Source organism: Undibacterium parvum (assembly GCF_003955735.1).
GTDB lineage: Bacteria > Pseudomonadota > Gammaproteobacteria > Burkholderiales > Burkholderiaceae_D > Undibacterium > Undibacterium parvum.
The window spans coordinates 2,590,587-2,821,272 of sequence record NZ_CP034464.1 but is presented as its reverse complement, the minus strand read 5'-3'; the positions used below and the strand labels follow the sequence as shown (position 1 = coordinate 2,821,272).

Annotated in this window: 211 protein-coding genes, 5 tRNA genes and 2 pseudogenes (2 of these 218 only partly in view); 78 read left to right on the top strand and 140 right to left on the bottom strand. The window is 50.8% G+C overall.

The window, feature by feature from the left end; genetic code table 11:
* The 6 genes from EJN92_RS12355 to EJN92_RS12330 all read left to right on the top strand — a co-directional run.
* A protein-coding gene (locus EJN92_RS12355; RefSeq protein WP_126128102.1) for a CHASE2 domain-containing protein crosses the window boundary here: on the top strand, positions 1-2,087 show its 3' portion. The gene continues 367 nt to the left of window position 1, outside the view; only the last 2,087 of its 2,454 coding nucleotides appear in the window; its start codon lies beyond the left edge, outside the window; its stop codon occupies positions 2,085-2,087.
* Between the two features lie 91 nt (positions 2,088-2,178).
* Positions 2,179-3,465: a glutamyl-tRNA reductase gene (hemA, locus tag EJN92_RS12350; RefSeq protein ID WP_126128101.1), complete on the top strand. Its 1,287-nt coding sequence runs from the start codon at positions 2,179-2,181 to the stop codon at positions 3,463-3,465.
* A gap of 169 nt (positions 3,466-3,634) precedes the next feature.
* Complete coding sequence (gene prfA / locus EJN92_RS12345; protein ID WP_126128100.1) at positions 3,635-4,720, top strand: peptide chain release factor 1; 1,086 nt, start codon at positions 3,635-3,637, stop codon at positions 4,718-4,720.
* Positions 4,721-5,016: 296 nt separating this feature from the next.
* Entirely contained in the window at positions 5,017-5,520 is a 504-nt protein-coding gene (locus tag EJN92_RS12340) for a disulfide bond formation protein B (RefSeq protein WP_126128099.1), read from the top strand.
* The gene (gene prmC / locus EJN92_RS12335; protein WP_126128098.1) at positions 5,520-6,383 is read left to right on the top strand and encodes a peptide chain release factor N(5)-glutamine methyltransferase; all 864 of its coding nucleotides are present in this window, start codon (positions 5,520-5,522) and stop codon (positions 6,381-6,383) included. The genes EJN92_RS12340 and prmC overlap by 1 nt, the downstream gene beginning before the upstream one ends.
* Before the next feature lie 52 nt (positions 6,384-6,435).
* Positions 6,436-6,825 carry a GNAT family N-acetyltransferase gene (locus EJN92_RS12330; protein WP_227869527.1) on the top strand — a complete coding sequence of 130 codons (390 nt, stop codon included), beginning with the start codon at positions 6,436-6,438 and terminating at the stop codon, positions 6,823-6,825.
* Between the two features lie 753 nt (positions 6,826-7,578).
* Here the strand turns inward: EJN92_RS12330 and EJN92_RS12325 are convergent.
* Positions 7,579-9,116 (bottom strand): IS3 family transposase gene (locus EJN92_RS12325; RefSeq protein WP_407701518.1). Its coding sequence is split into 2 segments (ribosomal slippage): positions 7,579-8,642 and positions 8,642-9,116, totalling 1,539 coding nucleotides; the frame shifts between segments, so codons are not numbered across the junction.
* An 862-nt stretch (positions 9,117-9,978) separates the two neighbouring features.
* Here EJN92_RS12325 and EJN92_RS12315 point away from each other — a divergent pair.
* The 3 genes from EJN92_RS12315 (at position 9,979) to EJN92_RS12305 (ending at position 13,585) form a co-directional block, all read left to right on the top strand.
* Positions 9,979-12,339 (top strand): Tex family protein, encoded by a 2,361-nt coding sequence (locus tag EJN92_RS12315; protein ID WP_126129907.1) that lies wholly within the window; start codon positions 9,979-9,981, stop codon positions 12,337-12,339.
* A gap of 336 nt (positions 12,340-12,675) precedes the next feature.
* Positions 12,676-12,987: a Grx4 family monothiol glutaredoxin gene (gene grxD / locus EJN92_RS12310; RefSeq protein WP_126128095.1), complete on the top strand. Its 312-nt coding sequence runs from the start codon at positions 12,676-12,678 to the stop codon at positions 12,985-12,987.
* A gap of 7 nt (positions 12,988-12,994) precedes the next feature.
* Complete coding sequence (locus EJN92_RS12305) at positions 12,995-13,585, top strand: UbiX family flavin prenyltransferase (RefSeq protein WP_126128094.1); 591 nt, start codon at positions 12,995-12,997, stop codon at positions 13,583-13,585.
* Between the two features lie 162 nt (positions 13,586-13,747).
* On the opposite strand, the gene EJN92_RS12300 is transcribed toward EJN92_RS12305, so the two are convergent.
* The 3 genes from EJN92_RS12300 to EJN92_RS12290 form a co-directional block, all read right to left on the bottom strand.
* Entirely contained in the window at positions 13,748-14,059 is a 312-nt protein-coding gene (locus EJN92_RS12300; RefSeq protein WP_126128093.1) for a hypothetical protein, read from the bottom strand.
* A 141-nt stretch (positions 14,060-14,200) separates the two neighbouring features.
* Positions 14,201-15,466, bottom strand: coding sequence for an IS4 family transposase (locus tag EJN92_RS12295; RefSeq protein ID WP_126128092.1), 1,266 nt, complete (start codon positions 15,464-15,466; stop codon positions 14,201-14,203).
* A 115-nt stretch (positions 15,467-15,581) separates the two neighbouring features.
* Positions 15,582-20,342, bottom strand: a complete 4,761-nt coding sequence (locus EJN92_RS12290) for a fibronectin type III domain-containing protein (protein ID WP_170174901.1) — start codon at positions 20,340-20,342, stop codon at positions 15,582-15,584.
* 416 nt (positions 20,343-20,758) lie between these two features.
* On the opposite strand from EJN92_RS12290, the gene EJN92_RS12285 reads away from it, so the two are divergent.
* Complete coding sequence (locus tag EJN92_RS12285) at positions 20,759-21,241, top strand: phage tail protein (protein WP_126128090.1); 483 nt, start codon at positions 20,759-20,761, stop codon at positions 21,239-21,241.
* Positions 21,242-21,286: 45 nt separating this feature from the next.
* A complete protein-coding gene (locus EJN92_RS12280) occupies positions 21,287-21,559 on the top strand; it encodes a phage tail protein (protein ID WP_126128089.1) in 273 nt (90 codons plus the stop codon).
* Between the two features lie 283 nt (positions 21,560-21,842).
* On the opposite strand, the gene EJN92_RS12275 is transcribed toward EJN92_RS12280, so the two are convergent.
* From EJN92_RS12275 to petA, 6 genes are all read right to left on the bottom strand, one after another.
* Positions 21,843-21,918: transfer RNA gene (locus EJN92_RS12275), tRNA-Thr, on the bottom strand.
* 60 nt (positions 21,919-21,978) lie between these two features.
* Complete coding sequence (locus EJN92_RS12270; protein ID WP_126128088.1) at positions 21,979-22,473, bottom strand: ClpXP protease specificity-enhancing factor; 495 nt, start codon at positions 22,471-22,473, stop codon at positions 21,979-21,981.
* A 106-nt stretch (positions 22,474-22,579) separates the two neighbouring features.
* A complete protein-coding gene (locus EJN92_RS12265; RefSeq protein WP_126128087.1) occupies positions 22,580-23,191 on the bottom strand; it encodes a glutathione S-transferase N-terminal domain-containing protein in 612 nt (203 codons plus the stop codon).
* A gap of 96 nt (positions 23,192-23,287) precedes the next feature.
* Complete coding sequence (locus EJN92_RS12260; protein WP_126128086.1) at positions 23,288-24,052, bottom strand: cytochrome c1; 765 nt, start codon at positions 24,050-24,052, stop codon at positions 23,288-23,290.
* Between the two features lie 21 nt (positions 24,053-24,073).
* Positions 24,074-25,486 carry a cytochrome b gene (locus EJN92_RS12255; protein ID WP_126128085.1) on the bottom strand — a complete coding sequence of 471 codons (1,413 nt, stop codon included), beginning with the start codon at positions 25,484-25,486 and terminating at the stop codon, positions 24,074-24,076.
* Positions 25,486-26,100, bottom strand: coding sequence for a ubiquinol-cytochrome c reductase iron-sulfur subunit (gene petA / locus EJN92_RS12250; protein WP_126128084.1), 615 nt, complete (start codon positions 26,098-26,100; stop codon positions 25,486-25,488). Before petA ends, EJN92_RS12255 begins: the two co-directional genes overlap by 1 nt.
* 315 nt (positions 26,101-26,415) lie before the next feature.
* Here petA and mscL point away from each other — a divergent pair, with 315 nt between their 5' ends.
* Complete coding sequence (gene mscL, locus EJN92_RS12245) at positions 26,416-26,835, top strand: large conductance mechanosensitive channel protein MscL (protein WP_126128083.1); 420 nt, start codon at positions 26,416-26,418, stop codon at positions 26,833-26,835.
* Positions 26,836-26,888: 53 nt separating this feature from the next.
* On the opposite strand, the gene EJN92_RS12240 is transcribed toward mscL, so the two are convergent.
* Positions 26,889-27,656 carry a Nif3-like dinuclear metal center hexameric protein gene (locus EJN92_RS12240; protein ID WP_126128082.1) on the bottom strand — a complete coding sequence of 256 codons (768 nt, stop codon included), beginning with the start codon at positions 27,654-27,656 and terminating at the stop codon, positions 26,889-26,891.
* A 14-nt stretch (positions 27,657-27,670) separates the two neighbouring features.
* Here EJN92_RS12240 and EJN92_RS12235 point away from each other — a divergent pair, with 14 nt between their 5' ends.
* Together EJN92_RS12235 and EJN92_RS12230 are read left to right on the top strand one after the other, a co-directional pair.
* Complete coding sequence (locus EJN92_RS12235; protein ID WP_126128081.1) at positions 27,671-28,837, top strand: Do family serine endopeptidase; 1,167 nt, start codon at positions 27,671-27,673, stop codon at positions 28,835-28,837.
* 20 nt (positions 28,838-28,857) lie between these two features.
* Positions 28,858-29,532, top strand: a complete 675-nt coding sequence (locus EJN92_RS12230) for a DUF2461 domain-containing protein (protein ID WP_126128080.1) — start codon at positions 28,858-28,860, stop codon at positions 29,530-29,532.
* Here EJN92_RS12230 and tatC read toward each other — a convergent pair.
* The 31 genes and pseudogenes from tatC to EJN92_RS12075 form a co-directional block, all read right to left on the bottom strand.
* The gene (tatC, locus tag EJN92_RS12225) at positions 29,529-30,293 is read right to left on the bottom strand and encodes a twin-arginine translocase subunit TatC (protein ID WP_126128079.1); all 765 of its coding nucleotides are present in this window, start codon (positions 30,291-30,293) and stop codon (positions 29,529-29,531) included. The two genes, EJN92_RS12230 and tatC, sit on opposite strands and share 4 nt — an antisense overlap.
* Before the next feature lie 41 nt (positions 30,294-30,334).
* Positions 30,335-30,826: a Sec-independent protein translocase protein TatB gene (gene tatB / locus EJN92_RS12220; protein WP_126128078.1), complete on the bottom strand. Its 492-nt coding sequence runs from the start codon at positions 30,824-30,826 to the stop codon at positions 30,335-30,337.
* Positions 30,827-30,847: 21 nt separating this feature from the next.
* Positions 30,848-31,069 carry a Sec-independent protein translocase subunit TatA gene (gene tatA / locus EJN92_RS12215; protein WP_126128077.1) on the bottom strand — a complete coding sequence of 74 codons (222 nt, stop codon included), beginning with the start codon at positions 31,067-31,069 and terminating at the stop codon, positions 30,848-30,850.
* 66 nt (positions 31,070-31,135) lie between these two features.
* Positions 31,136-31,501, bottom strand: coding sequence for a histidine triad nucleotide-binding protein (locus EJN92_RS12210; protein WP_126129906.1), 366 nt, complete (start codon positions 31,499-31,501; stop codon positions 31,136-31,138).
* Positions 31,502-31,541: 40 nt separating this feature from the next.
* On the bottom strand, positions 31,542-31,895 hold the full coding sequence (locus EJN92_RS12205; RefSeq protein WP_126128076.1) for a phosphoribosyl-ATP diphosphatase: 354 nt from the start codon (positions 31,893-31,895) through the stop codon (positions 31,542-31,544).
* Between the two features lie 8 nt (positions 31,896-31,903).
* On the bottom strand, positions 31,904-32,302 hold the full coding sequence (hisI, locus tag EJN92_RS12200) for a phosphoribosyl-AMP cyclohydrolase (RefSeq protein ID WP_126128075.1): 399 nt from the start codon (positions 32,300-32,302) through the stop codon (positions 31,904-31,906).
* On the bottom strand, positions 32,299-33,063 hold the full coding sequence (hisF, locus tag EJN92_RS12195; protein WP_126128074.1) for an imidazole glycerol phosphate synthase subunit HisF: 765 nt from the start codon (positions 33,061-33,063) through the stop codon (positions 32,299-32,301). The genes hisI and hisF overlap by 4 nt, the downstream gene beginning before the upstream one ends.
* Positions 33,060-33,851, bottom strand: coding sequence for a 1-(5-phosphoribosyl)-5-[(5-phosphoribosylamino)methylideneamino]imidazole-4-carboxamide isomerase (hisA, locus tag EJN92_RS12190; protein WP_126128073.1), 792 nt, complete (start codon positions 33,849-33,851; stop codon positions 33,060-33,062). Before hisA ends, hisF begins: the two co-directional genes overlap by 4 nt.
* Positions 33,852-33,912: 61 nt before the next feature.
* Positions 33,913-34,551 (bottom strand): imidazole glycerol phosphate synthase subunit HisH, encoded by a 639-nt coding sequence (gene hisH / locus EJN92_RS12185; RefSeq protein WP_126128072.1) that lies wholly within the window; start codon positions 34,549-34,551, stop codon positions 33,913-33,915.
* 33 nt (positions 34,552-34,584) lie between these two features.
* A complete protein-coding gene (gene hisB, locus EJN92_RS12180; RefSeq protein ID WP_126128071.1) occupies positions 34,585-35,181 on the bottom strand; it encodes an imidazoleglycerol-phosphate dehydratase HisB in 597 nt (198 codons plus the stop codon).
* Positions 35,182-35,227: 46 nt separating this feature from the next.
* On the bottom strand, positions 35,228-36,298 hold the full coding sequence (gene hisC / locus EJN92_RS12175) for a histidinol-phosphate transaminase (RefSeq protein WP_126129905.1): 1,071 nt from the start codon (positions 36,296-36,298) through the stop codon (positions 35,228-35,230).
* A gap of 293 nt (positions 36,299-36,591) precedes the next feature.
* Positions 36,592-37,404, bottom strand: a pseudogene (locus tag EJN92_RS12170) (DNA-methyltransferase); the annotation flags it as partial.
* Between the two features lie 169 nt (positions 37,405-37,573).
* Positions 37,574-38,923 (bottom strand): histidinol dehydrogenase, encoded by a 1,350-nt coding sequence (gene hisD, locus EJN92_RS12165; RefSeq protein ID WP_126128069.1) that lies wholly within the window; start codon positions 38,921-38,923, stop codon positions 37,574-37,576.
* Complete coding sequence (gene hisG / locus EJN92_RS12160; RefSeq protein WP_194074933.1) at positions 38,923-39,588, bottom strand: ATP phosphoribosyltransferase; 666 nt, start codon at positions 39,586-39,588, stop codon at positions 38,923-38,925. Before hisG ends, hisD begins: the two co-directional genes overlap by 1 nt.
* A gap of 6 nt (positions 39,589-39,594) precedes the next feature.
* On the bottom strand, positions 39,595-40,845 hold the full coding sequence (murA, locus tag EJN92_RS12155) for a UDP-N-acetylglucosamine 1-carboxyvinyltransferase (RefSeq protein WP_126128068.1): 1,251 nt from the start codon (positions 40,843-40,845) through the stop codon (positions 39,595-39,597).
* A gap of 2 nt (positions 40,846-40,847) precedes the next feature.
* Positions 40,848-41,081, bottom strand: a complete 234-nt coding sequence (locus EJN92_RS12150; protein WP_126128067.1) for a BolA family protein — start codon at positions 41,079-41,081, stop codon at positions 40,848-40,850.
* A gap of 84 nt (positions 41,082-41,165) precedes the next feature.
* On the bottom strand, positions 41,166-41,921 hold the full coding sequence (locus EJN92_RS12145) for an ABC transporter permease (protein ID WP_126128066.1): 756 nt from the start codon (positions 41,919-41,921) through the stop codon (positions 41,166-41,168).
* Complete coding sequence (locus EJN92_RS12140) at positions 41,918-42,829, bottom strand: ABC transporter ATP-binding protein (protein ID WP_126128065.1); 912 nt, start codon at positions 42,827-42,829, stop codon at positions 41,918-41,920. Before EJN92_RS12140 ends, EJN92_RS12145 begins: the two co-directional genes overlap by 4 nt.
* Positions 42,830-42,995: 166 nt before the next feature.
* Positions 42,996-43,271, bottom strand: a complete 276-nt coding sequence (locus tag EJN92_RS12135) for an STAS domain-containing protein (RefSeq protein WP_126128064.1) — start codon at positions 43,269-43,271, stop codon at positions 42,996-42,998.
* Positions 43,272-43,282: 11 nt separating this feature from the next.
* A complete protein-coding gene (locus tag EJN92_RS12130; RefSeq protein ID WP_126128063.1) occupies positions 43,283-43,924 on the bottom strand; it encodes an MlaC/ttg2D family ABC transporter substrate-binding protein in 642 nt (213 codons plus the stop codon).
* A gap of 115 nt (positions 43,925-44,039) precedes the next feature.
* Positions 44,040-44,852 carry an MlaA family lipoprotein gene (locus EJN92_RS12125; protein ID WP_126128062.1) on the bottom strand — a complete coding sequence of 271 codons (813 nt, stop codon included), beginning with the start codon at positions 44,850-44,852 and terminating at the stop codon, positions 44,040-44,042.
* Positions 44,849-45,322, bottom strand: a complete 474-nt coding sequence (gene mlaD, locus EJN92_RS12120; protein ID WP_126128061.1) for an outer membrane lipid asymmetry maintenance protein MlaD — start codon at positions 45,320-45,322, stop codon at positions 44,849-44,851. Before mlaD ends, EJN92_RS12125 begins: the two co-directional genes overlap by 4 nt.
* Before the next feature lie 89 nt (positions 45,323-45,411).
* Positions 45,412-46,182, bottom strand: a complete 771-nt coding sequence (mlaE, locus tag EJN92_RS12115) for a lipid asymmetry maintenance ABC transporter permease subunit MlaE (RefSeq protein ID WP_126128060.1) — start codon at positions 46,180-46,182, stop codon at positions 45,412-45,414.
* A complete protein-coding gene (locus tag EJN92_RS12110) occupies positions 46,179-46,982 on the bottom strand; it encodes an ABC transporter ATP-binding protein (protein WP_126128059.1) in 804 nt (267 codons plus the stop codon). Before EJN92_RS12110 ends, mlaE begins: the two co-directional genes overlap by 4 nt.
* Positions 46,983-47,389: 407 nt before the next feature.
* Positions 47,390-48,853, bottom strand: a complete 1,464-nt coding sequence (locus tag EJN92_RS12105; protein WP_126128058.1) for a glutamate synthase subunit beta — start codon at positions 48,851-48,853, stop codon at positions 47,390-47,392.
* Between the two features lie 97 nt (positions 48,854-48,950).
* Entirely contained in the window at positions 48,951-53,651 is a 4,701-nt protein-coding gene (locus EJN92_RS12100; protein ID WP_126129903.1) for a glutamate synthase-related protein, read from the bottom strand.
* Positions 53,652-53,824: 173 nt separating this feature from the next.
* The gene (locus tag EJN92_RS12095; protein WP_126128057.1) at positions 53,825-54,520 is read right to left on the bottom strand and encodes a transposase; all 696 of its coding nucleotides are present in this window, start codon (positions 54,518-54,520) and stop codon (positions 53,825-53,827) included.
* A gap of 124 nt (positions 54,521-54,644) precedes the next feature.
* The gene (locus tag EJN92_RS12090; RefSeq protein ID WP_126128056.1) at positions 54,645-56,396 is read right to left on the bottom strand and encodes a methyl-accepting chemotaxis protein; all 1,752 of its coding nucleotides are present in this window, start codon (positions 56,394-56,396) and stop codon (positions 54,645-54,647) included.
* 322 nt (positions 56,397-56,718) lie between these two features.
* Positions 56,719-57,033, bottom strand: coding sequence for a hypothetical protein (locus EJN92_RS12085; RefSeq protein ID WP_126128055.1), 315 nt, complete (start codon positions 57,031-57,033; stop codon positions 56,719-56,721).
* A 329-nt stretch (positions 57,034-57,362) separates the two neighbouring features.
* Positions 57,363-57,851, bottom strand: coding sequence for a single-stranded DNA-binding protein (gene ssb, locus EJN92_RS12080; RefSeq protein WP_126128054.1), 489 nt, complete (start codon positions 57,849-57,851; stop codon positions 57,363-57,365).
* 49 nt (positions 57,852-57,900) lie between these two features.
* Positions 57,901-59,082 (bottom strand): MFS transporter, encoded by a 1,182-nt coding sequence (locus EJN92_RS12075; RefSeq protein WP_126128053.1) that lies wholly within the window; start codon positions 59,080-59,082, stop codon positions 57,901-57,903.
* Between the two features lie 237 nt (positions 59,083-59,319).
* Here EJN92_RS12075 and uvrA point away from each other — a divergent pair, with 237 nt between their 5' ends.
* The 3 genes from uvrA to EJN92_RS12060 all read left to right on the top strand — a co-directional run bounded on the left by uvrA (position 59,320) and on the right by EJN92_RS12060 (position 64,451).
* A complete protein-coding gene (gene uvrA / locus EJN92_RS12070) occupies positions 59,320-62,271 on the top strand; it encodes an excinuclease ABC subunit UvrA (protein ID WP_126128052.1) in 2,952 nt (983 codons plus the stop codon).
* A gap of 295 nt (positions 62,272-62,566) precedes the next feature.
* A complete protein-coding gene (gene pth, locus EJN92_RS12065; RefSeq protein ID WP_126128051.1) occupies positions 62,567-63,142 on the top strand; it encodes an aminoacyl-tRNA hydrolase in 576 nt (191 codons plus the stop codon).
* 205 nt (positions 63,143-63,347) lie between these two features.
* Positions 63,348-64,451, top strand: a complete 1,104-nt coding sequence (locus EJN92_RS12060) for a patatin-like phospholipase family protein (RefSeq protein WP_227869526.1) — start codon at positions 63,348-63,350, stop codon at positions 64,449-64,451.
* Positions 64,452-64,556: 105 nt separating this feature from the next.
* Here EJN92_RS12060 and EJN92_RS12055 read toward each other — a convergent pair whose 3' ends face one another.
* The 4 genes from EJN92_RS12055 to EJN92_RS12040 all read right to left on the bottom strand — a co-directional run bounded on the left by EJN92_RS12055 (position 64,557) and on the right by EJN92_RS12040 (position 66,978).
* The gene (locus EJN92_RS12055) at positions 64,557-64,754 is read right to left on the bottom strand and encodes a type II toxin-antitoxin system antitoxin (RefSeq protein WP_126128050.1); all 198 of its coding nucleotides are present in this window, start codon (positions 64,752-64,754) and stop codon (positions 64,557-64,559) included.
* A 44-nt stretch (positions 64,755-64,798) separates the two neighbouring features.
* Entirely contained in the window at positions 64,799-64,996 is a 198-nt protein-coding gene (locus EJN92_RS12050) for a hypothetical protein (RefSeq protein WP_126128049.1), read from the bottom strand.
* Between the two features lie 60 nt (positions 64,997-65,056).
* Positions 65,057-65,977: an SPFH domain-containing protein gene (locus tag EJN92_RS12045; RefSeq protein WP_126128048.1), complete on the bottom strand. Its 921-nt coding sequence runs from the start codon at positions 65,975-65,977 to the stop codon at positions 65,057-65,059.
* A gap of 170 nt (positions 65,978-66,147) precedes the next feature.
* A complete protein-coding gene (locus EJN92_RS12040; RefSeq protein WP_126128047.1) occupies positions 66,148-66,978 on the bottom strand; it encodes a type IV pili methyl-accepting chemotaxis transducer N-terminal domain-containing protein in 831 nt (276 codons plus the stop codon).
* 168 nt (positions 66,979-67,146) lie between these two features.
* Between EJN92_RS12040 and EJN92_RS12035 the strand changes: the two genes are divergently transcribed.
* Complete coding sequence (locus EJN92_RS12035; protein WP_126128046.1) at positions 67,147-68,547, top strand: MATE family efflux transporter; 1,401 nt, start codon at positions 67,147-67,149, stop codon at positions 68,545-68,547.
* A 41-nt stretch (positions 68,548-68,588) separates the two neighbouring features.
* Complete coding sequence (gene ychF, locus EJN92_RS12030; RefSeq protein ID WP_126128045.1) at positions 68,589-69,680, top strand: redox-regulated ATPase YchF; 1,092 nt, start codon at positions 68,589-68,591, stop codon at positions 69,678-69,680.
* Between the two features lie 1,033 nt (positions 69,681-70,713).
* Here ychF and EJN92_RS12025 read toward each other — a convergent pair.
* Positions 70,714-71,061, bottom strand: coding sequence for a hypothetical protein (locus EJN92_RS12025; RefSeq protein WP_126128044.1), 348 nt, complete (start codon positions 71,059-71,061; stop codon positions 70,714-70,716).
* Between the two features lie 1,194 nt (positions 71,062-72,255).
* Between EJN92_RS12025 and EJN92_RS12020 the strand changes: the two genes are divergently transcribed.
* Both EJN92_RS12020 and EJN92_RS12015 read left to right on the top strand, forming a co-directional pair.
* Positions 72,256-73,119, top strand: a complete 864-nt coding sequence (locus EJN92_RS12020; RefSeq protein ID WP_126128043.1) for an MOSC domain-containing protein — start codon at positions 72,256-72,258, stop codon at positions 73,117-73,119.
* 58 nt (positions 73,120-73,177) lie between these two features.
* On the top strand, positions 73,178-74,332 hold the full coding sequence (locus tag EJN92_RS12015; protein WP_126128042.1) for a GGDEF domain-containing protein: 1,155 nt from the start codon (positions 73,178-73,180) through the stop codon (positions 74,330-74,332).
* A 2-nt stretch (positions 74,333-74,334) separates the two neighbouring features.
* On the opposite strand, the gene EJN92_RS12010 is transcribed toward EJN92_RS12015, so the two are convergent.
* The 3 genes from EJN92_RS12010 to rsmD form a co-directional block, all read right to left on the bottom strand.
* Complete coding sequence (locus EJN92_RS12010) at positions 74,335-74,598, bottom strand: YfhL family 4Fe-4S dicluster ferredoxin (protein WP_126128041.1); 264 nt, start codon at positions 74,596-74,598, stop codon at positions 74,335-74,337.
* Between the two features lie 68 nt (positions 74,599-74,666).
* Positions 74,667-75,158 carry a pantetheine-phosphate adenylyltransferase gene (gene coaD, locus EJN92_RS12005; RefSeq protein WP_126128040.1) on the bottom strand — a complete coding sequence of 164 codons (492 nt, stop codon included), beginning with the start codon at positions 75,156-75,158 and terminating at the stop codon, positions 74,667-74,669.
* Positions 75,159-75,212: 54 nt separating this feature from the next.
* Entirely contained in the window at positions 75,213-75,872 is a 660-nt protein-coding gene (rsmD, locus tag EJN92_RS12000; RefSeq protein WP_126128039.1) for a 16S rRNA (guanine(966)-N(2))-methyltransferase RsmD, read from the bottom strand.
* A 102-nt stretch (positions 75,873-75,974) separates the two neighbouring features.
* Here rsmD and ftsY point away from each other — a divergent pair, with 102 nt between their 5' ends.
* From ftsY to rpoH, 4 genes are all read left to right on the top strand, one after another.
* Positions 75,975-76,988, top strand: a complete 1,014-nt coding sequence (gene ftsY, locus EJN92_RS11995) for a signal recognition particle-docking protein FtsY (RefSeq protein WP_126128038.1) — start codon at positions 75,975-75,977, stop codon at positions 76,986-76,988.
* An 18-nt stretch (positions 76,989-77,006) separates the two neighbouring features.
* Entirely contained in the window at positions 77,007-77,681 is a 675-nt protein-coding gene (locus tag EJN92_RS11990; RefSeq protein ID WP_126128037.1) for a cell division ATP-binding protein FtsE, read from the top strand.
* A gap of 17 nt (positions 77,682-77,698) precedes the next feature.
* A complete protein-coding gene (locus EJN92_RS11985) occupies positions 77,699-78,619 on the top strand; it encodes a cell division protein FtsX (RefSeq protein WP_126128036.1) in 921 nt (306 codons plus the stop codon).
* 264 nt (positions 78,620-78,883) lie between these two features.
* Positions 78,884-79,783 (top strand): RNA polymerase sigma factor RpoH, encoded by a 900-nt coding sequence (rpoH, locus tag EJN92_RS11980; RefSeq protein ID WP_126128035.1) that lies wholly within the window; start codon positions 78,884-78,886, stop codon positions 79,781-79,783.
* An 83-nt stretch (positions 79,784-79,866) separates the two neighbouring features.
* Here the strand turns inward: rpoH and EJN92_RS11975 are convergent, their stop codons facing one another.
* The 5 genes from EJN92_RS11975 to EJN92_RS11955 are packed head-to-tail and all read right to left on the bottom strand — an operon-like array spanning position 79,867 to position 83,723.
* Entirely contained in the window at positions 79,867-80,460 is a 594-nt protein-coding gene (locus EJN92_RS11975; RefSeq protein ID WP_227869525.1) for an SCO family protein, read from the bottom strand.
* Positions 80,461-80,462: 2 nt separating this feature from the next.
* Positions 80,463-81,347 (bottom strand): heme o synthase, encoded by an 885-nt coding sequence (gene cyoE, locus EJN92_RS11970; RefSeq protein WP_126128034.1) that lies wholly within the window; start codon positions 81,345-81,347, stop codon positions 80,463-80,465.
* Between the two features lie 6 nt (positions 81,348-81,353).
* Positions 81,354-82,415 carry a COX15/CtaA family protein gene (locus EJN92_RS11965; protein ID WP_126128033.1) on the bottom strand — a complete coding sequence of 354 codons (1,062 nt, stop codon included), beginning with the start codon at positions 82,413-82,415 and terminating at the stop codon, positions 81,354-81,356.
* 14 nt (positions 82,416-82,429) lie between these two features.
* Positions 82,430-83,014, bottom strand: a complete 585-nt coding sequence (locus EJN92_RS11960) for an SCO family protein (protein WP_126129900.1) — start codon at positions 83,012-83,014, stop codon at positions 82,430-82,432.
* Entirely contained in the window at positions 83,007-83,723 is a 717-nt protein-coding gene (locus EJN92_RS11955) for an SURF1 family protein (RefSeq protein WP_126128032.1), read from the bottom strand. The genes EJN92_RS11960 and EJN92_RS11955 overlap by 8 nt, the downstream gene beginning before the upstream one ends.
* Before the next feature lie 32 nt (positions 83,724-83,755).
* Between EJN92_RS11955 and EJN92_RS11950 the strand changes: the two genes are divergently transcribed.
* Positions 83,756-83,956, top strand: coding sequence for a twin transmembrane helix small protein (locus EJN92_RS11950; protein ID WP_126128031.1), 201 nt, complete (start codon positions 83,756-83,758; stop codon positions 83,954-83,956).
* A gap of 103 nt (positions 83,957-84,059) precedes the next feature.
* On the opposite strand, the gene EJN92_RS11945 is transcribed toward EJN92_RS11950, so the two are convergent.
* The 7 genes from EJN92_RS11945 to EJN92_RS11920 all read right to left on the bottom strand — a co-directional run bounded on the left by EJN92_RS11945 (position 84,060) and on the right by EJN92_RS11920 (position 89,855).
* On the bottom strand, positions 84,060-84,920 hold the full coding sequence (locus EJN92_RS11945) for a cytochrome c oxidase subunit 3 (RefSeq protein WP_126128030.1): 861 nt from the start codon (positions 84,918-84,920) through the stop codon (positions 84,060-84,062).
* Positions 84,921-84,956: 36 nt separating this feature from the next.
* Positions 84,957-85,172 (bottom strand): DUF2970 domain-containing protein, encoded by a 216-nt coding sequence (locus EJN92_RS11940; RefSeq protein ID WP_126128029.1) that lies wholly within the window; start codon positions 85,170-85,172, stop codon positions 84,957-84,959.
* A gap of 2 nt (positions 85,173-85,174) precedes the next feature.
* Positions 85,175-85,765 (bottom strand): cytochrome c oxidase assembly protein, encoded by a 591-nt coding sequence (locus EJN92_RS11935; protein ID WP_126128028.1) that lies wholly within the window; start codon positions 85,763-85,765, stop codon positions 85,175-85,177.
* 15 nt (positions 85,766-85,780) lie between these two features.
* Positions 85,781-85,888, bottom strand: a complete 108-nt coding sequence (locus tag EJN92_RS21875) for a cytochrome oxidase small assembly protein (RefSeq protein WP_227869524.1) — start codon at positions 85,886-85,888, stop codon at positions 85,781-85,783.
* A 44-nt stretch (positions 85,889-85,932) separates the two neighbouring features.
* Positions 85,933-87,537 (bottom strand): cytochrome c oxidase subunit I, encoded by a 1,605-nt coding sequence (gene ctaD / locus EJN92_RS11930; protein WP_126128027.1) that lies wholly within the window; start codon positions 87,535-87,537, stop codon positions 85,933-85,935.
* 17 nt (positions 87,538-87,554) lie between these two features.
* A complete protein-coding gene (gene coxB, locus EJN92_RS11925) occupies positions 87,555-88,730 on the bottom strand; it encodes a cytochrome c oxidase subunit II (protein ID WP_126128026.1) in 1,176 nt (391 codons plus the stop codon).
* Between the two features lie 210 nt (positions 88,731-88,940).
* Positions 88,941-89,855, bottom strand: coding sequence for a methyltransferase domain-containing protein (locus EJN92_RS11920; RefSeq protein ID WP_126128025.1), 915 nt, complete (start codon positions 89,853-89,855; stop codon positions 88,941-88,943).
* A 100-nt stretch (positions 89,856-89,955) separates the two neighbouring features.
* On the opposite strand from EJN92_RS11920, the gene EJN92_RS11915 reads away from it, so the two are divergent.
* On the top strand, positions 89,956-90,696 hold the full coding sequence (locus EJN92_RS11915; protein ID WP_126128024.1) for a ComF family protein: 741 nt from the start codon (positions 89,956-89,958) through the stop codon (positions 90,694-90,696).
* 120 nt (positions 90,697-90,816) lie between these two features.
* Positions 90,817-91,287: a tRNA (uridine(34)/cytosine(34)/5-carboxymethylaminomethyluridine(34)-2'-O)-methyltransferase TrmL gene (gene trmL / locus EJN92_RS11910; protein WP_126128023.1), complete on the top strand. Its 471-nt coding sequence runs from the start codon at positions 90,817-90,819 to the stop codon at positions 91,285-91,287.
* Positions 91,288-91,384: 97 nt separating this feature from the next.
* Here the strand turns inward: trmL and EJN92_RS11905 are convergent, their stop codons facing one another.
* Positions 91,385-91,789, bottom strand: coding sequence for a response regulator (locus tag EJN92_RS11905; RefSeq protein WP_126128022.1), 405 nt, complete (start codon positions 91,787-91,789; stop codon positions 91,385-91,387).
* A 416-nt stretch (positions 91,790-92,205) separates the two neighbouring features.
* Here EJN92_RS11905 and EJN92_RS11900 point away from each other — a divergent pair, with 416 nt between their 5' ends.
* The 10 genes and pseudogenes from EJN92_RS11900 to EJN92_RS11860 all read left to right on the top strand — a co-directional run bounded on the left by EJN92_RS11900 (position 92,206) and on the right by EJN92_RS11860 (position 103,291).
* The gene (locus EJN92_RS11900) at positions 92,206-93,423 is read left to right on the top strand and encodes a methyl-accepting chemotaxis protein (RefSeq protein ID WP_126128021.1); all 1,218 of its coding nucleotides are present in this window, start codon (positions 92,206-92,208) and stop codon (positions 93,421-93,423) included.
* 249 nt (positions 93,424-93,672) lie between these two features.
* Positions 93,673-94,041, top strand: coding sequence for a response regulator (locus tag EJN92_RS11895; RefSeq protein ID WP_126128020.1), 369 nt, complete (start codon positions 93,673-93,675; stop codon positions 94,039-94,041).
* 12 nt (positions 94,042-94,053) lie between these two features.
* Entirely contained in the window at positions 94,054-94,335 is a 282-nt protein-coding gene (locus EJN92_RS11890; RefSeq protein ID WP_126128019.1) for an STAS domain-containing protein, read from the top strand.
* Between the two features lie 134 nt (positions 94,336-94,469).
* Entirely contained in the window at positions 94,470-96,683 is a 2,214-nt protein-coding gene (locus EJN92_RS11885) for a chemotaxis protein CheA (RefSeq protein ID WP_126128018.1), read from the top strand.
* 71 nt (positions 96,684-96,754) lie between these two features.
* A pseudogene (locus EJN92_RS22160) lies at positions 96,755-98,545 on the top strand (MCP four helix bundle domain-containing protein); the annotation flags it as partial.
* A gap of 48 nt (positions 98,546-98,593) precedes the next feature.
* Positions 98,594-100,249: a methyl-accepting chemotaxis protein gene (locus EJN92_RS22155; RefSeq protein ID WP_456119781.1), complete on the top strand. Its 1,656-nt coding sequence runs from the start codon at positions 98,594-98,596 to the stop codon at positions 100,247-100,249.
* An 8-nt stretch (positions 100,250-100,257) separates the two neighbouring features.
* Positions 100,258-100,854, top strand: coding sequence for a chemotaxis protein CheW (locus EJN92_RS11875; protein WP_227869523.1), 597 nt, complete (start codon positions 100,258-100,260; stop codon positions 100,852-100,854).
* Positions 100,844-101,677: a CheR family methyltransferase gene (locus EJN92_RS11870; RefSeq protein WP_126128016.1), complete on the top strand. Its 834-nt coding sequence runs from the start codon at positions 100,844-100,846 to the stop codon at positions 101,675-101,677. The genes EJN92_RS11875 and EJN92_RS11870 overlap by 11 nt, the downstream gene beginning before the upstream one ends.
* A 22-nt stretch (positions 101,678-101,699) precedes the next feature.
* Positions 101,700-102,194, top strand: coding sequence for a chemotaxis protein CheD (locus tag EJN92_RS11865; RefSeq protein WP_126128015.1), 495 nt, complete (start codon positions 101,700-101,702; stop codon positions 102,192-102,194).
* A complete protein-coding gene (locus EJN92_RS11860) occupies positions 102,191-103,291 on the top strand; it encodes a protein-glutamate methylesterase/protein-glutamine glutaminase (protein WP_126128014.1) in 1,101 nt (366 codons plus the stop codon). Before EJN92_RS11865 ends, EJN92_RS11860 begins: the two co-directional genes overlap by 4 nt.
* Positions 103,292-103,425: 134 nt before the next feature.
* Here the strand turns inward: EJN92_RS11860 and EJN92_RS11855 are convergent, their stop codons facing one another.
* The gene (locus tag EJN92_RS11855; RefSeq protein ID WP_126128013.1) at positions 103,426-104,178 is read right to left on the bottom strand and encodes a response regulator; all 753 of its coding nucleotides are present in this window, start codon (positions 104,176-104,178) and stop codon (positions 103,426-103,428) included.
* Positions 104,179-104,603: 425 nt separating this feature from the next.
* Between EJN92_RS11855 and EJN92_RS11850 the strand changes: the two genes are divergently transcribed.
* Positions 104,604-107,114 carry a sensor domain-containing protein gene (locus EJN92_RS11850; protein WP_126128012.1) on the top strand — a complete coding sequence of 837 codons (2,511 nt, stop codon included), beginning with the start codon at positions 104,604-104,606 and terminating at the stop codon, positions 107,112-107,114.
* 72 nt (positions 107,115-107,186) lie between these two features.
* Here the strand turns inward: EJN92_RS11850 and rfaE2 are convergent, their stop codons facing one another.
* On the bottom strand, positions 107,187-107,666 hold the full coding sequence (gene rfaE2 / locus EJN92_RS11845) for a D-glycero-beta-D-manno-heptose 1-phosphate adenylyltransferase (protein ID WP_126128011.1): 480 nt from the start codon (positions 107,664-107,666) through the stop codon (positions 107,187-107,189).
* 391 nt (positions 107,667-108,057) lie between these two features.
* Here rfaE2 and EJN92_RS11840 point away from each other — a divergent pair, with 391 nt between their 5' ends.
* The gene (locus EJN92_RS11840; RefSeq protein WP_126128010.1) at positions 108,058-108,621 is read left to right on the top strand and encodes a glutathione peroxidase; all 564 of its coding nucleotides are present in this window, start codon (positions 108,058-108,060) and stop codon (positions 108,619-108,621) included.
* Between the two features lie 73 nt (positions 108,622-108,694).
* Here the strand turns inward: EJN92_RS11840 and EJN92_RS11835 are convergent, their stop codons facing one another.
* Both EJN92_RS11835 and EJN92_RS11830 read right to left on the bottom strand, forming a co-directional pair.
* A complete protein-coding gene (locus tag EJN92_RS11835) occupies positions 108,695-109,120 on the bottom strand; it encodes a nuclear transport factor 2 family protein (RefSeq protein ID WP_126128009.1) in 426 nt (141 codons plus the stop codon).
* Positions 109,121-109,133: 13 nt separating this feature from the next.
* A complete protein-coding gene (locus tag EJN92_RS11830; protein WP_126128008.1) occupies positions 109,134-111,149 on the bottom strand; it encodes an NADPH-dependent 2,4-dienoyl-CoA reductase in 2,016 nt (671 codons plus the stop codon).
* 206 nt (positions 111,150-111,355) lie between these two features.
* Between EJN92_RS11830 and EJN92_RS11825 the strand changes: the two genes are divergently transcribed.
* Complete coding sequence (locus EJN92_RS11825; protein ID WP_126128007.1) at positions 111,356-111,895, top strand: PadR family transcriptional regulator; 540 nt, start codon at positions 111,356-111,358, stop codon at positions 111,893-111,895.
* Positions 111,896-111,907: 12 nt separating this feature from the next.
* Here EJN92_RS11825 and EJN92_RS11820 read toward each other — a convergent pair whose 3' ends face one another.
* Complete coding sequence (locus EJN92_RS11820; RefSeq protein WP_227869522.1) at positions 111,908-112,708, bottom strand: PhaM family polyhydroxyalkanoate granule multifunctional regulatory protein; 801 nt, start codon at positions 112,706-112,708, stop codon at positions 111,908-111,910.
* Positions 112,709-112,884: 176 nt separating this feature from the next.
* Between EJN92_RS11820 and EJN92_RS11815 the strand changes: the two genes are divergently transcribed.
* From EJN92_RS11815 to EJN92_RS11805, 3 genes are all read left to right on the top strand, one after another.
* Entirely contained in the window at positions 112,885-114,030 is a 1,146-nt protein-coding gene (locus tag EJN92_RS11815) for a DUF3108 domain-containing protein (protein WP_126128006.1), read from the top strand.
* Positions 114,031-114,032: 2 nt separating this feature from the next.
* Positions 114,033-114,776 (top strand): DUF3108 domain-containing protein, encoded by a 744-nt coding sequence (locus EJN92_RS11810; protein ID WP_126128005.1) that lies wholly within the window; start codon positions 114,033-114,035, stop codon positions 114,774-114,776.
* 313 nt (positions 114,777-115,089) lie between these two features.
* On the top strand, positions 115,090-116,262 hold the full coding sequence (locus EJN92_RS11805; RefSeq protein WP_126128004.1) for a rhodanese-like domain-containing protein: 1,173 nt from the start codon (positions 115,090-115,092) through the stop codon (positions 116,260-116,262).
* A 107-nt stretch (positions 116,263-116,369) separates the two neighbouring features.
* Here the strand turns inward: EJN92_RS11805 and sorU are convergent, their stop codons facing one another.
* Together sorU and sorT are read right to left on the bottom strand one after the other, a co-directional pair.
* Complete coding sequence (gene sorU / locus EJN92_RS11800; RefSeq protein ID WP_126128003.1) at positions 116,370-116,696, bottom strand: SorU family sulfite dehydrogenase c-type cytochrome subunit; 327 nt, start codon at positions 116,694-116,696, stop codon at positions 116,370-116,372.
* A gap of 11 nt (positions 116,697-116,707) precedes the next feature.
* Positions 116,708-117,940, bottom strand: coding sequence for a SorT family sulfite dehydrogenase catalytic subunit (gene sorT, locus EJN92_RS11795; protein ID WP_126128002.1), 1,233 nt, complete (start codon positions 117,938-117,940; stop codon positions 116,708-116,710).
* 454 nt (positions 117,941-118,394) lie between these two features.
* Here sorT and queC point away from each other — a divergent pair, with 454 nt between their 5' ends.
* The 3 genes from queC (at position 118,395) to EJN92_RS11780 (ending at position 121,381) form a co-directional block, all read left to right on the top strand.
* Positions 118,395-119,102 carry a 7-cyano-7-deazaguanine synthase QueC gene (gene queC, locus EJN92_RS11790; RefSeq protein WP_126128001.1) on the top strand — a complete coding sequence of 236 codons (708 nt, stop codon included), beginning with the start codon at positions 118,395-118,397 and terminating at the stop codon, positions 119,100-119,102.
* 100 nt (positions 119,103-119,202) lie between these two features.
* Positions 119,203-119,946 carry a metallophosphoesterase family protein gene (locus EJN92_RS11785; protein ID WP_126128000.1) on the top strand — a complete coding sequence of 248 codons (744 nt, stop codon included), beginning with the start codon at positions 119,203-119,205 and terminating at the stop codon, positions 119,944-119,946.
* 1 nt (position 119,947) lies between these two features.
* Positions 119,948-121,381: a bifunctional serine/threonine-protein kinase/universal stress protein gene (locus EJN92_RS11780; protein ID WP_227869521.1), complete on the top strand. Its 1,434-nt coding sequence runs from the start codon at positions 119,948-119,950 to the stop codon at positions 121,379-121,381.
* Between the two features lie 173 nt (positions 121,382-121,554).
* Here the strand turns inward: EJN92_RS11780 and EJN92_RS11775 are convergent, their stop codons facing one another.
* Entirely contained in the window at positions 121,555-122,613 is a 1,059-nt protein-coding gene (locus tag EJN92_RS11775) for a phospholipase A (RefSeq protein WP_126127999.1), read from the bottom strand.
* A 316-nt stretch (positions 122,614-122,929) separates the two neighbouring features.
* On the opposite strand from EJN92_RS11775, the gene EJN92_RS11770 reads away from it, so the two are divergent.
* Together EJN92_RS11770 and EJN92_RS11765 are read left to right on the top strand one after the other, a co-directional pair.
* A complete protein-coding gene (locus EJN92_RS11770; RefSeq protein WP_126129896.1) occupies positions 122,930-123,868 on the top strand; it encodes an exopolyphosphatase in 939 nt (312 codons plus the stop codon).
* A gap of 230 nt (positions 123,869-124,098) precedes the next feature.
* On the top strand, positions 124,099-126,048 hold the full coding sequence (locus EJN92_RS11765) for a hypothetical protein (protein WP_126127998.1): 1,950 nt from the start codon (positions 124,099-124,101) through the stop codon (positions 126,046-126,048).
* Between the two features lie 79 nt (positions 126,049-126,127).
* On the opposite strand, the gene EJN92_RS11760 is transcribed toward EJN92_RS11765, so the two are convergent.
* Positions 126,128-127,285, bottom strand: a complete 1,158-nt coding sequence (locus EJN92_RS11760; protein ID WP_126127997.1) for an alpha-D-ribose 1-methylphosphonate 5-triphosphate diphosphatase — start codon at positions 127,283-127,285, stop codon at positions 126,128-126,130.
* Positions 127,286-127,415: 130 nt separating this feature from the next.
* Between EJN92_RS11760 and EJN92_RS11755 the strand changes: the two genes are divergently transcribed.
* Positions 127,416-128,108, top strand: a complete 693-nt coding sequence (locus tag EJN92_RS11755; RefSeq protein ID WP_126127996.1) for a DUF1045 domain-containing protein — start codon at positions 127,416-127,418, stop codon at positions 128,106-128,108.
* A 7-nt stretch (positions 128,109-128,115) separates the two neighbouring features.
* On the opposite strand, the gene EJN92_RS11750 is transcribed toward EJN92_RS11755, so the two are convergent.
* The gene (locus tag EJN92_RS11750; protein WP_126127995.1) at positions 128,116-129,054 is read right to left on the bottom strand and encodes a LysR family transcriptional regulator; all 939 of its coding nucleotides are present in this window, start codon (positions 129,052-129,054) and stop codon (positions 128,116-128,118) included.
* Positions 129,055-129,600: 546 nt separating this feature from the next.
* Here EJN92_RS11750 and EJN92_RS11745 point away from each other — a divergent pair.
* Both EJN92_RS11745 and EJN92_RS11740 read left to right on the top strand, forming a co-directional pair.
* Positions 129,601-130,650 (top strand): M29 family metallopeptidase, encoded by a 1,050-nt coding sequence (locus EJN92_RS11745; RefSeq protein WP_126127994.1) that lies wholly within the window; start codon positions 129,601-129,603, stop codon positions 130,648-130,650.
* Between the two features lie 121 nt (positions 130,651-130,771).
* On the top strand, positions 130,772-133,456 hold the full coding sequence (locus EJN92_RS11740) for a S9 family peptidase (protein WP_126127993.1): 2,685 nt from the start codon (positions 130,772-130,774) through the stop codon (positions 133,454-133,456).
* A 445-nt stretch (positions 133,457-133,901) separates the two neighbouring features.
* Here EJN92_RS11740 and EJN92_RS11735 read toward each other — a convergent pair whose 3' ends face one another.
* From EJN92_RS11735 to EJN92_RS11725, 3 genes are all read right to left on the bottom strand, one after another.
* On the bottom strand, positions 133,902-134,537 hold the full coding sequence (locus EJN92_RS11735) for a glutathione S-transferase family protein (RefSeq protein ID WP_126127992.1): 636 nt from the start codon (positions 134,535-134,537) through the stop codon (positions 133,902-133,904).
* Positions 134,538-134,703: 166 nt separating this feature from the next.
* The gene (locus EJN92_RS11730) at positions 134,704-136,218 is read right to left on the bottom strand and encodes a protein adenylyltransferase SelO (protein ID WP_126127991.1); all 1,515 of its coding nucleotides are present in this window, start codon (positions 136,216-136,218) and stop codon (positions 134,704-134,706) included.
* A 4-nt stretch (positions 136,219-136,222) separates the two neighbouring features.
* On the bottom strand, positions 136,223-136,702 hold the full coding sequence (locus EJN92_RS11725; protein WP_126127990.1) for a thioesterase family protein: 480 nt from the start codon (positions 136,700-136,702) through the stop codon (positions 136,223-136,225).
* Positions 136,703-137,240: 538 nt separating this feature from the next.
* On the opposite strand from EJN92_RS11725, the gene EJN92_RS11720 reads away from it, so the two are divergent.
* Both EJN92_RS11720 and EJN92_RS11715 read left to right on the top strand, forming a co-directional pair.
* A complete protein-coding gene (locus EJN92_RS11720) occupies positions 137,241-137,747 on the top strand; it encodes a DUF6160 family protein (protein WP_126127989.1) in 507 nt (168 codons plus the stop codon).
* A gap of 95 nt (positions 137,748-137,842) precedes the next feature.
* A complete protein-coding gene (locus EJN92_RS11715; protein WP_126127988.1) occupies positions 137,843-138,109 on the top strand; it encodes a hypothetical protein in 267 nt (88 codons plus the stop codon).
* A 22-nt stretch (positions 138,110-138,131) separates the two neighbouring features.
* Here the strand turns inward: EJN92_RS11715 and EJN92_RS11710 are convergent, their stop codons facing one another.
* The 4 genes from EJN92_RS11710 to EJN92_RS11695 form a co-directional block, all read right to left on the bottom strand.
* Positions 138,132-139,049 (bottom strand): alpha/beta hydrolase, encoded by a 918-nt coding sequence (locus EJN92_RS11710; protein WP_157984362.1) that lies wholly within the window; start codon positions 139,047-139,049, stop codon positions 138,132-138,134.
* A 153-nt stretch (positions 139,050-139,202) separates the two neighbouring features.
* Positions 139,203-139,823: a cytochrome b/b6 domain-containing protein gene (locus tag EJN92_RS11705; protein ID WP_126127986.1), complete on the bottom strand. Its 621-nt coding sequence runs from the start codon at positions 139,821-139,823 to the stop codon at positions 139,203-139,205.
* Positions 139,820-140,317 carry a diheme cytochrome c gene (locus EJN92_RS11700; RefSeq protein WP_227869520.1) on the bottom strand — a complete coding sequence of 166 codons (498 nt, stop codon included), beginning with the start codon at positions 140,315-140,317 and terminating at the stop codon, positions 139,820-139,822. The genes EJN92_RS11705 and EJN92_RS11700 overlap by 4 nt, the downstream gene beginning before the upstream one ends.
* A gap of 13 nt (positions 140,318-140,330) precedes the next feature.
* A complete protein-coding gene (locus EJN92_RS11695; protein WP_322348658.1) occupies positions 140,331-140,720 on the bottom strand; it encodes a DUF1924 domain-containing protein in 390 nt (129 codons plus the stop codon).
* A gap of 288 nt (positions 140,721-141,008) precedes the next feature.
* On the opposite strand from EJN92_RS11695, the gene EJN92_RS11690 reads away from it, so the two are divergent.
* On the top strand, positions 141,009-141,953 hold the full coding sequence (locus tag EJN92_RS11690; RefSeq protein WP_126127985.1) for a cation diffusion facilitator family transporter: 945 nt from the start codon (positions 141,009-141,011) through the stop codon (positions 141,951-141,953).
* Here EJN92_RS11690 and EJN92_RS21565 read toward each other — a convergent pair.
* On the bottom strand, positions 141,950-142,210 hold the full coding sequence (locus EJN92_RS21565) for a hypothetical protein (RefSeq protein WP_126127984.1): 261 nt from the start codon (positions 142,208-142,210) through the stop codon (positions 141,950-141,952). The genes EJN92_RS11690 and EJN92_RS21565 overlap by 4 nt on opposite strands.
* Before the next feature lie 450 nt (positions 142,211-142,660).
* Here EJN92_RS21565 and EJN92_RS11680 point away from each other — a divergent pair, with 450 nt between their 5' ends.
* Entirely contained in the window at positions 142,661-145,246 is a 2,586-nt protein-coding gene (locus EJN92_RS11680) for a cation-translocating P-type ATPase (RefSeq protein ID WP_126127983.1), read from the top strand.
* 151 nt (positions 145,247-145,397) lie between these two features.
* Positions 145,398-147,572 (top strand): CHASE domain-containing protein, encoded by a 2,175-nt coding sequence (locus EJN92_RS11675; RefSeq protein ID WP_170174900.1) that lies wholly within the window; start codon positions 145,398-145,400, stop codon positions 147,570-147,572.
* Between the two features lie 19 nt (positions 147,573-147,591).
* Here EJN92_RS11675 and EJN92_RS11670 read toward each other — a convergent pair whose 3' ends face one another.
* The 4 genes from EJN92_RS11670 to EJN92_RS11655 form a co-directional block, all read right to left on the bottom strand.
* The gene (locus EJN92_RS11670) at positions 147,592-148,308 is read right to left on the bottom strand and encodes an anaerobic ribonucleoside-triphosphate reductase activating protein (RefSeq protein ID WP_126127981.1); all 717 of its coding nucleotides are present in this window, start codon (positions 148,306-148,308) and stop codon (positions 147,592-147,594) included.
* Between the two features lies 1 nt (position 148,309).
* Positions 148,310-148,504, bottom strand: a complete 195-nt coding sequence (gene nrdD / locus EJN92_RS22005) for an anaerobic ribonucleoside-triphosphate reductase (protein ID WP_126127980.1) — start codon at positions 148,502-148,504, stop codon at positions 148,310-148,312.
* A 22-nt stretch (positions 148,505-148,526) separates the two neighbouring features.
* A complete protein-coding gene (locus EJN92_RS11660) occupies positions 148,527-150,542 on the bottom strand; it encodes a ribonucleoside triphosphate reductase (RefSeq protein ID WP_126127979.1) in 2,016 nt (671 codons plus the stop codon).
* Positions 150,543-150,906: 364 nt separating this feature from the next.
* Positions 150,907-151,092, bottom strand: a complete 186-nt coding sequence (locus tag EJN92_RS11655; protein ID WP_126127978.1) for a hypothetical protein — start codon at positions 151,090-151,092, stop codon at positions 150,907-150,909.
* 327 nt (positions 151,093-151,419) lie between these two features.
* Between EJN92_RS11655 and EJN92_RS11650 the strand changes: the two genes are divergently transcribed.
* On the top strand, positions 151,420-151,956 hold the full coding sequence (locus EJN92_RS11650; RefSeq protein WP_126127977.1) for an NADPH-dependent FMN reductase: 537 nt from the start codon (positions 151,420-151,422) through the stop codon (positions 151,954-151,956).
* A 14-nt stretch (positions 151,957-151,970) separates the two neighbouring features.
* On the opposite strand, the gene EJN92_RS11645 is transcribed toward EJN92_RS11650, so the two are convergent.
* The 3 genes from EJN92_RS11645 to EJN92_RS11635 all read right to left on the bottom strand — a co-directional run bounded on the left by EJN92_RS11645 (position 151,971) and on the right by EJN92_RS11635 (position 154,168).
* Entirely contained in the window at positions 151,971-152,492 is a 522-nt protein-coding gene (locus EJN92_RS11645) for a TlpA disulfide reductase family protein (protein WP_126127976.1), read from the bottom strand.
* A gap of 404 nt (positions 152,493-152,896) precedes the next feature.
* A complete protein-coding gene (locus EJN92_RS11640) occupies positions 152,897-153,703 on the bottom strand; it encodes a transporter (protein ID WP_227869519.1) in 807 nt (268 codons plus the stop codon).
* 9 nt (positions 153,704-153,712) lie between these two features.
* Complete coding sequence (locus EJN92_RS11635) at positions 153,713-154,168, bottom strand: Lrp/AsnC family transcriptional regulator (protein WP_170174899.1); 456 nt, start codon at positions 154,166-154,168, stop codon at positions 153,713-153,715.
* A gap of 166 nt (positions 154,169-154,334) precedes the next feature.
* On the opposite strand from EJN92_RS11635, the gene lysA reads away from it, so the two are divergent.
* The 3 genes from lysA (at position 154,335) to EJN92_RS11620 (ending at position 158,444) form a co-directional block, all read left to right on the top strand.
* Complete coding sequence (gene lysA, locus EJN92_RS11630) at positions 154,335-155,585, top strand: diaminopimelate decarboxylase (RefSeq protein WP_126129892.1); 1,251 nt, start codon at positions 154,335-154,337, stop codon at positions 155,583-155,585.
* Positions 155,586-155,705: 120 nt separating this feature from the next.
* Positions 155,706-156,545 (top strand): phosphate/phosphite/phosphonate ABC transporter substrate-binding protein, encoded by an 840-nt coding sequence (locus tag EJN92_RS11625; protein ID WP_126127974.1) that lies wholly within the window; start codon positions 155,706-155,708, stop codon positions 156,543-156,545.
* A gap of 15 nt (positions 156,546-156,560) precedes the next feature.
* Positions 156,561-158,444, top strand: coding sequence for a sensor histidine kinase (locus EJN92_RS11620; protein WP_170174898.1), 1,884 nt, complete (start codon positions 156,561-156,563; stop codon positions 158,442-158,444).
* Positions 158,445-158,457: 13 nt separating this feature from the next.
* Here EJN92_RS11620 and EJN92_RS11615 read toward each other — a convergent pair whose 3' ends face one another.
* Positions 158,458-159,210 carry a phytanoyl-CoA dioxygenase family protein gene (locus tag EJN92_RS11615; protein ID WP_126127972.1) on the bottom strand — a complete coding sequence of 251 codons (753 nt, stop codon included), beginning with the start codon at positions 159,208-159,210 and terminating at the stop codon, positions 158,458-158,460.
* Positions 159,211-159,396: 186 nt separating this feature from the next.
* On the opposite strand from EJN92_RS11615, the gene EJN92_RS11610 reads away from it, so the two are divergent.
* Both EJN92_RS11610 and EJN92_RS11605 read left to right on the top strand, forming a co-directional pair.
* Complete coding sequence (locus EJN92_RS11610) at positions 159,397-160,614, top strand: 6-phosphofructokinase (protein WP_126127971.1); 1,218 nt, start codon at positions 159,397-159,399, stop codon at positions 160,612-160,614.
* Between the two features lie 94 nt (positions 160,615-160,708).
* A complete protein-coding gene (locus EJN92_RS11605) occupies positions 160,709-161,371 on the top strand; it encodes a YcbK family protein (protein WP_126127970.1) in 663 nt (220 codons plus the stop codon).
* A gap of 18 nt (positions 161,372-161,389) precedes the next feature.
* On the opposite strand, the gene EJN92_RS11600 is transcribed toward EJN92_RS11605, so the two are convergent.
* Together EJN92_RS11600 and EJN92_RS11595 are read right to left on the bottom strand one after the other, a co-directional pair.
* Complete coding sequence (locus EJN92_RS11600) at positions 161,390-161,665, bottom strand: hypothetical protein (RefSeq protein WP_126127969.1); 276 nt, start codon at positions 161,663-161,665, stop codon at positions 161,390-161,392.
* A 161-nt stretch (positions 161,666-161,826) separates the two neighbouring features.
* Positions 161,827-163,629 (bottom strand): DUF885 domain-containing protein, encoded by a 1,803-nt coding sequence (locus EJN92_RS11595; RefSeq protein ID WP_126127968.1) that lies wholly within the window; start codon positions 163,627-163,629, stop codon positions 161,827-161,829.
* 436 nt (positions 163,630-164,065) lie between these two features.
* On the opposite strand from EJN92_RS11595, the gene EJN92_RS11590 reads away from it, so the two are divergent.
* Positions 164,066-165,121 (top strand): 3-deoxy-7-phosphoheptulonate synthase, encoded by a 1,056-nt coding sequence (locus EJN92_RS11590; RefSeq protein ID WP_126127967.1) that lies wholly within the window; start codon positions 164,066-164,068, stop codon positions 165,119-165,121.
* A 51-nt stretch (positions 165,122-165,172) separates the two neighbouring features.
* On the opposite strand, the gene EJN92_RS11585 is transcribed toward EJN92_RS11590, so the two are convergent.
* Positions 165,173-166,660: a cytochrome P450 gene (locus EJN92_RS11585; protein ID WP_227869518.1), complete on the bottom strand. Its 1,488-nt coding sequence runs from the start codon at positions 166,658-166,660 to the stop codon at positions 165,173-165,175.
* Between the two features lie 795 nt (positions 166,661-167,455).
* Between EJN92_RS11585 and EJN92_RS11580 the strand changes: the two genes are divergently transcribed.
* Positions 167,456-167,806: a DUF3147 family protein gene (locus EJN92_RS11580; RefSeq protein WP_126127966.1), complete on the top strand. Its 351-nt coding sequence runs from the start codon at positions 167,456-167,458 to the stop codon at positions 167,804-167,806.
* A 292-nt stretch (positions 167,807-168,098) separates the two neighbouring features.
* Here EJN92_RS11580 and EJN92_RS11575 read toward each other — a convergent pair.
* The 7 genes from EJN92_RS11575 to EJN92_RS11550 form a co-directional block, all read right to left on the bottom strand.
* A protein-coding gene (locus tag EJN92_RS11575; protein WP_407701518.1) for an IS3 family transposase occupies positions 168,099-169,636 on the bottom strand; the annotation gives its coding sequence in 2 pieces (ribosomal slippage) (positions 168,099-169,162 and positions 169,162-169,636; 1,539 coding nt in all).
* Positions 169,637-170,361: 725 nt separating this feature from the next.
* Positions 170,362-170,538 (bottom strand): hypothetical protein, encoded by a 177-nt coding sequence (locus tag EJN92_RS21450; protein ID WP_157984361.1) that lies wholly within the window; start codon positions 170,536-170,538, stop codon positions 170,362-170,364.
* Between the two features lie 811 nt (positions 170,539-171,349).
* Positions 171,350-172,516 (bottom strand): HBL/NHE enterotoxin family protein, encoded by a 1,167-nt coding sequence (locus EJN92_RS11570; RefSeq protein WP_126127965.1) that lies wholly within the window; start codon positions 172,514-172,516, stop codon positions 171,350-171,352.
* Between the two features lie 546 nt (positions 172,517-173,062).
* Positions 173,063-173,737, bottom strand: coding sequence for a hypothetical protein (locus tag EJN92_RS11565; RefSeq protein ID WP_126127964.1), 675 nt, complete (start codon positions 173,735-173,737; stop codon positions 173,063-173,065).
* Positions 173,734-174,762, bottom strand: coding sequence for an MlaD family protein (locus EJN92_RS11560; RefSeq protein ID WP_126127963.1), 1,029 nt, complete (start codon positions 174,760-174,762; stop codon positions 173,734-173,736). The genes EJN92_RS11565 and EJN92_RS11560 overlap by 4 nt, the downstream gene beginning before the upstream one ends.
* Before the next feature lie 5 nt (positions 174,763-174,767).
* Positions 174,768-175,574, bottom strand: coding sequence for an MlaE family ABC transporter permease (locus EJN92_RS11555; protein ID WP_126127962.1), 807 nt, complete (start codon positions 175,572-175,574; stop codon positions 174,768-174,770).
* A 94-nt stretch (positions 175,575-175,668) separates the two neighbouring features.
* Positions 175,669-175,980, bottom strand: coding sequence for a hypothetical protein (locus EJN92_RS11550; protein WP_194074932.1), 312 nt, complete (start codon positions 175,978-175,980; stop codon positions 175,669-175,671).
* Positions 175,981-176,468: 488 nt separating this feature from the next.
* Between EJN92_RS11550 and EJN92_RS11545 the strand changes: the two genes are divergently transcribed.
* Positions 176,469-176,915: a hypothetical protein gene (locus EJN92_RS11545; protein ID WP_126127961.1), complete on the top strand. Its 447-nt coding sequence runs from the start codon at positions 176,469-176,471 to the stop codon at positions 176,913-176,915.
* A gap of 111 nt (positions 176,916-177,026) precedes the next feature.
* Here the strand turns inward: EJN92_RS11545 and EJN92_RS11540 are convergent, their stop codons facing one another.
* Complete coding sequence (locus tag EJN92_RS11540) at positions 177,027-177,923, bottom strand: pirin family protein (protein WP_126127960.1); 897 nt, start codon at positions 177,921-177,923, stop codon at positions 177,027-177,029.
* A 48-nt stretch (positions 177,924-177,971) separates the two neighbouring features.
* The gene (locus EJN92_RS11535; RefSeq protein WP_126127959.1) at positions 177,972-178,574 is read right to left on the bottom strand and encodes an FMN-dependent NADH-azoreductase; all 603 of its coding nucleotides are present in this window, start codon (positions 178,572-178,574) and stop codon (positions 177,972-177,974) included.
* Between the two features lie 143 nt (positions 178,575-178,717).
* Here EJN92_RS11535 and EJN92_RS11530 point away from each other — a divergent pair, with 143 nt between their 5' ends.
* Together EJN92_RS11530 and EJN92_RS11525 are read left to right on the top strand one after the other, a co-directional pair.
* Positions 178,718-179,683 (top strand): LysR family transcriptional regulator, encoded by a 966-nt coding sequence (locus EJN92_RS11530; protein WP_126127958.1) that lies wholly within the window; start codon positions 178,718-178,720, stop codon positions 179,681-179,683.
* The gene (locus tag EJN92_RS11525) at positions 179,680-180,252 is read left to right on the top strand and encodes a GNAT family N-acetyltransferase (protein ID WP_126127957.1); all 573 of its coding nucleotides are present in this window, start codon (positions 179,680-179,682) and stop codon (positions 180,250-180,252) included. Before EJN92_RS11530 ends, EJN92_RS11525 begins: the two co-directional genes overlap by 4 nt.
* Before the next feature lie 66 nt (positions 180,253-180,318).
* Here the strand turns inward: EJN92_RS11525 and EJN92_RS11520 are convergent, their stop codons facing one another.
* The 20 genes from EJN92_RS11520 to EJN92_RS11425 all read right to left on the bottom strand — a co-directional run bounded on the left by EJN92_RS11520 (position 180,319) and on the right by EJN92_RS11425 (position 201,387).
* Positions 180,319-180,915: a hypothetical protein gene (locus tag EJN92_RS11520; RefSeq protein ID WP_126127956.1), complete on the bottom strand. Its 597-nt coding sequence runs from the start codon at positions 180,913-180,915 to the stop codon at positions 180,319-180,321.
* A 179-nt stretch (positions 180,916-181,094) separates the two neighbouring features.
* Positions 181,095-182,465 (bottom strand): formimidoylglutamate deiminase, encoded by a 1,371-nt coding sequence (locus EJN92_RS11515; protein WP_126127955.1) that lies wholly within the window; start codon positions 182,463-182,465, stop codon positions 181,095-181,097.
* Positions 182,462-183,277: an N-formylglutamate deformylase gene (gene hutG / locus EJN92_RS11510; protein WP_126127954.1), complete on the bottom strand. Its 816-nt coding sequence runs from the start codon at positions 183,275-183,277 to the stop codon at positions 182,462-182,464. Before hutG ends, EJN92_RS11515 begins: the two co-directional genes overlap by 4 nt.
* A gap of 9 nt (positions 183,278-183,286) precedes the next feature.
* The gene (locus EJN92_RS11505) at positions 183,287-184,060 is read right to left on the bottom strand and encodes an IclR family transcriptional regulator (protein ID WP_126127953.1); all 774 of its coding nucleotides are present in this window, start codon (positions 184,058-184,060) and stop codon (positions 183,287-183,289) included.
* Between the two features lie 389 nt (positions 184,061-184,449).
* A complete protein-coding gene (locus EJN92_RS11500; protein ID WP_126127952.1) occupies positions 184,450-185,151 on the bottom strand; it encodes an SPOR domain-containing protein in 702 nt (233 codons plus the stop codon).
* 4 nt (positions 185,152-185,155) lie between these two features.
* Positions 185,156-185,938, bottom strand: a complete 783-nt coding sequence (locus EJN92_RS11495) for a type III pantothenate kinase (protein ID WP_126127951.1) — start codon at positions 185,936-185,938, stop codon at positions 185,156-185,158.
* 25 nt (positions 185,939-185,963) lie between these two features.
* Entirely contained in the window at positions 185,964-186,791 is an 828-nt protein-coding gene (locus EJN92_RS11490; RefSeq protein ID WP_126127950.1) for a biotin--[acetyl-CoA-carboxylase] ligase, read from the bottom strand.
* Positions 186,792-187,272: 481 nt separating this feature from the next.
* Entirely contained in the window at positions 187,273-191,499 is a 4,227-nt protein-coding gene (gene rpoC / locus EJN92_RS11485; RefSeq protein ID WP_126127949.1) for a DNA-directed RNA polymerase subunit beta', read from the bottom strand.
* A gap of 214 nt (positions 191,500-191,713) precedes the next feature.
* On the bottom strand, positions 191,714-195,820 hold the full coding sequence (rpoB, locus tag EJN92_RS11480) for a DNA-directed RNA polymerase subunit beta (protein ID WP_126127948.1): 4,107 nt from the start codon (positions 195,818-195,820) through the stop codon (positions 191,714-191,716).
* A 287-nt stretch (positions 195,821-196,107) separates the two neighbouring features.
* Positions 196,108-196,476, bottom strand: a complete 369-nt coding sequence (rplL, locus tag EJN92_RS11475; protein WP_126127947.1) for a 50S ribosomal protein L7/L12 — start codon at positions 196,474-196,476, stop codon at positions 196,108-196,110.
* Positions 196,477-196,527: 51 nt separating this feature from the next.
* On the bottom strand, positions 196,528-197,094 hold the full coding sequence (gene rplJ, locus EJN92_RS11470) for a 50S ribosomal protein L10 (protein ID WP_126127946.1): 567 nt from the start codon (positions 197,092-197,094) through the stop codon (positions 196,528-196,530).
* A gap of 300 nt (positions 197,095-197,394) precedes the next feature.
* Positions 197,395-198,090: a 50S ribosomal protein L1 gene (gene rplA, locus EJN92_RS11465; RefSeq protein WP_126127945.1), complete on the bottom strand. Its 696-nt coding sequence runs from the start codon at positions 198,088-198,090 to the stop codon at positions 197,395-197,397.
* Positions 198,090-198,521 (bottom strand): 50S ribosomal protein L11, encoded by a 432-nt coding sequence (gene rplK, locus EJN92_RS11460; RefSeq protein ID WP_126127944.1) that lies wholly within the window; start codon positions 198,519-198,521, stop codon positions 198,090-198,092. Before rplK ends, rplA begins: the two co-directional genes overlap by 1 nt.
* Positions 198,522-198,652: 131 nt before the next feature.
* On the bottom strand, positions 198,653-199,246 hold the full coding sequence (nusG, locus tag EJN92_RS11455) for a transcription termination/antitermination protein NusG (RefSeq protein ID WP_126127943.1): 594 nt from the start codon (positions 199,244-199,246) through the stop codon (positions 198,653-198,655).
* On the bottom strand, positions 199,246-199,629 hold the full coding sequence (gene secE, locus EJN92_RS11450) for a preprotein translocase subunit SecE (protein ID WP_126127942.1): 384 nt from the start codon (positions 199,627-199,629) through the stop codon (positions 199,246-199,248). The genes nusG and secE overlap by 1 nt, the downstream gene beginning before the upstream one ends.
* Before the next feature lie 36 nt (positions 199,630-199,665).
* Positions 199,666-199,741 (bottom strand) — tRNA-Trp (locus EJN92_RS11445).
* Positions 199,742-199,817: 76 nt separating this feature from the next.
* The gene (gene tuf / locus EJN92_RS11440; RefSeq protein WP_126126972.1) at positions 199,818-201,011 is read right to left on the bottom strand and encodes an elongation factor Tu; all 1,194 of its coding nucleotides are present in this window, start codon (positions 201,009-201,011) and stop codon (positions 199,818-199,820) included.
* 70 nt (positions 201,012-201,081) lie between these two features.
* Positions 201,082-201,156, bottom strand: a tRNA-Thr gene (locus EJN92_RS11435).
* A gap of 38 nt (positions 201,157-201,194) precedes the next feature.
* Positions 201,195-201,268: transfer RNA gene (locus EJN92_RS11430), tRNA-Gly, on the bottom strand.
* 34 nt (positions 201,269-201,302) lie between these two features.
* A tRNA-Tyr gene (locus tag EJN92_RS11425) sits at positions 201,303-201,387 on the bottom strand.
* A 254-nt stretch (positions 201,388-201,641) separates the two neighbouring features.
* Between EJN92_RS11425 and EJN92_RS11420 the strand changes: the two genes are divergently transcribed.
* Entirely contained in the window at positions 201,642-202,124 is a 483-nt protein-coding gene (locus EJN92_RS11420; protein ID WP_126127941.1) for a cache domain-containing protein, read from the top strand.
* A 62-nt stretch (positions 202,125-202,186) separates the two neighbouring features.
* Here the strand turns inward: EJN92_RS11420 and EJN92_RS11415 are convergent, their stop codons facing one another.
* The 8 genes from EJN92_RS11415 to EJN92_RS11380 form a co-directional block, all read right to left on the bottom strand.
* On the bottom strand, positions 202,187-202,933 hold the full coding sequence (locus tag EJN92_RS11415) for an MgtC/SapB family protein (RefSeq protein ID WP_126127940.1): 747 nt from the start codon (positions 202,931-202,933) through the stop codon (positions 202,187-202,189).
* A 105-nt stretch (positions 202,934-203,038) separates the two neighbouring features.
* Complete coding sequence (locus EJN92_RS11410) at positions 203,039-204,325, bottom strand: hypothetical protein (RefSeq protein WP_126127939.1); 1,287 nt, start codon at positions 204,323-204,325, stop codon at positions 203,039-203,041.
* A gap of 3 nt (positions 204,326-204,328) precedes the next feature.
* Positions 204,329-205,126 carry an outer membrane lipoprotein-sorting protein gene (locus EJN92_RS11405; protein WP_126127938.1) on the bottom strand — a complete coding sequence of 266 codons (798 nt, stop codon included), beginning with the start codon at positions 205,124-205,126 and terminating at the stop codon, positions 204,329-204,331.
* 15 nt (positions 205,127-205,141) lie between these two features.
* Positions 205,142-206,374: an ABC transporter permease gene (locus tag EJN92_RS11400; RefSeq protein ID WP_126127937.1), complete on the bottom strand. Its 1,233-nt coding sequence runs from the start codon at positions 206,372-206,374 to the stop codon at positions 205,142-205,144.
* Positions 206,371-207,105, bottom strand: coding sequence for an ABC transporter ATP-binding protein (locus EJN92_RS11395; protein ID WP_227869517.1), 735 nt, complete (start codon positions 207,103-207,105; stop codon positions 206,371-206,373). The genes EJN92_RS11400 and EJN92_RS11395 overlap by 4 nt, the downstream gene beginning before the upstream one ends.
* Positions 207,105-207,782, bottom strand: coding sequence for a hypothetical protein (locus EJN92_RS11390; protein ID WP_126127936.1), 678 nt, complete (start codon positions 207,780-207,782; stop codon positions 207,105-207,107). Before EJN92_RS11390 ends, EJN92_RS11395 begins: the two co-directional genes overlap by 1 nt.
* A gap of 334 nt (positions 207,783-208,116) precedes the next feature.
* Positions 208,117-208,665, bottom strand: a complete 549-nt coding sequence (locus EJN92_RS21560; RefSeq protein WP_126127935.1) for a hypothetical protein — start codon at positions 208,663-208,665, stop codon at positions 208,117-208,119.
* A gap of 91 nt (positions 208,666-208,756) precedes the next feature.
* Positions 208,757-209,347 carry a hypothetical protein gene (locus tag EJN92_RS11380; protein ID WP_126127934.1) on the bottom strand — a complete coding sequence of 197 codons (591 nt, stop codon included), beginning with the start codon at positions 209,345-209,347 and terminating at the stop codon, positions 208,757-208,759.
* A 708-nt stretch (positions 209,348-210,055) separates the two neighbouring features.
* Between EJN92_RS11380 and EJN92_RS21445 the strand changes: the two genes are divergently transcribed.
* Positions 210,056-210,226, top strand: a complete 171-nt coding sequence (locus EJN92_RS21445; protein ID WP_170174897.1) for a hypothetical protein — start codon at positions 210,056-210,058, stop codon at positions 210,224-210,226.
* Between the two features lie 655 nt (positions 210,227-210,881).
* Here the strand turns inward: EJN92_RS21445 and EJN92_RS11375 are convergent.
* The 4 genes from EJN92_RS11375 to EJN92_RS11365 all read right to left on the bottom strand — a co-directional run bounded on the left by EJN92_RS11375 (position 210,882) and on the right by EJN92_RS11365 (position 212,798).
* Positions 210,882-211,427 (bottom strand): DUF7010 family protein, encoded by a 546-nt coding sequence (locus tag EJN92_RS11375; protein ID WP_126127933.1) that lies wholly within the window; start codon positions 211,425-211,427, stop codon positions 210,882-210,884.
* Positions 211,428-211,530: 103 nt separating this feature from the next.
* Positions 211,531-212,013, bottom strand: a complete 483-nt coding sequence (locus tag EJN92_RS11370) for a GNAT family N-acetyltransferase (protein ID WP_126127932.1) — start codon at positions 212,011-212,013, stop codon at positions 211,531-211,533.
* A gap of 49 nt (positions 212,014-212,062) precedes the next feature.
* Positions 212,063-212,191, bottom strand: coding sequence for a hypothetical protein (locus tag EJN92_RS22000; protein WP_265415583.1), 129 nt, complete (start codon positions 212,189-212,191; stop codon positions 212,063-212,065).
* A gap of 55 nt (positions 212,192-212,246) precedes the next feature.
* Positions 212,247-212,798, bottom strand: a complete 552-nt coding sequence (locus EJN92_RS11365) for a hypothetical protein (protein ID WP_126127931.1) — start codon at positions 212,796-212,798, stop codon at positions 212,247-212,249.
* A gap of 806 nt (positions 212,799-213,604) precedes the next feature.
* Here EJN92_RS11365 and EJN92_RS11360 point away from each other — a divergent pair.
* Positions 213,605-214,882: an HAD family hydrolase gene (locus EJN92_RS11360; RefSeq protein WP_407701555.1), complete on the top strand. Its 1,278-nt coding sequence runs from the start codon at positions 213,605-213,607 to the stop codon at positions 214,880-214,882.
* Positions 214,883-215,106: 224 nt separating this feature from the next.
* Here EJN92_RS11360 and EJN92_RS11355 read toward each other — a convergent pair whose 3' ends face one another.
* From EJN92_RS11355 to EJN92_RS11330, 7 genes are all read right to left on the bottom strand, one after another.
* A complete protein-coding gene (locus EJN92_RS11355) occupies positions 215,107-215,754 on the bottom strand; it encodes a hypothetical protein (protein WP_126127929.1) in 648 nt (215 codons plus the stop codon).
* Between the two features lie 97 nt (positions 215,755-215,851).
* Positions 215,852-216,496, bottom strand: a complete 645-nt coding sequence (locus EJN92_RS11350; RefSeq protein WP_157984359.1) for a hypothetical protein — start codon at positions 216,494-216,496, stop codon at positions 215,852-215,854.
* Between the two features lie 596 nt (positions 216,497-217,092).
* Positions 217,093-217,566, bottom strand: a complete 474-nt coding sequence (locus EJN92_RS21440) for a hypothetical protein (protein ID WP_157984358.1) — start codon at positions 217,564-217,566, stop codon at positions 217,093-217,095.
* 109 nt (positions 217,567-217,675) lie between these two features.
* On the bottom strand, positions 217,676-218,026 hold the full coding sequence (locus EJN92_RS11345) for a DUF3147 family protein (RefSeq protein ID WP_126127927.1): 351 nt from the start codon (positions 218,024-218,026) through the stop codon (positions 217,676-217,678).
* A 180-nt stretch (positions 218,027-218,206) separates the two neighbouring features.
* Complete coding sequence (locus EJN92_RS11340; protein ID WP_126127926.1) at positions 218,207-219,778, bottom strand: diguanylate cyclase; 1,572 nt, start codon at positions 219,776-219,778, stop codon at positions 218,207-218,209.
* A gap of 377 nt (positions 219,779-220,155) precedes the next feature.
* On the bottom strand, positions 220,156-221,196 hold the full coding sequence (locus EJN92_RS11335; RefSeq protein WP_126127925.1) for an FAD:protein FMN transferase: 1,041 nt from the start codon (positions 221,194-221,196) through the stop codon (positions 220,156-220,158).
* A gap of 51 nt (positions 221,197-221,247) precedes the next feature.
* Entirely contained in the window at positions 221,248-221,652 is a 405-nt protein-coding gene (locus tag EJN92_RS11330; protein ID WP_126127924.1) for a c-type cytochrome, read from the bottom strand.
* A 291-nt stretch (positions 221,653-221,943) separates the two neighbouring features.
* Here EJN92_RS11330 and nosZ point away from each other — a divergent pair, with 291 nt between their 5' ends.
* From nosZ to EJN92_RS11295, 7 genes are all read left to right on the top strand, one after another.
* Positions 221,944-223,878: a TAT-dependent nitrous-oxide reductase gene (gene nosZ / locus EJN92_RS11325; RefSeq protein ID WP_126127923.1), complete on the top strand. Its 1,935-nt coding sequence runs from the start codon at positions 221,944-221,946 to the stop codon at positions 223,876-223,878.
* Positions 223,879-223,980: 102 nt separating this feature from the next.
* The gene (locus EJN92_RS11320) at positions 223,981-226,629 is read left to right on the top strand and encodes a 4Fe-4S binding protein (RefSeq protein WP_126127922.1); all 2,649 of its coding nucleotides are present in this window, start codon (positions 223,981-223,983) and stop codon (positions 226,627-226,629) included.
* Positions 226,626-227,894, top strand: a complete 1,269-nt coding sequence (locus tag EJN92_RS11315; protein ID WP_126127921.1) for a nitrous oxide reductase family maturation protein NosD — start codon at positions 226,626-226,628, stop codon at positions 227,892-227,894. The genes EJN92_RS11320 and EJN92_RS11315 overlap by 4 nt, the downstream gene beginning before the upstream one ends.
* A 16-nt stretch (positions 227,895-227,910) precedes the next feature.
* Positions 227,911-228,840: an ABC transporter ATP-binding protein gene (locus EJN92_RS11310; protein WP_126129889.1), complete on the top strand. Its 930-nt coding sequence runs from the start codon at positions 227,911-227,913 to the stop codon at positions 228,838-228,840.
* Between the two features lie 20 nt (positions 228,841-228,860).
* Positions 228,861-229,676, top strand: coding sequence for an ABC transporter permease (locus EJN92_RS11305; protein ID WP_126127920.1), 816 nt, complete (start codon positions 228,861-228,863; stop codon positions 229,674-229,676).
* The gene (locus EJN92_RS11300; RefSeq protein ID WP_126127919.1) at positions 229,673-230,206 is read left to right on the top strand and encodes a nitrous oxide reductase accessory protein NosL; all 534 of its coding nucleotides are present in this window, start codon (positions 229,673-229,675) and stop codon (positions 230,204-230,206) included. The genes EJN92_RS11305 and EJN92_RS11300 overlap by 4 nt, the downstream gene beginning before the upstream one ends.
* 2 nt (positions 230,207-230,208) lie before the next feature.
* Positions 230,209-230,686: the 5' portion of a nitrous oxide reductase accessory protein NosL gene (locus EJN92_RS11295; RefSeq protein ID WP_126127918.1), read on the top strand. It continues 194 nt past the right edge of the window; only the first 478 of its 672 coding nucleotides appear in the window; its start codon is at positions 230,209-230,211; its stop codon lies beyond the right edge, outside the window.

Genomic DNA, 230,686 nt, shown 5'->3' with positions numbered 1-230,686 from the left:
TGCAAAATGGCGATGTCAGTCTAGCCGCCGCGATTGCCGCCAGCAATAAAGTGGTATTGCCGCTGGTCTCGGCCAGCGCAGGTCTAGGTCTGAGTGCCGCCCAACCGCTACCGATCTTGAGCAAGGCGGCACGACAATTGGCACACATCCATCTTGAGCTGGATAAAGACGGCGTGGCACGCAGTGTCTTTTTGCAAGAAGGCATGCACGGTGTATGGTGGCCACATTTTGCACTGGCGATGCGCGACATCGCACGACCCGCGGCGGCGGGCAGTCAAGCAGCTACACTGCCAGGTCTGCGCCTACCAGAGGCCGAGCGCGCCAGCCCGCAGAATGAAGCCTGGCAGCGCGATTACCAGATGCACATCCCCTATTACGGCAGTAGCGGCCACTTTACTTCGGTGCCTTATGTCACGGTGTTAAGGGGCGAAGTTCCTGCTGATTTTTTCCGGGATAAATACGTCTTGATAGGCACTAGTGCGGTTGGCATGGCCGATTCTTTCGGCACCCCGGTGTCGGCCAACGAGGGTGCCATCTCAGGCATAGAAATCAATGCCAATATCCTTGCCAGTTTGCTCGATGAACGCGCCATTAGTCTGGCCACATTCTGGCCTAGCTTGCTGTATGCACTCTTACCATTAACACTGGCCTTACTCGGCTATTTATTCGCCTCACCGCGCTGGGCCTTGAGCCTGACAGCAGGTCTATTTTTGCTACTTTTACTCAGCAGTTTTAGCGCACTACGTCTGGGTTACTGGTTGCCACCCTCCAGCGCCTTGTGCGGCTTGTTACTGGCTTATCCCTTGTGGAGCTGGCGCCGCCTTGAGGCCGCGATACGTTATCTGGGCGAAGAATTTATCTTGCTTGATCAAGAGCCGCATTTACTGCCGGAATTGAAAACCGAGCCCGCTGGCAATATCGATGCAGGTGAGGTGTCGATCAGCGCACCGCTACAAGATAGTTTGGAACAGCGCATACAGGCGATGCGCAATGCGGCACGCCGGGTCCGTGACTTGCGCCAGTTTGTCAGTGACAGCCTGAACAGTTTGCCCGATGCCACCATCGTCACTACCGTAGACGGCAATATCCTGCTCGCCAATCCAGCCGCCATGTTGTATTTTGCCAGCATAGGTCAGCCCAAGATACAAGACGCCATGCTGCCGTTTTTGTTTGCCAAAATGAGCCCGCCAGCCGCCCTGGAAGAGAGCCCGAACGCAGTCTTTAGCTGGTGGGATTTAATCGATCTAAAACAACAAAGCACGATAAATAAGGGGATAGAGATAGTCGATCCCAAAGAGCGCGATCTCTTGATTAAGAGCGCGCCCTGCTATACCGGCCAGCGTGAATTGAGTGGCTGGATCATCAGCCTGATCGACATCTCTGCGATCCGTGCGGCAGAACGTAGCCGCGATGAGACTCTGCACTTTATCTCGCACGATATGCGGGCGCCGCAGGCCTCTATCCTGGCGCTGCTAGAATTGCAACACGATCCGCAAACCGCCTTGCCACAGGCAGATTTTTTAAACCGCATAGAAAAAGCCTCGCGTATCACGCTGGCTCTGGCAGATAATTTTGTGCAATTGGCGCGTGCCGAAGCGCAAGATTACCGCTTGGAAGACATGGATTTTCAAGATGTATTGATGGATGCCAGCGACGAGATGTGGAGCCTGGCAAAAGAGAAAAATATCCGCATCACGACCCAGATTCCAGAAGCCAACTATCCGGTCCGGGTCGATCGCAGCCTGATGACGCGGGTGCTGACCAATTTACTCTCGAATGCGATCAAATATAGTCCTAGCGACACCAGCATTACTTGCACACTCAGTTACGAGTCCGGCATGAGCGATGCGCATGTCTTGTGCACCATCGTCGATCAGGGTTACGGGATTGCGCGCGCCGATCAGAGTCGCCTGTTTCAGCGTTTTCAGCGCTTTAAACACAAAGAACAGCCCAAAAATGACGGCGTTGGCTTAGGCATGGTGTTTATCAAAAAGGTCATGGATAGGCATCATGGCAAGATAGATTTCCAGAGCGTGCCGGGTGAAGGCAGCACTTTCGTCTTAAAAATACCTGCTTTTAGTGTTTGATCAGGCTTGATCTGCCGCAAGTCTTACTTTTTGCCAGAAACCAGCGTCTAGCTAGGCTGTATAATGCAGGCTGATATTCATTTTTTAGTCTATGCAACTACTTGCCGTTGGCCTCAATCACACGACTGCACCGCTGTCTTTACGCGAAAAAGTCGCCTTCTCTCCTGATCAGATAGGTCAGGCGGTGGTGGCTGCGCGCTCCTGGTTTGGCCGCGATGACAGCAGCAGCAACCATCATTTTGGGCCGGAAGCGGCGATTTTATCAACCTGCAACCGCACCGAATTGTATGCAGTCAGCGGGGTAGAGAACTCCATTGATGCGACTGCGCATTTTTTGGCGGATTTCCACAAGCTGCCTTACTCCGAACTTCGTCACCATCTTTACACGCTGCCGCAAGACAATGCGGTGAGGCACGCTTTCCGCGTCGCCTCAGGTCTTGATTCTATGGTCTTGGGCGAGCCGCAGATCCTCGGCCAAATGAAAGACGCCGTACGTCAGGCCGATGCGGCCGGCGGTTTGGGCACTTATCTGCACCAGTTATTCCAACGCACCTTCGCGGTCGCCAAGGAAGTACGCAGCACCACCGAGATCGGTGCGCACAGTGTCTCTATGGCAGCAGCGGCAGTGCGCTTGTCGCAACGTATTTTCGATAAAATCTCAGAGCAGCACGTGCTGTTTATCGGCGCCGGCGAAATGATAGAGCTGTGCGCGACCCATTTTGCGGCACAAAACCCGAAAAGCCTGACGATTGCGAATCGCACTTTAGAGCGCGGTGAAGCGCTGGCGCACCGCTTCGATGGCAAGGCTATCCGTCTGGCAGAATTGCCGCAATGCCTGCACCAATTTGACATCATCGTCTCTTGCACCGCCTCATCCCTGCCCATCATCGGCCTTGGCCTGGTCGAACGCGCTGTCAAAGCGCGCCGCCATCGCCCGATTTTCATGGTTGATTTAGCGGTGCCGCGCGATATAGAACCAGAAGTGGCGCAACTCGGTGACGTCTACTTGTACACGGTGGACGATCTCGGTAGCGTGGTGCAAACCGGTATGGAAAACCGTCAGGCTGCGGTAGCGCAAGCCGAAGCGATTATCGAAACCCGCGTGCAGTCTTTCATGCACTGGGTGGATGGCCGCGTGATGGTGCCGGTGATCCAGGATTTGCATGAAAACAGCGAAGCCATGCGCATGCTAGAACTGGAACGGGCGCGCAAGATGCTGGCACGCGGTGACGATATCGATGCGGTACTCGAGGCACTTTCCAAAGGCATCACCGCCAAATTTTTGCACGGCCCGCAGCAAGCGCTGCGCCAAGCCAGTGGCGATGAACGCGCCCGCCTGGCAACTTTATTACCGCAACTGTTCCGCACCAGGCGTTAGCTAGCCTGAACTTGCCGCCACATCTGGCGCCCTATTGCCGCAGGCCGCCGTTGACTTATCTGAGCAGCCAGTCTGCCATCACTCAATACCGCAACAATCTCAGTAGCAGCCATACGCAAAACGATTTGCCCATGGCTACTGCCGACAATTACAAGTACAAGGTCATCACATGAAACCATCAATGTTATCCAAACTCGATCAATTGGCCGAGCGCCTGGTCGAAGTCAGCCAATTGCTGATGCAAGAAGACGTCACCAAGGATATGGACAATTATCGCAAGCTGACGCGCGAAAATGCCGAACTCGAACCGCTGGTGGCGTTGTATCAAAACTACCAGCAAGCCCAGGCCGATATCGCCTCGGCGCAAGAGATGCTGGCCGATCCCGAGATGAAAGAATTCGCGCAAGAAGAGATCAACGATGCCAAACAGCGCATGGAAGACTTGCAAGTCGATCTGCAAAAAATGCTATTGCCGAAAGACCCGAACGACGAACGCAATATCTTGCTAGAGATACGTGCCGGTACCGGTGGCGACGAGGCCGCCTTGTTTGCCGGCGACTTGCTACGCATGTATACCCGCTTTGCCGAACGTAACCGCTGGCAGATAGAAATGATGTCGGAGTCGCCGTCTGAGTTGGGCGGCTACAAAGAGGCGATCGTGCGTATCGCCGGCCCCGGCGCTTACTCCAAACTCAAATTTGAATCGGGTGGCCATCGCGTACAACGCGTGCCGACTACCGAGACCCAGGGCCGCATCCATACCTCGGCCTGCACGGTGGCAGTGATGCCGGAAGCCGATGAACTGGCCGACGTCATCATCAATAACTCGGATTTGCGCATCGATACCTTCCGCGCCTCCGGTGCCGGTGGTCAGCATATTAACAAAACCGATTCGGCAGTACGCCTGACCCACATCCCGACTGGCATCGTGGTCGAATGTCAGGATGGACGCAGCCAGCATCAAAATAAGGCACAAGCGATGCGCGTGCTGGCCACCCGCATCATGGATGGCCAGATGCGCGAGAAGCAGGCCAAGGAAGCGGCTACCCGTAAGAGCCTGATCGGCTCGGGCGACCGTAGCGAGCGTATCCGCACCTACAATTTCCCGCAGGGCCGCATGACCGATCACCGCATCAACCTGACTTTATACAAGCTCGATTTCATCATGGATGGTGAACTTTCCGATCTAACTAACGCGCTGGTGGCCGAACATCAGGCCGAATTGCTGGCCGCCCTGGCGGACGACAATAATTAAGTCATTTAGGGGAGTATGCGAATAAGTAACGCCATTGCCCACATACTACGTGGGCAATGGCGTTTTTATATTTGATACTCAGGAGCAGTATGTGCAAATTTTTGAGCTCTATTTGGCGGCGATTTGACCGCCATTTACTGCCGCATAGCAAAAAAGCATGCGGAACCAAAAACATTTTGCAGTATCATAGAGAAACTAGCTGCTGACTAGGCTAGTATCGTTTGGCCGCCTTGAAACGCGTTTCGATTCGAATCTAGTCCCGCATTGCAGCGCCCTCTCTTTTTTTATTGAACAACATGAATCGTACAAAAATAGCCCTGATCACCACCGCCCTGATCTGCCTGGCACTGCTGCTAGTTGCGCTGTATTTGCAGCTGGTAGAAAAAATGCTGCCTTGCCCGCTGTGCGTGATGCAAAGATATGCCTTCATAGGCATAGGTTTAAGTTGCCTGATCGCGCTGATTTTACCGAGAGCCGTCAGGCGCATTGGCTTTGCCCTAGGTTTTGGCTCTGCCTTATTTGGTATCGGTACCGCGGCCTACCATCTCTGGGTCTTGGCGTATCCCGAAGTGAAATGCGGCATCGATCCCTTAGAAACTGGTTTAAACAAAATCATCCTGGCCGAAGTGCTACCGGTCTTACTCAGGGCCGATGGCCTGTGCGACACCCCTTATCCACCCATCTTCGGCCTCTCGATGGCGGCCTGGGCCATGGTCTGGTTTCTGATCTTCGCGCTGGTACTCGGAGTGCTCTTGTTCAGCAAAAAGAAAGCGCGCGAACTGTTTGGCAAAGGGTATTGATGCCGAACCTGCCGACTCCGCTAAGTTGGCTGCAGGCAGGCACAACAATCGCGCAATGCCAATCTGTCTCCCCCTTAGAATTATTAGAAACCCGCATGCTAATGATGCATGCGCTAGGTCTGAGCCGGGTCCAATTGATTACCCGCTCCGAAACACCTTTAAGCAGTGAACAGGCGCAGCAGCTCAATACCCTGATCGCGCGCCGCGTGCAGGGCGAACCTATGGCCTACATCCTCGGTCAACGCGAATTTTTTGGCCTGGATTTTTATGTCACGCCCGATGTCTTGATCCCGCGCCCCGATACTGAGCTACTGGTAGAACTGGCCTTGCAGTATGCACCCAAGGCCAGCCGCCTGCTCGATCTGGGCACAGGCTCGGGCGCAATTGCCATCAGCGTAGCGCAGCAAAGACCCGATTTAGAAGTCACCGCACTCGACATTAGCCCGGCCGCACTGGCGATCGCCGCCAAAAATGCGGCGCGCCACCTACCACCGCACACCCTGCAATTATTGCAGAGCGACTGGTATAGCGCGCTCAAGCTCACGATGAGCCCCACAAGCCGTTTTGCCACCATCGTCAGCAATCCGCCCTACATCGTGAAAGACGACCAGCACTTAAGCCAAGGCGACCTGCGCTTTGAACCTATCGATGCGCTGACCGATCATGCAGATGGCCTAAGCGCGTATCGCCGCATCATAGACGACGCACCCAGCTATCTGGACGACGACGGCTGGCTACTGATGGAGCATGGCTACCACCAGGCCGAACAAGTACAGGCGCTCTTGAGCGCGGCAGGCTTTAGCCAAGTACAAAGCTGGCCCGATCTGGCGGGCATCTTGCGCGTGAGCGGCGGCAAAAAATAAACAGGAGAGCTGCATGCACATCAGTACCGAGCTGGCGCTCATGGACATCCCCATGATCCACCACTTCTTATCCACAGCAAGCAGCTGGGCAATCGGCATCCCCTTGGCAACGGTAGAGCGCTCGCTGCAGCACTCGCTGTGCTTCGGCGGCTTTGACCAGAACGGCAAGCAAATTGCCTTCGCCCGCGTAGTGAGCGACCGCGCCACCTTTGCCTATCTGATGGATGTGTTCGTCCTACCAGAACAACGCGGCCAGGGCCACAGCAAAGCCCTGGTGCAAGCGATACTAGCTCACCCCGAACTACAAGGCCTGCGCCGCTTCATGCTAGCCAGCGCCAACGCCCGCGAGCTCTACCAACGCTACGGCTTCACCGCCCCCGCTAAACCAGAAGCGCTGATGGAAATCAACCGACCTGGGATGTATCTGCTTAAAGCCACTTAGCATTTCACGGATTCGAATACCGCCCTGCCACTGCGCATATTCCATGCGGCTCGCAGGCCTATGTGCTTGAAGAAGCGCATGGAATATGCGTTATGGAGGCATGCTGTTTTGGGTTCGCTTTTGCCTGGTGTTTTTGGTTTGCTGTGGCATGGTCGTGTTTGTACTTCTGTCGTTACTATGCGATTGCAGGCCGGTGGTAGACCGGCGGCTACTCCCTTTTCTTGCTTCGCCAAGAAACGGAAGCAAAAGAAGGCGACGCAAAGTCGCTGCCCTGCGGGTTCCCGCCTGTGCAGGTCAAAAAATGGGAAACGAAGCAAACTCGCCTGCGGCTCAGACAGCTTCATTTCTAATCCATTTTCTGCCCAGCACAAGCGGCAGCGCCACATGCGGAAAGCGAAGGTCAACCCATCCGTAGTGCGACTTCCATCCCACTGCACAGGCAACATCAAAGCACTTCGAGCTAAGGCAATCTGCTGCTTTTGACTTGGTTTTTGACCTGGGTTTTGAATCTGCTTTTGACTCTGCTTTTGATTTGGCTTTTGACTAGAATTCGCATGTGGCGCTGCCAATTGTGCGAGGCGGAAAATGGATCAGAAGTGAAGCTGTCTGAGCGCAGCGAGTTTGCTTCATTTCCCATTTTACGACTTGCACAATTGGGTATCCCGCAGGGACCGCGACTTTGCGGCGCCTTCTTTTGCTTACGTTTCTTGGGGACGGTGTGTGTCAAGCTAGTTGTCGCTTTAATGTTTAAAATTAAGCTGCTTTCATATAATCTTTCTCTTGCATCTGAGCTCGTTCAGGATTCAAGTAGACAGTACTGCCTAATGTCCAATCTCTCGTTTCTCCAGACCAGCGTCGAGGATTTTTTTTACGGGCTAGTTGATAGACCTGTGCACGCTGCTGAAGTAACACACTTGCTTGCCCACGATGGCGCTGATCTGGAGTGACGTATTTCAAGCCGCTATGGCAATGTTCTTCGTTATACCATTTGACGAATTCATGTACCCAGAGACGCGCTTCTTCCAAGGTGTCGAATGGCCGTTCTGGCCACTGCGGGCAATACTTCGCAGTACGAAATAATGCTTCGGCGTAGGCGTTATCGTTGCTGACACGTGGTCGGCTAAAAGACGGAACCACACCAAGATCGTACATGGCGGAGAGCATGTTCGCCCCTTTCATAGCCGTGCCATTGTCGGAATGCAGCACCAGTGGTTTGCCGGCTATTTGTTCACGCAAACAACCGCGCCACAACAAGTGACTGGCATGTTCTGACGATTCGTTTTCATGCACTTCATTGACCACCAGCTTACGGCTGTAGATGTCTTTCATCATGTACCAATAAAAGAATCTGCCCTTGACCGTGCTTGGTAGCCAGGTGATATCCCAGCACCACACTTGGTTAGGTCCATCTGCTTGATGCGTTGTCAATGGCCGTTTCTGCGGGCTCTTACTTCGCCCCCTTCGCTGTCCTTGATTAGCTGCTTTCATGACGCGGTAAAATGTCGATTCCGATGCCAGATAAATTCCTTTGTCGGCCAACTTGGGAACAATCTGATGCGGCGTCATGCTGGCGTATTCGGCGCAGTTAGCTGCTGCCAACAATGCCTCACGTTCTGCTTGATTGAGCTTATTTGCAGGACACTGATGCATGGTATCAGGCCGCCGATCTTGTGGTGAATGCCGCCACCGCTGTAGGGTGCGCACACTCAACCCCAGCATGTCGCAAGCAAGGTCTTGGCGCGCGCCAGCGGCAACCGCTTCATTAATCAATGTCAGGGCTTCAAGGCGATCTGGGGCTTTGATCATTCGTCCTTTTCCCTCCCCCAGATCGCCTCGGCTTTTTTTCTTAAAACAAGCAGCGCCGCCGACTCTGCCAACTCAGCATCTTTCTTTTTTAAGGCGCGTTCCAGTTCGCCAATGCGTTTTGTCTGTGAGGCATCTGGTTTAGTCTGCACCAATTGTCCATTGGCCTGCTCGCAGGCTAAACGCCATTGCGTCACTTGTTCTGGATAGACGCCTTTGGTTCTGCAATACGCCGATAGCTCTACTTCACTTAGTGCTGCAGCCTCTAGCACGATGCGAAATTTGTCCGTGCTGGACCAGCGATCACTTTGTTTACCATCTCCAGGCACAATTCTTCCTTCCTCACGCGCCACGTTCTGCCAAACACGTAGCGTCACTGTAGTAATTCCCGTGGCCTTTGCTAATTCCACCACTGCTCGGTTTAACGGGGGCATCATTTGTTGAACAGCCCATTCCCTTTGTTCTGCTGTATATCGAATACGTTTCATCTTACCCTGACTTCCGCCCTCCATCTTTTTATCATATTAAGTGAGGCGACATCTATCCTGACATGGAGGGGGGAAGCAAGAAAAGTAAGTAGCCGCCGGTCTACCACCGGCCTGCAATCTCAAAGCACCAATAGGAGATCGTCTAGCGTCACCGACGCATAACAAAAATGTACCTATGCACAGCTATGCAATAAATGCGCTAATCCCAATATCACTTCCCTATTTCTGGATCCTTGGTTCCATCCTTTCCGGTATGCGGATTAGTATTGCCCTTGGATGACCAATTATCTGCCTTAGATCTATTTGGATTGGTTGCATGAGAAGGCGCAACGTATGTTCCGTCTTTCTTGACGTATCCATTCACACTATGACTTCCGTTACTACTTGGTGAGCTACTTACGTGGCTTACGCTAGAGTGCCCGCCGCCACCTTTTGCAAAGGCAACTCCAGATATAAGGGTGAGGAGAGCTATACCGATAAAGATTTTTTTCACGAAAAAAGTCCTATGAAATTGGTTGAATCAAGGTTTTGAATTCTGGAACTCAAATATGTTTTACTCCTTCCCAAAATACCAGATAATTTCCAAATTAACAAAACATTAAAACCGTATCCAGCCCCCCTATCCAGCCAATCTCACAGAATTTACATTTCCACACGATAAATATACTCCCCAGGTGTATCACTCATCACCAGCATATTACGCAGGTAACCATTGCGCAAACACAGTATCACTACCGATACTCCCTATAATGAGCAATAATAAGAAGCCCATCCCCTAGTCTGCGTATCTGTCAAGACTGGCGCAATCGCACAGATTGCGTATCATCTGCCACTTGTTTTTAATTTCTCTTTGAATATTTTTATGCTGCCTTCGATAGAACAACGTCTTGCCCTAGAACTTGCCGCCAAACCGGTGCAGGTTGCCGCCGCTATTGCCTTGCTCGACGAGGGCGCGACGGTACCGTTTATCTCGCGCTATCGTAAAGAAGCCACCGGCGGTCTGGACGATATCCAGCTGCGTTTACTCGAAGAGCGGCTGCGCTATCTACGCGAACTGGAAGCACGGCGCGCCGCTATCATCAGCTCTATCGAAGAGCAAAACAAGATGACGCCGGTCTTACTCGATGCCATCACGCATGCCGAAGACAAGACTCGTCTTGAAGACTTGTACCTGCCCTACAAACAAAAACGCCGCACCAAGGCGCAGATCGCACTGGAAGCCGGCCTGTTGCCGCTGGCCGATGGCTTGCTGGCCGACCCGACTTTAGAGCCGGAAGTACAAGCTGCGCTATATCTGAAACCGGCCTTCAGCAGCGACAGCGGCGAGAATCCCGGCGTGCCCGACACCAAGGCGGCGCTGGATGGTGCGCGCCAGATTTTGATGGAACGCTTTGCCGAAGATGCCAGCTTGCTGCAAGCGCTGCGCGAATATTTGCTCGATCACGGCATCGTTGAATCTATCGTGGTGCCGGGCAAGGAAGAAGCGGGCGCCAAGTTCAGCGATTATTTCGCTTACTCAGAAACCCTGGGCACGATTCCTTCACACCGCGCTTTGGCGATCTTTAGGGGGCGGCGCGAAGAGATGTTGACGGTCAATTTGCGCCTCGATACCGAAGAAGAAAAACCGAAATGGGATGCCCCACTGAATCCTTGCGAGAGCCGGATTGCGGCGCGCTTTGGCGTCAAAAATACTGGCCGCGCGGCCGATAAATGGCTGGCCGACACGGTGCGCTGGAGCTGGCGCGTCAAGGTTTTCATGCATCTCGATACCGAGCTGATGAGCAATCTGCGCGAGAAGGCGGAAGTGGAAGCGATCAATGTCTTTGCACTCAATCTCAAAGCGCTGCTGCTGGCAGCGCCGGCCGGCCCGCGCGCCACCATGGGTCTCGATCCTGGCCTGCGCACCGGCTGTAAGGTGGCGATCGTCGATGCCACCGGCAAGGTGGTCGATTACACTACCATTTACCCGCACCAGCCTCGCAATGATTGGGATGGCTCGCTGCACGTGTTGGCAGCGCTAGCCGCCAAGCATAATGTGGCCTTGATTTCTATCGGCAACGGTACCGCCTCGCGTGAGACCGATAAGTTGGCGCAAGATCTGATCAAGATGCGTCCTGAACTCAAGCTCACCAAGATCGTGGTGTCGGAAGCCGGTGCCTCGGTGTATTCGGCGTCTGAATTTGCCTCTAAAGAATTGCCTGATCTCGATGTCACGATACGCGGTGCGGTCTCAATCGCCCGTCGCCTGCAAGACCCGCTGGCTGAGCTCGTGAAGATCGATCCTAAATCTATCGGCGTAGGCCAGTACCAGCACGATGTCGGCCAATCACAATTGGCGCGCTCGCTCGATGCCGTGGTCGAGGATTGCGTGAATGCTGTCGGGGTTGACGTGAATACTGCCTCTGCGCCTTTGCTGGCGCGGGTTTCCGGATTATCGTCCAGCGTAGCGCAAAGCATCGTTAACTATCGTGATGCCAAAGGTATGTTTACTTCGCGTGCCGAACTGCGCTCGGTCCCGCGTCTGGGTGACAAGACTTTTGAGCAGGCGGCAGGCTTCTTGCGCGTCATGAAAGGTAGCAATCCACTGGACGCCTCGGCGGTCCATCCTGAATCGTATCCGCTGGTAGAAAAAATTCTGGCCGACATCAAAAAAGATGTGGCCAGTATCATCGGTGACGAGCGCCTGTTGAAATCGCTCAGTCCGGCCAAATACGCTGACGACAAATTCGGGGTACCGACCATCAGCGATATTCTCAAAGAACTGGAAAAACCAGGCCGCGATCCGCGCCCTGAATTTACTACGGCCACCTTTAAAGACGGCGTCGAAGAAATCCGTGATCTGCGTCCCGACATGATTTTGGAAGGCGTGGTCACCAACGTCGCCGCTTTCGGTGCTTTTGTCGATATCGGCGTGCATCAGGATGGCCTGGTACATATCTCGGCTTTATCGAACACCTTCGTCAAAGATCCGCACACGGTGGTTAAAGCCGGCCAGGTCGTGAAAGTAAAAGTGCTGGAAGTGGACGAGAAGCGCAAGCGCATCGCCCTCACCATGCGCCTCACCGATAGTGCGCCGCAGCCAGGCAGCCAGCCTGAGCAGCGCGCCAATCGCGACGATGCCAAGCGCCTCAATCAACACAACGCGCAGCAAAATCGGCAAAGTTCGGCTCCGGCACCTAGCAATAATGCGATGGCCTCCGCCTTCGCCAAGCTGCGCTCCTGATGCAGGGCTAGCTTATTCAAATTGAGAATAAGCTGGCCTGAGCAAGAAAAAAACATACTCCCCCTATTTTTAAAATAAATAGGCGTATTGCGCAAAGGATACATGCGCGATTGAAAAATACATGGGGGAGTATGTAATTATTTTAGGCAAGAAAAGAGACTGGGGCGGGCATGAGCGTTTTCCCCGATTGCAAGGACTTGCGCAAAATTGCTCCAGCTAGGCGCACCGCCGCAGACAGTACGCTAGTACGGCAAGGCGAGTGCAACAACGCTGGAGCGGTTTTGTGCAAGTCCTATTTCCTTTATAATGACGCCATACAACCACCAAGGAACTACCATGAGCGACGTACAAAGCTGGATCAAAGAAACTGTTACCACTAACCCTGTAGTGCTGTTCATGAAAGGCACTGCGCAATTCCCACAGTGCGGTTTTTCTGGCCGCGCCATACAAATCATCAAAAGCTGTGGCGTAGAAAATCTGGTCACTATCAATGTGCTAGAAGATGCTGCAGTACGTCAGGGCATCAAGGATTTCTCCAACTGGCCAACCATTCCTCAGTTATATGTCAAAGGCGAATTCATAGGCGGCTCTGACATCATGAATGAAATGTTTGAAAGCGGCGAAATGCAAGCTTTGCTGAAAGCCTAAGTTCAGCATGAGCGAAGCACACGCACCCCGTAAGCTAATCGTCGCCATCACCGGCGCGACTGGCGTCATCTACGGAGTGCGTCTGCTGCAAGCACTGCGTGAATTGCCTGAAGTACAGAGTCACCTGCTGATTTCAGAGGCGGGCGTACTCAATCTGCACCAAGAACTAGACTTCAATCGCAAGGATGTCGAAGCCTTAGCCGATGTGGTCCACAATGTACGCGATGTCGGTGCCAGTATCGCCAGCGGCTCATTTCAATCGGACGGCATGATCATTGCGCCGTGCTCAATGAAAACCCTGGCAGCAGTGGCCAACGGCCTATCCGACAATCTGATCACGCGCGCCGCCGATGTGGTCTTGAAAGAGCGTCGCCGCCTGGTGCTAATGGTGAGGGAAACCCCGTTCAACCTGGCGCATCTGCGCAATATGACATCCGTCACAGAAATGGGCGGGATCATTTTCCCGCCGCTGCCCGGCTTCTATCACAAGCCACAATCCATCCAGGAAATGGTCGACCATACGGTAGGCCGGGTCTTAGATCTGTTCGCCCTGCCACATCATCTGACGCCGCGCTGGAATGGCTTGAAGGATGCCTGAGTTTTTACCGTCGCCTTTAATGCAAGCTCATACTCCCGTAAGGTAGATCGACGAAACTAAACCAGAGACTTTATCGGCACCAGGAAATACGAAAACTTAGAGACAGCCTTGAGCGCGATAGTTTTCCACGTGTGCAGATGTTGCTTCTGTGTTGATTTGCATTTAAAACTGAGCCACCTGACGCACCGTATCCCAGCCCGCCGCACGCAGGCTGTCCCAGCCATGAGCCCGGCTCAGCTCACCGACATACATGCCTGAACTCTTTTTAGGATAGACCATCCACAGAATCGCATCGCCTTCTGCCTGCGGCAGGATGGCGCTCAGTGTCTGCTCCAGACAATGCCGGGTCGCTGCAAATACGATGAAAAACTGCGCGGGCTGCAGCGCTTCCAATTGCAATATGCAGGGATGGGTGGCAGGTAAGTCCAGCAGCGCCAGCTGTTTCCAGTTGAGTTTATTCAGCAGAGTATGCATGCCTGCCCTTCTTTGCGAACGATGTCAGCGCTACAGTGCCATAGCACGAAAAAAAACACCAGCTCGTGAGCTTAATGCCGTTCAGTTAAGGTCTCTTTTCAGAAGCCGAACGAGGTAACGTTGAGGGACTGCTTTCACGGTTCACTCATAATAGCGGTCGGGCCGTTCTTCGTTGAGCAGGGAGACTAAGCGTTCGCGCAAGCGCTTTAATAAGTCTGGCAATTTTCCGTACGCGCGCGTCACTGCGGCCCATTGCAGCTCGTATTGGATCAGATGGAAGGCGCGCACGAAGCTGATTTCTGTCGGCTCGCATTTGACGGCTAAAGCCGCTTTTGCCATTTCCAGCCGGACTAAGTTGTACGCGGTCAGCGTGCCCCAAATTTCCTGATAGACGCCATCGATGGTTTTGCTGCGTAGCGTGAGTGCCTTGCCCAGCATGCTTTGCTTCATTTCCCGGTAACTCGTTTCAATTTGCCAGCGCCGCCCGTAACAGGCGACGATATCGGCCGCGCTATAGCGCTGGCGATCCGTGAGCGATGTCAGCAGTATCTGTTTGCGCGCACTGGAGTCGAGCACGGTAATGGCGCGCGCCTGCCAGAATTCAGGCAGCTCAGGAGATTGTCGACGCGCCAGCGGTGAGGTGCGCATTTGCACCAGGAGATCGCCCGCGCTGCCCTCCAGCACTTCCCACTTGGTATTGATTTTGGCGGGAATGACGAAGTGACGGTAGTTACCGTTTGTGGTCAGTCCACATAAAATTTGCGCCGAAAAAAAGCCCTTATCGAAGGCCGTCAGCGAGTCATAGGGAATCGAAGCAAGCAGTTCTTTGGCATAGCGTATTTCACTCTGATTGTAAGGGCCAAAGGCGGCGCTGTGGATCAAGTGCGTCGCGACATCGGTGAGTGTGACCCCGCGCACCTGCGGATAGCTCGCCACGACGCGCACGTAGGCCTGAGCGCCCAAATGGGCGCGCTGTTCGGGCGTGTCGGCGGTTCTTAAGGTGGTACCATCCATGGCGAACAAACGCAAGCCCTTGAATTGATAATGTTTGCTATCTTGTTCGCACCAGGCGTGGCCGGATAACTCAAACAGTGCCTGCAAGGGCGCTGCGCCAAGCCGCTGACGGGCTTGCGCGATGGCACTTTTGCTGACGAAGGAAACCTCGGCATCTGGTAGAGCCAAATCCAAATTATCGAGCACTTCACCGATCGATTGGTGACGGTACAGTGCCAGAGCCACCACCAACCAGACCACCTGCTCGGCAGGGAGTCGACGCTGCCGGATGCAGGCTTTGCCGGTATAACTGAGCGCCTTTTGTATCCACTCGTAAGGCAAGTGCTGACCCAGACGTTCCCAGTTGGGCGCCGCCTGATTTTCAGCCAAAAATTGTATCGCGTCATTATGCATGGCCGCAGGTTAACAGCCTTGGCTTACGTTTACAACCACTAAAAACAAAAATGCCGTTCAGGCTTAACTGAACGGCATTAAGCCCGTGAGCTGGTGTTTTTTTTGCTTTGCTGCCTCAGAACCCGAGTCGAAAATCCACCCGGAAGCTGTTGGCACGATAGGTGTGGGCACCCATAGAACCCAGCCAGCTGAAGTTGGTCGTTATGCCACGGCGCGATATCACATTCAGTCCCAGACCAACAGACTGTATGTCTTCCGGCAAACCGACTACCAGTACATTGTAGTTGGTACTACCTGCCCCCAGATCCGTGTAATACATAGACTGGTTCATTTCACCGCTGGTACGGTGACGCCATTGCAGTTTCAGCGATGGTGTTACCTGGCCAAAGTCTAAGTAGAAATCTTTGGCGAAGTTCAGACCACCGGTAAATGCCGTCGTCACACTGCTGGTGTTATTCAGTGTCAGTGCCAGCACGCTGCCGCGTTCTGTGTTCGTATCCAGTTTGGTATGCAATACATCGAAGCGTCCGAATGGCTGGATATGCAGATCTTTATCGACCTTCAGATCACGGGTCAGCGTCAGCGACATGAAACTGACCTGTCCGGTACGCTCACCAGCCAACAGCTGACTATTCACGTCATCCCAGCGGTGATTATCGTAATTGAGCTTACCGATACCACCCATGCCATCAATAAACCACTCCTTCTCCGGTTTATAAGTTCCGTACAACACACCCGACCATTGCTTGGATTTACTTTCACTGCCAAAGTTATCCATGGTGGCCTTATCGCGTGCATAGCCGACGGACAGACCAACGATCAGTTTCGGACTCCACATCATATCCATACCGATAGTCAGACCCGAGCTGGAGAACTTGGTACGGCTGCCATCTGGGGCATCGATACCGCCAAAGTCGATATTCCCCGCAGTCCACATGCCGACTGGTTTACCTGCGATCTGGAACCACTCGTCATTCTTAGGCGCTTCTTCCTCACTGTCCATCAGTTTATGCGCGGCTTCATCTTTGGCAAACGGTGCCTTGGCCTGACGTACATCGTCCGGATTGAGTCGATACAGATCGTTGCCGAAGCTGCCTTTATTCGCAGTCAGGTTTTCAGAGATTTTGTTGGCCGCCATGCGGAACATATCCAGATCCGGTGCACTAAAGCTGATACCAAAACGATTCTTGATCGAAAAGTCATGGTGCAGAACCTGAACGTGGCTGTAAATATTCGTCATCTGTGCCTGAGTGAAGCGCTGACTGATATTTGCTGCCGCGACCGCCGTTTTTTTCACCACTGAGTCAACCGTTGGGTCAGGACGCTTACCCACCGTCACCGTAATGCCTACACTATTACCTGGCGCAGTAACCGCATCACCCGAATACACCGCATTAATGGTATGAACACCAATGGCCAGGTTTTTCGCGACCAGCAAGGCTGAACCATTCGTCAGTGTGATCGTTGCCAGGGTCACCGTTCCATCCATAAAACTGATGGTACCGGTAGCAGCAGCCGGTGTAACCGCTGCCGTCAGTGTGACTGGCACCCCATCCAATACCTGAGACTGCGTAGTACCTATCGTTACGCTGGCTGCGGTCAGATTCTGAATCTGTATCGTGATGCTGGCCGAGACCGCACTGAAATTCGCATCAGCGTCTTTGGTCGCAGTCACCACACAATTGCCTGCTGTGCTGCCAGCCGACAGGACATTGCCAGACAAACTGCAGGCACCGGAGCTGACGGCGAAACTGATTGCGCCGCTGCCCGAACCACCGGATGCAGTCAACGTGGCTTTACCTGTGACTTTGATAATCGCCAGTTTGTCTGCTGTCAGCGTGAGTGCAGCTTGCACATTTTTACCAACCGTCAGACTGTAAGACTGGGTAGTCTGGGCGTTGATGCCGGTAACAGCAGCTTGGGTCGCAGTGATCACGACGCCGCCTGCGGCAACTGGTGTTACTTTACCGCTTGCATCTACGGTCGCTACAGCTGCATTGCTGCTGCTGTAGCTGATCGCACCGTAGCTGCCACCGCTCAGGCTTGAGCTCACGGCATTGTTCAGGTTATTACCTAAATTGATTTGCAAAGGACCGGCCTGAGTGAAATTCAGCAATGGTACAGGCGTAGAACCCACCGTGAAAGAACGGCTGACCTGAGTTGCAGCTGGGAAGCTTGCATTACCAACTTGATCTGCATTGATCGTACATGTACCCGCTGCGATCAGATTTACGCTGGAGCCTGTCACTGTACAAACCGGTAAAGTCACAGAACTAAAGCTGACCGGCAAACCGGAACTGGCCGTTGCCGTCACATTCACCACGCCACCCACGACGCCAGTTACCGGTGCGGTGAAGCTGATCGTCTGGCTAGCTTTAGGTGTGATCGCGCCGGATGCAGCCGATGCACTGCTACTACCTGCGCTGTTGGTCGCTTTTACGGTGAAGGTATACGCTGTACCGTTAGTCAGACCCGTCACATTGATCGGACTCGCTGCACCGCTGAAGGTCGCGCCACCCGGACTCACGGTGACGGTATAGCCGGTGATGGCTGCGCCACCGATAAATGCCGGAGCGGTGAATGTGACCGTTGCTGATGTATTTCCTGCCGTTGCACTGGCAGCTGTTGGTACGCCCGGTACCACGGCGGCAATCGCAAACGTCTGCTGTACCTGGGTTGCAGCAACGTAGGCGGCATCACCAGCCTGATTGGCATTGATGGTACAAGTGCCAGCCGTGACCAGCGTCAGTGTTGTGCCACTGACGGTACACACACCGGTAGTAGCGCTGGTAAAAGTAACCGGTAAAGTCGAGCTGGCGCTAGCACTCAGCGTCGGTGTCGTACCAAAGTTCTGGCTGCCAGGATTGATAAAAATAATGGTCTGTCCGACTTGCGGTGTCACTGCGGCCGATGCACTTGATGCCGTGCCGGTACCGGCGCTGTTAGTCGCTTTAACGGTGAAGGTATACGCTGTACCGTTAGTCAGCCCCGTCACATTGATCGGACTCGCTCCACCGCTAAAGGTCGCGCCCCCCGGACTCACGGTGACGGTATAGCCGGTGATGGCTGCGCCACCGATAAATGCCGGAGCGGTGAATGTGACCGTTGCTGATGTATTTCCTGCCGTTGCACTGGCAGCTGTTGGTACGCCTGGTACCACGGCGGCAATCGCAAACGTCTGCTGTACCTGGGTTGCAGCACCGTAGGCGGCATCACCAGCCTGATTCGCATTAATGGTACAAGTGCCAGCCGTGACCAGCGTCAGTGTAGTACCACTTACGGTACACACACCGGTCGTAGCGCTGGTAAAAGTAACCGGCAAAGTCGAGCTGGCGCTGGCACTCAGCGTCGGCGTGGTACCAAAGTTCTGGCTGCCTGGATTATTGAAGCTAATAGTCTGTGCGGCTTTCGGTGTGACTGCCGTCGAAGCGGTCGACGCCGTGCCTGTGCCCGCGCTGTTGGTTGCCTTTACTGTAAACGTATACGCAGTACCGTTGGTCAGACCCGTCACACTGATCGGGCTGCTGGCACCAACAAAGGTCGCTCCAGTCTCCACCACGGTCACGGTGTAACCGGTAATCGCTGAACCACCATTCGACGCCGGTACTGTAAAGCTCACACTGGCGGTAGTATCACCCGCTGTCGCCGTTGGCGCAGCCGGTGCACCCGGTACGATGGCGTTGACAGTAAAGCTTTGCTGTACCTGCGTTGCTGCATAAATAGTGCTATTACCTCCCTGATTCGCATTGATCGTACAGTTACCTGCTGTCACGAAAGTCAGGGTGCTGCCGCTGACAGTACACACGCCGGTCGTGGCGCTGGTAAAAGTCACAGGCAAAGTCGAGCTGGCGCTGGCACTCAGCGTTGGTGTCGTACCAAAGTTCTGGCTGCCTGGATTATTGAAGGTAATGGTCTGTGCTGTCTTTGGTGTCACTGCCGTTGATGCAGCTGACGCCGTCCCGGTACCTGCGCTATTGGTCGCTTTGACGGTAAAGGTATAGGCCGTACCATTGGTCAGACCCGTCACACTGATCGGGCTGCTGGCACCAACAAAGGTCGCGCCAGTCTCCACCACGGTCACGGTGTAACCGGTGATGGTCGCACCACCATTCGATGCCGGTGCCGTAAAGCTGACGCTGGCGGTGGTACTCGCCGCGGTCGCGCTCACGCCGCTTGGCGCACCCGGTACCGTTCTTGGTGTCACCGCTGACGATGCAACCGACGCACTGCCCGTTCCAGCCGAATTGGTCGCGGTCACAGTAAATGTGTAGGCCGTGCCGTTGGTCAGGCCGGTCACATTGATCGGGCTGGATGCCCCTGTCGCTGTTATACCGCCAGGGCTGGAGGTTACCGTATAGCCGGTGATGATTGCACCGCCATTCGAGCCTGGCGCCGTGAAGCTGACTGAGGCTGATGTATTACCCGGTGTTGCGCTCACACTGGTTGGTGCGCCTGGAGCAGTCGCACCGCCAGTCACATGTATGGTCAAAGTAACCTGACCAAACTCAGCCGACAGTTGATCCTGATAATAAATGACCACTGTATCGTTACCGGTATACCCGATGCTTGGAGGCGTATATTTAAAACCATTGTAGTTGATGGTCATTGCGTTATTCGGAAGAAAGTTCCCTCCGGCATTCGTACCAATTGCACCGGTATTCCCGTTTGAATCGGTGAATACGCCGCCGCCCGATCCCATCCCGTGCACGCCGGGATCGCAATTCGTTAAATCTTGATTCGTATAATTGTATGTATAACTGGATGCACCGGTATTGGTGATGTTGATGGTACAAGAAGTTGGTGGAGCTGCTGCATAAGCTAAGCTTGAACCAGCCATGCTGAACAGCATCAGCAATGTGAGCCAGACTGCTTTCATGCGTGTCCTGGTATCTGTCAAGGATTTCCATCCTGAATATCTGGACAGGGAATGCAAGAAAACTTGCGTGAACAGGGCGAAGAGTTTTTGGGCTGAGGTGACTGCTTGCATTTGCATGCTCCGGAGAATTAGGTGGCAAAAAAACACCGCGGCCAGGTAAGGCTTGGGCTGTGCCAGATAAAGCGAATTAAAATTACGCCGGGATATTACATTTATTTGCAATTGCAGGATGGAAATTTCCTAAAATAAATTGTTTTTTCGTTAAAAAAGAGACACTTCAGAATTTTCACTTGAACTCACACGCTTTTTAATGCAAAAAACTCAAATCGGAGTTCCATGTATTTTTGGCAGCTTATTTTATAAACGGAGCTTGAAAATTCGGAGGATATGTGGAGTCATTTCTTGGTGAAATCAGAATGAGTGCTTTCCCCTTTGCACCAGACGGTTGGTCTTTGTGTGACGTCTCTTTATTACAAATTTCCCAGAACGGAGCGCTATATAGTCTGCTGGGTACTAAATTTGGAGGAGATGGTTCTAAGACCTTCGGACTACCCGATTTACGCGGACGTACCATGGCGGGGCAATGGGGAGGCTACGACATAGGCACTAAGGGTCGAGCAGAGTCGGTCACACTTACTAGCAAGAACATGCCACCTCACTATCATTTGCTTTGTGTCTCGGACACGCTAGCCAATGCCGCCAATGTAGGAATGAACGCAGACCGCGTTCTGGCGACCAGCAATATCTATAATCCCCCGCCCCCGGGTCCCTCGGCACCGGCGAAAAAACTGTATGCGAAGGCCGATAACTCCAACACCCTGCAGTCCAGTGCCTGTACCCCCGTTGGCGGGCGTGGCGCTCATAACAATATGCAAGCTTCCTTAGGATCAATTTCATGATTTCCACTAAAGATTGGTATCCACCACGCGATTAAGGAGTTGAACATGTCAGACTGGTATACAGGTGAAATCCCGATTTTTTCCGGGAATTACGCCCCGGTGGGTTGGGAATTCTGCGATGGACGATCGATGCAGATTACTACCTTCGAAATACTTTATGCGCTTATAGGTGTTACCTATGGCGGGGATGGCGTGACTACCTTCAAACTCCCGAATCTGAATCAAACCTTGTCGATAGGGCAAGGTGTGGGTCTGACCAATCGCACGATGTGCAAGCGCTTGGGCGAAGCAGATAGTGTCCGATTATCTCGAGTGTAAGGAAAGGCTTAGGGCGCGCGGTTTGATGTGTGAGGCACATTTAATGGCGCTCGCCACGCCAGCGCCCCGCGCATAGTTTCACCGATTTAAGTCCCATGTCACTTCCAGCGAACTAACTGCTTCGGGCTAGTTGCGACTCCCACCTAATACGAACTTAGCCTTTCCGAGTTTTATATTAATCAAGTCGGGTTACATGGCGGTTACATGAAGATGAAAATCAAACAGACGAAAAAAAAGGGCTAGAGACCGAAATCTCCAACCCTTTGATTCTACTACTTATTCTTGGTGCCGACTGCCGGAATCGAACTGGCCACCTGATGATTACAAGTCAACTGCTCTACCAAATGAGCTAAGTCGGCAAAACTATTTTCTTCAACCGATTAATCTCTCAATCAGCCTTGGAAGAACAATATTATAGACTACTTTATTATTTTGAGTGTGGGTTTTTCAAACTTTTTTTGAGGTTCAGTGACTGGCTTTGCATCGCCCTTCGTTTCAACTGCACTAGGCTTACTGCTGACCGCAGCTAAACCCAGGCTAGGGCGAGTAAACTCTTGTACTGGTTCTGGTGCAATCGGTACCAGCGCCTCGGCCGACTCGACTACATCGGTATCGAATGCCATGCCCTCGCCGTTTTCGCTGGCGTAGACGGCTCTGACGTTCTCAACTGGCACGTAAATTTCTCTGGAGACACCGCCGAAACGCGCATTGAAGGCAACCGCAACATTATCCATCTTCAGGCCACTGGTGGCGCCAAAGCTGATATTGAGGACGATCTCTCCGTTGCGGACAAATTCCATAGGAACCCGCGTGGCGCCGGATACTTTAACGGCCAGATATGGCGTAAAGCCATTATCAGTGCACCATTCATAAATAGCGCGCATGAAATACGGTTTTGTGGAGCTGGCAGACATAGGTGACTAGTTTCGTGAATGTGTTTGAAGAATAGACCTTGCGCTGAAAAACAACAAGGCTGACAAATGCAAAATGTCAGCCTTGTTGTAGAACGATCAGTGCAGATTAACGACGCATTACTTTTTCAGATGGCGTCAATGCTTCAATGTAAGCAGGGCGGGAGAAAATACGCTCGGCGTATTTCATCAAAGGCGCTGCTGTTTTGGACAACTCAATACCATAATGATCGAGACGCCACAACAAAGGCGCAACGGCTACATCAAGCATAGAGAATTCGTCGCCCAGCATGTATTTGTTCTTGACGAACAAAGGCGCTAATTGCGTCAGACGATCACGGATTTCTGCTCTGGCCTTGTCTTGTAACTTGGAGGAAGAGGAAGATTTCTCATTCTCCAAAGTATGTACATGCACGAACAATTCTTTTTCAAAATTGAACAACATTAAACGTGCGCGTGCGCGTTGCAAAGGATCAGCTGGCATCAATTGCGGATGTGGAAAACGTTCATCAATGTATTCGTTGATGATGTTTGATTCGTACAAAATCAATTCACGCTCAACCAGAATTGGCACCTGACCATATGGATTCATGGTCGAAATATCTTCTGGCTTATTGAACAGATCGACGTCACGGATTTCAAAGTCCATGCCTTTTTCGAACAAAACCAGACGGCAACGTTGTGAGAATGGGCAAGTTGTACCCGAGTAGAGAACCATCATTTTACAGTTCCTTAAAAACGATTAGGGTGAGGCGCCTATTTTGCGCACCTCACCCTGGGATGACACATCCGCCAAACTAGGTGGCGGACGACTTATTTACTTTACTTCTTTCCAGTGCGATGCATTCAGACGCCACGCCAATAAGCTCAGCAAGGACAAGAACAACAACACCACTACGCCTAATTTCTTACGTGTATTTTGTGCTGGCTCGCCCATCCATTGCAGGTAGGCAACCAGATCCGTGACTGCGCTATCATACTCAGCCGGTGTCATTTTACCTTCAGTGACTTTCTCAAATCCGGCAAATTTATGCACGACTTTAGATTCGTCATGATGGTCTTTTTCTTCCACAAACTTGGCTGTGCGTACACCTTGCAGTTCCCATAAAGCATGCGGCATACCGACATCTGGAAATACCATATTATTCCAGCCAGTCGGTCGATTTTCGTCTTTGTAGTAAGTACGCAGATAGGTATAAATCCAGTCTGCGCCAGAACCGGCACTAGAAGCCTTGGCACGGGCGATTACCGACAAATCTGGCGGAACTGCACCAAACCACGCCTTGGCATCTTTAGGAGCGAGTGAAGTTTTCATCAAATCACCGACTTTTTCGCCGGTAAAGAGAAGATTCTCCTTAATTTGCTCTTCCGTTAAACCAATATCTTTCAAGCGGTTGTAACGCATGGCAGATGCCGAGTGGCAGTTCAGACAGTAGTTGACGAACAGCTTAGCGCCATTCTGCAAAGCCGCCATATTGGTACCGCGATCTTCTGCGTGATCCAAAGGGAAACCACCAGAATTTGCCAATGCCAAAGCTGGAACCAGAGCCAGAGCGGCGATCAAATTTTTAATTAATTTCATGCTGATTATTCCTTTGATCGCTTAGTGTGCTGAAAATGTCACGCGTTTTGGCACAGGCTTAAATGTGCCCATCGCGCTCCACCATGGCATCAACAAGAAGAAACCGAAATAGATCACGGTACAAACTTGTGAGACACGCTCTTTTTCAGGTGATGGTGCTTGCACACCCAAATAACCCAAGGCAACGAAACATATACCAAATACGATCAAGACATATTTATGCCATTGCGGACGATAGCGTATCGATTTAACTGGAGACTGATCCAACCAAGGCAATGCACCCAGGATCATCACGGAAGAACCGAATAAGACCACGCCCCAGAATTTAGCATCCAAGGCGCCAGGCATCATACCTGCCAGAGCCAGCAGAGCAATGCCGGCAATTGCCATTTTAATCTTCGATGGCAACTTAGTCGTCATAAAAATCAAGCCTACGTAGGCAACAATACCCGCCATCACTACATACATAAACTCAGTAGTAGTTGCACGCAAGATAGAATAAAACGGCGTGAAATACCAGGTAGGAGCGATATGCGGAGGCGTCTTGAGGGAATCAGCAGGAATGAAATTATTATATTCCAAGAAATAACCGCCCATTTCAGGAGCAAAGAAAACGACAGCACTGAAAATTACCAGGAACACAGTCACGCCAAAAATATCGTGGAAAGTGTAGTAAGGGTGCGAAGGCACGCTATCCAAAGGATGGCCGTCCGAACCTAAATTTTCTTTTACTTCGATACCGTCTGGATTATTCGAACCGACTTCATGCAAGGCGATCAAATGCGCAGCAACCAAACCTAACAACACCAAAGGAATTGCGATCACGTGGAAAGCGAAGAAACGGTTAAGCGTTGCATCACTGACGACATAGTCTCCACGTATCCATAAGGACAGATCAGGACCGATGAAAGGGATAGCACCGAACAAGTTAACGATAACTTGTGCGCCCCAGTAAGACATTTGGCCCCAAGGCAGCAAGTAACCAAAAAAAGCCTCAGCCATCAGACACAGGAAAATCGCGAAACCAAACAACCAGATCAATTCACGCGGCTTACGATACGAACCGTACAACAAGGCACGTGTCATATGCAGATAAATGATGATGAAGAAGGCCGAAGCGCCAGTCGAGTGCATGTAGCGCACCAACCACCCCCAAGGCACATCACGCATGATGTACTCAACCGAAGCAAACGCCAGCGTGGCATCCGGTTTGTAATGCATTACCAGAAAAATACCGGTAACGATCTGTATCACCAGCACCAACATTGCCAATGAACCAAAGATATACCAAAAATTAAAGTTTTTCGGCGCGTAGTATTGACCCCATTGATCATTCCACAGCTTAGTCAGCGGGAAACGGGAGTCTACCCAATTGAGCGCCTTGTCAACGACAGGAGCGTCCGCAGGTAATTTTTTCTCAACAAATGCCATGATTAAGCCTCGCCTTTCTCATCTTTACCGATGAGGATTTTAGTGTCCGACAAGTACATATGACGGGGAACATCCAAATTTTGTGGGGCAGGTTTATTTTTATAAACACGTCCAGCCAAATCAAAAGTTGAACCATGGCACGGGCACAAAAAGCCACCGGCCCAGTCGTCAGGCAGAGATGGTTGGGCTCCGGCTGCAAATTTTGAACTTGGCGAGCAGCCCAAATGTGAGCAAATACCGACCGTGATCAAGACATCGCTATGCTCTTTACGTGCACGGCTTTGTTTATCGCAATACTCTGGCATATCCATAGTGTAAGGTTTTTTCGATTCTGGATCGGCTACCTTATCTTCGGTTTTTGCCAAGCTAGCCATCATCTCAGGCGTGCGCTTGAGTATCCATACGGGCTTACCGCGCCATTCGAATACTTTCATTTCTCCCGGTTTCAAATCCGAGATGTCAGCTTCTACCGGCGCGCCTGCTGCTTTTGCGCGCTCAGATGGCTGAAAAGTGCTTACCAAAGCACCTGCGGTTGCCAAACCAGCTACGCCGCCCGCTGCGCACGTGGCGACTAGCAAACCGCGACGGCCAGAATCGACCTGCTTTTCGATACTCATACCAACCCCAATCTATCAAAAATCAAAACTTGACGAAGCGCAACCCCACTTCTAACAACCTTAAATTATAAAGTAGCTGAGTATGGTTTTAAAGGAAAAGATGATCAGACAAGCAAACTAGTGTGATTTTTCTGGTATTTTGTCAATTATTGGGGAAATTCTAATCATTGCGCCTGAAATACTGACGACTAGAAAAAATTTAAAAATCCAATTTAACAAAAATTTACGCCCGTTTTCTCGGAGTATGGGTGCTTAGGCATTACTATAATGACGTTTTTTTAAAGACTATATTTACTATTTTATCAAGGAAATTTCATGAGCATGATGCAAGAATTTAAGGACTTCGCGTCCAAGGGCAATGTAGTCGATTTAGCGGTCGGCGTTATCATCGGTGCTGCGTTTGGGAAGATTGTTGACTCACTGGTGGCAGATATTGTGATGCCAGTCATCGGAAAAATTTTTGGTGGCTTGGATTTTTCCAGCTATTACCTAGGATTAAACGGGCAGGCAAGCGGCCTATCCTTGGTAGAAGCAAAAAAGGCCGGAGCGGTACTAGCATATGGCAATTTCATTACCATAGCTCTCAATTTCCTGATTTTGGCATTCATCATTTTTCAAATGGTGCGCCTGTTCAATAAGATGAAAAAGGATCAGCCGGCAGCACCGGTCGCAGAAGTGGCAACGCCGGAAGATGTCGTGCTATTGCGTGAAATTCGTGATGCCTTAAGAAAATAATCCATTTACCCATAAAAAACCGCCATGTTTAAAAAATGGCGGTTTTTTAAATTTTAGACTGGGTTATCAATGTCAACAAATTGATGTTCGCATCCAAAATGTTGCGAAAGGTACGCGCCCAAGGCCGCGACACCGTAACGCTCAGTCGCATGGTGGCCACAAGACAAGTAGGCGACACCCGACTCACGCGCCAAATGCACGGTAGGCTCAGAGATTTCGCCACTCAGATAAATGCTTGCTCCAGCGACGATAGCCTGATCAAACAGATTTTGCGCGGCACCACTACACCAGGCAATCTGATCTATCAATTGTCCGGGATCGCCTATCAACATAGGCTTACGCCCTAATGTTCTCTCTACGTGCTGGGCCAGATCTCCTACTGTTTTAAGTTCTGAGTTTGACATCTTACCCAACCAGCCCAAATCATCCTCAGCAAAGCGGGAAATCGGTTTAATTTCCAGTTGCTTAGCTAGTTGAGCATTATTTCCCAATTCTGCATGCATATCCAAAGGAAGGTGATAGGCGAACAATGAGATCTCATTTTCCAGCAATAGTTTTAAACGCCGCTGTTTTTGCCCTACCACGCGCATATCCTCGCCACGCCAAAAGTAGCCATGATGCACCAGCACAGCATCCGCTTTTAGCTCTACCGCTCGTTCCAGCAAGGCTAAACTCGCCGTTACACCACTGAGTATTAGTTTAATCTCAGCACGCCCTTCCACCTGCAGCCCATTTGGGCAATAATCACGGTAACGTGCCGTTTCTAATTTTGCATCCAGATATTTTGCGAGCACATCCCTATTCACTGACTGTTCTTTCATATTCAAAACTCTCTATGCGTCGTTTATGGTTATTATTTGCCCAAACTGCTACCGTTGGTTTGGCTCTGTGGTTTATTCTCAGCACCTTAAAGCCAAACTGGTCAACTCAAGTATTGAACTCGTCCCATAAGTTAAGCTTGGCTTCAAGCGTAAGTATGCAGGAGGCACCGATCAATGGGGTTGCCGCGCAGTTCTCTTATCGCGAGGCGGCCAAACGTGCCATGCCATCCGTGGTGAACATTAATACCGCAAAAGCCAGCCGTCAGGCAAATAACCCCTTACTCAATGACCCATTTTTGAAGCGCTTCTTTGGCGATCAACAGAGTCCGCAAACTGAGCGCCAGTCTAGCTTAGGCTCTGGGGTTATTGTGAGCTCTCAAGGCTATATTCTAACTAATAACCACGTGATCGAAGAGGCTGATGAAATTTCTGTATCTTTAGCCGATGGACGCCAGGCCAATGCCAAAGTAGTCGGTACAGATCCTGAGACGGATTTGGCAGTCATTAAAATTGAACTTCCCAATTTGCCTGCAATTACTTTAGGCCATTCAGAACAGGCGTTTGTCGGCGACGTCGTGCTGGCAATCGGCAATCCTTTCGGGGTTGGCCAAACCGTCACGATGGGGATAATCTCTGCGCTAGGCCGCAATGATGTCGGCATCAACACCTACGAGAACTTCATACAAACCGATGCAGCAGTCAATCCCGGTAACTCGGGCGGTGCACTGGTCGATATCAATGGGAATTTACTCGGGATTAATTCAGCAATCTATTCGCGCAATGGTGGCTCGCTAGGGATAGGCTTCGCCATTCCTGTCACTACCATCAAGATGGTAATGGAAGCGATCATTTCAGATGGGCAAGTGGTACGTGGCTGGATAGGTGTTGAGCCGCAAGACATCACACCAGAGATGGCCGAGAGTTTCAATATCAAGGAAGCTTCTGGTGCCATAGTCGCAGGTGTGGTGCGTGGTGGCCCGGCCGATAAGGCCGGCATACGCCCCGGTGACATACTCACAGGCATAGAGGGAAAAGCGGTGAGTAACAAGTCAGAAATTCTCAACTTAATCGCGCAATTGAAACCGAATACCAAGGTTAAATTCACGGTATTGAGACGTACTTCTGTGTCTAGTGTCGATATCTTAGTCGGCAAGCGCCCACCAGTGAAACGCGAAGAATAAACTTAATTAGGAAAATATTTATGCATGTTCGTGATTTAAGTCGTTTTTTATTCGAATTATCTGAGAGTAATAATCGCGCCTGGTTTGTCATGAACAAACCCCGCTACGATATTTTACGCGCGGAATTTTTACAATTCGTCGCCCAGTTGATTAACGAAGTGAGTCGTTTTGATCCAGCTATCGCTGGTTGCGAAGGCAAAAAAGCTCTATTTCGCATCAATAGAGATGTGCGTTTTGGAAAAGATAAGTCCCCGTATAAAACTAATTTCTCGGCATCGATACTACCCAGTGGGCGCAAAAAACCTAGCGAAGGTGGCGGCCCCGCATATTATTTTCAACTCGATGGCAATGGCCGTTTATTTTTTGCGGTTGGTGAATATATGCCGCCCGCGGACAGATTGAAGGCGATACGAAATCATATCGTGGCCGACCCGAGTGGATTCTCCAAACTGCTCAAGAACAAGGGCTTGAAAGAGATTTTTGGGACATTGCAAGATGAGGGGAAGCTAATTCGGCCGCCCAAGGGCTACGATGCCGAGCATCCGCATATCGAACAACTTAAGCTAAAGAACTTTATGGTCTGGACCGAATGTTCGATAGTCGACATGGACGCTACTCAGATACAAGCAATTTTGCTAAAGGGCTTTAAAAGCGCCCTTCCGCTAGTCATCTGGCTACGTGCTGCCGCTGATTAATCTACGATTTCATCAGGTGCCTGCGTCGCCTTGACGAAAATCGGGGCGACCAGCAATCCCAACTCGTACAGCAAGCACATAGGTATCGCCAAAGAGAACTGGCTGACGACATCTGGCGGTGTCACGATAGCCGCAATCACAAAGGCACCGACGATCACATAAGAGCGTATCGCCTTGAGCTTTTCCAGCGGCACCAAGCCCATGCGCACCAACACCACGACCACAATAGGGACCTCAAAGGTCATGCCAAACGCCAGACACATAGACATGATGAAATCGAGATAATTCTCTATATCCGGAGCGACCGTAATCGAGGTTGGCGCGAACTCGTTGATGAACTTAAATACCCTACCGAACACAAAGAAATAACAGAAGGCAACGCCAGACATGAAAAGCAGCGATGACGAAATCACCAAAGGTGCGACCAGACGTTTTTCATGCGTGTACAGACCTGGGGCTACAAAAGCCCAAGCCTGATATAAAACCCAAGGCAAGGCCAGCATGAAAGCCACCAGGAGGGTCACCTTCATAGGCACCAGAAAAGGCGAAATGACACCAGTGGCGATCATCTTAGCACCGACTGGTAACGAGGCAATCATAGGTTGCGCCAAAATATCATAAATGGCAGAAGGTCCGGGCCAGGCAAATAAGCCCGCGCAAACCAGCGCTATCCCTATCGACGCCTTCACCAGTCGATCGCGCAACTCAACCAAATGTGAAATAAAGCTATCAGCCGCGCCCTGCAAATTTGTATCGGTCATGCACGGCCTGTAATGAATGAGAAGTGGTATTGGGAATACATTTAGAAGAAGCTGGCTGGTGTTTGAGGTTTTGCCCTATGCCTCGCCATTCTTGCCGAGCCAGATATCACATGGGCGCGCTGGCCGTTACGACTTTTATACCAAGCAGGAATCGCCGAGCTACGTGCCAGTTTTTTACGACGAAAATCTTTGGACTTAATCGCGATGGCATCATCTGCTGGCAAACTTGCTAAGGATGAACCAGCAACATCACCTTGCCAGGCTGCATTCAGATCATTCTCAGTTTGTGCGATGGATTGCCCTATAGACTGTTCTACGTCTTGCACTGCATCTTGCGCATCTTTATGCATCTTGCGCAATTCATCGAGTTCTATCTCGCGACTCACTTCCGATTTCACTTCATTGATATAACGTTGGGCGCGACCAAACAGGGAGCCCGCCATGCGGGCAACCTTAGGTAGGTCTTTAGGGCCTATCACGACCAGCGCAACCACGCCGATCAGCGCCATCTTGCTGAGTCCGAGATCTATCATAAATCGATATTTACCAGCCGCTTACAGCTTGGCTTTTTCCTTGGCTTCTACGTCTACAGTGACTTTATCAGCAACTTGCTTTGCATCAGTGGCAGCTTTATCTTCTTCGCCTTTGACGCCATCCTTGAAGCCTTTGACCGCCTTACCAAGATCACCACCGATATTGCCTAATTTTTTGGTGCCGAAAACCAGCATAACAATCACCAGTACGATCAACCAATGCCAAACACTAAATGAACCCATGATTTCTCCAATGTGAGAGCCTTGCTCTCGTCAAAATATTTAATGCTAAGTACCATCGATGCGGAATTAAGCGCGTTGGCGCTTGACTCCTCCCATCACATGCATATGCAGATGATACACCTCTTGGCCACCGTCTGGCCCCGTATTGATCAGGGTTTTGTAGCCGCCAGTGAGGCTGCCATCTGCATTTTTTATCACACCACAACCTTGCTCTTGCGCAAGCTTAGGTGCCAATTCCAACATTCTACCGAGTAATTCAGCATGTTCAGGCTGGGCATCTGCCAAGCTTGCCATATGCAATTTAGGAATAATTAAAAAGTGCACTGGTGCTGCCGGATGAATATCCTTAAAAGCCAGCAAATCTTCATCTTCATAAATCGCTTCAGAAGGGATTTGCTTAGCAATAATTTTACAGAAAATACAGTTTTCCACATTGACCTCTATCATCGCTGCTCAATTTATCCGGATCACTTTAAACGTCCTTGCGTGCGGCCTTTTCATCCAAACCGGAAAGCCCCTCGCGTCGTGCCAGTTCATTTAGCACTTGCTGGGGAGTAAGATTATACTGTGCCAACATGACAAGCGTATGAAACCACAAATCTGCGCACTCATACAATAGTTTGCTGGCATCGCCAGAAACTCTAGCGTCTTTCGCCGCCATCACAGTCTCAGTCGCTTCTTCACCGATTTTTTTTAGGATCGCGTCGTCGCCCTTTGCAAACAATTTCGCGACATAGGAAGTCTCTGGATTGCCGCCATTAGCTGGCTTACGACTTTCCATCAAATCAGCCAGACGCTGCAGAATCTCTTGTTCACTGTTGCTCATACTGGCAGTCATTTGTAGATGCTTTCGGGATCTTTCAAGACGGGATCAACCGCCTGCCATTCTCCGGCGTTCGCATCCCCCTCAAACTTCTGGAAAAAACAAGAGTGGCGACCAGTGTGACAGGCGATACCGTCAATTTGCTCAATCTTAAGCAAGACCACATCTTCATCGCAATCGAGACGAATCTCCAGCACCTTTTGTATATGGCCGGATTCTTCGCCTTTATGCCATAGTTTTTTACGCGAGCGGCTCCAATACACCGCCTCGCCTAATTCTACTGTTTTAGTAAGCGCATCGCGGTTCATCCAGGCGAACATTAAGACTTCATTCGTACTCGCCTCTTGCGCTATCACTGGCACCAAGCCGTATTCATCCCAGCACACTTTGTTTAGCCATTTATAACTCATACCAACCTCATAGGAATACTTTGTGCTGCCATAAACTGTTTTGCTTCTTGCACCGTGTGCTGACCAAAATGGAAAATACTTGCCGCCAGCACCGCATCGGCGCCCCCCAGCTTGATGCCATCGGCCAGATCTTGCAGACTGCCGACTCCGCCAGAGGCAATCACAGGAATATCCACAGCATCCGATACCGCCCGTGTCAAACCGAGATCAAATCCAGAACGGGTGCCGTCCTTATCCATGCTGGTGAGCAGGATTTCGCCGGCACCCAGCCTGGCCATATTACAGGCCCACTCGACAGCATCAAGGCCGGTTGCATTACGACCGCCATGGGTATACACCTCCCATTTTCCGGGTGCGACCCGCTTCGCATCGATCGCCACCACGATGCATTGCGAGCCATATTTTTGCGCAGCATCGGCCACCAGTTGCGGATTTGTAATCGCAGAAGTGTTGATGCCGATTTTATCGGCGCCGGCATTGAGCAAGCGCCGCACATCGGCCACCGTACGAACACCACCACCTACCGTCAGCGGGATAAACACCTGTGACGCTACCGCCTCAATAATCGGCAAGATTAGATCACGGTCATCTGAAGATGCGGTGATATCAAGAAAGGTGATTTCATCAGCACCTTGCGCATCGTAGCGCCGCGCGATCTCGACCGGATCACCGGCATCGCGCAATTCTTGAAAATTAATGCCCTTGACGACCCGACCAGCGGTCACATCCAGACAAGGGATAATGCGTTTTGCCAGCGTCATGTAAGATCTTCTTCATTATCAAATTCACCGCTCAACTCATCCGCCCTATCCTGCGCCGACAACAAATCAAGCGTGCCTTCATAAATTGAACGACCGCAGATAACGCCAGAGATACCTTCATCCTGCACCGCACACAAAGCCTCAACATCGGCCAATACATGCACACCGCCCGATGCGATGACGGGGATACTCACGGCTTGCGCCAACTTAACCGTAGCTTCGATATTCACGCCACCCATCATGCCATCGCGACCGATATCGGTATAAATAATCGCTTCGACGCCATAACCTTCAAATTTTTGCGCCAGATCGATGACATCGTGACCGGACAATTTGCTCCAGCCATCAGTGGCAACTTTACCATCTTTGGCGTCGATACCAACGATGATCTGCCCTGGAAACGCGGCACAGGCATCGGCCAGAAAGCCGGGGCTCTTGACCGCAGCGGTACCGATAATAATGTAGGACAAGCCGTCGTTCAGATAGCGCTCTATGGTGTCAAGATCGCGTATCCCGCCACCCAATTGCACAGGAACTTCTTCGGTATCGGTTTCTTCAGCATACTCGCGCACCGCTTGCAAAATCGCCTTGACTGCCGCTTCATTGACTGGCTTACCGGCAAACGCACCATTTAAGTCCACCAGATGCAGACGGCGCGCGCCTTGCTTTAACCAATGACGTGCCATTTCGGCAGGAGCATCAGAGAAGACCGTGGCTTGATCCATGTCTCCTTGTTTCAGGCGTACGCAGTGACCGTCTTTCAGGTCGATGGCAGGAATGAGCAGCATGATGAGTATCTATGAAAAAGGTGAAAATGAGAGTTTAACAAAAACAAAAATGGCCTAAGGATCAAGGCTTCCAGTGGACGAAATTCTTATACAACTGCAAGCCAGCCGCAGAACTTTTTTCCGGATGAAATTGTGTCGCAAAAATATTATCACGGGCCACCGCACAAGCAAACATGCTGCCGTAATCGGTTTCGCCGACGGTATGCAGGGAGTTCTCAGGTTGCGCAAAATAGCTATGCACAAAATAGAAATAGGCGTCATCGTCTATGCCCTGCCAGAGCGCATGTGGCTGCGCTTGGCGGACGCGATTCCAACCCATTTGCGGCACTTTGAAACGCGAGCCATCTGCCTGCATCTGGCCACGTAAATCGAAGCGCACTACCTTGCCTGGCAATAGACCCAAACCCGGTGTATCCCCCTCGGCACTGACATCAAACAGCATTTGCTCGCCGACACAAACCCCAAACAAGGGTTTGCTACGCGCCGCTTGCATGACGGCATCCTGCACGCCAGACTCACGCAAACTACGCATGCAATCGGGCATCGCACCCTGACCTGGCAAGACCAGTCGATCTGCGCTCTTGATATCGGCGACTTCGCCAGAGATGATTACGTTCGCTTCCGGTGCAACAGCGCGCAAAGCCTGTGCCACTGAGCGCAGATTGCCCATACCATAATCGACAACAACAATTTTATTCATAATGAACTGCTAGTGAAGCGAGGAGTTTGAGGATTAAAGACTACCCTTGGTAGAAGGTATAGTACCAGCTGAGCGCGCATCGAGTTCAGAGGCCATACGCAAAGCGCGGCCGAAAGCTTTAAACACGGTTTCGCATTGGTGGTGTGCATTGTCGCCACGCAAGTTATCAATATGCATTGAAACTAGCGCGTGATTCACAAAACCCTGAAAAAATTCATGCGTCAAATCGACGTCAAACGAACCTATCATGGCGCGTTTGAACGGCACATGAAACTCCAGGCCTGGGCGACCGGAAAAATCGATGACCACGCGTGACAAGGCTTCATCCAGAGGCACGTAAGCATGACCATAACGGCGTATTCCTTTCTTGTCGCCCATGGCAATAGCAAACGCCTGTCCTAAGGTGATGCCGACATCTTCCACCGTATGATGAGCATCGATATGCAAATCACCGACCGCTTCGATTTCCAGATCGATCAGGCCATGACGGGCAATCTGATCGAGCATGTGGTCTAAAAATGGAACACCGGTATTGAGTTTTTGCTTACCGGTTCCATCCAGATTGATGGCGACGCGGATCTGCGTTTCATTGGTGTTGCGGGTAACTTGGGCGGTGCGTTGAGCTTGCATAATTAGGGGCTATTAAGGCTAAAGGGCTTAGTTGACAAAGACGCGTTCATAATGATGCACTAAAAGCATCAAGAAAGAGGGAATTTTCTTCTGGGGTGCTGACCGTAATACGTAAGCAGTTTTCCAGCAGCACATGCATTTTACCTACATTTTTAACTAATATTTTTTGTTTCACTAATTTAGCGAATACTTGTTCGGCTTGCGGCACCCTAATCAGCAGGAAATTTGCCGCCGACGGAAAAACTGTGACGCCAGGCAAGCGCGCCAAAGCCTCGGTCAAGACGCCGCGTTGCGCGCATAACTGCGCAGCTTGCGCATCGAGCACAGCCACTTGCTCTAACATAAATTCTGCCGCGGCCTCAGTGAGTACGTTGATATTGTAAGGAGGTCGCACTTTTTCGAACTGTTCCAGCAAGGCCTGGCTTCCCGTCATGTAACCGAGGCGAATACCCGCCAAACCTAGCTTGGAGACTGTGCGCATTACCAGTAGATTATCGAATTCGCCCAAACGCGACATGAAGCTGACTGGTGAAAACGGTTGATACGCCTCATCCAGTATCACCACGCCAGTGTCGCCGACCGCACGCAAGATTGCCTCGATATCCGCCACTTCGTACAAAGTGCCGGTAGGGTTATTCGGGTATGCCAAGTAAGTGATGGCGGGTCGATGCTCGGCGATGGCGGCTAGCATCGCGGCCAGGTCTAAAGTCAGATCGGCGTTTAAAGGCACGCCAACGAACTGCATACCCGCCAAGCGCGCCGACATCGCATACATCACGAAGCCTGGCAACGGTGCCAATACCTTGGCGCCAGCTTTGGCACAGGCCATAGAGACCATAGAAATCAATTCATCCGAACCATTACCTAGTACCAGATCGTAATCCTGAGGTACGCCAAGTTGTTGTTTGATCGCGGTTTTCAAGCCACTGTAACTAGGTACTGGGTAGCGATTCAGCGCCACTTTGGCCAAGCGCGTGGCCAGTGCTTGCTGCAGATCCGCACTCAAAGTGTAAGGATTTTCCATCGCATCGAGCTTCACAAAGCCGACCGAATCCGGCACGTGGTAGGCCGCCAGATCAAGCACTTCAGGACGGATAATATTCGCAATCAAGGACATAGACTTACTCACTTTTGAAATATCTAAACACTCGTTAGGGGCAGATCGCTGACAACCGCAGCAAGGCTAGACCTGCTGGTTTTCTTTATCGTTTTTTTGGCGCTGATGCTGGTATCCGCATCCGCCGATTTGGCTTTTTTTCCGGCACTTTTTAGCGCGGCTGGCTGGGCTGCTGATTTCGCTGCTGATTTCGCTGCTGGCTTGGCTGCTGGCTTGGCTGCTGGCTTGGCTGCTGGTTTAGCCGCTGTGGTAAGTGACTTACGAGCGCGCTTGGCTTTTACGGGCGGGGAAATTTTCGGTGCTTTGGCGCGGATAGGCTCACTAGGCTGATTCCTGAGCGCGACTCTGTCAGATTCCGGAGACGCCAGCCTAGTTTGAATAATGTCGCAATAATCGGAATTCAGTTCAAAGCCGACGAAGTTGCGACCGCAACGCTTGGCCGCCACCGCGGTGGTGCCACTGCCCATAAACAAATCCAACACGATACCGTCGGGCGGACAAGATGCCAGCAGCATACGCTCTATGATCTCTAAAGGTTTTTGGGTGGGGTGGTCGGCACGCTCGGGGTTTTCTTTATGTATCCTCGATACGCTCCACAAATCCTTGGGATTGTAACCAAGCTCTAGCCACTTGGCGCCGACAAAAATAGCGCGCGACCTGGCTTTTTTGGTGGCAGCATCGTAGGGGATACGCACCGCGTCGAGATCGAAATAATGTCCCTTGGCTTTAGCGAAAAAACCTATGGTGTCGTGCACCGATGAAAAACTTCTGACACTGCCGCCCATCGAAGGCACTCGCCTATCCCAGATGATTTCATTGAGCATGATCATGTGCTGCTTGAGCAACACAAAAATCTCTGGCGAATAGCGCCAGGTCAAAAAAATATACAGACTGCCGTTTGGTTTTAATTTCGGCAAGGCCGCCATGATCCAACGTTCGGTCCAGGCCAGATAGTCGGCAGCGGCTTGCTTGTCGGAGTCATTACCGTAATCCTTGCCCAAACTATACGGTGGATCGGTGAGAATTAAATCAATACTGCCGTCCGGTATCCTGGCTAAACCCAGTACCGCATCTTCATTGAAAATCGTATTGATATAGCTGCTCATGGATACCTTTTAGCGCACGGCCGTTGGCAGAACGCTGGAATAATACGGCTGGCCCTGGCATGATGACAAATCCAAACGGCAGCTAGCCCAAGGCGCATATTCCATGCGCCTTTCCGAGGCAATAGGCTGGAAACCCGCATGGAATATGCGCCTTGGGCTAGGTGGTTTTTTAATTTTTGGATTTCAAGCGGTATTCGGCACTGCGCGCATGCGCCTGCAAGCCTTCGCCATGAGCCAGTTCCGCGGCCACCACACCTAAAGTTTGCGCACCCTGCTCGCTAACATGGATGATCGAAGAACGCTTCTGAAAATCGTACACGCCCAAAGGCGAAGAGAAGCGCGCTGTGCGTGAAGTGGGCAGCACATGATTCGGACCGGCACAATAATCACCCAGAGCTTCGGATGAAAAACGCCCGAGGAACATGGCACCGGCATGGCGTATCTTATCAGCCCATTGCTGCGGATTGTCAGTCGAGATTTCCAGATGTTCAGCTGCGATGCTATTGGCAATATCACAGGCTTGCTGCATATCGGCGACCTTGATCAGGGCACCGCGATTGGCCAGCGAGGTAGCGATAATCTCTTTGCGTGGCATGGTCGCGATCAGCTTAGCGATACTGGCAGCCACTGCATCGAGGTAGGCTGCATCCGGGCATAGTAAGATCGATTGCGCCAACTCATCATGCTCGGCTTGCGAAAATAAATCCATGGCGATCCAGTCCGGATCGGTACTGCCATCGCAGATCACCAGAATCTCGGAAGGGCCGGCGATCATGTCTATACCGACTGTACCGAACACCCGCCGTTTGGCGGCGGCCACATAGGCGTTACCAGGGCCGACTATTTTATCCACTTGCGGTATGGTCGCCGTGCCGTAAGCCAGCGCAGCTACCGCTTGCGCCCCGCCTATGGTGAATACACGATCGACTCCAGCGATGGCGGCAGCGGCCAGTACCAGAGGATTTTTAATTCCATCCGGAGTCGGCACTACCATGATGATTTCGGTTACACCGGCCACTTTGGCCGGAATCGCATTCATCAATACCGATGAAGGATAAGCGGCTTTACCGCCGGGCACATAGATACCAACGCGATCTAAAGGCGTAACTTTTTGCCCGAGCACGGTGCCATCGGCTTCGGTATAGCTAAAACCAGCCGAGCCGCATGCTGTTTTTTGCACCTCGTGATAGGCCCGCACACGCTGCGCTGCCATCTCTAAAGCCGCACGCCGTTCTGGTGCTAAAGAGGCCAGCGCCGCCTCCAGTTCGTGCTGGCCAATTTCCAGTTGTTGCACGCTGCTAGCACTAAGTCGGTCATATCGATTGGTGTACTCCAGCACCGCTACATCGCCACGTTTTTTTACATCGGCAAGTATCTGCGCAGCAGTACGATCGATCGCCTCATCTTCACTGGCTTCAAATGCTAATAATTGGCTAAGCTGCGCAGGAAAATTTTCATGGCTGGCATCAAGTCTGGCAATCAGAGATAGTGGCGAGCTGAGGCTATTTTGATCCAACATTATTTTCCTTTGGAGGCGCGGTCAAATGCTTCTATGATAGGTTGCAGACGTTCGCGCTTTAGTTTTAACGCGGCCTGATTCACCACCAAACGCGAAGAAATTTCCATGATGTGTTCGACTTCGACCAAATGATTGGCGCGCAAGGTATTCCCGGTACTGACCAGATCGACGATGGCATCGGACAAACCAACTAAGGGTGCCAACTCCATAGAGCCATAGAGTTTAATCAGATCGACGTGCACCCCTTTGCGGGCGAAATGTTCACGTGCAATTTCAGTGTACTTGGTCGCCACCCGCAGACGTGCACCTTGGCGTACTGCAGTGGCGTAATCAAAACCGACTGAGACCGCTACCGACATGCGGCAATGCGCAATATTGAGATCGATAGGCTGATACAAACCAGCACCGCCATGCTCTTGCAAGACATCTTTACCCGCCACACCAAAATCGGCAGCACCATATTGCACGTAGGTTGGCACATCCGAGGCACGCACAATGATCACGCGCACCGCTGGATCATTGGTGGCTAATATCAGTTTGCGTGAAGTTTCCGGATCTTCTGTGACACGGATTCCGGCCGCTTCCAGCAGCGGTAAGGTCTCTTCAAAAATCCGGCCCTTGGATAGCGCCAGTGTCAATTGCTGATTCGGTGGCATAGTCATCATGTTCGCTTATTTCACTCTTTGTATGTGGGCACCAACCGCGGATAATTTCACTTCCATCTTATCGTAACCGCGATCCAGATGATAAATCCTATCGATCAGGGTTTCACCCTCGGCCGACATCGCCGCAATCACCAGTGAGGCAGAGGCACGTAGATCTGTGGCCATGACTGGCGCGCCGACTAGTTTTTCTACACCGGCCACTATGGCAGTGTGGCCATCGATCTCTATGTGCGCACCGAGACGATTCATCTCTTGCACGTGCATGAAGCGATTTTCAAAAATGGTTTCAGTCACGCGACTGGCGCCCTGGGCGATACAATTCAAAGCCATAAATTGGGCCTGCATATCGGTAGGAAAACCAGGGTATTCGGTGGTGCGAAAACTTACCGCCTTAGGACGTCCGCCCATTTGTGCACGGATCCAGTCTGGACCGCTAGTTAGGATCAAGCCGGCTTCACGTAACTTATCAATCGCCACATCTAAGATATCGCTGCGGGTATTTTTTAAAGTAATGTCGCCACCGGTAGCGGCCACCGCACATAAGAACGTGGCGGTCTCGATACGGTCCGCAATCACTGCATGGGTCGCGCCGTGCAAGCGCTCTACACCCTGAATCACCAGCCTATCTGTGCCTATACCTTCGATTTTGGCACCCATCGCTACCAGCAAATGCGCCAGATCAGTCACTTCCGGTTCGCGCGCTGCATTCTCCAGCACCGTTTCGCCTTCCGCCAGAGTGGCCGCCATCAGCAGGTTTTCGGTGCCAGTCACGGTAATCATATCGGTCACCACACGGGCGCCTTTTAGGCGCTTGGCTTTGGCATGGATATAACCGGCTTCGATGGTGATTTCGGCGCCCATCGCCTGCAAACCCTTGATATGCTGATCAACCGGACGCGAACCTATCGCGCAACCGCCCGGCAAAGACACTTTAGCCTCACCAAAACGCGCCAACAAAGGGCCAAGTACAAGAATCGATGCGCGCATGGTTTTCACCATCTCATACGGTGCTTCCAGGCTAGTGATGGCGCCACCATTGAGTGTAACCACATCGTTTTCCGAGCTTGCCGACAAGCCCATCTGACGCAGCAATTTGAGCATGGTCGCGACATCTTGCAAACCTGGCACATTGTGTAAAACCACATCATCGGCAGTCAACAAACCGGCGCAGAGTATCGGCAGCGCCGCATTTTTTGCACCAGAAATATTGATTTCACCGTTAAGGCGATAACCGCCAGTGATCAGTAATTTATCCATGATTATGCGAACTCTTCTGGTGTCAGTGTTTTCATCGATAAAGCGTGTATCTCTTCACGCATACGGTCGCCCAATGCCGCATAGACAATTTGATGGCGCTGAATTAAGCGCTTGCCTACGAATGCGGACGAAACGATGACGGCACTAAAATGCTGACCATCGCCTTCAACTTCCAGATGCGTGCACTCAAGTCCGGCAGCGATATATGTCTTGATTTGTTCAGGAGTAGGAAACACGATTTTCTTTCGAATAAAAATAAGGAGTGCCGCTTAAAAGATACAGAACAGATGCGGCAATTTTGCGTAAATTAGTGCGATAACTCAATGTCGTAATTTATAACCGCTCTTCAGCATTTGCACTGCAATTGTCGTTAGCAAGATAAAAAACGCGCTCACGATTGCCGCACTGGTCAGGGGGTTGACGTCGGACTGGCCGAAAAAGCCATAACGAAAACCGTCTATCATGTAAAAAAACGGATTAAAGCGTGACAAATTTTGCCAAAATGGCGGCAGAGAATGTATGGAATAAAATACGCCCGATAAAAACGTTGCAGGCATGATCAGGAAATTCTGGAACGCGGCCAACTGATCAAATTTTTCCGCCCAGATACCGGCAATTAAGCCCATGGTTCCCAGCATCGCAGCCCCCAGCAAAGCGAAAATCGCTATCCACCAGGGCGCAATGAAACTCAGATCACTGACCCAGATGGTCACCAGAAAAACGCCGCTACCCACCGTCAATCCACGCACTATCGCAGCCAATACATAGGCGCCAAATACCTCCCAATGCGACAAAGGTGGCAATAAAATAAACACCAGATTACCGGTAATTTTTGACTGGATCAGGGAAGAAGATGAATTAGCAAAGGCATTTTGCAGCACGCTCATCATCACCAAGCCGGGTATCAGGAAAGCGGTGTATTTCACGCCAGGATAGACTTGCACATGCGCCTCAAGTACATGTCCGAAAATCAGCAAATACAATAAGGCTGTGACGATAGGCGCAGTAATGGTTTGGGTCGCCACTTTCCAAAAGCGCAGTACTTCCTTATACAGTAAAGTTTGAAAACCGCTCATTTGCCATCTTCCATAATTTGCAGGAAGACATCTTCCAGATCAGCCTGTTGCAGTTGCAAGTCCTCTATCACGCAACCTGCCATTCGCAAGGCCGCCAAGATAGGTTCGACTTCAGAATAATTAGTAATGCGTAAAACTGTTTGATTGGCGACAGGAGTTCCGTCCTGAGGGATCGCTAAAGCGCGCAGACTGTCAGGCAAACTGCCCTGGCCTAACTTGAGTTTCATTTGTGCGCCGGAGATACGCTTGATCAAACCCGCCATACTATCGAGCGCGACAACTTTACCCGCTTTCAACATGGCAACGCGATTGCATAAGGCTTGCGCCTCCTCCAGATAATGGGTAGTCAGCACCACGGTGTGACCTTCCTTATTTAAACGCGCAATAAACTTCCACAGCGTCTGGCGCAATTCCACATCAACACCCGCGGTAGGTTCATCAAGCACAATGACCGGAGGCTTATGCACCAGCGCTTGCGCAATTAACACTCTGCGCTTCATGCCGCCGGATAAGGCGCGCATATTCACATCAGCTTTATTGCTCAAATCGAGATTTTCCATAATCTCGCCTATCCATTTATCGTTATTCTTAATCCCAAAATAACCAGACTGCATGCGTAAAGTTTCGCGCACGGTGAAAAATGGATCAAATACCAGTTCTTGCGGTACCACACCAATATTTTTACGTGCGGCGCGATAGTCAGTCACCACATCGTGCCCTTGCACGGTTACGGTTCCTGAGTCAGCACGATTCAAACCTGCAATAATAGAAATCAGTGTGGTTTTACCGGCACCATTGGGCCCCAGCAAACCAAAGAATTCACCTTCTTCGATAGTCAGCGACACACCACCCAGCGCCTGTAAGGACTGATAGCGTTTTTCAACATTGGTAATTTTTATGGCGGCCATAAGGCGGGGTATCTTGTTGCGTCTATGTTGCGGATATGTTGTGTATAGGTAGATCGCCACAACGGCAGCGAAAACCTTGCATTATAGGGGATTTTTCAGTGCAGGATGGCCGGTTTTTAAGATCATGTTTGCATGATCTTATTCCCGTCAATTTCAGTTTTGGCGTTTAAGACTGATGTTGCTTTGTTAGTCCAAGCAATTCGGTCAGACCATACAAAGCCAGCAAACTATTGAGGCTTTCGGGTATGGCATGGAAATCTAGGGTTTTACCCTGTTGACTCGCGGCACGTTGCCAACTAAGCATCACTGCTACCGTGGAGGAATCGGCAATGCTTAATCTAGATAAGTCAAACTCGGTTTCGCCCGACTTAATAGCCATCATCCCAGCCTCGCTAGCAAGGACCGCATTGCGTAAACTAATTTCTTGCTCTGCGAAATACATAAACGCTCCGCTTATTTTGCAGCAGTCTTGGTGGCGCCTGCAGCCGCTAGTTTTTTATTTTTCTCGACCAAAGCCTTAATCAAGCCATCTATCCCTGACTTACTGATCTCAGCAGAAAAACTTCCTTTGTAAGTCTCTACCAACCAGGCACCTAATACATTGATATCGTAAATTTTCCAACCTGTCGCCGATTTTGCCAGGCGATAACTCAGTTGCACTGGCTCACCTCGCGCCTGTATCACCTGACTTCTTACCTCTACCTCAGTATCATCTGGCAAACCACGAAAAGGCTTAAACTCTAAGCGCTGGTCCTTAATTTGTGAAATCGCACCGGAATAAGTAAACACCAACAGAGTGCGGAACTCGTTAGTCAATTGTTTTTGTTGTTCAGGACTGGCTTCACGCCAACTTTTCCCAGCTGCCAAAGAAGTCATTCTGGAAAAATCGATATACGGCAAAACTTTGCTTTCGACCAAATCATAAACACGCTTTTGATTGCCAGCCTGAATCTCTTTGTCAGCTTTAGCAGTGTCTAAGATTTCCTGACTTAAACGCTTGATTAACTGATCAGGTGCTTCATCCGCCGCGTAAGCATTTACTGTAAAACCTGAAGCAAGCAACAAACTAAATAAAAAATGAGAAAATATTTTCATATCAAAACTTTCATAGTGCGCATATATTGCATATAGCGCCAAAACAATATTAAACCTTAAACACTCGAACTCAATTTTGGTTGACAAGCACAAGCCCCAGTACCGATGGGCTGCCTTAATCTTTATCCGGATTGACTTGACCCGCACGTCGCTGCAAATAGGCATCACGAATAAACACATATTTATCCAAAGCAGCCTCCTCGATCAACTTACTCGCATCCAACACGGAAGCACGTCTATCAACAAAGCGCAGTACCGTAGAGGTATTACGCACGCTCACTGAAGTCTGAGAAAACAGAAAGTCACCTTTAAAATCGACTGGGGTCGCTATGGTATCGCGCAAAGTAGATGCTCCCAATAGTGGCAACATAACATAAGGCCCAGCTGGCATCCCCCAACGCCCCAGAGTTTGCCCAAAGTCTTCCCTATGCTTAGGCATGCCGGCGGCGGAAGCTATATCAATAAAACCAGCAAGTCCAAAGGTGGAGTTAAACGCGACGCGCATGACGTCATTGACACCATCAGTCACATTACCTTGCATGAAATTATTTGCGGCGGTCCAGATATCACCGGCATTAGCAAAAAAGTTCCCGATTGCTGTTTGCACAAATGAAGGCAATACAGAGCGATAAAGCTCGGCCGATGGTTTTAACAGATAGTCATCCAAGCCTTCGTTAAAACTAAACATCGCACGATTAAATCCCTCCAAAGGATCACGCGGGTTGTTGCCTATATTAGTTTTTTCACTGATGGTATCCAATGTATTGACCGCACCGGTCTTAATTGTATCCAAAGTAGCACTGGCTCCGGTTTTGATATTGCCAACGCTAGTGCAAGCTGTAAACAACAAGCTAAAAACAAATATCCCTAAGCAGCGCAATATAGTTTGTTGATACTGCCTGTTTAAAGTCTTGATTGCTGATTTCATTTACTCTCGTCCTTGCCCTCAGCAGCTTTACTGAATAAAAACTGACTAATCAAATTTTCCAGAACTATCGCTGACTGTGTCATTTTTATGCGGTCACCGGCGACTAGATTATTTACATCACCGCCTGCCTCCAAGCCAATATATTGCTCACCGAGCAAGCCTGCCGTAAGAATTTTGGCCGAGCTATCTTTAGGGAATTTATACCGATTTTCCATACGTAAAGTGACCGTAGCTTGGTAGGTTTTATCGTCAAAACGTATCTCACTGACCCGACCAACTACCACACCAGCACTCTTAACTGCTGCCTTGGGTTTTAATCCGCCTATATTGTCGAATCGGGTAGTTACATCATAGGTGGTATCAAAAGAAAATGTACTCATATTGCCGGCTTTCAGCGCTAAAAACAGCAGCGCAGCGGCACCCAGTAATACGAATATTCCAACCCAGAAATCCATTGCTTTTTTTTGCATATCTTGCCTTCTACTACACTGCAATTACAAATATTTGCAGGTAAATTAATATATCAATTTTTTAGTTCGTCAATGCTTGGACTTTGCGACTACTGAAACATCCACGCTGTCAGCAAAAAGTCTAACCACAATACCAATAAAGAGGAAATAACCACGGTTCGTGTAGTTGCTCTTGCAACACCTTCGGGTGTGGGCTGTGCCTCATACCCCTGAAACAAAGCCACAAAAGTTACCGCAAATCCAAACACCACACTCTTGATGACGCCATTCCCGATATCTTGCCAGACATCCACGCCAGCTTGCATTTGCGACCAAAATGAGCCGTCATCCACACCAATTAACTTGACCCCAACCAAATAACCGCCAAAGATACCCATGGCGTTAAAAATGGCTGTCAAAATTGGCATTGCAATCACGCCAGCCACAAAACGTGGAGCGATCACACGTTGCATAGGATTTATTGCCATCATTTCCATTGCCGCTAATTGCTCACCCGCCTTCATCAAGCCGATCTCGGCAGTCAGTGAGGTCCCGGCACGTCCAGCAAACAATAATGCAGTGACCACGGGCCCTAACTCTCGAGTCAAAGACAAGGCCACCAATAAACCTAAGGCTTCTTCGGAGCCGTACTTATTTAAGGTGTAATAACCCTGGTACCCCAAAACAAAGCCTACAAACAAACCTGATACAGCAATAATAATTAATGAATAATTACCAATAAAATGAATTTGATCGCTAATCAGGCGTGGTCGACGCCATAAACTTAGAACATTAAATAGGATAGTAAAAAAACTACGTGCAGCATAGCCAAGACCTTCAGCGCTTTGGCGCACCTTAAATCCAATGCGAGAAATAATCATTGCTTGGCACCCAATCCAAAGTCTTCGGCCAGAGTCTTACCTGGATAATGGAAAGGTACCGGGCCATCGCTTTCGGCATGTACAAACTGTTTTACGTAGGGATCGCTGGAATTCAACATCTGCTCAGGTGTCCCCTGTGCGACGATTTTTCCTTGCGATAAAAAATACACATAATCAGCAATGGCAAACGATTCATGCACATCATGTGACACCAAGATGGAAGTAGACCCCAAAGCGTCATTTAAGTTTCGAATTAAATTAGCAATCACGCCCATAGAAATCGGATCGAGCCCCGCGAACGGTTCGTCATACATAATTAATTGTGGATCCAATGCCACCGCTCTGGCCAAGGCTACACGCCGCGCCATTCCCCCGGAAATTTCCGCAGGTTTTAGACGCGCAGCATTGCGCAAACCCACTGCGTGCAATTTCATCAGCACCAGATCTTTAATCATACTTTCTGGCAAATTAGTATGTTCGCGCAGTGGAAAAGCTACATTCTCAAATACGCTTAGATCGGTAAACAATGCGCCATGCTGAAATAACATGCCCATTTTGCGACGCAAGGCATAAATCGCCTTAGTATCATTTGCATCGACCTTGACGCTATCGACCTTAATACCACCTCGCTGCGCCTCAATTTGCCCACCTATCAATCGTAAAATGGTGGTTTTACCCGAGCCAGAACCGCCCATCACGGCAATGACTTTGCCACGTGGGAAATCCATGTTTAAACCAGACAAGATAGGCCGGTCAGCGTAATTAAAATGTAGATCGCGAATTTCGACGAGATTGGGCACGACAGGGAGCTTAGAATGCAAAAGCAAGATTGTAATCCAGATCAGAAAAGCTAGCTTGCCTGAACGTGTATCAGAAAGTAAAGTTTAAAAATGTATTTTGAAAAAAAAGACAAATGCAGAATAAAAATCTGAAATATTTGAAAAATTCAAATATTATTTAAATTCATAAGAATTTCCTTTGAAAATAAATGAACCTTGGGTCAGATAAATCTATATTTTCCTAAAATTTGATTCAAGTTTTAGCATTTATACAGACTGATTCAAATTTTAAAACCAAAAAGCCCCTCACAAAAGACGAGGGGCTTTCGACCAAGAATGCACTAAATCCAATACAGGACTAGGCTAATTGTAGGCAATAAAAATTTTGAATTTCGATTCAAAATCTCGATAGCGAATACTTCAAGTAATTAACGCGGCAATACCGAGTCACCCATCAGAGCAGCATCAACTTCCCTTGCACATTGGCGCCCTTCACGGATAGCCCATACCACCAGCGATTGCCCACGACGCATATCACCCGCGGCATACACATTAGCCACGTTAGTTTTATAACATCCTTCACCATCCGTCGTAGCTTTGGCATTCCCACGTGCATCCATGCTAACGCCAAATGCCTCCAAAACTTGCTGTACCGGAGAAACGAAACCCATCGCCAGCAACACCAGATCTGCTTTCATTTCGAATTCTGAATCAGCAACCTCTTGCATCTTGCCGTCTTTCCACTCAACGCGGCAGGCGATCAGTTTTTCAACCTTGCCGCCCTTACCTTCCAGGCGCTTAGTCGCGACTGCCCAATCTCTGTCGCAGCCTTCTTCATGCGAAGAAGAAGTACGCAACTTGGTTGGCCAGTAAGGCCATACTAGGGGCTTGTTCTCTTGCTCTGGTGGCTGTGGCATCAGTTCAAATTGCGCTACTGATTTAGCACCATGACGATTCGATGTACCTACGCAATCAGAACCGGTATCGCCACCACCGATAACAATGACGTTTTTGCCAGTTGCCAGCAATTGATCCTTGAGTTTGTCACCAGCATTAATTTTGTTTTGCAAAGGCAAGAAGTCCATCGCAAAATGTACACCTTTTAATTCACGGCCAGGCACGGGCAAATCACGCGGTGTTTCTGCGCCGCCGGCGATGATCACCGCATCAAAGTCTTTTTGCAGTTGCTCAGGGGAGACTGTTTCTTTAGCCCAGTTGGTGATATTTGATGGAAAATCTTTGCCGACAAACACGCCAGTGCGGAAGGTGACACCCTCCGCTTGCATCTGCGTTACGCGTTTATCAATATGCGATTTTTCCATCTTAAAATCAGGAATACCATAGCGTAGCAAGCCACCGACTCTATCGTTTTTCTCAAACACAGTGACGTCATGACCAACCCGCGCCAACTGCTGCGCTGCCGCCAAACCCGCTGGGCCAGATCCGACCACCGCAATTTTTTTTCCAGTTTTAATCGCCGAAATTTGCGGCAGCACCCAGCCATTTTCCCAGCCTTTGTCGATGATGAAATGTTCTATCGATTTGATACCGACCGCATCATCGTTGATACCTAGCGTACAGGCCGATTCGCAAGGCGCGGGACAGATGCGACCAGTAAACTCTGGGAAATTATTGGTTGAATGCAAGGTTTCTAATGCCAGTTTATAGTTGCCGTTGTAGACTAGGTCATTCCAATCAGGAATGATGTTATTCACCGGACAGCCATTATTGCAAAACGGTATGCCGCAATCCATGCAACGTGCACTTTGAACTTTGACTTGATCGTTCGTCAAATGCACAGAAAATTCTTTGTAATGCTTTTTACGCGCCAATGGCGCTTCGCTTGCTTCTTGCAAGCGCTGATATTCCATGAAGCCGGTTATTTTACCCATTTTACTACCTCAATTTTGTTGCGGGCGATCGCCCATTCATTCCTGAAATGCAGAGTTTTACGCGCCTGGTAAAAATTTCCAGACGCGCTGATTAACTCTATGCAGCGACTTTTTCGTTTGTTATTTCTAGCTGTTTGGCGGCATACATCTCGCTCAAGGCGCGTTTGTATTCGGTCGGAAAAACCTTGACGAATTTGGCACGACTACGCGCCCAATCATCCAACAGATTCCGCGCACGAGTGCTACCGGTGTGCTTAAAATGACGCTCTAACAGACTGCGCAAGATCGCTTCGTCAGTTTCACCTTCGCCACCGCGCAGCGCACTATGCCAGAGCGCTTTATCCAGGCTAGCCAATTGCACATCGCCAGCCAACACTGGTTCCAATGTCACCATGGACATATTGCATCTGGCTTCAAATTCGCCGTCAGGATCATAGACATATGCAATGCCGCCCGACATACCTGCAGCGAAATTGCGTCCGGTGTCGCCCAACACCACGACAGTACCGCCAGTCATGTATTCGCAGCCATGATCACCAGTGCCCTCAACTACCGCCAAAGCGCCCGAATTACGCACGGCAAAGCGTTCACCGGCAACACCATTGATAAAGGCTTCGCCAGAAATAGCACCATATAACACGGTATTACCGCAAATGATGTTATCGACTGCCCAACCACGGAACTCGGTATTCGGACGGATGATGATACGGCCACCAGACAAGCCTTTGCCGACGTAATCATTACCTTCGCCAACCAGATCCAAAGTCACACCATGGGCCAGGAAAGCCCCGGCAGATTGGCCTGCTGTTCCTTGCAATTGGATATGAATAGTGTCATCTGGCAAACCAGCGTGACCATATCTTTTCGCCACTTCACCCGACAACATGGCACCAACAGTGCGGTTGCGATTTTTGACCGGAGAAATGAAAGATACTTTTTCACCGGATTCGAGTGCAGATTTGGCTTGGGCGATTAACTTATTATCCAGAGCTTTATCGAGGCAATGATCTTGCACATCGACATGACGAATTTCAGTACCGGCCGGCATTGTCGGCTGGTAGAAAATACGGCTGAAATCGAGGCCCTTGGCTTTCCAGTGCGTGATCGCCTGGGATTTATCCAGTAAATCAACGCGACCGATCAATTCATCATAAGTACGGATACCCAGTTGTGCCATAATCTGACGTACTTCTTCGGCGACAAAGAAGAAATAATTCACTACATACTCTGGCTTACCTGAGAATTTTTTGCGCAATTCAGGGTCTTGTGTCGCAACGCCTACCGGGCAGGTATTCAAATGACATTTGCGCATCATGATGCAGCCTTCAACCACCAAAGGTGCGGTCGCAAAACCAATTTCATCGGCACCGAGCATCGCAGCGATCGCAACGTCACGCCCAGTTTTCATCTGGCCGTCAGCCTGAACACGAACCCGACTACGCAAGCCATTCAAGACCAGAGTCTGCTGTGTCTCAGACAAGCCCAACTCCCATGGAGTACCGGCGTGCTTAACCGAGGACAGAGGTGAGGCACCAGTACCACCATCGTGACCAGCGATCACCAAATGATCGGCCTTGGCTTTGGAAACACCCGCAGCAACTGTACCAACACCTACTTCCGACACCAACTTGACCGAAATAGAAGCATTCGGATTCACGTTTTTGAGATCGTGAATCAGCTGCGCCAAATCTTCAATCGAGTAAATATCATGATGCGGAGGCGGCGAAATTAAACCCACACCAGGGACCGAGAAACGCAATTTGGCGATATAGTCCGACACCTTATGACCAGGCAATTGACCGCCTTCACCCGGTTTGGCACCTTGCGCCATCTTAATTTGAATTTGATCAGCGGAAATTAGATATTCTGTGGTCACACCGAAGCGACCGGACGCCACCTGCTTGATACGTGAGCGCAAGGAGTCGCCTTCGATCAGAGGAATATCGACTTGCACCACATCTTTGCCCAACAAAGAAGCTAAGGTAGCACCCTGCTTGATAGGGATGCCTTTCAGTTCTTGCTGATAACGAGCGGGGTCTTCACCGCCTTCACCAGTATTCGATTTTCCGCCAATACGGTTCATCGCTACTGCCAAGGTAGCATGCGCCTCGGTACTAATGGAACCCAAGGACATCGCACCAGTTGCAAAACGTTTGACGATCTCTTTTGCTGGCTCAACTTGATCCAAAGGAATCGCTTTACTCGGATCGATTTTGAACTCAAACAAGCCACGTAAAGTCATATGACGCTTGGATTGATCATTGATGATCTGCGCGTATTCTTTGTACGAATTGAAGTTATTCGCACGTGTAGAATGCTGCAATTTCGCAATCGCATCCGGTGTCCACATATGGTCTTCACCACGCACACGATAAGCGTATTCCCCGCCTGCATCGAGCGCGTTGGCCAATACTGGATCATTGCCAAATGCCAGCTTATGTAAGCGCAAAGCTTCTTCAGCCACTTCAAATACACCGATACCCTCAACATTCGATGCAGTGCCTTTAAAGTATTTGTCGACTAGGGACTTGTTAAGACCAATCACTTCGAAAATTTGAGCGCCACAGTACGACATATAGGTAGAGATACCCATCTTAGACATGACTTTCATCAAGCCTTTACCGACCGCCTTGGTGTAATTGTAGATAGCTTTTTCTGGCGTGAGTGCATTCACCCCGTCACCCGGCAAATCTTTCGCCATATCAGCGAGGGTTTGCATCGCCAGGTAAGGATGGACCGCTTCCGCGCCATAACCAGCCAACAGAGCAAAGTGATGGGTTTCACGGGCTGAACCTGTCTCAACGACTAGACCGGTAGTGGTACGCATACCCTTGCTGACCAAGTGCTGATGTACGGTGGAAGTTGCCAGCAACGCAGGAATGGCAACATAGTTCGCATCCATTTTGCGGTCAGTAATGATCACGATATTGTGGCCTGACTTAACCGCATCAACCACTTCCGCACAAATCGAGGCTAAACGCGCTTCAATGCCGTCTTTACCCCAAGCAACCGGATAACAGATGTCCAATTCATAGGATTTAAACTTGCCACCGGTATTTGCACTGATATTGCGCAACTTGGCGATATCGGCAAAATCAAGCACTGGCTGCGAAACTTCCAGGCGCATAGGCGGATTGATGTTATTGGTATCTAACAAATTCGGTTTTGGACCGATGAAAGAAACCAGCGACATCACCATCGCTTCACGGATAGGATCGATAGGCGGATTGGTTACCTGTGCAAACAACTGCTTGAAGTAGTTGTACAAAGGCTTGAGTTTGTTCGACATCACGGCTAATGATGAGTCGTTACCCATAGAGCCGGTGGCTTCTTCACCATTGGCAGCCATAGGCGCCATCAGGAATTTCAAATCTTCCTGAGTATAGCCGAACGCTTGCTGTCTATCTAATAGCGTTGCGGTTTCCAACTTAGCATCTTGCTCGCCTTTGAGTTCGTTAAGCTTGATACGAACCGATTTAATCCATTGTTTATATGGCTTGGCGTTAGCGTAAGTATCCTTGATTTCCTTATCGTCAATGATACGGCCAGCTTCGAGGTCGATCAAAAACATCTTACCTGGCTGCAAACGCCATTTTTTGATGATCTTAGATTCAGGAATCGGCAGCACGCCAGATTCCGAAGCCATCACGACCAGATCATCGTCAGTCACGATATAACGCGCTGGACGTAATCCATTTCTATCTAGAGTACCGCCGATCTGACGACCATCAGTAAATGCCATTGCCGCCGGACCATCCCATGGCTCCATCATTGCAGCATGGTACTCATAGAAGGCGCGACGATTGTCGTCCATCATGGTGTGATTTTCCCACGCCTCAGGAATCATCATCATCATTGCTTGCGCAATTGGGTAACCTGCCATTACCAAGAGTTCAAGCGCGTTATCAAAACTGGCTGTATCTGACTGACCTTCAAAAATCAAAGGGTAGAGCTTTTGCAAATCATCGCCCAAGACCGCAGACTTCATCACACCTTCGCGCGCGCGCATCCAGTTGAAGTTACCTTTAACGGTGTTAATCTCACCATTGTGCGCAATCATGCGGTAAGGATGAGCTAATGGCCACTCAGGGAACGTATTAGTAGAGAAGCGCTGATGCACCAGCGCCAGCGCCGAGACGCAGCGCTCATCTTGCAAATCTTTGTAGTACACGCCAACCTGATCAGCCAGCAGCAAACCTTTGTACACAATAGTACGGGCCGACATAGAAGGCACAAAGTATTCTTTACCGTGTATCAGCTTTAAGGCTTCGATCGCATGTACCGCTGATTTACGGATCACATACAGCTTGCGCTCCAAAGCATCCGTCACCATGATATCGGCACCACGGCCAATAAAAATCTGGCGGATTACCGGTTCTTTTTCGCGTACGGTAGGCGACATCGGCATTTCGCTGTCGACAGGGACATCGCGCCAACCCAATACGACCTGGCCTTCAGCGCGCACCGCACGTTCGATTTCCTGCTCGCACGCTAAACGGGAGGCTTGCTCTTTCGGCAGAAATATCATCCCCACACCATACTCACCAGGAGGAGGCAAGCTGACGCCCTGCTTTTCCATCTCTTCGCGATAGTATTGATCAGGAATCTGTATCAGTACACCGGCACCATCGCCCATCAGGGCATCGGCGCCGACCGCGCCACGGTGGTCCAGATTTTTCAGGATAAGCAAACCTTGCTCAACGATGGCGTGAGTTTTTTTGCCTTTAATATGCGCCACAAAGCCTACACCGCAGGCGTCGTGTTCATTAGCTGGGTCGTACAGGCCTTGCGCTTGCATCATGATGCTCCATTTTAAATAAGGTATTTCGTAGAATAGTGCAGCGCAGCAGAATACACAACAAGAAAAATTAGGGTCGGAGTAACATTAAGCAAAACGTGAAACCTATAAATTTAAATTAGGGACATAGTGAAATTAAGCGAAATAATTCGCATTATTTATATACACAGCTGTTATTGCGCGCTCGATTTTACCGGGCGACCACGCTTCAAAGGTGTCACCCGGCGGGAAGTCAGCTTGGCAAGTTCTAGTTTAAATTGCTCTGAGCCTAGCGGCCAAGACATCATAGTCGCAGCAGTAATTTCTGCTAATTCTGTCGCGGAAAAGCCATGCTGCATCATCTCTTTATACGCCGCCTCACGTTGAAACGGAGTATTCCCTAGAGCCCAATACAGAGGGTGGTCAGTAATAATAGGATCATTTTTTAAACCTATATGATGTTGAAAGCTTGACCAGGGGAAATCAATGGCATCGCCCACTAATTTTGATCGAACCGGATTGCTTTCAAGATATAAGCAACAACGTAAAAAATAGGTGCCGGCCTCTAACACAGTAGCGCGATATCGGCCTTGCCACAAAGTACCGGTACGTAGGTATTTACGATTAAAATAAGGGACATAGTGCCGTCCCATCCATTGCATCATCTTACTTAAACCGGTTTCATCCTTAGGAGTCGCGAGTAAATGCAAGTGATCTGGCATTAAAATATACGCATGTATCGCAACCTGAAACTGGCGACTCGCTTCTTTCAAACGATCTAGAAAAACATGGTAGTCATCCTCATCAGCAAAGATGACTTTGTCGTCATTGCCTTTTTGCAGAATGAGATGAAGTTGATTGGGTACTACCAGACGAGGAAGTCTTGCCATGAGTCGCTATCGTTAAATGGATTGCGACATTGTAAAACAAGAAAGCTGGACTTTTATATCCGCAATTTAACAATACGCCTAAGGCAGAGTCATCGATGGCGCCTAGACGACTCTGCCTTAGTCATTAAAACTCTTCCCAATCCTCGTTGGTTTCCGCTTTTTTCGCCGGTCTAGCTGGTTTAGCGGTAACAGGCTTATGCGCCAACGCAGGCTTAACTTGCCGACTGCTACTACCCATGCCCCTACTGTTTGCTGCTTGCGCATTATGGCGTTGTGGCGTCGCCATTTTTACTGGGGCGACATTCTGACTCCCACCCACCTTAAATACACTCACTACCTGCGCCAGATTATCTGCCTGCTCCTGCATCGCGGCCGCCGCTGCAGCTGCTTGCTCAACCAGCGCAGCATTTTGCTGAGTCACATTATCCATTTCAGAGATAGCCAGATTAATTTGCTCTATGCCTGCAGTTTGCTCTGAGGTCGCAGCGGTAATTTCAGCCATAATATCAGTCACATGTCGCACGCTCTCGACGATTTCGTTCATAGTGATCCCAGCTTGATCAACTAACTGCGTACCATGTTGAACGCTTTCTACCGAATCATTAATTAAGGTTTTAATTTCTTTGGCGGCACTGGCTGAACGCTGCGCCAGATTGCGCACTTCAGAGGCAACCACCGCAAAGCCTCGCCCTTGCTCACCAGCACGCGCCGCTTCTACTGCGGCATTTAAGGCCAGAATATTGGTCTGGAAAGCAATCCCATCGATAACAGAAATAATATCCACGATTTTTTGTGAGGATGCATTAATTACCCCCATCGTGCTAATCACTTCAGCCACAACACTACCGCCTTTGATCGCGATTTCGGAGGCCGAAGCCGCTAACTGATTTGCCTGGCGTGCATTGTCTGCATTTTGTTTGACTGTACCAGTGAGCTCTTCCATAGACGAAGCTGTCTCCTCCAAAGAACTGGCCTGAGTCTCGGTACGTGAAGAAAGATCCATATTACCGGAAGCAATTTCTTTCGAAGAAACAGAAATAGAATCGGTTCCATCTCTGACCTGCCCAATAATACTGGCGATACTATCGCGCATAGACTGTATCGAAAACAAGAGGCTGGATTGATCTGTCTTTTTCAAAGCAATCGCGACAGTTAAATCGCCTTGTGCAATATGTTGCGTAATATTCGCGGCATATTGCGGTTCGCCCCCCAGTTGCCTTAACAATCCACGTGCGATGAATAAGCCAACCGCAAATAAAACCAGCGCCAACAGCAAAGCACCACTAGAAAATTCAATTAAGCGGGTCTGAATCGTCGCATCGACCGTATCGATATAAACACCAGAGCCGAGCACCCAGCCCCAAGGCGTGAATCCTTTGACGTAAGAAACCTTTTGCACAGGTTTGTCCTGGCCTGGTTTAGGCCACATATACAACACAAAGCCCGCCCCCTTGGCCTTGACTACTTCGACAAATTCAACAAATAAAAACTTTCCCGTGGGGTCTTTATTGCCGGACAAATCCTTGCCGTCTAACTCGGGCTTAATCGGATGCATAATCATCTTGGGTTGCATATCGTTGATCCAGATATACTCACCTTCGCCGTAACGCAGACTTTTGATTGCCTTCATCGCGCCCTGTTTAGCCTCATCTTCACTGAATTTATCTGGCGCAATCAAGCTGTGATAATGAAGCACCAGGCTGTGCGCAACCTCTACGGTTTGCCTGACGTTACTTTTCCGTTCTTCTATGATCAGAGATTTTTCAGAATACAGAAAAATTGCTGTTAGTGCGGCGATGCCAAGCACTGCACTGAGGATGAGGATGCCAAGTCGTTTAGCGATGCTCAGTTGATGTATTTGTCTCAAACCTAACATAGTCTTCTCCTGGGTAGAGATAGCAAGTTATTAATTTTTTCAAGGTAACTAATGTGCTTAACAAGAACAGTATCAGATTACATACTATTCCGCATGAACGAAAACCAGTTTAGTTCCAAAAAATGCATCTCGCGAATATTCTTAAGCCTAAGCCTAAGCCTTAGATTTATCTGCGACTACTGGCAGTTTGAGAATCTCAAGAATTGATCAGAATATTCGTGTTAACGCAGAAAGCCCCTTCGGAAAATATCCGAAAGGGCTTTCTAAAACCGAGACTAGCATTGATCTATGCGCCTGGCATCAGCGCATTTGATTCTAAACCTTAGGCCAAGGCCAGCGATTTATTTTTCAATTGCAGTTCTTGCTGCGGCATCGCCAATTCTGGGCTAGCACTCATCAATTCAGTGATACGGCTGATTAAAGCCTTGGCTTGTGTCGCTAACTTGAAGTGCGCAGGCTTTTGGCTCTGTACTATGCTCCAGCGCACTATCGCTGCGCGGCCACTACCATCCATCAGCGATTGCTCAAACAACCACTTTTCAAATGAACGCGTAGGCAAGTCGCTCTCTATCCATACCAGATGGTCTGAGGTCATACGTTTGCTATACGATGGGCGAACCAGAATTTCGTAAATCATTTTAAGACTCCTTGGTGGGAATCTTCGCTTCAGACTGTGTGCAGGCAAAGATTCTATACTAGCCAAAACGCAGGCATAGACAGAAGCGTTGACACAAAACGATACAAAATACGAATATTTTTAAATTATTTACTCAAATAAGTATCAAAAAAACCTTATTTCCATTAAAAACCAAGATGTTTTTAGATTTTGATGATTTTTTGCCAAAAAAAATTCACGAGGACTCGAGTCCCTATGGAGTTCAAGCATGATGAAAAGCCACTCTGAAAATAAAAAAAGCAGACTAGTAAAAGTCTGCTTTTTTGTTTGGCACTTTCCATTAACAGGAATTAAAAAGGGATGTCGTCATCCATGTCAGAGAAATTCGGTGCCGGACGCGCTGCTGGTGCAGGACGTGGTGCCGGTGCTGCGCTTTGACGTGGCGCTGACGGTGCGCCGCCACCGTAAGACTCATCATCCATAGGAGCGCCGCCGCCCATACCCTGACGACTACCCAGCATTTGCATGGTGTCGGCCTTGATATCGGTTGCGTATTTTTCTACGCCGTCTTTGTCGGTGTACTTACGGGTACGCAAGCTACCTTCTACGTAAACTTGTGAGCCTTTTTTCAGGTATTGACCGGCGATTTCAGCCAACTTACCGAAGAAAGTGATGCGATGCCATTCTGTCGCTTCTTTCTTTTCGCCGGTCGCCTTGTCTTTCCAGTTCTCGGTAGTCGCTACCGTGATGCTGGTCATGGCGTCGCCGCTGGGCATGTAACGGGTTTCCGGATCACGTCCGAGATTGCCAATGATCTGGACTTTATTGAGTGATGCCATGCGACTCTCCTATATTTCTGTGGTTCAGTGTTAAACAGTTTGTAGACGCCTACTCTACAGCGGCAGTTTTAGCGCGGCGCGGCAGTTCGGGCATTTTGCCTGCGATTATAAGCCAGAAGAGGCTTAATGCGGCGCTCACAATAAACACAGTTGATGCTCCGGCATACTGATTGAGCCAACCACCGAGCAAACCGCCGCAGGCCAGACCTAGTGCCTGCAAAGTGTTGTACACCCCCAAAGCCGCGCCCTTTGCCGCCGGTGGTGCCATACGCGACACCAAAGAAGGCTGACTCGCCTCCAGAATATTAAACGCCAGGAAGAACGCGAACAGTAAGCCTATCAATATCGCTGGGCTATCCATAAATTGCCAAAATCCCAATTGCACCAGCAACAGCAAGGCGATCGCAAAAATAAATACCTGCTTCATCTTGCCCTGTTTTTCACCAATAAAAATCGCTGGCAGCATTGCGATGAAAGAACCGAACACCACCGGTAGATACACCTTCCAGTGCGAGGCAAGGGGGATATCGGCATACTGGACCAAGGCCGATGGCACCACTACAAACATCGCGACCTGGCTCAGATGTAAGACGAATACACCTAAATTTAGGCGCATCAATTCTGGATTTTTCAACACCACGCTCAGGGGTATTTTCTCGGCGTGCGCGATGGAAGGTGCCGCTGGCGTGACCCAGATCACCACGCCTATCGCTACCACCGCCAACACCGCGGTCAATAAAAAGATACCACTCATGCCTATGCTTTGATACAAAACCGGTGCGATCACCAATGACAGCGCGAAAGTAATGCCAATAGAGCCGCCCACCATGGCCATCGCCTTGGTTCTATGCTGCTCGCGGGTAGAATCGGCGATCAGGGCAGTCAGCGCGGCCGAGATGGCACCTGCGCCCTGCACCGCGCGACCTATCAAAATGCCCATCACGGTGTGCGAGGCAGCAGCAATCAGCGCGCCCAGCGCAAACAGTATCAAGCCAATCACAATGATGCGCTTACGGCCAAATTTATCTGAAGCGATACCGAAAGGTATCTGCGCAAAAGCCTGGCTAAGGCCATAAATCCCCATCGCCAGACCGACCAGGGTTAAATTACCGCCGTCCGGCAAAGTTTTGGCGTGCAGCGCAAAAATGGGCAAAATCAGGAACAAGCCCAACATGCGCAAAGCAAAAATCGACGCCAGCGAGCTGCTGGTCAGGATTTCATGGCGATTCATCCCAGACCCAGCCGAGAGCGACTCATCAGTGCCAGCACACGCTGGAGATGTTGCGTTTATCATAATACAAAGACCATACAAAGATAAAACCTGAAACAAAGCAGGCAGGTCACCCGCGTCAAATTTCAAAAAACCGTTATAGTAGCAGGTTGCTCACCCTGCATTCCAAAATGCAGGGTAATTACAGTCTATGTAGTGATATGCATCAATATGCGGCACCTAGCGGAAAGCAGTCTTATGACACAAACTCGAAGCAATACCCCAAAAGCGACCAAAGCGTCGAGCAAGCCGGCTGAAATTGAGTTCGGCGTTCACGATCTACCTGTGCAAAAGAAGGATGAGATTCGCATCCGTGGTGCGCGCACGCATAATCTGAAGAACATCAATCTCGATTTGCCGCGCAATAAATTAGTGGTAATCACTGGTTTATCTGGTTCGGGCAAGTCTTCTTTGGCATTTGATACCCTGTATGCAGAAGGCCAACGCCGTTACGTCGAATCCTTGTCGGCTTACGCCCGTCAATTTTTACAGTTGATGGAAAAACCCGATGTCGATCTGATCGAAGGCCTGTCGCCAGCCATCTCTATCGAGCAAAAAGCCACCTCGCACAATCCGCGCTCTACTGTCGGCACCGTCACCGAGATTCACGATTATCTGCGCTTGCTGTACGCGCGCGTCGGTACGCCATATTGTCCCGATCATCCGGAAAACCCTTTGGCGGCGCAATCGATCTCACAAATGGTCGATGCCGTACTGGCCATGCCGGAAGACACCAAGCTGATGATACTGGCACCAGTGGTCAGCAACCGCAAAGGCGAGCACGTCGATCTATTTGAACAGATGCAGGCCCAGGGTTTCGTGCGTTTTCGGATACAGAGCGGCACCCATGACGCCAAAATTTATGAAGTTGATGATTTACCTAAGCTGAAAAAAACCGAGAAACACACGATAGACGTAGTGATCGATCGTGTGAAGGTCAAAGAAGAAATCAAGCAACGTCTGGCGGAATCCTTCGAGACTTCGCTGCGCATCGCCAATGGCCGCGCCCTGATCGTCGATATGGATAGTGGTCACGAGCAGCTATTTTCGAATAAATTCGCTTGTCCGACTTGCGGCTATAGCCTGCAAGAACTGGAACCGCGCCTGTTTTCTTTCAATAACCCTATGGGCGCTTGCCCTGAGTGTGATGGTCTCGGTCACATAGAATTTTTCGACCCGAAACGCATCGTCGCCTTTCCAAATCTGTCGCTGGCCAGCGGTGCTGTCAAAGGCTGGGATAGACGCAATCAATTCTATTTCCAGATGCTGTCAAATCTGGCTGCCTTCTACGAATTCGATATCGACACGCCGTTTGAGCAACTGAGCGAAGATGCGCAAAAAGTGATCTTGTATGGTTCCGGCAAGCAAAGCATACCGTTCACCTACATCAATGAAAAAGGCCGCACCGTCATCAAGGAGCACACGTTTGAAGGTGTGATCGTGAATCTGCAAAGACGCTACCGCGAAACAGATTCTATGGCGGTGAAAGAAGAGCTTGCCAAGTTCATCAACGAGAAGCAATGCCCGTCCTGCCACGGCGCCCGTCTGCGCATAGAAGCGCGTTACGTGAAAGTCGGCACTGGCGATCAGGAAAAGCCAATTTATGAAATCAGCGCGCTGCCTTTGCGCCAGACCTTAAGCTTTTTTGAGCAATTAAAATTAGTCGGTGCCAAGCGCGATATCGCCGACCGCATCATCAAAGAAATCAGCTCGCGCCTGACCTTCCTCAACAATGTCGGTCTCGATTATCTGTCACTAGACCGCAGTGCCGATACGCTCTCGGGCGGCGAGGCACAACGGATCCGACTGGCTTCACAAATCGGTTCCGGTTTAACTGGCGTGATGTACGTACTCGATGAACCGTCTATCGGTCTGCATCAACGCGACAATGACAGACTGATAGAAACCCTGCGTCACTTACGCGACATAGGCAATAGCGTGCTGGTGGTCGAGCATGATGAAGACGCGATACGCTGCGCCGATTTCGTGGTCGATATGGGTATCGGTGCTGGTGTGCACGGCGGTGAAGTCATCGCTCAGGGTACGCTGGAAGACATCATGAAAAGCGAACGTTCGCTGACCGCCAAATATCTGTCGGGTGAACTGGGTATCGCGGTGCCAGAAAAGCGCGCTGCCTTTAATCCGGAAAAACAATTCGTGATCAGCGGCGCCAGCGGCAACAACCTGAAAAAAGTCAGCATGAAACTGCCGGTGGGCTTGCTCACTTGCGTCACGGGCGTATCAGGTTCGGGCAAATCGACATTGGTGAATGACACCCTGTACCTGGCGGCATCACGCCATTTATACGGTTCGCAAACCGAGCCGGCGGCGTTTGAAAGCATCAGCGGCCTCGAGCATTTTGATAAAGTCATTGCGGTCGATCAAGCGCCAATCGGGCGCACCCCGCGCTCGAATCCTGCCACCTACACCGGCTTGTTTACGCCGATCCGCGACCTGTTCTCTACCGTGCCAGTGGCGAAAGAGCGCGGCTATAGCGCCGGCCGTTTTTCATTCAACGTCAAGGGCGGCCGCTGCGAAGCCTGCCAGGGCGATGGCGTGATCAAGGTCGAGATGCACTTTTTGCCGGACGTGTATGTGCCATGCGATACCTGTCACGGCAAGCGCTACAACCGCGAAACCCTGGAAGTGCAATACAAGGGCAAGAACATCAATGAAGTGCTGGGCATGACGGTTGAAGACGCTTACGAATTTTTCAAACCTGTGCCTTTGATCGCACGCAAACTGCACACCCTGCTCGATGTCGGCCTCGGCTATATCCGGCTCGGCCAAAGCGCCACCACGCTATCAGGCGGCGAAGCGCAGCGCGTCAAACTGTCACTGGAACTATCCAAGCGCGACACTGGCCGCACTCTGTATATTCTCGATGAACCGACCACCGGTCTGCATTTCCATGATATCGACCTGCTGCTAAAAGTCATACACAGACTGCGCGACCAAGGCAATACGGTAGTCATCATCGAACACAATCTGGACGTCATCAAGACCGCCGACTGGATCGTTGATATGGGACCGGAAGGCGGCGCAGGCGGCGGTTACGTGATCGCCAGCGGCACCCCGGAACAAGTGGCAGCCAATGCAGAGAGCGTCACCGGCAAGTATCTGGCGCCATTACTGAAAAAGAAAAAATAGAGGTTCCGAAAAACCACTGCGCATATTCCATGCGCCTTCTGGCCGCATTTAGGCCTGTAGGCGCATGGATACTGCGCAAGGTGTCGATTGTGCTCCCTTCTCCCGCTGGCGGGAGAAGGGCTGGGGATGAGGGTTTTTGAACAAGGATAATCTCGATTTAGTGTCGTGTTTTAATTCGAGGAAAAATCAAACTGTTCGGTAATTTGTATCACCCTCACCCCTCTCCCGCTAGCGGGAGAAGGGCTATACCAAGCGAACTGAACAACAATAAATTAATTCCAACCAATAGAAATCCATGTCCATCCGTCTCATCGTCGGCCTAGGCAATCCTGGCCCTGAATACGAACAAACCCGCCACAACGCTGGCTTCTGGCTGGTCGACCAACTCGCCAGCAGCGGTTTGCAACGCGATAAAAACTTTAACGCGCTGGTCGCCAAAACCAAGATCGCCTCAGAAGATGTCTGGTTGCTGCAACCGCAAACCTTCATGAACCGCTCCGGTCAGTCGGTAGGTGCGCTGTGCCGCTTTTACAAGCTCACGCCTGATCAGGTGCTGGTGGTACACGATGAACTCGATCTCGACCCGGGCATCGCCAAGCTCAAGAAAGGCGGCTCTTCGGGTGGGCATAACGGCCTCAAAGACATTACGGCGGCACTTGGCAACCAGGATTACTGGCGGCTGCGGATAGGCATAGGCCATCCGCGCACCCTCAATTTACAGCAAGGCGTAGCCGACTTCGTGCTGCACCGGCCGCGTAAAGAAGAACAACCGCTGATCGATGAAGCCATCGCCCGCAGCGTACAGATCATCGCGCTGATGGTAGAGGGAAACACCAACGAAGCCATGCTGCGTTTGCATACCAATAAATAATCAATCACCAAACGTAACGATTCAGCGTGTTGCGAAAATCAATAAAGAAACAAAAACCTCTCAAAGGAGACACAGAGGCACAGAGGAAAAACGGAGAACTTCCTGGACTTCCTCTGTGAATCTCTGTGCCTCAGTGTCTCTGTGTTGAGGGGTTTTGATTTTCTTTATAGCAGTCTGAATAGTTACCACCAAACAAACAATCAACATGAGCTCAGCACTACATATCCACGCAGGAAAAACCGCCATGGCGCATTTGCGCCAACACGGCTTGCAAGCCCAAGATGTGGCCGTGATACCGGCGGCGGCGGGCGGCCCCAAGGGCTTGATTTTGCAAGGGCTGGATCAATACTTGTTTGGCGAGTGGCTAGCTGGCGCGCCGCGTCAGCGCAGCCTGCTCGGTGCCTCAATAGGCTCGTGGCGCATGGCAGCCGCTTGCCATGCCGATCCGGTAGCGGCATTGAAACGGCTAGCGGATTTGTATTGTGGCCAGCGCTATCCGGCCAAGCCGAGTCCGGCTAGAGTGACGCAGGAAATTATGGGGCTGCTGCAAGGTTTTATCGGTGGTCACGAAGCAGAAATCATCAGCCACCCAAGCCAGCGCCTGCATGTGCTGGCGGTACGCGGGCGTGGCCGCTTGCAAGCGCCACAAAGCGAACTCAGCACCAAGCTGGGCTTTGCCAGCGCCGCGCTGGCCAACCTGCGCGCGCGCAAGCACCTGGCGCGCCATATGACACGCGTGGTGATCGGCGACAGCCGCGATACGCTGGCCTGGATGCCGAATCATTTCGATGCCTTCCAGACTGATTTTGTGGCGCTCAGCGCCGAGAATCTACTACCGTCCTTGCTGGCCTCCGGCACCCTACCTTTGATCATGCAACCGGTACGCCAGATCGCCGGCACTCCATCCGGCACTTACTGGGACGGCGGCATGATCGACTATCATCTGCACTTTCCTTACGCGCAGCTGCAAGACAGGCACGGAGCCGGTTTGGTGCTGTATCCGCATTTTTCCGATCACATCATCCCCGGCTGGCTAGACAAGAGCCTGCCATGGCGACGCGCCAACAAAGGCGCACACAGCAGTTGGCTAGACAATCTCATTATGCTGTCGCCATCAGCTAGTTTCATACAGAGTTTGCCGCGTGCAAAACTACCGGATCGCACCGATTTTTTCCACTACGGACTAGATCACGAAGCGCGCATACGCGACTGGAAACTGGCCATCAGCGCCAGCACAAGACTAGCCGAAGCGTTTGCGGCATTTGTAGCGAAACCTGACATGGCAATCGTCAAACCACTGAATTTTTAGTTTTCTGAAAAGCACCTAGCCCAAGGCGCATATTCCATGCGGGTTTGCGGGCATACCCTGCCACCAGCCGCATGGGATATGCGCACTGGCGGGGTGCTGAATATTTTATTTCTTGTTGAGGCTAGCCTGATCGTCAGCATCTGCGTCGGGCAGTTTGCGGCCGCGTTGTTGTAGCGCCTGGCGTAGCAGATACTCGACCTGCGCGTTGGCGCTGCGCAGCTCTTGGGCTGCCATGCGTTCTATCTCGACCCATAAGACTGGGTCGATACGCAGCGGGAAGGATTTTTTACCGGGACTGGCCATAAGAATTTATGCGTTTTTTTTTCGATGCGCACTGATGCGATAATTTACTCATACCTGCCAGCTGCACGCGCCTGGTCTTGGTCGAGTTCTTCTTTGCTGAGCGGCACAAATGCGCCCTGCATGCGCATCCGTGCATGTCGCTCCCCCTCTGGCGAGTTGTGATATTTAAACAGCCGATAAGCTAAGTAGACGCCGACTATGGCCAACAATACCAAAACAAAAATCAGGGTGTTTTTATTCATGAATACTCCTTACTACTGATCACTTACGTCGAGATGGCTGAGCGTTTTTTAAAAAACACATCAGTTATAAAGCGTACCGGTGTTGATGATGGGCTGGGTCTCTTTATCCGAGCACAACACCACCAACAGATTGCTGACCATGGCGGCCTTGCGCTCGTCATCGAGCTCCACGATCTTACGTTCGGATAAGCCACGCAATGCTTCTTCTACCATGCTCACTGCCCCATGCACGATCTTCTTGCGGGCACTGATGATGGCTTCGGCTTGCTGGCGGCGCAGCATGACCTGGGCGATCTCTTGCGCATATGCCAGATGGGTGAGTTTGGCGTCTTCCACATCGATACCGGCAGCGGCGAAACGGCTGTGCAATTCTATGCGCATGGCATTGGCAACCACTTCCATGCCGGCCCTTAAGGTGGTTTCGCCCTCGTGCAAATCCTCGCCATCGTCATACGCGTATTGCGATGCCAGATGGCGTAAGGCAGCCTCAGCCTGGACATTCACGAAGCGCTCGAAATCGTCGACGTTGTAGATCGCCAATGCGGTTTCTTCTACGCGCCAGACGATGGCAGCACCGATCTCGACCGGATTGCCGCGCTTGTCATTGACTTTCAAAGGCGGGGTATTCAGGGTGCGGGCGCGCAGGCTGAGCTTGCGTTTGGCGAAAAATGGATTCGCCCAGCGCAGGCCCTCACTGCGATCGGTACCCTTGTATTGACCAAACAAGGACAGCAAGGCAGCTTCATTCGGTTGCAGCATGTACATCCCGCTCAAACAAAACACCCCCAGCAACATCAGCCCTAGCCTGAACAAGACCGCCACTGCGCCCGGATCTGGCGTGCCCGCCAGCAGCACCAACATGGCATAAGCGCCACCGAGTATCAGCGCCAGCCCAACGACGATCATCAGGTAACCGTCCATAGAACTGAGTGTGCGTTCCTGAACTAATTTTCTCACTGAAGGTTTTACAGTTGCGTTCATTTTATCTCCTGAAGTATGAGTCTACATGGCAAACAACGACATCAAAGTGATATCACTATAGGATCACTGTTCAGAAGATACAAGGGTAATTTAATTATTTTTTAATAAAGTTTTACTCACCCTTAAATTTCTTTAAGCAGGCTCTAAAGCATTAGCCTGCCGGATCACCATCAGGCATTTTTTTGGTAGAGCGTGGTCACGCTATCCATCACTTCCAATATCCGCTCGCTGCTGCTGGCGACGGTGTTTAGTAATAGCAGTTTATCTTGCGGATTCGCGCTCTTTTCTCCGAACTGGTGCAGGGCGTTATCAAAAAATAGCCACTGTTGCTGCGCCAGCGCCAGGCCATCTTTGATTTGCGGGGTATTCGCGGGCGCGCTCTGCAGTACCTCCATGGCGGCGATAAAGTCCTTGCGCGCAGCCTCCAGTTTAGCGATGGCATCAGGAGGTGCCACGCCCCATTGCAGGGCTTGATAATATTTCGCCATACGTTGCGAGAGCATGCGCTGGCGGCCCGCCAGATTCACCCGTTTGGCACTAGGGCTGCCGGAAAATTTTTCTAATTGCACGGTGGCGCTCTGTGCCAGCATCAGCATCTCATCGCTCATTAACATCAGATTTTTGGCGGAGGTCGGATTGGGGGTGGCGCCACTCAAGAGGTTTTTGTAATCCATCCAGTTTTTCTCCATCTGCGCAAACACCTGGCGGTTTTCCGCGGTGGGTGCGTAGGCGCTGAGTTCGGCTAGCTGCGCCTCAAACGTGGTGATAGAGCTGGCCAAAATTTTACGTGAATGGTAAATATCTATGCCCTGTCCTAGCTGCAGATAGGCCTTGGCCATGCGCTGCGAGAGCATCCTTTGGCGTCCCGATTTATTGATGGCGTCGTTAATATCATCGATCTTGGCAATCGCTAGTGACATCAGCGAGGTGCCGGCAGCCATCACCATGCTGAATCTTAAAAATTCCCTGCGCTTTTCTCCGCGTTTGTTTTTGTGCTTCATTGTGGCTCCTGGTGTCCGGGTTTATGTAGTGCTTAAGCGTGTTACTGATGAAAGATCTTCTGTCTTATAAGCAAATCTTGTTCCCGTAGTGATTTGCCGATATGCACCAAATGGAGGCATATCGGTTAAGATGCATGTCCCGTTTTAAATCGTCTTAGCAGCCCACGCATGAAAACCAAAATCCGCACCGAAGCCGCCGCATTGTGGCAACTCGCCTGGCCCGTATTGATAGGCCAGCTCGCCACGGTGGGCATGTCGGTGGCAGACGTCGCCATGACTGGCCATTTAAGTGCCGAAGATCTGGCGGCGGTAGCGCTCGGCGCATCGCTCTGGTCTATCGTCTTGGTCACCGTGATGGGCGTGATGATCTCTATCAATGCGGTAGTAGCGCATGAAGTCGGTGCCGGTAAATTTGAGCGCATCCCGCACATCATGCGTCAGTCCATGTGGATGGCGGCAGGCGTTGGCCTGATTGCCTGTCTGCTACTCAATCTCTCCACCATCGTGTTTGATTACCTGCAACTAGCTCCCTCTGTACACGCCAAGGCCAGCCAATTCGTCCATGTGATCAGCCTAGGGATGCCGGCCTTTGCCATGTACCGCGCCTTGTACAGCTATACCGCCAGCATCAATCAAACCAAGCCGGTGATGGTGATTGCCTTACTCGGGCTGGGCTTTAATATTATCGTCAACTGGTTGCTGATCTATGGCCACTGGGGACTGCCGCAACTAGGCGCAACCGGCTGCGCGGTGGCCACGGGGGTAGGCATGTGGCTGATGTTAGGCGCCATGCTGTGGTGGACCCATCATTCTCCGGTGTACCATCAAACCTTTCCATTTACCCATAAAGAAGCGCCACACTGGCCGGAGATACGCTCCATGCTGCGCATAGGCTTGCCTATCGGTGTAACTTACTTTGCCGAAGTCTCGGCCTTCGCTGCGGTGGGCTTACTGGTGGCGCGCTTTGGCATCGTGCCGGTCTCGGCCAATCAGATCGCCCTGAATTTTTCTTCGCTGGTATTCATGGTGCCTCTGAGTTTAGGCATCGCCCTGACCACGCGGGTCGGGCAGAGTCTGGGCGAAGGCGATGCCGTCAGGGCGCGCTTTATTTCGCTGGTCGGGGTCGGCCTGTCGCTGGGTTTCGCGGTCTTATCGGCCGCTTTCATCGCTATTTTCCGGCATGAAATCGCTGCTGCCTACACCTCAGACGCCGCGGTGCAGGCGATGGCCGCCAGCCTCATGCTGTTTGCCGCCATCTTTCAATTGTCAGACGCCACTCAGGTCTCTGCCTCATGCGCGATCCGTGGCTACAAGGTGACTCGCACTCCGATGTTGATACATTTGATGGCGTTTTATGGTTTTGCCTTACCGATAGGCTGCGCGCTGGGCTTGGGCCTGCTGCCGGAATGGATGCCTTGGCGACCGGCCCAACCTATGGCAGCCGCCGGTTTCTGGATAGGTCTGGTGTTCGGTCTGACCGTGGCAGCCTTGCTACTGGTCGCGTTTTTACAGAGGCTGTCACTAAGAAAGATCAGTTTTGCGGCCAGTTCCGGTAAAATAGCGGGCTAATCTCCGTATTTTCTAGCAGTTTACTTTTTAAAAAGATCACCATGAGTCTCCAATGCGGCATCGTCGGCCTGCCTAACGTCGGCAAATCTACCCTCTTCAATGCCCTGACTAAAGCAGGCATTCCGGCAGAAAACTATCCTTTCTGCACGATAGAACCTAACGTCGGTGTGGTCGAAGTACCCGACCCGCGCCTGGCGCAATTGTCGGCCATCGTCAAACCTGAGCGTGTACAAAACGCCATCGTCGAGTTCGTCGATATCGCTGGTTTAGTCGCTGGTGCCTCCAAAGGCGAAGGCCTGGGCAATCAGTTTCTAGCCCACATCCGCGAAACCGATGCGATCGTCAACGTGGTGCGCTGCTTTGAAGACGACAACGTCATCCACGTGGCCGGCAAGGTCAGCCCGCTGGACGATATCGAAGTGATCCAGACCGAACTGTGTCTGGCCGATATGGGCGCAGTAGAAAAAGCCATCCATCGCGAAAACAAAAAATCCCGTTCTGGCGACAAAGACGCAGCCAAATTGGTCGAGATTTTAGAGCGCATACTGCCCGCACTCAATGATGCCAAGCCGGTGCGCGCCATGGGTCTGGATGCTGATGAAATGGCCTTGCTCAAGCCTATGTGCCTGATCACTGCCAAGCCAGCCATGTATGTAGCCAACGTTTCTGATAGCGGCTTTACCAACAACCCTTTGCTGGATCAGCTGACCGCCTATGCGGCCACGCAAAACGCGCCTATCGTCGCCATCTGCGCCTCAATAGAATCCGAAATCGCCGATCTGGAAGACGCAGACAAGGCCGAATTTTTGGCCGACATGGGCATGCAGGAACCTGGTCTGGACAGATTAATCCGTGCCGCCTACAAGTTGCTCGGTCTGCAAACTTACTTCACTGCCGGTGTGAAAGAAGTGCGCGCCTGGACCATCCACGTTGGTGACACCGGCCCACAAGCGGCTGGCGTGATCCACACCGATTTTGAACGCGGCTTCATTCGCGCCCAAACCATCGCGTTTGACGATTACATCCAGTTCAAGGGCGAAGCCGGCGCCAAAGAAGCAGGCAAGATGCGCGCCGAAGGCAAGGAATACGTGGTCAAGGATGGTGACGTACTGAACTTCTTGTTCAACGTCTAATTCTGCAGAGCGCGCACTGCGCGCCTACGCTCAATAAAAAAGGCTACTGAATGTAGCCTTTTTATTTTTCAGACTACGCCAACACCAGCCATACAAAATCCAAATGGTGGCAAGCCCAGCGCGCATATTCCATGCGCCTCTCCGGCCATGCCGGGCTGCAAGGCGCATGAGATATGCGCAGTGGGCTTGCCTGTTTTGAGATTGTGTTTTGAGATTGCCTGCGATGTAATCGATGAGGCTCGCTAGGCCTTGCGAAGTGGAGTTAGAACATGGAATACGTCAACGCAAGACCTGCCCTCGCAGTTCGCTCGACCTGAATCCTGGGAAATTAGATCAAAAACCGTCAACGATAACTTCCATCGGCGCAGGCAAGTAAGCACGTTGCTGCTATGGCGACGAATTAGGCTGGGAGATTTAATGGCGAAGATGCGATTCGCCCACAGCCCGGTGATCCTCAATAAACTATTTCCATAGCGAAATCGAAAAACACACAGCTTGCGCCGGGCTCGCCCAACAAAGGGTTCAGATTGTGGCTCGCTTCGCGATCACAATCTAGCCTTACTCGTTAGGCATCTGGTGTTCGTCGTGTGTGCTAATCATTGCAACGAATGATCCAACCAAACCCGTGGTCTCCGGTCCCGATCTTCGGATTGACGATTAGCGTGTAACCATTCGGGCAAAGGGCAAACTCTTTAACGAGACGAACTGACTCGACTTCGGAGGCTCGAATGGGGTCATAGTGATAGGCCCTAAATTGCTTTGCTCCAATTGCGGCATACATAGACTTGTCGTTTTCGGAGGGCGCTCGCTGCTGGAGCCACCCACCCGGATTTGGCCGGATCGAAACATAGTCAGATGCACATCCCTCAACCAAAACAAGCATCGCTATTACAAACGGGAGCCGCAGTACGTGCATTGTGATGCCTAACGCAAAAGTGATGTGCGCCGCGAATTGCAGCCAGCAAGAAAAATCAAAAATAACACGGCGTCACGATCGACTGTTTTGTTAGGCACTTTCAGTATTCCTCGAAGACTAATTAATTGCAGGTGAAGAAAATAAAACATTGAGCTTGGTGCCATATTCTCTGATTGATTCAAGAATTTTCTCGGGGACCTCAAAGCTAGACCAAGTGCGCGGTGTACCTATGTTGATCACAATACAAATGCTTGAATACTGATTTGAGAGATTCTGCGCGATCCAGCCCAGAAATTCACTGATTTCTTCGATCTCACATGGGACTGAACTATATGGGCTATGGGTGCGGGGATTCACGCCGCCACGATGGTTCGGGAAGCGTTCACAAAATAAGGATCGCGCATTTAAAGACGTGTCACGCACGACGATCACATAAGAAATAGTGTCTGATTCGGAATCGGCCATAGAAGTGCCTAACGTGTTTTAATTTTCATTTTGCAAAGATAACCGGCAAGAAGAAAATAGCTGATCGGTTTCTTTCTTCGGGAAAGCCTTATGGCGTCTAGCTCAAATCGTATATGCCCTGAAAATAAATGGAATAAACAAATCGACAAAACGTTCATTCTAACTAATTGCATCATGCTAACACACTTGATTATGTGGAAACATTGTTTTAACTCACTAAGGAGGAATTGGCTTCATCTATGCCGCCGTAGGTAATCTCAAAACAGACAGCGCCACGGCGCATATCCCATGCGCTTCTTCAAGCACATAGGCCTGCGAGCCGCATGGAATATGCGTGTTGGCGGCATGCTGTTTTTGCTTTGCTGCGGCTTGGTCTTGTTTCTACTTCTGTCGTAGCTGTGCGATTGCTGGCCGGTGGTAGACCGGCGGCTACTCCCTTTTCTTGCTTCGCCAAGAAACGGAAGCAAAAGAAGGCGACGCAAATGCGTCGCCTTTTTTGGCATACCTTTTTTGGCGAAGCAAAAAAGGTATGTAGTTGCCGGTCTACCACCGGCCTGCAATCGCACAACAACGACAAAAGATCATCAAGCACAGAACCACAGCAAACAAAAACACCACCAAGCCCAATTCGGTAAGTCGTAATCTTTACGTAGGTCCTCAATAGCCGTAGGCGTATTGCGTCGTAGTAAGTGTTCAGCCAGCGATGAAAACTCCCTCGCCCGCAGGCGGGAGAGGGCCGGGGCGAGGGTGATTGAGCAAGGTATGCCTTCAAATAGCTGATGCGCTTAGCACTGTGAAGTATCAAACATTGTGCAAATTTGAACTACCCTCATCCCAACCCTTCTCCCGCGAGCGGGAGAAGGGCTTTGTATAGCGAGCTGAACAGTTACGCATCGTAAGCAATCTCGAAACAGGCAGCGCCACCGCCCATATTCCATGCGCTTCTTCAAGCACAATGGCCTGCGAGCCGCATGGAATATGCGCGCTGGCAAGGTGCCATTTTAAAAATGCTTCGCTGGCTAGCTTACTATTTTGTAAAAATTTGTTAAGGAAACAATCCAGTATCGACACCCTGCCAGAGTGAAACAGACGATTTTCGGACCCGGCGGAGAGCCGCTCGCCTCTGCCCGAAAGTGCGAATAACACGGTATCATATGTGATTGTCATATTCGCAAATGCCTCAGCTTCGTCCTTATGCCACACATCAGTGCACTCACTCTGTATCCAATCAAATCCTGCGCAGGGATAGCGCTGGCTAGCGCACAACTGGGGGCAACTGGATTGTCTTACCGGTCTATACGTGACCGTGAGTGGATGCTAGTCGATGCGCAAAATCAATTTCTGACGCAACGCGAACATCCGAGAATGGCCTTGATACAGCCAGGCTTCGAGGGCGAAAAATTCATGCTGCAGGCGCCCGGTATGCCCGCGCTGGAAATCCCCCTGGAGCAAGCCAGCAGCGCTGCCAGCCTGCAAGTGCTGGTCTGGGAGGATACGGTACCAGCCTACGATAGCGGCGACGTTTGTGCCGCCTGGTTTAGCCGCTTTCTGGGTATCGCCTGCCGCCTGGTGCGCAGCCATCCAGCATCGCAGCGTTGCGCCAATCCCAAATGGACAGGCGAGATCAAGGTGCCGTCCTTGTTTTCAGATGGCTACCCGCTATTGCTGATTTCGTCTGCCTCGCTGGCGGATTTGAATCAGAAATTGCTGGCGCAAGGACGCGCTGCCGTGCCCATGAATCGCTTCCGGCCGAATATCGTGATCGATGGAGTAGAGGCGTTTGAAGAAGATTATGCCGAGTTGTTACTGATACACAGCAGCGACTCGCCGCAGCACATCAAGCTAAAACCAGTCAAGCCTTGTCCGCGCTGCCCTATGCCCGCGGTAAACCAAGCCAGTGCCGAAGTGGAGCAAAATCCTGTGGACATCTTACAAAGCTACCGTAGCAATGCCTTGCTCGACGGTGCCGTCACTTTCGGCATGAACACTATCATCGCGCAGGGATTGGGACAAACTATCGCGATCGCTGATGGTCTAGAATTACAGTTGGCGTTTTAATGATGGCCGCTCTGAAAATAAGCCTGAGCTTGGCCAACAACCGCGATCGCAGTCGCATATGGACCACATTATGGATACTCTAGCCACCCCAGCCTTGGGCGCGGCCGCTTTAAGCCAGGCGCATCAGCAATTGAGTGAAGAAAACCGTCTGCTGCGTGAGCAAATGCGCGACTTTCTTAAGCAAGCGAACGACAATCAACGCATCATGTCGCGCCATCAAAATTTCAATCTCGAGCTGATAGGCTCCAGTAGTTTTCGCGAGTTGATAGAGACCATCTTCAGCACGCTAGCCAGCAGCTCTGATCTGGATGTGCTGAGTCTGACTTTAATCGATCATCAGAATAATTTGCGCTCTATCTTGCACGACCTGAGCTTTGATCTGAAAGAATTTCCTCAGTTGATGTTTGTCGCAAATGAAGCCGATTTAGGGCTGCCAGCACAGACCAGCAACAAGCCCAGTCTGGGACTGTATTCAGCCGCGCTGCATGCAAAGTTTTTTGCACCCTGCCAAAAAAAACCGCTCAGCGTCGCGCTAGTACCTTTGTTTAGGCAAAAGCGTTTGATAGGTTGTCTCAACCTGGGTAGTTTTCACGCCACGCGTTTCAGCGCCAGCATGGCCACCGATTTTATCGAGCAGATGGGTTTCATCATCGCCACCTGCCTGGAAAACGTGATCAACCATGAACGTCTGACGTATATAGGCCTCACCGATCCGCTCACCAATGTCAGCAATCGACGCAATGTAGAACGCAGGATGCTGGAAGAAATTGCGCGTGCCCGCAGGCAGCAATACAGTATCGCCTGCATGTATCTGGACATCGATTTTTTTAAGCAAGTCAATGATCAATACGGCCATCAAAGCGGCGATGATGTCTTAAAAGAAGTGGCTAGTCGCATCAAGGCTGAGCTACGTTTAAGCGATACCTTGGGACGTTTTGGCGGTGAAGAGTTTGTGGTATTGCTCGTCAATACCGATCTGCAAGCAGCCGCACAGGTGGCAGAAAGAATACGTCTGAGCATCGCCAGCACGCCATTTTTCCTGAGTATGAGCGGGGTCTGTAATAGCACGATTTCTATCGGCATCGCGGCGCTGAGCGCGAGCGACAATCAAGGCGATGCGGACGCGATCGCTGCCGAATTACTATGGAAATCGGATCGCGCCTTGTACGATGCGAAAGAACAAGGACGCAATCGAGTCTGTCTGGCGAAATGAAATTAAGCCGGTTTTTTCGCTTCCGCCTGCAAGCGTTCATACTTGGCGAGTAATTGCTCAGGTGTTTCGCGCCAGGCCGGATTAAACGGTATGCAGTTGACTGGGCAAACTTCCTTGCATTGCGGAACCTCATAATGACCGACGCACTCGGTACATTTATTCGGGTCTATTTCGTAAATTTCCGGGCCCATATAAATCGCTTCATTTGGGCACTCCGGTTCGCATACATCACAATTGATGCAATCGTCGGTAATGAGTAAAGCCATACATCCTCCTGCTACTACTGAATATTTCTGCGGCAACCGCAGGCTAAGTGTCAGCCCGCGCGCAGCACTTATTGTCCTTCTGCGTCAGCCACTTTTTGCTTGAGCCACTTATCCACGGAAGGAAATACAAATTTCGAGACATCGCCACCAAACATGGCAATCTCGCGCACGATCGTGCCTGAGATAAATTGATATTGATCCGACGGCGTCAGAAACAGGGTTTCGACATCCGGCAATAAATAGCGATTCATACCCGCCATCTGAAATTCGTATTCAAAATCAGATACGGCACGCAAACCACGCACAATGACGCGGGCATCGTTCTTGCGCACAAAATCTTTTAGCAAACCAGAAAAGCTTTCCACACGCACGTTTGGATAATGCCCTAAAACTTCATTGGCAATTGTCAGACGCTCGTCCAGTGAAAAGAAGGGTTTCTTATTTTTGCTGTCGGCTACGCCAACCACCAAAGTATCAAACAAGCCCGAGGCGCGACGCACCAAATCTTCATGACCACGTGTCAGCGGATCGAAAGTTCCTGGATATACGGCTGTGACCATCTTTACTCCCTTAATCACTACTCAAATTTGAATATGCACCACGACGAGCGGGCATTATGCCTGATTTTCTGGCAAATCACGCACCAAATTGCTGCGTTGCAGTATGTGAAAATACACAGCACCCGCTTGATCGGCGCGAATAACATTCCACCCAAGCAAGTAATCGGGTACTTCTTGCAGCTTGTCATCGATGAGTAAACTGTGCTCTGCTTCTACGTACAGTAAGCCATTTTGCGTGAGCAAGTGCGCGCAAATAGGTAATATTTTCTGCAGTATACCCAAGCCGAATGGTGGATCCAGGAAAATTACATCCATAGTTTGCTGACGCACGGCCATTCCGGCAGCTACGGTTAAAGCATCGGCACGCAGCAACACGAGCTCATCAGCCGCCAACTTCTGCTTAACTTGCTCCAACTGTTTAAATGCGGGGGTGTGAGATTCGACCATAGTGACTTGGGCGGCACCACGACTGGCAGCCTCGAAACCCAAGGCGCCGCTACCAGCAAACAAATCCAGACAGCGCAAGTCTTGCCAGCCGCCAGGCAATAAAAAATTCAACCAATTAAACACAGTCTCACGCACACGATCCGGCGTAGGACGCAAGCCATCAGCCACAATCACGTTCAGGGGCGTGCGCTTCCAGCGACCAGCGATGATCCTGACTTGATGAGATGGACGACTAGGCACAGGTGTTTTTTTGTTGTTGGTTTTCATAGAGCGAGCAACTAGTTGGAAATGTGAGTCAAAATTACCAACAGGGGTCTGTTAGAATGGCAGCATTCTAACCTGTACTCACTGCAACTAACGAAATCCTCGATGTTTAGCTTTTTTAAGAAAAAACCCAAAGATGAGCCGACTTCTCCCGCAGAAGCGACTCCTGCCCTCAACTTAACGACTGCCGAGCCGCTTGCCGCACCAGCAGCGGCGCTCGACAAACCGTCTTGGTTAAGCCGACTCAAGGCCGGTCTATCCAAAACCTCGTCTAGCCTGACCACTTTGTTTGTCGGTGCAAAAATCGATGACGATTTGTACGATGAACTGGAAACCGCATTATTAATCTCAGACGCAGGCGTTGAAGCGACTCAGTTCTTATTGAATGGCCTCAAGAAAAAAGTCAAAGAAGAAAAGCTGACCGAAGCTGAACAGGTCAAGACCGCATTAAAAATGCTGCTGCTCGAATTACTCAGGCCGCTGCAAAAACCTTTAGAGCTAGGCCGGCATCAGCCGCTGGTAATGATGATCTCGGGTGTCAATGGCGCCGGAAAAACCACCACCATCGGTAAGCTAGCCAAACATTTGCAGAACCATCAACAATCGGTCTTGCTGGCGGCCGGTGACACCTTTCGCGCTGCGGCACGTGAGCAGCTCACGATTTGGGGCGAGAGAAACAATATCACCGTGATTTCCCAGGAATCCGGGGATCCGGCGGCAGTCGCCTTTGATGCGGTAGCATCGGCCAAGGCGCGTGGCACTAACGTCGTGATGGTCGACACCGCAGGCCGCCTACCTACTCAATTACACCTGATGGAAGAGCTTAAAAAAATCAAGCGTGTGATAGGCAAAGGCATGGATGGTGCCCCGCAAGAGATCCTTCTGGTGATCGATGGCAACACCGGGCAAAACGCCCTGGCACAAGTCAAGGCTTTTGATGCGGCGTTGAATTTAACTGGCTTGATCATCACCAAACTCGATGGCACTGCCAAAGGTGGCGTGCTAGCTGCGATTGCGAAAAGCCATCCTATTCCTGTGTATTTTATTGGCATCGGGGAACAGATAGAAGATTTACAAGCCTTTAATGCGCAAGAATTTGTGGATGCCTTATTTGATTAATCGCTTTCATTCAAAATCATGATCGAATTTAAAAACGTTACCAAAGAGTACACGCAAGGTGTATTTGCTTTGCGCGATATTTCACTCACGATTGCCGATGGTGAATTAATTTTTTTAGCCGGCCCCTCTGGCGCGGGGAAATCCAGTCTATTGAAATTGATCGCTGGAGTAGAACGCCCTAGTAGTGGCATCGTCAGCGTGCATGGACAAGATGTCAGTAAACTTAATGCCAGTAGCCTGCCATTTTATCGGCGCAAACTGGGCTTAATACTGCAAGGCCAAGGCTTGCTGTTGGACCGCAGCGTACTGGCCAATGTCATGCTACCTTTGATCGTCGCCGGAGCGGCTAGCAGCGAAGCGGAGATTCGTGCCAGAGCAGCCTTGGAAAAAGTCAACTTATCTGACAAAGCAGAAGCGCGCCCTTTGACACTTTCAGGCGGCGAACAGCAGCGCGTCGCGATTGCACGCGCCATCGTCAATCGCCCGCGTATTATTTTGGCCGACGAGCCTACTGCCTTTCTCGACAAAGACAATGCCAACAAAGTAGTCAACGCGCTCAAAGCATTCCAGAGCGCTGGCGTGACCTGTATTATTTCCAGCCACGATGAGCAATTACTTGAGCAAGCTAGTCGTGTTATCTATCTCAGCAAGGGAGCAATCAGCGACTCTTGGACATCTGCACTAGCCGCCTAGCCGGTTAAGGACACATTATGACTAGCTGGTTACGCCTACACCTTTCCGCGATCACAAGCGCGCTCTCACATTTACGCTCTAGCCCAGGAAATTTTCTCTTTAATACTCTGGTTGTTGCCATCGCGCTCGCACTACCGATAGCCGGTCTGACGCTGATAGAAAATATTCGCCCAGTTTCCGCTCAATTATCCATAGAGCCAGAGATCAGCATTTTTTTACTACCAACAACTCCACGCTCGGAAGCCACCGCACTTTCAATTACGATCAAGAGCATGTTGAAAGCAGCGAATGTTTCAGCCAAACTCAATTTCATTACCAAAGACAAGGCCTTGGCAGCCATGGAAGAAACATCCAGCTTGGCTGAGGTCTTGGCAACCCTAGGGGGTAATCCGCTACCAGACGCGTATGTGTTATCGCTCGCGAATGCGGATGCAGACAAAGTCGATACTCTGGTTGCGCGTTTACAGTTACTACCAAACGTCGATGTCGTACAAGTTGACTCTGCATGGGTGAAACGGCTCGCCGCCCTAGTCCAGGTATTGCAAATGTTTTTGCTATTTTTGGCGATCACCTTAGCCATGGTAGTGGTGGTGGTGATCTTTAACGCGACCCGCCTGCAAGTCATGTCGCATCAGGCAGAGATTTCAATTGCCCGCCTTTTGGGTGCCAGCAATAGTTTTATACACAAACCCTATTACTACACCGGCGCCCTGCTTGGCTTACTGGCAGGTAGCGCAGCCTTAGCGCTAATTGCTTTGGCTTTGCGGCCACTGAACCTGGCAATTGCTGATTTTGCCAAGCTCTACGCTTCTGAATTTCATTTGACACCCTTAGGTATCATCCCCAGCTTATTATTACTGGCGGCCAGTATGTGCTTAGGCTTGTTCGGTGCTTTTTTCTCGGTAAGACGTCAACTTGCACGAATTTCAAACTTTTAGTCCTCAATAAATACTCCGTTTATTTGATCTTTCTCAATAATTTCTGCAACTTTTACCGTGGAATGCGCTCTAACTTCTATAATTCAACAGAGTTAATTGATTAATAAGCAATATAATTTGTTAGCACTTTTTGACACTTTCGATATAAATAGAGGTTATTAGCACTCAAGCTCAGAGAGTGCTAATATATGAAATTGAAGTGATCGCCCTTAGCACTGTTTTATTTATTAATAGCAAGCGACTGGCAGCAAATCTGGAGGAAGAATGACTTATTCATCGACACAAACCATTACGCCGTTTTCGAGCAACACAGCTCTGGCATTGGGTTTTAGCGGCACGCTCGGAAATATTGACGCCTATATTTCTGCGGTAAATCGCCTGCCTATGCTGACGCATGAGCAAGAGATGGATTTAGCCAAACAATTGCGTGAGAATAATGATCTCAATGCCGCGCAACAATTGGTTATGTCACACTTGCGTTTGGTTGTTTCTATCGCGCGTGGATATCTTGGCTACGGCTTGCCACATGCAGACTTGATTCAAGAAGGCAATATCGGTTTGATGAAAGCAGTCAAGCGTTTCGATCCTGATCAGGGGGTGCGTTTAGTCTCGTACGCCATGCATTGGATTAAAGCCGAAATGCATGAGTACATCCTCAAAAATTGGCGCCTAGTTAAGGTAGCGACCACTAAAGCTCAGCGCAAACTGTTCTTTAATCTGCGTAGCCATAAAGAAGGTCTGGACTCTATGTCGCAGGCACAAATCGAATCGCTCGCCAAGAAACTCGACGTCAAGCGCGAAGAAGTCATAGAGATGGAAATGCGTTTGTCTGGTCGCGATATCGCGATGGACTCACAAAGCGATGATGAAGATGATAAATTTGCGCCTATCGCCTATCTGAAGACAGAAGTAGACGAACCGACTCATGTGATAGAAGCGCAGCGCTACGACAAATTGCAAAGCGAAGGTTTGGAAACTGCGCTGTCCAAATTAGATGCGCGTTCACGCCATATCATAGAGTCACGCTGGCTACAGAACGACGATGGTTCCGGTGCGACTTTGCACGAATTGGCTAGCGAATATGGCGTTTCGGCTGAACGTATCCGCCAGATCGAAAGTGCGGCATTAAAGAAAATGAAATCTGCCTTAGCTGCTTACGCATAAGCTAAAAGCATACAAAAAAATGGCGCCAATCTGGCGCCATTTTTTATTGGTTCAGATTTAAATCTGAAGATACTCGCGGTACACTACTTTAATAAAATTTTAAGATCGTGGACGATAGGCTCGGCACCTTGTCCATGCCGCACAAATAATCGAATCCTACCTTCAGGATCAAACACGTAACTGCCAGCAGTATGATCCATAGTGTAAGAGTCGGCTGTCTTGCCAGGTGCTTTTTGATAAAAGACTTTAAAATCCTTGGCTACTTTAGCAGTCGCGGCCGGGTCGCCGTATAAACCCAGAAAACGTGTATCGAAATTTGGTACATAAGCCGCCAGCAAGGCCTGCGTATCGCGCTCAGGATCCACGGTGACGAACAATACCTGCACCTTTTCAGCTAAAGTATCCATTTGCTTCATCACATTCGCCATCTCTACCATGGTGGTTGGGCAGACGTCCGGACACTGCGTATAGCCAAAGAAAATAACGACGGCTTTTCCTTTGAAATCGAGCAAGGTGCGAGTCTTACCGTTGTGGTCAGTCAGCTCGAAATTTTTGGCGTAATCCAAGCCTGTCAGGTCGGTGTTAATAAACTTATCGTTAGAATTCGAACACGAGGTCAAACACAATATGAAAGACAGACAGAACAATCTAAATTGCTTGGGCAAGTGCATCATCATTTTTACAATTTAATATAGTGATCGACCAGCAAGGCCAGAAACAGCAAAGACAAGTAGATGATAGAGAAAGTAAAGGTCTTTCTTGCGAGTATGTCGTCGTAGTGACGGTAGATGCGCCATGCATACCAAAGAAACATAATCCCAAGTATTACCGCACTGATCAGATAAATCAGACCGCTCATATGCACAGCATACGGCAACATCGTAGTGGCAAATAATGCGATGGTATACAGCCAGACATGAAAGCGGGTGAACTCCAGACCATGTGTAATCGGCAGCATAGGCAAGCCAGATTTAGCATAATCATCGCGTCGATACATTGCCAAAGCCCAAAAATGTGGCGGAGTCCAGATAAAGATAATTAGCACCAGCAGCCAAGCTTGCATAGGAACATCGTTGGCAATCGCAGCCCAACCTAATGCAGGAGGCATCGCACCGGAAAGTCCACCGATCACGATATTTTGAGGCGTTGCCGGTTTTAAAACTATGGTGTAAATCAAAGCGTAACCAACAAAAGTGGCGAAGGTTAGCCACATCGTCAGAGGATTGACGAACTGATATAAAACCCACATGCCAGCACCGCCTATCGCACAAGAAAATACCAGAATTTGAGACTCGGTAATTTCTCCGCTGGCACTTGCCCGCCGCGCAGTCCTCGCCATTCGGGAATCAATTTCACGCTCTATCAGACAATTGATAGCGAAAGCTGCTCCAGCCAGCAACCAGATACCAACGGTGGCGGCAAGCATAACGCGCCAGTCTGGAAAATCTGGTGTCGCCAAAAACATTCCAATAATGGCGCAGAAGACGGCGAGCTGCGTAACGCGCGGTTTAGTCAGCGCCATATATTGCGCAAAACGGTTATTAGAAATACTCAAAGTTGTCATGAAAAATCAAGGGGTTGCAGCGTGCCGAACTCGGTAGTTTAACATGCACAGCAAAAGCACGAGCAAAGCCGCTCCAGCATTATGGATTACGGCAATCAACAAAGGCCAGGAAAAAAACACTGTCGAAGCGCCACTTAGCAATTGCAGAAAAATGAGAATAAATAGAGCTTTGGCGAGATTGCTTGCCACACCTATTTTTTTAACTAGATAGGCCAGATAAAGTATCACAAACACGACTAGCCAAGCAAAACTACGGTGTACCCATTGAATTGCAACTAAGGCCGAAAATGGTAAAAATTCTCCACTCGTGGTTTGCCCTAACTGCCGCCATAGGCTAAAAGCGTGCGAAAAATCCAATTCCGGGATCAACTCTCCATTGCAAAGTGGGTAATCATGACAGGCTAAAGCCGCGTAGTTAGTGCTCACCCAACCGCCTAGCGCGATCTGTAAGAACAGCAAAACCAATGCGAAAGTCGCAATGCCAGTCAGATTCTGCTTGGCATACTGAGTAAGAGTATTCGATCCCTCACGCACCCAGGCCCAAGTGAGTAAAGCTAACAATCCCATGCCCAAGAGTAGATGTATAGTGACAATCACAGGTTGCAGTTTAAGCGTTACTGTCCATGCCCCAAAAGCGCCTTGCAGGCAGACAAAGAAAAATAGTCCGGTCGCTAACCAGGGGCTGTGTTTTAACTTACTTCGACGCCACCAAGATATGATCATCTGCGCTACGATAAGCACACCAACACACATGGCCAGATAGCGATGTGTCATTTCTATCCAGGCTTTTTGTACAGTAACGGGACCGTGTGGCATTAAAGCCTGGGCCGACTGTATCGCACTCAAAGACTGCCAAGGGTTCGCCTGTCCATAGCATCCTGGCCAATCGGGGCAACCTAAACCGGAATCGGTTAATCTGGTAAATGCACCAAAAATTATCAAATCCAGAGTCAAAAATAAGGTCACGCCAATTAGTTTTCGATATTTGTCAGCATCATCGGAAACCCAAACCAAAGACAGTGGTAGCAATGCGACTAACAGCGCAGTGATGAGAAGTTGTACCCACATAAATTTAACCTAGCCTAACCTATTGCCGACGCTTTTAATAGTTTAGAAATATCTTTTTTCATTTTTTGAGGATCTGCATCTTTTGGAAAGCGCAGCATCAAATTCCCAAGTGGGTCTATCATAAATATATGCTCATTTACTTGCGTATTATCTTCACTAGGCAGCCATTTTTTTAGCGCATTCGCATCCACTCTAATCATGTGAGTACCATCAAATGTACGCATCAGCACTGTATCGACCGCTTGCGCATCGTTAATCAACCAGACGCGTTCCACGCGATCCATTTCTTTACCCTGCATTAAGCGCAATTGACGCATGTCGAGCATTTTTTTCTCACAGGCCTGTGTGCATGAACCGCTATCAACTTGCAGCATGATCCACTTCCCTTTATATGCATCAAGTTCCTTAGCCTCACCACCCAAAAGAGTCCCACCTAATTGAGGCAGAGGGTAAAGCCGCGGATCGAGTATGGTTCCGTAATTGGTGCGGCCATCGGGCTTGATGACGTAATAAGTCAGGTAGGAAAGCAGCATGGGTGCAGCGCAGACGGCCAAGACTGCGAATAATTTCCAACGACCAGATGAAGTTCTTTTATCTATTTTTTCCACGACGAAATCCTGTTACAACAAAAAAAATGGCTGCCATCAAAGATAGCGCATACCATTGAAAGGCATAGGCACGGTGCTTATCAGCGCCCGCGGAAGGTAGTGGCCAATCGCGCTGCAAGCCATCTACCGAGGCAGAAGTTTGTTCAAGCACGAAATCAAACATTTTTAAACCAGACTGTTGCGCCACGCCTTGCGCTGTCATGTTTTGGGTAATAGCGCCTGGCGTGAAAGCCGTAGCCTGACCCAATTGCATCACTTTATCGATGCCAACTCTCACCACCCCATCGAGTTGGATAGCCCCCGCTGGCGTTTTCAACATGGGCATTTGGGTACGAATATTCGGGTTTCTTGGCTGCCATCCGCGTGCCACCAAAATATGCCTATCACTACCCGCAACTTTAAATGGCATCATCACATAAAAACCTGCCACTCCATGTAGCGGACGATTATCTAAATACAGAGGCCAAGCCGCAACAAACTCGCCACTTACAGATGCGCGTCTAAATGCTAGATCAGCGCTACTAGCACTTAATTCTTGCGCAGTTAAAGGGGCTAAACTGGCACGTGCAATCATAGCAGATGCGATCACCTCTTTCTCTAATGCACGACTAGTTTGCCATTGCCCCAGAGTTATTCCCAATGCGCACAGCGCGACTGTGAGTATCGTAGGAATCAGGCGAAAGCGGAAGGAATATGGCATTACAATAGAGGTTTTCTGTTTAGGCTTAGGGTATGAAAATTCTTGTGGCAATCGCTTTTTTACTTATTTTCATTAGCCTAGGCTCGGCCTTGGTGTATATGATGAAAGACAAAGGTCGAAGCAATCGTACGGTGAAGGCATTGGCCTTTCGCGTGGGATTTTCCATCGCTCTTTTTGCATTGATCTTGATCGCTCATTATTTCGGTTTAATACAGCCAACCGGAATTCGCTAATAGGCTAATAGTATAGCTGACGATATTACCCCAGCAAAATGACATAAGAAAAAGCCGCACTGTGTGCGGCTTTTTCTTCATCTGTGATGTCTACTCAGATCAATCAGAGCCAGTACACAACCACATACAAACCTAGCCAAACCACGTCGACGAAATGCCAATACCAAGCGGCACCTTCGAAAGCGAAGTGATGTTCCGCTGTAAAATCACCTCTTAAGACACGATACAGAACTACCGACAACATAATCGCGCCCATAGTCACATGGAAGCCATGAAACCCGGTCAACATGAAAAAGGTTGAACCGTAAATGCCTGAGGTCAGTTTCAGGTTCAATTCTGAATACGCTTCGATATACTCAAACGCTTGGAAACCCATAAACACCGCGCCTAGCAAGATCGTGGCGAATAACCAAATCGCAGTCTTAGCACGTTGGCCTTCACGCAATGCATGATGAGCGATTGTCAAGGTTACGCCAGAGGTCAACAATAGGGCAGTATTAATTGTTGGGATAGGAAACGGTGTCATTGTTTTAAACGCTTCTATCGTCCCCGCTGGGCCTGTATTACCCCACTGAGCAGCAAAATCGGGCCACAAGACTTTGTGATCCAAATCGGCTAGCCAAGGCATACTGATACTACGCGCATAGAACAAGGCTCCAAAAAAAGCGCCGAAAAACATCACCTCAGAGAAGATAAACCAACTCATACTCCAACGGAAAGAGACGTCTACTCGCGCGCTATATTGACCCGCTTCCGATTCGGAGATTGCGTCACCGAACCATTTGTACAGTACGACTAAAGTAAGAAAAATACCTGCGAAATTGAGGTACATACCCCAAGTAATACCATTGACCCATGCAGATGCGCCAAACATAGTGAGCAATAAGGTGACGCCCCCCAAGATTGGCCATTGAGATGGACCAGGTACAAAATAATAAGGTGCCTTAGCGCTGTGAGAACTCATTTCCATCTCCCGATACAATTTTTAAACTAAATTTCTTTATTTTGCGACGACACTTTTAACGATAATTATCAGTGTCGCAATGAATATTAATGCACCAATTACACCAGCGATGATTACATGGAGCGGATTTAGCTGCGCTGCATCCTGTTCATAATCGCTTTTTTTTCGTATCCCAAGAAATGACCAAAATACCGCTTTGGCCGTTGCTAAGAATGAGGCCTTACGTTTACTTGCCTGCTTCAATTCGTCCATATTTATACGCCGTCTGCAGTGGTTTTAGGTTTCATGCCCACCTCAAAAAATGTATATGACAAAGTGATGGTTTTTACTTCTTTTGGCAAACTTGGGTCTATATAAAACACCACCGGCATTTGCCGCGCTTCATTGGCTTCCAAGGTTTGCTGCTTAAAACAAAAACACTCCATTTTTTTGAAATAAGCTGCCGCCTGTTGCGGCGCATAACTCGGTATGGCCTGTGCTTCCATCTTATAAGATTGCTTATTCACTACCTCGTACACAATTTGCGTCATTTCGCCAGGGTGTACTTTTAAACTCGACACAGTTGGCCGAAAGCGCCAAGGGCCTTGCGTATTTGCATCAAATTCGACGATTACTTCACGCGTTCTATCTATCTGCGAATTAGTTATCTCTTTGATAGAAATATCTTTCGGAGTCAAAATATTAACCCCGGTCAACTCGCAAATTTGCTTGTAAATTGGCACCAAAGCATAGCCAAAACCAAACATCACTACTGCAATCACCAATAGTTTACCCAGCATGGAGAAATTGAGCTTCTTCGTGCCAGACTGCCGTTCTGCCAACTCTTGTTTCGTTTCTTCGGACATTAATTCAGCAAGCCCTTAGCGTAACCAAGTTTGCTTAACAAACACACCAATAAAAAATACCAAGGCGACAGAAAACAACATGAGTGCTGTTCTAAGATTATTTGGTTTTTTTTGATTTTTCATTTTTTACAGGAAGTACGATTCAGATCGTACTTCCTACCTAAAGTTTATTTAACAACAGGCGGTTCTTCGAATGTATGGAAAGGCGCTGGACTTGGTACTGTCCATTCCAATCCTTCTGCACCATCCCAAGGCTTTGCTGGGGCTGCTTTTCCGCCTTTAATGCATGGAATCACGACGGCCAAAAGGAAATACACTTGCATCAAACCGAAACCGAAAGCACCGATCGTAGCGATCATATTGAAATCAGTAAACTGTGCGGGATAGTCTGCATAACGACGCGGCATACCAGCCAAACCCAAAAAGTGCATAGGGAAGAAGGTGATATTAAATAAGATCAAAGAACCCCAGAAATGGATCTTTCCGCGTGTTTCGTTGTACATGAAACCCGTCCACTTTGGACTCCAGTAGTAATAACCGGCGAACAAGGCAAACAAAGAACCCGCTACCAAGACATAATGGAAGTGAGCAACGACATAGTAAGTATCCTGCAATTGGATATCAATCGGTGTTACCGCCAGTATCAGGCCAGTAAAGCCACCCATCGTGAAAACGAAAATAAAACCAACTGCAAACAACATAGGCGTCTCGAAAGTCATAGAGCCTTTCCACATCGTTGCAACCCAGTTAAATACCTTCACACCGGTAGGCACTGAAATCAACATCGTGGCGTACATGAAGAACAATTGCGCAGTCACTGGCATACCAGTAGTGAACATGTGATGAGCCCAAACGATAAACGACAGAATCGCGATCGAAGAGGTTGCATAAACCATGGACGCATAGCCAAACAAAGGCTTACGGGCAAACGCAGGAACGATTTGAGAAACAATACCGAAAGCTGGCAAAATCATGATGTACACCTCTGGATGTCCGAAGAACCAGAAAATATGTTGATACATCACAGGATCGCCACCACCGGCAGCATTAAAGAAGGAAGTACCGAAATGACGGTCAGTCAAAGTCATGGTAATCGCACCGGCCAGCACTGGCATAACAGCGATCAACAAATAAGCTGTAATCAACCATGTCCAGCAAAACATAGGCATCTTCATCAAAGTCATGCCAGGAGCGCGCATGTTCAGGATGGTAGTAATGATGTTGATAGAGCCCATAATGGAAGAAGCACCCATGATATGTATAGCAAAAATCGCCATATCCATACCTGGACCCATTTGCGTCGACAAAGGCGCGTACAAAGTCCAACCAGCAGCCGTAGCACCACCTGGCACCCAGAAGGATGCCATCAGTAGAATCGCTGCAGGAGGCATCAACCAGAATGAAAAGTTATTCATACGGGCGAATGCCATATCGGAGGCACCAATTTGCAGCGGTATCATCCAGTTAGCAAAACCGACGAAGGCTGGCATAATTGCGCCAAAAACCATCACCAAGCCGTGCATAGTAGTCAGTTGATTGAAAAATTCCGGCTGCATGTATTGCAAACCTGGCTGAAACAATTCACTACGTATCAGCAATGCCATAACACCGCCAGCCATCAGCATGGTGAAAGCAAAAATCAAATACAGGTTGCCGATAACTTTATGGTTAGTGGCTAATAAATACCGTCTCCAGCCATGCGGCTCGTCGTGGCTGTGGTCATCGTGACCATGAGAATGATCGTGTGCGTGATCGACTGCTGTGTTGCTCATCTCAATCTCCTGTTCAATTACTTACGTGCAGCCAAAACTTCGGCTGGCTGGACGATATTTTCTGCGGCTTTGTTTGACCAGTTGTTACGGGTGTAGGTAATCACCGCAGCGATTTCTGTGTCGGACAAAGTGGCTTTCCAAGCTGGCATACCGGCTTTACCGTTCAAGAGGATTGCGGTCTGAGCGGCTTTTTCGCCATTCACTACTGCAGAACCATCCAGAGCTGGGAATGCACCTGGAACACCTTTACCATTGGCCTGATGACAGGCGACGCAATTAGCAGCATATACTTTTTCACCGCGCTGTTTTAACTCGTCTACGGTCCAAACTTTACTTGGATCGTCGGCATTGGCCGCCATTTCTTTTTTCTTAGTGTCTACCCATTTTTTGTAGTCAGCATCAGAAACAACATTCACCACGATAGGCATGAAAGCATGTTCTTTTCCACACAATTCTGAACACAGGCCGCGATAAACACCGATTTTATCGACTTTAAACCAAGTATCACGCACAAAACCAGGAATCGCATCTTGTTTAACACCAAAGGCTGGAATCGACCAAGAGTGAATAACATCATTTGCTGTTGTAATCAGGCGTATCTTTTTATTGACTGGCACGAAGACTTCGTTATCGACTTCCATCAAGTAATTGTCGCCGCGTGCTTCAGTTGGTTTCACACCTGGCGCACCGACTTGGGTTCTTGGTGTTTTCAGTGTGGACAGGAAAGAAATACCTTCGCCCTCACCTTTCAGATAGTCGTAACCCCATTTCCACTGCATACCTGTGGTTTTGATGGTGATATCTGCGTTTGAGGTATCTTTCATTGACACCAGAGTCTTGGTCGCTGGCAACGCCATACCGATCACGATGATGAAAGGCACGATCGTCCATAAGATCTCAACTGTGGTACTTTCATGAAAAGTAGCCGCCTTGTGTCCGACTGATTTGCGATGCTTCAATATCGAATAAAACATGACACTGAAAACGGCGACGAAAATCACCAGACAAATCACGAGCATCAAATTATGCAGAGAATAAATTTGTTCAGCGATTTGTGTCGCTGGCGTTTGCAAATTCATCTCTAGAACAGCCGGACCACCCTGGCTATCTTTTACTGCCGCCCACGTTGGCATTCCTGCTGCCATGAGCGAAGCACCCAGCATTAACGACTGTAATCGCTTAGCATGTTTCATGATTTCCCCAAAAACCCTGTTTAAATTTTTTTATTAGAAGCTACGAAATACACACTGGCAACTTCTACAACTGCGAGAGTATAAAGGGAAAAGCCCTCTCGCATCAAGGGAAAATCAAGCAGATTGTGCACATACAGACCATGATCTAAAACAAACCCAAGACAATTTGACTAGCGCAAACTCAGCAAAGTTAGTAAGTCTTGATGCAGATTAAGGCGTTTTTTTCGGAAAATCCAAACGTATGATGCTCTCACCAGTGGCAAGTTTTTTAGCCAGTGGTTTAAAAGCATGCCCATAAATCACTTCGAAAGTCAGCGGTATACGCCCATCTTGATTGCGCATCGCCTCCAAGTTTTGGCACAAAGTACGGTAAGCTTGGCGCCCCATCAGCCCGTGACGACGACTGAGTAGTGGGTTGCCGCCGAGAGCCCTTACGTCAGCAAACAACTTATCCACTGTTGCGTAAGTTAAGGTCAATTTTTCCATATCCATTACTGGGGTGGCGAAACCAGCATTAACCAACATATCGCCAAAATCATGCATATCCACAAACGGCAAGGTGTGCGGTGTCTGATCTATGTTAGCGAAAGCGACGCGCAATTCAGACAAGGTATCTGGACCAAAACAAGAAAACATCAATAAACCATCGGTACGTAAGACTCGACGCCACTCCGCAAACACAACATCAGGCTGCGGGTGCCAATGCAATGCCAAATTCGACCAAACTAAATCGACGCTAGCGGAAGATAGTGGCAACTGGGCAAAGTCAGCACAAATCAAGCTAGGATCTCGCCCGGCTTGCAAGGCACTAGGCAGCCATTTATGCAGCAGTTTATCCAGCGCGCTTTTCGCTGCCGTCTGCTGTTGCACGGCTAAACTCAGCGCTGCTTGCGAGCCGTCTGCGCCTAGTACATGCGTATCGGGAAAACGCCCCTGTAACTGCGAGAGCTCAGCACCATCACCACAACCTGCATCTAAGACCCGCTCTGGCAAGATTTTGACCAAATCGAGTTTGTCGCGCATACGACTGGCAATTTCTCTGCGTAAGAAGTCTGAAGCTTGCATACGTTCAAAGCGAGAAAAAATCTGACGAACACGTTGCAAATCAATGGGAGCGCTAAGCATAAATTGGGCTGAGTTAAACAATGGGTAGGCAAATGCCGGAAAGGCATACAATAATTGAGCAGTTTACACGCTAGTGATCCTTAGTCGCCAGAGAATCCACATGCCATCCTACAAACACTTTTTGCTGCGTGCCGTCAAAACAGGCTTAGCGTCTATCCTGCCGACTAGTTGTCCTTTGTGTGGAACAGTCGGCGATGACTTACTTTGTCCCGAGTGCCATGAGCAATTTTTCAATCAAAAACCAGCGCGCTGCCGCCAATGCGCCATCCCTTTACAAATTCAGGATGCACAGCAACTCTGCGGTGAATGCCTAAGCCAGAAGCCGAGCTTTGACGCCTGCATAGTCGCCTGCGATTACGCTGCGCCGATCGATCAATTGGTCTTGGCACTGAAATTTGGGAGCAAACTAGCCTTAGCAGGCCTATTTGCCGATGTATTGCGTGATGCAATATCGCACGATTCCAAGCTGGCCTTGGCAGACCTACTTTGCCCCGTTCCTTTAGGTTCATTACGCCTGCAAGAGCGCGGATACAATCAATCGCTAGAGATAGCCAAACCACTGGCGGCACATCTAGGGATAGACTTGGCGCCGCTGATGCTGAGCCGCTGTCGGGAAACCGTACAACAAAGTAGCTTACACCCCGACGCCAGGCAAAAAAATGTCCATAAAGCGTTTGCGTTAAACGCCCACTTCATCGATCGCATACAAGGTAAGCACATAGGGATAATCGATGATGTCATGACTACGGGCACTACCCTGAACGAAATTGCTCAACTTTTAAAACGTTTTGGGGCTGCGCAAGTGAGTAATTACGTCTTTGCCAGAACCCCGCGTCACTGAGCACATTCCGGCAACGATCTAGCAGCACTGCCAAAAACCAGCTTATTCTTTACACAGAGAAAGCACTGCTCTAAGCTAACGCAAATCTCAAAAAACCTTCACCACACCAAGGAAATCATTTTGTTTCACGTCGTCTTAGTCGAGCCAGAAATCCCACCGAATACCGGCAATATCATTCGCCTGTGCGCCAACACCGGCGCGCAACTGCATTTAATTGAACCCTTGGGTTTCCCCCTGGACGATAGCAAGATGAAGCGTGCGGGTTTGGATTACCATGATTATGCGACGATGAAAGTGCATAAATCCTGGGACGCATTTTTAGCCTCGGAACAGCCGCCAACAGAGCGTATGTTCGCCATGACCACACATGGCTCCACTAGCTTTTCTAGTTTGGCATTCAAAGCAGGTGATTTTTTCATCTTTGGTGCCGAGACGCGCGGTCTTGCACCTGAAATACGCGATTTTTTCCCTCTAACACAACGCATACGCCTGCCCATGCGCCCCGACAATCGTAGTCTGAATCTATCCAATAGCGTGGCGGTGGTGGTGTATGAAGCTTGGCGCCAAAACGGTTTTATCGGTGGCGCCTAAGCTCAGTTGACGCTGGCTTCCAGCAATTCTAGCAAGCGTAAAAAAAGCATAGTGGAATTCACTATGCTTTTTTAAATAAAATCCAAGCAAGCAATTTTTAGTGCTGCACTCCTGCAGGATGGCACAAAATAAACCTCTCCCTAGCCTGGTTCATGGTCTCGATGACACTGGCGGTATTGAAAGGTTTCACGATATAGCCGCTAGCACCCTTACTGATCGCCTCATTCACCACACTATGATCATCGTTACCTGTCACCATCATGACCAAAGTTTTTGGTAAAGCTTGATGAATTTTTTCCAGCGCCTCTATCCCATTCATGATCGGCATCACGACATCGAGCAATACCATATCAGGCTTAAGCGCAAGACACATCTCAAGCCCAGATTGACCATCGGTCGCCTCACCAACGATGTCGAATTTCTCGCCACGCAGTATGATTTTCAGCAATGAGCGTGTCATATCATAGTCATCGACAATCACCACTCTGATTTTATTTTCCATCGTCGTCGCCTCAATAACAAGTTAAGCCCAACTCCATACCGCTCAATGGCAGCATTCCGCTTGCCCGCACAGCCTAAATATTAACTAAGATTTTTACGCGCTAGCGCAATGCTTGTCAACTGCCATGACTAATTAGTTGCAAAAACACATGCAACCCAGCAATTTTTTGGATTATCACAAATATACTTTCCGTTTCCTCAAAAACAGTAGTATCTTTTCTATACAAGATTCAGTATCGTCAACTTTAAATACCAAATTACAATTGTTATTTTTATCTTTACGCGCTACTTATTCTGCCCTACTATCTAGCTTCCTAAGCCTTTTGAATACTCGTTTCCTAGCACTCGATTCTTACTCTGCATGAAATAACATCCTGATTTTGCGACATCTACTTAGTTTTTTTGCGAGGCGGTTCAATGCAAGTGACAAGGTCCAAATTAGCGTATGGCACATGCTCACGTCAGCTAGGCGCTATCAAACTCGCCTACGCTTTTCCTGCGCTCATTTTGGTATTTTCCGCTGTTCCCGTATTTTCTAAAAAATCACTGCCGGCGATCATCTCATTCTTTGGCATCTTGCTGGTACTGGTAATCTGGACGCGCCTCAATCAAAAAAAAGAGCTTGAAGCGGAAGAGGCGCTGGCCACCGCCGCAGCAAACAAAGCGCACATCAGGCACAGCTATGCACCAGCACAAGCTGTCACCCTGGTTTCAGAACAACTACCAAGCGAATTACTCAACACCGTACTCCCGGTTTGGCAAAATCATGTGCTCACCGTCAAATCACAAACTGAAAATGCAGTTATACAACTGATCAACAGTTTCGGCTCTTTAATCCAGCAATTCGATGAGGCCGGTTTCAGCAGCAAGGCGAGCGGTGAAAATTCCGACAAACATCAAGCCACGATAAATTTAATCAATCTTTGCCAACAAGATTTAGAGCCCGTGATCGCTCATCTAGAGCAGATGATAGACAGTAAAGGCGAGTTGCTCGACGCCATTAAGACCTTGGCGGAATCAGTGGCGGACCTAAAAGACATGGCGCATAGCGTAGGCGTAATTGCGGCGCAGACCAACTTACTGGCAATCAACGCATCGATAGAAGCAGCGCGGGCCGGCGCCCACGGTCGCGGCTTTGCCGTGGTGGCGGGCGAAGTGCGGCGACTTTCACTCATCTCAGGCGAAACTGGCAAGACCATAGGTGAGCGCGTCACCCAGATCAATGAGGTCGTAAAATCGACCCTCAAAACCGCACAAAAAGCCAATGAGCAAGATAGAAAAGTGATGCAACAATCTGGCAAGGTGGTGAAAGAAGTCTTAGGCCATGTGCAAAGCCTGGGTGATGCGGCAGAGGAAATGCGTAGCCGTGGTGAAGTGATACGCAATGACGTAGAAAATCTGCTGGTGACCTTGCAATATCAAGATAGAGTCAGCCAGATACTCGATGTGCTAGATCGCGACATAGGCAAACTACTCAAAACCATGGCAGAGCAAATTCCTATGCCGAGTACCGCAGAATGGATGGCTGATCTGGAAACCTATTACACCATGCACGATCAGCATAGCAGCCACGTACAAGCAAGGGGTACGCCTAGCCAAAGCGCTAGCAAAGACGACGAAATTACGTTTTTTTGAGATCGCTGTCTTAGATTTAAAAAGCCGCAGGCCCAAGGCCCAATACTGGAGCGGTTGGCAGCGCTGGCAGGCTGGAAACCCGCATGGATATTGCGCGAGCGGTGGGGTGCCTGTTTAGTTTTAGTCCCATCGTAATTGCTGATTTTTTCGAATGCCCTACAAAACTACAGCCAGATACCAAGCTGGCACACAGTGCAACATAAAGATTTTGTTTTATTCATTTTAAAACGACACTTAAGGAAGACGATTATGTCCAAGACAGTGATGGTGGTAGATGATTCGGCGTCAGTGAGGCAAGTGGTAGGTTTGGCGCTGCGCGGCGCTGGCTATACCGTGATCGAAGGCGTAGACGGGGTCGATGCCCTGTCCAAACTCAAGGGTCAAAAAATCCATCTGATTATTTCCGATGTCAACATGCCCAATATGGATGGCATAACCTTCGTCACCGAAGTAAAAAAACTGCCCTTATATAAATTTACCCCAGTGATCATGCTCACTACCGAGTCGCAAGAAGGTAAAAAATTACAGGGTCAGGCGGCCGGTGCCCGAGCCTGGGTGGTCAAGCCGTTTCAACCAGCTCAGATGCTGGCCGCGGTTTCAAAATTAATTCTGCCTTAAGCGTAGCCCGCCATGGAAACGCTCACGATAGCCGGTGAATTAACGATCTACACGGCGGCCAGCGAGAAGCAAAACTTGCAGGCTTTTTTAGAAACCGGTGACGATCTTGAACTCAATTTATCGCAAGTCTCAGAAATGGATAGCGCTGGCTTGCAAGTATTGATCGTCTTAAAGCAAGAAGCGGCACGTAGAAATAAAAAATTAAGTTACGCCATGCACAGCAAGGCCGTCTTAGAAGTACTTGAAATGAGCAATATGACCAGCAATTTTGGCGATCAGATTGTTTTGACCTAGTTAGGCTCAGTTAGCCTCCGCAGTTAGTCTCCGCAGTTAGTCTGTTATTCCGTTTTACCTCGTTTTTGTTTCTGTAGTCGAATATCAAATCAGCATAATTTCCGAATGATGTAGTCGTACCTCACGGAGGACGCATGAATTTCGAAGAAGAAATGAAGGCCGCACTAGACACTTTCGTGGTCGAAAGTCGAGAGCTACTGCAAGACATGGAAGACGGACTGCTCGGGCTAGAGCACGACGACAATCCTGCTGATGCCATCGGCGCCATCTTTCGTGCAGCGCACACGATTAAAGGATCCTCCGGCTTATTTGGGCTCGATCATATCGTGCAATTTACCCATGTGGTGGAGAGCGTACTCGATATGCTACGCAACGACGAGATTAGCGTCTGCACCGAGCTGATCGCCGTGCTACTCCCTTGCCGCGACCATATCAGCACTTTGATAGACGGGGTTGCCGCTGGGGCACTACAGGCAACCCCCGAGCAAACCAGCGCCGGAGCGGCCTTGCATGTGCGTTTGCGACGTTTTCTCAATCATGAAGACAGCCCAGCAGGCAGCGGTTCCGAACTAGCCCATCATCATGAAGCAACCGCGACCAAAGCGAGCGGCGGTGGCGCCATCGATAACGGCAATTGGTATCTGTCCTTGCGCTTTGGCCCGGACTGCTTGCGCAATGGCATGGATCCACTGTCTTTCATTCGCTATCTCAGCACCTTGGGCGATGTCGTCAATCTCATCACAATCACCGACAAGCTGCCCCACATAGACAAGATGGATGCCGAGACTTGCTACCTGGGTTTTGAGGTCGTGCTAAAAAGTAGCGCCAACAAAGAGGCGATCGAAAACGTCTTTGAATTTGTGCGTGAAGACAGCGTGATACGGATAGTCCCGCCCAACAGCAAAATGGACGAGTACATCGACATCATCAATGCCCTGCCCGACGATAACGAATTACTAGGCGAGATCTTGATCAAGAGCGGCGTGCTCACTAAACATGAGCTCGACGAATGCCTGCGTCTGCAAGCGAAAAAACACGCCAACAATACTGGCCAAAGCAAAGAAGCACCTATCGGTGAAATTTTAGTCGATCAGGAAATGCTGCAACAACCGATCTTGAATGCAGCTTTAAATAAACAACAGCAGGTTAAAGACACGAAGGCACGTGAAAAACAAAACATCCGGGTCGATGCAGAGCGGCTCGATAAACTGATCGATCTGGTGGGCGAGCTAGTGATAGCCGGCGCCGGTACCAATCTGCGCGCCAGTAAGTCGAACGATATCGCGCTACTCGAATCGACCAGCGAAGTCATGCGCCTGGTAGAAGAAGTACGCGACAGCGCCTTACAACTACGCATGGTGCCGATAGGTACCACCTTTAGCCGCTTTCAGCGCGTGGTCAGAGATGTCAGCATAGAGTTAGGCAAAGACATACTGCTAGAAATCGGCGGCGGCGATACTGAAGTCGACAAATCGGTGGTGGATAAAATTGGCGATCCACTCATGCATCTGGTGCGTAATTCCATGGATCACGGCATAGAAGCGCCGGCCATGCGCGCGGCGCGCGGCAAACCTGCGCAAGGCATTTTACGGCTGAATGCCTACCATGAATCTGGCAGTATCGTGATCGAAGTCAGTGACGATGGCGGCGGGCTCAATCGCGACAAAATCCTCGCCAAAGCGATAGAGCGCGGACTAGTCCCAGCCGGCGCCAGCCTCAGCGACAAAGAAATTTATGCTCTCATTTTTGAGGCAGGCTTTTCTACTGCCGATCAAGTCTCGAATTTATCCGGACGCGGGGTAGGCATGGATGTGGTCAAGCGTAACGTCACCTCCTTGCGCGGCACCATAGAAATCGATAGCGAAATCGGGGTTGGCGCCACCATGCGCATACGCATGCCACTAACGCTGGCCATCATCGATGGCTTTCTGGTCGGGGTTGGCACCTCCTCTTTTGTGGTGCCACTCGACAATGTGATTGAGTGCCTGGAACTCCCCAGAGAATGTGGCGACAACGACTTCATGGACTTGCGTGGCGAGGTACTGCCCTTCATACGGATACGCAATTTATTCGATATAGAGGGCGATTTACCGCGCCGTCAAAACGTGGTGGTAGTCGGTTATGGCGGCAATAAAGCCGGTCTGGTCGTTGATCGTCTGATGGGCGAGTTCCAAACCGTGATTAAGCCACTAGGAAAACTCTTTGTGCATCTACAAGGCATAGGTGGCTCGACCATTTTAGGTAGTGGCGAAGTCGCCTTGATCCTCAGTATTTCCGCCATGTTGCAGCAATATACCAGGCGCGCCCATCAGCAACATCTACAGTTGCCAAGCGCGGCGACCGGATAACAGAGTGAACTTTGCATGATGAGTGGCGTCGCAAACGAAATCACGGTATCCGCGTTCAACAGGAAGAAGCCATGAAACAAGAAACGATACAACTAGTTCAGCAGTCCTGGCAAGAAGTCGCAAAAATTGCGCCGCAGGCGGCTGAACTATTTTATAAAAATCTGTTTGAAGCGGACCCGAGCTTGCAACGCTTATTCAAAGGCGACATGCAGGCGCAGGGTAAAAAATTGATGCAAATGATAGGCGCAGCGGTAGGCAAGCTCAATGACTTAGACAGCCTGGTGCCTATCTTGCAATCTTTAGGAAAACGACATGCTGGATATGGCGTCAAAGACGCGCACTACCAGACCGTTGGCGCGGCTTTGCTCAAGACCCTGGCACAGGGCTTGGGTAGCGCTTTTACCCCCTCGCATAAAGCCGCGTGGACAGAAGTTTATGGCGTCATGGCTAGCGTCATGATGAAGGCATCTAAGGTAAATAATTCACAAGGAAAATGGATCATGAACTTAAATAATTATAAAATCGGTACGCGTCTGTATGTCGCTTTTGGGCTAGTGTTGGCGCTTCTGATTGGCATGAGCCTGTTTAGCCTCCATAAGCTCAAGCAAATCGACGAGGTCACCCAACAAATAGGTGATAAAGACTTCAAAAAGGCGGACTATACCTACCAGGCCATAGTGTTTAGTCGCGCTAACGCTACCCGCGCCACCGAGCTGGTCGCCACCAGCGACAAGGCGCACATTGCCACCGCCAAAGAGAGAATGGCAGACAATCGCGCCAAAGTAAGCGAAGCCTTGGACAAGCTAGAGCCACTACTGTATACGCCCAAGGGCAAAGAGCTGTTTGCGAGCATCAAGAAGGAGCGTGCAGGCTATAAAGACACACTGGATAAAGTTATCAAACTGGTGGATGAGGGCAAACGCGCCGAGGCGGAAGGCCTAGTCTTTGGCGACTTGCGCAAAGAATTCACTGACCTCAACAAATCGCTCGAGGCCATGCTGGAGAGCCAACGAAAACTGGTGATAGACGGCACCGAGGAGGCTGAAAAGTCTGCGGCGAGCACCAATAGACTCACGCTGATTTTGCTCGCTGTTGCTGTATTGATTGCGGGCGCGTTGGCGTATTTGATCACCCGCTCGATTACCACTCCACTAGAGCGTGCTGTGGATATAGCGCGTGGCTTAGGGAGTGGCCGCTTTGATGAAGACTTGGGCACGATAGGCCAAGATGAAGTCGGACAACTACTAGAGGCGCTGGGGCAAACCCAAGGAGCACTGCGCGAAGCCGATGTCGCCGCCAACTTTAATGCCCGTGTGCGCACCGCCTTAGAAGTCGTCTCTAGTAATGTCATGATTGCCGATGCGGGCAACAACGTGATCTTCATGAACGCCTCGGTCAATAGCATGTTATCTGCCGCCGAGAGTGATATCCGTAAAGATTTGCCTAACTTCTCCACGCCTAGGGTGATGGGCAGCAACATTGATATCTTCCATAAAAATCCAGCACATCAACGCGACATGTTGGCCAGATTACGTGATACCTACAAAACTCAAATCACCGTGGGCGGACGTATCTTTGGCCTCATCGCTACACCGATCATGGACAAAGCTGGCGTGCGCCAGGGTACGGTAGTGGAATGGTCAGATAAAACGGCAGAAATCGCCGCCCGTGATGCTGAACTCAAAGCAGCAGCAGAAAATACCCGCATCAAAAACGCGCTCGATAAGTGCAGTACGAATGTCATGATTGCCGACGCCAGCAACCACATCATCTACATGAATGAGACGGTAGCGGCCATGATGCAGGGCAATGAAAACGAGTTACGCAAGAGCTTGCCGAACTTCAATGCGCGCAAACTCATAGGTGAAAACATCGATGTCTTCCACAAAAATCCGGCACATCAACGCGGCATGTTGTCTGCATTGACTTCCACCTACAAGACACAAATTCAGGTAGGAAACTTGGCTTTTGGATTGATTGCAAACCCTATCATCGATGCCGACGGAAAACGAGTTGGTACCGTCGTGGAGTGGGCTGACCGCACTGCTGAAATTGCAGCACGCGAGGCTGAACTGCAAACAGCAGCAGAGAACACCCGCATCAAGATCGCGCTCGATGGCTGCGCCACCAATGTCATGATCGCCGATAACGAGCGCAACATCATCTACGCGAATAAATCCGTAGTCGATATGTTGAGTAATGCCGAAGCCGATTTACGTAAGGTGTTGCCAAATTTCAGCGCCTCACGCTTACTCGGTACGAATATCGATCAATTCCATAAAAACCCTGCGCATCAAAAAAATCTGCTGGCCACTTTTACCAGCAATTACAAAGCGCAAATCGTGGTGGGTGCGCGCACCTTCGCTTTGTCGGCCAATCCTGTCATCAATGGCAGTGGCGAACGTTTAGGGAGCGTGGTGGAATGGCTGGATCGCTCGGCCGAAGTCGCAGTCGAAAAAGAAGTCGCGAATATCGTCGAACAAGCGGTCAATGGCAACTTCACCACCCGTTTGGTAGAACAAGGTAAAACGGGCTTCTTTGCCAAACTCAGCGGCGACATCAACCGTCTGATGGAAACCAGTGATCAGGGTCTCAATGAAGTCTTGCGCGTGCTCGGCGCCCTAGCCAAGGGTGATCTGACCGAAACCATAGAGAAGGATTACCAGGGCACCTTCGGCGCCTTAAAAGAAGCCAGTAACGAAACCGTCGACAAGCTCTCGCAAATCGTCACCGACGTCATCAACGCCACCGATGCCTTATCGAACGCATCCGAGCAAGTCTCGGCCACCTCGCAAGCCTTATCGCAAGCGGCCAGCGAACAAGCCGCCAGCGTAGAAGAAACCAGTGCCAGCATAGAGCAAATGGCAGCGGGGATTAACCAGAATGCCGAGAATGCCAAAGTCACCGATGGCATCGCCGGCAAGGCCTCCAAAGAAGCGATAGAAGGCGGCGACGCCGTCAAACGCACGGTCTCGGCCATGAAAGAGATCGCCTCTAAAATTGGCATCATCGACGACATCGCCTACCAGACCAATATGCTGGCTTTGAATGCGGCAATCGAAGCGGCACGCGCCGGTGAGCACGGCAAAGGCTTTGCGGTGGTGGCTGCAGAAGTGCGCAAACTGGCGGAACGTAGCCAGATTGCCGCCAAAGAAATTGGCGACTTAGCTGGCGGCAGCGTCAAAACAGCGGAACGTGCCGGTGAACTGATCGATGAGATCGTGCCAGGCATAGGCCGCACCTCGGATCTGGTGCAAGAGATTGCTGCGGCATCACAAGAGCAATCGGCCGGGGTCGGGCAAATCAATACCGCCATGAACCAGATGAATCAAATCACCCAGCAAAATGCCTCATCGAGTGAAGAGCTGGCCGCCACCGCAGAAGAAATGACTAGTCAGGCCGAACAATTGATGGAATTGGTAGGCTTCTTTAATCTCGGGCAGCAAGGCAAATCTAGCCGCCAGGGTGGGCACGAAGCCAAGTCTAGCAAACGTCAAAGCGCGCCTAAACACAGTAAGACAGTCGCCAATACCGGTTTCGACGACGCCAAATTTGAACGATTCTAGGAGCGACCATGGCTAGCAACTCAGGATCAATGGCAGCAAAGAAAACCGAAACAGCGTCAGAGCTGGCGGCCAGAGCGCAACTGGAAGCGGCGCAAAATTCTGGCCAATATCTAACCTTCGTCTTGGGCGGTGAGGTGTATGCGCTGGGCATCTTAAACATCAAGGAAATCATTCAATACGGTGATTTAACCGAAGTACCGATGATGCCCTCCTTCATCCGTGGGGTGATTAATTTACGCGGACGGGTAGTGCCGGTAGTCGACCTGGCAGCCCGCTTTGGGCGCGGCGTCACCAGCGTCTCACGCCGCACCAGTATCGTCATCATAGAGATGGCGCAGAGCGAGGAAAACGAAGGCCAGAGCATAGGCGTGATGGTCGATGCGGTCAACGAAGTGGTGGATATCGCCGCTGCCGAGATCGAACCACCGCCGTCTTTCGGTGCAAAAATCCGGCCCGACTTTATCAGCGGCATGGCCAAGCAAGCCGGACGCTTCATCATCGTACTCAACCTCGATAGAGTGCTATCGATCGAAGAGATGGTAGCCCTGGGGCAAACCTTGAGTGGCGCTGAGGTGCCAGCGACAGAGTCTGAGCATGCAAGTTAACAAAGTACGCAGCCTGGCACCGGTGGCGCTACAAAAACAAGAGTTCGAATGGATCTCTAAATTTTTGTATGAACGCACCGGGATTGCCCTCAATGAAGGCAAGCAAGCGCTGGTCATGGGGCGGCTTGATAAGCGCCTAAGGAGCCGCGATCTGACCAGTTATGGCGCGTATTTTGCCTTACTCGGGCGTCCTGGTTATGAGGACGAAACCACCGCCGCCATCGACTTACTGACCACCAACGAAACCTATTTTTTTCGCGAACCCAAGCATTTTGAATTTTTGCAAAAAACGGTATTCCCAGAATATGCACGCCTGCGTGGGATACGGATCTGGAGCGCCGCCAGCTCTAGCGGCGAAGAGGCTTACACCATCGCCATGACCTTAGCCGAGCATTTCCCGGGCGATGGCTGGGAGGTGATAGGCACCGATATTTCTACCCGCGTGTTAGAAAAAGCGCGGCGTGCACTCTACCCTATGTCGGCAGCAGAAAAGATCCCCACATCTTTACTCAGAAAATATTGTTTGCGAGGGCGCGAAGAGTTTGAAGATTTTTTCCTGGTGGATGGTGTATTGCGTAAAAAAGTCCACTTTAGTGTCGCCAATCTGATAGAAAAATTGCCTGATTTGGGATTGTTTGAGGTAATATTTTTACGCAATGTCATGATCTATTTTGATATGGAGACCAAGCAAAAATTGGTGCAAAGACTATACGAGAAACTGCGCCCGGGCGGCTACTTTATTATCAGCCATTCTGAGACTTTGAATGGCATCAACTCTTCACTAAAACTGGTTGGGCCATCAATCTACCGCAAAGAAGCTTAAGCCTAACAAGTAAAGAAAGTTTATGGACGAACCAGGCTTTTATATTGATATTTTCCTGCAACCCGGAGAGTTTTACTTCGGCGACCGGGAAACACGGATACGCACTATCTTAGGCTCCTGCGTATCCATCACATTTTGGCACCCAAAAAAACATATAGGTGGCATGTGTCATTACATGCTGCCCAAGAATAAGAGAGCTGGACACAATGCCCAACTCGATGGCAAATATGCAGAGGACACCATCCATTTATTTATGCATGAAATTAAAAAAGCCCGTACCCATCCACACGATTACGAAGTAAAGATATTTGGTGGTGGCAATCAATTTCCTACCCAGGATAAACGCGTGTTTTCAGTTTCCGACCAAAATGTAGAGGTAGGACGTCATCTACTGGCGCAGCATGGTTTCAAAATTAAATCCGAGCATATGGGAGGCAATGGTCATAGAAATATCATGTTCGACGTCTGGTCTGGTGACGTCTGGGTGAAACACGTAGAAAAGGTAATGACGCCATGAGCGGAAAAATTAAGGTCATGCTGGTCGATGATTCTGCTGTAGTCAGACAGGTACTGGCCGCACTACTGGGAAAAGACGCCGGTATAGAAGTGATCGCTTCGGCGCCCGACCCCATCTTTGCCATGGATAAGATGAATGTGCAGTGGCCTGATGTGATCGTGCTGGATGTAGAAATGCCGCGCATGGATGGCATCACCTTCCTGAAAAAAATTATGTCTATCCGCCCTACTCCGGTGGTGATTTGTTCTACCCTCACTGAGAAAGGTGCCGCCACTTCTATGCAGGCGATGGCGGCTGGCGCGGTAGCGATCGTAACCAAACCCAAAGCGGGCTTGAAGAATTTTTTAGAACTCGACGAAGGCGATATTGTACAGGCCGTGAAAGCCGCTGCTGCTGCGAATATGCGGCACGTAAAATCGATGACCATGGCTGGACTCACCCCGCCAAAAAAACTGAGTATAGATCAGGTCATGCCAGCGAGTGAGGCTAGCCAGACCTCGCTCACTTCGATGGCAATTACGACCGACAAATTGGTGGCAATCGGCACCTCCACTGGCGGCACCCAAGCACTAGAGGTGGTGCTGACGCAGCTCTCGCGTACTGTCCCTGGTATCGTGATTGTGCAACATATGCCGGAAAAATTTACCGCGGCGTTTGCCGATAGGCTCAATAGTATTTGTGACATAGAAGTGCTAGAGGCCAAGAATGGCGATAGGGTTATACCCGGTCGCGCTCTGGTCGCCCCTGGCGGACGGCATATGCAGGTCAAGCGTAGTGGCGCGCAATACCATGTCGAGGTGATCGATGCACCGCCCGTCAATCGGCATAGGCCTTCAGTGGATGTGCTATTTCGCTCGGTCGCCAAATGCGCCGGCCGTAATGTGCTTGGCATCATCATGACAGGCATGGGTGACGATGGCGCACTAGGTATGCGCGAGATGCATGACGCAGGTGCCGAAACCATCGCCCAGGATGAAAAAACTTGCGTGGTATATGGCATGCCTAAAGAAGCCGTCAAACTGGGCGCAATCGACAAGATTACGCCTTTGAGCAATATCGCAGGCTTGATAGAAGCGTATGGCCGTAAGCACGGCTAAAGGCGAACTTTTAAAAAACGATGCGCAATATCCATGCGCCTTGCAGACCAATATCAGGCTGCGAGGCGCATGGATGCTGCGCAGGCGATTTAAATAGTGAGGAAGAAGACGCGCAATACTGTTTCAGGCAGGCGCTAACTACGAATAATCTCCGCCACCGCTTGCTTGAATTTATCTTTGAGATGCGCGTCTTTTTTGATGATGAAATCGGGTTGCTCACCGACTATTTTCAATTGCGTGGTGGTCAGCAAGATGGTCTTGGTCTTGTGACTACGGACGCCGCTTTTTTGCACCGCACTGATCAAGGCCAGGCCGTTCAGTCGCTTGGTTTCCAGACTGGTAATCAAGAGATCAAAATGTTCGCCCAGCATACGTCCAAGTGCAAGGTAGCCATCATTGACCACTTCTATCCGAAATCCCTCAGACCTCAAAACGTCTTTTAACAAGCCCAGCACCAGCTCTGAGGATACGACCAGCAATGCAGAGTGTGCGGTTTTAGTGTTCGCCTGCCGGATGCCTGATAAGGCGCTGTGTATTTCAGAACCCGGTTCTTCCCCATTGAGATACGAGCTATGTGCCTGGCGCAGCAGATCGACATACAACAAGGCTGTTTCTGTAAAATTTTCTTTGAGTAAAGCTGTATTTTCCAGCAAGTGCGAGAGTAGATCCTCAAATGGGTGGCAAACATCGGAAATAACATGCAGGCCGTAAGTGCCGCCACTGCCTTTTAAACTATGTACACGGCGGTAGAGATCGCGACAAGTTTCTAGTTGATAGCCATGTCTTTCCAGCTCTAGCAATAATTGCTCTAGCTCGTCGATATGACTAGGGAAGTCGCTCAAATAATTGGCTCGCAATGCAGAGAGCATTGCCTTTACTTGATCCATTGCACTTTCTCTTTCAACAGAAGCCTTGCAATTCAGCGCCGCAATTCGGTAGTGCAATTATAGGACAGTAATACAAATTTAGCGTTAGCGCCAACACCAGAACGGGATCGCCATTATCTTGCTATCATATTTATATCTAGCAGCAAAAGCAAGCGCTAGAGAGATGCGATTTCATTGTTCACTAGTCTATAAAATTTAGCCCTGATTTTTAGCCATAATTCTTTCTGTTGACGCTTGATTTGCGTAAAATAGTGTGGAAACACAAGTATCCAGAAATGAGTTGGCACAGCTATTCTGGAATTGTAATTCGCATTATTGCTAGGCTCTCGCACCATCGATGTTCCTATTTGTTAGGCTCAGACTTTGAACGCACAGCAGCTGCTCACCATGAATGCCTATAACTCTGCGCTGGCAGTGCGCTTCTCATGAGCGCATCCCCGGCTCGGCCATTTCAGGAAGATACGGCGCAACTACTGGCCTTACTCAATGCGCTGCCTATGTGCGTCTCGTTTTTGGATGCGCAATTTCGCTACCAATTCATCAATCACACCTATCTAAAATGGTTTCAACTCACGCCAGAACAGGTGTTGGGAAAATTATTACCCGAGGTGATAGGAACTGCCGCCTTTGACTTAGTTCGACCTTATGTAGCACAAGCTATGGCTGGGCACAACACCTGTTACCAGGCGCGCATTCCTTATTTATCGGGCGGTGCCAGAGACATCAATGCGCAGTTACTGCCGGTTTTTTCTGAAGCCGGTACGGTGCTTGGTTGCTACGCCATATTGGAAGACATTTCTGAGAAAAAAATTTCCGAACATCTGAATCACGAACAAGAGCAGCGCTGGCAACTCGCGCTGGAAAGCGCCGGGGACGGCGTGTGGGATTGGTATCCGCAAACTGGAATCGAAATTTTCTCTAAACGCCTCAAGGAAATTTATGGTTACGGTGAAGATGAGATCGCCGACTTATCCAATGAATTAGATAGACGCACCCATCCAGATGATCTCTTGCAAATGCGCCTTGATAGGCAGGCGCATTTCGACGGCATCACCCCCATCTACACCAATGAGCACAGGGTGCAATGTAAGGATGGTGCTTGGAAATGGATACTCACCCGTGGCACGGTAATCGTAAGAGATGCCCAGGGCCAGCCTGTCAGAGTGATAGGCACGCATACTGATATTTCAGTGCGCAAGCATGCGGAAGCCGCGCTACGCCAGAGCGAAGAACGCTTGCGTCTGGCGCTGGCCGCCACCCACCAGGGTCTCTACGATTTAGATATACGAAGCGGCATCGCCATAGTCAATCCCGAATATGCCAGCATGCTCGGCTTTGATCACGCCAATTTTCATGAGAGCAATGAGGCATGGAAGGGCCGCATACACCCCGATGATAAAGAGGCGATCACTCTGGCCTATCAAAATTATCTGAATGGAAAATCTGCCGAGTATAGAGTTGAATACCGCCAGAAAAAGAAAAATGGCGAGTATATCTGGATACTCACAGTCGGCGCGATTGTCGAATACGATGCGCAAAACCGCCCCTTGCGCATGCTGGGCACGCATCTCGACATTACCGAGAAAAAGAAATCAGAAGCCCTGATCTGGCGTCAGGCGAATATCGATGCCCTCACAGGTTTGCCGAATCGCCGCATGTTCTACGACAGGTTGGAACACGATATACAAAAAAGCCGGCGCAGCGGTCTGCCGCTGGCGGTGTTTTTTATCGATCTGGATCACTTCAAAGAGGTCAACGACACTTTGGGGCATGCGATAGGCGATGCCTTATTAGTCGAAGCGGCGCAAAGACTACAGGCCTGCGTACGCGCATCCGATACCGTGGCGCGTCTGGGCGGAGATGAGTTCACAGTCTCACTACCAGATCAGCACGACCCCGATCATGTGGAGGCAATCGCCCAGAATATCATCGCCAAAATGGCGCAGCCCTTCCATCTTGGAAATGAAGAAATTTATCTCTCCGCCAGCATAGGTATCACCGTCTACCCAAATGATGCGCAGAATTTGGAAAATTTGCTCAAACATGCGGACCAGGCCATGTATGCGGCCAAGGAAAGCGGGCGTAATCGCTTTAGCTACTTTACCTCGCAACTACAAACCGCCGCGCTGGCACGCATGCGCCTCACCAGCGAGCTACGTACTGCGATCGCCGAGCAACAATTGGAAGTTCATTTTCAAGCCATCGTCAGTCTTGCCAGTGGAACAATAGACAAGGCCGAGGCGCTGATACGTTGGCAGCATCCACAATTGGGCATGATTAGTCCGGTTGAATTTATTCCCATCGCGGAGAGTTGCGGCTTGATTACGCAGATTGGTGATTACGTGTTTCAGCAAGCACTGCTGTGGATAAAAAAATGGCGTAGCCGGTATCAAAGCCAATTTCAAATCAGCATCAATCAGTCGCCCATGGAATTTCAAAGCGATACGACTCGCTATCTGAACTGGGTGCAGCAACTGCATCAACAGGGCTTGCCTGGTCAGGCCATCTGCATAGAAATCACCGAGGGTTTATTGCTCGATGCCAGTACCAAGATCAGCCAAAAACTTGGTCAATTGCGCGATGCAGGTATTCAGGTGGCCTTGGATGATTTTGGCACTGGTTACTCGTCTCTGTCTTATTTGAAAAAATTTAAGATCGATTATTTAAAGATCGATCAGTCCTTCATCCGCAATCTCAGTAGCGATGAAAGCGATCTGGCGCTGTCCGAGGCGATCATCGTGATGGCACATAAACTCGGTTTAAAAGTCGTCGCGGAAGGGGTAGAGTCGGCTAGCCAGAGCGAGATACTGAGCGCCGCCGGTTGCGACTTTGCGCAAGGCTATCTATTCGCCAAGCCTATGCCGGCGGAACAATTTGAGATGCTCTTGCAACAGCAGCAAAAAAATTCTGGACTGAGGCAAAATTGTTCCAACTAGGGCTAACAACGAAGACAGTAGCTTAGTACGACAAAGCGGATACAAGGACGTTGGGACGATTGTGCGTAAGTCCTACTCTTGTGCTCTGACCTTGGCAAGCAACTTACTAGTCGATCTATCATGCTCAAAGCTGATCGCCGCGACTTGGCCACCGTAAGCCAGCACTGCCTGGCCTTCCTGGATGGCGCTCATCTGATAATCGCCGCCCTTGGCGTAAATATCCGGATGCACCGCCAGCACGGCCTGGAGCGCCGTATCTTCGTCAAATTCCAGCACCAGATCGACAGCGGCTAAGGCAGCCAGCACCGCCATCCGGTCGGCACAGGTATTCAGTGGCCTATCGTCGCCCTTGCCCAGACGTTTTACCGAGGCATCGGTATTTACTGCCACCACCAGCGAAGCACCTAGCGCTCTGGCCTGGGCTAAATAGGTGACATGGCCGCGATGTAAAATATCAAACACCCCATTGGTCATGACGATAGGTCTTGGCAAGGCCGCCAACTGTGCAGCTAAAGTAGCCTGCGTACTGAGTTTATTTTCAAAGTGGGGCATGGTGGTTTCTAAATAGTCGAGGTGATCAATCGCTTAGCGTTGTCGACATTTTATGTGAAACTGAGCCCCTTTGCCGTTTATGCCTGACTTAAGTTGAGTAAGCCAAGGCTCGCATGCTGCTTACGGTAAGGCTTAAGCTCTCGCAAAATCCGAAAAGGCAGTTGATGACGGCGAACAGGATTCATCAAGACGACATCTTACAAGCAGCTGCCCGCTCACGCATATTCCATGCGGCTTTCCAGCCTGCATGCCTGCAGAGGCGCATGGAATATGCGCGTTGGGCATGCTAGTTTGTAAGTATGTATTGCTAGCGTGCGTTGCAGCATAGAATTTTATATGTAGGGTGAAAAAGATAGGCTAAGATTAGCGCTTCATTGTTTTAGGAATCATCATGTCCCCTTTTCAGAAGTGCGCTCTCGTCATTGGCTTAGGTTTGTTCGCGACTGCAGGTGGCGCGATGGCGGAGGGTGCCAGTTGCCCCGAGGTGCTCAAACACAGTTTTAATCGTCTGCAGGATGAAACGCCGCAAGATCTCTGTCAGTACGCCGGCAAGGTGGTCTTGGTGGTAAATACCGCCAGCTATTGTGGCTTCACCAGTCAATACGAGGGTTTAGAAAAACTCTACGCGAAATATCAGAGTAAAGGCCTGGTGGTGCTGGGTTTCCCTACCAATGATTTTGGCAAACAAGAACCTGGTAATGATAAGCAAATTGCTGAATTTTGCTTCAATACCTACGGCGTCAAATTCCCTATGTTTTCTAAGTCCTCGGTCAAGGGCAAGGACATCAATCCCCTGTACGCACAACTGATTAAGACCAGTGGCACGACTCCGAAATGGAATTTTTACAAATATCTGATAGATCGTAACGGCAAAGTGGTGGACTCTTACACTAGCGTCACCACACCCGAAGACAAGAGCCTGGTCGCGGATATAGAAAAAGCGCTGGCACAATAAGCCAGACAGATCTCACACTGAAGATCAAAATGGCCTGGCGATGAACCAGGCCGATTATCCAGGCCATTTTACTTTAGGCTTTTTTAAAGGCGGGCAGATATTGCGCCAGGCGTGCGCCCATCTCCGCTCCCAGCGCTTGCAAGCCGCTCAGAGGTCGTATCATGACTTCAAATTCGACGATCTTGCCGTCAGTATCAAGACGTATCATATCGATACCCTTGAGCTGCTTATCACCGACCGTGGCGCTAAATTCCAGCACCACATTGAGACCGTCTTCTGTCGCCAACTCACGGTGATATACAAAATTTTCAAAAACATTGATCACCGTACTTAAGATCAGCACCACCGCCTGCGCACTGGCGTAGGGCTGAAATGCCATCGGTGAGCGAAACACCGCATCGGCATGCACCAAGGCGGGTAAATGACTTAAATCTTTACCTGCGATCATTTGGTGCCAAATCGCCAGCGAGTTGGCAACCTGAGGATGTAATTGCGACATAATTTTCTCCAGATTAAATACTTGCGGCCAGACGTGCGCCCTGATCAATGGCGCGCTTGGCATCGAGTTCGGTAGCTACATCAGCACCACCGATCAGATGCACAGATCTACCGGCATCGATGAGCGCGGCGAGTAAATCGCGTTTAGGATCTTGCCCGGCACACAGAACCACGTTGTCCACAGGAATAGTTTTTTGTTCGCCCGCCACCGTAATATGCAAACCAGCATCATCAATTTTGTCGTAACTAACGCCGGCAATCATTTGCACACGCCGATTTTTTAAGCCCGTTCTGTGGATCCACCCCGTAGTCTTGCCGAGATTGTCGCCAACTTTGGAGGCTTTACGCTGTAACAGAAATATCTGTCGCGCCGGCGCCTCTACTTCGGGCTTGCACAAACCACCTACAGTCTGATAACTGGTATCGACGCCCCATTCGGCGAAGAATTTTTTGCTATCCAGACTAGGGCTAAGGCCGCTATGACTCAGATACTCCGCCACGTCAAAACCTATTCCACCGGCGCCTATGATGGCCACCGTTTTACCGACAGTTTTTTTGTCGCGCAAGACCTCCAGATAGCTCAATACTTTAGGATGATCTATACCCGGGATAGCTGGCACCCGCGGCGTGATACCGGTCGCCAGAATCACTTCATCGTAGACCTCTAAGTCAGCGGCCTGGACCAGCGTATTGAGCTTGACATTCACCTCTAGCAAACTCAATTGCTTGCCAAAATAGCGCAGAGTTTCGTAAAACTCTTCCTTACCCGGCACTTGTTTAGCGATATTGAATTGGCCGCCAATTTCGCTGGCTGCATCAAACAAAGTTACTTGATGGCCACGACTGGCAGCGACGCTAGCAAAGCTGAGGCCGGCCGGACCTGCGCCCACCACAGCGATCCGCTTAGCAGCAGCCAGCGGCGCATACACTAACTCAGTCTCGTGACAGGCGCGCGGATTCACCAGACAAGAAGTCACCTTGCCAGCAAACGTGTGATCCAGACAAGCCTGGTTACAGCCTATGCAAGTGTTAATCTCATCGGCACGGCCTTGCTCTGCCTTACGCATAAACTGCGAGTCTGCAAGCAAAGGTCGCGCCATCGACACCATGTCGCAAAAGCCATCGGCCAGCAATTGCTCAGCCACTTCCGGGGTGTTGATACGATTAGTCGCCACCAAGGGAATCGTGACATGGCCTTTGAGCTTTTGCGTCACCCAGGCGTAGGCCGCGCGCGGTACTTTGGTTGCAATGGTAGGGATGCGTGCCTCATGCCAGCCTATTCCGGTATTGATGATGGTCGCACCCGCTGCTTCCACCGCTTTGGCCAGTTGTATTACTTCATCCAGAGTCGAACCACCTTCCACTAAATCGAGCATAGAGAGGCGATAAATAATGATGAAATTTTCACCAACCTTCTCGCGGGTGCGACGCACGATTTCTAGCGGGAAACGGATGCGATTTTCATACGCGCCGCCCCAGGCATCTTCACGCTGATTGGTGCGCGCCGCGATGAATTCATTGATCAGATAGCCTTCCGAACCCATGATCTCAACGCCATCGTAGCCTGCCGATTGCGCCAGCGCGGCGCAGCGTACGAAATCCTCTATGGTTTGTTCAACTTCTTCTGTACTTAAGGCATGCGGCACAAAGGGATTAATCGGCGCTTGCAGTGCACTTGGTGCGACTAGCGAAGGCTGATACGAATAACGACCGAAATGCAGTATCTGCATGGCGATTTTTCCGCCCTCTTGATGCACCGCAGCCGTGACTATCTTATGATGCTCGGCTTCCGCCTCGGTAGTCAGCATGGCACCACCCTTCATCGGACGTGCGCGCTCGTTTGGCGCGATACCACCGGTGACGATCAAACCGACCCCGCCACGCGCGCGCTCGGCATAGAAGGCGGCCATGCGTTCAAAACCGTTTTCAACTTCCTCCAATCCCACATGCATGGAACCCATTAACAGACGGTTGGGCAAAGTGGTAAATCCCAAATCAAGTGGCTTACTAAGCTGAGGATAGAAGGACATGACGTTTCCTGGTTAGTTAAATGACTTACGGACTTACGGACTTACGGACTTACGCTAAACCGCAACAGCGGCGATGCGCCTAAGTCCTAAGTTAAAACGAAAGTAAAAAATATTATGCAACTGGTTGCATAAAACTATAACGACATTTTTTTAACTATGCAAGCAGTTGCATATAAAATGCGTGAAAACAAACACATTGCATACCCATGTCATTACAACACGCTTTATTGACCTCGTTAATAGAAAAACCCTCATCTGGCTATGAGTTGGCGCGCCGTTTCGACAAATCGATCGGCTATTTCTGGCACGCCAGCCATCAGCAAATTTACCGCGAACTGGCACGTATGGAAGCGCAAGCTTGGGTTATATCTAGGGAGGTGGATGGTGGTCGCGCTGGCAAGCGCTTGTTTGAGGTACTACCCACCGGACAGCAAGAACTACGCCGCTGGGCCAGAGAGCCTAGCGAAGCGCTGCAATTACGCGATGAAATGATGGTCAAGCTCAGGGCGGACGCTAGTCTGGGCCCGCTAGGCTTACCTGAAGAACTGCAGCGCCGCCTGCAATTACACCAGGAAAAACTATGCGCCTACCAGAAAATTGAAGCACGCGATTTTAAACAGCCCAAGCTCAATCGAGAACAGCAAATTCACTACCTGATCTTGAAGGCAGGGATAGCCTTCGAGCAGAGTCAGATCAGCTGGACCCAGGATGCCTTGCAGACCCTGCGCCAGCTAGCGACAGACTAAATCAGTGAAATTTTAAGCGGCAGGTGGTTTCGCGACTTTAGCGGTTTTCTTGGGGGCAGCCTTCGCCTTAGGGGCAGCCTTGGATGCGGTGCCGGCAGTGGTTTTTTGCGCTGGCTTGGGGGTTACTTTGGTGTTTGTTTTAGCCGCCGCTGTTACCGGTACTTGCGCTCCACTATGGGCTGCAGCGGCAGTGCCCATCACACCCGCAGTGGCAGCCTTTGCCATGGCGCTGGCCGCTTGTTCGCCCTCCATCACCTTACTCACTGCTTGCTTAAACTGATCCTGCAGCAAATTCCACATCGTCGCTGGATTGCCAAACCCAGAGTTTGAGCTCGCCTCTGTCGCTGGCTTGCTGGCAGCAGCAGAAGCGCTTGATTTCGGCGCCTCTGGCTTGCTGGCCTCCGGCTTACTTGCTGCAGGTGCTTCTGGTGCTGCAGCCTTCGGTGCTGCGCTCGCGGCATGCATGGGCCAGGTCTGGTTGCTGGTTTTTGTGTCGCTACTAGCGGCCGCGGCGCCAGACTTTGCCTGATTCATTTGCTCGGCAAAACTCTCACCCATGGCTTTTAAGGTAGAGATAGTGGCGCGCTGTACTTCCAGCGCTTGTATCGATCCCTTCAGCATCGTCATATTCACGTTCAGCCAGGATTCGACGGTTTTAAGATCAGTGATTTTTTTATCTAACTCATCGATCGATACGGTTGGTGTCACCATGCCGGGCACATGCATGCCACCCCATAAGTTTTTAACGAAATTCAATGGATCGCTCATCGCGGCCATCGCCGGATTATCAGTATTTGAAAAAGGGGAGGTCATGCTTTTACTCCTAAGAAAAACGCTACGATAGAAAATCAGAATGCCATGAGAGCATGGTGCATCAGCCATGCAATATCGTCAAGCTATCTGAACCCTAGCTGCGCGGCGCCTGCAAATTCAAAGACAAAATTTGACTTACCATCGCAAGCTCAGCGCAGAAGGTTTAAACTAGTGGCATGATTTCAACTAAGCCCGACTCCGCACTAAAGCTCTATCAGCGGCAACTAATGCAAGAACTCAAGCACAAGCGCACTAGCCTGGTTGCCGCCTTGCTGACCATTTTGCTGCACATCATGCTGCTGCAAGCGAGCTCCATCCCGAATTGGCATAACATGCCGGTGCCGCGCATAGAGCAAGTAGTGCAAATCAGCCTAAGTCCGAGTACCCTGCTGGAGGACAGACAGCCCGCGCTAGTTAGCCCGCCGCCAGAACTCAAAGCACAGCAAGACCAGCCCAAGCCACGCCAGCCTAAAATTTCTGAGCCTAAGCTAGCAACGAATAGCGAAGAGTCTCAACAAATCATTCCTGATGCTCCCGCCAATGATTTGCCCCCCAAGCCAGCTGAGCCGCCCGCACAGACATTAGCTGTACCAGAACCCGAGCCGGAACCCAGCCCGGCAGCACCTGCCAGCTACACCTTAGCTTTGCCAGAATCGGTAGAACTGAAGATGGCACTGCTGCGTACCGATCCAGACAGCACGCGTGCACCAATTTATGGGGTAGGCACTATCGATTGGAGCATAGAGGGCGACCGCTACAAATTAAGTATCGAGGCTGGTCTGGACATGCTGTTCACCTCCATTAATCTATACCGACTGACCAGTGAAGGCGGCATTAATAGTTTTGGCCTGGCACCAGAATTGAGTACCGAAGCCAGAAGAACCCGCGCCAAAACCGCGACCCATTTTCATCCAGAAGATAAAACCGTCAGTTTCTCTGCATCCAGTGCCAAACTGGCGATACAAGACGGCGCCCAAGATAAGGCTAGTTTTGTGATGCAATTAGCCAGCATAGGCAAGGGCGACCCTAGTCAATTTTATGCGGGCAGAGAAATCAGCTTGCAGGTAGCGGAGGAAAAAGAACTCAGTGTGTTTGTATTTACCATTTTAGAGAAAGTGGAACTGAGCACAAAACTGGGCACATTTAGCACCTGGCATTTAGTCCGGGCACCGCGCCCAGGCGCCTATAGTTCGCAATTAGAAATCTGGCTAGCCCCCGCTACCGGCTGGTATCCGCTACAAATCCGTAATACCGAGAGCAATGGTATCGTCACGACTCAGAGCGTGATCAAGATCATCCCCAAAAATACCCCTGACCTCTAAAAATGCACAATTCTATCTCCCGCTTACAAGGCTTGTTTCTTATCTTAGGCTTTAGCGCCTATAGCCTGGCTTACGCCGACAGCGCGATCAATCTGCCGCCTTCGGTGGATCTACAGTACGCGATTAAAGCCAGACAAAAAGGCTTGTCGGTCAGCGGCGAAGCCTTGGTGAAATGGCAGCTCACGGAGCAAAAAAATAAGAAGTCCTATACCTTACTGACCGAAACCCGGGTGATGTTGTTTGGCAAAATTCTGGAGGCGAATAGCTACGGCAATATCGATGAATTTGGCGTCGCGCCCGATAAATATGTAGAGAAACGATTCGGTAAAGACGCCACCACCACCAGTTTTGATCGCAGCAAAAAAACCATACAATTTACCGCCTCCAATGACATTTACACTATTAAAGGTGGTGAACAAGATCGCAGTAGCGCCACCTGGCAACTGGTGGCGCTAGCCAGAGCGGCGGGAGATAAATTTATCCCTGGTAGCGAATGGAAAATGTTTGTGGCAGGCCGACGCGATGCCGAAGCCTGGTCGTTCAAGGTAGCAGAGGTCGTTACTTTAAATACTGCACTGGGCGAATTTTCTAGCGTTCACATCATCAAAGCACCGCCACCCGATTCCAAGGACCAGCAACTGGAAATCTGGCTGGCACCCAAACTGGAATGGTATCCGGTGCGCCTGAAGTTTACCGATGCCGACGGTGATACCGTCGACCAGACCCTGAGCAGCATGAATAAGTAAGGATAGTGAAGCGTTAAAGCGCAGCAAGCCACGTCATTTTGACGCTGGTCGTCCGTGTTAGTCCCGTCCAAGCATGCCGCCAACGTGCAATACCTAAAGCGCTTCCAGCCTATACGGGGCTGCACGCCGCAGCTGTATTGCGCTAGTTGGCACAGGAAATTGTTTTACTAAAAGTAATTATTATTGCACTGCAATAGTATTACATGCTATAAATATATTGATGCACTGCAATTATTTCGTTCTTTCGCTCTGCATACTTTTTCACGGCTTTTGGCGGTGAATTTTTTTCAGCTTCCTCACATCCTAAATAATTATGAGTATGTCTCTACATCTAAAGCTGTATGCAGTTGCACTGAGTATCGCACTCCCGCTCGTGGCTCAGGCAGAAATCAAGGTATTAATCGGTCACGACCCAGCTGATGACAATGTTAAACAACAGCAATCCATGCTGGCTTCGCCTACCCCTACACTGACTGCAGCGCTTGGATCACAGATAGTGCTCAAGCAAACCTCAGATCTAACCGATGTCATGCGCGCTTCGCGCACACAGGAAAACGATATCCTGATTGGCCCGCCGCACGTTACTGCATCGGCCATTAGTCATAGTTATGATTTATTGGCGCGCAACAAACAAAATACGCAATTTGTCCTGATCGCACGTAAAGAAATCGACACGCCAGACAAAATGAAGGGCGCACGTCTATACCTGACTCAGCAAGACTCCGCCAGAACTTACCTGGCCAAAGGCTTGCTGACAGAAATGGGTGTGAGCATGAAAAGCTTCCAAAAAGCTACGTTTGGCAAAACCAGCGGTGCCGGTTTGCTGGCGATTTCTTCCAATCTGGCAGACGTCACCATTGCCGAGCAAGAGGAGGCGCAGATTTGGATGAAGAGCAATCCTAACATTGCTAAGATTCTAAAATCTACCCGTACTGTGCCGTCTGGTGCGGCCATGATGGTGCGCAAGGATATGCCCGATAGCGATAGAAAAAAACTTTTGAAATGGCTAGCCTCACCGGATGCCAGCAGCAGTGGTTTTGCGAAGTTTCAGAGCACCAGCAGCGCCGATGAAGAGCAATACCGCTACATTGCATCACTCGGGATTTTGACGCCTGAGAGTATTCCCGGGATTGCCCGTGTAGGTGCAGATCAGGTCGTGAAATTGCTGGCGGCAGGTGCAGTAGCAGTAGACACGCGCGGTGCTAAGGAATATGAACTTGAACATATCAAAGGCGCGGTACACGCCCCCTATCTCGAAAAGAGCCTGAAAGACCGGGAATATGATGGCACACTGGACGACTTTTCAGCCCTCTCCAAACTATCCCTGGACCAGACTTTGATTTTTTATTGCAACGGTCCGGAGTGCTGGAAATCTTACAAGGCCTCGATCGCGGCTCAGGCCAAAGGTGCAAAAAAAATCCATTGGTACCGCGGTGGCATGCCAGAATGGCGTGAAAAATCTTTGCCTGTGGCGCAAAAATCTTAGGCCTGATAGCACGATAAAATTTGCACTGCTTCAACTGAAATTTTTAAAAAAACGGAGCTCACTCTAGGTGAAGCTCCGTTTTTTTATTGATGTAGTAGCGCCTAAGCCTATTTACCCGCCACCTCAGAGACATACTTTGCCAGCAATTTGATGTCGCTCTCGCTGAGTGTGGTGAAGGCCGGCATCTGGCCTATGCCGTTGCGTATGGCTTTCTCTACCTGGGCGGCGTCTGGTCGTAATTCATCGAGTACCGGGCCGATTTCACCGGCGGCGTCGGCGTGTTTGAGACGATGACAGAGCGCGCAGGCCGGTACCGCACTTTCGGTAAACAACTTTTTACCGGCTTCCAATGTATCTTGCGCCAACACTGCTTGTGCGGAAAGTGCTAGGGCTGCCAGCACTAGCTTTTGCATTAATTTATTCAAGTTGATCATTTTTAATTTCCTCACACAACGCTGATTTTTAAGGCGTGGTCACGCCAACTGGTATTGTTATAGCCACCAGTGTTTTCCATACTCACTTCGGACTGGAGATTCCCCAAGACATCGATGGCCCGACTGGCGATGGTGTAATTACCGGGCGCGAGTTTCACGCTCAGTACAAACTGACGCCAGGCATAACGACCCAGATCGGGCCCGACAAATTTGGCCGCCAACCAGGACGCGCCACCATCAATCGACACTTCCACAGCTTTGAGCGCTTGCATACCACCGAAGGCCACGCCCTTGATCAAGCTCATTCCGGCCGGCACAACGCCAGCATCAGGTGCTGGCGAGTTGATCCAGGACTTGGCCGCCATTTCCCACACGGCGGGATGGCTAGGATCGCCCTTTTGCCCCGGCGGCGATAGTCGATAACCGGTCTTCTGTATTGCCGCCTCGGTTTGCGCCAGTGTGAATGCCAGCCGTTTAATGTATTTAACGTTGTTGACACCGGCGTAACCGGGCACGATCAGGCGCAAAGGGCCGCCATGCGCCAACGGGATAGGCGCGCCGTTCATCTCCCATGCCAGCAAGGCGTCACCCATGGCTTTGAGAGGTACCGAACGCTCTACCATGACACTCTTAGGATCCAGACCTTCAGGGATTTTTTCGCCGCCTGTGCCGGTCATGTAGACCATCCCATCCGCTACTCCGCCCAGTGCTGCCACCACATCGCGCACTGGCACGCCGCTCCAGACCACGCAACCGGCCGCCCCAACCGCCCATGCGGTACCGCTGGCCTTAGTCGGAAATAAACCGCGGCCATTGCCTGAACACTGCAATACCATCGCGGTAGTTTCCAGCCCCATGCCCTTGAGTTGTTTCAGATTGAAGTTGCGTGGATTTTTCACGCCTTCGATCTGCACTTCCCAGGCATCCCGGTCGGCGATAATCGAAGCATCCGGTGCCGGTAAATTATTCCGGATATACAGTTGCTCGGCGGGTGTAATCACACTGGTACCAAAGGCGCTGCGCTTGGTTTCCAGGGTGCTGGAAGTGTGCACTATCATGGCCGTCGGATCTTTCCAGGCGACATAGGCGGGCAGGGGTTTTGCTGCAGCCGGAACGACACTGGCGGCGGCTTGCGCCAAGGCGCTTTTGCTGATGCCTGCCATGCCGCCCGCGGCCAGTGCCACGGCACCGCCGGTCAGTAGATGGCGGCGCGAGGGATTACTCGGTTTTAGTTGCTTAGTCATGGTTTCATCTTTTATCGTTATGGTCCAAAAACTTTAAGTGTGGCGCGATCTGCGCTGACTCTTTTAGATCTTTGTGAGTCCATGATCTGATTAGCAAGAGTGTATCGATTATGCAAGTTATCTTGATTTTGGACAAGACTAATTTCTCGCGCTCGACACCATCTGTGGCGCTTGCACTCTGCGCTTGATTGCATAGAATGAAATAGCGCACGCTTACCGCAATGTGCCAACGGCAGGCCTCGGCATTTCGGGGCCTTCTAAAAACCATTTAATCGGAATGCAGCGCAAGGCGCACGAGGATGGTTTTTTAGAAGCACCCTTGCGCCATGAGGTATACGAAAAAAGGGGGAGTATCACTATCAAGTGCTGGATTGCGCACGTAGAATCTGCGCAATGTGTAAAATAATACTTATACTCACCCTCAGTATCCGATTTTACGGGAGCCACAGAACACATGAATACCTGCAACGACCGCGCCCTGGTCTTATTTAGCGGCGGACAAGATTCCACCACCTGCCTGGCCTGGGCTTTGGCGCACTATCAGCACGTCGAAACCATAGGCTTTGATTACGGACAAAGGCATGCGATAGAGCTGACTATGCGCCCTAGCCTGTTGGCCAAGATGCGCGGTTTTTCTGATGACTGGCACGCCAAGCTAGGCGAAGATCACATGCTCGATTTAGGTCTGATCTCGCAACTCTCGCACACCGCGATGACCGAAGAAATAGAAATCACCATGCAAGAAAATGGCTTGCCCAATACCTTCGTGCCGGGTCGCAATCTGATGTTCATGCTGGTGGCAGCGACGCTGGCCTACCGGCGCGGACTCAATGTGCTGGTCGGTGGCATGTGCGAAACCGATTTTTCGGGCTACCCGGATTGCCGCGATGACAGTATGAAGGCCTTACAGGTGGCGCTCAATTTGGGCATGGCGACCCGTCTTAAATTAGAGACCCCGCTCATGTGGATTAATAAAGCGCAAACCTGGAAACTGGCGGAGCAATTAGGCGGCAGCAATCTGGTCGACTTAATACGTAGCGACACCCATACTTGCTATCTGGGCGAACGCGGCACGCTGCATCCCTGGGGTCACGGCTGCGGCACTTGCCCGGCCTGCGCCTTACGCGCCCGGGGTTATCAGGAATATGCAGGAACTTTGTAAGCTTGTTGTTAGTTTCAAGGTCTAGTATTGATCCTAACTATTCCGGTTTGCATGCGACTCTAAGCAGGCATTTTACTTACCCCCACCACAGAAATTCCCTATGCTGATAGCCTTGCTGACCGATCTACATGCCAACCGCGAAGCCGTCAGTGCTTGCTTAGCGCATGCGCAGCAGCAAAATGTCAGCCAGTACGCGTTTCTGGGTGATCTGGTCGGCTATGGTGCCGATCCGGTCTGGGTGCTCGATACCGTGATGGAGTATGCCAGCCGCGGTGCCTATGTCTTGATGGGCAATCATGATATTGCGCTGATACAGGAAGAACGCAAAGGCATGAACCCGATTGCTTTTCAAGTGGTAGAGTGGACCCGCGCCCAGCTCAGCGAAACCCATCTGAACTTCATTCGCAATCTCCCTTATCGCATCGAAATCCAGGAACTCCTGATGGTGCACGCCAATGCCTGGGCACCAGAAAAATGGGAATATGTAGAAGGCACGATGGAAGCCACCCGCAGCATGCATGCAACCAAGGCGCACATCACCTTCTGCGGCCACGTCCATCTGCCCACCTTGTATCACATGACGCTCACTGGCAAGACCGGTGAATTTTTACCGACTCCGGAAAACAGCATTCCGCTCAGCAAGCAAAGACGCTGGCTGGTAATACCGGGCTCAGTAGGACAACCGCGCGATGGCAATCCGGCAGCCTGTTACGCCACCTTTGACAGCGTCACGCTGGAGCTGACCTACTATAGAATTCCTTACGATACCGAGGCAGCAGCCGAAAAAATTATCGCGGCCGGCCTACCAGCCAGCTTAGGCCAACGTCTAATCTCGGGAGACTAAGTTGAGCCCGTCCAGCCATCGCAGCTTACAAGCCGGTATGGAATTTGACGGTTACCGTTTAGAAGAGAAACTTCACACTGGCGGCATGGCGGCGCTGTGGAGTGTTACCGACTTAAAAAACCGTCACCAAACAGAAGGTGACGTTGCACTGCCACCACTGATCATGAAGGTGCCCTTGCTGTTCTCTACCGAAGACCCGACCGCGATCGTGGCCTTTGAAGTGGAACAGATGATCATGCCCAAGCTCAAGGGCCCGCATGTGCCGCGCTACTTTGGCGCGGGTGATTTTGATGCCCAAGCGTATATCGTGATGGAGCAGATTGCCGGGGTTTCGCTACGCAGTCGTTTCGATGCAGCGCCCTTGCCGATAGAAGAAGTGGTCAGCACCGGCATCAAGATCGCCCATGCCTTGCAAGATTTGCATAGACAGCACGTGATCCATCTCGACATCAAGCCCAGTAACATCATGTTCCGCCCTGACGGCAACGCGGTGCTGATCGATTTTGGGCTGTCGCGACATGACAAGCTGCCCGATTTACTCGATGAAGAATTCCGCCTGCCTATGGGTACCGGCCCCTATATCTCCCCCGAGCAAGTCTTGGGGGTGCGCAATGAACCGCGTAGCGACTTGTTTTCGCTCGGAGTCTTGCTGTATCACCTGGCCACTGGCGAGCGCCCTTATGGCCACCCAACCTCGGTGTCAGGATTAAAGAAGCGCCTGTATCGCGATCCGATCCCGCCGCGCAGCCACAATCCTGCCATCCCGAAATGGCTGCAAGAAGTGATCTTGCGCTGCCTGGAGGTAGAGTCTGGCGCACGCTTCGATACCGCGGCCCAACTGGCATTTATGCTGCAAAATCCCGGGCAGATCCAGCTCACCGCACGCGCCGAAAAAATCGCGCAGGATGGCTATCTGGCAGTCATAAAAAGGCGCTTTCATGCAGCAGGTTCTGAGCCTGTTTTGCAGCACAGTGTCTCTGAACAATTATCGCAAGCGCCCATCATCGTGGCCGCGCTCGATCTGACCAATGGCTCCACGGCTTTGGCCGACAAACTGCGTTCCATCACCCGCCGTATGTTGCAAACCGAACCGGGCGCACGCTTGGCCTGCCTGACGATACGCAAAACCAGTCGCATAGGGATGGACGACAGCATCGTGCAGCAAGGGCAAAATGTGCACGTCAAACAATTGGTAGAGCTCAAGCATTGGGCCAGGCCGCTCAATATCAGTCCCGATAAAATCACCTTCCACGTGCTCGAGGCCCACGATCCGGCCGCGGCCATCATCGACTATGCACAAAATAATAATGTCGATCACATCATCATCGGTTCACGCGGCAGCTCTAGCATACGGCGCTATCTGGGCAGTGTCTCGGCACAAGTCGTGGCGGAAGCCGAATGCACCGTCACCGTCGTAAAATCCCACGGAAAATAAATGGGCATAGGCCCAGCGCGCATATCCCATGCGGGTTTGCGGGCATGCCGGCCTGCAGACCGCATGGGCTATGCGTGCTGGCGGTGCCCTTAAAAAAAATACCTCCTGATGCATGGCAGCAGGAGGCTTTTGTTATTTTCTCGCTTAGCTAATCAAGTCTAACGAAACCTGTTTTAGCGCCACTCGACCAGAGAGATTCCGACGCCTAACTTGGTTTGTTTGACGTTGTAATCGATCATACTTTCGCCATAACCAGTAAACAATTGCAAGTAGCCATGCACCCCGCTACCGATCGGAAAAGCCCAGTCGAGCTGTGCTGAGCCACGCGACTCGGCACCGCCCTTAAGACTATGGCGGCCGCGTAAAGTGAACACATGATGTCCCATCACACGCGTGATTAAGAGTTCGCCGCGTCCTAGGTAATTCTCTATGCCAGGATTATCATCATCCGCGGCAGCTTCTTTAATGCGCCACCAGGGACGCAGACTCAGACTCCAGTCGCCTTTTTCCATACCGATTTCAGCAATCACGCGGTTCCAGCTACGCGACAAAGGTTGCGCCCGGCCATTCGATTGATGGGTCAGACTCACGCCAGCGATGCGGCCTTGCCAACCGAAAATTTCATATGGCGTATGAAACACTGCCATCACTTCTGGCTCATAATTAGTTTCGCGGAAAGGTCGCGACAAAGCTGGCGTGTACACCTGCCAACGCGAAGACTGGGTATAACCGGCCCACAGATTGGCATCCAGGCCCAGAGGATTTTCCCACAGCTTGGCTTTCAAACTGATCTGGAATTTCGCTTCCAGCGGATTCAAAGGCGCGCCGGTATTCTTAGAAGTGTGATTCGGCGAAGGCGAACTAGGGTTATTATTAATTTCACTGGTATAGGTCACCGGCAACACATACATGGGTTTATAGGCGCGTGGCAAAAAGCTCCCGGTTGATTTGCTGGAATCGAGCTCCCAACGATCGACCATATTCGAACCTATGCGCTCTTGACGAATTTTTTCGTATTGCGCTTGTTTAGCCGCTGCTTGGCTAGCCTCGCTGGCATTTTTTTCACTCGCCTGATCCGGTGGCAAAATCGCTATCGGAGCAGTCCTGCCGCTGGCCTGGTCATAGCAAGCCAAACGTTCACTGTCCTTGAGGATTTGCGTGCATCCTGTGTCGACTGCCATCGCCTGACTGGAAAGCACCAAGAGTGTTGTGCTACAGAGTAATTTTTTCATTGCGTTTTTTTAGCTAAATTTGCCAGACGGCGATTAAACAAGGATGCGAATTTTCATGGCATTTTATCATCAACATTTTGCTTTTGGGCAAACCTGCGCAAATACAGACGCTCCTGCAACAAGCACTCATAGACATTCCCCAAAAAAATGGCTACAGTGAGTTTTGCGACAACACCCGCAAAAAAACACCATCCCAAACGCGCCGATTAATAAGGCTGAGCAAGTATCGCTGACCAAGTATTACTGAATAAAATTGCTGAATAAAATCGCTGAATAATATCGCTGACTAAGTATCATCAACCACCCGGGGGCAATGATGTCTATACACGCAAGAAAATTCCGTCTCATCACACGCAGCGATTTTGACGGCCTAGTCTGCGCCGTCTTGCTCAAGCATCTAGATCTGATCGACGACATACAGTTCGTTCATCCTAAAGACATGCAAGATGGGAAAATTACCGTCACAGAAAACGATATTTCTACCAATCTACCGTATGTAGAAGGGGTGCATCTAGCCTTCGATCATCATCTATCCGAGACCCTGCGCAATAGTGAAACACGGACCAACCATGTGATACAACCGGATGTGCCATCGGCGGCCAGAGTCGTCTACAACTATTACGGCGGCCTCAAAGCCTTCCCGGCCTCTTGGGATGAGATGATGGCGGCAGTCGACAAAGGCGATTCCGCCCAATTTAACCGTGATGAAGTACTCAATCCGCAGCGCTGGGATTTATTGAATTTTCTGATGGATGCCAGAACCGGCCTGGGGCGTTTCCGCGAATTTAGAATTTCGAATTACAACCTGATGATGGATCTGATTGATTTTTGTAAAAATCACGGCATAGATGAGATCATGCAGATCCCCGATGTCAAAGAAAGGGTCGATCTGTACTTTGAACACGAGGCGAAATGCAAAGAACAAATCCTGCGCTGCGCCACAGTTCACAAAAATCTGGTGGTACTGGATTTACGTAAGGAAGAGATTATTTACGCTGGCAACCGCTTCCTGATCTACGCCATATTCCCAGACACAAATATCTCTATCCACGTGTTGTGGGGTCTGAAAAATCAGAACACCGTCTTTGCTACCGGCAAATCCATACTCAATCGCACATCCAAAACCAATATCGGCCCATTGATGCTGGAATACGGTGGCGGCGGGCACGAAAATGCCGGCACTTGCCAGGTAGAAAATGAGAATGCCGAAACTGTATTGGGCACCCTGATCACACGCATTTGCCTAGATGGCTGAGTTAAAAATTTTAAACTGCCAAATTCAAGCGAGAGGAGGAGGAAACTGTTTTCCCCTCCTGTTATAGATTTAAAATCGAGCACAAATTAACTGACAAAAAAATACCTATAAGTGACATTTATTCTTTGTGAATTTTCAATCTCTGACCTACACTCAACTTTCAGCAAGCAGCGTCACAGAATATAGTTAATACAATTGTGCACTAGTTTGCTCATCTAATAGGAGCCACTATGAAGCATCAATTGCCCCCACTAGGCAGCGCGACCGCGCTCGCCCTGTCCCTCAGTTTAATCGCTTGCGGTAGTGGTTCTAGCTACGATACGCCAAGCGTCACGCCTACACCTAGCGGCATCAGTTACGATACCATTATCAATGACGGTCTCATCAAGGGTGCCATCGCCTGTTTAGACATTAATCTTAATGGAAAATGCGATACCAACGAGCCGACCTCGGCCAAATCGGACGCAAATGGTAAGGCAACTATACTGGTGCCCGTGGGCACAGATGGCACAAAATTTCCTATCCTAGTCGAGATCCCCGCCGATGCAGTAGATGCCGACAATCCCACAGGCACGGTAGGCACGGCTTACACCCTGAGTGCGCCCGCCGGCAAAACTGGCTATATCAGCCCTTTGACGACCATGGTGCAAACCTATCTGCTGCAAAATCCTAGCGCCGGCGTAGATGCTGCGGTGGCAGCGGTCAAAGAACAGCTCAAACTGAGCGGCTCGCCTCTAGACAATATCGTCGGAAAAACGGATGACGACTCGCTGAAAGCGGCTGATGCGGGGCGCGTATTGGTCAAAATAAAACAAGCGCATCTGGACGATTTAAAAACGCTGATGGACAGCGACAGTAGTCTCAGCAAGGCGCAAGTAGAAGCTTTGTTGAATAAACGCTTATTGGAACTGCTCGCGTCTTTGCAGGAAAAACTCAAGAGTGGAAAACTGTCGCTGGCAGATCTGGCAGCTGCAGTAGCGGAGATAAAAGAACTCACACATATCGACAAAGATAGTCTGAAAGATGCTTTGGAAGACGATAAAAATCACAGCGAAGACAAGCTTGATGTGAGCGCACTCACAGCGGGCGCCAGTGTACGCTGGTTCAGTTACGCCAACAGCCTAGGCAAGATCAGTTATTTTGTGCGGCAATTTGTGGTGACCGATGACGATATCAAAGACGCAGCGACCACAGGCAGGTATTTTTATACCGATCAACGCTATCAAATGATAAAGGACATCAAGAAATCTAGCGGTAACGACTGGGGGCGCAGCGAAGTGTATTTTACCGGTACAGCATGGTTTGCATGTCCAGCAGATTTCAAAAATACCGCGACAGTCAGAAATGCCGCGGGTGAAAATTTCTCAACTTACTGCGATGCACTTAAAAGCAAAACAGTACGCACTGTAAAAGATATTAGCGGTAAAAACATTAAAGATGTGATCACTGAAATTAGGAAATTTCCGTACGCAGATGTGAATTATGGCAGCTACAAATTCTGGGGTGCCGATCCAGCAACTGCGGGCTTAGATGTAGCATTCGTCGCTGGCTCCAAGCTGTTTTACCATGTTACAAGCGAGATCGAAAACCCACTATCGTATAGCAGTTTAAGCGAAGATAAAATGCTACTAGGTGCGCCAACCGGTACTCAGGTATTGGCCACTACTTTAGATGACATGATCAGCAGCTACCCACTAAGTGCCTTGACCGATGGCGTGTATATAGGCGGCAGAAATAGCTTGCATTTTAAAACCATAACACTAGGTACTGCCGCCGATCCGATACTCGATACCAGTGGCGGGAAAACCGGCACCGTGAGTTTTTATCCACTCAGTAGATATCGGGTCGCGTTCAATCCAAGCGAAAAACAAGCGCGCATTTATCGTTGCAAAGTGGTAGCCAACGATACTGCAGTCGACAGATATGTCGCAAATAGTAGCTACGGATGTACCAGCGTTAGCGATACCGCCTACAAAATCGAAACCAAGGCAGATGCACGGGTATTAAGTTTCGCCAAAATGCCAGATGAGTTAATCCCGCTGTGGCGCAATGACAGGGTGTATGTAGAGCGTGATAGCAACGTCATGCTAGGAGGCCGCGCCCGTCTCGATTCCAACCGCGAATTGCGCCTGAATGGAGTAGCGATGGATCAGCTACGCGGCATCTTAAATATTAACTAGCACGCATTAATTTGTATCAAAAAAAGCCCAGACCGTATTCAGGTTTGGGCTTTTTAGTTTTGCTATCATTTTTTTTCGCTTAGGCGATCTTCTGGCCCGCCTTCCAGACACCCATGACCACCGGTATCTGTCCATGCATGCGTACCCGGATGAAGTCAGCCTTTAAGCCCAGCGCGATTTCACCTCTATCGTGCAGGCCTATGAGTCGGGCCGGATTGCGGGTTACGGTGGCGATTGCTTGCGGTAGACTAAAACCATCCTGCTGCAACAAAAATGCCGCATGCAATAAACTGGCGGGGACGTAATCAGAAGACAGCACATCGAGCAAACCGGCACGTGCCAAAGTACTAGCGGCCACATTGCCGGAATGCGAGCCGCCACGAACACGATTCGGCGCGCCCATGATAATGCTCCAACCATGCGCACGGGCCGCCTGCGCTGCCGCCAGCGTGGTCGGGAATTCAGCAACACTGACGCCGTCGGCCACGCCCTCACTGACGTGTTCCAGAGTAGTGTCATCATGCGTCGCCAGGCAAATAGGATGAGCGCGCTCGGCACACAGCTGTACCACTCTTTGGCGATTCTCGGCGGCATGTAACTGCTGGCGTTCCCGCATATGCTCTAGCATGGAATCGACTTTCTCTTCACTCCAGCCGCGCTTGCCGCCGACATACACGCGATAATGATGCAGATCAGTCCACTGACGCTGCCCGGGAGTATGGTCCATGAGAGACACCAACTTCACACGCTCATCATGCAAGAATGGCTTAAACATATCGATTAAGTCTGGCTCGGCCAATTCCAAACGCATGTGCAAAAAATGCTCGACGCGCAATAAAGACGCATCGGCGGCCTCTTGCAAACCCTGGGTGCAACTGCTGAGTGTCTGCATACGCACGCTGTTGGCATCCAGATCACCTACCGCAATCGCATCGAGCACGGTGGTGATACCGGCAGCTGCGATCTCGGCATCATGCGCCAAGATAGCGGGCAATACTGGCCAATTCACCTTGGGGCGCGGCATCAAATGTTTTTCGAGATTGTCTGTGTGCAACTCAACCAAACCTGGAAGCAGGTAGTCGCCTTGCCAGTCCTCTATACTTAGATCAGGCGAACTTGCGATGCTGCCAAACTCAGCGATCAGGCCATCTTGCACCATTAGCGATCCATAGGCGAGCGCATCGGCAGTGATAATACGTGCGTTTTTAATAAATAAGTGATTGATGCTTGATTTCATAGACAAACAAAGACAAGATAGAGGAAGTATAACAATTCACAGTATCACACCTTCTTGGCTTTAATCTATCTCGCTAACAATCGCTAACAGAAAATAGTGCAATATTCTTTCCTTTAAGGAAGACTTAAACATGGCACGTTATGCGCTGTATTTTGCACCTGAAACCGGTAGCCAATGGTGGCTGGCAGGTAGTCTATGGTTAGGACGGGATAGCGCCTCTTCGCGCGCGCTGGCACAAGTCCCTATCGCGGGTCTGAGCAAAGAATTGCTCCATCATTACACCCGCGATGCACGTCGCTATGGTTTTCATGCCACCTTAAAAGCACCATTTCGTCTCGCTCAGGGTTATACGCTCGCCGTTTTAGAAGAAAAATTGAGCAGCTTTTGCAGCCAGCAACGCCCTATCATCGTCCCCTCACCGCAAGTCTTATGGATGGGGAGTTTTCTGAGTTTACGCCCGAATTGCGAATGCCCATCGCTCGATGCCCTAGCGATGCGCTGCGTGCGCCAGTTTGCAGAATTGAGTGCACCACTGAATAACACGGAAATGGCCAGACGCAATAGTCAGGCACTCAGTTTGCGCCAGCAAGAATTGATGCAGCGCTGGGGTTATCCGTATACTGAAGAAGAATATCGCTTCCATCTCACCCTCAGCGACACCATGACTTACTGCGATGAGACGCATACCAACATTTTGCGCGATGCCGCGGTCAAACACTTTCAGATCACTGAAAGCATGTGCATCAAGGGCATCGCACTATTTTGTGAAGATGAACCAGGGGCAGACTTCAGATTACTTAAGCGCTATCAATTTCCAGTGTAGACAGCCGCTACAAAATCGCAGCCAGAGTTTTTTCTAAGCCGTTTCCTACCGTCTGCATGAAGGCGCGCACTCGCGCGGTATTGCGTAAATCGGCGTGGGTAAGTATCCAAAGAGGTGTCTGCAAGGCCTCGATAGGCGCGGATAAAGCGACCAGGCCCGGCGTATCAAGCGCGACAAATTCTGGCAATATTGTCAGTCCTAATCCGGCTCTTAGTAATGCCAGCGCACTAGGAAAATGATCGGCACGCGCCACGATAGCACTCAGCGCGACATGCGCATCTATCCACCGATCATAAATTCTGTCCTGCCCATCAAATCCTATCCATGGAAAATCACTAAGTAAACCGGCCATATCAGGCAATGCATGTCCGCGCAGAGCCAGGATACGCGGGTCCTGATGCCAGCCGTAGACCCTTACCCGTATTTGCCCTAGTTGCCGTCCGACTAAAGTATCTGGCACTTCCCTGGTCATACGCAAGGCAATATCGGCCTCTCGCCGTGCCAGATCGACGCGTTCTCGGCTGGCCCTTACTTCCACCACGATTTTTGCGTGTTCAGCATGAAACAAAGCCAAAGCTGACGGCAACAAATGCAGCGCCAATACATGTGCTGTACTAACGCGCAAGTTACCAGTTAGCCGCGTATCGCCGCCCATAATATGTCGTTCAGCCTGCGCCACTAGCGGCTCGCACTGCTCGGCACTTAGTCTTAAGGTTTCGCCAGCGGCAGTGGCTTGGTAGCCACTACGCAGGCGCTCAAACAAACGCACCTGCAAACGTTCTTCGATCACATCAAGCCGACGCAATACCGTGGTATGCGTCACCCTCAAGCTTCTTGCGGCTGCCGAGAGTGAGCCGCTACGCGCCAATGCCAATACATAGCGCAAATCATCCCAATCGATACGGCTAGCATAGGGAATTTTATCGTCAGAAATTTTTACCGACATAGGCTCACTCTAACTGTGCGTTTCCGCAAATAAAAACTGCAAATTACCACATATTCAGTGCAAATATTAACACCTATAATGGCATCTCATCCAACTAAACAAGCCATGCATCATGAATACTCTGCGCACTATATCCGACAAAAACCGCTATCCTTATGGGCTAAGAAGTCTGGCAAGCTACGCCGGACGATGCCTAGCCCGTATCAATGCGCACATCAATTCACAGCCCTTGGCATCGCATCACAGATTAGGAAGTTGGCAAAAATCGCGTTGGAGCAAGCATTAAATAGAGCGCTCAAGTTTTCCACCGTTTACGTTTAGTCGCGCGCCACAATCTATAAGATTATTTGGCGCAAATCCTAGCCGCACACTATTGCCATTCAGGCTAAAAATGTGCACACGCGATTTGCGCTATCACAAACTAAAATTCAGTAATAGCGCTCAAACAGTGCGCATCAAGCGACACTTCTATAAAATGGCGAATTAGTTTGCAGTCGCGCTTAATAACGACACTTTCAAACGTCCGATTCTCTATTGCATTCCCCTATGACACACGCCACCAACACGGAGCCTAGCGCTCAACAAGCCGCTAGCATCGCAACCGCAGCACGCCATATCAGCGATATTTTGAGCTTTGCATTTAAGCATGATGACAGCCACGCTGCCGTGGTGGTGTTCGATACCCGCTGTGAGTTGGCTCTAGCTTTGACTGCGGCATATCGTCGCGCCTTGCCTAAGGCGCAGTTCATAGACTTTGACACCAGCACGCCGGAAGCGGTATTGGCAATGCTGGCTCCGCTAGTCGCCTCCGATCTGGTGGTACTGATACAAAGTACCAATTTTCGTATGGACGCCTTCCGTATCCGGGTCGAGCTGTTCAAGCGTGAGCTCAAGGTCATCGAGCATCCGCATCTAGGGCGTATGCCTGGCGAGCAAGTGTTGTACTACATCGATGCGCTGGCTTACGACCCTGCCTACTACCGAGGCGTCGGCAATGCGCTAAAACAAAAGATCGATGCCGCCAGCCATGGCGTGGTCGATAGCGGAGGTGAGAAGTTAATCTTCGCCTCGCCGTTTGAATCGGCCAAACTGAATATCGGCGACTATAGCGAAATGAAAAACGTCGGCGGTCAGTTCCCTATCGGTGAAGTATTTACCGAAGCCAAAGATCTGCAAGCGGTCAGTGGCCGGGTCCGCATCTTCATCTTCGGCGACACCACTTTTAGCGTTAATCAACCAGCTCAGCCGATCACGCTGGTAGTGGAACAAGGCCAGGTGATAGCAGCACTAGACTCGACACCGGAATTCGATCAGGTACTGGCGAATATTCGCGCCGATGAAGGCGGCGTGGTCTGGGTGCGCGAACTTGGCTTTGGCATGAACCGCTCGTTTACCAAAGACCGCACCGTGAGCGACATCGGCACTTACGAGCGCATGTGCGGCATCCACTTATCGCTGGGCGCCAAACACGGCATCTACGGGAAACCGAATTTTAAACGCGGCGACGGCAAACACCACGTCGACGTCTTCGCCGTCACCGAAACGGTCTTGCTGGACGATGAAGTGGTGTATCGCGATGGTCAGTGGGTGGTCTGATTTGTCGGCACAAACTTTAGTTTGCCTGTGCTGAATCTGATTTAGTGACCAGGGAACTGTTTGCCTCTCTTGCTAGTCGAAGGCGCAGACTACATTTCCACTAAAAAAACGATAGGACCGCATGTTACCCAAACTACTCAGCCTTAGCATCGCATTGGCGTTTTCTAGCAGCTTAGCATTGGCCGCGAATAATCAAAGTACGGCCTCGGTTGTCAGCGCTACTGCTAGTGAATTGACACTAGAGCAGGTCTACCGCGCCAAAAGCTATGCAGGCCAGGCCGCGAGTCAGTTGCACTTTAGCGCAGATGGCCGTTATCTGGCGTATTTGTGGAATCCTTTCGGTGAAAATGGTTCCGACCTTTACCTGCACGACACGCTCACAGGCAGCACGAGCCGCATCACTTCGCCTACCCTCATGAAAAGCTACGATGCCCCAGAGGACTGGCTGCGCTTCGATAAAAAGGCTCTCCAAAAAGAACAAGAAGAAAGCGAGCGGCAAGCCAAGGCCGAAGCCCACGCTGCCTATTTGCGCGGAGAGAAAGTCGATCTGAGTCTCTGGGAAACCGCCGCATTAGCGGGCATCAAACAAGAACTGGCAGATAAAAAAACCAAAGACGCCACCAAAAAAGCCATGCTCGCGGCCGATGCCGCCAAAGAAAAAATCGCCATGGCAGCCTTAGGAAAAACCAATAAAGCCGAGGCCGGCAAAGCGGATGCAGATAAAAAAGACGAGAAAGCCGACAAGAGTTCAGAAGACGATAAGGCCAAGGAAATCTGGGAATTGCGCGACGAACTGAAAAAGAAACTCGTCAAAGAAAGGCTCAAAGCCAGCGATCTCTATCCCGGCGTCGAGAACCTGGCATGGGCAAAAAAGGCCAATGAACTGATCTTCCAATACCGTGGTGATCTATTCCGTCTGCAAGCAGCCACTGGCAAGATAGCGCGCCTAACTCAGACCGATAAAGCTGAACGCCTGATCGGCTATAGCGCCGAAGATCAAGGCTATTTGTACATGGACGACAAGCGCATTTATAGCGCCAATTTTGAGAATGGTGATTTGCGTCAACTCAACCGCGAATTAATCCATCCGGACGACGCCGATAAAAAATACAGCATCAAAGAAACCGTCTTAAGCGAAGACCGGCGCTGGATGGCGATCAGCGCGGAAGCCCCAGACGCGGTGCCAGAAGCTGGCAAACCCGCACCAGCGGCGGAGCGCCAGGTCGAAATCATGAATTACAGCGAACGTTTTGCCAGCGCTAAAAAAGTGCCGCGCGAAGTCTCGGATGACAAACGCAAAGTACTTGCCAGTGCGCTCTACATACGCCGCGTCAGCGAGAATAATGCAGATCCAAAATTGCAAGCTCCGCCTGTGTTTAGCAATGAAGGCGGCGATGTCTGGTTTGAAATGAGTAAAGTAAGCTGGGCCAAGGACGCCAGCCGGTATACCTTTTCAACCTGGGAACGTGAGAAGCAATTGCTGCGCATCTATGTAGGCAAAGCCGATGAAAACCTCAAACCGACGCTAGTGTTTGAGCAACGCGGCGATGTCGGCCACGAGGTGGTCAATGTCATCGCACCGCGCTTTACACCGGATGGCAAGAGCCTCATTGCCATTCTGGATCAGAACGGCTACCGCCAACCCTACCTGATCGATAGCGACGCTAAAGACGGCAAGGGCAAGGCACAAGCTCTACTCAAGGGCAATTTTGAGGCGCATCACATCATAGGTTTTAGCCCAGACAGCAAAACCATGTTGGTGCTGGCCAATCGCGACGATTTTGCCGCCATGAATGCGTATAGCGTCAAGCTAGCCGATGGCAGTATGACGGCGCTTGGTCAGGCTGGCGACTTTCATCGCAACAGCGCGATGGCAGAGAACGGCCAACAATTGGTCAGTGTTGCAGGCCAATGGTCTAAGCGCCCTGAGCTGCAATTAATCAAGCTCGATACGCGTGCCCGCAGTGTGCTGACCGATAGCCACGACCCGCAATGGAAAAATATTGACCTCTTACGCCCCGCCCGGTTTAGCTATGCGAACCGGCACGGTGATGCGATCGAGGCGTATGTCTTCAAACCGGCCAACTGGCAAGCCAGCGATCTGCGCCCTGCGGTGGTGTACACCTACGGTGGCCCGCTCAATGACAGGCATATCGTCGAGACCGACAGTTTTCAAGCGACTGCCTATTTATTCGGCATGTATATGGCGGCCAAACATGGTTATGTGATGGTTGCCGTCGATCCGCGCGGACACTCCAATTACGGGCGAAAATTCAGTGACGCCAACTGGGAACAAGTCGGCAAACCACAAACCGAAGACCTGCAAGACCTGGCCAGTTATATGCAAAAAAATCTAGGCGTCGATGCCCAGCGCATAGGTTTAACAGGATGGAGTTTCGGTGGCTTCCAAACCCAATACACCATGTACACCAGCCCCGACACTTTTGCCGCTGGCATCGCCGGAGCCGGCCCCACCGAATGGGAAAACTATAATAGCTGGTACAGCGGCCGCACCATAGGCAAGACCGAACGCAGCAAACCCACGCTGCGCCGCTACTCCTTATTACCGCTCACCACAGGACTAAAAAAACCACTGATGCTGGTACATGGTATGCAAGATCCGAATGTGCTGTATCAGGATACCGTCAACGTGTATCGTGCCTTATTGGAGAACGGCAAGGAAGGTCTAGTCGATCTGTTCCTAGATCCAGACGGCGAACATGGCCTCGATGGCGTCGTCAAAGCCAAGGGTCGCCACAAGAAATACGAAAGCTTCTTCCTCCAGCATTTGGGCGTTGCCAAGTAAATCGCTAGTGTCAGCAAGTTAGGTAACTGTTCAGCCTGCTATACAAAGCCCTTCTCCCGCTCGCGGGACAAGGGTTGGGGTGAGGGTAGTTCAAATTTGCACAATGTTTGATTTTTCATATTGCTAAGCGCATCAGCTATTTGAAGACAAGCCTTGCTCAATCGTCCTCCCTTGCAGTGCGCATATTCGCATATAAGCGAATATTGCTACACAGGTGGATGGCATGCTATCCAAATTCCCTGTTCCGCCCCCGGCCCTCTCCCGCTAGCGGGCGAGGGAGTTTTCATCGCTGGCTGAACAGTAACAAGTTAGTGTAATAAAAAACACCCCTGCCCGCTCGCGCATATTCCATGCGGCTTTGCGGGCAGGCAGGCTGGCGAGGCGCATGGAATATGCGCGCTGGGCCTTGCATCAAAAAAATCCTGATTGGCCGCAGCCGCTAGATCTACTCATCTCTGGCAAGGGAAGTATCTGGCGCGACAGCTTGCATCGCCAGATCCGGATGCTGCCAGTGCGGTAGTGCGCGCAGACGCGCCAGCCAGCGCTGCAGATGCGGGTAGGCGCTTTCGTCTATCCCGACTTGATCTAACCAAAACAAATACGCAGAACAACTGAGGTCGGCAATACTGGGACCGGACGGCAGCAAGAAATCCTGCGCAGAGACGGCCGCATCCAGCCTGGCCAGATCGGCCAGCACGCGCTGCCGCAGGTAATGCAGAACCTCGGGCGGTTGCGCGCTCCAGCGTAGCGCATAACGCAGATTGGGCAGGCTAAATCCTATGCGATTGCTTTCCCATGAGAGCCATTCAAGCACGCCCTGCCATTCCGTTTCAGCGCCTGCCAGTTTGCCGACGCGCTGCGCCAGATACATCAGAATCGCATTCGACTGGCACATAGCTTGCCCTTGATCGAGCAATACCGGCACCTCGCCAAATTTACTGGCCGCCACAAAGGCCGCCAATCTGTGTGACTGAGGCAGAGCCAGATCTATCCACTGATATGCGTGTGGGCTTGCCGTGAGCAATAAAAACGCACGGATTTTGTAGGAGTGACCGGAGTCGGTACTGCCATAAAGTAGCATGCTTACGCCCTCAAAAAAGATTCACTAAAAAACGCCCTAAATAATTCTATGGCACACTGCGCTCACGCATATCCCATGCGGTTCTGCGGGCAGGCAGGCTGGGAAGGCGCATGGAATATGCGCGTCACAGCAGGCTCATTAAAAACACCGGGCGCCTCAACTGGCCTCAGGTACCGCAAAAGGTACGGTAACATGCTGCCGCGCTGGCCGGCCCTGGCTCGGCATACGAGGCCCACTCCGCCCTTTCTTGATACGGGTTTTGCAGCACCTCTAGCAATTGTTCGAAGGCTTCAAAATCACCTTGCAGCGCGGCATTCAAAGCTTGTTCGACCAGATGATTGCGCGGAATATAGGCAGGATTAACGGCACGCATCGCGCTGGCGCGCTGGGCTAAAGCTTCCGGCACCTGTGCCTGGTTCAGCACACGTTGGCGCCACAGTGGCAACCAGCGATCGAGCTTTGCGCTGTCCTGATACAAAGCGTGCAAGCCGCTAGCAGCTTGGTTAGCTGGTGACGCTAGCAGCTCCGCCAGAGCGCGAAACGCCAGCGTAAAATCGACGTCCTGCCCTTCCATACTCGTCAGAAAATCTTTGGCCAATTCCATATCACCCGGCTGCTCACCTACCCAACCCAGCTTATCCCGCATACCCGTCAACCAATGCGCCTGATAGCGTTGCGGAAAACTATCTAACACCGCAGTCGCTAGCAGCACGGCGCGTTCCGGGTCTGGATCGATCAGCGTCAATAAAGTTTCGGCCAGACGTGCCAGATTCCATTGCGCGATCTGTGGCTGATTGCCATACGCGTAGCGACCTTGTCTGTCGATAGAACTGAATACGGTGTTGGGGTCGTAACTATCCATGAAGGCGCAAGGACCGTAGTCGATAGTCTCGCCCGAGATCGTCATATTGTCAGTATTCATCACGCCGTGAATAAAGCCGACCAGCATCCACTGAGCCAACAAAGCAGCTTGCCGTTCACTGACGGCTTGTAGAAAACTCAAATAGGGATTTTCGTGATCGGCCAATGCGGCATCGTGGCGCGCTATCGCATAGTCGGCCAGTTGACGCAGTGCGATCTCATCATCTTGTGCTGCCACAAACTGAAATGTCCCTACCCGCAGATGACTGCTGGCGACGCGGGTCAGCACCGCACCGGGCAACACGGTTTCGCGTACGACCGCCTCGCCAGTACTGACCACGGCCAGTGCTCTGGTGCTCGGTATGCCCAAGGCATACATGGCTTCACTGATCAAGTACTCACGCAGCATCGGTGCCAGCGTGGCCTTGCCATCACCACCACGCGAGAAGGGGGTAGCTCCAGAACCTTTAAAGGCGATGTCGCGGCGCTGTCCTAGCATATCAATCACTTCGCCCAACAAGAGCGCACGTCCATCCCCCAACTGCCCAGAAAATCGTCCGAACTGATGCCCGGAATACGCCTGCGCCAAAGGCGTGGCGCCAGCCGGAGCCAGATTACCGGAGAAGATCGCGGCACCGAGCTCGCCATCTAAAAGCGCGACATCAAGCCCGAGTTGCGCAGCCAGAGTCTGATTCAATTTGCGCACGTTCGGCTGCGGCACCTGCGCCGCTTGCCACGGTGCGTACAGGCCAGCCAGTTCACGCGCATAGCTGTTATCAAACGCGAAGCCAGCAGTATTGTTAGGGTTGGTATTAGGCATAGGATTAGGCTTTCTCGTGCAACATAAAGGCTGCCGCGCCAGTGGCGATCAAGTCATTTTTCTCATTTTTGAGCGTCATCAGCACATTGGCGATGCGCTTGCCCAGACGCGTCACTTCAGCGCTGGCGGTAAAGCTCTTGCCCAATCCTGGTTGTAAATAATCAATGCGCAGATCGATGGTACTCATGCGTGAAAATTCCTTCAGCTGCGACATCGCATCGTCCTTAGGACTATGCTGCGCCATCTTGAGCAAGATCGCAAAACCAGCCATGCTATCGAGCACCGAGGCGATCACGCCACCATGCAACATGCCCTTGGAAAAATTACCCAACAATTGTTCGCGCATATCGATACTAATCTGCGGATTATCAGGGTCAAAGCTACTCAGCTTAATTCCCAGCAGCTGACAAAATGGGATTTTTTCTTCCATCACATGCTTGAGTAAAGCCTGAAATTCTGGGTTTTGGATAATGTGCTGGGTCATGCCGGGAATATCCTTGCGATCAATGTTGAAAATATGCGTCACTCTAACATTTACTCAACTCTGCCACCTAAGCACTGCAGATTTGGGGCGTATCTGATGAACTTTCTCTCGAATTTTTTCCATATAAATTCCGGTGAGAAACTTCCGTCGCGTGCTATTTTTCATCCGTTGTTTTTTTACTCGCAGCTCTTCAGACTGAAATTTCACTGTGATGACAGTGTGCACAAAGATTATATTTTTCATAGCAAAATAGGCATCAATATATCGTCAATTGATGCGTATTTTTCCACCAAAAGATGTCCTCAGATCAGACGCTTTTCATTGAAAATCGAATAAAGATTCTAAATATATTCTGTAAGAAAAAAAGCAATTCCTTTAATCTTTATTACGTGATGCAGCACTCTTGACCCCATTCAAAAGTACCGTATTACCGGGCCTCGTCTACGCTGAAATAATCAGCTAGCGAGTGCTCCGTTAAGTGTCAACGCACATGTTTCAACGCATATAAAAATAATTTACTCACCACTGGAGATTTAACATGAAACTGTTCAAGAAACTCGCCCTCGCAGCAGCTTTGTCGTCTTTCGCAATGGCGGCATCTGCCATGTCGACTATTGATGATTCCGACCTGAGCCAAGTCAGCGGTCAAGACGGTGTGTCTATCGCGGCTAACCTGAACATCAACATCGGCTCTTTCGTCTACACAGACACTGATGCTACTGGTGGTTCTATCAGCCATAACAACATCTCTATCACTGGTTCTTTGGCTGCGACTATCGACATCATCAACAACGCGACTTTCGTCACTGAAGCGCAAGGTGCTGGCTCAGTATTAGGCGTTATCGGTGGTGCTGGTGCGCCGGCTTTCATGCCAACTGGCGATGTCGTTAAAATCGCGGTTCCTCAAATCACAGTAGCTGCTGGTCATGAGTTGAACATGTCTGTTGCCAGCATCAAGATGGGTCATAGCACTGCGTCTTTCGGCTCTACCGCTTTGAATGACATCAAATTGCAAGGTACTACTGCTTACATCTGGGCGCACTAAGCTGAAAATTGTTTGAACTTCTTTTGTAAAAGAAACGGCAGCGCTCCCCCGCTGCCGTTTCTTTTCGCTCTGCTGCATTCTGTATTTTTCCATGCATGCCTATCACTGCGGTGCGCATCGCTCTCACTGGATTCACATCCTGCCTCGCATCTATTCAAAATAAAAACAGCATACCCAATATACAGGCGGGCTTCCGACCCAAATGGTGGATTAGCTTACGCCTGCAACTGCTATCACGTAGCGTCTATGGAGAAGACCGGCGCTACCGTTACCGTGCGCTGTACAGCGGCGCGACGCTGCTAGTCGAGATCAATTTCAATAAGGGCGGTAAGCTCGATTATTTAGAGATTACGCCTGAGTAGAGTTTGATTGCGCCTCAGTCTATCAAAGCTTTTCTTGTAAAAATTTGAGCAGACGCGGCGCCATTAATCCTGGATAACTATGCGCACTCTTAATCTCGTCCGAGGCCCAGTAATGCGGGGCGCCCGGCAAGACTTGCGACTGCACAGAAAACCCGGAAGTTTGAAGAGCCTTGGCAAAAGCGCCTGACTGACTGGCACTATCGACCCTATCGTCCTTGCTACCCCAGGCCAAAAAGAAGGCGGTCTGATTATTGCCACGCGTGACGTAAGACAGCGGCGAGGCGTCGAAATACACGCGGCGGTTATCGGCTAAGCTGGTGCCGAGAAACATCTGAGCAATATTATCGCTGGCATCATGCACGCTATCGTATTGCCACTGTGCAGCCATATCATAGACCCCATAAATGCCGACGCAGACTTTGACCTTGCTACTGGCTCTGGCGTAAACATCATCGGCATAACTGCCGGAAAATGCTGCTTGATCCGCTGTTAAAGCGGCCAAGGCTGCCAGATGCGCACCAGCCGAATCGCCCATCAGGCCAATACGATTCGGGTCTATCTGCATGCTAGCCCCACGCTCGCGCAAAAATTGCACAGCGGCGCGCACATCATTGAGCGCGGCCGGATACAAATTCTGGTTTGCCTTAGTCAGGCGATAATTGATCGCAAACACGGCATAACCGCGCTGCGCCAGATACGGCCCCCAATACTGGTACAGTTGCGCATCGGCAAACTGCCAATCGCCACCATGTACCGCTACCAGCACAGGATGAGCACCGGCCGCCTTCGGTACATACAAGTCTCCGGTCAGCGCAACGCCATCGTGCGTTCCGTATTGCAGGCTACGGCGCAGATCATAGTTGGCCTCAGGCTGTGCTGCCGACGAGGCCAAAGAAAAGAAAAAAGTGCTAAGGAACAACAAGCCGGCAAATAGTTTCATCACATCCCTCATTATCGAATCCTGAGGTGGATGGACAAGCTAAGCCTATGAAGGTTCACTTATCTTGCGCATGGCAGTAAAAGTACCGCGTGAGCAGCATATTGTGCTCACTCCCCTGTGGTATCAAACGACGGTCTTTTTTATAAGAAATCGCTATCTGAACACGCCCCACCACACCGCCATCAGCGCTGCTAACAACACCAAGGCAACTACTGGTCTAGACTGCTGTATTGCTGCACCATCAGCGAGCTGCTTTTTTCCAGTCAGCATGGCACGTACCAAGTTTTCTTTCTGCAGCACACTGGTCGCCACAACCGCTGCGATATGCAAGACCACGATCGCCATCAGCAGACTCGCCATCACTTCATGGACTTCCGACAACCATTCACCACCGATCTCCTGATAAGTGAGATAGCCGCTCACAACAATGATTATCGTGCTGAATAAGATGGCGATGATCGCCAATGCACCGGCGGGATTATGCCCGACATGCTGTTGTGCCTGTCCGCGCAGATGCGAGAGAAAATAGGCTTTTACCGCGGATGGTCCTTTGACAAACTCAGAGAAGCGGGCATACCGTGTGCCGAGCACACCCCAGATCAGCCTAAAACCTACCAGTAGCCCCATCGAATACCCGAAACTGATATGCCATAATTTCCAAACTTCACTTTCAGCAGTCAACCAGGCGCCGGCAAAACACAGCGCCAGCGACCAATGAAACAAGCGCAGCGGGAGATCCCACACCAGACCGCTGTTTTTTTGTGGCGTAGTCATTTTGGAATCCTGACACTGTCATCATCAAAATCGCCCTTGCTGGCTTGCTGATGGCATGCCATGCAATTGGAGCGGCTCTTGATGGAAGCGCGCAACCACACGTCTTTCTTAATTTCGCGATGTTTGCGGTTGAACCACTCGCTATTGGTGATGCGGTTCTCCGGCGGTACCTCGGCAAATTTCCGTGCGCTAGCGCCATAGGTTTGCAACCATGCAGAGATCTCTTTCAGCGCTTTCGGATCTATGCTGGCGTCACTGCCATAGTGCTTATCGAGCGTGCCCATGATGCTTTGCCAGGATTTAGCTGGCAGTAAGCCGGGCGCATATGCGGTATGGCAACTGGCACATTCCGCCGTATAGGCTTTCGGTATGCTGACCGGCATCCCGACATCGTCGGCCATCGCCATAGGGGCGTAAATAAACAGCGCCAGCACCGAGGCCAGCCCGGATTTAATGAGGCTTGCCGCAACCTGTGTTTGCAAGAGGTTTTTCATGTCAGTTCTGCCTTTACTTAATGGTGAGTAGCCAAGCGATCACATCCGCTTTTTCTTGCGCGCTGCATTCTCTGGAAACCACGTCTTTACAGTTGCGCTTGAACCACTTCTCCGACTTGGCCGCATCGGTAAAGCGATTGAGGTTGGCGGCCGGTGCCAGTGGCTCTATCCGTTTTCCGGTCACAATATGCTCTGTCACCTTGTTCGGTTGCGCGGTATGGCAACTGGCACAGCTCCATTCCTTGCCATGCTTGCTGTTAAAAAATTGTTCGCCACGTGCGACCGATGCTTTTCCAGAAGCAGCCTCATACGCCTTTTGCATGTCGACCGGGCTATCGGCCCAGGCCTGACTAAATGCAAGGTCAAACATCAGTAACAAGAAAGAGAATAAAGTTTTTTTCATGATTACTCCTAGTGTAAAAAAGCGCCGACATCATTGATGGCCACGTCATCATAGTGTGCGCGAATTCTTAAGAGCTTCTTATGCAATGAGGATATCAAGCGATTTAAATTGAAGGTTTCATTGCGAATTATCAAACCTCGGTAGCGCCAGGCCAAAAAGACGTTTGCAGCATCGCGTCTCTGCTGCCACAATTTCCTTCGCGAGACCTCAGGCATTTAGCACAGGATGGTGCGAGTCGCCTATCATTGCGCCATGGCTGTACAAATTTTTAGACTAAGGAAGTGAACAATGTCATTTAATGGCGAACTCGACGAACTCGATGACCTCGATGAGCACGATGAAGAAACCCCTTCCAAACATCTGGCTGCCAAGCGCAGCACTCTGGTCAGCGTCGTCACAAATATCGGTTTGACGATCACCCAGGTCGCCGCCGGGATATTCTCAGGGTCGCAAGGCTTGATCGCTGACGGCATCCATTCTCTCTCGGATCTGGTCGCCGATTTCGTCGTGCTGTTTGCCAATCACCATAGCCAAAAAGGCCCGGACGAAGATCATCACTATGGGCATCAACGGTATGAGAACGCCGCCTCGCTGACCTTAGGTGTACTGTTATTGATAGTTGGTGCCGGCATGTTATGGAGCTCGTTTCGCAAGATGGAGCAGCCCGAGTCTATCCAGCAGGTAAAAGCCATCGCCTTATGGGTGGCGCTAGGCGCACTAGTGGCCAAGGAGTTGCTGTTCCGTTATATGTTGCGCATAGGTGAGCAGGTCAGGTCCAGCATGTTAATTGCCAATGCCTGGCACGCCCGCTCGGATGCGGCGGCGTCGTTAGTGGTGGCGATAGGCATCATCGGCAATCTGATGGGCTATGCCATGCTCGATCCGGTGGCGGCGATGATCGTTGGTTTTATGGTGGCAAAAATGGGCTGGGGATTTTCCTGGGATGCGCTGCACGATTTGATGGATAGGGCGGTCGACCAAAAGAGTTTGGCAAGCATACGCCAGACCATCAGCGACACCCCCGGCGTATTAGGCTGGCATGACCTGAAAACGCGCAAAATGGGCGACTTAATCCTGGTCGATGTGCATCTGGAAATCGATGCCGACATGAGCGTCGCACAGGGTCATGACATCGCACTCGATGCCCGCAAACGCGTCATGCAAAAACATGCGGTGTTAAACCTCATGACCCACGTCGATCCGGTCAAACTGACGAACGCGACGCCAACTTAATTACTCAGAATAATTTTAGAGGCAACCCGCTCACGCATAGTCCATGCGCCTTGGCAGCCTGCATGGCCGGAAAGGCGCATGGGATATGCGCGCTGGCAGAGCGGTGTTTTGGTTTTGCTTTGCGCCTGTTCTGCAATAAATAGTCGTCCCTCGTAGGGATGCAATTGCCGGCGGCGGCTTGATCGATCCAGCGGTCGCCAATCACCACGCGACGATAGAATAAAATAAGCCAGATAAGCCCAAACTAGCACCATCATGGTTTCAACAAAAATCCGCCAATAAACCTATACTCCCCCGTTTTTAGCATCAAATAGACCTATTTGCGCATATACAACGTGCGCACTTAAAAAACACTAGGGGGAGTATGCTGTAAAAGTAGGGAAGACTCACTTCCAAGACTACCAAGCAGCGCAGGCGTGTTGCGGCGCATGAAATGCCTAGGGAGCGCTGTCCTACGCAATCCGCACACCCTAGGCACGACACCTAAAAACACCTTTAGCCCAGGGCGCAGATCCGATATGCCCTACAGCCAGGACATGCCGAAAACCAGCATAAAATATGCGCTAGGTCATAGAAAAATATTCCTGCAGCGCTTAAGCTAGTAAAGTCATAATCGCCTTTGGCAATCGCAATGCCACTAAGCCACTCCACAGCACTAAGCCCTGACCTGTTTTATGTCGCGGCATTCATCTGAGGTAAGCCCAGCAATGAGTCCGAATCTAGCCACTCCAGCGTTACCAAGCGAACCCGACAGCAACAGCGGCCTGAGCGCGCAAGCGGCCGCCGCTCTGCTGGCCAGCGATGGCTACAACGAACTTCCTTCGGCCAAACCGCGCCGTATCTGGCACATTGCTCTGGACGTCATCAAAGAACCCATGCTGTTGCTGTTGATCGCCTGCGGTGCCATCTATCTCTTACTAGGCGACACGCATGAAGCGCTGGTATTACTGGTCTTTGTCTTTGTCATCATCAGCATTAGCTTCTTTCAAGAGCATAAGTCTGAACGTGCCCTAGAGGCGCTGCGCGAGCTTTCCAGTCCGCGCGCATTAGTGCTGCGCGATGGCGTTCAGCAAAGGGTAGCGGGGCGCGAGGTGGTGCGCGGCGACCTTATCTTGTTGTCCGAAGGCGACCGGGTGCCGGCCGATGCTATTTTGCTGTCATGCCTGAATATGACGGTCGATGAATCACTGCTGACCGGAGAATCCATGCCGGTCAATAAAGCCTTGCTAGAGCCCGCCCCGAGCAAGATGGAAGTGGCCGGCGGCGACGACCTGCCGTTTATATTCTCAGGCTCGCTGGTAGTGCAAGGCAAGGGCATGGCACGCGTGATTGCCACTGGCAGTGATAGCGCCATCGGGCGCATAGGCAAAGCTTTGTTTGCGCTGGAACAAGAACCAACCCGGGTCCAACTCGAAACCACCCGCGTGGTCAAATACGTCGCTAGCCTGAGTATCGGTATCGCACTGCTGCTGGCACTCTGGTATGGCTATAGCCGGGGTGACTGGTTAGCGGGCATTCTGGTCGGGATTACCTTTGCGATGGCACTGATACCGGAGGAATTGCCGGTGGTATTGACTTTATTTTTGGGATTGGGGGCGTGGCGGCTATCACAAAAAAATGTCTTGACGCGACGCGTACCCGCCATAGAAACCCTGGGCGCAGCCACCGTCTTATGCGTCGACAAGACGGGCACGCTCACGCAAAACAAGATGGCGGTGGCACAGGTTTTTTGTGGAGATCAATATCATCATCTGGGGCACGCCGACCAACAACTACCGGAAGACTTTCACGAAGTCCTCGAATACGCGATTCTGGCCAGCCACCGCGATCCTTACGACCCTATGGAAGTGGCGATACTCGAGGCTGGTATCGCCACCCTCAAGGATACCGAGCATCTGCATCAGAGCTGGAATCTGGTCAACGAATACCCACTATCGAAAGAATTATTGGCCATGTCGCGGGTCTGGGAATCGAAGGATAATCAACACTATGTGATCGCCACCAAGGGCGCGCCGGAAGCGATTGCCGATCTTTGCCATCTGACAGCCATACAGTGTGCCAAGCTGATGGCAGAGGTAAACACCCTGGCAGCACAAGGTTTGCGTGTGCTAGGGGTCGCCAAGGCCATCTTTAAACCCCGTGATCTACTGGGCGATTTACCGCCTATACAGCATGATTACGATTTTGAACTGGTCGGTTTAATTGGTCTGGCCGACCCGATACGACCCGCGGTACCGGCCGCCATCCGTGAATGCCAGAGCGCCGGCATACGCGTGATCATGATCACCGGTGATTACCCCGCCACCGCCAGCAGCATTGCCAAATTATGTGGTTTGTTATCAGCCGGCGGCATCATGACCGGGACCGAAATGTCGGCACTGAGCGATGTCCAGTTACAGCAAAAAATCCAGAACATCAACATCTTTTGCCGGGTGCAACCAGAGCAAAAATTGCGCTTGGTGAATCTACTGAAATCGAATCAAGAAATCGTCGCCATGACCGGCGATGGTGTCAATGACGCACCGGCCTTAAAGGCTGCGCATATCGGTGTGGCGATGGGTAAACGCGGCAGCGACGTGGCACGCGAATCAGCCGCCCTGGTCTTGCTGGATGATGATTTTTCATCGATCGTGGCGGCGGTCAAACTGGGGCGGCGCATCTTTGATAACCTCAGAAAAACTGTCAGCTTCATCGTCGCCGTGCATATCCCTGTGATAGGCATGTCGTTGATCCCGGTGATGTTGGACTGGCCTATCTTTTTAATGCCTGTGCATATTCTGGTCTTGCAGCTCATCATAGACCCGACCTGTTCTTTGGTGTTTGAGGCAGAAGCGGAAGAAGACGATCTGATGCAGCGCGGGCCGCGCGCCACCGATGCCAGTATTTTTGATCGCACAATCTTGCTCAAAGGCGCGCTACAAGGGCTGGCATTACTGGCGGCGGTATTCGCTACTTACGCCACTTGCCTGCATCTAAAACTGGGCGAGCAGCAAGCACGGGCACTGGGTTTTTGCGTCATGGTGTTAGGCAATATCGGCTTAATTTTCATCAACCGCTCGCTCTCAGCTAGCTTGCGCAAAGCCTTCAGCTTACCCAACCCGGCACTATGGTGGGTCGTTGGCGCTGCCTTGTCAATTTTGAGCGCAGCGCTCTTCGTTCCGGCACTCTCTAGCCTGTTTTATTTTACGCAACCAAGCATGCTCCAGCTTGCGATCAGCATAGCGATCGCCGGCGCCTGCATCGCCAGCATTGCGCTAGTGAAATTTCTTGTCAGCAGTATGCGCACCGCATAAAAAAGGCGTCTGATCTGCCGCATGATTACGTTGTATCGGCTGAAAAAAATGCTAGACTAACTAGCCTTATTAATATCTACTTTTGTACTCACTAACAGAAACATGATTTGCCCACAGCCGAAATTTGGTCTTTTCTGCGATAAGGATGCACATGGAATCTGTAGTCCAAACCCAAGAAAAAAACATGCGCGGATGGCGCCAGCAATTACCCTGGTTGCTGCTACTGAGTTTTTTATGCATCACGGCGCTGGCCTGGAATTACTCCAATCAATATCTGGAGCAGCGCGCGCAAGAGCGCTTTGCCTTCCGGGTACAGAGTGTCAAGGAAGCGGTCGAAGGTCGCTTACTGGCTTATCAGCAAGTCTTGCATGGTGGCGTAGGCCTGTTTCGTGCCAGTGGCACGGTCAGCCGCCAGCAATGGCACGAGTATGTAGAAAATGCAGAAATAGCGCGGCATTATCCCGGTATACAAAATATGGCAGTCAGTCTGCCGGTTCCGGCCGCCCAACTGGCGCAGCATATACAAGAGATACGCGCGCAGGGTTTCCCTGAGTATAAAATATCACCGGCTCTGCCTGAGCGCCCCATGTATCACAGCATCATCTATCCAGAACCCTATATCGCCCGCAATTTGCGTGCTTTTGGTTTTGATATGTATACCAATCCGGTGCGGCGCGCCGCCATGGATAGGGCGATAGATTCGGGCTTGCCCAGTATGTCGGGGATGGTGACGCTAGTGCAAGAAACCCAGACCGATGTGCAACATGGTTTTTTAGTGTATCTGCCTGTGTATCGCAATGACGCCAACCCGCAGACTCCAGAACAAAGACGAGCGGCACTGAAAGTTTTGGTGTTTGGCGCCTTTCGCATGAACGATCTGATGAAGGGGATCTTTGGCAGCAAGGAGAGCGATGTCGATCTGCAAATTTATGATGAGGGACTACAGGATCAGGCGCATAGAATGTATGCCAGTCAAAGCAAGATACCTAAGTCCAACTACAGCGATGATGTCGTGATAGAGACCGGTGGACGAAAATGGTTATTGCATATCACAGCGAAACAGGAATTCATAGAGTCGACGTATTCACCGCAAAGCAGCATCATCGCAATTGCCGGCACGCTCATTTCCTTGAGCCTATTTTATATTTTCTACTCACTGAATAATAGAAATCGCAGAACCCATCAATTGGCAGCAAAAATGGCCGATGATCTATTTGAGAAAGAGGCGCAATTTTCTGGCATCGTGGCCTCCGCTAGCGATGCCATCATCAGTATGAACCTGCAGAGCGAGGTCATCATCTGGAACCCGGCCGCAGAACAAATGACCGGCTATACCCAAGCCGAAATGCTAGGGCGATCGATACGCACTATCGTGCCGCCAGAGCGTTTGGCCGAATCGCAGCTGATCACAGAAAAACTAGCGCGTGGCGAAGTCGTCAAAAATCTGGAAACCGTGTGTATTTGCAAGGATGGCTCGCGTCTCGATGTTTCCATGAATGTCTCACCTATGCATAACAAAAATGGCGAACACTGCGGCAGCTCTAGCGTGGTGACGAATATCAGCCAGCGCAAGCAGATGGAGAAAATCAAGAGCCAGTTTATCTCCACCGTCAGCCATGAGTTACGCACCCCGCTCACCTCGATCCGCGGCTCACTAGGCTTAGTGGTCGCTGGTGCGGTCGGACCGATACCAGAAAAAGCAAAATTATTGGTCGCTTTGGCCGAAAAAAATTGTACGCGTTTAGCCCGCCTCATCGATGATATTTTAGATGTAGAAAAACTCGAATCCGGCAATTATCACTTTAATCTGAAGCGTTTTGATATTTACCCTCTGCTGATCCAGGCAACCCAGGAAAATCAGGCTTACGCCCAGCAATGCGGTACGCGCTTTGAGATGATCAGCGCAGTCGATCAAGTGTTTGTGCAGGCCGATCCCGATAGGCTATTGCAAGTGATCAGCAACTTATTCTCGAATGCGGCGAAATTCTCGCCCGAGAATAAGCCAGTAGAGATTTCGCTGTTACGTCAGGCGAGTCTGGTAAGAGTCGAGATCAGAGACTATGGCAGTGGCATACCAGAAGAATTTAAGAGCAGAATATTTCAAAAATTTGCCCAGGCGGATTCTTCCGACACCCGCAAACTACAAGTTGGCAACACCGGTCTGGGGCTGTCGATTGCCAAAGACATCATAGAACAAATGGGCGGCAGCATAGGCTTCAGCAGCGCCCAAGATCAAGGCACAATCTTCTATTTCGAGATCGCCGACGTCTCGCGGGAAACCGATAGACAGGCAGAGGCGGGCACCAAACAATCGATTTCCCAATGAACTGCGCGGTCTAAACCGATCAATTATTTTGTCTTAAGCTAAAACGCGCAAACATTGACTGCATACTTTGCAGCAAGGACCTGCTCGGATAATCGGCGCGCATGTTTGCTTTAAGTTCGGCATCGCTGCATCCTTGCGCACGAAACAATTGCAAAACATAATTCTGCACGCCCATCTGTGACAAATTCTGCGCCATATCCATGATCTCGTGTTCTGACAAGAGCGAAGGGTGTATCGTGCTACGGCATTCGTAATCGACCCCGCTGGCCAGTATCATTTCGCTACAGGCGCGCGCATGGCGTCCGCTGTCCGCAACGCCCGTGATGGCGGCGTAACGTTCAAAGGGCGCCTTGATGTCAAAGCCTATCCAGTCTACCGAAGGTAAAATTGCTTGTAGCTGGCGCGGGTAAATACAAGCGCTATGCAGGCCTATCGCAAATCCTAACTGCCTCACTTCGGCTATGGCCAGCCCCAAGGCGGCATCAATGCTGGCCTCCCCTCCGCTAAAGACTACCGCATCGATCAAACCTACGCGGTGCTTGAGCAAGAGCAGTATCTCTGACCAACTAATTTTGCTGGCAGAGCGCGCCTGCAAATGCGGATTATGGCAATAGCGGCAGCGCCACGGGCACCCTTGCACGAAAATCACCAGCGCAAACTTACCCGGATAATCGCTAGTGCTGAAGGCGGTGATGCCACCGACCTTCAAGTCACCTGCACTTAGGGTGGAGGACATGTCAGCACTGTTTTTCTATGCTGTTTTCCTCGAAGTAAGTGCGCTCATAGAACTCGCCTTTTTTGCCTGTATTAAACGAACTGACTGGTCTATGGTAGCCCATGACCCGGGTCCAGATTTCGCAGGCCTGGCGTTCAGAGTCATCCAGAACGATGGCTTGTGTGGGTTGGCAGGTAAGAGCTGTAATGTTGTGCATGGTAATTCCTTTTAAAGATAAATCAGGCAGCCAGACGCTGCTTGCGGGCGATCAATTCGGCATCGCATTTGGGACAAAACGCATGGCTTCCACCCAGATAGCCATGCTTAGGGCAAATCGAAAATGTAGGCGTAATCGTGATATACGGCAGCGAGAATCGACTCAAGGCGCGCCGCACTAAATTGCGGCAGGCATCCGCGCTGGTCAAGGGCTCACTCATATACAGATGCAAGACCGTGCCACCGGTATATTTACGCTGCAAATCGTCTTGCAGTTCCAACGCGGCAAACGGATCATCGGTAAAGCCCACGGGCAATTGTGATGAGTTAGTGTAGTAGGGCATATCCTTGGTGCCAGCCTGCAAAATAGCCGGGTAGCGTTTGCGGTCCTCCCTGGCAAAACGATAGGTAGTCCCTTCCGCCGGAGTCGCCTCCAGGTTATACATGTGGCCGGTCTCATCCTGAAATGCCAACATGCGCGCCCTTACATGGTCTAGCAAACGCAGCGCCATCGCATGCCCGACATCGCTGCTGATGTCATATTGACCGGCGCTAAAGTTACGTATCATTTCATTGATACCGTTCACACCCAGCGTAGAAAAATGATTGCGCAAAGTGCCAAGATAGCGTTTGGTGTAGGGAAACAGGCCATTGTCCATATGCCGCTGTATCACTTTTCGTTTAATTTCCAAACTGTTCTTCCCCAGTTCCAGCAACTTGTCGAGCGCCACCAACAGCGCCGCTTCGTCGCCCTGATACAAATAACCCAAGCGTGCACAGTTGATAGTGACCACGCCTAAAGAACCGGTTTGCTCGGCCGAGCCGAACAAACCATTGCCACGTTTAAGTAACTCACGCAGGTCGAGCTGCAAGCGACAGCACATAGAACGTATCATGTTCGGCTTGAGTTCCGAATTGATGAAATTCTGGAAGTAAGGCAAGCCATAGCGTGCCGTCATTTCAAATAACAACTCGGCGTTCGGGCTATGCCAATCAAAATCCTCAGTGATGTTGTAAGTGGGGATAGGAAAAGTAAATACCCGCCCCTTGGCATCGCCTTCCATCATCACTTCGATATAGGCGCGATTGATCATATCCATCTCGGCCTGCAAGTCGCCATAGCTAAACGCCATCGCAACACCTGCAATAACAGGGACTTGTTCACGCAGATCTTGCGGGCATACCCAATCGAAAGTGAGATTGGTAAAGGGCGTTTGGGTACCCCAGCGCGAAGGCACGTTCAGGTTATAAATGAGCTCCTGTATACACTGCTTAAGGCTGCTGTAGTCAAGCTGGTCTTTGCGCACAAAGGCCGCCATATAGGTATCGAAAGAACTGAAGGCCTGAGCGCCAGCCCATTCATTTTGCAGGGTGCCAAGAAAATTCACGATCTGCCCTACCGCGCTGGAAAAATGCTGGGGCGGGCCCGACTCTATCTTACCAGGCACACCATTGAGCCCCTCATTTAACAAAGTTCGCAATGACCAGCCGGCGCAATAACCGGCCAGCATATCGAGATCATGAATATGTAAATCAGCGTCTCTATGGGCTTGCCCGATCTCAGACGGATACACGTGACTGAGCCAGTAATTGGCGATCACTTTTCCGGACACATTAAGTATCAGGCCGCCCAGGGAATAGCCTTGATTGGCGTTGGCATTGATGCGCCAATCCTGCCGGTCAAGGTACTCATTGATAGAGGCTTCCACATCGACCAAGGTCTTACTGTCACGCCGCAATTTTTGATGTTGTTCGCGGTAGATGATATACCCACGCAAGGTCTTGCGGAAACCTGCGGCGAACAAACTAGCCTCCACCATATCCTGAACTTGTTCGATCGCGAGGCAAGGGGATTGCGGCAAATCCGCGATCAGGCTCAGCACTTGCGCCGTCAGTTGACGCGCCCGCGCAAGGTCAAATTCGCCACTGGCAAGCGCTGCGCGCATTATGGCAGATTCAATTTTGCCTGCATCAAAAGGAACCGCGCTACCATCGCGCTTGATCAGCTGCGTATCAATTAAAAAAGTTTGCTGTTTCATTCTTCGCCCATAAAACACAAGATATAGTGTGTTTTATAGATTATCGACTAAATATAGCGTGGTCAATTGTAAAAATGAGTTGATTACAATTCTTTGACGCATATCAATTTCAGACCAAGCAGAGCCGCACGCGGCACAGCGATCCGCCTGAACGCAGAGAAATGAATGTTGAAGTTCGGGGTATTTGAAAAAAAATGAATGACAATGCAGTCCCAAAAAATAGCTTTCGGACCTAGTCTTTGAGGGGGGGTGATAAGCTGGGTAGATAGCGGAGAGATCCAGACCTTGAGGATACAGGATCCACAGAGCGCGTACGCCCTGTCAGCTTCTATTCCGCACCACTTCGCATACTTACTGAGTGCGACTAACTGGCACCGCACAAATCGAGATTATTGTATCTGGCCGCTTCCTGAGCATCTTCTATGGAGCGTCTTAATTTAATTTGTTTGCGCAGTATTTGCGCGTGGAGTTCCTGGTCCATAGGTGCTGCGGTCATTAATTGCTCTAGGTCTGCTGTATTGTGCGTGTGCTGATTGGAACGTCGATACATCATTTACTTTCTAAAAAGTGCAAACAATTATCTTTACCGAACTAAAAAATACAAATTGCAGCTGCTGCGAGGTGCAAAACGCATTTACTTTAGCTTAACTCTTCCCACTTCAATTTATACCAAAGAATTGTGACTATTTCATGTCTGTTACAAAAAAATCACCAATTTGCCACACTCTTGCTTGCCAGTAGTATTCCCCAATCCTATCTTTTTTACAAGTAGCAATTTAAGCCTGCTACTGTCTCTCGCTTGCAGACCAAATAGCCTGCTAGGTATGCCATAATCCTAAGCTCAATTTTGCGCCAGAACTCACTTTAAATTTGCCACATGAAAATTCTCGCGCTCTCCGGCAGCCTGCGGGCTGCCTCGCTCAATTCTGCTTTATTGCGCGTTTTTGCGCGGCTGGCACCTGCTGACATCAGCATCCAGCAGTTCGACGGCATGGCACATTTACCCTTGTTTAATCCGGATCTGGAAAGTCTAAATCTGCCGCCAGTAGCTGCTTTGCGGGAGGCCATACGCAATGCCGATGTCTTGCTCATCGCTAGCCCTGAATACGCACACGGCATCACTGGCGTGATGAAAAATGCGCTGGACTGGATGGTCAGTTGTGAGGTGTTTGTGAATAAGCCGGTAGCGATCTTAAATGCCTCGCCCCGTGCCACGCACGCGGATGCTGCTTTGCGAGAAATCATCACGATGATGTCAGCCGATATCATCGCCGAAGCATCAATTACGCTAGCGATAGTCGGCGCGCGACTCGATGAAGAAGGGATGCTTGCGCACGCCGGAATCGCCGCTCAGGTGCGCGGCGCGCTGGCGACGATGCAAGCGCATCTGGCCTTAGCAATGCCCAGCAAATAGATTAGACAAACAGATTAGGCCGCCAGCGCTTTGGCCAGCAAGGCGTGCAGTTCTGTGAAGGAAGGCTGGCCGACATAGCGCTTGAGGATATTGCCTTGCTTGTCGATCACGTAGGTAGTCGGGGTAAGCTTGACGTCGCCAAAAGCCTGCGCCAATTTACCCTGCACATCGAGCGCCACATGAAAAGGCAGCTTGCGTGTCTCGGCGTAATTGAGGACGTAATTCGGTGGATCATAACTCATCGCCACCGCCACAAATTCCAGACCTTGTGCGTGAAATTTATTATAGGTTTCTACCATCTGCGGCATCTCGGCCACGCAGGTGGAGCATGAGGTGGCCCAAAAATTGACCATCACGACTTTGCCGCGCAAGCTCTCACTGCTGATTTTTTCACCCTTAAGATTGACATAGCTGACCTCTGGCGCGGCCTGCTTAGCAGACAGCGACTGATAAAACAAGATCGCCAAAACGATCAGGAAACCAGCCGCCAACAGAGCGAATAGTAAAAACTTGCGGGGTGCGGTGGGTGTTAGCATGAGAGATCAATACAAGAGGAATGACGACAAAGTGTGTCTATTATACGGTCAAGCACCAGAGAAGATAAATCCTGGCCAGATCGCGTCTGCGACGCGGTAGATTTGAAGTAACTGTTCAGCCTACTAGGAGCACGACAAAAACAACTAAGACCTCTCAACGCTGAGACGCCGAGACGCCGAGGAAAACCGGAGAATTACTTTGCCGTTCTCTGCGCCTCAGCGTCTCTGCGGTGAGGGGTTTTGACTTTCTTAATAGTAGGCTGAACAGTAACGATTTGAAGCAGATTTTAAAATGGCATCGGCCTGTAGCGCATATTCCATGCGGCTTTCCAGCCATGCCGGCCTGTAGGCCGCAAGGGATATGAGCGCTGGCAGGGTGCCCATTTAAAAACCCCGATTCAGCCTCACCATAGTTTCGCTACCGGCAGCACGATACCAGCGAACAGCGCCAAGTCTGGCGAACTGCTGGTTAAGCCCTTACTCACTCCGATATCCATGGTCATGCGCTTGCTTGGACTGTAGCTGAGCGCCAGCAAAATTTGTCCTTGCGCCTTGGTGCCGTTGCGACGCGATCCCGACCATTCGCCGGTGATGCCCCAACGTTCGCTCAGTGCGGAAGAAAAGGATGAAGATAAGCCAGTTTGCAAACGCGAAGTGTCCGGTTCCATCACACCGAGTCGCGTGACATTCAGATTGGCATCCATGTGCAGCGATCCAAAGTCGCGGCTATAAATGCTATTGATCGCATAGTCAGCGCTACCCGAACCTATTGCCTTGGCGGCGCTAGGCAGTTTGCTTGACAACTCCAGCCCGAAGGCGCTCTGCTCATCGACCATGAAAGCACGCTTTAGCACCAGCGTGGTATCGCCATAACCGCGATCAACTTGGCCTACGCCATCGTTGGCGAGCACCAGCAACTCGCCGCCCACTAGCATGCCCCACTCTTGCGAGAACGCCAGTTTTAATTGATACGGCATGCTATGCCTACGCGCCTGATCGCTGCGACTGCTTAAGCCGCCCAACTCCAGCTCCAATTGCCCAGCCAGCGGCAATTGCGCAGGGCTAGAAACCGAAGGTCGATACGGGGTGATCGCGTCTTCGCTGGCAGCGTTATCCGCGGCTAACACTGGCGCCGCCAACAGCACTAAGCTAAGGGAAAATCCTGAAAGTGCGCTACTAATCATGCCGGATTGAAATTTTGAAGTTTGCATTTGATGCTCCTATAATTCGAGAGATTTCGGCACCGAGATAGGCTTGCCCGCCACATGGGTGGTCAGCACAATCGCGGTCGAGGTAGAGCCGTAGGCGTTAAGCTCATTGATGATGCGTTGCAAATGCTCGACATCGGTGGCCAGCACGCGCATCACGGCACCGTCTTCACCGGTGACGGTATAACAGTCTATGATTTCGGGGCAAGCCGCGACATACTCGGCATACGGTCGGCCTTGCTGAGTAGAGATGCGTATCATGGCGGTGATCTGGTAACCCAGCGCCCGGGGATTGATATCGGCACGGTAGCCACGGATCACGCCGGCAGCCTCGAGGCGCTTGATCCGTTCCGAGACTGCGGGCTGGCTCAGATGCACTTTGCGACCTATCTCGGCATGCGAGACACGGGCATCTTGTTGCAACAATTGCAGGATATTTTGATCGAACTGATCGATTTTTTGATTCATAAGCATTTCGCCTCAATTTCAATTCAATTCACGAAAAATACGCTTTATTACCTATCGTATCAGCTTCATTTTACGCCTTAGCCTTGTTACAGTATAGGTTAACAATACCGCTTTCGAGTTCCGGTAAGCGGCAATGAACGAAATAATCCTGAGAATCGAAACGACCATGAGTAATGCCATCAGCCCCGCCCAAATCGCCCAAATCGCGCGTGAATTTGCTACCCCTTGCTGGGCTTATGACGCGCAAGTGGTACGCAGTCAAATCGCCAGATTGCGTCAATTTGACGTGATCCGTTTCGCGCAAAAAGCATCGAGCAATATTCACCTGCTCAAGCTGATGCGCGAAGAAGGCGTGATGGTCGATTCAGTCTCGCTAGGCGAAGTAGAACGGGCGCTGGCGGCTGGCTATGCGCCGAACGCGCAAGTCAATGGGGCGGCGCATGCGCCTATCGTTTTCACCGCCGATCTGCTCGATAAAAACGCCTTGCAGCGCGTGGTTGAACTGAATATCCCGGTCAATTGCGGCTCACCCCAGATGCTAGAGCAACTCGGTTTGGCCCATCCTGGCCACCCGGTCTGGTTACGCATCAACCCGGGTTTCGGGCATGGCCACAGCCGCAAGACCAATACCGGCGGTGAGCAAAGCAAGCACGGCATCTGGCATGAATATTTGCCGCAGGCCTTAGCGCTGATCAAGCAATACGGCTTGCAGTTAGTCGGTCTGCACATGCACATAGGTTCAGGGGTCGATTACGCGCATCTGCAAAGCGTTTGCGATGCCATGTTGGAACAGGTCAAACTATGCGGCAGTGATCTGCAGGCGATCTCCATCGGTGGCGGCCTGTCTATCCCGTATCAGGAAGGCGAAGCGCTAGTCGATACCGAACACTACTTTCAGATCTGGGATCAGGCCCGGCAAAAAATCGAAGCGCATCTGGGTCATAAAATCAGCATGGAGATAGAGCCGGGACGTTTTCTGGTGGCGCAAGCTGGCATCTTGATTTCTGAACTGCGGGCGCAAAAACAAGTCGGCAACAATTTCTTTGCCATGGTCGATGCCGGTTTCAATGATCTGGCGCGTCCCGCCATGTATGGCAGTTACCACCGTATCAGCACCCACGCGCCGGACGGCAGCCCACGCACTAGCACTGCACGTGCCACCGTGGTCGCTGGCCCCCTGTGCGAATCGGGCGATGTGTTCACTCAGGAAGATGGAGGTGTGGTCACCAGCCAAAACTTGCCCGCTTGCGAGATTGGCGATTTATTCGTGTTTCACGATACCGGTGCCTATGGCGCCAGCATGTCGTCCAATTACAACTCACGTCCCTTGATACCGGAGATACTGGTCGATGGTGAGCAGATCAGGCAAATACGCCGCCGTCAGACCGTGCAAGAATTGATCGCTTTGGAGTTGTAATTTTCTAGCAATTTGCAAAAAAATAAGTCATTGTCGTGACATGCAACATGCTATGCTTCTTGAAGTAGCTTCATTATCAACATTGCTTGCGCTCATCTATTATTCTCAGGAGTATAGAAAATGCCTTTGCATCACTTCAAGAAGTATCTTCCGCTGCTGGCTTTGGCCGGTACGCTGCTGAGCAACAGCAGCGTCTTCGCCACCACCTACAGCATCGCGGTGGTACCGCAATACAATGTGGTGCAACTGCATAGCGAGTGGCAACCGCTGCTCGATCGCATCGCGCGCGACACAGGTATCACGCTAGAACTAAGCTTGCAATCATCAATCCCCAAGTTTGAACGCGGCTTACTCAAAGGCGAGCCCGATTTTGCCTATGCCAATCCCTACCATGCGGTGATGGCGAAAAATGCCCAAGGCTACCTGCCTATCGTCAGAGATAGCAAGGCATTGACGGGCATCCTGCTGGTGCGCAAAGACAGCCCGTATAAAAACATCAGCGATTTAAGCGGTAAAGAAATCGGCTTTCCGGCACCGAATGCCTTTGGCGCTTCTTTGTATATGCGCGCCTTGCTGGCAGAAAATAAAATAAAATTCGAGCAGCGCTTTCTCAATACCCACGGCAATGTTTTTCGCAGCATACTCAATGGCAGTGTCGCCGCTGGCGGTGCAGTCAATAATACCTACAACGACGAAAAACCTGAGATCCGTGATCAACTCAGGATTATTTATCAGACACCGGGTTCAGCATCCCATCCTGTGATCGTCCATCCGCGCGTGCCGGAAGCAGTACGTGCGGCGGTAAAGGCTGCGTTTTTAGCGCTGCCAAAAGACCCTGCGGGCTTGGCCTTGCTCAAGGAAGTTCGCTTACCACAACCACTGGCCACCAACTACGAGAGCGACTATTTGCAACTAGAAAAACTCGGCATAGAAAAATTTACGCTGCTTGAAAAAGAATAAAACATGGGTCTAGCAATGAATTGGCGTCGCTATTTACCGCATCGCCTATCTAGCCAATTGCTGCTATTTATCGGCATCGCGGTAACGCTCGCCATACTGTTGGTCTCGACCGTATTTACCTATCAATCAGTGAAACGGGAACGTGCTCAGATCAATGAAAATATCCAGTTTTTGGTCAAAAACATAGAGGCGGTCAGTGCCGCTTTGATACTCAGCAAAGACGTCGAAGCGCTAGAGAGTGTGCTTTTGCTCAACGCAAAATTTCCCTTGGTCGACGGCATCTTAATCGTCGACACTAAGAATCGCGTACTCAGCGAAGTCATCAAAGTAGACGGTTTTCCAGAGCCCTTATTTACTAACAAGACCACCATCCCGCACTTGGCGGAGGAGGCGCTCGATACCGCCACAGGCAAGACCGCCGAAGCGAATTGGAAAAATGATTTTCTACCGCCCGATGTCCAACTAGAAAATTGGTATCCGATTCAGGCTGGCAGTTGGTTGGCCTCTATCCGCATTCGCTATAGCCTGACAGAATTGCATGACAGGACAGCCAGGCAATGGCGGCACACCTTGCTGTATGCCATGACCGCTGCGCTGGCCAATTTCTTTATGTTGGTACTGATGTTACGCACACCCATGCGTGTATTACAGCAAACCACCGCATTTGCCGAACACCTGAGCGAGCATATAGGCGAGCAAACCACCATCTATCATGGCACGCAGGAATTTTACGCCTTGGGCAATGCTCTCAATGTTTTATCGGTACAACTACAGTACCAGCGCCAGACCATGGATGAACAGCTTGCACACACCCAAGCGATACTCGACAATGTCGTCGATGGCATCATCACCATAGACAGCTTGGGTACCATACGCTCATTTAATCAGGCTGCCAGTCGCATCTTTGGTTATGTTGAGGATGAAGTCATCGCCAGGAACATACGCATGCTGATGCCAGAGCCACATCGCAGCGCACATGACGGCTATCTAAAAAATTATGCAGACGGTGGCGCTGCAAAAATTATTGGCATAGGGCGCGAGGTTGAGGGCATGCGTAAGGATGGCAGCCTATTCGCGATGGATTTGGCGGTCTCGCGCGCGCTCGATCACGATGAGCTCATCTACATCGGCATAGTGCGCGACATCAGCGAACGCCATCGTTTGGATAGATTGAAATCGGAATTTGTCTCTACTGTCAGCCATGAATTACGTACACCTTTAACCTCGATTCATGGCTCGCTCAAATTGCTGGAAGGCGGCGTAGCCGGTGCGCTGCCTGACGCCGCCATAAAATTAGTCAGCCTGGCGCAAAAAAATAGCCAGCGTTTGATCTTACTCACCAATGACTTGCTCGACATGGAGAAATTGGCCGCCGGAAAAATGAGCTTGCAATTGAGCCAGGTCGATCTGCTCAGTATCGTGAAGCAATCGATTTTAGACAATGGCGGCTATGGCCTCAATTACCAGGTGCAGTATGTACTAGGCGCGCATCCCCAGTCTTGCCTCGTGATCGCCGACGCCGCCCGTGTGCCGCAGATTTTGGCCAATCTCTTATCAAATGCAGCCAAATTTTCGGGGGACTCACATCAGGTGGATATACGGATTATCCTGCGCGATGGCAAAGCCAGAGTGCAAGTTGAAGATCATGGACCGGGCATTTCCAATGAATTTCAGGGACAGATATTTGGCGCCTTTGCGCAAGACAACAATGGCAATACCCGCCAACAAGGTGGCACCGGATTGGGCTTAAAAATCACTAAATCGCTGGTAATCGCGATGCAGGGTGAGATCGGCTTCGACACCAAAATTGGCAACGGCAGCATCTTCTGGTTTGATCTGCCGCTAGCCACGTCTGAAGCAAAGGAACAGGCGGAAAGGCGCATGGATATTGCGCCTTAGGTTTTTCTGCAAGCTAAATCACTATCTCAGGCAAGCTTGCTGAACGGCTATCGGCGAGCGGTGGATTATCCGCAGCGCGATAGGTAAACACCATAGAAAACTTAGTCTGTGCGGTTTGATTGCAGCCAGCCGCATGAAACAGATTACTGTGAAATAACAGCGCGTCGCCCTGTTTTAAAGGCACCGCAATCGCCTGCTGCAATAGCGCTTGATTCTGTGCCAAATCGGCACGTAAAAACTGCGCTGCATCGAGTTGCTCGGGCTGGATAGTCCAGCGCTGCGAGCCTGGCAGCACCAGTAGACAGCCATTTTCTACGGTCTCATCACGCAAGGCCAGCCATGCCGAAATCAGCTCGGCGCGCTGAAATTGCCAGTAGCGGCTATCCCGGTGCCAGCCGGTAATGCTGGAAAAACGCGGCTGCTTAGTCATGATGCAGTTGTGATGCACTTGCGACAGCGCCGCGCCTTCCCCCAATAGCTGATGCAGGGCCGCGCTTAGCTGCGCACAGCGCGCCCAATCGGCCAGCAAGGGGCTACGCGCCACCGCCTGCAATAAGCGTCTGGCAGTGCGGCCGCCTTCGGCATCGCGTGAAGCGGGTGCGCCCGGATAACGGGTATCGGCCTCGTACTCGATAGGGCCTGCTTCTGCCGCTAATTCTTGCAGCGCCAAGCCAACCACGGCTTCGCAATAGCTGGCATCCGACAAGGCTGGCAAGACCAGGTAACCGTCGGTACTAAACTGCTGTATTTGTTGCGCTGTAAGCATGGCAAAAAGAGTGAATGTGGATGCCTCATTGTGACACGCCCAGGCAACAACGAAACAGATACAGTTCAACAAAAAACGACCATAACAGCATGCCGGCAAAGGCGATGCGAAAGCGCTTGCCCACCAGCGGGCGAAGTGGCAAGATGACCAACAAATACCTTTAGAATAAATCCACAGGAGAACTGCATGGCATCTGGGAAAATCTTGGTAGCGCAGGGTGGCGGCCCCACCGCGGTGATTAACCAGACGCTGGCCGGCGTAGTGCTGGAGGCGCGCCGCTTTCGCCAGGTAGAACGGATCTATGGTGCCCGTCATGGCGTGCGCGGCATCATCGATGAAGACTTCGTCGATCTGACCCAAGAGACCAGCCACAATCTGGAACTAGTCGCCAATACGCCCTCTTCTGCACTCGGCTCTACTCGCGACAAACCAGATGAAAAGTATTGCCAGGAAATTTTTAAAGTCTTGCGCGCCCACCAGATCGAGCATTTTTTCTACATAGGCGGCAACGACTCTTCCGATACGGTGCGCATCGTCAGTCTGGAGGCGCAAAAAGCGGGTTATCCGCTGCGCTGCATCCACATCCCCAAGACCATCGATAACGATCTAGTCGGTAGCGACCATACGCCCGGCTTCCCTTCTGCGGCACGCTTTGTGGCGCAGGCATTTGCCGGTGCCAATCTGGATAACGCCGCCTTGCCTGGTGTGTACGTGGGTGTGGTGATGGGACGGCATGCCGGATTTTTGACGGCGGCCTCGGCGCTGGGAAAAAAATTCCCGGAAGACGGCCCGCATTTAATCTATCTACCTGAGCGCGATTTTTCTATAGAAAAATTTTTGATAGAAGTCAAAGCCGTCTATCTGCGCTATGGCCGCTGCGTGGTTGCCGTATCAGAAGGCATACACGACGCCAGCGGCACGCCCATCCTTAGCCTATTGGCGAAAGACCTGGAGCGCGATGCGCATGGCAATGTGCAACTCTCAGGCACCGGTGCGCTGGCCGATTTACTCTGCGAAGAAATCAAAGCCAAGCTGGGCATCAAACGTGTGCGCGGCGACACCTTTGGCTACTTACAGCGCTCCTTCATCGGTTGTGTCTCGGATGTCGATCAGCGGGAAGCACGCGAAGTAGGCGAAAAAGCGGTGCAATTTGCCATGTGGGGTAAGCACGATGGTTCGGTGGCGATACGGCGTACCGGCTTTTACTCAGTCGATTATGACTTACTGCCTTTAGACGCGGTGGCCGGCAAAACCCGTACCATGGAAGACGAGTTCATCAGCGCCAGCGGCACCGATGTGACTGACGCTTTTCGCATGTATTTACGCCCCTTGCTAGGCTCGGCCATGCCGGATGCTTTCCGTCTGCGCTTTAGTCCGGTGGAGAAAGTTTTGAAGCGCACTTAAGAATCGGCGCTGCTCTGCAAAGCAGCGCAATTTTGTGTAAAATTTTGCATTGTTTCGTATTTACTCTAAGTCTCTCCCATGCAAGGTTCAGCCCATGTCATCACGCCGTAGCGTCTTAAAAAAATCACTGATACTGAGTGCCGCCGGACTATTCATGGGAGTCAGGGCACCCTTAGCACTGGCGCAAAGTGTTGAAGCCAGCGACACGGCTGCCGCCAAACACAAGCCATTGACACCGCCGCCTGATTTGTTTGATTCGCAGGCGCTCGATCTGGATTTTTGGCTGAAGCCGCGCAGCCTCGATCTGATCCGTCCGGCCAGTGGCGAACGGGTACAACTCTTGTACTGGAAAGACGGAGAAATGCTGGACTCCGCCTATCAGCAAGTCTGCCATTTATTGCGCGACGTCAACGGCAAAAAATCCGCCGCCATTGACCCTAAATTACTCGAAACTTTGTGGGCGACCCAGGCCTTCATCGCGCGCTTAGGCATGACCAAGCCCTTAGAAATTTTGTCTGGCTATCGCACCCCGGAATCGAATCAGCGGCTGAGAGAAGAGGGGATACCGGCAGCACGTAAATCCCTGCATCTGGAAGGGCGCGCAGCCGATATCCGCATCGCGCATTTACACGAAGAAGTCTTGGGGGAATTAATCCAGAGTTTCAGGCAAGGCGGCGTCGGTTTCTATTACCGGCCCAGCGCCAAGGGCGGCTGGATCCATACTGATACTGGCCTACAAAGGAAGTGGCAAGGCTAAACCGCAGCTTTTGCAGAATTAGCGTTTTTTGCGGCTACGATCGGCCGAATCGCGCAAGATCGTGAAGTTCCAGTCATGCTGGTTGCTAACACCATCGGCACTGACAATAATCCGAAAATTATCATCCGCGTCTTTCAGTCGCTGGCCCTTGGCGATTAATTTCAAACTCACGTCGGTACGCGCATACACATCGACTTCTACTTCTGAACCACCAATCGCATCCGGCGAGAGAATGGCGGCGATACTCTTGGGGGTAAAATCGACCATATACACCGGCATAGAAAATGCACTCATATTGCCTCCGAGAAGAGTTGATCTGATCGATTCTACTCGCCTCTCCAGCTCATTTGCCAAAAATTTGTGGGAGCTGATTAAAAAATTTTCTGCCCGGCACAAAAAAGGCCACGCTTACGCATGGCCTTTTTCAAATAAACAACAAGCCGCTCGGCTTTAAATCATATTTGGGCATTTACCCAGGCATGAATACGCTGTTCCAAAACATCCAGAGGCAGGGCACCGGCACCTAAGATTTCATCATGGAAAGCGCGCAGATCAAACTTTTTGCCCAGTTTTTGGGTCGCATACTCACGCAGTGCAACGATCTTCAGCTGTCCGATTTTATAACCGAGCGCCTGCCCTGGCCAAACGATGTAGCGATCAGTCTCACTTTGTACATCGACTTCTTCTATGCCGGAATGATCATGGAAAAAGTCCACCACTTGCTGACGGTTCCACTTTTTGTAATGCAGACCGGTGTCGACCACTAAACGTATAGCGCGCAGCATCTCGTCTTGCAAATGGCCGTAATAGCTATACGGCTCCTGATAAAAACCCAGCTCTTCACCTAGACGTTCTGAGTACAGCGCCCAACCTTCGGCATAGGCGTTGTAATTACCTTGCTTGCGAAACTCTGGCAAGCCCTGCAACTCTTGCGCAATGGAAATTTGCATATGATGACCCGGCAAGCCTTCATGCAAGGCCGTGCTCTCTATCGGCAAGGTCAGGCGTTCGGTAAAATCACTGGTGTTGACCATCACGTGACCAGGCCGAGATCCATCTGGCGTGCCGTTATTGTAAGAGGCACCCGCCGCTTCTTTTTCGCTAAATTCGGGTACCGCCATCACGGTCATTTTTGCCTTCGGCAAGCGACCAAACAATTGCGGCAATTTGGCTTCCATCTGCTCGGTGTACTTGGTGTACAGGTCGAGGATTTCCTGACGCGATTTCGGATGCAAATCCGGGTTCTTCAACACGCTGGCGTTAAAACTCTTAAGGTCGGCAAAACCGAGTTTTTGTGCCGTGCCCAACATCAGAGCTTCGATCCGCGCCACTTCGCGCAAACCTAATTGATGAATCTGCTCAGGATCCATATCGGTCGTGGTCGAGGTTTTCACGCGAAATTTATAGCGCTCTGCGCCTTCCGGCAAGGACCAGATACCGACATCCTGACGCCCGTGCGGGGCGTATTCGGTCGCCACAAACCCGGCAAATTTCTTGTAACTAGGCACAACCTGCGTGACCACGGCGGCGCGAATCGCGGCGCTCAGGCTTTGCTTGTCTGCCTCAGAAAAACTGGCGGGGAATTTTTTCAGTGGCTGCGTAAATGGAGAGTCGTCCAGGCTAATGGCGGCGATATCTTCACACTGGCGGGCAATTTTTGTGAGCAAAAATTGCGGTGGCATCAGCTTACTTTTGACGCCATTTTGCATTTGCACCGTGATCTGATCAAACGCCAGCGGCAAGGCTTTTAACCTGGCCAGATAGTCTTGATAATCTTTAAGCGAATTAAACGATAAGCGCGCCACCATTTCCGGTGCTTCCAGATGCAGTCCCGAATTTTGCAGCACTGGCATCTGCCATTCTTTAAATTTGATGCCTTCTACACCGATGGCGAGCTGGCGCACCATCAAGTCTTTATTGAGTTGATCCTGAGTGCTAAAACCTGTGCTGTCGATCGCCATAAAGCGTTTTAAGAAGACCGCTTCGGCGCGGGTCTCTTCATCGATTGCCGCTTGCGAAAAATCGCTGAGCTTATCGTTGTAACGCTGATCACCTATCATCGAGGCGAACTCAGGATTCTTGCGTAGGTTGTATTCCCACTGCTCTTTGAGCAAGGCGTTCAGCGCCTTGAGTTGGGTCTCGACCTTGCTCGCTTTGCTGCTGGCTGCAGTATTCGCAGCCAAGGCTGGTGCGGGTGCCTGGAGCAAGCCCAGGCTGGCAAATAAAACGGCAATACTGGCAGTTTTTTTCAATCTCATCGTCTTGTCTCCTAAATTTTTATCACTATTTTGTGTGCTTAAGCTAAGCGTATCAGTGTTTTTAAAACACCACCGCCAAGCCGCAGGCCCCATGCGGCTTAGCCGGCACACCCTCTGGAAAGCCGCGCCGCTATTGCGTAACAGCGCTATGCTATTTTGTTGGCGCGGCAATCTAGATAACAGATCACTGTCCCGCGCACAACAAGATCTGGATTAGAGAGCAACGCGCCAAATTAGTTCATTGTTGGCCGCTAGCCAGTAATGCCCGCGCGCCACGATAGCACAAGTGCCCGCATGCATAGTTTTCGTAGGGAAATTTCGCATCCTGGGCAATTGTACAAGCTCGCAAAAAGCTAGCATAATGTGTCTATGCTTTATTCATGCTCCTTTTTTTTTGCACTCCTGTCCCCTATTCCTTCTCTGCTAGCTGCCCGCCATGAACAGTCCCGATTTAGAAAATATTAATGTTAGTTCCTTCGATGCCATGCCGACTCCGGTCGATCTGCATGCCCGTTTGCCACTCTCCGAGCGTGCCGCCAGCGTCGTCAATCAAGGCCGCGAAGCCTTGCGCAATATCCTCGACGGCACTGATAAGCGCCTATTCGTGGTGCTTGGCCCTTGCTCCATCCACGACCCGGTCGCCGGTTTAGATTACGCGCGCCGCCTGCTGGCCCTGCAAGAAGAAGTCAAAGACAGCATGCTCCTGGTGATGCGCGTGTATTTTGAAAAACCGCGCACCACCACCGGCTGGAAAGGCTATATCAACGATCCTTACATGGATGATTCTTTCCGCGTCGATCAGGGTATGGAGCTGGCGCGTAAGTTCTTACTCGACGTCTGCGAACTCGGTTTGCCTACTGGCACCGAAGCGCTGGACCCGATCTCGCCGCAATATCTGGGTGATTTAATTGCCTGGACCGCGATCGGTGCGCGCACCACAGAATCGCAAACCCACAGAGAAATGTCGTCCGGTTTATCGACACCGGTAGGTTTTAAAAACGGCACCGACGGCGACATCAGTATCGCGATTAACGCCATCTTATCGGCCTCGCATCCGCATTCGTTTTTGGGCTTAAACGACCAGGGTCGCGTGGCGATCGTACGTACCCGCGGCAATCAATATGGTCACGTGGTGTTGCGCGGCGGCGATGGCCGCCCTAACTACGATACGGTGTCAGTAGCGATGGCCGAACAAGCCATGCAAAAAGCCAAACTGCGCCCAAATATCGTGGTCGATTGCTCGCACGCCAATAGCTATAAAAAGCCCGAGTTGCAACCGCTGGTGATGGCCGATGTCATCAACCAGGTCGTCAACGGCAATAGCTCACTGGTCGGTATCATGATCGAATCGAATCTGGTCGCAGGCAATCAAAAAATCCCAACTGATTTGAGCCAGCTTACTTACGGTTGCTCGGTGACCGACGCTTGCGTCGATTGGGCCACCACAGAAAAAATGCTTAGAGACGCCGCTGCCAGATTGCGCAGCCGCTAATCCGCGTCGCTGCCGGCAGAAAGCCAGTCGGCAGCAATCCTCGCGTTTTCGTTAAAGCTGGCGTGCTGCCAGCTGCATTTTCAAGCCCACCGGCGTCATGGTAAATTTCAGTAACTCACGTGCTGGCTGACCGTCCGGCGTGCTGACGTTTTGTATCTCGAAATTAAGCAGCAAAATCGCCATCGCCATCTTCATTTCCAGCAAGGCCAGATAACGTCCTGGGCAGATACGCGGACCAGCCCCGAACGGCATGGCGATGCGTTTGGCCGAGCTGGAGCTATGCGCCAGCTCGCCCTGCCCCAGCCAGCGCTCGGGCGCAAAGCGATCGGCCTGTGCGATATGCGCATCGCTCACAGAATCGGTGCGCATCAGACAAATCACCATGGTGCCAGCCGGTACCATCACATCGCCGACCACCGTATCTTTATGTGCTTGTTGCGGGATTTGCGGTGCTACCGGTTTTAAGCGCATGGTTTCATGCGCGCAGGCTTCGACGTAATCGAGCTGGCTCAACTGCTCTAGCGTAGGCACGCTACTGCCCACGCAGACGCGCCGTACTTCTGCCGTCGCTAGCGCCAGCGTGGCTGGGTTCAGCCACAGCAGATGGATCATCCAGGCCAGGGTGTTAGCGGTCGTGTCTTCACCGGCCAGTAACATGGTCAAGACGTTGCCGGCCACCTGACTATCGTCAATGCCGCTATCGGGCTGATCAGCCGCGGCGATCATCGCCTCTAATAAATTAGTTGGATGCTGATGCAAGCCAGCATCTGCCTGCATGCGCGCTCTGGCCTGCGCCACAAAGCCATCGACCGCCAGCATCACCTCGCGCACACTTTTTTCTAACTGCTTATCGCTGGCAGAACGCCGTATGCGCCACACCGGGATCACTGCAAAAATCCGGCTAAACAAGGCTGGGAAAATTTTATCCAGATGCTGCTGTATCACATCCTGATCCGATTCCAGCGTATTCACCTCGGCCCCAAAAGCTAAGCCGGCGATGGTATCAACCGTAAAACGCATCAGATCGGCTTGCAGATCGATGGCCTGCCCAGCCGCGGCCGCCTTTTGCCAGCGCCCGCACAGACGCTGCGCCACACCCTGCAAAGCCGGAAAATAATTTTTAACGTGGGCCGGATCAAAGCTAGACAAAACCATGCGACGCTGTCGCTTCCAGACCTCGCCATTGGTGCTAAACACCCCGCCCGGCAGTCCCATCTCATGCCACATCTCTTGCAAGCGATCACTGCGCCCAAAGCCATCCGGTCTATCCCGCAAAATTTTCGCAATCAGTTCATGCTCGCCCACCACCAGCAACTTGCGGCTGCCCATCCTGACCTTAAACAGCGCGCCATACTCACGGCACCATTCTTCAAACTGCAGATGCGCCTGCGGCATATCGATCTGCAAGGCATTGCCAAACAGCGCAACCGCCCGCGGCCCGGGTAAATCCTCATAGCTGCGCAGCGTAACTGGAGCAGCAGGTGCGGTAGTAGCGCTAGGAGCAGCATTAGCCGCAGAGTGCATTTGTGTAGTTTCCATACATGTCTCATGTCTAGGTTTTTTTATGTGCCTGGGGGTCTTGTTATCCCCGCTAGCAAGGCCTCAGTCTAATCCTGAAACCTGACAAATAGATGCTTTAATTGCAAAAAATATTAGAGGAAATCTGCCATTACAACAAGGCCCAACTCAGCGCTATACACAATTGAAGCAAGGCATGCCCCAGCGCGCATATCCCATGCGGGTTTGCGGGCAGGCAGGCCGGAGAGGCGCATGGAATATGCGCCAGCGGGGAGGCATTAATTAAATTTTATTTGAAGGGTAGAACTTGGCTAGGCGAGGATCATTTGCGTGAAGGGCAGTGCGTAAGGTGTACACAGCATCATCTGCCCACCCTAGGCCAGCAACAACACTCAGCTTAAGCCCATCAAACCAAAATTTCGATGCATAGCTATCGGTTCATCTCTGCGTGGGCACAAAAACGTGCCCACCCTACCAGGCTTGGCTAGGCGAGGATCATTTGCGTGAAGGGCAGTGCGTAAGGTGTACACAGCATCATCTGCCCACCCTAGGCCAGCAACAACACTCAGCTTAAGCCCATCAAACCAAAATTTCGATGCATAGCTATCGGTTCATCTCTGCGTGGGCACAAAAACGTGCCCACCCTACCAGGCTGACGAAAAATTGTTCCAGCTAGGCGTGCCGCCGCAGACATTACACCAGTACGGCAAGGCGGATACAACGACGCTGGGGCGGTTTTGCGTAAGTCCTACGCCTATCTTTGCCTTGCTAACTGCGTTACTCTTCGCATTTGAAGCGCTAGTTCACAGGAAAACCATGCTCTGGATCATCACTAAATATCTAATCACGGCCGGTGTGGTGGTGCTCGTTTCTGAGCTGGCCAAACGGAGTGACCGGCTAGGCGGCTTGATCGCGGCGCTGCCTTTGGTGACCATTCTCACCCTGATCTGGCTGCATCTGGAGCATCAGTCCGAGCAGAAGATCGCCAATCATGCCTGGTACACGTTTTGGTATGTGGTGCCGACTTTGCCTATGTTTCTGGTCTTCCCTTGGTTGCTGCCACGTCTGGGATTTTGGCTGACCTTGCTGGCTAGTGCGGTGATCTCTATCGTCAGCTTCGGTCTGTTTGCGCTGATCGCCCGGCGTTTTGGTATTGAACTGTTGTAAGGCTGCGCTGCCGTGCTAACCCGGTAGGTGCGATTAGCAAGGCGTAATCGCACACACGTCGCGGTGCCGTAGCGGTTTTAAAACACGAGCCTGCCACTACGCATATCCCATGCGCTTCTTCAAGCATGCTGGCCTGCGGGGCGCATGGGATATGCGCGGTGGCTTGGTGGTGTTTGTACTTCTGTGGTTGTTGTGCGATTGCTGGCCGGTGGTAGACCGGCGGCTACTCCCTTTTCTTGCTTCGCCAAGAAACCGGTGTGTGTCAAGCTAGTTGTCGCTTTAATGTTTAAAATTAAGCTGCTTTCATATAATCTTTCTCTTGCATCTGAGCTCGTTCAGGATTCAAGTAGACAGTACTGCCTAATGTCCAATCTCTCGTTTCTCCAGACCAGCGTCGAGGATTTTTTTTACGGGCTAGTTGATAGACCTGTGCACGCTGCTGAAGTAACACACTTGCTTGCCCACGATGGCGCTGATCTGGAGTGACGTATTTCAAGCCGCTATGGCAATGTTCTTCGTTATACCATTTGACGAATTCATGTACCCAGAGACGCGCTTCTTCCAAGGTGTCGAATGGCCGTTCTGGCCACTGCGGGCAATACTTCGCAGTACGAAATAATGCTTCGGCGTAGGCGTTATCGTTGCTGACACGTGGTCGGCTAAAAGACGGAACCACACCAAGATCGTACATGGCGGAGAGCATGTTCGCCCCTTTCATAGCCGTGCCATTGTCGGAATGCAGCACCAGTGGTTTGCCGGCTATTTGTTCACGCAAACAACCGCGCCACAACAAGTGACTGGCATGTTCTGACGATTCGTTTTCATGCACTTCATTGACCACCAGCTTACGGCTGTAGATGTCTTTCATCATGTACCAATAAAAGAATCTACCCTTGACCGTGCTTGGTAGCCAGGTGATATCCCAGCACCACACTTGGTTAGGTCCATCTGCTTGATGCGTTGTCAATGGCCGTTTCTGCGGGCTCTTACTTCGCCCCCTTCGCTGTCCTTGATTAGCTGCTTTCATGACGCGGTAAAATGTCGATTCCGATGCCAGATAAATTCCTTTGTCGGCCAACTTGGGAACAATCTGATGCGGCGTCATGCTGGCGTATTCGGCGCAGTTAGCTGCTGCCAACAATGCCTCACGTTCTGCTTGATTGAGCTTATTTGCAGGACACTGATGCATGGTATCAGGCCGCCGATCTTGTGGTGAATGCCGCCACCGCTGTAGGGTGCGCACACTCAACCCCAGCATGTCGCAAGCAAGGTCTTGGCGCGCGCCAGCGGCAACCGCTTCATTAATCAATGTCAGGGCTTCAAGGCGATCTGGGGCTTTGATCATTCGTCCTTTTCCCTCCCCCAGATCGCCTCGGCTTTTTTTCTTAAAACAAGCAGCGCCGCCGACTCTGCCAACTCAGCATCTTTCTTTTTTAAGGCGCGTTCCAGTTCGCCAATGCGTTTTGTCTGTGAGGCATCTGGTTTAGTCTGCACCAATTGTCCATTGGCCTGCTCGCAGGCTAAACGCCATTGCGTCACTTGTTCTGGATAGACGCCTTTGGTTCTGCAATACGCCGATAGCTCTACTTCACTTAGTGCTGCAGCCTCTAGCACGATGCGAAATTTGTCCGTGCTGGACCAGCGATCACTTTGTTTACCATCTCCAGGCACAATTCTTCCTTCCTCACGCGCCACGTTCTGCCAAACACGTAGCGTCACTGTAGTAATTCCCGTGGCCTTTGCTAATTCCACCACTGCTCGGTTTAACGGGGGCATCATTTGTTGAACCGCCCATTCCCTTTGTTCTGCTGTATATCGAATACGTTTCATCTTACCCTGACTTCCGCCCTCCATCTTTTTATCATATTAAGTGAGGCGACATCTATCCTGACATGGAGGGAAACGGAAGCAAAAGAAGGCGACGCAAAGTCGCTGCCCTTCGGGTGCCCGCCTGTGCAAGTCAAAAAATGGGAAATGAAGCAAACTCGCCTGCGGCTCAGACAGCTTCATTTCTAATCCATTTTCTGCCCAGCACAAGCGGCAGCGCCACATGCGGAAAGCGAAGGTCAACACATCCGTAGTGCGACTTGCATTCCTCTGCAAACGCAATTCCAACTCACATCGAGCCACGGCAATCCGGTACTGCTTTTGACGTGGCTTTTTAGTCTGTTTTTGAATTGGCTTTTGAATTGGCTTTTGAATCGAATTCGCATGTGGCGCTGCCAATTGTGCGGGGCGGAAAGTGGATCAGTGCGTAGGGTGGGCACAGCATCATCGTGCCCACGCTTAAGGCCAAGCACCAACACATCAGCTTAAGCCCATCAAACCAAAACCTTCATGCATAGCTGTCGGTTCATCTCTGCGTGGGCACAAAAACGTGCCCACCCTACCAGGCTGAACCACCTGTGTGGCGTTCACAATGGGGATTGTAAGCGATGAGTTCGCCATATCGCTAATAATTTGACATGCGACCATGCATCGTCAAGTGCGGGAAAGTGCTGGTACGGTATTGCGGTATTAAGGTTGGGTATAGCGTTGATGCATTCCATTCTAACTCAACTAGGTAAGGCGTAATCGACTTCATCTATTGCGCCGCATGGTATCTCAACAGGCAGCGCCACTGCCCATATTCCATGCGCCTCTCCAAGCACACTGGCTTGAAAGCCGCATGGGATATGCGCTTTGGCGGCATGCTGTTTTTGGTTTGCTGTGGCCAGGTCGTGTTTTTGCATCTGTCGTTGGTGTGCGATTGCTGGCCGGTGGTAGACCGGCGGCTACTCCCTTTTCTTGCTTCGCCAAGAAACGGAAGCAAAAGAAGGCGACGCAAAGTCGCTGCCCTGCGGGTGCCCGCCTGTGCAAGTCAAAAAATGGGAAATGAAGCAAACTCGCCTGCGGCTCAGACAGCTTCATTTCTAATCCATTTTCTGCCATGCACAAGCGGCAGCGCCACATGCGGAAGGCGAACGTCAAAACATCCGTGGTGCGACTTCCATTCCTCTGCAAACGCAATTCCAACTCACATCGAGCCACGGCAATCCGGTACTGCTTTTGACGTGGCTTTTTAGTCTGTTTTTGAATTGGCTTTTGAATTGGCTTTTGAATCGAATTCGCATGTGGCGCTGCCAATTGTGCGGGGCGGAAAGTGGATCAGAAAGGTTCGTGTCTGAGCCGCAGGCGAGTTTCGAACTTTTCCCATTTTACGACCTGCACAATTGGGCATCCCGCAGGGACAGCGACTTTGCGGCGCCTTTTTTGGCATACCTTTTTTGGCGAAGCAAAAAAGGTATGTAGCCGCCGGTCTACCACCGGCCAGCAATCGCACAACAACGACAGAAGAACATAAAGAACAGAACAACAGCAAACACAGAACAACAGCAAACAAAAACACCACCAAGCCAGCGCACATGTGCTTGAAGAAGCGCATGGGATATGCGCGCTGACGGGGCAACAATTCTAAATCCTAGCTGAATAAAAATGAACGTACAGCTAGCCGAAAATTCAGCTAGCTGTACTTATGTTTTGATTCAAATCCGCGCAATGAACTTAAGCAGTGAGATTTGCGCTCACTGGTGTTGCCTGATTAAATTTTATACCCGCCACCACAGTGCAAATCCCGATCAAGGTTTGCCAATCGGTATTCGAAGTATTCAGGTCGGTTTGTAGTTGCGTCAAATTCATGTTCGACACATCGGTCTCGGCATTGGAGAGATCTGTGATGACTGAGGTCAGATCTTGCTCTAAGGCGCTCCAGGCGCTGGTGATTAAGGCGATTTGCGCACTGGCTGCAGCCGATTGTGTGATCAAGGTATCGAGTTGTCCGCTCAATAGTTTTAAGGCCGCGACTTCTTGCGTCAACACGCCCATATCCGAAATGTGGCCAGTCACTTGTGAGCTCAATACCTTGATCTGATTGTCGGCAACGATCATCATCGTAATGCCTGCCGCGGCACCGACAATACCAAATGCCAGCCCAAAGCCAAACGAAAAAATCGCAATGACGGCACCGGCCCAGAAAGCCACGCCAGCGGCGATGGCCGATGCGGTCAGTACGGTTTGCCAGGTCGAAATTTTTGAGCGCAATTGCGCAACGTGAACCTCAAGCTCAGCAATTTTGCCCTGATCAACGCCTGCCTGCGACATCGCGCTGGTCGATGCGGTTTGCATAATCGTGGCGTCGGCAGTCAGATTATTGGCGAACGTGGTGATCTGTGTCTGCAAACTCACCGCCGCTTGCGAGTAGCCCTTGACGGAAGAACGCATGCTCTGCAGGGTGCTCTTTAATGCCGCGATGGCCTGGGTATTGGTGGGGTCCGCTTGCAGCACGGTAATCAAACTATTGATGGTACTCATACTGCTATTAAAGACGATGCCGTAAGCGACGATATTATTTGGGATGCTAACCAGACTGGTGGCAATCGGATACCAGGCATTGGCATGAATTTGCGCGTCGCTAAATGCGGTCTGGAAACTGCTGTACCAACTAGGCGGCGTGGTGATCACCGGTAAAGTCGTGCCAACGATGCCAGAGACGTAGGCGACCACGTTGTTGCTGGCGTTAAAGGCGTCGGCTAATTGTTGCTCAATCGGGATAGTGCCGCTGACATTGGCGGCAAGCATGTTATTCGACACCAGACGCAAACCTCCGGCACTCATAGGCTGGCTCGCAGGCATAGTTTGAAATGGGGTAAAGCGTTTTGCTTGGCTACTCATGATAATTCTCCTGAAGATTAATGAATCAATCGAATATAAAACGGGTCAATAGCTTCACTACTTTACGTATCGCAATGTCAGTATGGGCACAGCCTAAAGTAGTAAAATAACTACAGCAAATTGCATGCCAATTTAAAAACTTCTCGTCTTCTTGCCAGCCTTATGGCGATCCGGTGCAGGCCCATCTGGGTAGGCTACAAAGAAAAATATATTCACTGTTTGGCCTGACATTTACATGTCAACCGCGCGTATTTACACGCTTGACACGTCAATTGAGCGTAGTGAATGAGGCTAGAGATTGATGACTAGGAAGGACTAGGTGCTGCGATCTTGATGCCGACTTGATCCCGACTTGATCCCGTCTATTACGCCGTATGAAATCTCAAACCAGGCAGCGCCAGCGCGCATATTCCATGCGGCTCTCAAGCCTATATGCTTGAAGAAGCGCATGGAATATGCGCCTTGGCGGGGGTAGTCCGAAGACGCTAGTGCGCAGAAAATGAGGGGCGATGACGCTGTAATCGCACCAGAATTTCCGGGGGAAGCTCAGCGGCTAGTCTGCTCGACTAGGGCCATGCGGCGGCGCAGGCGTTGTGCTTCTTGCTGTTCGCCAGATTTTTCGGCGCGCATGGCTTGCACTGTCAGCCATGCCAATAAGGGGCGGCGCCAGCCTTGGCCGGCGGCACTATCGACCGCCAGCCCGATTAAGGCCGGATCGGCGCGACCGCTGCGCATCAGCACACCCGCCGCGACTAAACGAGCAAACGGATCCTTGATGGCCGCCACCTTGGCCAGCTGCGCGCTGGCCGATGCCGCGTAGGCGCTACGCTGCGCCTCAGGTAAAAGTACGATATCTGAGGGCTGGGCGCTGCCAGCCAGATAGGCGGCATAGGCCAGCTCGGGTGCGGCGGCATCTACTCTGAGCGCTTCAAAACCGGGACAATCCTTAAACATCAGACTAGAGACCTGGCTGGCGCAGCGCATAAGCTCAGCACGCGCCACCAGCGTCGCCTGGCCGGTGCTGGCCAATGCGCTGCGCGCTCTGGCAAACTCCTGATCTGCGACTCTGTCGCTGCCGGACAAATAGGCGGCAACGCTACGCTCCAGACTGGCGGCAGCAGTGAGCTGCCAATCCGGTGTCACTGGGCCACTGGCGCAGGCACTGAGCATCAGAGCCAATACGCTAAGTCCGGCGCTGGCAAAAAATTTGCTTATTTTCATGGTAGTTTGATCTCCGCTTCGCGCTTGAAAGGCCACTTACGATTGATCTCGTTGACCAGTTGTTCTAGCTTGCGTAAATTGCTCTCTAGCTCAGCGCGCAAGGGTCCCAGATCAGTGGTGGCGACTTTGACGTTGGCACCGATGGCCTGTGCCTCTAGCAAAACCGCATCGACTTTTTTCAGACTGACTCTGGCCTCGTTGAGTAAGCCTGTGAGCTGGGCTAAGGCTAGCTGGGCTTCGGGCAAGGCGCCATTTTTTCCAAATACCTGGCTGTCGGTTTTCAGCGCCAGCGTGTCCATGCTGGCCAGCAATTTATTTGCTCTATCTAACATCAGATAGATTTTTTTAGCGTTCTCATCGCTGCCGAGCAAGGCTGCTAGCGCGCCGTCTTTGCCTGCCATTTTTCCACTCAGGCTACTGAGATTACGCAGGCTTAGATCGAGTGCCGAATCGGTGGCGCTGAGTTGATTCAGATTTTGCAGCAACTGCTTGATCGCGCCCATCATCAAGGGAATTTCGGCGGCGGCGTCGCCCACCAGCAAAGTGCGCACCGCACCGTCTTCCAGGGGCGGATCACTCAAGATGCCGCTAAAAGCGCGCAAACGAGTCGCGCCAACCAGACCGCGCTCCATGGTAAAAATGCTGGAGCTACGCAACCAGTGTGCATCTTTTTGCGCCACCGCGACGATGACTCTGGCCTTGCCTTCTTCATTGAGTTCGATGCGGCTGACGCGGCCAATAGGAAAGCCAGAGAAACTCACATCCATGCCCACCAACACACCCTCGGCATCATTGGCCAGCAACACCAAACGCTGGCTAGTCTCAAAAGCGCCGCGCGCATACATCAGGTAAAGCACAGTGGCGGCCACCAGCACCAGCATCAAGACCAGCAACAAGGCGGCTTTAAATTCTACGTGCGCGATAGGTTTGCTCAGCGGGGCACTGCTTGATTCCCTTTTTGGCTCACTGAGTGGTTCAATGAGCGCTTCGTTTTTGCCAATTTCAGAGATGATTTTATCGGTCATATTTTTTAATAATAATTGCCCATCAGTGAGATCACTTCAATTGCCAGCAGCACTGCAAATAAGCGCACCATGGCCACTAGGCCAGTCGCAAAATAAGTACGTCTTTGCGAGGCATCGATCAGCTCTTCATAATATGCCGAAGCCATAGGGATGAAGGCCACAGCCAGACTAAAGAAGAAAATTTTCAGTGCCAGTATCACGGTCACGGCGCTGCTAAAGACCTGGCCGACCACCCGCGTGTAAGCCGGCAAACCCCAGGGCGTAAAACCATACATGGCAAAATAGGTTAACAACAGTGTCATGACGCAACTAAGCGCGCCCAGCATCCAGACGCAAAACACGCCCGCCAGCACGCGCGGAAAAAATTCTTGTTGGAGTGGATCTTGCCCTAGCCTTCGCATCTGAATAAAACGGCCCTGGTTACTCATCTGGGCCAGCTCGGCGCTATCGGGTAAGCTGCAACGCAAGGCCACAAACAAGGCGGCGCTCAGCGGTATCAGTTCTAGCACCAACACCCGCACCACCATTTCTATGGCAAAGCGCGACAGGCCATAACTTAATGCGGTGACGATCACGATACGAATTAAGACCACGCTAATGAGCGCCGACAATACCGTAAACCAGGCTAGATTCAGCACAGTACTGTCGACCAGATGGTGCGCACAGGCATGTCGATTTTTTTTGTTCAGACTAGTTGGCAACAGGCTTAAAATCATTGCGCCAAACAGCAAGATGCTCCACCAACTCGATAAGTAGGCAGAGCAGGCAGTGGCGAGGCGTGTGTGTACAGGCCGGGCGGAGGCTAGCTTCATAAAACTGGCACTGAGCGCACAGCTGGAAAATAATTTCTCATGCCTGGAATTTTACGTGCAATCGCTATCCCAGGTAGCATTCCTGCAGATTTTTTTACTTAGACTTGGATTTGGAGATATGCAATAAGTGCGCATGTACCTTGGCTCGATTTTCGTGATCAGCAGCAACAAGATGTTTCAAGGCACTATCTGGCAGTTTTACATGATGACGTCGCTCATGCGGCACATTGACGACGCGCCAGTCGGACAATTGCATCCAATCCCATAACTCCTCGTCTAGCGGCACCGTCACTTTCATAGTGATGCCGTCCCTAACCAGACAAGCACCGACAGCAGGCACAGAGCCGGCAGGCAAATTTCGGCGCTTCTGTCGTATTCCAAAAAATTTTCTGAGTAAGTCATGCATGTTTTTGCTCCATTTGTTTTTTTATGCAAACATGATTCAGCTAAGGCGATTCGACTTGTATGTACGCCGTTTCATTAGAGCAGTGACGAGGCATGCGATGCTCGTCACTGAACCTCACTGGGATCGGTGATTTGTGTTCAGCGCTGGCGTTTGGAGATTTAAAAATCCAGAATGTCGCTACTAATTTCCACAAAAAAATAAACATCCTTAGCGGAAATGTTGCGCCTAAAGTCAGACCCTTAGCTGCACCCAGTCTAGTCAATACCTTAGAAAATTTAAAGATTTTTTATTTAAAAAACAGCAGGAAAGCCACCGACATTTTTGAATTTTTCTAGCAGGAAAAACCATGCACAATTTGAACACAGGAATAATCCTGCCGGGCGGCAAGCTCTACATGGACACTCTTTTCTATTAGCACTTGAAACTTAGTCATTCCTTACCTACCCTTTGTGAGGCGGAATTTTCCGCACATCAAAAAGAGGCCTCAAATGAAACGCATGAATACCGCTATCAGGTTCACGCTAGGATGCATATTGTGCAGCTTGATGTTGTCCGCTTCCGGACAAGATGCAAAAAGCTATAAAGAAGGCCCAGTCACAGAATTGTCGTATATTAAAATAAAATCCGGAAAATTTGATGACTACATGAAATTTCTCGACACTTCTTACAAAGCCTTGATGGAAGAAAACAAAAAAGCCGGTCTGATACTCGGCTATAAAGTATATGCTGCGCAAGCACGTTCGCCACGCGAAGCCGATCTGATACTGGCGACCACTTACGCGAATATGGCCGCGCTGGATAAAGCCGATGAGGGTGAAGCGGTGGCAGTCAAAGTCTTGGGTAGCTCAGACGCCCAAAACAAGGCGACGATGGCACGCGAAGCGATGCGTGAAGTCTTAGGCAGTGAATTGATACGCGAGCTAATTTTGAAGTAAGCAGGGCTGGCATTTAAAATGATAAGCGCGCTGTCGTGCATTAGTACGCGCCAAGCACAGTAATCGGCATCATGCGCCGATTGCTGTGCTTTTTTTCCAACCCCTATCCCTTTAGTTTTGCAATCTGCCCGCCCGATAATCATTAATTGTCGCCATGATCTCGGCCTGGGTGTTCATCACAAACGGACCGTATTGCACGATAGGCTCGCGCAGTGGCTGGCCAGCAATCAGCAAGACCCGGCTAGCGCCACTAGCGCGCAGTTTGACGCCGTCACTATCGGGCGTATTGCGCAAGATCGCCATGCGCTGTTGCGGCACTAACGTATCCGCAATCTGCACAGCACCGCGATACACGTAGAGAAAGGCATTCATACTGGCCGCCATAGCGTGTGAAAATTCGGCACCGTCCGGCAGATGCAGATCCAGATACAAAGGCTGTGTGGTCTCGCGTTGCATAGCACCGGCCACACCGTGACTAGTACCAGCAATCACACGAACGGTGACGCCCGCCTCAGTGACAAATTCAGGAATGGCCTCATTTTGTATGTCCCGGTACCAGGGCGCACTCATCTTGTCTTTAGCTGGCAGGTTGAGCCACAGCTGGAAGCCTTCCATGCGGCCATCTTCCTGCTCAGGCAATTCAGAATGAATCACCCCACGGCCCGCGCTCATCCATTGCACCCCGCCGTTTTGCAATAAGCCTGAATTACCAGCGCTGTCGTGATGACGCATGCGCCCGGTCAGCATGTAGGTGATGGTTTCAAAACCACGATGTGGATGATCAGGAAAGCCGCCGATATAGTCTTGCGGATCATCAGCACCAAAAGCATCTAACATCAGGTAAGGATCGAGTCGGGTCTGCAAACCCTGTGTCAATACCCGCGTCAACTTGACACCGTCGCCATCCGAAGTGGCCTGGCCTAGCACCAATTGCTCGACCGTGCGCGGCTGTAGTACAGACTCGGCGATCAGGCCGGCCTTGCGCTGAATGTTGAGATGATCTTTCATGCTGTTTTGCTCCTCAATTAAATCTGCTCCCGGCTCGCTTAGCCTAGATTAAGCCGCTATCAATTCCTGTATCTGTTGCGTGGCGGCGGCGAATGCGCTCTGCTCTGCATCGGCACCCATCGCCAAACCTTCGGCATACACGAACTCGACCTCACTGATACCCAAAAAGCCCAGAAAGGTTTTCAGATACGGCGTTTGGGTGTCGCTAGGCATATTGCGATGAACACCCCCGCGTGTCAAAACCACATAAGCCTTTTTACCGGTCAGCAAACCTTCAGGACCATTGGCAGTGTAGCGAAAGGTGACCTGGGCACGCGAGATCGCATCGATCCAATTTTTCAGTTGTACCGGCACCGCAAAGTTATACATGGGCGCAGCCAGCACCAGGGTATCGGCAGCTTGAATTTCGGCGATCAGGGCATCATCCAAAGCGACGCGTGCGGCTTGCGCGGCGTTGCGTTGTTCTGCTGGTGTAAACAGCGCCTGTAAAGCGGCTTCATCAAGCATAGGTTGCGGCGTACGGCCCAAGTCGCGCAGATTTAAACTGGCTTCTGGATTGGCCGCCAGCAAGCGCTGTACTACTTCATTCGCCAAACGGCTGGAATGCGAGGCATCGGCACGTACACTAGAGTTGATTTGTAAGATGTTCATGATGGGGTCTTTTCTATTCGGGTTGGAGTAGTGCTACTTTAGACGTTCCATATCCATTGCAGAAGCCCATAATATGGATATAATTATTCCATCGATGGGATAATGGCGTCCCCGTCTCCCACTCAACTGAGCTAATTAGCCCTATGAACCTCGAAGCCAATGATCTACTGCTGTTTGCCCGCGTCGTCGATGAAGGCAGTTTCAGTCGCGCTGCCGAGCGCCTGGGCTTACCCAAATCGACCTTATCGCGCCGCATCAGCGGGCTAGAGGCACAACTCGGCGAACGCCTGTTATTGCGTACTACCCGCAAACTCAGCGTCACCGATTTTGGTCAGGCGGTGCTCTTGCATGCACATCAACTCACCGCTGAAGTTGAATCCACCATCGCCTTGGCGCAGCACCGTCAACTAGAACCTAGCGGACGCTTGCGGGTCTCAATGCCGAATGATTTTGCCAATGAAGTTTTGGGACAAATGCTGGCCGATTTTATCCTTAAATATCCCGCCATTTCTCTCGAGTTAGATCTATCCGCCAGACGGGTCGATCTGATCGCAGAAAACTTTGATGTGGCAATACGCATGGGCAGTTTGCCGGACGATGCCACACTGGCGGCGCGCCGTCTGGCGGTGTTTTCTACCGGCCTGTTTGCCGCCCCTGGCTACCTGAGTAAACGTGGCATGCCGTATGAACCAGAAGCACTCATGGAGCACGATAGCCTGCGCATACTCACGCGCAGCGGTGAGCCAGCCTTATGGAATCTCAGCCGCACGCCAGATGGTGCAAACGCAGCTGAGCAAAGTTGGCAAGGCTCGCCACCGGTACGCGCCTGCGTCAACTCGCCCGATACGCTGATCCATATGGCGCGCCGTGGCTTGGGCATCGTCATGACGGCAGAACACTTTGTTGCCAAATATGTCGCCGCTGGCGAGTTGCAACAAGTGCTGGGCGACTGGAATATGCCCAGTACCAGCGCCTGGGCGGTGTTCCCCGGACGGCGCTTGATGCCAGCGCGTACCCGCGTGTTTCTGGATGCCTTGCAAGAAGAATTTTCAGAACCACGCTGCCAAAAAATTGTCGCTGAATTAGCTCAGAAAAAAATCAAAAAATGAAAAATCCTATCCTGCTCGATCTGCCCGCCACACTAGAGACAGCGCGCTTACTGCTGCGCACGCCACAGGCTGGCGATGGCGCTATTTTCTTAGCTGCTCTAAGCGCCTCGTTGCCAGAGTTACGTCGCCATCTGGGGTTTTTGCCTTGGGTAAAACCTGATCCTACGGCAGAATCGGCCGAGCTGTACTGCCGCACGACTTACATCGATTACCTACAACGCAAAAATCTGGTGTACTTTATTTTTGAGAAATCCAGCGGCCAGTTGTTAGGTGCGGCAGGACTGTATCGCATAGACTGGACGCTACCCAAAGCGGAAGTCGGCTACTGGAGCAATAGCGCCACCACCGGCCAGGGTTTTATCAGCGAAGCGGTACTGAAATTAATCGATTTCGCCTTTCAGGAACTGGACATGCGCAGACTAGAACTGGTCAGCGATGAAGATAATTTACCCTCGCGCCACCTGGCCGAGCGTTGCCAGTTCGAACTGGAAGGCATACTGCGCAAGGACCGTAAGGCGGAAGATGGAAGCTTAGGCAGCACTTGTATTTATGCGCGGCTGGCACTCTAACGCTGGCATTTTTTATCTCTGGCCTAGGGTTTTGGCCCCACTGATAAAAAACCTAGATCGCCATAATCACTTATTCTGATTTTCCGCCGATAAAGCCTTACGGAATTCTTCCAGCTTAGCCTCATAATCTTCGGCCTGCCCGTAATCGAGAAAATGTCCATAGCGACGATGGCTGGCATGTGCTTTCCTAGCATGCTTGATAGGACAAAAATATTCCTCCGTACGCGCCACGATCTCGCTGACATAGGCCATCAAACCATTCGCGTAGGCGCAGTAAGTACAGTGAAACTTCTCAATGAAGTTCAGATATTCCAGCTGCTGCCTGTCATAAATGATGTAATCAGCGCGCTTTACTTTACTCACTTTATAGATAGGGAAGCAGCTTAATTGATAGAAACTGACGAACAGATCTAGGATCAGCAAGGGGAAAATCATGCTGTAAATAATCGGCCCGGTAATGAGATTTTGCGGACGATTGTTGACTAGCCAGTGAAAAAATCCTTGTTTTAATTGTAGGTGAGTTTGCCGTATGGATTCTTCAAATTCTATGCGCTTACCTTTAATTTGAAACAAGGCTTTAGCTTCCTGTTCTAGCGCTGCCACACGTAGTTCTTCTTCGAGTTCTGCCATACGTTTAAGTAAAGCTAGCACTTTGTCATTCATGGCCTATCCTCAAAAAAATACTGTTTTCACACCTGTGCTGCAAGGACTTCTCTCAGAAAAATTAACGGGCATGCCGCCAGCGCGCATATCCCATGCGGGCTACAGGCCAGGCAGGCTGGGAAGCCGCATGGAATATGCGCGTCCGGCCTGTGCACTGTTGAATTTTTTACGGCGGGCATTTATAGCTTGCGTAATTCCCGCATGCAGCTGACATAGGCGCTTTGTATGCGCTCTTGATCTACGTGGCGGCCGCCCTGTACCACTTGCTTACCGCCGACAAACACGGCGCGTACCAGATTGTCGTTACCGGAAAATATCCAGCTATTGAGTAGCTCAGCAGCAGCCAGATCCTGCAGATTAGGATGGGTGTCGTCCAGGATTAAAAAGTCGGCACGTTTACCGTTGGCCAATTGCCCGACACGCCGGCCACTGGCTTGCGCACCGCCCTGCAAACAGGCTTGCCAGAGAAAATCCCCGACCCGCCTTTGCCCGGAAATTTGTGCGATATTGCGGCCCTGCAGGCGCAGGCGCTGGCCGTATTCCAGCCAGCGTAATTCTTCTATCGGGCTTTGTGAGACGTGGCTGTCGCTGCCTATGCCGAAACGGCCATGCTCAGCGATGTAGGCTGGCAGATCAAAAAATCCGTCGCCGAGATTGCCTTCAGTCGTGGTGCAGATGCCGGCCACCGCACCACTGGCGGCGATCCCTGACACTTCATTTTTTGTCAGGTGGGTGGCATGCACCAGGCACCAGCGGCTATCGACCAGGCCGGTTTCGAGCAGCAGTTCGACTGGCCGTTTGCCAGTGGCGGCCAGGCAGGCATCGACTTCTCTTTGCTGCTCGGCGATGTGGATATGGATAGGACGTCCGGCCGGCAAAGCTGCCACCAGTTCACGGATCTGGGCAAGATTGGCGGCACGCAGCGAATGCGGCGCGACCCCGACTTCAAGCTGGCCGCTGCGGCTACTTTCTAATTGCTGCAGCAACTGCAAAATTTGCGCGACATCGGTGCTAAAGCGCCTTTGGTCGACACGTAGCGGCTGATCCTTGAAATCGGCATGGCTGTACAAGACCGGCAACATACTCATGCCTATTCCGGTATGGCTGGCGGCAGCAATCACCTGCCTGGCGGTCTCGGCCATATCCGGATAAAAACTGCCGTCCGGTGCGCGGTGCAAGTAATGAAATTCGCAGACCGAGGTATAGCCGTGACGCAGACATTCTGAATACAACTGGGCCGCGATGGCCTGCATTTGCGGCGGCGTAATGTGGAGGGCATAGCGATACATCAGGTCGCGCCAGGTCCAGAAACTATCAGGGCCATCCCCTGCGATTTCGCTCATGCCCGCCATCGCGCGCTGGAAGGCATGCGAGTGCAGATTGATCATGCCGGGCAAGACAAATTCGTGCTGCATCTCATGCGTTTGCGGGATCGCGTCCGCCTGCACCACAGTCAAATCACCGCTGGCATCCCAGTTGAGGCGCACATTCTTGGCCCAGCCGTCTGGCAACAAGGCATTTTTTGCAAACAGGCTATTGTGCGGAGTCATACTACCGCTCCCTTGTGTTGCTGCGCCCAGGTGATGCAGGTGGCCAAGAGTTCGCGCAGCAGCGGCTGCACTTGCGCTGCCAGATCGGGACGGTAGCCGTAAGGTGCGGCTTCATCCATGTAAATGCATTGGCTCATTTCCAGTTGCACCGCATGGATATTGCGCTCGGGCTGACCGTAGTTGCGCGTGATATAGCCACCTTTGAAGCGGCCGTTAAACACGTGGCTGTATGGGGCCTTGCTCGCTCTCAGAGTTGCGGACAAGGCTTGCTGCATGCTGATATCGCAGGATTTCTGGTCGGCGGTGCCGAAATTAAGATCCGGCAATTGGCCCTGAAAAAATCGCGGTACGTGGGATGCGATCGAATGCGCATCCCACAACACGGCAACCCCATGCAATGCGCGCAGGCGTTCCAGCTCACTTTGCAATTGCTGGTGATACGGTTGCCAGTACTGCGTGATGCGGCGCTGCACCTCGGCCGCATCTGGGGTTTGTCCAGCCGGGTATAAGGGCTGTTTAGCAAAGGTGTCGAGCGGGCACAGGCCGGTCGTGTCTTGCCCCGGGTAGAGATTACTGTCGTCGGAAGAGCGATTCAGATCGATCACGTAGCGCGAATAATCGGCGTGAATTACCGAGGCACCCAGTTCTTGCGCCATATTGTAGAGCAGCGGCAGATGCCAGTCGGTATCGGCTTTTTCCTGAGCCACGGGCAGTAACTGAGCACTCACTTCCGGCGCGATAACTGTGCCTACGTGCGGCATGGAGATGAGTAAAGGAATATGACCTGTATGAAAATGGAAAGCCTGTGACATGGTTGACACCTATTCGTGAATGCTAAGTTGTTGGCTGAGCCTATCGGCCGCCGCTAAAGTCATCTGGATTAATTCTTGTTGGCGCGGCTGGGCGCGACTGGCAGGAGCCATCAATGAGAGACTAGCCTCGAGTTTGGCATGCTCTGAAAATACCGGAGCGCTGACGCCCCAGACCCCTTGATCAATTTCATTTTCGCTCACCGCATAACGTTGCTGACGTATCAGCTCTAATTGCTGCATCAGCTCAAGTGTATTGAGTTCGCTATCATCGCTTTGCTGCGCCAGTAAGCTGTGTTGCAAATGTGCCGGCAAATAAGCCAGTAAGGCCTTGGCTGAGGCACCGCGCACGCTGGAATTAGCGCGCCCTTTGGCAAATGAACAGCGCAGTGCCTGCGCACTATCTTGCATCGCCAGGCAAATTACCTGGCCATTTAAATACACCATCAAACCGACACTCTCGCCCGATTTTGCAACTAATTGCGCAATCTCGGCATGCGCCTTTTCCATCAGATATGAATGCTGATCAAAGCCCCACGCCAGTTGTACTGCCAACGGCCCCGGTTCATAGGCACCGCTATGCGCATGCTCTTGCACCCACCCCCATTTTTTCAAAGGCGTGAGATGACGGTAAATCGTGCTCAAAGGCAGTTGCGTTTGCGTCGCCAGATCCTTGGCCGACATGGCGCGACCGTGGCGCGCGATACAGGCCAAGACCTGCAATACCCGCTCGCTGGTGGGGATCTCACTGGCATGCGCCGCTAGCGGCTTATCGGTAGTAAACATGGGGGGAGCTTGGATAGCAGAAGCCTACATGCTAGCAGCTCATTCTGAGAATTCAAGTATTGATTCTCATGTAGTGAGAATAACTTGCTATTTTTATGCGGCTAATCGGCCTCACAGAAAACCGCTCGCGCAATATCCATGCGCCTTCCAGACCATTATTAGGCTGTAAGGCGCATGGATATTGCGCGAAGGATTTTAAAAGCTCCCTTTAAAGGTTACTGTTCAGCTCGCTATGAAAAAAGTCAAAACCACTCAACACAGAGACACAGAGATTCACAGAGGAAAGCAAGGCAGTTCTCCGTTTTTCTCTGTGTCTCTGTGCCTCCTTTGAGAGGTTTTGGTTTTTTTTAATAATTTAAGTAGCAGGCTGAACAGTTCCCTTTAAAGTATCAGTTGCGACTTTGCGCCGCCACCGCACAGTGGCGGCTTTCTTGATTCGGATAGCTGGCCTTGATGGCGTCGAAACGCGACTTTTCGTCGACGTTGAGCTTACGCAGCTGATAAGAAAATTTCGCGGTGCTCACTTCGCGCGGCCCAATACGGGCGCTCTTGACACCTTTACTATTGAGGTTGGCCAGATGCGCTTTGGCCGCCTCTTCTGACTTAAACACGCCCAGTGAGATAGCCCAGCGTAAATTGGCTGGCTCTTGCATGACGAAGAAATCGCTAATGCCTATCCTCCGTAATTCCGCAGTCTTTTTATCCGCCCCCTCTTTACTGCCCTGAGGTGGAATGTAGACCATATGGCTGGCCACCTCGCTGACATTGCTGCGCGCCTGCCGCTCGCCTAATGCCAGAGTCTTCAATTTTTCTTCAAAAGTTATGGCTTCCGCAGGTAAAAAATTGCCTACTTCCAGGCAGGCAATGAGCTCTTTGGCTTTATCCTGTGCAGCCTTAGCGCTTTCGCTGGGCGCCTCAGTCAAGGCCAGCACAGCACTGGCAGATAGCAATTGTATTTTGTCGGTATTGTGTTGCTGATTGATGCGTTGCGGCTCATTACTGGCGAACGGCCAGGTCCCCAGATATCCCAAATTAAAGGCCAGTAACAGGCTATTGAGCAGCAACAAGGTCCAGAAAAAAAATCTCAGCATAGTTTTATAGTGAGTGAGTAGACGGCAGGGTCGCGGCGGCTGCGACCGCTAAACCGATTAAAACCAAATTGTCGACATGATGACAGCTTATCCCCAGATGCGGGGTCAGGTAACTGGCTGCACCGCCCGAAATAATACAATCTACCGCTTGCTCCTGGCTAGCATGCAAAGCCTCATGTGCCTGCATGATGGCACCTACTTGGGCATGGATACAGCCACTGACGATGGCCAGTTCGGTATTGTCGGCGAACAGATATTGCAAAGACAGGCTGGCCGCCACCGAGGGCAGTTGTGCGGTATTTTTGGCCAGCGATTGCGCCATCAATTGCAAACCGGGCAGTATCATACCGCCCAGAAAAATCCCATCCGGGCTGACCGCATCGATGGTAGTGGCAGTGCCGCAGGTGGCGACGATCAGGGCGCGTTGCGGATACAGAGTGTGCGCCGCAATCGCCGAAGCAAAACGATCACTACCTAATTGGCTAGGCTGGCGATAGCCATTGCGCAAGCCGGCGCAAGCGCCTGAAGATTGGAAACGCTCGACCATGATACCGGGCGCAGCACGCTGCAAGATAGCGACTAAACTCGCTTGCAAGGCATCGCCTGCCACGTTAGAAACCAAGATTCGGCTAATCGGCTGCGCCGCCCACAGGGTTTCTAACTGAGGCAGTTCTTGATGTCTGACCGAGTCCAATACTTGCCATTGCGGCGCGGTGTTGCCGCTTTGAGCTGCTTGCGGTATCGCCCACTTAATTCTGGTGTTACCGGCATCAATTAATAAGAGCATGCGTGTGTCCTGATGAAATTCTTAGTCATGGTGTAGCGGCGGCGCGTAAAGAGACATCACCCGAAATGACCGGCAGTGTACCCTGCGCGGTCTGCAACAACAAACAACCTTGCGCATCGACCCCAAGTGCCAGACCTTGCTGCACCACCTGGCCTCTATCCAGGATCACCACCTCTTGCTGCGCATAGGCGTGTAGGCGATTCCAGCGATCCGCAAAAGCTGCGAAACCCTGCTGCCGAAATTCTTCCATGGCTGCGGCCAAACTATTAAGTAATTGCGCCACCAACTGATTTCTATCCATTTGCGCCAGCCAGGGTGCGTCCGCCACACTATGGCCTATGTGGGTTTCCAGCGCGTCCGGTACGCTCAGATTCAAGCCGACTCCTATCACTGCCCAACTGCCGCCTTGTCTGGCAGCGGCAGTCTCGATCAAGACGCCCGCCAATTTCTTTTTGTCTTTAAGGATATCGTTGGGCCACTTCAGGCTGACCGGCAAACCCAATGCCAACAGGCATTCTGCTATCGCAACACCGATGGCCAGCGGCAAGCCCAATAAGGCCTGGCTAGTGCCGGGAAAATACCAGGCCAGCGAAAACGTCAGCACGCCGCCGGGTACCGAATGCCAGACCCGGCCAGCGCGACCACGCCCGGCAGTCTGATGCTCGGCAATGCGTAGCACTGGGCCTTGTAACAGCTCCAGACGCGCCATCAGATCGGCATTGGTCGAGCCTGTCTCTGCCACCACCTCAACATCGACCTGCTCGCCGTGCTGCGCACGCAAATACAAAATTCTCTGCGTACTCAAGCGCGCCCGACTCTCGGAATTTTTATGCTGCTCGATTAAACTATCCATAGATATTCAAATTCATTTCATTATTTCTTATGCGCTTAATCGAGTATTCGACAGACCAAAATGCTAAGTCCACACTCAGCCCCGCGCAAGCTAAAGCCACAACTTAGACCTTACCCAAAATTGTTCCCGCCGGACGCACCGACTAAGACTTAGGCTTTACGGCAAGGCGAGTGCAACAACGCTGAGTCCCCGGAATCTAAGTACTAATTAGAAGTTACGCAAAATTGTCCCAGCTAGGCGCACCGCCGAAGTCAGTACTTCAGTACGGCAAGGCCGATACAACGACGCTGGTTCCCCGCTATCTAAGTCCTAATTAGAAGTTACGCAAAATTGTTCCAGCTAGGCGCACCGCCGACGACAGTACGCTAGTACGGCAAGGCGAGTGCAACAACGCTGGGACGATTTTGCGTAGCTCATAAACATATGAAAACGGCACCGGAGACTAGCTGCGGTGCCGTGGTATTACTTCAGTTTTACTTTATCAAATCTCGCCATCAACTACATCGGTAGCGGCAACTTCAGGCATAGGCGCGAAGATTGCTTTTTCAGCTTGCAACAGTGCTGCACGTTCTTCCGCTTCCCAAGTTTCTTTCAACTTGCGAGCGCGGTGGAAAGCCAGACCGGTACCAGCAGGTATCAGACGACCAACGATGACGTTTTCTTTCAAGCCACGCAGACTGTCGCGTTTGCCCATGATCGCAGCTTCCGTCAGAACCCGTGTGGTTTCCTGGAAAGACGCAGCAGAGATAAACGAATCAGTAGACAAGGATGCCTTAGTAATACCCAACAAGATATTTTCATAGGTTGCAGGGATACCGCCAGCAGCGATGACACGGTCGTTTTCGCCGAGCAAATCAGAACGCTCAACTTGTTCGCCCAAGATGTAATTCGCATCGCCTGGTTGAGTCACGATAACGCGACGCAACATCTGACGTACGATCACTTCAATGTGCTTGTCATTGATCTTAACGCCTTGCAAACGGTACACGTCTTGAACTTCGTCAACAATGTAACGTGCCAGCGCTTCGATACCCAACAAACGCAGGATGTCTTGTGGATCAGCAGGACCGTCGACAATCATCTCACCCTTGTTGACGACTTGACCGTCATGCACCAGAACTTGTTTGTCTTTGGTGATCAGGAACTCATGCTTCTCGCCGTCCATGTCGGTGATTTCCAGACGCTGCTTACCTTTGGTTTCTTTACCAAACGCAACCGTACCTGTGACTTCAGCCAACATACCAGCATCTTTAGGCGAACGCGCTTCGAACAACTCGGCAACGCGCGGCAGACCCCCGGTAATATCACGTGTCTTTTGTGATTCAGTCGGGATACGCGCCAGCACTTCACCAACCGTTACTTGCTGACCGTCTTTCACGGTAATCAGCGCACCGACTTGGAAGCCGATCGTTACCGCGTGTTCGGTGCCAGAGATCTTAACTTCTTCGCCTTGCTCGTTGAGCAGTTTAACCTGTGGACGTAAGGTCTTACCTGCAGTACCGCGACGCTTAGCATCGATCGCTACCAGAGTAGACAAACCAGTCACATCATCAACTTGACGAGCAACAGTAACGCCTTCTTCTACGTTCTCAAATTTCACCGTACCGGTGTACTCGGTAATGATAGGACGAGTCAGTGGATCCCAAGTTGCCAGGTTAGTACCGGCTTTGATGACCATACCGTCTTTAACGATCAGCATCGCACCGTAAGGTACTTTATGACGCTCACGCTCACGACCATGATCATCAGTGATCAAGACTTCACCTGAACGGGAAATAACGATCTGTGCACCTTTGCCATTTGTAACATAACGCATGGTTGCAGTGAAACGGATAGTACCGTTAGATTTCGCTTCAACCGACGAGGCAATCGCAGCACGGGATGCAGCACCACCAATATGGAAAGTACGCATCGTCAACTGTGTACCTGGTTCACCGATGGACTGAGCGGCGATAACACCGACTGCCTCACCCGCATTGACCATAGTACCGCGACCCAAGTCACGTCCGTAGCACATTGCGCACAGACCGTAGCGTGTATCACAAGTAAGTGGCGTACGTACTTTGACTTCGTCGACTCCCAGACGTTCGATTTCTTCAACCGCATCTTCATCCAGCAAAGTACCGGCAGCATACAAAGTTGCCTGAGTTTCTGGATTAACGATTTCGTTCGCTGTAACACGACCCAAGATCAATTCACGCAAAGGTACGTTAACTTCACCGCCTTCAACGATCGCCTTCATCGACGCGCCATTCGCTGTGCCGCAATCGTCTTCGATTACAACCAGATCTTGGGTAACGTCAACCAGACGACGTGTCAGGTAACCGGAGTTAGCTGTCTTCAAGGCCGTATCGGCCAGACCTTTACGTGCACCGTGAGTGGAAATAAAGTACTGCAACACGTTCAGACCTTCGCGGAAGTTCGCGGTGATCGGTGTTTCAATAATCGAACCATCCGGTTTCGCCATCAGTCCGCGCATACCTGCTAACTGACGAATCTGCGCTGCAGAACCACGCGCACCGGAATCGGCCATCATGTAAATCGCGTTGAAGGATTCTTGCGTACCGTGAGTACCGTCGCGACGGATAACGTCTTCGACTTTCAATCTATCCATCATGGCTTTACCGACGTCATCACCGGTTTTGCCCCAGATATCGACAACCTTGTTGTAACGCTCGCCGGCAGTAACCAGACCGGAAGCATATTGCTGTTCGATTTGTTTAACTTCGTGTTCAGCAGCTGCCAACAAGGTGACTTTTTGTGGCGGTACCAACATATCATCGATACAGATAGAGATACCAGCACGTGTCGCCAGGCGGAAACCCATCTGCAGCAACTGATCTGCAAAAATAACCGTAGCGCGCAGACCGCACTTACGGAAAGAAGTATCGATCAGCTTAGAAATTTCTTTCTTTTTCAAGGCACGATTAAGTACCGAGAAAGGCAAACCTTTAGGCAGAATTTCAGACAGAATCGCACGACCAACTGTGGTTTCGTAGCGGGTAACTGTTTTGACGAATTCGCCAGTTGCAGCATCTTTTGGATATTCAGTAATACGCACTGTAATGCGCGTCATCAGTTCGACTTCCTTGTTGTCCCAAGCACGAATCGCCTCGGAAACATCAGGGAACATCATGCCCTCGCCCTTACCGTTGATTTTCTCACGGGAAGCGTAGTACAGACCCAACACGATATCCTGGGAAGGAACGATAGACGGTTCGCCGTTAGACGGGAACAGAATATTGTTCGATGCCAGCATCAGTGTACGTGCTTCCATCTGTGCTTCCACAGACAAAGGAACGTGAACCGCCATTTGATCGCCGTCGAAATCGGCATTGAATGCGGCGCAAACCAGTGGATGCAATTGAATCGCCTTACCTTCAATCAGGACTGGCTCAAACGCTTGAATACCCAAACGATGCAGCGTAGGCGCACGGTTCAGCATAATCGGATGTTCGCGGATGACTTCTTCCAAGATATCCCAAACTACAGGCTCTTGAATCTCTACCAGTTTCTTGGCAGCCTTGATGGTCGTTGCCAGACCCATCAATTCAAGTTTATTGAAAATGAAAGGTTTGAACAGTTCCAACGCCATTAATTTTGGCAAACCGCACTGATGTAATTTCAGCTGTGGACCAACCACGATCACTGAACGACCAGAATAATCGACGCGCTTACCCAGCAAGTTTTGACGGAAACGGCCGCCTTTACCTTTGATCATCTCTGCCAGAGATTTCAACGGACGCTTATTCGCACCAGTCATGGCTTTACCGCGACGACCGTTGTCTAACAACGAATCAACCGCTTCTTGCAACATACGCTTTTCGTTGCGTGTGATGATTTCTGGTGCGCGCAATTCCATCAGGCGCTTCAGACGATTGTTACGGTTAATCACGCGACGATACAAATCGTTCAGATCGGAAGTCGCAAAACGACCGCCATCCAAAGGTACCAATGGACGCAACTCTGGCGGCAACACTGGCAACACTTCCATGATCATCCAGTCTGGCTTAATGCCAGAACGTTGGAAAGCTTCCAACACTTTCAGACGCTTGGAGTATTTCTTGATCTTGGCTTCAGACTTAGATTCTTTGAGTTCAGTACGCAGAGTTTCTGCATCACGATCGATATCGATAGAACGCAACAATTCACGGATACCTTCGGCACCCATGAATGCGGTGAATTCATCACCGTGTTCTTCGTATTTGGCAGCGTAATCGTCTTCCGACATGATCTGGCATTTTTTCAGCGGCGTCATACCTGGATCGGTGACTACATAGGCTTCAAAATACAAGACGCGTTCGATATCCCGCAGTGTCATGTCGAGAACCATACCCAAACGGGATGGCAGGGACTTCAAGAACCAGATATGCGCAGTCGGGGAGGCCAACTCGATATGGCCCATGCGCTCACGACGCACTTTTGCCAGAGTAACTTCAACGCCACACTTTTCACAGACTACACCGCGATGCTTCAAGCGTTTGTATTTACCGCACAGGCATTCGTAATCTTTAATTGGGCCAAAAATTTTGGCGCAGAACAAACCATCGCGTTCAGGCTTGAAAGTACGATAGTTGATGGTTTCCGGCTTTTTAACTTCGCCGTAGGACCATGAACGGATTTTTTCTGGTGACGCAAGACCAATTTTGATCGCGTCGAATTGTTCGTTTGGCTGAACTTGCTTGAATAAATCTAGCAGTGCTTTCATGTCTATCACTCCAGTGTAGCGTGAGAAAACGCTTGGTGATTAAGGTATTACCAGGTTTGTTTTCGTATAGACCCTGTTCGCATCAGCGGGAGAGCCCGGTTTTGCAAACGGGTTCCGCTCATACCGGGAACGAAAACTTTCCTAACGGCTATATATACTAATGCCGCCACCAGGCAAAACACCCGGTGGCGGCTTTACTTCGATTACTTTACTATCAGTTACGGTCGAGATCGATATCGATACCCAGAGAACGAATTTCTTTAACCAAAACGTTAAAGGATTCTGGCATACCGGCTTCAATCACGTGATCACCTTTAACCAGATTTTCGTACACTTTAGTACGTCCATTTACGTCATCTGATTTCACGGTCAACATCTCTTGCAAGACATAAGACGCGCCGTATGCTTCCAGTGCCCAAACTTCCATCTCACCGAAACGCTGACCACCGAACTGCGCTTTACCGCCCAATGGTTGTTGCGTAACCAGAGAGTAAGGACCGGTAGAACGTGCATGCATCTTGTCATCAACCAGATGGTGCAATTTCAGAACGTGCATGTAACCGACAGTGACATTACGTTCGAAAGATTCACCAGTACGGCCATCATACAAAGTGACTTGATTCTTCGAAGGCGTCATACCGAGTTGCTTAGCAATTTCATCTGGGTAAGCCAGATCGAGCATGCGGCGAATTTCAGCTTCATCAGCACCATCGAAAACTGGAGTGGCAAATGGCACACCGTTTTTCAAATTGCCTGTCAAAGTCAAAATTTCATCATCAGACAAACCGTCGATATCTTCAACTTTGCCAGATTCGTTATAAATCTGTTTCAGGAAGCCACGTAACTCTTCGATCTTGACTTTGGCTTTCAGCATTTCGCCGATACGTATGCCCAAACCTTTAGCAGCCCAGCCCAAATGTACTTCCAAGACCTGACCAACGTTCATCCGTGAAGGAACACCCAATGGGTTCAGTACGATGTCAGCTGGAGTACCGTCAGCCATGTAAGGCATATCTTCAATCGGAACAATGCGTGAAACCACACCCTTGTTACCGTGACGACCCGCCATTTTGTCACCAGGTTGCAAGCGACGTTTAACAGCCAGGTAAACCTTGACCATTTTTTGTACGCCTGGAGGCAATTCATCGCCTTGCGTCAACTTGGTGCGTTTTTCTTCAAACGCTAGATCAAATTGATGACGCTTCTCAGCGATGGAATCCTTAATGGCTTCCAAAGATTTTGCAGTGTCATCATCGGCAGGACGAATATCGAACCAATGGTATTTATCCAGATCAGCCAGATATTCTTTGGTAACGCTACTACCTTTAGCCAATTTCGCTGGACCACCGTTAGCGACCTTGCCAGTCAACATACGCTCAAGACGCTCAAATGCATCGCCTTCAACAATACGCATCTGATCGTTTAAATCCAGACGATAGCGCTTCAGTTCATCATCAATGATCTGTTGCGCACGCTTGTCACGTTGTATACCTTCACGGGTAAACACTTGAACGTCGATCACAGTACCGACCATGCCGGAAGGCACGCGCAGGGACGTATCTTTAACGTCAGATGCTTTCTCACCGAAAATCGCACGCAGCAGTTTTTCTTCTGGCGTCAGTTGAGTTTCGCCTTTTGGCGTTACCTTACCAACCAGAGTATCACCGGCAGTGACTTCCGCACCGACGTAGACGATACCTGCTTCATCCAGACGAGCTAATTGATTCTCAGCCAGATTCGAGATATCGCGAGTGATTTCTTCGGCACCAAGCTTAGTATCACGCGCAACGACCGACAACTCTTCAATATGAATGGAAGTGTAACGATCATCAGCCACCACTTTTTCGGAGATCAAAATCGAATCTTCGAAGTTATAACCATTCCAAGGCATAAACGCGACCAGCATGTTTTGACCCAAGGCCAATTCACCCAAATCTGTCGATGCACCATCCGCCAAGACGTCACCTTTGGTAACGCGATCACCGATCTTAACGATAGGACGTTGATTGATGTTGGTGTTCTGGTTAGAACGTGTGTACTTAATCAGGTTGTAGATATCAACACCGACTTCGCCTGCCGTCGCTTCCGCATCATTGACGCGAATAACGATACGACCCGCATCGATGTAATCAACTTTACCACCACGCAAAGCTTGTACTGTAGTACCAGAATCGACCGCAACTGTACGTTCGATACCTGTACCGACCAGGGCTTTTTCCGGACGCAAACATGGCACAGCTTGACGCTGCATGTTGGCACCCATCAAAGCACGGTTCGCATCATCGTGTTCTAGGAAAGGAATCAAGGATGCTGCAACCGAGACCACCTGACCTGTCGCAACGTCCATGTACTGTACGCGTTCAGGAGAGACCAAAATGGTTTCACCAGCTTGACGTGCAGACACCAATTCATCTGACAGACTACCGCTATTGTCGATAGACGCATTCGCCTGAGCGATGATGTAGCGACCTTCTTCGATTGCAGACAAATAATCGATCTGGGTCGTGATCTTGCTGTCGACAACCTTGCGGTATGGCGTTTCCAGGAAACCGTATTCGTTCAAACGTGCATACAAAGCCAAAGAGTTGATCAAACCAATGTTTGGTCCCTCTGGTGTCTCAATCGGGCAAACTCGACCGTAGTGAGTTGGATGTACGTCACGCACTTCAAAACCAGCACGTTCACGTGTCAAACCACCAGGTCCCAAAGCAGAAATACGACGCTTATGCGTAATTTCTGACAAAGGATTAGTTTGATCCATAAACTGCGACAACTGTGAAGAACCGAAGAACTCACGAATGGCGGCAGAGATAGGCTTGGAATTGATCAAATCATGCGGCATCAAATTATCCGCTTCAGCTTGACCCAAACGCTCTTTCACTGCGCGCTCTACGCGAACCAGACCGGCACGGAATTGATTCTCAGCCAATTCACCGACGCAACGTACACGACGATTACCTAAGTGATCAATATCATCGACTTCACCGCGACCATTGCGCAACTCAACCAAGATCTTAATCACAGCCAACACGTCTTCATTGGACAAAGTCATCGCGCCAGTCAGTTCATCACGACCAATACGGCGGTTGAACTTCATACGACCGACAGCTGACAAATCGTAACGATCTTCGTTGTAGAACAAGCCGTTAAACAGAGACTCTACTGAATCTTCTGTAGGCGGTTCGCCTGGACGCATCATGCGATAGATAGCGACACGTGCTGCCATCTTATCGGCGGTATCATCAGCGCGCAGAGTCTGAGAAATATACGAACCCTGATCCAAATCATTGGTATACAGAGTTTGAATATCGCTGATTTTTGCATCGCGCAGACGCGCCAACAACTCTTCTGTTAACTCGTCATTCGCATTGGCAACCACTTCGCCAGTTTCTGCGTCAACGATGTTTTTCGCCAAAACGCGACCAAGCAAATAATCTTCAGGAACCGAAATATGCTTGATACCAGCAGCTTCAACTTCACGCACATGCTTGGAGTTGATACGCTTGTCTTTAGCAACGATCACTTTTCCTGTTTTGTCGACGATGTCGAAACGGGCCACTTCACCGCGCAGACGCTCAGCAACAAATTCCATCTCGGCGCCATCGCTGTGCAGATTGAAATTATCAAAAACAAAGAAATTCGCTAAGATCTGTTCATTGCTCATGCCTATAGCACGCAACAATATCGTTACAGGCATCTTACGACGTCTGTCGATACGGAAGAACAAGATATCTTTTGGATCGAATTCAAAATCCAACCACGAACCACGGTAAGGGATAATTCTTGCTGAAAACAGCAATTTACCGGATGAGTGTGTTTTGCCGCGGTCGTGCTCAAAGAACACACCAGGCGAGCGGTGCAACTGAGACACAATAACGCGCTCTGTACCGTTAATCACGAATGAACCAGTCGTCGTCATGAGTGGCAATTCACCCATGTAAACTTCTTGTTCTTTCATTTCTTTAACGACAGGTTTAGTTGGCGATTCTTTATCCAGAATCACCAGACGTACCTTTGCACGTAAAGGTGACGCAAAAGTAAGCCCGCGCAATTGACATTCCTTGACATCAAATGCAGGGTCACCTAAAACGTAGGATAGGAATTCGAGGCGAGCGAACCCATTATGCGACACGATCGGAAATATCGAAGTGAAGGCAGACTGCAAGCCTTCATTTTTGCGTGAAGACGGTGCATTGTCTTGCTGCAAAAAACTATGATATGACTCGAGCTGGGTCGCCAGCAGGAACGGAACGTTGTGAACGTTAGCGCGTTTCGCAAAAGATTTACGAATTCGCTTCTTCTCAGTAAATGAGTAGTGCATGGACACTCCGTGAGTGACAAAAAAGGATGGAGAATTCAGGATTCAAGCAAGAAAATATCATCTGCAAAAATCCACAAACTCTATTTTTACTACATGAAACCTCAAGTCTCAGCCCTTAATTGTTATAACTAAGCTTCAAACCGACTACTGGGCAATTACGACTTTGCCTCAGAAGCAACTAAACAAACCTCAGAACGACAAAGAAGCCAAAGAGGAACCCTCTCTTTGAAGAGGATTCCAATCTTTGACTCTGACGAATCAAGAAGATTCGCCATGCTGTATCAAAATTACTTGATGTCAGCTTTAGCGCCTGCTTCTTCCAGCTTTTTCTTAGCTGCTTCAGCATCTGCTTTGGAAACAGCTTCTTTAACTGTTTTTGGTGCACCATCAACTACGTCTTTAGCCTCTTTCAAGCCCAGACCTGTCAATTCACGTACCGCTTTAATTACGCTAACTTTGTTCGCGCCAACTTCAGTCAACACTACGTTGAATTCAGTTTGCTCTTCAGCAGCAGCAGCTGGACCAGCAGCTGGACCAGCTGACATTGCAGCAGCGGATACGCCAAATTTTTCTTCGAATGCTTTAACCAAGTCGTTCAGATCCATTACGGACATCGCGCCTACGGCTTCCAAGATATCGTCTTTGCTAATTGCCATTTGAAACTCCAATTTATAAATTACATTGATTCGGTATTGACGAAAAAAATCTTATTCTGCTGCAGCTTCAGTTACTTCAGCTGCTACGGCTTCAACAGCCTCGGCAACTGCAACTGGCGCTGAAGGATTTTCAGATTCTTTCTTAGCTGACAGAGCTGCCAGAGCACGTGCGAAGCCAGATACAGGAGCCTGCATCATACCCAACACTTGTGCCAACAGAACTTCACGGCTAGGAATGCTTGCCAATGCGATAACGCCAGCTTTATCCAGCGACTTACCAGCATAGTTACCTGCCTTAACAACTAGTTTGTCATTGCTTTTTGCAAAGTCTTGTATAACTTTAGCAGCAGCAACAGCATCTACCGAGATCGCATAGATCAACGGACCAGTCATTTCAGAACCGAGGCTTGCAAATACAGTGCCTTCAACAGCGCGACGAGCTAATGTATTTTTCAATACACGCAGGTACACACCTTCAGCACGTGCAGCAGCACGTAGTTTCGTCAAGTGACCGACCTGGATGCCACGGTATTCAGCTACGACGATAGTCTGTGCAGTTGCTACTTTTGCAGAGACTTCAGCGACGACGGCTTTTTTGTCATTCAGATTGAGACTCACGGTCAACCTCCAATTATGATAATTAGTCTTCACACCGGGATGATGTGATTTCCTCATATCGTTTCGAACACGGCGTCCGAAGTTAGGAGTTGCACTGGCGGGCCAGTATGTAACTACAAAACTTGATCGGGTACACCATCTGCGTTGGGTGCCTTAGATTACTCTTTAGCAAATTAACTTTGTTTATCAAAAAACATAAACGCCGCCCAACGGTCTTTGACACTCTACCCGACCAAAAAAGTCAGGTAGCCCAAAGATGCGCCGAGCACTGAACTTCAGCACTCGGACTTAATTTTTTACTTATGCAGACAAATTATTGTGGTCTACGCGCACACCAGCACCCATAGTGGATGAGATGGAAATTTTACGCAGATAAACACCCTTGCTGGAAGTTGGTTTTGCTTTATTCAAAGCTTCAACCAGAGCCAACAAGTTAGATTTCAAATCAGCATCAGCGAAGGACTTACGACCTATCGTTGAGTGAATGATACCGGCCTTATCAGTACGATATTGCACTTGACCAGCTTTTGCATTTTTAACTGCAGTAGCAACATCAGGAGTAACAGTACCAACCTTAGGATTTGGCATCAAACCACGTGGACCCAGAATCTGACCCAAAGTACCAACGATACGCATAGTATCTGGAGAAGCGATAACGATATCAAAAGGCATATCGCCAGCTTTGACACGTTCAGCCAAGTCTTCCATACCAACGATATCAGCACCAGCAGCTTTAGCTTCTTCAGCTTTTGCGCCTTGAGCAAATACCGCTACGCGTACAGTCTTACCTGTGCCGGCTGGCAAAACAACTGCGCCACGGACAACTTGATCAGACTTCTTAGGATCAACACCCAGCTGAACTGAAACGTCGATAGATTCGTTGAATTTCGCAGTTGCGCATTCTTTGATCAAAGCGATAGCATTATCAAAGGAGTAAGCCTTCAGACGATCAACTTTAGTTGCAAGCAACTTTGCTTTTTTAGATAACTTAGCCATTACAGTCCCTCTACCGTGATACCCATGGAGCGTGCTGAACCAGCGATAGTACGCACTGCTGCGTCCATATCGGCGGCTGTCAGATCGGCGCGTTTAGCGGTCGCGATCTCTTCAGCTTGCTGACGAGTGATTTTACCAACTTTATCTGTATGAGGTTTCGCTGAACCTTTAGTGATACCAGCTGCTTTTTTGATCATGTAAGTCGCAGGAGGAGTCTTCATCACGAAAGTGAAAGACTTATCCGCAAATGCAGTGATCACAACTGGAATTGGCATACCTGGCTCTACACCTTGAGTCTGCGCGTTAAACGCTTTGCAGAATTCCATGATGTTCAAACCACGTTGACCCAAAGCTGGACCGATTGGTGGGGATGGATTTGCTTTACCAGCTGGAACTTGCAGCTTGATAAAACCAATGATTTTCTTTGCCATGATGGCTCCTTCATTAAATGAGTAATAGCGCCCTCCGAAATAATTTCTTATTTTGAAGGGCTCCTCTTTGTTACGCTTTTACCGGTTTTTACTAAACATCCGCATGGCACCAGGCAGCCGAAATTTTTTACTTAAACCTTCTCAACCTGAGCGAAGTCTACATCGACAGGTGTTGAGCGACCGAAGATTGTAACAGAAACGCGCACTTTTGACTTCTCATAATTCACTTCTTCAACATTTCCATTGAAATCTGCGAATGGACCATCTTTAATGCGAACAACTTCACCCACTTCGTACAAGACTTTTGGTCTTGGCTTCTCAACACCATCTTGCATTTGCTGCAAAATCTTATCAACCTCATGCTGAGGGATAGGCGCTGGCTTATTCGATTTACCACCGATAAAACCAGTTACTTTGCTAGTGTTCTTAACCAAATGCCACGTATCGTCAGTCATTTCCATTTCGACGAATAAGTAACTAGGAAACAATCTGCGCTCGGTAACTGCTTTTTTACCGTTTTTTACTTCTATGACTTCTTCTGTCGGCACCAAAATTTGACCAAACATCTCAGTCATCTCGGCGCGCTCAATGCGCTCAGTCAAGGCGCGCTGCACACTCTTTTCCATACCAGAGTAAGCATGCACTGCATACCATCTTTTTGCACTTTTAGGCACAGAAACCGTAGGCTCTGTACCTTGCAAGTCTTCCTGAATGTTATCGCTCATTATTTTTTCCATCCAAGAAGTACGTCATACAATAAGAAGCCGATTAACTTATCCGCACCCCAAAGAAATATTGCCATCACCAACACAAAACCGAAAACGACCGCAGTAATTTGACCCGCCTCTTTGCGAGCCGGCCATACCACCTTCTTAGTTTCACGAACTGCTTCTTTTGCAAATACAAAAAATTCACGACCAGCATCAGAAGTCGACGCCAAAACCACTGCAATGAGCAAACCAACAACCAGAGCGGCAACGCGCACATAGGAAGCTTGATTCACCAACATATAATAGGCAGCAACACCGGCAACCGCAGCAACGATAGCCAAAACAACTTTGTACTTATCTTGGGAGGTACTGACGGTTTGAATAGGATGGTTAGACATACTTAATTTACTTTCGGTGCCCTGCGACCACGATGGTGGCAGGGGCGGTAGGAATCGAACCTACAACCTTCGGTTTTGGAGACCGACGCTCTGCCAATTGAGCTACACCCCTACGGCTTGGAACTACTAGAATTAATACAGCGACCCGAAGGGGGTCGCCATATTCACTTCACTTACAACAACTACTATTAAGCAGGAATGATCTTAGCAACAACACCAGCACCAACAGTACGACCACCTTCACGAATCGCGAAACGGAGACCCTCTTCCATCGCAATCGGGTTGATCAACTTAACAGTAATAGAGACGTTATCGCCTGGCATCACCATTTCTTTGTCTTTTGGCAACTCGATCGAACCAGTCACATCCGTAGTACGGAAGTAGAACTGTGGACGGTAGTTGTTAAAGAATGGAGTGTGACGACCACCTTCATCTTTAGACAAAACATAGATCTCACCTGTGAAATGATCATGCGGCTTGATCGAACCTGGCTTCGCCAAGACTTGACCACGCTGCACGTCTTCACGCTTAGTACCACGCAACAAGACACCAACGTTATCGCCTGCTTGACCTTGATCCAGTAATTTACGGAACATTTCAACACCAGTACAAGTAGTCACTGCTGTATCGGTGATACCGATGATTTCCAGAGCTTCACCAACTTTAACAATACCGCGTTCGATACGGCCAGTAACCACAGTACCACGACCAGAGATCGAGAATACGTCTTCAACTGGCAACAAGAAGGAACCATCAACAGCACGCTCTGGCGTAGGGATATATGTATCCAAAGCTTCAGCCAATTTCATGATAGCTTGCTCGCCCAAAGGACCAGTGTCGCCTTCTAATGCCAACTTTGCAGAACCTTGAATGATAGGCAAATCATCGCCTGGGAATTCGTATTTAGACAACAACTCACGAACTTCCATTTCAACCAATTCCAACAACTCAGCATCATCAACCATGTCGCATTTGTTCAGGAACACGATGATGTATGGAACACCAACTTGGCGCGCCAACAAGATGTGCTCACGAGTCTGAGGCATAGGACCGTCAGCTGCGGAACAAACAAGAATCGCACCGTCCATCTGAGCAGCACCAGTAATCATGTTTTTAACATAATCAGCATGGCCTGGGCAGTCAACGTGAGCGTAGTGACGCGCTTCTGTTTCGTATTCTACGTGAGCAGTATTAATTGTAATACCGCGCGCTTTTTCTTCTGGTGCCGCATCGATTTGATCGTAAGCCTTAGCTTCGCCGCCAAATTTCTTCGACAATACTGTAGCGATCGCTGCAGTCAATGTAGTTTTACCATGATCCACGTGACCAATTGTGCCGACGTTAACGTGCGGCTTGGTGCGTTCAAACTTACCTTTTGCCATTTTAGACTCCTAATGAATTTATGAGAATATTCAGGCACACGCCCGACAACTTTGGATCAACAACGATTCTTGGTGCTCTTGACGTGGATTGAACACGTGGCCTCTCCCTTACCAAGGGAGTGCTCTACCACTGAGCTACAAGAGCAGATTACTTGCACCAAAAAAAATGCGCAAAATAAATACTGGAGCGGGTGAAGGGAATCGAACCCTCGTCATAAGCTTGGAAGGCTTCAGCTCTACCATTAAGCTACACCCGCACGGCCAACAAACAAAAGCCTTAAATCTTGCCAATGGTGGAGGGGGCTGGATTCGAACCAGCGTACTCAGAGAGAACAGATTTACAGTCTGTCGCCTTTAACCACTCGGCCACCCCTCCATTGGGAATCCAAGAGTATAGGGATACTCAAGGCACTCGTCAAGGCCTTTATGCAATTGGGATATAAAATTTAGAAAATTTTTACAATACGCCAGCGAGCTTGTTCCATGCATCTCGTTTCATGCATTTAAGTCACTGCTACTTTGCGATTCCGCAACAACACATAAAATTATTCTCCCTTTGATTAATTTCCGGTAGCAAAATGGATTCGCTTTATTCGCTTTTCCTTAGTTAACTTAAAGGAGTACATGCAAATGAACAAATTTTCTTTATTCACATTTTCAGCGAGTGCCTTATTGCTGGGGGTTTTAAGTGGCAATACTCTGGCAGCTGGCGAGCGTGGATCGGACGCTGAGGCACAAGAGATGGTCAAGAAAGCCGTTGCACTAGTTAAATCAGCAGGCGCAGACAAAGCCTACAAAGTTTTCACTGAACATCCAGAGGGTGCTTTTAAAGACAGGGATCTGTATGTGTTCGCCTACGATTTTGATGGTAACTGCCTGGCTCAGGGAGCCAATCCCAAGATGATAGGAAAGAATTTGATAGGCATTAAAGACGGCGACGGCAATGCCTTTATTAAGGGCATGATCGATATGGTGAAGGCGAATTCCAAGGGGACTTATGGACCGTATAAATTTACCAACCCCAATAGTCAGGGCTATGAGCTCAAGAAGTCTTACTGTGAACGCGGTGCCGGTGACAGTATGATTTGTGTCGGAACTTACGTCGCCAAATAAACCAGTAAACTTGGATATGAGTTAGGCTGGTCGCAACTCATATCCAAGGCATACAAGCAAGCTTAGTTTCTGGCATGTGCCAACTGATACGCATCGATCCCCTCAAATTTGCCGAGCTCCTGCGACATGACACTAAGGGAAGTGGCTAATTTGCGATTCAGCGCCACTGCCACGAAACGCCATTCGGTCTTGCCATTCGTGGCCGAAATGCAAATAGTACCAGTGGCGATTTCATAGCCGCGCGCCAAGGCGAGCGCGCGTATCGCAGCCTCTTCCACCACGAAGCCGGCCTTAAATTGCATCACGATCGCCACCGCCTGCCTGGACGGCAACCAGGATTCCAACTTCACTACCCAAATCATGCAGGCCGCCGACAAAAATGCCAGTAGGATGGCAGCGGCATAAAATCCGACCCCGACCAAAACCCCGATCGCTGACGAGGCCCATAAAGATGCAGCAGTAGTCAGGCCACTAATACTAAAGCCCTCCTTCATGATAATCCCCGCGCCCAGAAAGCCGATACCCGTGACTATTCCTTGCACGGTGCGCGAGGGATCTAGATTCACGGGAAACGCCGCCCTGCCACCGAACCAAAAATCAGGGTAACCGGTAATCACCACAAGTGCAGTGGATGCCATGCACACCAAGCCGTAAGTGCGCATACCTGCTGCACGGCCATGATAGGAGCGCTCGTAGCCAACCACAAAGCCTAGCAACATCGAACCTGCCAGGTTTAAGAAAATAATGATATTTGCGTTTAATTCTGTGCTGGACCAAAAGGTGGAGACATAAGTCGAAAAGGTCAACATGACGATGCTCCTGAAATTATTTATATAATAAATTCAGTGTAGCAATCCCTTTTCAAAAAGGGTAGAAAATCTGAACCGGGCTGTTAGCGGTACATTTGAATTGACTCAAAACGCCCAGGTCATGGAAAGATACGCCAGCTTGCGCACCGGCAAACTTGCCAGTACCGAATCACTAGCGCCACCGTACCAGCGTACCCCGGCATCCACCCGCAACTGGTCGCCCTGCCAAGCTAAGGATGCGCTGCTCACCACGCCATTATCGGCCGGGGTCCAGAGTACATCCACAGCGGGTTGCCATGCCCCACTTTGCCAACTCCAGCGTGCGAACATATTTTGTCTATGCAAATTGGCTGAGCTAGACAGCAATTGATTTTGTCCCATCAAACTACCAGCCAGTGCCGGTGCCAATCCAACCAGCTTAGGCACAGCCGCCAACAGGTTTTGATTGCGCGTGCTCCAGTCGCGCCACTGTTGCGGCGAAGCTGCACTGCCATCCCACCATGCTTCCAGTATCAGATTATGTTGGTCTTCGTTACTCCAACTAAGGCCGACTAAGGTCTGAGTCAGATTGTTCTGAAGCTCAGTATGCCAGGCCGAACCCCGGACTAACAAGGGCGTCTGGGCTGCCATGCTCAAGGACTCACTATGCCGTAAATAGCGGCTAGAAGCATGCAATTCCAAGGCATCACTGGCCACCCACGCCACTGCCGCGCCAGCACTAGCACCGCTGTCTACGCCGTAGCGGGCAAAGCCATGCAAGTCCACAGTGCCCACGCGGTAATACGCGCGTCCTGCCAAGGCCTGCTCTTCGCCTTTTTCCAATAAGCCACTCGCATTGCGGCTACTAGATGTGGCGGGGTTGACCCACACCAGCGAGGCTGCCAGCGTCGCATCGAAATACTCGGCCATCAGCAAAGGGCGACCGATCGCACTAACCGTGATCAGGCTACGGCGCTTCTCTTGTTGCACCACATCGTTAGGACGAAAGCCATACCCCACATCCCACTCCACAATTTTTTTGCCCGCGCTCAGTTGCCAAGCGCCCTGCCCCCATGCAGCAACCAATTCATTGAGCCAGATATCCGAGCGAGTATTCCCGCTGCCATCACTCTGCCCTTGTACGGTAGCGATGGCATTGATGCCCTTGATGCCGAAATGCAGTTCTGCTTCTAGCACACCAAGTTGCACTGATTCCAGCTCTTGGTCAGCGCGTAATTGGCTGGCCTGCGTTTGCGGACTGGCCGGGTTAACACTCTGCTGGCTCAACAGTGCGCGCACCTGGCCGCTGCCATTGCTAGTTTGCGCCGCGACCTGTGCAGTGAGCAGCGAAGTGAGCACCACCGTGAGCAGCGCCAGCCTGGCCACCAGCGCAGTTTTCTTAAACATCTTCATACGCTACTCTAGACTAGGATTTTTGGCCAAAAACATAGGATTTAGCCATTGCTCGGGGATGCTGCGTGGCTTGCGGCTTAGATAGCGCACTCGGGTCTCTTTGTGGCTACTCAATTGATCCAGCAACACCATCTCACTGACCACCGCCGGCACTTGCGTTTTATCCATCACAAAACTAGCGCGTTTGGCCAGCTTCTCCGATTGCACATACAGATCTGCCTTGATAGGCTCATGCTTAGCTTTGCCTAACCATAAGTCGATATGCTGATACGCCGCCGATTTACGCGTGGCATCCAGGCTTAAACGCAAACAGGTTTGCGTCTGCGCTTGGGTTTGTCCGACTGCAGCGGGCGCTTCGCACGGCTCTTCTGCGACTAATTTACCGGCATAATCCTGCGACCAGCTCATGGTGGCGATATCGCCGATAGAAGCATCACCCAACAATTTTTGCATAGGCGTAATCCGCAAGGGACGCTGACTACCCGGCATTAACATCCAAAAATCATCCCCCAGCATCAACACTTTTTGCCCGGCTTCAGCGGGGCTTTGCATCAGCACCAGAGACTGATGTGTTTTTTGCGAAAACACCATATAGCGCCGCTCTTTTTCCTTGCTGCCATCGCGGTTATAGGTGCTGATCTGGGTTTCTACCTGCATCTCATCACTTGCAAGACGAAACTGATCGGCCGCTTTCAACAAGGCACTCACATCTTCAGCCATGGCCGCAGTACTCAAGGTCGCGCTAGTAAGTAGCGGGACAAATAGCGTAATTTTCAATCGGTCTGTTAATAGTTTTTTCATGATTTTCTCTCTCGATTAATTGTGGGCCAAGGCCACCACGATAGCTTGGCGCATGGTGCGGCGGGCGATCCAGGCTGCCGACAGCATGGATAAAATGATCATCATAAAAATCGTCCCAAAATACAGACCGGCATCAATGCTCACCATCAAAGGGTAACCAGTAGAGCGGCCCGGTGGCGGTGGCATCTGTACCGGGAATACTGTCAATAACAAGGCCACACTCACTGCCAGCAAAGCCCCCAGCAGCGCACCGCTACCGCCCAAAAACATGCCTTCGAAAGAAAAGCTGCGTATCAATTGGCCCGGCAAGGTACCCATGGCACGTAAGCTGCCGATTTCCCGCGTCCGCTCTATGATTGCCATCGCCATCGCATTGGCCACCACAAACACCACAATCAAACTGATGATGAGACCCAAAGCACCGAAGATGCGGTCATACAAATCGCGTACCGATTTATAAAAGAAAGCCTGATCCAACCAGGTCTGCACCGTCATCGCCGGCAGTGCCGCAGCCAGTCTAAGCTGGGCACTATTGGTCGCCTCCATAGAGTTTAAAAACACGCCCAGACTCGATACCCGCTGGCTGTTCAAGAGTTTTTGCGCAGTCTTGATATCGGTGTACACCAGGCGTTTATCCATGTCCGGTATGCCAGTCGAGACCACCCCTTTGACTAACACGTCGAGCGCATTTAAGGCGCCATCAGCAGTGCTGGTCATCAAAGTGAGGCTACTACCCGGCTTGGCCTTTAAACTACGTGCCAGCGCATCGCCCAAAACGATCTCGGCCTGGCTGACATTGCTAGCCAAAATCGCGCCCTCTTTCACGCTTAAAAATGGGCCCTTAACGGCAAACTCGGCATCCGGATCTATCCCCACCGCCATCATGATGGTGGACTTATCGCCATTGCTGATCAAGCCAGTAAACTCGACTCGGGGCAAGACATAACGCACCGCCGGGTCGGCTAAAATCGTGCTTTGCAATTGCGCCGCGTTTGCTATGCCGTGTTGCAAAGGCAGGTCTTCTTCCGCCACGAAATGCGCAGGATTTCCTATCACTAGGTGGCCAGAACTACGCGCCGCAGCCTGTGCCAAACCCTCGTAAGACGAATACGCAAAGCCACCCGCCAGCAATATCGACGCCGTACCCAAGGCCGCCACCAGCACCGTCACCATAGAACGACGACGATTGCGCAGCGCATTGTAAAAAGCAAATTTCAACCAGGTGCTATCAAAAGAAAAGAGTTTCATTGCAGTTTCCCATCGAGTAAGGAAAGAATTCTGTCGCTGCGCCGGGTCAAGCGCTCGTCGTGACTGGCAATCACAAAAGCCGCACCTTCGGCATGCCCGCGTTCACGCATCAAGTCGAGCACTTGATCAGCCGTGTGCGAATCCAGACTGGCAGTCGGTTCGTCAGCGATCACCAGACTAGGACGTTTGATCAGGGCACGCGCGATCGCCACCCTTTGTCTTTGGCCGCCAGAAAGCGCATCTGGCAAATGCTGGGCATGCTCATGCAGACCAACCGCTTTAAGTTGCGCCGCCACCCGTTCACGCCTTTCGTCCAAAGGCACACCGGTCAAAAACAGCGGGTAATCGACGTTCTCAGCCACCGTCATCACAGGCACCAGATTAAAGCTCTGGAAGATAAAACCTATGCTGTCGCGACGCTGCAAAGTGCGCTGAGTTTCGTTCAGATCGGCGATAGACACGCCACCCAACCAGACCTCACCAGAATCAGCGGTATCGATCATGCCGCACAGATTCAAAATGGTACTTTTGCCGCTGCCGGATGGCCCGGTCAGCGCCAATAACTCACCGCGTTGCACCGATAAATCCACGCCTTGCAAAGCGCGCACCAGATGGCTGCCCAGGCGATACGATTTATACACATTTCTCAGTTCCACCACTGCAATCTGATTGCTTACTGCTGGATTGCTGGCGGCCGGATTGCTTACGGCCAGATTGCTGACTGCGTGCATCACGCCACCTCTTTCAACATGGCTTTAGCCGCCGCGCTTTGCGGTGCCTCGCTGTGTATCACGCTTTCAAGAAAACGCCTGGCATCGGCGTTACGCTTTTGTTGCATCGCCAAACCAGCCGCACGCATCCACACCGCACCACGGAAACCGCTGGCAGTTTTTTCAAACTGGGCATCCGTCAAGACTTCGTTCAGCAACTTATTCCCACGTTCCGCCCGATTCATAAAACCCGGCACCGCCAGAAAGGTATTGGCAGCGACAAATTTCACCTCTAGCAAAAACGGCGTCCCCTTGTGCAACAACTTAGGGTCAGCCGCCTGCGCTAGTTGCAGCGCCTTATCCAACATCGCCATACCGTCTTCGGCATAAGACATTTTCTTCCATGGGAACATGGTGGTACCCGCCAACTTAGTAGTCGCGGCGCCGGCATACGCCATCAAAACAGGATGCGCAGGCTCTTTCTTGAGTAAGGCCGTAAAAGCCTCGGCCGCTTTCTCTTCCGCACCAGGCGCGGCGGCAAATTGCTGGAAGGCGCTTTGAAACTCTGGCTCAGAAAATGCCATCGCCTTACTGCCAAAGGCGAAGAACAAGCCCGCGCTGATGGCCAGTTTGAGCAAAACCAAGGCCAACAAGATACTGCCTTTTTTACTAGTGACTGCCGTGAGTGTGATTGCCATGCTGTACTCCCTACATTAAAAGTGCTGAACAAAAGCTCAATAAAATCTGAATAAATGAGCCGACCTGGCAAGAGTAAAGCGCAGGCCAGCACAGCACCACGGCATAGCGACAAACGGTAGGAATAAGGTGTGAAGCACAGCAAAAATAGCGCGAATGGATGACAAATAGGGCATGGCCCAGCCCGCATAGCCAGCGCGGCCTGCAGGCCTAGATGCTTGAAGAAGCGCATGGAATATGCGCGTTGGAAGGGGTGTTTGGTGAGGTTGTAATCGGTGTAAACGCCTGCGGCGATTAGCGGCCTAGTTATTGCGGGTTATGGTCTTGAGCTATGAATTATGCCAACCCAAGCGATCGCCTAGAAAATAAAACACGGGACAAATGGGATTCGCCATTAAGCGCTAATCGTAAGCTTTCGCGTCCTATTATGGTTAGCGGCTGTTCGGCAGCTAATAGCGTCTTCACGTTCATCTGGTTAAACCACGGTTCGGCTACCTCGACAACATAGCGCTCCATTTGTAACGCGCAGTTGTCCCATGAAGCATCAGTGGTATCGTATTCAAGATGTCCTTTAAATCGAAGGGCGGTATCTGTACAGATACCGTTGAGACACACATTCTCACTCGGGTCATTCAAAACTCGAACGCCCGCATGCAGTCGGAACGACGGTCCAAATGTAAACTTGTGAACGTGCAGGAAAAAAATGAGATGGTCACGTTCACGAGCAAACCAAGTCGATCTTCTGGAGTAGCCGCGCGACTCCAAAAGTTTCGCGAATCTGCGTAGAACTTTGGCAGCGTTCGATCGCTCTATTACCTTAGCTGCTTGGTACTCCGATGAAAAGCACACAGCTGCCGCTGAACCAGGTTGAGTATTGTCATCCATATGAAGCATAACTTAAAGGCAACGAGATCGCCGCGACCAGTGGTTGAAAAATAGCGAAGGCGTCATTGGTGATTCTGTGTTGGCCACCATATTAAACGTGTACGGATACTTCAAAGCGATCTCCAAGTTCTAAAAATCCGCGAAACCAATCGGTGGGCGTCGCCGTACCTTGTCCACGACTTGCAAACGACCGGACATACACCCTGCATCGTTCAGGTCGCCATTTATCCCAGTGGATTGAGCACATAATCTGCTCTTCCCCATCCAGAAGTCGAGCAGCAACCAAATCCTCACTATTGAACATGAGCCTTAGCCCTAACGTCGGCCAACGTACATCCAACTGACGCTCAGGCTCCATATAATTTTTTTCGAATTCTTCGAACTCGCGCTGCTCTTCTAGATATACAGAAGAATCAGTTGCCTTGACCTCAATTGGAGGGGATGGTTCATCGCATTGAACGAGAGTAAACGACAGACGATTTCCAACAGAAAGTGGAGTTTCATGAACCCAGTAAACATGTGCGTTACGTTCCTCGGAAAGGTCCTGCAATCCAGCGACATGAAAAGATGTGGGATCGTCGTCGTATAGGCCGCCTGCGAGAATTACCGAAAGCAACGAAGCATTGGCGATACCAGCCTTGCAAACTAATTCATCGTTTCTGTGAACGGCGATACAAATCATAGACGCCTAAAAAATAGCGTTTACCCGCCGCAACGGAACGCAAAAATAAAATCCGCGAGCTGCTTGCGGCGGATAAACCTGATTGAACTGTAGCGCCTGCTTGGCGCTCACACTGGAATTGTAAGCGATGCGTTTGCCGTATTGCTAGTAATTTAACAATCAACTCGGTATTCGCAATCTTGGCGTAGGGCGTCAATCGCCGTAAGCGTAGTGCGCCGCATGGAATTTAAAAACAGGCAGCGCCACCGCGCATATTCCATGCGCTTCTTCAAGCACATAGGCCTGTAGCCCGCATGGGATATGCGTGTTGGCGGTATGCTGTTTTTGGTTTGCGGTTGTTAGGTCGTGTTTGTACTTCTTTCGTTACTATGCGATTGCTGGCCGGTGGTAGACCGGCGGCTACTCCCTTTTCTTGCTTCGCCAAGAAACGGAAACAAAAGAAGGCGACGCAAAGTCGCTGCCCTACGGGTTCCCGCCTGTGCAGGTCAAAAAATGGGAAAAGTTCGAAACTCGCTACGCTCAAACACGAACCTTTCTAATCCATTTTCTGCCCAGCACAAGCGGCAGCGCCACATGCGGAAAGCGAACGTCAAAACATCCGTAGTGCGACTGCCGTCTCTCCACGCAAGCAATGCCCACACACATCGAGCTAAGGCAATCCGCTGCTTTTGACTTGGTTTTTGACTGGTTTTTGACTTGGTTTTTGACTTGGCTTTTGACTTGGCTTTTGACTTGGCTTTTGACTTGGATTTTGACTTGGCTTTTGACTTGGGTTTTGACTTGGGTTTTGACTCTGCTTTTGACTCTGCTTTTGACTCTGCTTTTGACTCTGCTTTTGACTCTGCTTTTGACTCTGCTTTTGACTTTGCTCTTGACTAGAATTCGCATGTGGCGCTGCCAATTGTGCGGGGCGGAAAATGGATCAGAAAGGTTCGTGTCTGAGCCGCAGGCGAGTTTCGAACTTTTCCCATTTTATGTCCTGCACAATTGGGTACCCGCTAGGGCAGCGACTTTGCGTCGCCTTCTTTTGCTTCCGTTTCTTGGCGAAGCAAGAAACGGAAGTAGCCGCCGGTCTACCACCGGCCAGCAATCACACAACAACGACAGAAATATAAACAAGACCAAGCCACAGAAAACCAAAAACAGCATGCCGCCATCACGCATATTCCATGCGCCTTGCAGACCAGTATGCTCGAAGAAGCGCATGGAATATGCGCAGTGGCAGGGTCGTTTTCTAAAATCGCGACGATGCAGCGACACGCGTGCGATTACGCGTAGCTAATCGCACCTACCAAATTTACATCTCTTGGCGAAGTGGTCGTGACTAGTAAGTAGCTACCGGTCTACCACCGGTCGGCAATCGCCCAACAACGACGGAAGTAAACCAGCGCCACCGTCAGCGCGCATATCCCATGCGCCTTGCAGGCCAGTATGCTCGAAGGAGCGCATGGAATATACGTGCTGACAGGTGCAGCTTTTAAAACCACGACATCCCAGAGACATGGCCACGCCGATCACGCCGAGTTCATCGCCCCTACTGCGCTAACTTGCTAGCTTTTGAAAACACCAAAACCGCAAACAGAAGCTCAATCAATCCGCCCAGCCCTGCGGCGACAACGGGCGTTAGCGCTAAGAAGAAGACCAGATTGGCGGCGAGTATCAGGCTCACCCCGATTAGCCAGTAAACTGATTTGCCATACAGACTGGCAAAGACCAGGTAGCGGCTTCCTATCGTTGCCATCATTGCTGGAAAAAATAAGCCTGGCTTTAAAAGAAAAAGACCATAGGCCATCGCGCAGCACAGGATAAGCCAAATTGTCGACGCCATCCCAAGCTGGTTAAGCGCATTGGCTTTGCTGGTCGTCGCGGCTCGTCCTAGCGCCTTGGTCACAATCAGGCTAATCGGATAAATGAACGCACCGCCTATCAGCAGCGTCCATACCGCCTGATTCATCCCGAGCCGGTAACACACCAGTGCGGCTGCCATCCACACCAGGCTAGAGACCAGGATACCCGGGGCGCCGTCATAGTAGGCGTGGCGCATCTCTTGTTGCTGCTGTTCGCTGATGGAAAGTTGCATAAGTTCTCCCTGAGGTCTATTCGATAGGTCCGTCGTCGTGATGGGCGATCGCAAGCGTCTTCGCGCCAGAGCTAGCCCTGATGATGCTAGCTCTGGCGCTGGTTTAAATCGCGGCCGCCGGAACTGGCTTAAACAGATTGATATTGGTGGGCTGGTATCCCAGTTTGGCGTACAGCGCCTGGGCGGTTTTATTATGCCCAAACACATGCAAGGCGATGCCGCTAAGGCCGCGGCTGCGCACTTCTTCCTCTAAGGCGAGGAAGGCACGCGAGGCGTGGCCTTGCCGCTGATGCTCGGGCCATACCTCAACACTGTAGACATAGGCGATTGACGCATTAAACTTATGCCTGACGGCGTACCACAATACGCCCACCGCTTGCGCCTCGGCATTGGTAATCATGAATAAGTGATTGTCCGCCGTGTGCAAACCCAGCGGCAGGAGTTCACTATTCTCCTTGCGCGCCAAGGCCAGCGACTCTGATTCTGCCCACTCGCCAGATACAATTTTGGCAGCGGCATAGTCTTTGATCGATAGCTCGGACCAAGTTGCGTATTCGGTGTCGGACATGGGGCGCAGTACTGGCATAGGGGGATCTCAGTGAGGATTTGTGTTTATTGATTTCGTAGAGTGGCGATTAAATAGCAAACGGCGCGATACGCCTGCGCTGATAGGCAGCCGAATTGTTTGGCCTTATGGTCTTGGCTGAAGCAGCAGCAAAACCGTCAGGTGAAATGCTGAAATTCTCTACGCGTAGCTTGGACATGATGCCTCTCTGATTTGCGAGTGATTGGGAAATTTGGCTGGGGACGCATGACCGTTTAAGGTAAGGGACGTGCCGCGTGCGGCACGTCCCGCTTGACCCCAATGTTAGCCAGCACTTTAGAAACGCGTTGTGCTTCAGCTAATAGCGGAGAACTGTTTTCCATTGTCCAGCTTTCATCACACCAATCACAGCAGTTCCAAAGATTCCCAAGCCACCATTCCTCGTGACTCTGCAATGATTCTGGCTTTGGAACGCCGGCAAGGCCGATGTTGTAAGTGGCATCTAACTTCTCTACTAATTTACAAAAGGTCTGCACTGGCATGCTTCGTGAAAAAAATGCGTCAAGCGCCTTTTTGAAAGCACTCATTGCGAATGGTTCGGCCTCCCACGATTCGAGTTTAAATCCATTTATGTCGCTGGCCATGCTCAAGAGGAGGTCCGTTGCATGCTTATGGTCTGCAACAGTGTATATATCCCAAATTTGAGAATGAGCTTCTCCGGTCTCTTTATTGGCAACGTCGGCCCATGTCCGCAGCTCAGCTAAATCACCAATACCGCACCAAAACTCTGCTGCAAGACGGCTTAAATTCTCACGCCAATTGTTCATGATGGCTAACTAGTTATATCCGTCACCGTGACAGGCGAATCGGACGAGTGACGCATAAAGCCTTAAGAAGAAAATCACGAAACCCTCTAGCAGACTAGCTTTGGAGAGTTTCAATGGATTTTCACTATCGTTAAAAAACCTGAAACGCGTCAGTTTATTTCCTTTCGATTATATCAATCAAATTAATGAAATTGAAATACCCCCCCCGAACGCATTTAACACCAATTAGCCGTAGGGTGCGCCATGCGCACCATTTGAAGCTATACCCACCGAATTTACCTGCTGTTGATCTTGAACCAGCGGTGCGCATGGCGCACCCTACCGATGTGAACTCGGTGTGAGGTCGAGGAGTTCATCTATACCGCCGCTCGCAATCTCAGATACAGGCAAGGCCACCGCGCATATTCCATGCGCTTCTTCAAGCACACTGGCCTGCGAGCCGCATGGGATATGCGTGCTGGCAGGGTCGTCTGTTAAAGCCACTACTTAGCCACTACTGAGCCGTTACCAAACCGCGACAGGTCTGCGATTGTGCCTTGCGCATCGCAGCTAGCCTAACTCAGCATCCCGCCAACATTAACAAAGCCCGGTTTCCAAGACTCATCTGATTTCTCCTGAAACTTTTCCTGTCATGCTCCGGTCTTAATCGGCTGGCAAAATACTATATTTATTTGCGTTTTTTTGGCTCGGCTTTTTGCAGACTTTGCATAGCCCACGCCAATAACAATGGCAGCGTTTTGTTCTGCTGTTGACTTTATCCTTTACCACTTTGTTTCTACGAATTAATCATGAATAAAACTGATCTCTTGCAAAAACGTCGTTCACTCCTGACCGGTGGCGTGCTCGCGGGTCTGGCTGCTGTCACCAGCGCCAGCGAAGCCTTCGCCAAACCGACCAAGACCACAGGTCTGGTCCTCGATCAAGCCAAGTGGAGCAAGCGCAATCACGCCCAATTGCAAGCGCTGATCGAGCGCAATGGCACAACCAGCGCCAGCTACAACGCCAAGCGCCGCCCGTACGCCGTGTTTGACTGGGATAACACCAGCATCATGAACGACACCGAAGAAGCCTTGCTGATGTACCAGATCAACACCTTGTCGTTCAAGCTCAACCCGGCGGAATTTAGCGCCATCATCCGCCAGAACGTACCGGCCGGGCCTTTTGTGGCCGACTTTAAAAATGCCGCTGGAGCCATCGTTGATCTCGAATCGGTTTGCAGCGACCTCGATAGCGACTACCAATTTTTATTCGACAATTCGGATAAATTTAAAGGTAGCAAGAAGCTAGAAGAAATCCGCGAGACCCTGCAGTTTCAGGATTTCCGCGCCAAGCTGTATTTTTTGTATGAAGCCGTCAATGAAACCCATGGCGTTAAAGTCGGCTACCCGTGGGTGATCTACTTCTTCACCAATATGTCGGTGGCCGAAGTGCAAAAACTGGCGGAAGCCTCGAACGATCATAATCTGGGCTTGGGACTGAACAAGACCAAATACACCAGCCCGGCAGCCCTGAGCGGCAAAGCCGGTGTGGTCAGCGTGGCGCATTTTCACGGCATCCGCCTGTGCACCGAGATCGCCAGCCTGATGGATGCGTTCCGCCAGAGTGGCATCGACGTCTACGTCAGCACCGCCTCATTGGAAGACGTGGTCGCGGTATTTGCCACCACGCCTAAATACGGTTACCACGTCAAGCGTGAACACGTCCTCGGCCTGCGCCTGGAAAGCGCCGACGGCGTACTGCAAAACAAATACAAGAAAGACTGGCCATTGAACTGGGGCCCGGGCAAGACCGAAGTCATCAAGCGCGAACTGGTCGCCAGCAAAGGCTACGGCCCGGTATTCGTCGCCGGTGACAGCGATGGCGACTACGACATGCTGCGCGATTTCTCTGACACGCAATTGGGTCTGATCGTGAATCGCCTGAAAAAAGGCAAGATCGGTGATTTATCAAAACTGGCCTCAGAACAACTGAACGAGAAAAAACCCCGCTTCCTGTTGCAAGGCCGTTTTGAAATGACAGGCAACTGGCTACCAGCAGAAACCAGTATCAAGTACGGAAAATCCGCGGAGACTTTGCTGGCTTGATTTACTGAATTGAACTGCTACGGTTGGGAATAAAAAACGGCAAGCTTGATTTAGGCTTGCCGTTTTTTTTCGTTCTTATTTTCTGTCTTTAAATAAGGCACGCGGGCCAAATCCGGTCTTATTTTTATGGTGCTTGATATTGCGTTCCATAAAAGTTGACTGCGCATGGCGCACCCTAAGCTTGCTTTCACTATCAAGTTGATCCCTATGTGCCAAAGTTCGAGTTAACCGGATCGCAGCGAGGGGTTAGACGTTTGGTCAACATCAACTCCCTTGCAGCCGTCGCGAATTGCAATAGCGACGTCGGCCTGACCGACGTTGATCTCGTGACGTACCAAGGGAAATACCTCTGAACTTCGCCACCAGTCTCCATCTCTCTTGTGCAAGCTGACCGTTCCGCCTTCAACGCACCTTGCTTTAACCGCAAACGGTCCTTCGCCTTTGATCACAAAGTCGCCCTTTCGTCGCGCAAGTTCAGTCCGAAGCGTCGTCACAAAAAACGCTGGAGCGCATTCGATCTCGTCCCTAATTACCTCAACAAGACTAAGCGGATCGTAGCTCACCACTTCAAATTCAACCCCTTTGAAGCAATAGTAAAAACCTCGGCCTACTGTCGTCCTTTTCGTAAGCTGAACAATTTGCCGCATTGCTATCTTGGGAGCAGTGCACGCACCCGAAAGTACCTTTCTCTCAAGTGCAGGCCTGAGTTCCATATCGTCGTGTATTGCTGCCAACTCAGCAACATCCTGCTCGCTTGGGCAGGACATGTGATCGTAGGTAAGGAAATGGGCGTCAAACTCAGCGGCTTGCAAAGCGAATGCGGACAGCAATGCGACGATAAGAACAAGGAATTTGAAGACGTGATGACGCATGAGGATGCCTAACGCTGGTATGCCGGGATCGCCGCCACTACCATAATTTTAAATATAATCGTCATTTGCGATTTCCTATCGATCATCCTGTTGGGCATCATTGGCCACACTCACAAATCCATGTCCAGCCTTCATGAAAGAAGCAGACGGCTAACTTACCAGGCACAAGAGAAAAGACCGCATCGTTCCGAATAGCTGCGGCCTGAGCAATGATTGTGCGCCGAGCAGCACCCTTGCCATTGAAATAGACTCCTCGGTCAGAACCAAGCCGGTCAGTAAGTGACTCAGGCCACGCATCGGCACCGGAAATTCGTTTGCAAAACTGCGGGTTTAAGGATTCAGGCAATTTTGCAAGGGCAACCCTGGCCTTCTTGGGATTTTCAACAGTCATGTGCAGCCAACGTTCGGCTCTATCGCCTAGGATGAACGCTCTCGCAAACGCGATGAGATGTGTTTCCTGAACTTCTAGAGAACACTCGTCTGCTTGTGGTTCGATTACTTTCACTATCGAGATGCCCCCTATGATGCCGAACGAATAGCGTATATCCGCCGCACCGGAACACAAAATAAGATCCGCGGACTGCTTGCGGCGGATAAACCTGATTGGATTGAACCGCCTTCGTGGCGGCCGCACGAGCGATTGTAAACGATGCGTTTGCCGCAAAGCTAGTAATTTAACAATCAATCCGGCATTCACTATCTTTGCGTAGGTGTCAATCGCCGCAAGCGCATTGCATCGCATGGAATTTCAAATACAGGCTACGCCAACGCGCATATTCCATGCGCTTCTTCAAGCACACTGGCCTGCGAGCCGCATGGAATATGCGCGCTGGCGGCATGCTGTTTTTGCTTTGCTGTGGCGTGGTCTTGTTTGTATTTCTGTCGCAGCTGGGCGATTGCTGGCCGGTGGTAGACCGGCGGCTACTCCCTTTTCTTGCTTCGCCAAGAAACGGAAGCAAAAGAAGGCGACGCAAAGTCGCTGCCCTGCGGGTACCCGCCTGTGCAGGTCAAAAAATGGGAAATGAAGCAAACTCGCCTGCGGCTCAGACAGCTTCATTTCTAATCCATTTTCTGCCATGCACAAGCGGCAGCGCCACATGCGGAAAGCGAACGTCAAAACATCCGTAGTGCGACTTGCGCGTCTCCGTAAGCCCGCGTAGGTACGATTAGCGCAGTGTAATCGTACGCATGCTGCGCTGAATGAAATTTAAAAACAGGCAGCGCCACTGCGCATATTCCATGCGCCTCTTCAAGCACATAGGTCTGCGAGCCGCATGGGATATGCGTGTGGGCAGAGTCGGTTTTTAAAATCACTGCGGCATAGCGAGGTGCGTGCGATTACGCCTTGCTAATCGCACCTACCGAGCTGGGGTTTTGACTCTGTTTTTGACTCTGTTTTTGACTCTGTTTTTGACTCTGTTTTTGACTCTGTTTTTGACTCTGTTTTTGACTCTGTTTTTGACTCTGTTTTTGACTCTGTTTTTGACTCTTTTTTGACTCTGTTTTTGAATCGAATTCGCATGTGGCGCTGCCAATTGTGCGGGACGGAAAATGGATCAGAAGTGAAGCTGTCTGAGCGCAGCGAGTTTGCTTCATTTCCCATTTTACGACCTGCACAATTGGGTATCCCGCAGGGACAGTGACTTTGCGTCGCCTTCTTTTGCTTACTCTTCTTGGCGAAGCAAGAAAAGTAAGTAGCCGCCGGTCTACCACCGGCCAGCAATCGCACAACAACCACAGAAGTACAAACACCACCAAGCCACCGCGCATATCCCATGCGCCCCGCAGGCCAGCATGCTTGAAGAAGCGCATGGGATATGCGTAGTGGCAGGCTCGTGTTTTAAAACCGCTACGGCACCGCGACGTGTGTGCGATTACGCCTTGCTAATCGCACCTACCGGGTTAGCACGGCAGCCCAGCCTTACAACAATTCAATACCAAAACGCCGGGCGATCAGTGTGAACAGGCCGAAGCTGACGATAGAGATCACCGCACTGGCCAACAAGGTCAGCCAAAATCCCAGACGCGGCAGCAACCAAGGGAAGACCAGAAACATAGGCAAGGTCGGCACCACATACCAAAACGTGTACCAGGCATGATTGGCGATCTTCTGCTCGGACTGGTGTTCCAGATGCAGCCAGATCAGGGTGAGGATGGTCACCAAAGGCAGCGCCGCGATCAGGCCGCCTAGCCGGTCGCTACGTTTGGCCAGCTCAGAAACGAGTACCACTACACCGGCCGTTATTAAATATTTAGTGATGATCCAGAGCATGGTTTTCCTGTGAACTAGCGCTTCAAATGCGAAGAGTAACGCAGTTAGCAAGGCAAAGATAGGCGTAGGACTTACGCAAAACCGCCCCAGCGTCGTTGTATCCGCCTTGCCTTACTGGTGTAATGTCTGCGGCGGCACGCCTAGCTGGAACAATTTTTCGTCAGTCCTAAGGCGATTATTTTATTCTGTTGCGCCGGCATCAAAACAGACCCGATCGCGGCCTTCATGTTTGGCGCGGTACAAGGCATGATCGGTGCGGCTCACAAACGCCTCTATGCTTTCGTCACCGGCTATGGCGCCACCGATACTGAGTGTCACGCGATCGCTAAGCAGAGAGGCCACATGCGGCAAATTGCGTGCTTGTAGTTTGCTTCGTATGCTTTCTGCCAGCAGCACTGCGCCGGCAGCATCCGTGTCGGGCAGTAGTAGGCAAAACTCTTCTCCGCCTATGCGCGCTGCCAGATCGCTACTACGTGAAACCGCACTAGCCAATATCTCGGCAATTTCTTTAAGAATCAGGTCACCGGCGGGATGGCCGTAATGATCGTTATAAAATTTAAAATAGTCGACATCGATAGTGAGCAAAGCCAGCGGTATCCGCTGTCGTTTTTGCCGCGCAAACTCTTGCCTTAATCGGGCATCAAATTCGCGACGATTAGGCAGAGCGGTCAAGGGATCAGTCAAGGACAGCAATTTGAGGCTAGTGACTTGCTGCTCGATCAGCGCCAGCAATTTATTAATGCCAGAGGATAATTGCCCTAATTCGTCGGAGCCAGATAGTTTAATGCGGGTATGCCAGGTGGATTGTTGCTCTAGGGTCGTCAGTTCATTGGTGAGCACGCGCAGGCGGCGGATCAGCAGATGATGTATGAAAAACCCAAGCAAGAGCGCGGTCCCCAGTGCGGTCAAGACAAACAGCTGAGCTACATTTCGGTACAGAAGATTGCCTTGTTTGGTGAGATCACGTGAGACATCCAGCGTCAGGATTCCGACGTTTTGTTTTAACACATCCTGTAACTGGTAGTAGAAGTGGTAAAGGTCTTTTCCGTGCGCGAACATCAGTGACTGACTGCCAATATTCACCGCAGCGCTTGCTGGCTCAGGCCATATTTGCAGGCCTTGCGGCATGCCGCGTTGTTCATGTAATTCGAACTTTAATTGGGTTTGCTCGCGCAACTTGCTTACCAGGGTCTGATCCAGCAAGCGCCCGGCCACCAGGTTACCGACAAACTCACCGCTGCCGTCGTTACGGCTGATGCGCGCACGACAGACTAACATCAGGCCAGCCTGGCTTTGCATCAGTCCACATTGCGGTGTACCACCGTTAGCGTCTGCGCTGAACAGTGCGAAGTAGGGACCGCTACTAAGCTCTGGTAGATTCAGGCTCTGGCCCGACGCCGAGCGAGTTTCAAACAAGAGTAGCTTAGCCTTTGCGTCAACAACCAGCACCATAGAAAAGTGTACCGGTTTCATGGCGTTCACGCCTATATTTTCTTCAGCCCAGACCGGGTCAGGTTTTTGGGCAAATTCGTAGGTCGCATTCCATGCGGCCCAGTCCGCGCTTTGTAAGCTCAGCGCCAGCAGTTCGGCCTGTATGCCTTGTAGCATACGGTTTGAATTCTCTATCATCTCGCGGCGCTCTATGGCATCGTAACTGGCACTCATATTGTGCTCAAGCTGAGCCAGATTGAGTGCGGCCATAAGACCAAAACAGAGAACGAAGGTGAGTAGTAGTTTGAAGCGTATTCCCATACTGTTTCCCGGAAATTGTGCATAAAAACCGAAGTGAGTATCCGCCCTAAGGCTGAGTCAACACTTACCAACAAATATCTTTACGGGCGTCTCTACGAATGCATACCCAATCAAACTAAAACGGAGAGAAATTCTTAAACATGAGCAATTGTATCGCTATGCGCCTAGTGTAATCCAAGCACTGGCGTCATCCGCTGAATTATTGTATAGCGCTCGACCACAGAGCGCTACTTAAACTAGTGAAATGTCACAGGCCACCCAGCCAGCGCGCATACTGCATGCGGCTTAGAGGGGCGATGCCTTGGAGAGGCGCATGGAATATGCGCGTTGGGCCTGTGCTGTTTTAAAAATATTCAGCAGCTACTAAAGGTCTAGCCCTAGGCTTGACCCAGGCGCGCCTGCATGCCGCTAGATAACCAGAGCTGCTGGTCGGCGCCGACTATCATTGCATCGACCTGGTGTAAATGGCTGAGGCGCTGGCGTCCGGCGTCTACGCCTGCCACCATGATGGCAGCACCGAGGCCGTTGATGGCGGCAATATCATGGCTGACTAACGCCAGACCGTGCGGGCCCTGAGTTGGGTAGCCGGTTTTTGGGTCGAGAATATGGTGTAGACGTTTACCTTGATGCATGAAGTAACGTTCATAGTCGCCAGAGGCGGCGACAAAACCCTGATTCAATGCCACCACACCGAGAATTTGTTCAGGCTGGCGCGGATCGCGCAGGCCGACGCGCCATGGGCGTCCGTTTAAATTGCCATTGACCAGCACATCGCCGCCGCCATTGAGCATGGCATTGTGCACCCCGTGTGCCTGCAGGGTTTGCAGGCCGGCCTGCAAAATCGGTAGTTTGGCGATGCCACCTAAATCGAGGCGCATGCCGCGTCTGCTCAGATAGGCGGTGCCGGCTTTGTGATTCAGGATCAGGCCTTGGGAATCCACCAGCGGCAATTGCGCGGCGATCTGTGCTGCGCTGGCTAGTGCTGGATGGGCGGCGTCAAAACTCCAGTCTTTGAAGGCACCGACGCTGGCATCAAAAGCGCCGCCACTGCTACGCGCTGCTTGTTGCGCCATCTGCAGTACCCGCATCATCTCGGGCGGCACTTGCACCGCCTGCAGACCAGCGGCCAGATTGATGGCGTTGAGCACACTGGTGCTGCGGTAGCGGCTCATCATATCGGCCAGCCGCGCCATTTCGCTAAATGCCGCAGCCGCGGCCAAGTCTAGATTGCCGCTGCCCTGCAGTGTCAGATCTAGCCGCGTGCCCATCAAGACTTGGCTGGCCTGATGAATATCCGACTTGGCTTGCACAGTCGGCACCACCAAACCACAAGCGAGCACAGGTAAGGCCATCAACAGGCGACGGCGGCGCGCTTGAAATTGTTTTTCAAACTGCGCATCAGACAAAACAACAGACATACTTTTCCCCAAAGACTAGGTGCCTAACTAGCTACCTGACTAGCGACCTAATTAACGCGACTGATCCACCATGAAATCAACCGTAGCCTTGACATCGGCATCGCTCAAGGTAGTCGAACCACCGCGTGCCGGCATCTGGCCTTTAGCACCAGTGAAGCCTTCCAGCGCATGCTTGTACAGCATATCCATACCTTGGGCGATACGCGGTGCCCAATCAGCTTTGTCGCCCGGTTTTGGCGCGCCAGCCACATTGGCGGCGTGGCACAGCGAGCAGGTTTTGCCGTAAGTGGCTTTGCCAACCAGGTTTTCAGCGGCCGCTGGTGCTGCAGGTGCGGCGGCAACTACCGGAGCCGGTGTTGGAGCGGAAGCCGCAGGAGTCGCTGCGTCTTTTTGGCCGCAGGCACTCAACAGGGCCAAGCTGAAGATACTCAATACCAGAGCGGATGATTTTTTCATGATGTATTCCTTAATTTGCGATGTTTCAAGCCGATCAATTCGGATTTAAGATCGCGATTTTTATGGGTTTATTTTAACTCGCGCGGTAAGCGCAAATCGATGTAAATGGAGTGTCGCACAGCAAAGTCTGCGCTAGCGCAAACCCGAACTAAAAAGCGCGCTATTTCTATTTTTTCTTGACGCCCGTCAATTCATTTTTTTTGCCTATCAACCACCATCCTATCCGTTGTTGTATTCATTCACCATGGCCTAACCGTTACACCGAAAAGACCAGCTAATAAGGATCGCATCATGAGCCAAGACAAAACTGCAAAACCGGAAGTTGCTCCAGCATTAGGCCGCCGCAAATTCCTCAACACCGCAGCGATTGCCAGCATAGGCACTTTAGTTGCCTGTACTGAAAAACCAAGTAGCGCGGGTGCCTCAACAGCAGCGCCAGCTTCAGCACCGGCAGCCGCTGGTGATCACTCGGCCGCGGCCAATGCCACGCACCTGAAACCGGGCGAACTCGACACTTACTACGGTCTGTGGAGCGGCGGTCATACCGGCGACATGCGCGTATTGGGCCTGCCTTCCGGTCGTGAACTGCATCGCATTCCTTGCTTCGTACCGGATGCACTGGTAGGTTGGGGCGTCACCAACGAATCGAAAAAAGTCATGGGCACCAAGCCTGACGGTAGCCTGAAGTACACCGTCGCTGATACGCATCACACCCATGCCTCCTACAAAGACGGTAACTACGATGGTCGCTACGCCTTTATTAACGACAAGATCAACAGCCGTATCGCGCGTATCCGTTTAGATTATTTTGTCTGCGACAAAATCACCGAACTGCCGAATGTGCAGGGTTTCCACGGTATTTTCCCGGATAAATGCGATCCTGTAGATCCAAAAATCAACTACACCACCCGCGTTTTTTGCGGCGGTGAGTTCGCCATTCCTATGCCAAATACGGGTACAGATGATGGTACAAAATACCGCTCTATGTTCACTTGCGTCGATGCCGAAAGCATGGAAGTACGCTGGCAAGTGCTGATCGACGGTAACTGCGATCTGGTTGCTTCTTCGTATGACGGTAAATTGGCCGCCACCAATCAGTACAACACCGAGATGGGTGTGCACTATGAAGACATGATGGCATCAGAACGCGATGCCTGCCTGTTCTTCAACATCGCACGTATTGAAGCGGCAATTAAGGCCGGTAAATTCAAGACTATCGGTGATTCTAAAGTGCCAGTGGTCGATGGTACCCACGAAGGCAATAAAGATCCTAAGACCGCCTTGACGACTTATGTGTCTGTACCAAAAAATCCGCATGGCGTGAACGCCAGCCCAGACGGCAAGTATTTCATTTGCGCTGGTAAATTATCACCAACCACGACGGTCATTGAACTGAACAAGGTCTTGGATTGGTTCGAAGGTAAACTGGAAAAAATCGACGACGCCATCGTGGCTGAAGTTGAACTGGGTCTGGGTCCTTTGCACACTGCATTTGACGGTCGCGGCAATGCCTTTACTACTTTGTTCCTCGACAGCCAAGTGGTGAAATGGAATGTAGACGCAGCGATCAAATTCCACAAAGGCGATAAAGCCTCTAAATATGTGGTGGATCGCCTTGACGTACAGTATCAGCCTGGTCACTTGAATGCATCGCAATCCGAAACGAAAGCTGCCGATGGTAAATACCTGGCGGTAGGTTGTAAGTTCTCTAAAGACCGCTTCTTACCAGTTGGCCCTTTGCATCCTGAGAATGAACAATTCATCGACATCTCTGGCGAAAAAATGATCTTGCTGGCGGATCACCCGGTACGTGGCGAACCGCATGACTTCATCATTTTCAAACGCGATCTGGTTCGTCCTAAGCAAGTATATAACCTGGACGAATTCCCTTTAGCGACCAAAGATCCTAAAGATTCAGGTGTCGTTCGCAATGGTAAAAAAGTGACGGTAAGACTGACTTCTCAAGCGCCAGCCTTCAGCATGCGCGAGTTTAAATTGAAAAAAGGCGACGAAGTCACCTTGATATTGACTAACCTCGACAAGATTGAAGATTTGACGCACGGTTTTGCTATCCCTAAGTACAACGTCAATTTCATCGTCAATCCTCTGGAAACCGCCTCGGTCAGTTTCATCGCTGATAAACCAGGTGTGTACTGGTGCTATTGCACCCACTTCTGCCACGCATTGCATCTGGAAATGCGCACTCGCATGATCGTGGAAGCCTAACCCGGTAGTTGTAGCTCCGGTGCTGCCAGGGATTGCCTGGCAGCACCACACAGGAGGCCCGCATCCCTTGCAGAGCGGGACGACTGTCTAGTAGGAATAAAAATGTATCCAAATAAAAAACCCTTAGCGACCAACGCAGTTCACTGCCTGGTCGCATTTTTTCTGTTGCTGAGCCTCTGTATTTTCAGCAGCGGCCGCGCCTTTGCAGCCAATGGTTCGTATGAGGCCGCCTTGCCCGATGAACTGAAAACCGCCAAGGACATGTGCGCGCTGATCCCCTGTGGCGAGGCGTTTCCCGGTGCTGTGAGTTTTTCCGAACGCATAGGCCAACCACCGTATGTCGAAGCCTATGGCGCGCCCGTAGCGGGCAAAAAGCCCTTGCTCGGTTACGTGATGCTATCGACCGACATCACCGACACGCCGGCCTATTCGGGCAAACCGGTGGTCACATTGATGGGCATGGACCTGAAAGGTCGTTTCGTCGGCATCAAGGTGCTCAAGCATTCAGAACCGATACTGTTGCTGGGCATACCTGAGTCTGCCCTGCTCAATTTTAATAAACAATACATCGGTAAATCGGTGGCCGACAAGGTCGAGGTCGGTCAGTCGCGCCCGGACGAAGGCGTACTGGGTGTGGATGCTATCTCGGGCGCGACCGTCACCGTCATCGTGCAGAACCAGGTCATGATGACGTCTGGCATGGCGATTGCGAGACAAGTGGGCATCGCTGCCCCTACCGTGCGCGAGCCAGCCAAGTATGTCGTCACAGGTCAGCATCTTTCATGGGATCAGTTGGTCAAACAGGGTAGCGTACAGCGTTTGCTGGTCAAGGCCGAACAAGTCGGAATGGAGAAAAACAGTGTGCCGTTTATCGAACTGTGGTTTGGTGATCTTAATCATCCGGATGTCGGCATCAGTCTTTTGGGCGAACATAGCTTCAATAACCTGCACTCGCAGCTGAAAGAAAACGAACATGCGATTTTCATCATCCGCACCGCCGGCATCGAATCTTTCAAGGGTTCTGGCTTTGTACGCGGTGGCATGTATGACCGGATTCAGGTCAAGCAGGATGCCGACTCTTTTACTTTCCGCGATCTCGATTACCTCAATTTGTATGGCATAGAGGCCGCTGGCGCGCCCACCTATAATGAGTCGGCGATCTTCGTGATACGCTCAAAAGCATTTTCTAGCGCTTACCCTTGGAAACTCTCTTTCCTCGGCAACCGGGTCGACCGCGCCACCGGTGCCCGCAGCTTCGCTACCTTCGATACCAAATACTGGTTAGCTAAAGAGCTCTTGCTCGGCGGCCGACCTGCAGTCGAAGAAGCGGCCGCACCGTATGTGCGGATCTGGAAATCCCGTGCAATCGAGATTATTTTGTTCGCTCTGTTACTGGTAGTGGTCACTGTGGTTTACGCTTTGCGCGAGAAACTGACACGCCGCTCTAGCCATAAAAACAAATGGCCGGTGAATGTGTTTAAGTACAGCGCCTGGGCACTGAGCATAGGTTTCGTCGGTTTCGGTGCGATGGCGCAACCGTCTATCACCCAGGTGCTGACCTGGTTCCACTCTTTGCTGTTTCAGTGGACCTGGTCGCTGTTCTTAACTGACCCTTTCATCTTCCTATTCTGGATTTTTATTATCGTCACCGTGTTCCTGTTCGGGCGCGGCCTGTTCTGCGGCTGGATGTGCCCATTTGGCTCACTCTCGGAAGCGATTTACAAAGTCGGTGAAAAAGTCGGGCTGAAACGCTTTCAGGGGCATCTGCCGCGCGCCTTGCATGACAAACTCAAATGGCTCAAATATACGATTTTCTTTGGCTTGCTGACGGTCTCCATGTTCTCCATGGGGCTGGCCGAAAAATTATCTGAAATAGAACCGTTCAAAACCACCTTCCTGGTCGGCATCAGCAACCGCAGCTGGCCGTATGGTTTGTTTGTCTGCGTCTTGCTGGGCATCTCGCTATTCATAGAGCGGCCTTACTGCAAATACATATGCCCGCTGGGCGCGGCCCTGGCGATGCCGAGTACCTTTCGCTGGTTCGGTCTGAAACGCAAACAGGACTGCAATAGCTGCAAGGCCTGCGCGGTCAGTTGCGGTTCACTGGCGATTGATGCGGCTGGCCGTATCGATCACCGCGAATGTCTGCACTGTCTCGACTGCATGGTGCTGTACACCGACGTCAAAGGCTGTCCGCCCTTAGCAAAAGAACGTAAACGGCGTGAGCGCGATGGACTAGAAATCAAAGCGATAGGACGTGACGGCTATTTCATTCCTATCTATCAGATCCCCGCGACTGCGGCCTCCACGGCAGTGCAAGCCGGGCCCGATCCGCGTATGCCTTCCGACATGGTAGTGCCACCGCACAAGGCCTCTAGTAGCGGTCTGAAATGGATATGGCAGGAACTGTTCGATCATCTGTGGCCATGGAGCGCAGAAGGCTGGGCATCGCAAAGAGCCTTGCAAATCGCCGGTTTCGCGCTGGCCATTGCGGCTAGTCTGGCATGGGTATTCACCGCCTTCGGTCAGCTTTCTTCGGCGGCGATTATAGGCTGGTGGTTCGGCTGGAGCGTGTACGAGGTATTGATACGCTTGTCCGGCCGTCGCTATGTGAAAGACGGTCCTTGGTGGCAAGCCAACTACCGATATGCCAGCGTGATGGATATGCTGAGCTACGTCAGTTTTAAGAATTTGCTGATAGGCGCAGGATTATTCCTAAGCTTGAAGGCATTGGGATTATTATCTGTATGAGGACGATCATTCGCGGTTTTCCCTTGCTGCTCTTTCTTGCTATGGCCTTTGTTCAGGCCGCCACCGTACAAGTCCCAGCCGGCAGTTCGCTGCAACAGGCAATCGCCGGCGCCCATGCCGGTGATGTGCTGGAAATCGCACGCGGTCATTATCAGGGTAATTTTTTGATAGACAAGAAGCTGACGCTACGCGGTATCAATCGCCCTACCCTGAGTGCGGCGCAAAAAGGCGACACTATCCGTGTGACTGCCGCCGATGTGGTCATAGAAGGACTGATAGTGCGCGACTCCGGCGACAGCCTGAAAGACCAAAATGCCGGCATCTATCTCTACCCCGGTGCGCACCGCGCCGTGGTCAGACACTGCGATCTGACTTACAACCTGTTCGGTCTGTGGATAGAGAAATCGAATGATGTTTTGATCGAGGGCAATCTGATCACTGGCAAGCGCGAATACAATTCTTCGCAGCGCGGCAATGGCGTGCAACTGTACAACACCAATGGTGCGCGCATCATAGGCAATAACATCAGCTTTGTGCGTGATGCCCTGTATGTCGATGTCTCCCACCATGCCATTTTCAAATCGAACAAATTGCATCACAGCCGTTATGGCAGCCACTACATGAACTCTTACTACAATCTGTGGGAAGACAATGATAGCTACTACAACCGTGGCGGCCTGGCATTGATGGAAGTGCGCAATCAAACCGTCAGAAATAACCGCACCTGGGGTAACTCTGACCACGGCATCATGCTGCGCACCATGCAGGATTCCGTAGTCGAAAATAATGTGATTGCCGGCAATAACCGCGGCCTGTTCATCTATGATGTGGAGTACGTAACGATCAAGAACAATCTGATCGTTGACAACCACGTCGGCGTACATTTGTCGGCAGGCTCTACCCGTAACGAGGTCGAGGGCAATGACTTCATCTCGAATCGCGAACAGATCCGCTATGTCGGTGCCAAAGATGAAAAGTGGGGCGTCAAGAGCGGTAACCACTGGAGTAATTATCTGGGTTGGGACAGAAACGGCGATGGCATAGGCGATGTCGCCTATGAAGCCAATGACATGGTAGATCGACTAAGCTGGCGTTACCCCAGTACCAAACTCTTGCTCGCCAGCCCGGCAGTACAGGCCTTGCGCTTAGTCTCGCAGCAGTTTCCGGTGCTGCGCGTGCCTAGTGTGGTCGATCCCAAGCCGCGTATGCAACCGACTAACAAGCAATGGAATCAGTGGCATGGTAAGCACTACCCGGGTCAATAAGAGTAAAAATAAACCTATGAAAAACACTCACACAACAAGCGCTCCGGCAATCCAGGTACGCGGCGTCAGCAAGCACTACGGTGCCTTGCATGCAGTTGACGCGATCGATCTGACGGTACAGCAAGGCGAAATTTTTGGCTTGATAGGCCATAACGGCGCTGGCAAAAGCACTCTTTTTAAGATGATGCTAGGTCTGGTTACGCCGACTTCAGGCGAGATCCTGATCAACGGCACAGCGGTCAGCGGATCCCAATTTCGCCAGACCCGCCGCCAACTCGGTTATCTGCCAGAGAACGTGGTTTTGTATGACAACCTGAGCGGTCTGGAAACCCTGAAATTTTTTGCCAAACTCAAGGGTGCGCCAACCGACCAATGTGCCCCTATGCTAGAACGAGTGGGACTGGCGCATGCGCACAACCGCCCTTTGCGCGAATACTCCAAAGGTATGCGCCAGCGCCTCGGTTTTGCCCAAGCCTTGCTCGGTGAGCCGCGCGTCTTATTTTTGGATGAACCTACCAATGGTCTCGATCCGCAGGCGATACGCGATTTTTACGCGACGCTGCGCGGCTTGCGCGACAGCGGTGTCACCATCATCATCACCTCACACATCTTGGCCGAACTGCAGGAAAGAGTAGACCGTCTCGCCATTATGTCGGCCGGAAAAATACAGGCACTAGGTAGCGTCGCCCAATTGCGCGAGCAAATGCAAATGCCGCTCACTTTGTCGCTCAAACTGGCAGCAGACGATGTACTACTGGCGCAAGACCTGCTAGCTCATATGGCAGGAGTCGCTTGCACCGTCGTGCCTGATGGTTTGGTCATCAACTGCCCGCGCACCAGCAAGATGGCGGTGCTGCATGCGGTACACAGTCTGGGCAGCAAGTTACTCGATCTGAGCATACAAGAGCCTTCGCTGGAAGACGTATTTTTTGGATTTTCGGATTAAATCAAAATAAAGAACACGCTATGGAATTCTCACAAATTTTTACCCTGGCCGCGAAAGAGTTTCGCGACCGCATCCGCAATCGCTGGGTGCTGGCGGTGGCCCTGGTGTTCACTATTTTTTCGCTGGTCATCACCTATCTGGGCGGAGCACAGCAAGGCCAGATCGGCCTGAAATCGATAGAGTTGACCATTACCAGTCTGGTTAGCCTGGTCATTTACCTGATCCCACTGATCGCTCTCTTGTTGGGTTTTGATGCCATCGTCGGTGAACGCGAACGCGGTTCGCTGGACTTGTTGCTGGCGCTACCGATTACCCGTCTGGAATTATTGCTGGGAAAATACCTGGGCTTAGCAGCCGCGCTAACGCTCTCGACCACAGCGGGGTTTTCGCTGGTGGCGATTTTGCTGTATCAACAATTTAGCTGGCCCGGTCTGTTTCATTATCTCGGATTTATGTTCAGCTCGGTGCTACTGGGTCTGGCGTTTTTGAGTCTGGCGGTATTCATGTCCGTGGTAGCGCGTGAACGCACGCGCGCCTCTGGCCTGGCAATTGCGCTGTGGTTCTTCTTTGTACTGGTGTTTGATCTGCTCTTACTCGGCGCTTTGGTGAGTACCGGCGGTAGCTACGGTGGCGATATCTTTGCCTATGCCTTACTCCTCAATCCGGCTGACGTGTTCCGGATTTTGAATGTTTTTTCCCTAGACGATGTCCGCACCTTGTATGGCCTGTCCAGCATTATTCCGCCTGCGCTGGCCAAACCCTGGATGATGGGCTCGGTGATGCTTACCTGGATAATTGTGCCACTCGCCCTGGCACGCTGGAGATTTAAATCATGATGATGACACGCCGCAGTTTTATTCTATCTGCCATCGCAAGCAGTTTGCTCGCCAGTTCACTTACTGGCTGCAGCCAATCCAATTCCGTCAAAACCCTGACGCCAGTGGAGATAGACACGCACACTACCTGCGATCTGGATGGCATGTTGCTGGCCGATTACGCTGGTCCGAAAGCGCAGATCTTTTATACTGGCAATGACACCCCGACCTTCTTTTGCGACACGGTGGAGTTGTTTCATACGCTGCTGGCACCAGAGCAAGTCAAGGCGATCGCAGCTGTGTACGTGCAAGACATGGGCAAGGCCGACTGGGAGCAGCCACGCAATAACTGGTTCGATGCCAAGACTGGCTTTTATGTACTGGGTAGCAAACGCCACGGATCGATGGGCCCCACTATCGCCAGCTTCGCACAGGAAACGGATGCCAAAAAATTTGCCGCAGAATGGGGCGGTAAACTACTGCGCTACGCTGAGATCAAAGCTGACATGGTCGACCTCTCGGGCGGTGCCTTGCACGACACCAGGATGTAATCATGCCGCATCGTTCAGCCGCGCTACCGTCAGTTGCAAAGCAGCGTTTCAGGCAAGCGAGTTGGTTCGTGCTGACGCTGCTCAGCGCCTCGCTACTCGTCAAACTAGTGCCGTGGCAAACCTCTACTAAGGACGCGAGTCGCTTGGCGGCAATCGGCGAAGTCTGCATAGTCGCACCGCCTACGCCTTATGATCCTGCATCGGGCTTAGGCTTACATGCGCCGCGCGCCGTGCCTCTGGATGCGCGCTGCCCGGTGTGTGGCATGTATCCGGCCCGCAGCCGTGATTGGGCTGCGCAAGTGATATTTACTAATGGTGACGCCCAATTTTTCGACTCGCCGCTAACGCTGTTTATTTACCTGCAAGATGTGGGGCATTACAGCATTGGCCGCCGCGCCAGTGACATCACCGCCAGCTACGTCAGCGATAGCAACGATAGCAGCGTGACTAAAGGTCAATGGATTAAGGCCAGCGAGGCCA

What these genes read in the sequence shown, in the direction of transcription:
- EJN92_RS22155 (WP_456119781.1), top strand. Translation starts at nt 98,594, where the DNA reads ATGTTGTCTGCATTGACTTCCACCTACAAGACACAAATTCAGGTAGGA.
- EJN92_RS11875 (WP_227869523.1), top strand. Translation starts at nt 100,258, where the DNA reads ATGGCTAGCAACTCAGGATCAATGGCAGCAAAGAAAACCGAAACAGCG.
- EJN92_RS11640 (WP_227869519.1), bottom strand. Translation starts at nt 153,703, where the DNA reads ATGCAAACTTCAAAATTTCAATCCGGCATGATTAGTAGCGCACTTTCA.
- EJN92_RS11890 (WP_126128019.1), top strand. Translation starts at nt 94,054, where the DNA reads ATGGAAACGCTCACGATAGCCGGTGAATTAACGATCTACACGGCGGCC.
- ychF (WP_126128045.1), top strand. Translation starts at nt 68,589, where the DNA reads ATGAGTCTCCAATGCGGCATCGTCGGCCTGCCTAACGTCGGCAAATCT.
- EJN92_RS11940 (WP_126128029.1), bottom strand. Translation starts at nt 85,172, where the DNA reads ATGGACGAATTGAAGCAGGCAAGTAAACGTAAGGCCTCATTCTTAGCA.
- EJN92_RS12280 (WP_126128089.1), top strand. Translation starts at nt 21,287, where the DNA reads ATGTCAGACTGGTATACAGGTGAAATCCCGATTTTTTCCGGGAATTAC.
- tatC (WP_126128079.1), bottom strand. Translation starts at nt 30,293, where the DNA reads ATGACCGATACAAATTTGCAGGGCGCGGCTGATAGCTTTATTTCACAT.
- EJN92_RS11340 (WP_126127926.1), bottom strand. Translation starts at nt 219,778, where the DNA reads ATGGGAATACGCTTCAAACTACTACTCACCTTCGTTCTCTGTTTTGGT.
- EJN92_RS11495 (WP_126127951.1), bottom strand. Translation starts at nt 185,938, where the DNA reads ATGCTCTTATTAATTGATGCCGGTAACACCAGAATTAAGTGGGCGATA.
- rpoC (WP_126127949.1), bottom strand. Translation starts at nt 191,499, where the DNA reads ATGAAAGCACTGCTAGATTTATTCAAGCAAGTTCAGCCAAACGAACAA.
- EJN92_RS11830 (WP_126128008.1), bottom strand. Translation starts at nt 111,149, where the DNA reads ATGTCCTTCTATCCTCAGCTTAGTAAGCCACTTGATTTGGGATTTACC.
- EJN92_RS12230 (WP_126128080.1), top strand. Translation starts at nt 28,858, where the DNA reads ATGCATGTTCGTGATTTAAGTCGTTTTTTATTCGAATTATCTGAGAGT.
- EJN92_RS12075 (WP_126128053.1), bottom strand. Translation starts at nt 59,082, where the DNA reads ATGAATCGCCATGAAATCCTGACCAGCAGCTCGCTGGCGTCGATTTTT.
- EJN92_RS11715 (WP_126127988.1), top strand. Translation starts at nt 137,843, where the DNA reads ATGCCTATCACTGCGGTGCGCATCGCTCTCACTGGATTCACATCCTGC.
- EJN92_RS11645 (WP_126127976.1), bottom strand. Translation starts at nt 152,492, where the DNA reads ATGCTAACACCCACCGCACCCCGCAAGTTTTTACTATTCGCTCTGTTG.
- EJN92_RS11600 (WP_126127969.1), bottom strand. Translation starts at nt 161,665, where the DNA reads ATGAGTGCATTTTCTATGCCGGTGTATATGGTCGATTTTACCCCCAAG.
- EJN92_RS12270 (WP_126128088.1), bottom strand. Translation starts at nt 22,473, where the DNA reads ATGTCTGCCAGCTCCACAAAACCGTATTTCATGCGCGCTATTTATGAA.
- EJN92_RS11935 (WP_126128028.1), bottom strand. Translation starts at nt 85,765, where the DNA reads ATGTCCGAAGAAACGAAACAAGAGTTGGCAGAACGGCAGTCTGGCACG.
- murA (WP_126128068.1), bottom strand. Translation starts at nt 40,845, where the DNA reads ATGGATAAATTACTGATCACTGGCGGTTATCGCCTTAACGGTGAAATC.
- hisH (WP_126128072.1), bottom strand. Translation starts at nt 34,551, where the DNA reads ATGAATAAAATTGTTGTTGTCGATTATGGTATGGGCAATCTGCGCTCA.
- EJN92_RS11950 (WP_126128031.1), top strand. Translation starts at nt 83,756, where the DNA reads ATGAAAATTCTTGTGGCAATCGCTTTTTTACTTATTTTCATTAGCCTA.
- EJN92_RS12090 (WP_126128056.1), bottom strand. Translation starts at nt 56,396, where the DNA reads ATGTTAGGTTTGAGACAAATACATCAACTGAGCATCGCTAAACGACTT.
- EJN92_RS12205 (WP_126128076.1), bottom strand. Translation starts at nt 31,895, where the DNA reads ATGAGCAACAGTGAACAAGAGATTCTGCAGCGTCTGGCTGATTTGATG.
- tatA (WP_126128077.1), bottom strand. Translation starts at nt 31,069, where the DNA reads ATGGGTTCATTTAGTGTTTGGCATTGGTTGATCGTACTGGTGATTGTT.
- EJN92_RS11560 (WP_126127963.1), bottom strand. Translation starts at nt 174,762, where the DNA reads ATGACCGATAAAATCATCTCTGAAATTGGCAAAAACGAAGCGCTCATT.
- EJN92_RS11530 (WP_126127958.1), top strand. Translation starts at nt 178,718, where the DNA reads ATGAACCTCGAAGCCAATGATCTACTGCTGTTTGCCCGCGTCGTCGAT.
- mscL (WP_126128083.1), top strand. Translation starts at nt 26,416, where the DNA reads ATGAGCATGATGCAAGAATTTAAGGACTTCGCGTCCAAGGGCAATGTA.
- EJN92_RS11625 (WP_126127974.1), top strand. Translation starts at nt 155,706, where the DNA reads ATGCCTTTGCATCACTTCAAGAAGTATCTTCCGCTGCTGGCTTTGGCC.
- EJN92_RS12035 (WP_126128046.1), top strand. Translation starts at nt 67,147, where the DNA reads ATGAAAACCAAAATCCGCACCGAAGCCGCCGCATTGTGGCAACTCGCC.
- EJN92_RS11550 (WP_194074932.1), bottom strand. Translation starts at nt 175,980, where the DNA reads ATGCATGACTTACTCAGAAAATTTTTTGGAATACGACAGAAGCGCCGA.
- EJN92_RS12095 (WP_126128057.1), bottom strand. Translation starts at nt 54,520, where the DNA reads ATGGCAAGACTTCCTCGTCTGGTAGTACCCAATCAACTTCATCTCATT.
- EJN92_RS11710 (WP_157984362.1), bottom strand. Translation starts at nt 139,049, where the DNA reads ATGAAACTATTTGCCGGCTTGTTGTTCCTTAGCACTTTTTTCTTTTCT.
- EJN92_RS11355 (WP_126127929.1), bottom strand. Translation starts at nt 215,754, where the DNA reads ATGCGTCATCACGTCTTCAAATTCCTTGTTCTTATCGTCGCATTGCTG.
- EJN92_RS11670 (WP_126127981.1), bottom strand. Translation starts at nt 148,308, where the DNA reads ATGTCCTCCACCCTAAGTGCAGGTGACTTGAAGGTCGGTGGCATCACC.
- EJN92_RS12010 (WP_126128041.1), bottom strand. Translation starts at nt 74,598, where the DNA reads ATGGCTTTACTCATTACCGACGATTGCATCAATTGTGATGTATGCGAA.
- EJN92_RS11895 (WP_126128020.1), top strand. Translation starts at nt 93,673, where the DNA reads ATGTCCAAGACAGTGATGGTGGTAGATGATTCGGCGTCAGTGAGGCAA.
- EJN92_RS12265 (WP_126128087.1), bottom strand. Translation starts at nt 23,191, where the DNA reads ATGATGGTTCTCTACTCGGGTACAACTTGCCCATTCTCACAACGTTGC.
- EJN92_RS11505 (WP_126127953.1), bottom strand. Translation starts at nt 184,060, where the DNA reads ATGTTTACTACCGATAAGCCGCTAGCGGCGCATGCCAGTGAGATCCCC.
- EJN92_RS11920 (WP_126128025.1), bottom strand. Translation starts at nt 89,855, where the DNA reads ATGCTTAGCGCTCCCATTGATTTGCAACGTGTTCGTCAGATTTTTTCT.
- EJN92_RS12260 (WP_126128086.1), bottom strand. Translation starts at nt 24,052, where the DNA reads ATGAAATTAATTAAAAATTTGATCGCCGCTCTGGCTCTGGTTCCAGCT.
- hisD (WP_126128069.1), bottom strand. Translation starts at nt 38,923, where the DNA reads ATGTTGGATCAAAATAGCCTCAGCTCGCCACTATCTCTGATTGCCAGA.
- EJN92_RS11380 (WP_126127934.1), bottom strand. Translation starts at nt 209,347, where the DNA reads ATGATTTGTATCGCCGTTCACAGAAACGATGAATTAGTTTGCAAGGCT.
- hisG (WP_194074933.1), bottom strand. Translation starts at nt 39,588, where the DNA reads ATGATGACTATGCCACCGAATCAGCAATTGACACTGGCGCTATCCAAG.
- EJN92_RS11965 (WP_126128033.1), bottom strand. Translation starts at nt 82,415, where the DNA reads ATGTGGGTACAACTTCTCATCACTGCGCTGTTAGTCGCATTGCTACCA.
- EJN92_RS11805 (WP_126128004.1), top strand. Translation starts at nt 115,090, where the DNA reads ATGAGTATGTCTCTACATCTAAAGCTGTATGCAGTTGCACTGAGTATC.
- EJN92_RS11610 (WP_126127971.1), top strand. Translation starts at nt 159,397, where the DNA reads ATGGCATCTGGGAAAATCTTGGTAGCGCAGGGTGGCGGCCCCACCGCG.
- grxD (WP_126128095.1), top strand. Translation starts at nt 12,676, where the DNA reads ATGAGCGACGTACAAAGCTGGATCAAAGAAACTGTTACCACTAACCCT.
- EJN92_RS11985 (WP_126128036.1), top strand. Translation starts at nt 77,699, where the DNA reads ATGACTAGCTGGTTACGCCTACACCTTTCCGCGATCACAAGCGCGCTC.
- EJN92_RS11310 (WP_126129889.1), top strand. Translation starts at nt 227,911, where the DNA reads ATGAAAAACACTCACACAACAAGCGCTCCGGCAATCCAGGTACGCGGC.
- EJN92_RS11375 (WP_126127933.1), bottom strand. Translation starts at nt 211,427, where the DNA reads ATGCAACTTTCCATCAGCGAACAGCAGCAACAAGAGATGCGCCACGCC.
- EJN92_RS11365 (WP_126127931.1), bottom strand. Translation starts at nt 212,798, where the DNA reads ATGAACAATTGGCGTGAGAATTTAAGCCGTCTTGCAGCAGAGTTTTGG.
- EJN92_RS11870 (WP_126128016.1), top strand. Translation starts at nt 100,844, where the DNA reads ATGCAAGTTAACAAAGTACGCAGCCTGGCACCGGTGGCGCTACAAAAA.
- tatB (WP_126128078.1), bottom strand. Translation starts at nt 30,826, where the DNA reads ATGATAGATCTCGGACTCAGCAAGATGGCGCTGATCGGCGTGGTTGCG.
- EJN92_RS11915 (WP_126128024.1), top strand. Translation starts at nt 89,956, where the DNA reads ATGCCATCCTACAAACACTTTTTGCTGCGTGCCGTCAAAACAGGCTTA.
- rplA (WP_126127945.1), bottom strand. Translation starts at nt 198,090, where the DNA reads ATGGCTAAGTTATCTAAAAAAGCAAAGTTGCTTGCAACTAAAGTTGAT.
- EJN92_RS11335 (WP_126127925.1), bottom strand. Translation starts at nt 221,196, where the DNA reads ATGTCTGTTGTTTTGTCTGATGCGCAGTTTGAAAAACAATTTCAAGCG.
- EJN92_RS11400 (WP_126127937.1), bottom strand. Translation starts at nt 206,374, where the DNA reads ATGAAACTCTTTTCTTTTGATAGCACCTGGTTGAAATTTGCTTTTTAC.
- EJN92_RS11620 (WP_170174898.1), top strand. Translation starts at nt 156,561, where the DNA reads ATGAATTGGCGTCGCTATTTACCGCATCGCCTATCTAGCCAATTGCTG.
- EJN92_RS11735 (WP_126127992.1), bottom strand. Translation starts at nt 134,537, where the DNA reads ATGCTACTTTATGGCAGTACCGACTCCGGTCACTCCTACAAAATCCGT.
- EJN92_RS12135 (WP_126128064.1), bottom strand. Translation starts at nt 43,271, where the DNA reads ATGTATTTCGCAGAGCAAGAAATTAGTTTACGCAATGCGGTCCTTGCT.
- EJN92_RS11820 (WP_227869522.1), bottom strand. Translation starts at nt 112,708, where the DNA reads ATGACCTCCCCTTTTTCAAATACTGATAATCCGGCGATGGCCGCGATG.
- EJN92_RS21565 (WP_126127984.1), bottom strand. Translation starts at nt 142,210, where the DNA reads ATGATGGTGCTAGTTTGGGCTTATCTGGCTTATTTTATTCTATCGTCG.
- EJN92_RS11655 (WP_126127978.1), bottom strand. Translation starts at nt 151,092, where the DNA reads ATGTATCGACGTTCCAATCAGCACACGCACAATACAGCAGACCTAGAG.
- EJN92_RS11750 (WP_126127995.1), bottom strand. Translation starts at nt 129,054, where the DNA reads ATGTCGGTAAAAATTTCTGACGATAAAATTCCCTATGCTAGCCGTATC.
- EJN92_RS11350 (WP_157984359.1), bottom strand. Translation starts at nt 216,496, where the DNA reads ATGCGATGCAATGCGCTTGCGGCGATTGACACCTACGCAAAGATAGTG.
- coxB (WP_126128026.1), bottom strand. Translation starts at nt 88,730, where the DNA reads ATGAAACATGCTAAGCGATTACAGTCGTTAATGCTGGGTGCTTCGCTC.
- coaD (WP_126128040.1), bottom strand. Translation starts at nt 75,158, where the DNA reads ATGGTCACAGCCGTATATCCAGGAACTTTCGATCCGCTGACACGTGGT.
- EJN92_RS12105 (WP_126128058.1), bottom strand. Translation starts at nt 48,853, where the DNA reads ATGGGTAAAATAACCGGCTTCATGGAATATCAGCGCTTGCAAGAAGCA.
- EJN92_RS21875 (WP_227869524.1), bottom strand. Translation starts at nt 85,888, where the DNA reads ATGAAAAATCAAAAAAAACCAAATAATCTTAGAACAGCACTCATGTTG.
- EJN92_RS11695 (WP_322348658.1), bottom strand. Translation starts at nt 140,720, where the DNA reads ATGAAAAAAACTTTATTCTCTTTCTTGTTACTGATGTTTGACCTTGCA.
- queC (WP_126128001.1), top strand. Translation starts at nt 118,395, where the DNA reads ATGAATACCTGCAACGACCGCGCCCTGGTCTTATTTAGCGGCGGACAA.
- EJN92_RS11955 (WP_126128032.1), bottom strand. Translation starts at nt 83,723, where the DNA reads ATGCCATATTCCTTCCGCTTTCGCCTGATTCCTACGATACTCACAGTC.
- EJN92_RS11745 (WP_126127994.1), top strand. Translation starts at nt 129,601, where the DNA reads ATGACACACGCCACCAACACGGAGCCTAGCGCTCAACAAGCCGCTAGC.
- EJN92_RS11725 (WP_126127990.1), bottom strand. Translation starts at nt 136,702, where the DNA reads ATGACCCAGCACATTATCCAAAACCCAGAATTTCAGGCTTTACTCAAG.
- EJN92_RS12330 (WP_227869527.1), top strand. Translation starts at nt 6,436, where the DNA reads ATGATCCACCACTTCTTATCCACAGCAAGCAGCTGGGCAATCGGCATC.
- EJN92_RS11415 (WP_126127940.1), bottom strand. Translation starts at nt 202,933, where the DNA reads ATGTTGACCTTTTCGACTTATGTCTCCACCTTTTGGTCCAGCACAGAA.
- EJN92_RS11660 (WP_126127979.1), bottom strand. Translation starts at nt 150,542, where the DNA reads ATGAAACAGCAAACTTTTTTAATTGATACGCAGCTGATCAAGCGCGAT.
- EJN92_RS11730 (WP_126127991.1), bottom strand. Translation starts at nt 136,218, where the DNA reads ATGCCTAATACCAACCCTAACAATACTGCTGGCTTCGCGTTTGATAAC.
- EJN92_RS12240 (WP_126128082.1), bottom strand. Translation starts at nt 27,656, where the DNA reads ATGAAAGAACAGTCAGTGAATAGGGATGTGCTCGCAAAATATCTGGAT.
- nusG (WP_126127943.1), bottom strand. Translation starts at nt 199,246, where the DNA reads ATGAGCGATAACATTCAGGAAGACTTGCAAGGTACAGAGCCTACGGTT.
- EJN92_RS11855 (WP_126128013.1), bottom strand. Translation starts at nt 104,178, where the DNA reads ATGGATCAAGTAAAGGCAATGCTCTCTGCATTGCGAGCCAATTATTTG.
- hisA (WP_126128073.1), bottom strand. Translation starts at nt 33,851, where the DNA reads ATGCTGCTCATTCCTGCCATCGACCTGAAAGACGGTCACTGCGTACGC.
- EJN92_RS11320 (WP_126127922.1), top strand. Translation starts at nt 223,981, where the DNA reads ATGTATCCAAATAAAAAACCCTTAGCGACCAACGCAGTTCACTGCCTG.
- hisB (WP_126128071.1), bottom strand. Translation starts at nt 35,181, where the DNA reads ATGCAAGCTCAACGCACCGCCCAAGTTACCCGCAACACCAATGAAACG.
- EJN92_RS11395 (WP_227869517.1), bottom strand. Translation starts at nt 207,105, where the DNA reads ATGCACGCAGTCAGCAATCTGGCCGTAAGCAATCCGGCCGCCAGCAAT.
- prmC (WP_126128098.1), top strand. Translation starts at nt 5,520, where the DNA reads ATGCCGAACCTGCCGACTCCGCTAAGTTGGCTGCAGGCAGGCACAACA.
- EJN92_RS11810 (WP_126128005.1), top strand. Translation starts at nt 114,033, where the DNA reads ATGCACAATTCTATCTCCCGCTTACAAGGCTTGTTTCTTATCTTAGGC.
- EJN92_RS11765 (WP_126127998.1), top strand. Translation starts at nt 124,099, where the DNA reads ATGAAGCATCAATTGCCCCCACTAGGCAGCGCGACCGCGCTCGCCCTG.
- rpoH (WP_126128035.1), top strand. Translation starts at nt 78,884, where the DNA reads ATGACTTATTCATCGACACAAACCATTACGCCGTTTTCGAGCAACACA.
- EJN92_RS11585 (WP_227869518.1), bottom strand. Translation starts at nt 166,660, where the DNA reads ATGGAAACTACACAAATGCACTCTGCGGCTAATGCTGCTCCTAGCGCT.
- EJN92_RS12125 (WP_126128062.1), bottom strand. Translation starts at nt 44,852, where the DNA reads ATGAAATCAGCAATCAAGACTTTAAACAGGCAGTATCAACAAACTATA.
- mlaD (WP_126128061.1), bottom strand. Translation starts at nt 45,322, where the DNA reads ATGCAAAAAAAAGCAATGGATTTCTGGGTTGGAATATTCGTATTACTG.
- EJN92_RS12300 (WP_126128093.1), bottom strand. Translation starts at nt 14,059, where the DNA reads ATGCATACTCTGCTGAATAAACTCAACTGGAAACAGCTGGCGCTGCTG.
- EJN92_RS11755 (WP_126127996.1), top strand. Translation starts at nt 127,416, where the DNA reads ATGGCACGTTATGCGCTGTATTTTGCACCTGAAACCGGTAGCCAATGG.
- EJN92_RS12045 (WP_126128048.1), bottom strand. Translation starts at nt 65,977, where the DNA reads ATGAACGCAACTGTAAAACCTTCAGTGAGAAAATTAGTTCAGGAACGC.
- rplK (WP_126127944.1), bottom strand. Translation starts at nt 198,521, where the DNA reads ATGGCAAAGAAAATCATTGGTTTTATCAAGCTGCAAGTTCCAGCTGGT.
- tuf (WP_126126972.1), bottom strand. Translation starts at nt 201,011, where the DNA reads ATGGCAAAAGGTAAGTTTGAACGCACCAAGCCGCACGTTAACGTCGGC.
- hisI (WP_126128075.1), bottom strand. Translation starts at nt 32,302, where the DNA reads ATGAGTTATAAATGGCTAAACAAAGTGTGCTGGGATGAATACGGCTTG.
- uvrA (WP_126128052.1), top strand. Translation starts at nt 59,320, where the DNA reads ATGACACAAACTCGAAGCAATACCCCAAAAGCGACCAAAGCGTCGAGC.
- EJN92_RS11405 (WP_126127938.1), bottom strand. Translation starts at nt 205,126, where the DNA reads ATGAAAAAACTATTAACAGACCGATTGAAAATTACGCTATTTGTCCCG.
- EJN92_RS11690 (WP_126127985.1), top strand. Translation starts at nt 141,009, where the DNA reads ATGTCATTTAATGGCGAACTCGACGAACTCGATGACCTCGATGAGCAC.
- mlaE (WP_126128060.1), bottom strand. Translation starts at nt 46,182, where the DNA reads ATGATTATTTCTCGCATTGGATTTAAGGTGCGCCAAAGCGCTGAAGGT.
- EJN92_RS11905 (WP_126128022.1), bottom strand. Translation starts at nt 91,789, where the DNA reads ATGGAAAATAAAATCAGAGTGGTGATTGTCGATGACTATGATATGACA.
- EJN92_RS11650 (WP_126127977.1), top strand. Translation starts at nt 151,420, where the DNA reads ATGAAAATTCTCGCGCTCTCCGGCAGCCTGCGGGCTGCCTCGCTCAAT.
- prfA (WP_126128100.1), top strand. Translation starts at nt 3,635, where the DNA reads ATGAAACCATCAATGTTATCCAAACTCGATCAATTGGCCGAGCGCCTG.
- EJN92_RS11635 (WP_170174899.1), bottom strand. Translation starts at nt 154,168, where the DNA reads ATGAATCAAAAAATCGATCAGTTCGATCAAAATATCCTGCAATTGTTG.
- EJN92_RS12340 (WP_126128099.1), top strand. Translation starts at nt 5,017, where the DNA reads ATGAATCGTACAAAAATAGCCCTGATCACCACCGCCCTGATCTGCCTG.
- EJN92_RS22000 (WP_265415583.1), bottom strand. Translation starts at nt 212,191, where the DNA reads ATGTCCAAGCTACGCGTAGAGAATTTCAGCATTTCACCTGACGGTTTT.
- lysA (WP_126129892.1), top strand. Translation starts at nt 154,335, where the DNA reads ATGAGTAATGCCATCAGCCCCGCCCAAATCGCCCAAATCGCGCGTGAA.
- EJN92_RS11420 (WP_126127941.1), top strand. Translation starts at nt 201,642, where the DNA reads ATGAACAAATTTTCTTTATTCACATTTTCAGCGAGTGCCTTATTGCTG.
- EJN92_RS11490 (WP_126127950.1), bottom strand. Translation starts at nt 186,791, where the DNA reads ATGGATAGTTTAATCGAGCAGCATAAAAATTCCGAGAGTCGGGCGCGC.
- EJN92_RS11565 (WP_126127964.1), bottom strand. Translation starts at nt 173,737, where the DNA reads ATGAAAATAAGCAAATTTTTTGCCAGCGCCGGACTTAGCGTATTGGCT.
- EJN92_RS21450 (WP_157984361.1), bottom strand. Translation starts at nt 170,538, where the DNA reads ATGCAAAAACACGACCTGGCCACAGCAAACCAAAAACAGCATGCCGCC.
- EJN92_RS11840 (WP_126128010.1), top strand. Translation starts at nt 108,058, where the DNA reads ATGTCCCCTTTTCAGAAGTGCGCTCTCGTCATTGGCTTAGGTTTGTTC.
- EJN92_RS11615 (WP_126127972.1), bottom strand. Translation starts at nt 159,210, where the DNA reads ATGCTTACAGCGCAACAAATACAGCAGTTTAGTACCGACGGTTACCTG.
- hisF (WP_126128074.1), bottom strand. Translation starts at nt 33,063, where the DNA reads ATGACGCTGGCAAAACGCATTATCCCTTGTCTGGATGTGACCGCTGGT.
- EJN92_RS11785 (WP_126128000.1), top strand. Translation starts at nt 119,203, where the DNA reads ATGCTGATAGCCTTGCTGACCGATCTACATGCCAACCGCGAAGCCGTC.
- EJN92_RS11860 (WP_126128014.1), top strand. Translation starts at nt 102,191, where the DNA reads ATGAGCGGAAAAATTAAGGTCATGCTGGTCGATGATTCTGCTGTAGTC.
- EJN92_RS11345 (WP_126127927.1), bottom strand. Translation starts at nt 218,026, where the DNA reads ATGCTCTGGATCATCACTAAATATTTAATAACGGCCGGTGTAGTGGTA.
- hisC (WP_126129905.1), bottom strand. Translation starts at nt 36,298, where the DNA reads ATGTCCTTGATTGCGAATATTATCCGTCCTGAAGTGCTTGATCTGGCG.
- EJN92_RS12290 (WP_170174901.1), bottom strand. Translation starts at nt 20,342, where the DNA reads ATGAAAGCAGTCTGGCTCACATTGCTGATGCTGTTCAGCATGGCTGGT.
- EJN92_RS11305 (WP_126127920.1), top strand. Translation starts at nt 228,861, where the DNA reads ATGGAATTCTCACAAATTTTTACCCTGGCCGCGAAAGAGTTTCGCGAC.
- EJN92_RS11720 (WP_126127989.1), top strand. Translation starts at nt 137,241, where the DNA reads ATGAAACTGTTCAAGAAACTCGCCCTCGCAGCAGCTTTGTCGTCTTTC.
- EJN92_RS12285 (WP_126128090.1), top strand. Translation starts at nt 20,759, where the DNA reads ATGAGTGCTTTCCCCTTTGCACCAGACGGTTGGTCTTTGTGTGACGTC.
- EJN92_RS11410 (WP_126127939.1), bottom strand. Translation starts at nt 204,325, where the DNA reads ATGAAGATGTTTAAGAAAACTGCGCTGGTGGCCAGGCTGGCGCTGCTC.
- EJN92_RS11760 (WP_126127997.1), bottom strand. Translation starts at nt 127,285, where the DNA reads ATGAAATCAAGCATCAATCACTTATTTATTAAAAACGCACGTATTATC.
- EJN92_RS12060 (WP_227869526.1), top strand. Translation starts at nt 63,348, where the DNA reads ATGAGCTCAGCACTACATATCCACGCAGGAAAAACCGCCATGGCGCAT.
- EJN92_RS11515 (WP_126127955.1), bottom strand. Translation starts at nt 182,465, where the DNA reads ATGACTCCGCACAATAGCCTGTTTGCAAAAAATGCCTTGTTGCCAGAC.
- EJN92_RS11865 (WP_126128015.1), top strand. Translation starts at nt 101,700, where the DNA reads ATGGACGAACCAGGCTTTTATATTGATATTTTCCTGCAACCCGGAGAG.
- EJN92_RS11770 (WP_126129896.1), top strand. Translation starts at nt 122,930, where the DNA reads ATGTCTATACACGCAAGAAAATTCCGTCTCATCACACGCAGCGATTTT.
- EJN92_RS11990 (WP_126128037.1), top strand. Translation starts at nt 77,007, where the DNA reads ATGATCGAATTTAAAAACGTTACCAAAGAGTACACGCAAGGTGTATTT.
- sorT (WP_126128002.1), bottom strand. Translation starts at nt 117,940, where the DNA reads ATGACTAAGCAACTAAAACCGAGTAATCCCTCGCGCCGCCATCTACTG.
- EJN92_RS11520 (WP_126127956.1), bottom strand. Translation starts at nt 180,915, where the DNA reads ATGAATGACAAAGTGCTAGCTTTACTTAAACGTATGGCAGAACTCGAA.
- hutG (WP_126127954.1), bottom strand. Translation starts at nt 183,277, where the DNA reads ATGTCACAGGCTTTCCATTTTCATACAGGTCATATTCCTTTACTCATC.
- EJN92_RS12055 (WP_126128050.1), bottom strand. Translation starts at nt 64,754, where the DNA reads ATGGCCAGTCCCGGTAAAAAATCCTTCCCGCTGCGTATCGACCCAGTC.
- petA (WP_126128084.1), bottom strand. Translation starts at nt 26,100, where the DNA reads ATGAGTATCGAAAAGCAGGTCGATTCTGGCCGTCGCGGTTTGCTAGTC.
- EJN92_RS11300 (WP_126127919.1), top strand. Translation starts at nt 229,673, where the DNA reads ATGATGATGACACGCCGCAGTTTTATTCTATCTGCCATCGCAAGCAGT.
- EJN92_RS11900 (WP_126128021.1), top strand. Translation starts at nt 92,206, where the DNA reads ATGCAAGTGACAAGGTCCAAATTAGCGTATGGCACATGCTCACGTCAG.
- EJN92_RS11675 (WP_170174900.1), top strand. Translation starts at nt 145,398, where the DNA reads ATGGAATCTGTAGTCCAAACCCAAGAAAAAAACATGCGCGGATGGCGC.
- EJN92_RS12315 (WP_126129907.1), top strand. Translation starts at nt 9,979, where the DNA reads ATGCTGCCTTCGATAGAACAACGTCTTGCCCTAGAACTTGCCGCCAAA.
- EJN92_RS21560 (WP_126127935.1), bottom strand. Translation starts at nt 208,665, where the DNA reads ATGGATGACAATACTCAACCTGGTTCAGCGGCAGCTGTGTGCTTTTCA.
- EJN92_RS11885 (WP_126128018.1), top strand. Translation starts at nt 94,470, where the DNA reads ATGAATTTCGAAGAAGAAATGAAGGCCGCACTAGACACTTTCGTGGTC.
- EJN92_RS11590 (WP_126127967.1), top strand. Translation starts at nt 164,066, where the DNA reads ATGAACAGTCCCGATTTAGAAAATATTAATGTTAGTTCCTTCGATGCC.
- hemA (WP_126128101.1), top strand. Translation starts at nt 2,179, where the DNA reads ATGCAACTACTTGCCGTTGGCCTCAATCACACGACTGCACCGCTGTCT.
- rplL (WP_126127947.1), bottom strand. Translation starts at nt 196,476, where the DNA reads ATGGCAATTAGCAAAGACGATATCTTGGAAGCCGTAGGCGCGATGTCC.
- EJN92_RS12020 (WP_126128043.1), top strand. Translation starts at nt 72,256, where the DNA reads ATGCCACACATCAGTGCACTCACTCTGTATCCAATCAAATCCTGCGCA.
- rfaE2 (WP_126128011.1), bottom strand. Translation starts at nt 107,666, where the DNA reads ATGCCCCACTTTGAAAATAAACTCAGTACGCAGGCTACTTTAGCTGCA.
- EJN92_RS12085 (WP_126128055.1), bottom strand. Translation starts at nt 57,033, where the DNA reads ATGATTTACGAAATTCTGGTTCGCCCATCGTATAGCAAACGTATGACC.
- EJN92_RS11555 (WP_126127962.1), bottom strand. Translation starts at nt 175,574, where the DNA reads ATGAAGCTAGCCTCCGCCCGGCCTGTACACACACGCCTCGCCACTGCC.
- secE (WP_126127942.1), bottom strand. Translation starts at nt 199,629, where the DNA reads ATGTCTAACCATCCTATTCAAACCGTCAGTACCTCCCAAGATAAGTAC.
- nrdD (WP_126127980.1), bottom strand. Translation starts at nt 148,504, where the DNA reads ATGCACAACATTACAGCTCTTACCTGCCAACCCACACAAGCCATCGTT.
- EJN92_RS12305 (WP_126128094.1), top strand. Translation starts at nt 12,995, where the DNA reads ATGAGCGAAGCACACGCACCCCGTAAGCTAATCGTCGCCATCACCGGC.
- EJN92_RS11580 (WP_126127966.1), top strand. Translation starts at nt 167,456, where the DNA reads ATGCTCTGGATCATCACTAAATATCTAATCACGGCCGGTGTGGTGGTG.
- nosZ (WP_126127923.1), top strand. Translation starts at nt 221,944, where the DNA reads ATGAGCCAAGACAAAACTGCAAAACCGGAAGTTGCTCCAGCATTAGGC.
- EJN92_RS11850 (WP_126128012.1), top strand. Translation starts at nt 104,604, where the DNA reads ATGAGCGCATCCCCGGCTCGGCCATTTCAGGAAGATACGGCGCAACTA.
- EJN92_RS12130 (WP_126128063.1), bottom strand. Translation starts at nt 43,924, where the DNA reads ATGAAAATATTTTCTCATTTTTTATTTAGTTTGTTGCTTGCTTCAGGT.
- cyoE (WP_126128034.1), bottom strand. Translation starts at nt 81,347, where the DNA reads ATGACAACTTTGAGTATTTCTAATAACCGTTTTGCGCAATATATGGCG.
- EJN92_RS11680 (WP_126127983.1), top strand. Translation starts at nt 142,661, where the DNA reads ATGAGTCCGAATCTAGCCACTCCAGCGTTACCAAGCGAACCCGACAGC.
- EJN92_RS11835 (WP_126128009.1), bottom strand. Translation starts at nt 109,120, where the DNA reads ATGTCGCAATTACATCCTCAGGTTGCCAACTCGCTGGCGATTTGGCAC.
- EJN92_RS11700 (WP_227869520.1), bottom strand. Translation starts at nt 140,317, where the DNA reads ATGAAAAACCTCTTGCAAACACAGGTTGCGGCAAGCCTCATTAAATCC.
- sorU (WP_126128003.1), bottom strand. Translation starts at nt 116,696, where the DNA reads ATGATCAACTTGAATAAATTAATGCAAAAGCTAGTGCTGGCAGCCCTA.
- EJN92_RS11605 (WP_126127970.1), top strand. Translation starts at nt 160,709, where the DNA reads ATGTCATCACGCCGTAGCGTCTTAAAAAAATCACTGATACTGAGTGCC.
- rpoB (WP_126127948.1), bottom strand. Translation starts at nt 195,820, where the DNA reads ATGCACTACTCATTTACTGAGAAGAAGCGAATTCGTAAATCTTTTGCG.
- EJN92_RS11370 (WP_126127932.1), bottom strand. Translation starts at nt 212,013, where the DNA reads ATGCCAGTACTGCGCCCCATGTCCGACACCGAATACGCAACTTGGTCC.
- EJN92_RS12040 (WP_126128047.1), bottom strand. Translation starts at nt 66,978, where the DNA reads ATGAAGCACAAAAACAAACGCGGAGAAAAGCGCAGGGAATTTTTAAGA.
- EJN92_RS12145 (WP_126128066.1), bottom strand. Translation starts at nt 41,921, where the DNA reads ATGAGCGGTTTTCAAACTTTACTGTATAAGGAAGTACTGCGCTTTTGG.
- EJN92_RS11945 (WP_126128030.1), bottom strand. Translation starts at nt 84,920, where the DNA reads ATGAGTTCTCACAGCGCTAAGGCACCTTATTATTTTGTACCTGGTCCA.
- EJN92_RS11705 (WP_126127986.1), bottom strand. Translation starts at nt 139,823, where the DNA reads ATGACTACGCCACAAAAAAACAGCGGTCTGGTGTGGGATCTCCCGCTG.
- EJN92_RS11740 (WP_126127993.1), top strand. Translation starts at nt 130,772, where the DNA reads ATGTTACCCAAACTACTCAGCCTTAGCATCGCATTGGCGTTTTCTAGC.
- EJN92_RS12295 (WP_126128092.1), bottom strand. Translation starts at nt 15,466, where the DNA reads ATGCATAATGACGCGATACAATTTTTGGCTGAAAATCAGGCGGCGCCC.
- EJN92_RS11775 (WP_126127999.1), bottom strand. Translation starts at nt 122,613, where the DNA reads ATGAAAAAATTACTCTGTAGCACAACACTCTTGGTGCTTTCCAGTCAG.
- EJN92_RS12050 (WP_126128049.1), bottom strand. Translation starts at nt 64,996, where the DNA reads ATGAATAAAAACACCCTGATTTTTGTTTTGGTATTGTTGGCCATAGTC.
- EJN92_RS11500 (WP_126127952.1), bottom strand. Translation starts at nt 185,151, where the DNA reads ATGCTGAGATTTTTTTTCTGGACCTTGTTGCTGCTCAATAGCCTGTTA.
- ftsY (WP_126128038.1), top strand. Translation starts at nt 75,975, where the DNA reads ATGTTTAGCTTTTTTAAGAAAAAACCCAAAGATGAGCCGACTTCTCCC.
- EJN92_RS11535 (WP_126127959.1), bottom strand. Translation starts at nt 178,574, where the DNA reads ATGAACATCTTACAAATCAACTCTAGTGTACGTGCCGATGCCTCGCAT.
- EJN92_RS11545 (WP_126127961.1), top strand. Translation starts at nt 176,469, where the DNA reads ATGAAACGCATGAATACCGCTATCAGGTTCACGCTAGGATGCATATTG.
- EJN92_RS21440 (WP_157984358.1), bottom strand. Translation starts at nt 217,566, where the DNA reads ATGCGCTTCTTCAAGCATGCTGGCCTGCGGGGCGCATGGGATATGCGC.
- EJN92_RS11825 (WP_126128007.1), top strand. Translation starts at nt 111,356, where the DNA reads ATGTCATTACAACACGCTTTATTGACCTCGTTAATAGAAAAACCCTCA.
- EJN92_RS11390 (WP_126127936.1), bottom strand. Translation starts at nt 207,782, where the DNA reads ATGGCAATCACACTCACGGCAGTCACTAGTAAAAAAGGCAGTATCTTG.
- rsmD (WP_126128039.1), bottom strand. Translation starts at nt 75,872, where the DNA reads ATGAAAACCAACAACAAAAAAACACCTGTGCCTAGTCGTCCATCTCAT.
- EJN92_RS11975 (WP_227869525.1), bottom strand. Translation starts at nt 80,460, where the DNA reads ATGATGATGCACTTGCCCAAGCAATTTAGATTGTTCTGTCTGTCTTTC.
- EJN92_RS11595 (WP_126127968.1), bottom strand. Translation starts at nt 163,629, where the DNA reads ATGAGATTGAAAAAAACTGCCAGTATTGCCGTTTTATTTGCCAGCCTG.
- ctaD (WP_126128027.1), bottom strand. Translation starts at nt 87,537, where the DNA reads ATGAGCAACACAGCAGTCGATCACGCACACGATCATTCTCATGGTCAC.
- EJN92_RS11525 (WP_126127957.1), top strand. Translation starts at nt 179,680, where the DNA reads ATGAAAAATCCTATCCTGCTCGATCTGCCCGCCACACTAGAGACAGCG.
- pth (WP_126128051.1), top strand. Translation starts at nt 62,567, where the DNA reads ATGTCCATCCGTCTCATCGTCGGCCTAGGCAATCCTGGCCCTGAATAC.
- EJN92_RS12100 (WP_126129903.1), bottom strand. Translation starts at nt 53,651, where the DNA reads ATGCAAGCGCAAGGCCTGTACGACCCAGCTAATGAACACGACGCCTGC.
- EJN92_RS11815 (WP_126128006.1), top strand. Translation starts at nt 112,885, where the DNA reads ATGATTTCAACTAAGCCCGACTCCGCACTAAAGCTCTATCAGCGGCAA.
- EJN92_RS12025 (WP_126128044.1), bottom strand. Translation starts at nt 71,061, where the DNA reads ATGGCCGATTCCGAATCAGACACTATTTCTTATGTGATCGTCGTGCGT.
- EJN92_RS12140 (WP_126128065.1), bottom strand. Translation starts at nt 42,829, where the DNA reads ATGGCCGCCATAAAAATTACCAATGTTGAAAAACGCTATCAGTCCTTA.
- EJN92_RS12015 (WP_126128042.1), top strand. Translation starts at nt 73,178, where the DNA reads ATGGACCACATTATGGATACTCTAGCCACCCCAGCCTTGGGCGCGGCC.
- EJN92_RS12235 (WP_126128081.1), top strand. Translation starts at nt 27,671, where the DNA reads ATGCGTCGTTTATGGTTATTATTTGCCCAAACTGCTACCGTTGGTTTG.
- ssb (WP_126128054.1), bottom strand. Translation starts at nt 57,851, where the DNA reads ATGGCATCACTCAATAAAGTCCAGATCATTGGCAATCTCGGACGTGAT.
- EJN92_RS11315 (WP_126127921.1), top strand. Translation starts at nt 226,626, where the DNA reads ATGAGGACGATCATTCGCGGTTTTCCCTTGCTGCTCTTTCTTGCTATG.
- EJN92_RS11330 (WP_126127924.1), bottom strand. Translation starts at nt 221,652, where the DNA reads ATGAAAAAATCATCCGCTCTGGTATTGAGTATCTTCAGCTTGGCCCTG.
- EJN92_RS11540 (WP_126127960.1), bottom strand. Translation starts at nt 177,923, where the DNA reads ATGAAAGATCATCTCAACATTCAGCGCAAGGCCGGCCTGATCGCCGAG.
- EJN92_RS11570 (WP_126127965.1), bottom strand. Translation starts at nt 172,516, where the DNA reads ATGAGTAGCCAAGCAAAACGCTTTACCCCATTTCAAACTATGCCTGCG.